Annotated in this window: 228 protein-coding genes and 1 tRNA gene (2 of these 229 cut by a window edge); 92 read left to right on the forward strand and 137 right to left on the reverse strand. The window is 66.5% G+C overall.

Going from position 1 to position 225,081, the window contains the following annotated elements:
• The 7 genes from FBY40_RS00300 to FBY40_RS00330 form a co-directional block, all read right to left on the reverse strand.
• A protein-coding gene (locus tag FBY40_RS00300) for an alpha/beta fold hydrolase (RefSeq protein ID WP_141935401.1) crosses the window boundary here: on the reverse strand, positions 1–440 show its beginning. It extends 880 nt beyond the left edge of the window; only the first 440 of its 1,320 coding nucleotides appear in the window; its start codon is at positions 438–440; its stop codon lies beyond the left edge, outside the window.
• Positions 437–1,270, reverse strand: a complete 834-nt coding sequence (locus tag FBY40_RS00305; protein ID WP_141935403.1) for an ABC transporter ATP-binding protein — start codon at positions 1,268–1,270, stop codon at positions 437–439. The genes FBY40_RS00300 and FBY40_RS00305 overlap by 4 nt, the downstream gene beginning before the upstream one ends.
• Positions 1,267–2,061: an ABC transporter ATP-binding protein gene (locus FBY40_RS00310; protein ID WP_141935405.1), complete on the reverse strand. Its 795-nt coding sequence runs from the start codon at positions 2,059–2,061 to the stop codon at positions 1,267–1,269. Before FBY40_RS00310 ends, FBY40_RS00305 begins: the two co-directional genes overlap by 4 nt.
• On the reverse strand, positions 2,058–2,912 hold the full coding sequence (locus FBY40_RS00315; RefSeq protein ID WP_141935407.1) for an ABC transporter permease: 855 nt from the start codon (positions 2,910–2,912) through the stop codon (positions 2,058–2,060). The genes FBY40_RS00310 and FBY40_RS00315 overlap by 4 nt, the downstream gene beginning before the upstream one ends.
• A complete protein-coding gene (locus FBY40_RS00320; RefSeq protein ID WP_141935409.1) occupies positions 2,909–3,853 on the reverse strand; it encodes an ABC transporter permease in 945 nt (314 codons plus the stop codon). Before FBY40_RS00320 ends, FBY40_RS00315 begins: the two co-directional genes overlap by 4 nt.
• Before the next feature lie 6 nt (positions 3,854–3,859).
• Positions 3,860–5,479, reverse strand: a complete 1,620-nt coding sequence (locus tag FBY40_RS00325; protein ID WP_141935411.1) for an ABC transporter substrate-binding protein — start codon at positions 5,477–5,479, stop codon at positions 3,860–3,862.
• A 144-nt stretch (positions 5,480–5,623) separates the two neighbouring features.
• Positions 5,624–6,553, reverse strand: coding sequence for a PaaX family transcriptional regulator (locus FBY40_RS00330; protein ID WP_160141301.1), 930 nt, complete (start codon positions 6,551–6,553; stop codon positions 5,624–5,626).
• 130 nt (positions 6,554–6,683) lie between these two features.
• On the opposite strand from FBY40_RS00330, the gene FBY40_RS00335 reads away from it, so the two are divergent.
• Positions 6,684–7,916, forward strand: a complete 1,233-nt coding sequence (locus FBY40_RS00335) for a cytochrome P450 (protein ID WP_235014396.1) — start codon at positions 6,684–6,686, stop codon at positions 7,914–7,916.
• Here FBY40_RS00335 and FBY40_RS17620 read toward each other — a convergent pair.
• A complete protein-coding gene (locus FBY40_RS17620) occupies positions 7,898–8,020 on the reverse strand; it encodes a hypothetical protein (RefSeq protein WP_268815524.1) in 123 nt (40 codons plus the stop codon). The genes FBY40_RS00335 and FBY40_RS17620 overlap by 19 nt on opposite strands.
• Positions 8,021–8,151: 131 nt before the next feature.
• On the opposite strand from FBY40_RS17620, the gene FBY40_RS00340 reads away from it, so the two are divergent.
• The gene (locus tag FBY40_RS00340) at positions 8,152–9,072 is read left to right on the forward strand and encodes a LysR family transcriptional regulator (RefSeq protein WP_141935417.1); all 921 of its coding nucleotides are present in this window, start codon (positions 8,152–8,154) and stop codon (positions 9,070–9,072) included.
• A gap of 32 nt (positions 9,073–9,104) precedes the next feature.
• On the opposite strand, the gene FBY40_RS00345 is transcribed toward FBY40_RS00340, so the two are convergent.
• On the reverse strand, positions 9,105–10,085 hold the full coding sequence (locus FBY40_RS00345; protein ID WP_141935419.1) for a cation transporter: 981 nt from the start codon (positions 10,083–10,085) through the stop codon (positions 9,105–9,107).
• Positions 10,082–10,588: a hypothetical protein gene (locus FBY40_RS00350; RefSeq protein ID WP_141935421.1), complete on the reverse strand. Its 507-nt coding sequence runs from the start codon at positions 10,586–10,588 to the stop codon at positions 10,082–10,084. The genes FBY40_RS00345 and FBY40_RS00350 overlap by 4 nt, the downstream gene beginning before the upstream one ends.
• A 285-nt stretch (positions 10,589–10,873) precedes the next feature.
• On the opposite strand from FBY40_RS00350, the gene FBY40_RS00355 reads away from it, so the two are divergent.
• The 7 genes from FBY40_RS00355 to pdxH all read left to right on the forward strand — a co-directional run bounded on the left by FBY40_RS00355 (position 10,874) and on the right by pdxH (position 14,360).
• Complete coding sequence (locus FBY40_RS00355) at positions 10,874–11,614, forward strand: hypothetical protein (RefSeq protein ID WP_141935423.1); 741 nt, start codon at positions 10,874–10,876, stop codon at positions 11,612–11,614.
• Positions 11,592–12,005, forward strand: coding sequence for a phage holin family protein (locus tag FBY40_RS00360; RefSeq protein WP_141935425.1), 414 nt, complete (start codon positions 11,592–11,594; stop codon positions 12,003–12,005). Before FBY40_RS00355 ends, FBY40_RS00360 begins: the two co-directional genes overlap by 23 nt.
• Positions 12,002–12,562: a DUF3618 domain-containing protein gene (locus FBY40_RS00365; RefSeq protein ID WP_141935427.1), complete on the forward strand. Its 561-nt coding sequence runs from the start codon at positions 12,002–12,004 to the stop codon at positions 12,560–12,562. Before FBY40_RS00360 ends, FBY40_RS00365 begins: the two co-directional genes overlap by 4 nt.
• Positions 12,563–12,663: 101 nt before the next feature.
• Complete coding sequence (locus tag FBY40_RS00370; RefSeq protein ID WP_141935429.1) at positions 12,664–12,972, forward strand: hypothetical protein; 309 nt, start codon at positions 12,664–12,666, stop codon at positions 12,970–12,972.
• Between the two features lie 119 nt (positions 12,973–13,091).
• Positions 13,092–13,424 carry a DUF7882 family protein gene (locus FBY40_RS00375; protein WP_141935431.1) on the forward strand — a complete coding sequence of 111 codons (333 nt, stop codon included), beginning with the start codon at positions 13,092–13,094 and terminating at the stop codon, positions 13,422–13,424.
• On the forward strand, positions 13,424–13,669 hold the full coding sequence (locus FBY40_RS00380; RefSeq protein WP_141935433.1) for a hypothetical protein: 246 nt from the start codon (positions 13,424–13,426) through the stop codon (positions 13,667–13,669). The genes FBY40_RS00375 and FBY40_RS00380 overlap by 1 nt, the downstream gene beginning before the upstream one ends.
• 43 nt (positions 13,670–13,712) lie before the next feature.
• Positions 13,713–14,360: a pyridoxamine 5'-phosphate oxidase gene (gene pdxH / locus FBY40_RS00385; protein ID WP_141935434.1), complete on the forward strand. Its 648-nt coding sequence runs from the start codon at positions 13,713–13,715 to the stop codon at positions 14,358–14,360.
• Between the two features lie 79 nt (positions 14,361–14,439).
• On the opposite strand, the gene FBY40_RS00390 is transcribed toward pdxH, so the two are convergent.
• Positions 14,440–14,967 (reverse strand): DUF1269 domain-containing protein, encoded by a 528-nt coding sequence (locus FBY40_RS00390; RefSeq protein WP_141935436.1) that lies wholly within the window; start codon positions 14,965–14,967, stop codon positions 14,440–14,442.
• Positions 14,968–15,257: 290 nt separating this feature from the next.
• On the opposite strand from FBY40_RS00390, the gene FBY40_RS00395 reads away from it, so the two are divergent.
• The 3 genes from FBY40_RS00395 to FBY40_RS00405 are packed head-to-tail and all read left to right on the forward strand — an operon-like array spanning position 15,258 to position 18,001.
• Entirely contained in the window at positions 15,258–15,977 is a 720-nt protein-coding gene (locus tag FBY40_RS00395) for an ABC transporter ATP-binding protein (RefSeq protein WP_141935439.1), read from the forward strand.
• Complete coding sequence (locus FBY40_RS00400) at positions 15,974–17,272, forward strand: ABC transporter permease (protein ID WP_141935441.1); 1,299 nt, start codon at positions 15,974–15,976, stop codon at positions 17,270–17,272. The genes FBY40_RS00395 and FBY40_RS00400 overlap by 4 nt, the downstream gene beginning before the upstream one ends.
• 18 nt (positions 17,273–17,290) lie before the next feature.
• The gene (locus FBY40_RS00405; protein WP_141935443.1) at positions 17,291–18,001 is read left to right on the forward strand and encodes a TetR/AcrR family transcriptional regulator; all 711 of its coding nucleotides are present in this window, start codon (positions 17,291–17,293) and stop codon (positions 17,999–18,001) included.
• Here FBY40_RS00405 and FBY40_RS00410 read toward each other — a convergent pair.
• The 3 genes from FBY40_RS00410 to FBY40_RS17380 form a co-directional block, all read right to left on the reverse strand.
• On the reverse strand, positions 17,923–19,497 hold the full coding sequence (locus FBY40_RS00410) for a cation:proton antiporter domain-containing protein (RefSeq protein ID WP_141935445.1): 1,575 nt from the start codon (positions 19,495–19,497) through the stop codon (positions 17,923–17,925). The genes FBY40_RS00405 and FBY40_RS00410 overlap by 79 nt on opposite strands.
• A gap of 9 nt (positions 19,498–19,506) precedes the next feature.
• A complete protein-coding gene (locus FBY40_RS00415) occupies positions 19,507–19,752 on the reverse strand; it encodes a potassium transporter TrkA (RefSeq protein ID WP_141935447.1) in 246 nt (81 codons plus the stop codon).
• Positions 19,753–19,867: 115 nt separating this feature from the next.
• Positions 19,868–20,584, reverse strand: a complete 717-nt coding sequence (locus FBY40_RS17380; RefSeq protein WP_200829894.1) for an ester cyclase — start codon at positions 20,582–20,584, stop codon at positions 19,868–19,870.
• A gap of 156 nt (positions 20,585–20,740) precedes the next feature.
• Here FBY40_RS17380 and FBY40_RS00430 point away from each other — a divergent pair, with 156 nt between their 5' ends.
• The gene (locus FBY40_RS00430; RefSeq protein WP_141935449.1) at positions 20,741–21,625 is read left to right on the forward strand and encodes a LysR family transcriptional regulator; all 885 of its coding nucleotides are present in this window, start codon (positions 20,741–20,743) and stop codon (positions 21,623–21,625) included.
• A 51-nt stretch (positions 21,626–21,676) separates the two neighbouring features.
• On the opposite strand, the gene FBY40_RS00435 is transcribed toward FBY40_RS00430, so the two are convergent.
• Together FBY40_RS00435 and FBY40_RS00440 are read right to left on the reverse strand one after the other, a co-directional pair.
• Positions 21,677–21,907 carry a hypothetical protein gene (locus FBY40_RS00435; RefSeq protein WP_141935451.1) on the reverse strand — a complete coding sequence of 77 codons (231 nt, stop codon included), beginning with the start codon at positions 21,905–21,907 and terminating at the stop codon, positions 21,677–21,679.
• 192 nt (positions 21,908–22,099) lie between these two features.
• Positions 22,100–22,558 carry a nuclear transport factor 2 family protein gene (locus FBY40_RS00440; protein ID WP_200829895.1) on the reverse strand — a complete coding sequence of 153 codons (459 nt, stop codon included), beginning with the start codon at positions 22,556–22,558 and terminating at the stop codon, positions 22,100–22,102.
• A 329-nt stretch (positions 22,559–22,887) separates the two neighbouring features.
• Here FBY40_RS00440 and FBY40_RS00445 point away from each other — a divergent pair, with 329 nt between their 5' ends.
• A complete protein-coding gene (locus tag FBY40_RS00445; RefSeq protein WP_200830083.1) occupies positions 22,888–23,295 on the forward strand; it encodes a TetR-like C-terminal domain-containing protein in 408 nt (135 codons plus the stop codon).
• A 136-nt stretch (positions 23,296–23,431) separates the two neighbouring features.
• Here the strand turns inward: FBY40_RS00445 and FBY40_RS00450 are convergent, their stop codons facing one another.
• The 4 genes from FBY40_RS00450 to FBY40_RS00465 all read right to left on the reverse strand — a co-directional run bounded on the left by FBY40_RS00450 (position 23,432) and on the right by FBY40_RS00465 (position 26,406).
• On the reverse strand, positions 23,432–24,616 hold the full coding sequence (locus FBY40_RS00450; protein WP_235014398.1) for an RNA polymerase sigma factor: 1,185 nt from the start codon (positions 24,614–24,616) through the stop codon (positions 23,432–23,434).
• A gap of 95 nt (positions 24,617–24,711) precedes the next feature.
• Positions 24,712–24,915: a YciI family protein gene (locus FBY40_RS00455; RefSeq protein ID WP_141935460.1), complete on the reverse strand. Its 204-nt coding sequence runs from the start codon at positions 24,913–24,915 to the stop codon at positions 24,712–24,714.
• 48 nt (positions 24,916–24,963) lie between these two features.
• Positions 24,964–25,314 (reverse strand): YciI family protein, encoded by a 351-nt coding sequence (locus FBY40_RS00460; RefSeq protein ID WP_141935462.1) that lies wholly within the window; start codon positions 25,312–25,314, stop codon positions 24,964–24,966.
• Positions 25,315–25,830: 516 nt separating this feature from the next.
• On the reverse strand, positions 25,831–26,406 hold the full coding sequence (locus FBY40_RS00465) for a beta-class carbonic anhydrase (RefSeq protein WP_141935464.1): 576 nt from the start codon (positions 26,404–26,406) through the stop codon (positions 25,831–25,833).
• Positions 26,407–26,578: 172 nt separating this feature from the next.
• On the opposite strand from FBY40_RS00465, the gene FBY40_RS00470 reads away from it, so the two are divergent.
• Together FBY40_RS00470 and FBY40_RS00475 are read left to right on the forward strand one after the other, a co-directional pair.
• Entirely contained in the window at positions 26,579–27,205 is a 627-nt protein-coding gene (locus FBY40_RS00470) for a nitroreductase family protein (RefSeq protein WP_141935466.1), read from the forward strand.
• A gap of 164 nt (positions 27,206–27,369) precedes the next feature.
• The gene (locus tag FBY40_RS00475) at positions 27,370–28,047 is read left to right on the forward strand and encodes a peroxiredoxin-like family protein (protein ID WP_141935469.1); all 678 of its coding nucleotides are present in this window, start codon (positions 27,370–27,372) and stop codon (positions 28,045–28,047) included.
• 9 nt (positions 28,048–28,056) lie between these two features.
• Here the strand turns inward: FBY40_RS00475 and FBY40_RS00480 are convergent, their stop codons facing one another.
• From FBY40_RS00480 to FBY40_RS00500, 5 genes are all read right to left on the reverse strand, one after another.
• On the reverse strand, positions 28,057–29,388 hold the full coding sequence (locus FBY40_RS00480) for an O-acetylhomoserine aminocarboxypropyltransferase/cysteine synthase family protein (protein ID WP_141935471.1): 1,332 nt from the start codon (positions 29,386–29,388) through the stop codon (positions 28,057–28,059).
• Positions 29,385–30,575: a MalY/PatB family protein gene (locus tag FBY40_RS00485; protein WP_141935474.1), complete on the reverse strand. Its 1,191-nt coding sequence runs from the start codon at positions 30,573–30,575 to the stop codon at positions 29,385–29,387. The genes FBY40_RS00480 and FBY40_RS00485 overlap by 4 nt, the downstream gene beginning before the upstream one ends.
• Complete coding sequence (locus tag FBY40_RS00490) at positions 30,572–31,663, reverse strand: methionine synthase (protein WP_141935476.1); 1,092 nt, start codon at positions 31,661–31,663, stop codon at positions 30,572–30,574. The genes FBY40_RS00485 and FBY40_RS00490 overlap by 4 nt, the downstream gene beginning before the upstream one ends.
• Positions 31,660–32,763, reverse strand: coding sequence for a putative oxygenase MesX (locus tag FBY40_RS00495; RefSeq protein WP_141935478.1), 1,104 nt, complete (start codon positions 32,761–32,763; stop codon positions 31,660–31,662). The genes FBY40_RS00490 and FBY40_RS00495 overlap by 4 nt, the downstream gene beginning before the upstream one ends.
• Positions 32,764–32,889: 126 nt before the next feature.
• Positions 32,890–33,741: a sulfurtransferase gene (locus FBY40_RS00500; RefSeq protein WP_141935480.1), complete on the reverse strand. Its 852-nt coding sequence runs from the start codon at positions 33,739–33,741 to the stop codon at positions 32,890–32,892.
• Positions 33,742–33,893: 152 nt separating this feature from the next.
• Here FBY40_RS00500 and FBY40_RS00505 point away from each other — a divergent pair, with 152 nt between their 5' ends.
• The 3 genes from FBY40_RS00505 (at position 33,894) to FBY40_RS00515 (ending at position 37,272) form a co-directional block, all read left to right on the forward strand.
• The gene (locus FBY40_RS00505; RefSeq protein ID WP_141935482.1) at positions 33,894–34,403 is read left to right on the forward strand and encodes an NADPH-dependent FMN reductase; all 510 of its coding nucleotides are present in this window, start codon (positions 33,894–33,896) and stop codon (positions 34,401–34,403) included.
• A 227-nt stretch (positions 34,404–34,630) separates the two neighbouring features.
• A complete protein-coding gene (locus FBY40_RS00510) occupies positions 34,631–35,953 on the forward strand; it encodes an O-acetylhomoserine aminocarboxypropyltransferase/cysteine synthase family protein (protein ID WP_141935484.1) in 1,323 nt (440 codons plus the stop codon).
• A complete protein-coding gene (locus FBY40_RS00515) occupies positions 35,950–37,272 on the forward strand; it encodes an LLM class flavin-dependent oxidoreductase (RefSeq protein ID WP_141935486.1) in 1,323 nt (440 codons plus the stop codon). Before FBY40_RS00510 ends, FBY40_RS00515 begins: the two co-directional genes overlap by 4 nt.
• Positions 37,273–37,838: 566 nt before the next feature.
• Here the strand turns inward: FBY40_RS00515 and FBY40_RS00520 are convergent.
• From FBY40_RS00520 to FBY40_RS00545, 6 genes are read right to left on the reverse strand one after another with little or no spacing between them, the layout of a single operon-like run.
• Positions 37,839–38,708: an N-acyl homoserine lactonase family protein gene (locus FBY40_RS00520; protein WP_141935488.1), complete on the reverse strand. Its 870-nt coding sequence runs from the start codon at positions 38,706–38,708 to the stop codon at positions 37,839–37,841.
• A complete protein-coding gene (locus FBY40_RS00525; protein WP_141935490.1) occupies positions 38,705–39,421 on the reverse strand; it encodes a YoaK family protein in 717 nt (238 codons plus the stop codon). Before FBY40_RS00525 ends, FBY40_RS00520 begins: the two co-directional genes overlap by 4 nt.
• Positions 39,418–40,227 carry an SDR family NAD(P)-dependent oxidoreductase gene (locus FBY40_RS00530; RefSeq protein ID WP_160141302.1) on the reverse strand — a complete coding sequence of 270 codons (810 nt, stop codon included), beginning with the start codon at positions 40,225–40,227 and terminating at the stop codon, positions 39,418–39,420. The genes FBY40_RS00525 and FBY40_RS00530 overlap by 4 nt, the downstream gene beginning before the upstream one ends.
• A 2-nt stretch (positions 40,228–40,229) precedes the next feature.
• A complete protein-coding gene (locus tag FBY40_RS00535) occupies positions 40,230–41,450 on the reverse strand; it encodes a diaminopropionate ammonia-lyase (RefSeq protein ID WP_141935494.1) in 1,221 nt (406 codons plus the stop codon).
• Between the two features lie 17 nt (positions 41,451–41,467).
• Positions 41,468–42,214, reverse strand: a complete 747-nt coding sequence (locus FBY40_RS00540; protein ID WP_141935496.1) for an SDR family NAD(P)-dependent oxidoreductase — start codon at positions 42,212–42,214, stop codon at positions 41,468–41,470.
• Positions 42,211–42,654: a GlcG/HbpS family heme-binding protein gene (locus tag FBY40_RS00545; protein WP_141935499.1), complete on the reverse strand. Its 444-nt coding sequence runs from the start codon at positions 42,652–42,654 to the stop codon at positions 42,211–42,213. The genes FBY40_RS00540 and FBY40_RS00545 overlap by 4 nt, the downstream gene beginning before the upstream one ends.
• A 43-nt stretch (positions 42,655–42,697) precedes the next feature.
• Here FBY40_RS00545 and FBY40_RS00550 point away from each other — a divergent pair, with 43 nt between their 5' ends.
• The 3 genes from FBY40_RS00550 to FBY40_RS00560 are packed head-to-tail and all read left to right on the forward strand — an operon-like array spanning position 42,698 to position 46,139.
• A complete protein-coding gene (locus tag FBY40_RS00550; protein WP_141935500.1) occupies positions 42,698–44,212 on the forward strand; it encodes a gamma-glutamyltransferase in 1,515 nt (504 codons plus the stop codon).
• Positions 44,209–45,462, forward strand: a complete 1,254-nt coding sequence (locus FBY40_RS00555) for a M20/M25/M40 family metallo-hydrolase (protein ID WP_141935503.1) — start codon at positions 44,209–44,211, stop codon at positions 45,460–45,462. The genes FBY40_RS00550 and FBY40_RS00555 overlap by 4 nt, the downstream gene beginning before the upstream one ends.
• Complete coding sequence (locus FBY40_RS00560) at positions 45,459–46,139, forward strand: GntR family transcriptional regulator (protein ID WP_160141303.1); 681 nt, start codon at positions 45,459–45,461, stop codon at positions 46,137–46,139. Before FBY40_RS00555 ends, FBY40_RS00560 begins: the two co-directional genes overlap by 4 nt.
• Here FBY40_RS00560 and FBY40_RS00565 read toward each other — a convergent pair.
• On the reverse strand, positions 46,129–47,628 hold the full coding sequence (locus tag FBY40_RS00565; RefSeq protein WP_200829896.1) for a flavin-containing monooxygenase: 1,500 nt from the start codon (positions 47,626–47,628) through the stop codon (positions 46,129–46,131). The two genes, FBY40_RS00560 and FBY40_RS00565, sit on opposite strands and share 11 nt — an antisense overlap.
• Positions 47,629–47,865: 237 nt before the next feature.
• Here FBY40_RS00565 and FBY40_RS00570 point away from each other — a divergent pair, with 237 nt between their 5' ends.
• The 4 genes from FBY40_RS00570 to FBY40_RS00585 all read left to right on the forward strand — a co-directional run bounded on the left by FBY40_RS00570 (position 47,866) and on the right by FBY40_RS00585 (position 50,878).
• Positions 47,866–48,624, forward strand: a complete 759-nt coding sequence (locus FBY40_RS00570) for an SDR family NAD(P)-dependent oxidoreductase (RefSeq protein ID WP_141935509.1) — start codon at positions 47,866–47,868, stop codon at positions 48,622–48,624.
• A 54-nt stretch (positions 48,625–48,678) separates the two neighbouring features.
• Complete coding sequence (locus tag FBY40_RS00575) at positions 48,679–49,899, forward strand: amidohydrolase family protein (protein ID WP_200829897.1); 1,221 nt, start codon at positions 48,679–48,681, stop codon at positions 49,897–49,899.
• 71 nt (positions 49,900–49,970) lie between these two features.
• Complete coding sequence (locus FBY40_RS00580; RefSeq protein WP_235015020.1) at positions 49,971–50,471, forward strand: pyridoxamine 5'-phosphate oxidase family protein; 501 nt, start codon at positions 49,971–49,973, stop codon at positions 50,469–50,471.
• On the forward strand, positions 50,444–50,878 hold the full coding sequence (locus FBY40_RS00585; protein WP_141935513.1) for a YybH family protein: 435 nt from the start codon (positions 50,444–50,446) through the stop codon (positions 50,876–50,878). The genes FBY40_RS00580 and FBY40_RS00585 overlap by 28 nt, the downstream gene beginning before the upstream one ends.
• A gap of 26 nt (positions 50,879–50,904) precedes the next feature.
• On the opposite strand, the gene FBY40_RS00590 is transcribed toward FBY40_RS00585, so the two are convergent.
• A complete protein-coding gene (locus tag FBY40_RS00590; protein ID WP_141935516.1) occupies positions 50,905–51,690 on the reverse strand; it encodes a creatininase family protein in 786 nt (261 codons plus the stop codon).
• Complete coding sequence (locus FBY40_RS00595; RefSeq protein ID WP_141935518.1) at positions 51,687–53,027, reverse strand: FAD-binding oxidoreductase; 1,341 nt, start codon at positions 53,025–53,027, stop codon at positions 51,687–51,689. The genes FBY40_RS00590 and FBY40_RS00595 overlap by 4 nt, the downstream gene beginning before the upstream one ends.
• 110 nt (positions 53,028–53,137) lie before the next feature.
• Between FBY40_RS00595 and FBY40_RS00600 the strand changes: the two genes are divergently transcribed.
• The 6 genes from FBY40_RS00600 (at position 53,138) to FBY40_RS00625 (ending at position 59,773) form a co-directional block, all read left to right on the forward strand.
• Positions 53,138–53,791 (forward strand): helix-turn-helix domain-containing protein, encoded by a 654-nt coding sequence (locus FBY40_RS00600; protein ID WP_160141304.1) that lies wholly within the window; start codon positions 53,138–53,140, stop codon positions 53,789–53,791.
• Positions 53,778–54,719, forward strand: coding sequence for a PDR/VanB family oxidoreductase (locus FBY40_RS00605; protein ID WP_141935522.1), 942 nt, complete (start codon positions 53,778–53,780; stop codon positions 54,717–54,719). Before FBY40_RS00600 ends, FBY40_RS00605 begins: the two co-directional genes overlap by 14 nt.
• Positions 54,720–54,756: 37 nt before the next feature.
• Complete coding sequence (locus tag FBY40_RS00610) at positions 54,757–57,072, forward strand: alpha-amylase family glycosyl hydrolase (RefSeq protein ID WP_141935525.1); 2,316 nt, start codon at positions 54,757–54,759, stop codon at positions 57,070–57,072.
• Positions 57,069–58,301, forward strand: coding sequence for a mandelate racemase/muconate lactonizing enzyme family protein (locus FBY40_RS00615; protein ID WP_141935527.1), 1,233 nt, complete (start codon positions 57,069–57,071; stop codon positions 58,299–58,301). The genes FBY40_RS00610 and FBY40_RS00615 overlap by 4 nt, the downstream gene beginning before the upstream one ends.
• A 23-nt stretch (positions 58,302–58,324) precedes the next feature.
• Complete coding sequence (locus FBY40_RS00620; RefSeq protein ID WP_141935529.1) at positions 58,325–58,960, forward strand: bifunctional 4-hydroxy-2-oxoglutarate aldolase/2-dehydro-3-deoxy-phosphogluconate aldolase; 636 nt, start codon at positions 58,325–58,327, stop codon at positions 58,958–58,960.
• Between the two features lie 63 nt (positions 58,961–59,023).
• A complete protein-coding gene (locus tag FBY40_RS00625) occupies positions 59,024–59,773 on the forward strand; it encodes a FadR/GntR family transcriptional regulator (RefSeq protein ID WP_141935531.1) in 750 nt (249 codons plus the stop codon).
• A 28-nt stretch (positions 59,774–59,801) separates the two neighbouring features.
• On the opposite strand, the gene FBY40_RS00630 is transcribed toward FBY40_RS00625, so the two are convergent.
• The 4 genes from FBY40_RS00630 to FBY40_RS00645 form a co-directional block, all read right to left on the reverse strand.
• Entirely contained in the window at positions 59,802–61,091 is a 1,290-nt protein-coding gene (locus FBY40_RS00630; protein ID WP_200829898.1) for an amidohydrolase family protein, read from the reverse strand.
• Entirely contained in the window at positions 61,063–62,286 is a 1,224-nt protein-coding gene (locus FBY40_RS00635) for a four-carbon acid sugar kinase family protein (protein WP_141935532.1), read from the reverse strand. Before FBY40_RS00635 ends, FBY40_RS00630 begins: the two co-directional genes overlap by 29 nt.
• 11 nt (positions 62,287–62,297) lie before the next feature.
• Positions 62,298–63,686 carry an FAD-binding oxidoreductase gene (locus tag FBY40_RS00640; protein WP_141935534.1) on the reverse strand — a complete coding sequence of 463 codons (1,389 nt, stop codon included), beginning with the start codon at positions 63,684–63,686 and terminating at the stop codon, positions 62,298–62,300.
• A gap of 62 nt (positions 63,687–63,748) precedes the next feature.
• A complete protein-coding gene (locus FBY40_RS00645; protein WP_141935536.1) occupies positions 63,749–64,750 on the reverse strand; it encodes a YhfZ family protein in 1,002 nt (333 codons plus the stop codon).
• Between the two features lie 62 nt (positions 64,751–64,812).
• Between FBY40_RS00645 and FBY40_RS00650 the strand changes: the two genes are divergently transcribed.
• Both FBY40_RS00650 and FBY40_RS00655 read left to right on the forward strand, forming a co-directional pair.
• Entirely contained in the window at positions 64,813–65,601 is a 789-nt protein-coding gene (locus tag FBY40_RS00650) for an SDR family NAD(P)-dependent oxidoreductase (protein WP_141935538.1), read from the forward strand.
• 20 nt (positions 65,602–65,621) lie between these two features.
• Positions 65,622–66,512 (forward strand): NAD(P)-dependent oxidoreductase, encoded by an 891-nt coding sequence (locus tag FBY40_RS00655; RefSeq protein WP_235015022.1) that lies wholly within the window; start codon positions 65,622–65,624, stop codon positions 66,510–66,512.
• On the opposite strand, the gene pdxA is transcribed toward FBY40_RS00655, so the two are convergent.
• From pdxA to FBY40_RS00750, 19 genes are all read right to left on the reverse strand, one after another.
• Positions 66,509–67,498 (reverse strand): 4-hydroxythreonine-4-phosphate dehydrogenase PdxA, encoded by a 990-nt coding sequence (gene pdxA, locus FBY40_RS00660; RefSeq protein ID WP_141935543.1) that lies wholly within the window; start codon positions 67,496–67,498, stop codon positions 66,509–66,511. The two genes, FBY40_RS00655 and pdxA, sit on opposite strands and share 4 nt — an antisense overlap.
• 77 nt (positions 67,499–67,575) lie before the next feature.
• A complete protein-coding gene (locus tag FBY40_RS00665) occupies positions 67,576–68,526 on the reverse strand; it encodes an NHL repeat-containing protein (RefSeq protein WP_141935544.1) in 951 nt (316 codons plus the stop codon).
• A gap of 70 nt (positions 68,527–68,596) precedes the next feature.
• Complete coding sequence (locus tag FBY40_RS00670) at positions 68,597–69,514, reverse strand: phytanoyl-CoA dioxygenase family protein (protein WP_141935545.1); 918 nt, start codon at positions 69,512–69,514, stop codon at positions 68,597–68,599.
• Positions 69,515–69,608: 94 nt separating this feature from the next.
• A complete protein-coding gene (locus tag FBY40_RS00675; RefSeq protein WP_141935547.1) occupies positions 69,609–70,532 on the reverse strand; it encodes a helix-turn-helix transcriptional regulator in 924 nt (307 codons plus the stop codon).
• The gene (locus FBY40_RS00680; RefSeq protein WP_141935550.1) at positions 70,529–71,371 is read right to left on the reverse strand and encodes a phosphorylase family protein; all 843 of its coding nucleotides are present in this window, start codon (positions 71,369–71,371) and stop codon (positions 70,529–70,531) included. The genes FBY40_RS00675 and FBY40_RS00680 overlap by 4 nt, the downstream gene beginning before the upstream one ends.
• Positions 71,368–72,219: an EamA family transporter gene (locus FBY40_RS00685; RefSeq protein ID WP_160141306.1), complete on the reverse strand. Its 852-nt coding sequence runs from the start codon at positions 72,217–72,219 to the stop codon at positions 71,368–71,370. The genes FBY40_RS00680 and FBY40_RS00685 overlap by 4 nt, the downstream gene beginning before the upstream one ends.
• Positions 72,220–72,321: 102 nt before the next feature.
• Entirely contained in the window at positions 72,322–74,016 is a 1,695-nt protein-coding gene (locus tag FBY40_RS00690) for a glycoside hydrolase family 13 protein (RefSeq protein WP_141935554.1), read from the reverse strand.
• A 99-nt stretch (positions 74,017–74,115) separates the two neighbouring features.
• On the reverse strand, positions 74,116–75,015 hold the full coding sequence (locus tag FBY40_RS00695; RefSeq protein ID WP_200829899.1) for a carbohydrate ABC transporter permease: 900 nt from the start codon (positions 75,013–75,015) through the stop codon (positions 74,116–74,118).
• Positions 75,015–75,926: a carbohydrate ABC transporter permease gene (locus tag FBY40_RS00700; protein ID WP_141935556.1), complete on the reverse strand. Its 912-nt coding sequence runs from the start codon at positions 75,924–75,926 to the stop codon at positions 75,015–75,017. Before FBY40_RS00700 ends, FBY40_RS00695 begins: the two co-directional genes overlap by 1 nt.
• On the reverse strand, positions 75,923–77,224 hold the full coding sequence (locus FBY40_RS00705) for an ABC transporter substrate-binding protein (protein ID WP_141935558.1): 1,302 nt from the start codon (positions 77,222–77,224) through the stop codon (positions 75,923–75,925). The genes FBY40_RS00700 and FBY40_RS00705 overlap by 4 nt, the downstream gene beginning before the upstream one ends.
• 102 nt (positions 77,225–77,326) lie before the next feature.
• Complete coding sequence (locus FBY40_RS00710) at positions 77,327–77,944, reverse strand: bifunctional 4-hydroxy-2-oxoglutarate aldolase/2-dehydro-3-deoxy-phosphogluconate aldolase (protein ID WP_141935560.1); 618 nt, start codon at positions 77,942–77,944, stop codon at positions 77,327–77,329.
• A 35-nt stretch (positions 77,945–77,979) separates the two neighbouring features.
• Positions 77,980–78,957 carry a sugar kinase gene (locus FBY40_RS00715; protein ID WP_141935563.1) on the reverse strand — a complete coding sequence of 326 codons (978 nt, stop codon included), beginning with the start codon at positions 78,955–78,957 and terminating at the stop codon, positions 77,980–77,982.
• Entirely contained in the window at positions 78,954–79,796 is an 843-nt protein-coding gene (locus tag FBY40_RS00720; RefSeq protein ID WP_160141307.1) for a hypothetical protein, read from the reverse strand. The genes FBY40_RS00715 and FBY40_RS00720 overlap by 4 nt, the downstream gene beginning before the upstream one ends.
• A 34-nt stretch (positions 79,797–79,830) precedes the next feature.
• Entirely contained in the window at positions 79,831–80,562 is a 732-nt protein-coding gene (locus FBY40_RS00725) for an SDR family NAD(P)-dependent oxidoreductase (protein ID WP_141935568.1), read from the reverse strand.
• Positions 80,559–81,716 carry a glycoside hydrolase family 88 protein gene (locus FBY40_RS00730; RefSeq protein WP_160141308.1) on the reverse strand — a complete coding sequence of 386 codons (1,158 nt, stop codon included), beginning with the start codon at positions 81,714–81,716 and terminating at the stop codon, positions 80,559–80,561. Before FBY40_RS00730 ends, FBY40_RS00725 begins: the two co-directional genes overlap by 4 nt.
• An 8-nt stretch (positions 81,717–81,724) precedes the next feature.
• The gene (locus FBY40_RS00735; protein WP_160141309.1) at positions 81,725–82,702 is read right to left on the reverse strand and encodes an MBL fold metallo-hydrolase; all 978 of its coding nucleotides are present in this window, start codon (positions 82,700–82,702) and stop codon (positions 81,725–81,727) included.
• Position 82,703: 1 nt separating this feature from the next.
• Positions 82,704–83,489, reverse strand: coding sequence for an enoyl-CoA hydratase/isomerase family protein (locus FBY40_RS00740; protein ID WP_200829901.1), 786 nt, complete (start codon positions 83,487–83,489; stop codon positions 82,704–82,706).
• Positions 83,490–83,571: 82 nt separating this feature from the next.
• Entirely contained in the window at positions 83,572–84,285 is a 714-nt protein-coding gene (locus FBY40_RS00745) for a FadR/GntR family transcriptional regulator (RefSeq protein WP_141935574.1), read from the reverse strand.
• Between the two features lie 78 nt (positions 84,286–84,363).
• Positions 84,364–85,596 (reverse strand): CaiB/BaiF CoA transferase family protein, encoded by a 1,233-nt coding sequence (locus FBY40_RS00750; RefSeq protein WP_141935577.1) that lies wholly within the window; start codon positions 85,594–85,596, stop codon positions 84,364–84,366.
• 95 nt (positions 85,597–85,691) lie between these two features.
• Here FBY40_RS00750 and FBY40_RS00755 point away from each other — a divergent pair, with 95 nt between their 5' ends.
• The 7 genes from FBY40_RS00755 (at position 85,692) to FBY40_RS00785 (ending at position 92,055) form a co-directional block, all read left to right on the forward strand.
• On the forward strand, positions 85,692–87,926 hold the full coding sequence (locus FBY40_RS00755) for a hypothetical protein (protein WP_141935579.1): 2,235 nt from the start codon (positions 85,692–85,694) through the stop codon (positions 87,924–87,926).
• A 43-nt stretch (positions 87,927–87,969) separates the two neighbouring features.
• Positions 87,970–88,722 (forward strand): SDR family NAD(P)-dependent oxidoreductase, encoded by a 753-nt coding sequence (locus FBY40_RS00760; protein ID WP_160141311.1) that lies wholly within the window; start codon positions 87,970–87,972, stop codon positions 88,720–88,722.
• A gap of 96 nt (positions 88,723–88,818) precedes the next feature.
• Positions 88,819–89,175, forward strand: a complete 357-nt coding sequence (locus FBY40_RS00765) for a hypothetical protein (protein ID WP_141935583.1) — start codon at positions 88,819–88,821, stop codon at positions 89,173–89,175.
• Positions 89,172–90,116 carry an NAD-dependent epimerase/dehydratase family protein gene (locus FBY40_RS00770; RefSeq protein WP_160141312.1) on the forward strand — a complete coding sequence of 315 codons (945 nt, stop codon included), beginning with the start codon at positions 89,172–89,174 and terminating at the stop codon, positions 90,114–90,116. The genes FBY40_RS00765 and FBY40_RS00770 overlap by 4 nt, the downstream gene beginning before the upstream one ends.
• A gap of 279 nt (positions 90,117–90,395) precedes the next feature.
• Positions 90,396–91,229, forward strand: coding sequence for a MerR family transcriptional regulator (locus tag FBY40_RS00775; protein WP_268815543.1), 834 nt, complete (start codon positions 90,396–90,398; stop codon positions 91,227–91,229).
• A complete protein-coding gene (locus FBY40_RS00780) occupies positions 91,226–91,645 on the forward strand; it encodes a hypothetical protein (RefSeq protein ID WP_141935588.1) in 420 nt (139 codons plus the stop codon). The genes FBY40_RS00775 and FBY40_RS00780 overlap by 4 nt, the downstream gene beginning before the upstream one ends.
• Entirely contained in the window at positions 91,642–92,055 is a 414-nt protein-coding gene (locus FBY40_RS00785) for a VOC family protein (protein WP_141935590.1), read from the forward strand. The genes FBY40_RS00780 and FBY40_RS00785 overlap by 4 nt, the downstream gene beginning before the upstream one ends.
• 144 nt (positions 92,056–92,199) lie before the next feature.
• Here the strand turns inward: FBY40_RS00785 and FBY40_RS00790 are convergent, their stop codons facing one another.
• From FBY40_RS00790 to FBY40_RS00800, 3 genes are read right to left on the reverse strand one after another with little or no spacing between them, the layout of a single operon-like run.
• The gene (locus FBY40_RS00790; protein ID WP_141935592.1) at positions 92,200–92,547 is read right to left on the reverse strand and encodes a DUF202 domain-containing protein; all 348 of its coding nucleotides are present in this window, start codon (positions 92,545–92,547) and stop codon (positions 92,200–92,202) included.
• Complete coding sequence (locus FBY40_RS00795; RefSeq protein ID WP_141935594.1) at positions 92,544–92,909, reverse strand: YidH family protein; 366 nt, start codon at positions 92,907–92,909, stop codon at positions 92,544–92,546. Before FBY40_RS00795 ends, FBY40_RS00790 begins: the two co-directional genes overlap by 4 nt.
• Positions 92,906–93,715 carry a formylglycine-generating enzyme family protein gene (locus FBY40_RS00800; RefSeq protein ID WP_235014400.1) on the reverse strand — a complete coding sequence of 270 codons (810 nt, stop codon included), beginning with the start codon at positions 93,713–93,715 and terminating at the stop codon, positions 92,906–92,908. The genes FBY40_RS00795 and FBY40_RS00800 overlap by 4 nt, the downstream gene beginning before the upstream one ends.
• A gap of 516 nt (positions 93,716–94,231) precedes the next feature.
• Between FBY40_RS00800 and FBY40_RS00805 the strand changes: the two genes are divergently transcribed.
• The 9 genes from FBY40_RS00805 (at position 94,232) to FBY40_RS00845 (ending at position 106,417) form a co-directional block, all read left to right on the forward strand.
• Entirely contained in the window at positions 94,232–94,993 is a 762-nt protein-coding gene (locus FBY40_RS00805) for an SDR family NAD(P)-dependent oxidoreductase (RefSeq protein ID WP_200829902.1), read from the forward strand.
• Between the two features lie 5 nt (positions 94,994–94,998).
• The gene (locus FBY40_RS00810; protein WP_141935601.1) at positions 94,999–96,123 is read left to right on the forward strand and encodes an aldose 1-epimerase family protein; all 1,125 of its coding nucleotides are present in this window, start codon (positions 94,999–95,001) and stop codon (positions 96,121–96,123) included.
• Positions 96,124–96,150: 27 nt separating this feature from the next.
• Positions 96,151–97,377 carry a CaiB/BaiF CoA transferase family protein gene (locus FBY40_RS00815; RefSeq protein ID WP_141935602.1) on the forward strand — a complete coding sequence of 409 codons (1,227 nt, stop codon included), beginning with the start codon at positions 96,151–96,153 and terminating at the stop codon, positions 97,375–97,377.
• Complete coding sequence (locus FBY40_RS00820; RefSeq protein WP_141935604.1) at positions 97,374–98,531, forward strand: carbohydrate ABC transporter substrate-binding protein; 1,158 nt, start codon at positions 97,374–97,376, stop codon at positions 98,529–98,531. Before FBY40_RS00815 ends, FBY40_RS00820 begins: the two co-directional genes overlap by 4 nt.
• On the forward strand, positions 98,528–99,310 hold the full coding sequence (locus FBY40_RS00825) for an enoyl-CoA hydratase/isomerase family protein (RefSeq protein ID WP_141935605.1): 783 nt from the start codon (positions 98,528–98,530) through the stop codon (positions 99,308–99,310). The genes FBY40_RS00820 and FBY40_RS00825 overlap by 4 nt, the downstream gene beginning before the upstream one ends.
• Before the next feature lie 32 nt (positions 99,311–99,342).
• Positions 99,343–100,518 (forward strand): fumarylacetoacetate hydrolase family protein, encoded by a 1,176-nt coding sequence (locus tag FBY40_RS00830; protein ID WP_141935607.1) that lies wholly within the window; start codon positions 99,343–99,345, stop codon positions 100,516–100,518.
• 129 nt (positions 100,519–100,647) lie between these two features.
• Entirely contained in the window at positions 100,648–102,180 is a 1,533-nt protein-coding gene (locus tag FBY40_RS00835; RefSeq protein ID WP_141935608.1) for an aldehyde dehydrogenase (NADP(+)), read from the forward strand.
• Positions 102,181–102,234: 54 nt separating this feature from the next.
• Positions 102,235–104,637, forward strand: a complete 2,403-nt coding sequence (locus FBY40_RS00840) for a glycosyl hydrolase family 95 catalytic domain-containing protein (protein WP_141935610.1) — start codon at positions 102,235–102,237, stop codon at positions 104,635–104,637.
• Between the two features lie 442 nt (positions 104,638–105,079).
• On the forward strand, positions 105,080–106,417 hold the full coding sequence (locus tag FBY40_RS00845) for an FAD-dependent oxidoreductase (protein WP_160141315.1): 1,338 nt from the start codon (positions 105,080–105,082) through the stop codon (positions 106,415–106,417).
• Between the two features lie 56 nt (positions 106,418–106,473).
• Here FBY40_RS00845 and FBY40_RS17685 read toward each other — a convergent pair whose 3' ends face one another.
• Positions 106,474–107,484 carry a lactonase family protein gene (locus FBY40_RS17685; RefSeq protein WP_141935613.1) on the reverse strand — a complete coding sequence of 337 codons (1,011 nt, stop codon included), beginning with the start codon at positions 107,482–107,484 and terminating at the stop codon, positions 106,474–106,476.
• Between the two features lie 90 nt (positions 107,485–107,574).
• On the opposite strand from FBY40_RS17685, the gene FBY40_RS00855 reads away from it, so the two are divergent.
• Complete coding sequence (locus FBY40_RS00855; RefSeq protein ID WP_141935615.1) at positions 107,575–108,387, forward strand: SDR family NAD(P)-dependent oxidoreductase; 813 nt, start codon at positions 107,575–107,577, stop codon at positions 108,385–108,387.
• A 539-nt stretch (positions 108,388–108,926) separates the two neighbouring features.
• Here FBY40_RS00855 and FBY40_RS00860 read toward each other — a convergent pair.
• The 7 genes from FBY40_RS00860 to FBY40_RS00890 form a co-directional block, all read right to left on the reverse strand.
• The gene (locus FBY40_RS00860; RefSeq protein ID WP_141935617.1) at positions 108,927–110,285 is read right to left on the reverse strand and encodes a sulfatase-like hydrolase/transferase; all 1,359 of its coding nucleotides are present in this window, start codon (positions 110,283–110,285) and stop codon (positions 108,927–108,929) included.
• A gap of 295 nt (positions 110,286–110,580) precedes the next feature.
• Positions 110,581–111,534 carry a carbohydrate ABC transporter permease gene (locus tag FBY40_RS00865; protein ID WP_141935619.1) on the reverse strand — a complete coding sequence of 318 codons (954 nt, stop codon included), beginning with the start codon at positions 111,532–111,534 and terminating at the stop codon, positions 110,581–110,583.
• A complete protein-coding gene (locus FBY40_RS00870) occupies positions 111,531–112,418 on the reverse strand; it encodes a carbohydrate ABC transporter permease (RefSeq protein ID WP_141935621.1) in 888 nt (295 codons plus the stop codon). The genes FBY40_RS00865 and FBY40_RS00870 overlap by 4 nt, the downstream gene beginning before the upstream one ends.
• Positions 112,419–112,493: 75 nt before the next feature.
• Positions 112,494–113,768: an ABC transporter substrate-binding protein gene (locus tag FBY40_RS00875; protein ID WP_141935623.1), complete on the reverse strand. Its 1,275-nt coding sequence runs from the start codon at positions 113,766–113,768 to the stop codon at positions 112,494–112,496.
• Between the two features lie 68 nt (positions 113,769–113,836).
• Entirely contained in the window at positions 113,837–114,973 is a 1,137-nt protein-coding gene (locus FBY40_RS00880) for a Gfo/Idh/MocA family protein (protein WP_141935624.1), read from the reverse strand.
• Positions 114,897–115,556, reverse strand: coding sequence for a D-sedoheptulose-7-phosphate isomerase (locus FBY40_RS00885; RefSeq protein ID WP_141935626.1), 660 nt, complete (start codon positions 115,554–115,556; stop codon positions 114,897–114,899). The genes FBY40_RS00880 and FBY40_RS00885 overlap by 77 nt, the downstream gene beginning before the upstream one ends.
• On the reverse strand, positions 115,553–116,485 hold the full coding sequence (locus FBY40_RS00890) for an ROK family protein (protein ID WP_141935628.1): 933 nt from the start codon (positions 116,483–116,485) through the stop codon (positions 115,553–115,555). Before FBY40_RS00890 ends, FBY40_RS00885 begins: the two co-directional genes overlap by 4 nt.
• Positions 116,486–116,588: 103 nt before the next feature.
• Between FBY40_RS00890 and FBY40_RS00895 the strand changes: the two genes are divergently transcribed.
• Positions 116,589–117,635, forward strand: coding sequence for a LacI family DNA-binding transcriptional regulator (locus FBY40_RS00895; RefSeq protein WP_160141317.1), 1,047 nt, complete (start codon positions 116,589–116,591; stop codon positions 117,633–117,635).
• Positions 117,636–117,673: 38 nt separating this feature from the next.
• On the opposite strand, the gene FBY40_RS00900 is transcribed toward FBY40_RS00895, so the two are convergent.
• From FBY40_RS00900 to FBY40_RS00925, 6 genes are all read right to left on the reverse strand, one after another.
• Complete coding sequence (locus FBY40_RS00900) at positions 117,674–118,501, reverse strand: amidohydrolase family protein (protein ID WP_141935632.1); 828 nt, start codon at positions 118,499–118,501, stop codon at positions 117,674–117,676.
• A gap of 1 nt (position 118,502) precedes the next feature.
• Positions 118,503–119,354 carry a ribonuclease activity regulator RraA gene (locus tag FBY40_RS00905; protein WP_327437024.1) on the reverse strand — a complete coding sequence of 284 codons (852 nt, stop codon included), beginning with the start codon at positions 119,352–119,354 and terminating at the stop codon, positions 118,503–118,505.
• Positions 119,281–121,065 (reverse strand): hypothetical protein, encoded by a 1,785-nt coding sequence (locus FBY40_RS00910; protein ID WP_141935636.1) that lies wholly within the window; start codon positions 121,063–121,065, stop codon positions 119,281–119,283. The genes FBY40_RS00905 and FBY40_RS00910 overlap by 74 nt, the downstream gene beginning before the upstream one ends.
• A gap of 219 nt (positions 121,066–121,284) precedes the next feature.
• Complete coding sequence (locus tag FBY40_RS00915; RefSeq protein WP_141935638.1) at positions 121,285–121,968, reverse strand: GntR family transcriptional regulator; 684 nt, start codon at positions 121,966–121,968, stop codon at positions 121,285–121,287.
• 73 nt (positions 121,969–122,041) lie between these two features.
• On the reverse strand, positions 122,042–122,797 hold the full coding sequence (locus FBY40_RS00920; protein ID WP_141935641.1) for a GntR family transcriptional regulator: 756 nt from the start codon (positions 122,795–122,797) through the stop codon (positions 122,042–122,044).
• 4 nt (positions 122,798–122,801) lie between these two features.
• Positions 122,802–124,709, reverse strand: coding sequence for a hypothetical protein (locus FBY40_RS00925; protein ID WP_141935642.1), 1,908 nt, complete (start codon positions 124,707–124,709; stop codon positions 122,802–122,804).
• A 173-nt stretch (positions 124,710–124,882) separates the two neighbouring features.
• On the opposite strand from FBY40_RS00925, the gene FBY40_RS00930 reads away from it, so the two are divergent.
• A complete protein-coding gene (locus FBY40_RS00930) occupies positions 124,883–125,821 on the forward strand; it encodes an aldo/keto reductase (protein WP_141935644.1) in 939 nt (312 codons plus the stop codon).
• 649 nt (positions 125,822–126,470) lie between these two features.
• On the opposite strand, the gene FBY40_RS00935 is transcribed toward FBY40_RS00930, so the two are convergent.
• On the reverse strand, positions 126,471–127,133 hold the full coding sequence (locus tag FBY40_RS00935; RefSeq protein WP_141935645.1) for a flavin reductase family protein: 663 nt from the start codon (positions 127,131–127,133) through the stop codon (positions 126,471–126,473).
• A 1,738-nt stretch (positions 127,134–128,871) separates the two neighbouring features.
• The gene (locus FBY40_RS00940; protein WP_141935647.1) at positions 128,872–129,726 is read right to left on the reverse strand and encodes a hypothetical protein; all 855 of its coding nucleotides are present in this window, start codon (positions 129,724–129,726) and stop codon (positions 128,872–128,874) included.
• Between the two features lie 369 nt (positions 129,727–130,095).
• Between FBY40_RS00940 and FBY40_RS00945 the strand changes: the two genes are divergently transcribed.
• Together FBY40_RS00945 and FBY40_RS00950 are read left to right on the forward strand one after the other, a co-directional pair.
• Positions 130,096–130,482 (forward strand): nuclear transport factor 2 family protein, encoded by a 387-nt coding sequence (locus FBY40_RS00945; RefSeq protein WP_141935648.1) that lies wholly within the window; start codon positions 130,096–130,098, stop codon positions 130,480–130,482.
• A 57-nt stretch (positions 130,483–130,539) separates the two neighbouring features.
• The gene (locus FBY40_RS00950) at positions 130,540–131,019 is read left to right on the forward strand and encodes a MarR family winged helix-turn-helix transcriptional regulator (RefSeq protein ID WP_141935650.1); all 480 of its coding nucleotides are present in this window, start codon (positions 130,540–130,542) and stop codon (positions 131,017–131,019) included.
• A gap of 428 nt (positions 131,020–131,447) precedes the next feature.
• Here the strand turns inward: FBY40_RS00950 and FBY40_RS00955 are convergent, their stop codons facing one another.
• On the reverse strand, positions 131,448–132,458 hold the full coding sequence (locus tag FBY40_RS00955; RefSeq protein ID WP_141935651.1) for a Gfo/Idh/MocA family protein: 1,011 nt from the start codon (positions 132,456–132,458) through the stop codon (positions 131,448–131,450).
• A 107-nt stretch (positions 132,459–132,565) separates the two neighbouring features.
• Here FBY40_RS00955 and FBY40_RS00960 point away from each other — a divergent pair, with 107 nt between their 5' ends.
• Entirely contained in the window at positions 132,566–133,336 is a 771-nt protein-coding gene (locus FBY40_RS00960) for a GntR family transcriptional regulator (RefSeq protein ID WP_141935652.1), read from the forward strand.
• On the opposite strand, the gene FBY40_RS00965 is transcribed toward FBY40_RS00960, so the two are convergent.
• From FBY40_RS00965 to FBY40_RS00985, 5 genes are read right to left on the reverse strand one after another with little or no spacing between them, the layout of a single operon-like run.
• Positions 133,333–134,568, reverse strand: a complete 1,236-nt coding sequence (locus FBY40_RS00965) for an AGE family epimerase/isomerase (protein WP_141935654.1) — start codon at positions 134,566–134,568, stop codon at positions 133,333–133,335. The genes FBY40_RS00960 and FBY40_RS00965 overlap by 4 nt on opposite strands.
• Complete coding sequence (locus tag FBY40_RS00970; protein ID WP_141935655.1) at positions 134,565–135,332, reverse strand: SDR family NAD(P)-dependent oxidoreductase; 768 nt, start codon at positions 135,330–135,332, stop codon at positions 134,565–134,567. The genes FBY40_RS00965 and FBY40_RS00970 overlap by 4 nt, the downstream gene beginning before the upstream one ends.
• The gene (locus FBY40_RS00975) at positions 135,332–136,351 is read right to left on the reverse strand and encodes an alcohol dehydrogenase catalytic domain-containing protein (protein ID WP_141935657.1); all 1,020 of its coding nucleotides are present in this window, start codon (positions 136,349–136,351) and stop codon (positions 135,332–135,334) included. Before FBY40_RS00975 ends, FBY40_RS00970 begins: the two co-directional genes overlap by 1 nt.
• Positions 136,348–137,064 carry a nucleoside/nucleotide kinase family protein gene (locus FBY40_RS00980; RefSeq protein ID WP_141935658.1) on the reverse strand — a complete coding sequence of 239 codons (717 nt, stop codon included), beginning with the start codon at positions 137,062–137,064 and terminating at the stop codon, positions 136,348–136,350. The genes FBY40_RS00975 and FBY40_RS00980 overlap by 4 nt, the downstream gene beginning before the upstream one ends.
• Positions 137,061–138,035: an enolase C-terminal domain-like protein gene (locus FBY40_RS00985; protein ID WP_200829903.1), complete on the reverse strand. Its 975-nt coding sequence runs from the start codon at positions 138,033–138,035 to the stop codon at positions 137,061–137,063. The genes FBY40_RS00980 and FBY40_RS00985 overlap by 4 nt, the downstream gene beginning before the upstream one ends.
• Before the next feature lie 190 nt (positions 138,036–138,225).
• On the opposite strand from FBY40_RS00985, the gene FBY40_RS00990 reads away from it, so the two are divergent.
• From FBY40_RS00990 to FBY40_RS01010, 6 genes are all read left to right on the forward strand, one after another.
• Positions 138,226–139,500, forward strand: a complete 1,275-nt coding sequence (locus FBY40_RS00990) for an ABC transporter substrate-binding protein (RefSeq protein WP_160141319.1) — start codon at positions 138,226–138,228, stop codon at positions 139,498–139,500.
• Positions 139,501–139,744: 244 nt separating this feature from the next.
• Complete coding sequence (locus tag FBY40_RS00995) at positions 139,745–140,548, forward strand: carbohydrate ABC transporter permease (RefSeq protein WP_160141320.1); 804 nt, start codon at positions 139,745–139,747, stop codon at positions 140,546–140,548.
• Between the two features lie 74 nt (positions 140,549–140,622).
• On the forward strand, positions 140,623–141,420 hold the full coding sequence (locus FBY40_RS01000; protein WP_141935664.1) for a carbohydrate ABC transporter permease: 798 nt from the start codon (positions 140,623–140,625) through the stop codon (positions 141,418–141,420).
• 18 nt (positions 141,421–141,438) lie between these two features.
• Entirely contained in the window at positions 141,439–142,041 is a 603-nt protein-coding gene (locus tag FBY40_RS17390) for a hypothetical protein (RefSeq protein WP_200830084.1), read from the forward strand.
• The gene (locus FBY40_RS01005; RefSeq protein WP_235014408.1) at positions 142,038–142,391 is read left to right on the forward strand and encodes an L-rhamnose mutarotase; all 354 of its coding nucleotides are present in this window, start codon (positions 142,038–142,040) and stop codon (positions 142,389–142,391) included. Before FBY40_RS17390 ends, FBY40_RS01005 begins: the two co-directional genes overlap by 4 nt.
• A gap of 711 nt (positions 142,392–143,102) precedes the next feature.
• The gene (locus FBY40_RS01010) at positions 143,103–143,786 is read left to right on the forward strand and encodes a FadR/GntR family transcriptional regulator (protein WP_141935668.1); all 684 of its coding nucleotides are present in this window, start codon (positions 143,103–143,105) and stop codon (positions 143,784–143,786) included.
• A gap of 33 nt (positions 143,787–143,819) precedes the next feature.
• On the opposite strand, the gene FBY40_RS01015 is transcribed toward FBY40_RS01010, so the two are convergent.
• Positions 143,820–144,806, reverse strand: a complete 987-nt coding sequence (locus FBY40_RS01015) for an aldo/keto reductase (protein WP_141935670.1) — start codon at positions 144,804–144,806, stop codon at positions 143,820–143,822.
• Between the two features lie 179 nt (positions 144,807–144,985).
• On the opposite strand from FBY40_RS01015, the gene FBY40_RS01020 reads away from it, so the two are divergent.
• The 3 genes from FBY40_RS01020 to FBY40_RS01030 all read left to right on the forward strand — a co-directional run bounded on the left by FBY40_RS01020 (position 144,986) and on the right by FBY40_RS01030 (position 148,196).
• Entirely contained in the window at positions 144,986–145,834 is an 849-nt protein-coding gene (locus tag FBY40_RS01020) for a fumarylacetoacetate hydrolase family protein (RefSeq protein WP_141935672.1), read from the forward strand.
• Between the two features lie 16 nt (positions 145,835–145,850).
• Positions 145,851–146,609: an SDR family NAD(P)-dependent oxidoreductase gene (locus FBY40_RS01025; RefSeq protein WP_141935675.1), complete on the forward strand. Its 759-nt coding sequence runs from the start codon at positions 145,851–145,853 to the stop codon at positions 146,607–146,609.
• Positions 146,610–146,954: 345 nt separating this feature from the next.
• On the forward strand, positions 146,955–148,196 hold the full coding sequence (locus tag FBY40_RS01030) for an alpha-hydroxy acid oxidase (protein ID WP_141935677.1): 1,242 nt from the start codon (positions 146,955–146,957) through the stop codon (positions 148,194–148,196).
• A 563-nt stretch (positions 148,197–148,759) separates the two neighbouring features.
• Here FBY40_RS01030 and FBY40_RS01035 read toward each other — a convergent pair.
• On the reverse strand, positions 148,760–149,077 hold the full coding sequence (locus FBY40_RS01035; protein ID WP_160141321.1) for a winged helix-turn-helix domain-containing protein: 318 nt from the start codon (positions 149,075–149,077) through the stop codon (positions 148,760–148,762).
• Between the two features lie 382 nt (positions 149,078–149,459).
• On the opposite strand from FBY40_RS01035, the gene FBY40_RS01040 reads away from it, so the two are divergent.
• The 9 genes from FBY40_RS01040 (at position 149,460) to FBY40_RS01080 (ending at position 158,825) form a co-directional block, all read left to right on the forward strand.
• Positions 149,460–150,188, forward strand: a complete 729-nt coding sequence (locus FBY40_RS01040; protein WP_141935681.1) for a hypothetical protein — start codon at positions 149,460–149,462, stop codon at positions 150,186–150,188.
• A gap of 1 nt (position 150,189) precedes the next feature.
• Positions 150,190–150,804, forward strand: coding sequence for a M23 family metallopeptidase (locus FBY40_RS01045; protein ID WP_141935683.1), 615 nt, complete (start codon positions 150,190–150,192; stop codon positions 150,802–150,804).
• A gap of 21 nt (positions 150,805–150,825) precedes the next feature.
• Positions 150,826–151,119: a hypothetical protein gene (locus FBY40_RS01050; protein WP_141935685.1), complete on the forward strand. Its 294-nt coding sequence runs from the start codon at positions 150,826–150,828 to the stop codon at positions 151,117–151,119.
• Positions 151,119–152,564 (forward strand): hypothetical protein, encoded by a 1,446-nt coding sequence (locus FBY40_RS01055; RefSeq protein WP_141935687.1) that lies wholly within the window; start codon positions 151,119–151,121, stop codon positions 152,562–152,564. The genes FBY40_RS01050 and FBY40_RS01055 overlap by 1 nt, the downstream gene beginning before the upstream one ends.
• Positions 152,561–154,054: an SCO6880 family protein gene (locus FBY40_RS01060; protein ID WP_141935689.1), complete on the forward strand. Its 1,494-nt coding sequence runs from the start codon at positions 152,561–152,563 to the stop codon at positions 154,052–154,054. The genes FBY40_RS01055 and FBY40_RS01060 overlap by 4 nt, the downstream gene beginning before the upstream one ends.
• Entirely contained in the window at positions 154,054–155,649 is a 1,596-nt protein-coding gene (locus tag FBY40_RS01065) for a hypothetical protein (RefSeq protein WP_141935691.1), read from the forward strand. Before FBY40_RS01060 ends, FBY40_RS01065 begins: the two co-directional genes overlap by 1 nt.
• Entirely contained in the window at positions 155,646–157,469 is a 1,824-nt protein-coding gene (locus FBY40_RS01070) for a type IV secretory system conjugative DNA transfer family protein (RefSeq protein ID WP_141935692.1), read from the forward strand. The genes FBY40_RS01065 and FBY40_RS01070 overlap by 4 nt, the downstream gene beginning before the upstream one ends.
• A 517-nt stretch (positions 157,470–157,986) precedes the next feature.
• The gene (locus tag FBY40_RS01075) at positions 157,987–158,343 is read left to right on the forward strand and encodes a hypothetical protein (RefSeq protein WP_141935694.1); all 357 of its coding nucleotides are present in this window, start codon (positions 157,987–157,989) and stop codon (positions 158,341–158,343) included.
• An 11-nt stretch (positions 158,344–158,354) separates the two neighbouring features.
• Positions 158,355–158,825 carry a single-stranded DNA-binding protein gene (locus FBY40_RS01080; RefSeq protein ID WP_160141322.1) on the forward strand — a complete coding sequence of 157 codons (471 nt, stop codon included), beginning with the start codon at positions 158,355–158,357 and terminating at the stop codon, positions 158,823–158,825.
• Positions 158,826–159,242: 417 nt separating this feature from the next.
• Here the strand turns inward: FBY40_RS01080 and FBY40_RS01085 are convergent, their stop codons facing one another.
• Positions 159,243–159,746, reverse strand: a complete 504-nt coding sequence (locus FBY40_RS01085; RefSeq protein WP_141935698.1) for an NUDIX hydrolase — start codon at positions 159,744–159,746, stop codon at positions 159,243–159,245.
• Complete coding sequence (locus FBY40_RS01090) at positions 159,682–160,005, reverse strand: transposase (RefSeq protein ID WP_141935700.1); 324 nt, start codon at positions 160,003–160,005, stop codon at positions 159,682–159,684. Before FBY40_RS01090 ends, FBY40_RS01085 begins: the two co-directional genes overlap by 65 nt.
• Here FBY40_RS01090 and FBY40_RS01095 point away from each other — a divergent pair.
• Entirely contained in the window at positions 160,004–160,318 is a 315-nt protein-coding gene (locus FBY40_RS01095) for a hypothetical protein (RefSeq protein WP_141935702.1), read from the forward strand. The two genes, FBY40_RS01090 and FBY40_RS01095, sit on opposite strands and share 2 nt — an antisense overlap.
• On the opposite strand, the gene FBY40_RS01100 is transcribed toward FBY40_RS01095, so the two are convergent.
• From FBY40_RS01100 to FBY40_RS01120, 5 genes are all read right to left on the reverse strand, one after another.
• Entirely contained in the window at positions 160,306–161,148 is an 843-nt protein-coding gene (locus FBY40_RS01100) for a hypothetical protein (RefSeq protein ID WP_141935704.1), read from the reverse strand. The genes FBY40_RS01095 and FBY40_RS01100 overlap by 13 nt on opposite strands.
• Entirely contained in the window at positions 161,148–162,131 is a 984-nt protein-coding gene (locus tag FBY40_RS01105) for a DNA adenine methylase (RefSeq protein WP_200829904.1), read from the reverse strand. Before FBY40_RS01105 ends, FBY40_RS01100 begins: the two co-directional genes overlap by 1 nt.
• Positions 162,132–162,346: 215 nt before the next feature.
• Positions 162,347–162,796: a hypothetical protein gene (locus tag FBY40_RS01110; protein ID WP_141935708.1), complete on the reverse strand. Its 450-nt coding sequence runs from the start codon at positions 162,794–162,796 to the stop codon at positions 162,347–162,349.
• A 16-nt stretch (positions 162,797–162,812) separates the two neighbouring features.
• Entirely contained in the window at positions 162,813–163,271 is a 459-nt protein-coding gene (locus FBY40_RS01115; RefSeq protein ID WP_141935710.1) for a hypothetical protein, read from the reverse strand.
• A gap of 3 nt (positions 163,272–163,274) precedes the next feature.
• Entirely contained in the window at positions 163,275–163,481 is a 207-nt protein-coding gene (locus tag FBY40_RS01120) for a hypothetical protein (protein WP_141935712.1), read from the reverse strand.
• Between the two features lie 333 nt (positions 163,482–163,814).
• Here FBY40_RS01120 and FBY40_RS01125 point away from each other — a divergent pair, with 333 nt between their 5' ends.
• The gene (locus FBY40_RS01125; RefSeq protein WP_141935713.1) at positions 163,815–164,057 is read left to right on the forward strand and encodes a hypothetical protein; all 243 of its coding nucleotides are present in this window, start codon (positions 163,815–163,817) and stop codon (positions 164,055–164,057) included.
• Positions 164,058–164,621: 564 nt separating this feature from the next.
• On the opposite strand, the gene FBY40_RS01135 is transcribed toward FBY40_RS01125, so the two are convergent.
• Complete coding sequence (locus FBY40_RS01135; RefSeq protein ID WP_141935718.1) at positions 164,622–167,375, reverse strand: AAA family ATPase; 2,754 nt, start codon at positions 167,373–167,375, stop codon at positions 164,622–164,624.
• 633 nt (positions 167,376–168,008) lie between these two features.
• Positions 168,009–170,828 carry an NACHT domain-containing protein gene (locus tag FBY40_RS01140; RefSeq protein ID WP_141935720.1) on the reverse strand — a complete coding sequence of 940 codons (2,820 nt, stop codon included), beginning with the start codon at positions 170,826–170,828 and terminating at the stop codon, positions 168,009–168,011.
• A gap of 488 nt (positions 170,829–171,316) precedes the next feature.
• On the opposite strand from FBY40_RS01140, the gene FBY40_RS01145 reads away from it, so the two are divergent.
• Positions 171,317–172,084 (forward strand): YfbU family protein, encoded by a 768-nt coding sequence (locus tag FBY40_RS01145; RefSeq protein WP_141935722.1) that lies wholly within the window; start codon positions 171,317–171,319, stop codon positions 172,082–172,084.
• 192 nt (positions 172,085–172,276) lie between these two features.
• Here the strand turns inward: FBY40_RS01145 and FBY40_RS01150 are convergent, their stop codons facing one another.
• Both FBY40_RS01150 and FBY40_RS01155 read right to left on the reverse strand, forming a co-directional pair.
• Positions 172,277–173,131 (reverse strand): hypothetical protein, encoded by an 855-nt coding sequence (locus FBY40_RS01150; RefSeq protein ID WP_200829905.1) that lies wholly within the window; start codon positions 173,129–173,131, stop codon positions 172,277–172,279.
• A 5-nt stretch (positions 173,132–173,136) separates the two neighbouring features.
• Positions 173,137–173,415 (reverse strand): hypothetical protein, encoded by a 279-nt coding sequence (locus FBY40_RS01155; protein ID WP_141935726.1) that lies wholly within the window; start codon positions 173,413–173,415, stop codon positions 173,137–173,139.
• A gap of 675 nt (positions 173,416–174,090) precedes the next feature.
• Here FBY40_RS01155 and FBY40_RS17240 point away from each other — a divergent pair.
• Positions 174,091–174,288 (forward strand): hypothetical protein, encoded by a 198-nt coding sequence (locus tag FBY40_RS17240; RefSeq protein WP_160141324.1) that lies wholly within the window; start codon positions 174,091–174,093, stop codon positions 174,286–174,288.
• A 79-nt stretch (positions 174,289–174,367) separates the two neighbouring features.
• On the opposite strand, the gene FBY40_RS01160 is transcribed toward FBY40_RS17240, so the two are convergent.
• Positions 174,368–175,018, reverse strand: coding sequence for a cation transporter (locus FBY40_RS01160; protein ID WP_141935728.1), 651 nt, complete (start codon positions 175,016–175,018; stop codon positions 174,368–174,370).
• Entirely contained in the window at positions 175,015–175,491 is a 477-nt protein-coding gene (locus FBY40_RS01165; RefSeq protein ID WP_327437025.1) for an ArsR/SmtB family transcription factor, read from the reverse strand. The genes FBY40_RS01160 and FBY40_RS01165 overlap by 4 nt, the downstream gene beginning before the upstream one ends.
• A gap of 41 nt (positions 175,492–175,532) precedes the next feature.
• Between FBY40_RS01165 and FBY40_RS01170 the strand changes: the two genes are divergently transcribed.
• Complete coding sequence (locus FBY40_RS01170) at positions 175,533–175,778, forward strand: hypothetical protein (RefSeq protein ID WP_141935730.1); 246 nt, start codon at positions 175,533–175,535, stop codon at positions 175,776–175,778.
• Entirely contained in the window at positions 175,775–176,749 is a 975-nt protein-coding gene (locus tag FBY40_RS01175) for a zeta toxin family protein (RefSeq protein WP_141935732.1), read from the forward strand. The genes FBY40_RS01170 and FBY40_RS01175 overlap by 4 nt, the downstream gene beginning before the upstream one ends.
• Before the next feature lie 296 nt (positions 176,750–177,045).
• Here the strand turns inward: FBY40_RS01175 and FBY40_RS01180 are convergent, their stop codons facing one another.
• From FBY40_RS01180 to FBY40_RS01195, 4 genes are read right to left on the reverse strand one after another with little or no spacing between them, the layout of a single operon-like run.
• Complete coding sequence (locus tag FBY40_RS01180) at positions 177,046–177,297, reverse strand: hypothetical protein (RefSeq protein WP_141935735.1); 252 nt, start codon at positions 177,295–177,297, stop codon at positions 177,046–177,048.
• Between the two features lie 20 nt (positions 177,298–177,317).
• Positions 177,318–178,265, reverse strand: coding sequence for a hypothetical protein (locus tag FBY40_RS01185; RefSeq protein WP_141935736.1), 948 nt, complete (start codon positions 178,263–178,265; stop codon positions 177,318–177,320).
• Between the two features lie 6 nt (positions 178,266–178,271).
• Positions 178,272–178,574 (reverse strand): glutaredoxin family protein, encoded by a 303-nt coding sequence (locus tag FBY40_RS01190; RefSeq protein WP_442922848.1) that lies wholly within the window; start codon positions 178,572–178,574, stop codon positions 178,272–178,274.
• Complete coding sequence (locus tag FBY40_RS01195; RefSeq protein ID WP_141935741.1) at positions 178,571–178,813, reverse strand: helix-turn-helix transcriptional regulator; 243 nt, start codon at positions 178,811–178,813, stop codon at positions 178,571–178,573. The genes FBY40_RS01190 and FBY40_RS01195 overlap by 4 nt, the downstream gene beginning before the upstream one ends.
• Positions 178,814–178,925: 112 nt before the next feature.
• Here FBY40_RS01195 and FBY40_RS01200 point away from each other — a divergent pair, with 112 nt between their 5' ends.
• Together FBY40_RS01200 and FBY40_RS01205 are read left to right on the forward strand one after the other, a co-directional pair.
• The gene (locus FBY40_RS01200) at positions 178,926–179,528 is read left to right on the forward strand and encodes a hypothetical protein (RefSeq protein WP_235014410.1); all 603 of its coding nucleotides are present in this window, start codon (positions 178,926–178,928) and stop codon (positions 179,526–179,528) included.
• Positions 179,521–180,687: a site-specific integrase gene (locus FBY40_RS01205; protein ID WP_141935744.1), complete on the forward strand. Its 1,167-nt coding sequence runs from the start codon at positions 179,521–179,523 to the stop codon at positions 180,685–180,687. Before FBY40_RS01200 ends, FBY40_RS01205 begins: the two co-directional genes overlap by 8 nt.
• A 183-nt stretch (positions 180,688–180,870) precedes the next feature.
• Here the strand turns inward: FBY40_RS01205 and FBY40_RS01210 are convergent.
• Positions 180,871–180,961, reverse strand: a tRNA-Ser gene (locus FBY40_RS01210).
• 240 nt (positions 180,962–181,201) lie between these two features.
• Here FBY40_RS01210 and FBY40_RS01215 point away from each other — a divergent pair.
• Positions 181,202–182,152: an L-lactate dehydrogenase gene (locus FBY40_RS01215; RefSeq protein WP_141935745.1), complete on the forward strand. Its 951-nt coding sequence runs from the start codon at positions 181,202–181,204 to the stop codon at positions 182,150–182,152.
• A gap of 19 nt (positions 182,153–182,171) precedes the next feature.
• Here the strand turns inward: FBY40_RS01215 and FBY40_RS01220 are convergent, their stop codons facing one another.
• The 5 genes from FBY40_RS01220 to FBY40_RS01240 all read right to left on the reverse strand — a co-directional run bounded on the left by FBY40_RS01220 (position 182,172) and on the right by FBY40_RS01240 (position 187,225).
• On the reverse strand, positions 182,172–182,897 hold the full coding sequence (locus tag FBY40_RS01220) for a FadR/GntR family transcriptional regulator (RefSeq protein WP_235014412.1): 726 nt from the start codon (positions 182,895–182,897) through the stop codon (positions 182,172–182,174).
• The gene (locus FBY40_RS01225) at positions 182,898–183,671 is read right to left on the reverse strand and encodes a 3-oxoacyl-ACP reductase (protein WP_141935749.1); all 774 of its coding nucleotides are present in this window, start codon (positions 183,669–183,671) and stop codon (positions 182,898–182,900) included.
• A gap of 65 nt (positions 183,672–183,736) precedes the next feature.
• A complete protein-coding gene (locus tag FBY40_RS01230) occupies positions 183,737–185,095 on the reverse strand; it encodes an aldehyde dehydrogenase family protein (protein WP_141935751.1) in 1,359 nt (452 codons plus the stop codon).
• Complete coding sequence (locus FBY40_RS01235; RefSeq protein ID WP_141935753.1) at positions 185,092–185,889, reverse strand: gamma-glutamyl-gamma-aminobutyrate hydrolase family protein; 798 nt, start codon at positions 185,887–185,889, stop codon at positions 185,092–185,094. Before FBY40_RS01235 ends, FBY40_RS01230 begins: the two co-directional genes overlap by 4 nt.
• Complete coding sequence (locus FBY40_RS01240) at positions 185,870–187,225, reverse strand: glutamine synthetase family protein (protein WP_141935755.1); 1,356 nt, start codon at positions 187,223–187,225, stop codon at positions 185,870–185,872. The genes FBY40_RS01235 and FBY40_RS01240 overlap by 20 nt, the downstream gene beginning before the upstream one ends.
• 199 nt (positions 187,226–187,424) lie before the next feature.
• Here FBY40_RS01240 and FBY40_RS01245 point away from each other — a divergent pair, with 199 nt between their 5' ends.
• Both FBY40_RS01245 and radA read left to right on the forward strand, forming a co-directional pair.
• Positions 187,425–188,969 (forward strand): amino acid permease, encoded by a 1,545-nt coding sequence (locus FBY40_RS01245; RefSeq protein WP_141935757.1) that lies wholly within the window; start codon positions 187,425–187,427, stop codon positions 188,967–188,969.
• A 97-nt stretch (positions 188,970–189,066) separates the two neighbouring features.
• On the forward strand, positions 189,067–190,428 hold the full coding sequence (gene radA / locus FBY40_RS01250) for a DNA repair protein RadA (RefSeq protein ID WP_141935759.1): 1,362 nt from the start codon (positions 189,067–189,069) through the stop codon (positions 190,426–190,428).
• 26 nt (positions 190,429–190,454) lie between these two features.
• Here the strand turns inward: radA and FBY40_RS01255 are convergent, their stop codons facing one another.
• The 5 genes from FBY40_RS01255 to FBY40_RS01275 form a co-directional block, all read right to left on the reverse strand.
• On the reverse strand, positions 190,455–190,862 hold the full coding sequence (locus FBY40_RS01255; protein WP_141935761.1) for a dehydrogenase: 408 nt from the start codon (positions 190,860–190,862) through the stop codon (positions 190,455–190,457).
• A 671-nt stretch (positions 190,863–191,533) separates the two neighbouring features.
• Positions 191,534–192,259: a hypothetical protein gene (locus tag FBY40_RS01260; RefSeq protein ID WP_141935763.1), complete on the reverse strand. Its 726-nt coding sequence runs from the start codon at positions 192,257–192,259 to the stop codon at positions 191,534–191,536.
• Positions 192,260–192,375: 116 nt separating this feature from the next.
• Positions 192,376–192,654 (reverse strand): GlsB/YeaQ/YmgE family stress response membrane protein, encoded by a 279-nt coding sequence (locus FBY40_RS01265; protein ID WP_141935764.1) that lies wholly within the window; start codon positions 192,652–192,654, stop codon positions 192,376–192,378.
• 142 nt (positions 192,655–192,796) lie between these two features.
• Positions 192,797–193,300: an amino-acid N-acetyltransferase gene (locus FBY40_RS01270; RefSeq protein WP_141935766.1), complete on the reverse strand. Its 504-nt coding sequence runs from the start codon at positions 193,298–193,300 to the stop codon at positions 192,797–192,799.
• 86 nt (positions 193,301–193,386) lie between these two features.
• Entirely contained in the window at positions 193,387–195,912 is a 2,526-nt protein-coding gene (locus FBY40_RS01275) for an ATP-dependent Clp protease ATP-binding subunit (protein WP_141935768.1), read from the reverse strand.
• A 215-nt stretch (positions 195,913–196,127) separates the two neighbouring features.
• Here FBY40_RS01275 and FBY40_RS01280 point away from each other — a divergent pair, with 215 nt between their 5' ends.
• Together FBY40_RS01280 and FBY40_RS01285 are read left to right on the forward strand one after the other, a co-directional pair.
• Positions 196,128–196,754, forward strand: a complete 627-nt coding sequence (locus tag FBY40_RS01280) for a hypothetical protein (RefSeq protein ID WP_141935770.1) — start codon at positions 196,128–196,130, stop codon at positions 196,752–196,754.
• Positions 196,751–196,981 (forward strand): helix-turn-helix domain-containing protein, encoded by a 231-nt coding sequence (locus FBY40_RS01285; protein ID WP_141935772.1) that lies wholly within the window; start codon positions 196,751–196,753, stop codon positions 196,979–196,981. Before FBY40_RS01280 ends, FBY40_RS01285 begins: the two co-directional genes overlap by 4 nt.
• A gap of 182 nt (positions 196,982–197,163) precedes the next feature.
• On the opposite strand, the gene FBY40_RS01290 is transcribed toward FBY40_RS01285, so the two are convergent.
• The 4 genes from FBY40_RS01290 to FBY40_RS01305 all read right to left on the reverse strand — a co-directional run bounded on the left by FBY40_RS01290 (position 197,164) and on the right by FBY40_RS01305 (position 200,926).
• Positions 197,164–198,126 carry a hypothetical protein gene (locus FBY40_RS01290; RefSeq protein WP_141935774.1) on the reverse strand — a complete coding sequence of 321 codons (963 nt, stop codon included), beginning with the start codon at positions 198,124–198,126 and terminating at the stop codon, positions 197,164–197,166.
• A 267-nt stretch (positions 198,127–198,393) separates the two neighbouring features.
• The gene (locus FBY40_RS01295) at positions 198,394–199,146 is read right to left on the reverse strand and encodes a hypothetical protein (protein WP_141935776.1); all 753 of its coding nucleotides are present in this window, start codon (positions 199,144–199,146) and stop codon (positions 198,394–198,396) included.
• A gap of 52 nt (positions 199,147–199,198) precedes the next feature.
• On the reverse strand, positions 199,199–200,665 hold the full coding sequence (gene cls / locus FBY40_RS01300; protein ID WP_141935778.1) for a cardiolipin synthase: 1,467 nt from the start codon (positions 200,663–200,665) through the stop codon (positions 199,199–199,201).
• A gap of 51 nt (positions 200,666–200,716) precedes the next feature.
• On the reverse strand, positions 200,717–200,926 hold the full coding sequence (locus FBY40_RS01305; RefSeq protein WP_141935780.1) for a hypothetical protein: 210 nt from the start codon (positions 200,924–200,926) through the stop codon (positions 200,717–200,719).
• Positions 200,927–201,081: 155 nt separating this feature from the next.
• Between FBY40_RS01305 and FBY40_RS01310 the strand changes: the two genes are divergently transcribed.
• Positions 201,082–202,239 carry a DUF4192 family protein gene (locus FBY40_RS01310; protein WP_141935782.1) on the forward strand — a complete coding sequence of 386 codons (1,158 nt, stop codon included), beginning with the start codon at positions 201,082–201,084 and terminating at the stop codon, positions 202,237–202,239.
• A 4-nt stretch (positions 202,240–202,243) separates the two neighbouring features.
• Here FBY40_RS01310 and lysS read toward each other — a convergent pair whose 3' ends face one another.
• From lysS to FBY40_RS01325, 3 genes are all read right to left on the reverse strand, one after another.
• Positions 202,244–203,767 (reverse strand): lysine--tRNA ligase, encoded by a 1,524-nt coding sequence (gene lysS, locus FBY40_RS01315; protein WP_141935784.1) that lies wholly within the window; start codon positions 203,765–203,767, stop codon positions 202,244–202,246.
• 104 nt (positions 203,768–203,871) lie between these two features.
• Complete coding sequence (gene panC / locus FBY40_RS01320) at positions 203,872–204,717, reverse strand: pantoate--beta-alanine ligase (protein WP_141935786.1); 846 nt, start codon at positions 204,715–204,717, stop codon at positions 203,872–203,874.
• Positions 204,714–205,622 (reverse strand): alpha/beta fold hydrolase, encoded by a 909-nt coding sequence (locus FBY40_RS01325; protein WP_141935789.1) that lies wholly within the window; start codon positions 205,620–205,622, stop codon positions 204,714–204,716. The genes panC and FBY40_RS01325 overlap by 4 nt, the downstream gene beginning before the upstream one ends.
• An 81-nt stretch (positions 205,623–205,703) precedes the next feature.
• Here FBY40_RS01325 and FBY40_RS01330 point away from each other — a divergent pair, with 81 nt between their 5' ends.
• The 4 genes from FBY40_RS01330 (at position 205,704) to FBY40_RS01345 (ending at position 208,968) form a co-directional block, all read left to right on the forward strand.
• Positions 205,704–206,213 carry a CGNR zinc finger domain-containing protein gene (locus tag FBY40_RS01330; RefSeq protein WP_141935791.1) on the forward strand — a complete coding sequence of 170 codons (510 nt, stop codon included), beginning with the start codon at positions 205,704–205,706 and terminating at the stop codon, positions 206,211–206,213.
• Between the two features lie 75 nt (positions 206,214–206,288).
• Positions 206,289–207,593 (forward strand): RNA polymerase sigma factor, encoded by a 1,305-nt coding sequence (locus tag FBY40_RS01335; protein WP_141935793.1) that lies wholly within the window; start codon positions 206,289–206,291, stop codon positions 207,591–207,593.
• A gap of 94 nt (positions 207,594–207,687) precedes the next feature.
• Positions 207,688–208,044 (forward strand): YciI family protein, encoded by a 357-nt coding sequence (locus FBY40_RS01340; protein WP_141935795.1) that lies wholly within the window; start codon positions 207,688–207,690, stop codon positions 208,042–208,044.
• A gap of 54 nt (positions 208,045–208,098) precedes the next feature.
• Complete coding sequence (locus FBY40_RS01345; RefSeq protein WP_141935797.1) at positions 208,099–208,968, forward strand: aldo/keto reductase; 870 nt, start codon at positions 208,099–208,101, stop codon at positions 208,966–208,968.
• Positions 208,969–209,069: 101 nt separating this feature from the next.
• On the opposite strand, the gene FBY40_RS01350 is transcribed toward FBY40_RS01345, so the two are convergent.
• The 18 genes from FBY40_RS01350 to FBY40_RS01430 form a co-directional block, all read right to left on the reverse strand.
• Positions 209,070–209,771, reverse strand: a complete 702-nt coding sequence (locus tag FBY40_RS01350; protein WP_141935799.1) for a Rossmann-like and DUF2520 domain-containing protein — start codon at positions 209,769–209,771, stop codon at positions 209,070–209,072.
• Positions 209,768–211,432 carry a PH domain-containing protein gene (locus tag FBY40_RS01355; RefSeq protein ID WP_141935801.1) on the reverse strand — a complete coding sequence of 555 codons (1,665 nt, stop codon included), beginning with the start codon at positions 211,430–211,432 and terminating at the stop codon, positions 209,768–209,770. Before FBY40_RS01355 ends, FBY40_RS01350 begins: the two co-directional genes overlap by 4 nt.
• A complete protein-coding gene (locus FBY40_RS01360; RefSeq protein ID WP_141935803.1) occupies positions 211,429–212,112 on the reverse strand; it encodes a PH domain-containing protein in 684 nt (227 codons plus the stop codon). Before FBY40_RS01360 ends, FBY40_RS01355 begins: the two co-directional genes overlap by 4 nt.
• Positions 212,060–212,548 carry a DUF3180 domain-containing protein gene (locus FBY40_RS01365; RefSeq protein ID WP_141935805.1) on the reverse strand — a complete coding sequence of 163 codons (489 nt, stop codon included), beginning with the start codon at positions 212,546–212,548 and terminating at the stop codon, positions 212,060–212,062. The genes FBY40_RS01360 and FBY40_RS01365 overlap by 53 nt, the downstream gene beginning before the upstream one ends.
• Positions 212,545–213,078 carry a 2-amino-4-hydroxy-6-hydroxymethyldihydropteridine diphosphokinase gene (folK, locus tag FBY40_RS01370; RefSeq protein ID WP_141935807.1) on the reverse strand — a complete coding sequence of 178 codons (534 nt, stop codon included), beginning with the start codon at positions 213,076–213,078 and terminating at the stop codon, positions 212,545–212,547. The genes FBY40_RS01365 and folK overlap by 4 nt, the downstream gene beginning before the upstream one ends.
• A complete protein-coding gene (gene folB / locus FBY40_RS01375; RefSeq protein WP_141935809.1) occupies positions 213,059–213,460 on the reverse strand; it encodes a dihydroneopterin aldolase in 402 nt (133 codons plus the stop codon). Before folB ends, folK begins: the two co-directional genes overlap by 20 nt.
• Positions 213,436–214,293, reverse strand: coding sequence for a dihydropteroate synthase (gene folP, locus FBY40_RS01380; protein WP_141935812.1), 858 nt, complete (start codon positions 214,291–214,293; stop codon positions 213,436–213,438). Before folP ends, folB begins: the two co-directional genes overlap by 25 nt.
• Positions 214,290–214,880 carry a GTP cyclohydrolase I gene (gene folE / locus FBY40_RS01385; RefSeq protein ID WP_141935814.1) on the reverse strand — a complete coding sequence of 197 codons (591 nt, stop codon included), beginning with the start codon at positions 214,878–214,880 and terminating at the stop codon, positions 214,290–214,292. The genes folP and folE overlap by 4 nt, the downstream gene beginning before the upstream one ends.
• 9 nt (positions 214,881–214,889) lie before the next feature.
• Positions 214,890–216,896: an ATP-dependent zinc metalloprotease FtsH gene (gene ftsH / locus FBY40_RS01390; protein ID WP_141935816.1), complete on the reverse strand. Its 2,007-nt coding sequence runs from the start codon at positions 216,894–216,896 to the stop codon at positions 214,890–214,892.
• A gap of 135 nt (positions 216,897–217,031) precedes the next feature.
• Positions 217,032–218,543 (reverse strand): aldehyde dehydrogenase family protein, encoded by a 1,512-nt coding sequence (locus tag FBY40_RS01395; RefSeq protein WP_141935817.1) that lies wholly within the window; start codon positions 218,541–218,543, stop codon positions 217,032–217,034.
• Positions 218,540–219,184, reverse strand: coding sequence for an HD domain-containing protein (locus FBY40_RS01400; RefSeq protein ID WP_141935819.1), 645 nt, complete (start codon positions 219,182–219,184; stop codon positions 218,540–218,542). Before FBY40_RS01400 ends, FBY40_RS01395 begins: the two co-directional genes overlap by 4 nt.
• A 9-nt stretch (positions 219,185–219,193) precedes the next feature.
• Entirely contained in the window at positions 219,194–220,480 is a 1,287-nt protein-coding gene (locus FBY40_RS01405; protein ID WP_141935821.1) for an NAD(P)/FAD-dependent oxidoreductase, read from the reverse strand.
• Between the two features lie 9 nt (positions 220,481–220,489).
• Entirely contained in the window at positions 220,490–220,810 is a 321-nt protein-coding gene (locus FBY40_RS01410) for a 2Fe-2S iron-sulfur cluster-binding protein (protein ID WP_141935823.1), read from the reverse strand.
• A 9-nt stretch (positions 220,811–220,819) separates the two neighbouring features.
• Entirely contained in the window at positions 220,820–221,578 is a 759-nt protein-coding gene (locus FBY40_RS01415; protein WP_141935824.1) for an SDR family NAD(P)-dependent oxidoreductase, read from the reverse strand.
• Between the two features lie 8 nt (positions 221,579–221,586).
• The gene (locus tag FBY40_RS17480) at positions 221,587–222,174 is read right to left on the reverse strand and encodes a PEP-utilizing enzyme (RefSeq protein ID WP_235014414.1); all 588 of its coding nucleotides are present in this window, start codon (positions 222,172–222,174) and stop codon (positions 221,587–221,589) included.
• A complete protein-coding gene (locus FBY40_RS01420; protein ID WP_235014416.1) occupies positions 222,123–223,424 on the reverse strand; it encodes a hypothetical protein in 1,302 nt (433 codons plus the stop codon). The genes FBY40_RS17480 and FBY40_RS01420 overlap by 52 nt, the downstream gene beginning before the upstream one ends.
• A gap of 60 nt (positions 223,425–223,484) precedes the next feature.
• Positions 223,485–224,564, reverse strand: a complete 1,080-nt coding sequence (locus FBY40_RS01425) for a PEP/pyruvate-binding domain-containing protein (protein ID WP_141935825.1) — start codon at positions 224,562–224,564, stop codon at positions 223,485–223,487.
• A protein-coding gene (locus FBY40_RS01430) for a cytochrome P450 (protein WP_141935827.1) crosses the window boundary here: on the reverse strand, positions 224,561–225,081 show its 3' end. It continues 760 nt past the right edge of the window; the window shows 521 of its 1,281 coding nt (coding positions 761–1,281); its start codon lies off the right edge, out of view; it ends in the stop codon at positions 224,561–224,563. Before FBY40_RS01430 ends, FBY40_RS01425 begins: the two co-directional genes overlap by 4 nt.

A 225,081-nucleotide genomic window follows, 5' to 3' on the forward strand; every position in this document is an offset into this window, starting at 1 on the left:
GCATCCAGGCCCTGGTTGAGCATCGGGATCGCGCCCGCGACGGACGCGCAGAGGGGGAGGGCGGCGTCGATGAGGTCGGGGACTCGTTCCGCGAGCCCCGCCGTGATCAGTCCCCCCATCGAGTGTCCCCACGCCACGACGCGGACGTCGCCGCCCAGCCGATCTCGGAGCGCTTCGACCGTGTGCGCTTGATCGATCAGGGCGTCACGGACGATCCACCCCTCGGTCACCGTGCGGGAGCCGGCGACCGCCAGCTTCCGCTCGAGCAGCAGGCGTCGGCTGTCCGCTCCCCCCGCGAGTGCGACCTCGCCGGTGGCGGCTCCGCCGTACCCTGCGCTGTACAGGCAGACTGTTCCGGCGAAGTCGTGGGGCAGTTCCACGGCCCACGTCCCACCGCTGGGCAGGCTGCCCTCGAGCCGGCGGACGGAGAGCATGGTCACGGGGCGCTCCGGTATCGCTCGATCGCGACGAGTGCGTCCTCCGGCCGCCAGCCGGCGCGGGGAACGCACGCCCGCAGAAGCTGGGTGTACGGATGCTGCGGAGCATCCAGCACCTCCGCCGTCGCCCCGCTTTCAACGACCTCACCCTGCTTCATGACCAGGACGGAGTTGCTGATCTCACGCACCACACCGAGATCGTGAGAGATGAAGATGTAGCTCATGCCCCGAGCGGTGCGGATGCTCTCGAGGAGCCGGAGGACCTTGGCCTGCACCGACACGTCGAGCGCGGACACCGCCTCGTCGAGCACCAGAACGCGCGGATCGGCGGCGAGCGCCCGCGCGATCGCGACGCGCTGACGTTGCCCTCCGGAGAGAGCGCGGGGATAGGACGCCGCCAGCGATGGGTCGAGGGAGACCTGGTCGAGGAGCTCCCGCACTCGCGCTTCGCGCTCGGTTCTCTCGAGCCCGGAGTGGACAGACAGCGCTTCGGCGAGGCAGTCGGAGATCTTCTGACGGGGATCCAGCGAGGAGTAGGGGTCCTGGAAGACCATCTGCACGAATCCCGCGCGCTGCCGGCGCAGCCGTGTGCTGCGCCCACGCGAGGGGATGGCGCCGCCTCCCAGGGAGATCGTTCCCGAGCTCGGCTCGGTCATGCCCATGACCATGCGGGCGACGGTGGACTTCCCCGACCCCGACTCACCCACGATGGCGAGCGACTCGCCCGCATGCAATTGGAAGGACACGTCGCTCACGGCACGTACTCGCGACCCGCCCCGGCGGAATTCCTTGCCGACGTTGATGGCCTCGACGAGGACCTCGGCGTTCCTCATGGGGTGTTCCTCCCTGCCGGATTCGGCCGCGACGCGAGCAGCTGGATGGTGTACTCATGCGTCGGAGCGGAGTACAGCGCATCCGAATCCTGAACCTCCACGATCCTGCCGCGATTGATGACCGCGGTGCGATGGCAGATGGATGCCGCCAGGTCGAGGTCGTGCGTGATGAACAGCATCGCCAGCCCGTGGGTCTTCTGAAGCTCCGCGAGGATCCCGACCACCTCGGCTTGCGTCGTGACATCCAACGCACTGGTCGCCTCGTCGGCCAGGATGAGCCGATGTCCGGCCTGGACGACGGATGCGATCATCACGCGCTGCAGCATCCCCCCGGACAGTTCGTGCGGGTAGGCACGCATCCGGGCTCGGGCATCGCTGATGCGGACCGCGTCGAGGGACTGCAGCGCGCGCGCCTGGGCGTCCTTCCGGGACATCCCCCCGATCAGCAGTCCCTCGGTGAGGAAGTCGCCGACGGTGCGAACGGGATCGATCGAGGACCGGGCGTCTTGGAAGATCATCCCGATCTGGGTGCGCCGCAGCTCTCGCAGCTCGGCCGGATCGGCGTCGAGGACCGAACGACCATCGAACACGATGGAACCGTCGACCCGGGCGCGCGGGGGGAGGAGACGGAGGATGCTGCGTGCGGTCATCGACTTGCCCGAACCCGATTCACCCACGAGGGCGAGGGTCTCGCCCTCCTCGAGAGTGAGATCGACGTCGAAGAGCACCTGCCGCTCGCCGTCGGCGACCGGCAGCGTGACGGAGAGGGACTGTATCTCGAGCAGACTCATGACGCCCGCCCCCGATCCAAGCGCGTGGCGATCGCGTCGGCGCTCACCGTGAAGGCCGTGATCGTGATCACGAGGGCGAGGCCGGCGAAGATGCTCTCTTCGGGATGCCCCTGGAGCACGCCCGACTGTCCCGACGAGATCATCACACCCCAATCGGCGGTAGGCGGGCGGACGCCGAGTCCGAGGTACGACAGTGCAGCGATGCCCATCATGGCGAACCCGAAGATGGTGGCGATCTGCGCGACGATCACCGGGGCGACGTTCGGCAGCACGTGGCCGAAGCAGATGCGGAGCACGCCGAGGCCCTGAACACGCGCGCTTTCGATGTACGGGAGAGAGATCTGACGAAGCGCCTCCGCGCGGACGACCCGCGAGACCGCGGGGAGCATGGGGATCGTGATCGCCACTATCGCCGTGGGAAGACTCGGGCCGAACAGCGACGCGGCGATCAACGCGGCGATGATTCCAGGGAAGGCGAACAGCACGGCGAGACTGCCGGAGATGAAGGTGTCGACGGCACCGCCGCGCCACGCGGCGGTGATGCCGATGAGGGTCCCGAGGCTCGCAGCGAGCACGGTCACCACGGCGCCGCCCAGCAGCGAGCTTCGTGCCCCCACGAGCAGGCGCGACAGGATGTCGCGACCCGCCGAATCGGTTCCCAGGAGGTGTTCCGGGCTGGGCGGCGCGAACCCGTTCAGAACGTCCCCCGCATCGGGGTCGTACGGTGCGATCCACGGGGCCAGGATCGCCAGGGCGACCAGCGCGACGGCGACGACGATCGCCGTGACCGACAGGACGCTCCAGCTCTTCTGCCGAGGACCCGGCGGACGGATCTCGAGAAGGGCGCTCATGCGACCACCGCCTTGCTCATTCGGGGATCCAGGACCCGGTACAGCAGGTCCACGATCAGGTTCGTGGCGAGGAAGACGAAGACGATCAGAAGGGTGATGGCCTGTACGACGGCGAAATCCTTCGCGAGAACGGAGGAGGCGAGCAGCTGTCCGATCCCGTTGATCCCGAAAGCCGTCTCGATCACCGCGGTATCCGCGAACAGCGCGGCCACCGTGAGGCCGGCGATGGTCACCGTCGGAACCAGTGCGTTTCGCAGCACGTGGCGGCCGAGCACCCTGCTCTCCCGGAACCCTCGGGCACGGGCGACGTCGGCGTACTCCTTACCGAGTTCTTCGGTGACGCTGTTGCGGACGATCCGGCTGATCAGCGCACACCCGGAGAGGGCCAGCGCGAAGGCGGGAAGGGTCAGGTGCCAGATCCGATCCAGCACACCCTCCCCTGCGCCGAACACCGGGAACCATCCGAGTCCCACGGCGAAGATCGAGACGAAGACGAGGGCGTAGAAGAAGGGCGGGGTGGCGAGGGCGATCGTCGTGGCGGCGGTCACCCCCGCCTGCACCCGTGGACCGGACACCGCCGCGAGCATACCCACGGTCAGCCCGATGATGAGGAGCAGGATCGTCGCGTACAGCACCAGGGTCACCGTCGTCCCGATCCGGGCCCCGATCAGGTTCGCGACCGTGTCGTTCTGGACGATGGAGATCCCCCAGTCGCCACGGACGAAGTCGGACACCCATTGCACGTAGCGAACGAAGAACGGATCGTTGAGGTGATACCGCTCCTCCAACGCCGCCACCTGCTCAGGCGTCAGCGGCCGATTGCCGCTGAGCGCCGCGAGCGGACTCCCCGGTGCGAGAGCGAGCGCACCGAAGATCAGGAACGACGAGGCCAGCAGGGTCAGGACCGTCGAGACGAGGCGGGTGAGGGCGAACCGGAGCATGCGGGGTCAGCGCCCCCCAATGACGGCGGCCCACGGGTAGGTGTTGGCAGCGGATGACGCCGGAGCGCCGGTCAGATCATTGCTCATGAAGAGCAGATTCGCGACGTTCGCCACCGGGATGCGGGGCAGATCAGCGGCCAGCTGCTCCTGCGCGGCGAGAGCGGCCTCCGCACGCTCCGCCGGGTCGCTCGCCGAGCGGGCCGTGGCGATCGCATCGTTGACGATCTCGTTGTCGTATCCGGTGTAGTTGGAGATCGCGCCCGGCTGGAAGTCGATCAGCACCGCGACCGGGTCGGCGATCACCGGGCCGCCATAACCGAACGTCAGGTCGAAGCTCGGGTTCGTCTGAGCAGCCATGATGCCTTCGATCCAGACGGGCGGCGGCTGGTCGTTCAGCTCGACCGCCAGACCGAGCTGCTCGGCGACCTGCTGCAGGTAGAGCACCATCTGGCCCACCTCTGGGCCGACGCCGGTGGTGTAGGAGATGACGATGGGCCGCTGTTCGCCCTTCTCGGCGATCACCTCATCGACCAGCGCCTGCGCGGCCTCGAGGTCGGGACCGGGCGCGAAGACCGCCGCCTCGTCGCCGAGCTGCGACGTGATGGCGGTGCCGTAGATGCTGGTGGCCGCGGTGCCCGACTGGCCGAACACCTTGCTCGCCACGGCCGCCCGGTCCATCCCCAGCGACAGCGCTTGGCGCAACCGGGGGTCCTCGAGCGGATTGTCCTCGAGGTTCCCGATGATGAAGGAGAACTGCGAGGTGGACTGGCCGAGGTAGATCTCCCCTGCGCTGGAGGTGCTGAGGGCGTCGGTGGCGTCGGCGGGGAAGGTGTACATGCCCTGCACGTCGCCCGCGGTGAGCGCCGCACTCGCGGTGGCGCCGTCGACGAGGTAGTTGATCGTCACCCTCTCGGTGAGCGGCTCACGCTCGCTGTTCCAGTAGTCGGCGTTCTTGGCCAACGTGATGGAGCTCGCCGTGGACGACTCGAAGGTGAAGGGTCCGGAGCACATCAGGTTGCCCTGCAGGGAACCGAGCTGGTCGCCGGCCGCCTCGGAGAATTCCCGCTGCATCACCGCTCCAGCGAGGGTTCCGAGCGCGCGTTCGAAGACGAAGTCCGGTTCGCTCAGCGTGATCGCGAGGGTCTGGTCATCGCGGGCGGTGATGGAGGTCACATTGGCGAAGTAGGGCGCCCACTCGCTCGCCTGCGCGGGATCTCTGGTCCGCTCGAGGCTGTACACGGCGTCGTCGGCCGTCACGGGTGATCCGTCCCAGAACGTGGCGTCCTTCAGGGTCAACACGAGGGTCGTGTCGTCCTCGTACTCCAGGGAGGCCAGGTTGTCCTCGACGGAGAAGTCCGGCTGGGTGATGAGCAGAGGCTCGCACAGATTCGCGATGACCTGACCCGCGTTGCGCGAGATGGACTGCGCCGGGTCGAGAGTCGGAAGCTCGGCGTTGTAGCCCCAGCTGATCTCATCGACAGCTGACGACGCCGTCGGAGTGCTCGTCAGCAGCTCAGCGCCGTCGTCCGACGACGTCGGTGCGGGCGTGCCGCCGCCGGACGCGCATCCGGCCAGGACCAGAGCCAGGGATGCCGCAGCCGCGGGCAGGAGGAGGGACCTTTTCATGTTGCGCCTTTGCTCACAGGTTTCGGTGGCGTCGCACGGTTCGCGTCCGTGCCACGTGAGGAGAGCGTGACACGTTCTGCGGACGCATGTCAATTTATGTGACCGAAACGACACCTAAGTGACATGAATTGTCGGCGACCGCCGTCAGCCCTCCGTCACCGCCCGTGTCGTCATGTGCCGCGTCTGCGCGGCCACCACCGGGTCGTAATCAGCGATGATCTGGCGACACCGGGCTTCGGCGAGGGGTCCGAGGTCGTCGTACAGAGTCGCGAAGATGACTCGTGCGCGAGGACGCGGCCAGTCTGCGGGCAGAAGCTCGTCGGGCAGATCCGGATCCTGCCGCACGATCGAGCGCCAACTGTCCATCATCCGCGTCCGGACGATCAACGCCTCCCGCGACGAGAGGAGACCCTTGCGGACCTGCTCGAGATACGGCGAGAAATCATCGATGAACTCCCGATAGGCGTCGGCGACATCACCGATGGGCCACTTGATCCCCCACCGATCGGCAGAGACGTCGCCCTGGTGGAGCAGGGTCGCGGAGAAGGCGACGACGCCGGGGACGGCCAGGTCCGACAGACTCCGTCGCACTTCGTCCTCGTCGGCGGCCACAGACGCCCAGACCCCCTCCTGCAGGCGAGCGAATCCGCCCGATTTCAGGTAGGCGCGGAGAGGGCCCCGCTCGCGACGGGATTCGTCGACGGCCCCGGTCATCACCAGCACGCATCGCCCGCTCCATCCGGATGGCCGTTCGTTGCCCCCGAGCCGGAGATTGCGCATCGCCCGCCCCTCGCCGGCGCGCAGGAACTCCTCTCGCACGCTGTAAGCCGTGCTGCGACCGTCGCGGTGGAGACTCAGGATGCCCCTCCTCGCCAGCCTGCTCAGCGCGGAGCGGGCACTGGCGGGCGAGATGTCGAACTCCCCCAGCACCTCCACCAGAGCCGAGGACGGCACAGCCACGGCTCTTCCGTGCCAGAAGTCACCCATCAGCGTGATGAGCAGATGCTGCGGGTTGGGGCCCACCTGCTTTCGCGGCAGGTCGAGCCCCTCGGACTGATCGACGGAATCCGTCATCGATGCGGCCTGCATGTCATGCACGCGATCCTATTCGGCGGACCGGACCAACGCCGCGGTGTCGAATATTGTGCATTTATCTCCTAGTATTGACGTAATAAGTGCCGCAGATCAGTGAGGACAGATGGCCGTGACGACTCCACGAGATGCGCATGTCGGTGATTACGACCCGCTGGCGTCGGATGATCCGGAAGACGTGCGCGCGACTTTCGACGATCTCCGCGGTCGGTGCCCGGTCGCCCACTCCTCGGCCTACGGCGGGTTCTGGACGCTCAGTCGCTACGAGGATGTCCGCGCTGCGGCATCCGATTCTCAGACCTTCATCTCCTCGGTCGCGGCGGTCATCCCGCGCGATCCCCGCGGACTTCGGCGGCCTCCCCTGAACTTCGACGCTCCGGCGCATACGCCGTACCGTCGCGCGCTCGACCGGACGCTTCAGCGGTCGCGGCTCGACCACCTCGAACCGCGACTGTGGGAGCATGCGCGACGCGAGCTCGCGCCCATGCTCGCGCGTGGAGGTGGGGATGTCGCCCAGGAGTACGGCGTCCGATTCCCGGCCTGGCTGACCACGGAGTGGTTGAATCTCCCGTCGGATATCGCACCCGAGCTGGCTGAGACGTCGTTCCGCTGGGTATCGGCGTGGCGGGATCAGGACCGCGACACCGTCAACGAAGCCAGCGCGGCGATGTACGAAATGGCGTGGGATCTGTTGCGGGCCCGCAAGGCAGACCCGCTCCCGGTAGAAGAAGACCCCGCCAGCTCGCTCCTGGCCGAGCGGGTCGACGGCGAGCCCTTGCTCGACGAGAACCTCGTCGGCGCCCTGCGTCAGTGCCTCGTGGTCGGGATGGTCGCTCCGCCCATCCTCCTCGGTTCGGTGACCCAGCACCTGTCCGACGATCGCGAACTGCAGGATCGGCTTCGCGCCAACCCCGAACTGATGCCCGCGGCGGTCGAGGAGTTCGTGCGTCTCTACTCGCCGTACCGGGGCTTCGCACGCACCGTCTCCGAGGCGATCACTCTTCACGGTCGCGAGATCCAGCCCGAGGAACCCATCGCACTGTCCTACGTCGCAGCCAACCGCGACCCTGAAATGTTCGAGAACCCCAACGAGTTCATCCTCGATCGGCCGAACATCCGCCAGCACCTCGGATTCGGCCGTGGCAGGCACCGATGCGCGGGCATGCCCCTCGCTCGACTCGGCATCCGCGTCGCGCTCACGCATCTCCTGCAGGCGACCGCGTCGTTCCATGTCAACGGCCCGACTGTCGGGGCCCGCATGCCGGAGGTGGGTCTGACCTCGGTGCCGCTCGAACTGACGCCGGCGCGGCAGGAGCCTCGTCTGGGTCAGATGGCGCGCGCGTAGGTGCGGGCCGGCACGCGGCCGTACCCGTCGGTGACGGTGAGCGAGACCGCGCCGGCGATGGCGGCGACAGCGGTGGCAACGAGGAGCGTGAGGAAGACGACCATGGTCGGACCTTTCAGACAGTGAACGTCGATGTACGACGAGCCCCGTTGCTCTTACTCGACCCTCTTATCGTCGACCTTCTCATCTTTCAGCACAAGCGCACAGTTCTGCAACGTCGTTGTAGCTTTGCTTCATGGATGTGCGTCGACTGGACCTTCTCCGCGAGCTGGCGGAACGCGGCAGCATCACCGCCGTCGCCGCCGCCACGCACCGCACCCCTTCGGCGGTCTCGCAGCAGCTGAAGGTGCTCGAGCGCGAGGCCGGCCTCCCTCTCACCGAGCGCGTCGGGCGCGGCATCCAGCTCACCAGCGCCGGCCACGCGCTCGCCCGCAGCGCCGGCGAAGTGGCCGTCGCACTCGAGCGCGCAACCGCCCTCTGGGACGAGTTCCGCAATCACCCGAGCGGCGAGGTCCGCCTGGCCACCTTCCCCTCGGCGGGCCAGGTGCTTCTCCCACAGGTTCTGCAGGAGGTTTCGAGAACCCCCGGCTTGATCCTGGCGTGCGCGGACGGGGATCACGAGCTCCTGGACTTCCCCTCACTCACCGCCGACTTCGACATCGTGCTCGCGCACTCCCTGCGCGGCGCACGGGCCTGGGGTGGGCGGGGTCTGCGCGTGGTCCCGCTCATGACCGAGGCGCTCGACATCGCCCTCCCCGCCGATCACCGCCTCGCCGGCCGGAGCTACCTCACCGCCGGCGACGTCGTCGACGAACCGTGGATCGGGGTGCCGATCGGCTTCCCGTTCGAACGCATCCTCCACGACATCGAGGAGGCAGCCGGGCGGCAGGCGACGATCTTCCAGCGCATCAGCGATCTGCGAATGGTCGAAGCGTTCGTGGCCGCCGGACTCGGAGTCTCCCTCATCCCCCGCTCCACCTCGGGCGGGATCGACCCGAGTCGCGTGGTCCTCAAGCCCCTGCGCGGGGTGGACACCGAGCGAGACATCGTCGCGCTGCTTCGCCCCGACACCGCCGAGCGCCTCGCGGTGCGCACCGTCCTCTCCATCCTCCAGTCGAAGGCCGCCCAGATCGAAGCGGCACACGCCGCAGCCTGACTCCCCACGTCGGGTCACCAGGCGAAGGCGCGTCACCGGCGGTGGTCGACGACCTCGGGGAGTTCGCGCACCGGAACCACGACGATGTCCTGCACCTTCCAGTCCAGGTCGATGCAGGCCCGGCGGGCGTCCTCGAGGGTATCGAGCGACGGCGTCCTCCCCTTCCGTGGAACGACGAAGGCTTCGATGTGGAACACATGGCCCTCGTCGCGCACGCGGCTGCCCGCGTCATCCACCCACCTCAGGCTCCGGAGGTAGTCGTCGACGGCGATCGCCACCGGATGCGGCTTCTTGTCGTCGAAGGTGGTGGCGCGGGCGTCCATCAGGTCGGTCACTGCCGCCCCCATGTTGCGCAGACCATCCCAGAGGATGCTGGCGGCGATGAAGACGGCGGCGGCGCCGTCCAGCCACCAGATCCCGAGGCCGATGCCGGTGACACCGATGATGGATCCCACTGCGGTCATCCAGTCGGCCTTGTTCATGTCGGCGTCGGCATACAGCACTTTGTCGTGCAGCTCCTCAGCCAGGTGCATCTTGGCGCGACCGATGAACACCGGGGGGAGCGCGATCGCGGCCATGACGCCGATCATGAGCCAGCCGAGCCAGATCGTCAGGCCGAAGACCTCGACAGTTCCGATCGTCGGATGCTCGAGCAGGATGAGACCGAGCGCGGAGTCGACGATGAGGTACGTGCCCATCGTCGTCAGCGCGACCGCAGCCACGAGGTGTCCGATCGCGACCGAGCGGTGCTGACCGTAGGGATGCTTCGCGCTCGGGAGGGTGCGACTGACCCGCACCGCCACGAGGAAGGCGATCGGCGGCAGGAAGGAGAGAAGGTCCTCGATCCATGCGGCCTTCATCGCCTGCGAGTTGCCGAGGACCAGACCCACCAGGGTGACCGATACGACGAGGAACCCGATGGTGATCCACTCGAGGCGGATCGCGCGCCGCAGCACCTCGCGCTGACGGTCGGGCAGCTCGGTGTGTCCGAACCGCACCGTCTGGCCGGTCATCGGTCGCCCTGTTCGACGTAATCGGAGAGGAAGCGCTCGAGCTCAGAGAGGAAGGCGTTCTCACCCAGCGGGACGAGCATGACGAGCAGGTGCGTGCGCCCCTGGTCGTCGACGACTTCGCGATACGCGCGGGTCACGCCCGCCTTATCGGTCCAGGGCGTCTGGTCGGTGATGCCGCCCGCCACGAGGTCGAGGGTCCCGCCCTCGAGACCGCGCACGAGCGCCTCCTCCGGGCCGACGGTCCAGTCCACGTCGGCGTCGAGCGACGCGGCGAACGCGCGGATCGCGTCGGCCTCGTCGCCGTGCGGCTCGTCGCCTGCGACATCCATCAGGTCGCCGTTTGGTGTGACACCGGCGTGCAGCACGTCGCCCTGCACGTCGACCAGGGTGCCGTCGGGGTCGGCCGGCATGAGCGGCTGGCCGCACCCCGCGAGGAGCAGGATGACGCCGAGGAGGGCGCCTGCCAGAACCCCGCGTCTGCGCGGACGGGATCGATTGGTCACGACCTCCATCGTCCGCATTCGCGAAGAGGACGTCAGGGGACTTGCCACGCGTCGCCGACGTGGCTAGAGGCCCGGAACGCGCCGGTCACCCGAGGAGGGATCGGAGCGTTCGGGCGTTGCGGGTTCGCCTCAGCCGTCGTATTCCCAAGCCCGCTCTCACGGCTCGCCCGCACGTGCGATTAGCGGTCACGCCGCGATTTGGCAAGGGGGATCTGCGTCCCCGCCATCCCTGCGTAGGAATGGCGATCACCCCGTTCGGATCGAGCGGGTCGGAAAGGAAGAGCGATGTCGAACTACGACGACACGAGCGTGTCGGGACTGAACAGTGGCGGATCGATGGGCTCACCGAGCACCGTCGACACGGCCAAGCGCGAGGCATCGGATCTCGCGCACACCGCCGGCGGCCAGGCGAGAAGCGTCGTCGACACGGCGAAGCACGAAGCCTCGTCCGTCGTCCACGAGGCGAAGTACCAGACCAGAGACCTGTTCGCCCAGTCTCAGCAGGAGCTGAAGGATCAGGCCCGTACCCAGCAGCAGCGGGTGGCCGGCGGCCTCCGCACGGTCGGTGGCGACCTCCAGAGCATGGCCGACGGCGCAGCATCCGATTCTCTTGCTGCGGATCTGGTGCGCCAGGTGTCGACCCGGGTGTCGCTGGCGTCGGATTGGCTCAGCGAGCGAGAGCCGGCCGATGTGCTGAACGAGGTCAAGCGCTTCGCCAGGCGCCGCCCGGGTGTGTTCATCCTGAGCGCGGCGATCGCCGGCGTGGTGGTGGGCCGCCTCACCAGGGCACTCGCGACCAATGCGGCCGAGTCTAAGAAGTCGGATGCCGCTCCAGCGGTCGGTGCACCGACCGCGCAGCCGGCGGGTGACGCGGCGCTCACGACGCCGCCGGTCGGCAGCGCCGAAGAGGAGCTGTCGGTCGCGGAGGAGACTCCGATCTACGCGCAGTCGACGGCAGGTGCGACAGCGCCGACAGCTGCCCCGTCGATGAGGGAGGACGGCGATGAGCGGCCCTACTCCGTCTGAGCAGAAAGCGGCCACGACATCGCTCGGCGACCTGCTGGGCGAGGTGACGAGAGACCTGTCGACGCTGATGCGTCAGGAAGTGGCCCTGGCCAAAGCCGAGCTGAAGGAGTCAGCCGGCAAGACCGCCAAGGGAGCGGGTGAGCTGGGCGGCGCTGCGTACGCCGCGATGATGGCGATCTTCTTCCTGTCGGTGGCGCTGTGGTGGGCGCTCTCGCTGCTCGTCGACGGAGGCTGGGCGGCCGTGATCGTCGCGGTGATCTGGGCGGCCATCGCGCTGGTCTTGTTCGCCGTCGGACGCGGCGAGATGAAGAAGGTCCAGGGTGCTCCGCAGACCGTGGAGACCCTGAAGGAGATCCCGGAAACGCTGAGAAGGAATGAGGAGAACCGATGAGCGATTCACCGGAAGCGATCCGCGCCGACATCGAGCGCACGAGGCGCGAGCTCGGCGGCGACGTCGACGCCTTGGCCGACAAGGTGTCGCCGGCCAAGATCATGGAACGACGCACGAGCGCGGTCAAGGACGCCGTCGGGTCGGTGCGCGATCGCATCATGGGAGCCGCGGATGATGCCGGCTCGACCCTGTCGGACGCGGGCGGGGCGATCGGGTCGGCGACCCACCGCGCCGCGGCGAAGGCCGAAGGAAATCCGTTGGCGGTAGGCCTCATCGCGTTCGGCGCGGGACTCCTGGCGGCGTCGCTGGTCCCGGCGTCGTCGAAGGAGAAAGAGCTCGCCCACACCGTCAAAGAGAAGGCGCAGCCGCTCGTCGACGAGGTGACCGAGGTCGCCAAGGACGCGGGGGCACACCTGCGCGAGCCGGCCAAGGAGGCGGCAGCCGCGGTGAAGGAATCCGCTGCCGAATCGGTGGGCGCCGTGAAGGACGAGACCGCTTCTGCAATGGCGGAAGTCAAGGACCAGGCTGACGTGTCCCGCCAACACATGGCGGACTGAGGCCGACGACAACCCGGATGGTGCCGGGAACAACCGACCCGGCAGCATCCGTCGTCAAGGAGATGAGGATATTGCGACGACTTCACTACTCAGGGGGTTACGTGCTGACCTCGGACGAGGTGAGCAAGGCCTTATTGCGCTACGCCCGAGCGCTTGCCGACACCCACACATCGGATGTCGTATCGATCCCCGTCCTTGAAGAAGGCGGGTCACGCGGGTCGGCCCACTTTCTGATAGGTCCGGCAAGCCAGCTGTACTCGACCCCGGTTGCGGAGCCGATCGTCGAAATCGACGATCCCGAGCTCGTCGAGGAGCTTCAGCGGCGTACCCGCCGTCTGCAGCCATCCGTCGCGGAATGGCCGGACATGATGCATGACGACGATATGGGGTACGGCGAGGACGACTTCTGACGAGCCCGTCCGTAGCATCCTCGGTGCTCGCCGGTCAAGCATGTTGCCACGGCATCGCTCGGAGTTCAGCGTGGGGAGCACCCCCCAACCCGACGAACACCGAACCCAGGAGGTGCCCGGTGGGAAAATTCATCTATGACGGCCTCGTCAAGGTCGACTTCGAGGATCGTCTCCTTCTGCATCTGCAGATGGTGATCGCTGCCAAGCTCCGGCGGGGCGAGGCGTTCAATTTCACTTGGAAGGACGACAGCAGCATCGGCGACGGGCGCACGACCGTATGGGTCCACCCGCGGTGCTCGATCGTATACAAGTTCTACGGCAGCCGTCGGCCTGCGATCAACCGCGCATGGATCGAGGCGCTTGCCTACACGGCCAATGCGCCGACGGGGCTGTACATCGTTCCCGAACCCCAGACCGACCAGCTCCGGCTCGACGAGGCAGGAACCATCTGATGAAACGGATCGACCTCATCTACGGCGGGCAGCTCTTCAGCGTCGGCGGTCGCACCACCCAGGATCTGACTCGGGAGATCTCGCAGGCCGTGGCCGACGGCGGCGGGTGGCTGACCGCCAATGACGGCGAGGGCGAGCGGCGAGAAGCACTCCTTTTCATCGGCCCCGGCATCCCGATCGCCGTGGTGCCGATTCCCGATCCACCGGAGGAGGCTGATGCGACGGTGACGAGTCTGGGGTCGTGATCCGGCAGCCGCCATGGTTGGGGGATCGCTTAGGGTCGGTGCTGTGACCGACCCGCTCGCCCGACACACGGATTACGGCGCCGAGAGCCTGAAGGAATCGGATGTCGCGGACGATCCGATCGTGCAGTTCTCAGCCTGGTTGGAGGATGCCGCGACGCGCGGTGTCTACGAGCCGAACGCGATGGTGCTCGGCACCGTTGACGCCGACGGCACACCGTCGAGCCGGACCGTGCTGCTGCGCGCCGTGGATGCCGACGGCTTCGTGTTCTACACCGACCGGTCGTCGAGGAAGGGGCGGGCGCTCGCAGCTCACCCCGTGGCGACCCTCCTCTTCCCCTGGTACACGCTGCACCGGCAGGTGAACGTCACCGGCGAGGTGGCGGCTGTCGACGACGCGGAGTCGGACGCCTATTGGGCGTCGCGGCCGCACGGGTCGCGCGTGGCGGGAACGGCGAGCGCGCAGTCGCAGTCGATCGGATCGCGCGCCGAGCTCGACGCGCGCGTGGCGGAGGTCGAGGCGGCCTTCCCCGAGGGGCGCGAGGTGCCTCGTCCCGCGCGTTGGGGCGGCTACCGGCTGCGCCCTCGACGGATCGAGTTCTGGCAGGGCCGCACGTCGCGCCTCCACGACCGGCTGGTTTTCACCCGTGACGAATCCCGTGGTGACTGGAGCGTCGAACGACTGCAGCCATAGCGCCGACGCCGGCGGCACGTCTGCCGGCCGGGCCGCCCGATCGCTCACTCGAGCTGACGCGGTCCCTGACGCAACGACCTCAGGAGTTGATCTGCTCCACGATGTCGTCGGCTGACTCTTCGATCGCCTTGCGAAGCCGGTCGTAGTCGTCGGAGTCGATGGCCTTGCTGATGCGCTTGTCGGAGCGCACCAGGGCTTTCTCGACGCGATCGGCCCACTTGTCGTCGACGACGGCGATGACGGCTGACGTCCCGGGGCTGAGGTACTCGTCGACGTCGACGCCGAACTGCTTCTCCTCGCGGTTCTTCTTGATCTTCCCCAGGATCGCTCCGATTCCCGCGCCCACCGCCGTGGCGGCGAGCAGAGGGGGAGCGAACAGGCCCACGACGACTCCCGCACCGGCGCCGATCGCCGCGCCTCGGCCGACCGACTTGTCGCCGTGCTCTTTCACCTGGACCTTGCCGTCTTCGTCACGGGTGAGGACCACGGCGCCGATGATCTCGTAGCCCCCGGAGTCCTGACCGCTTCGCAGCGCCTGATAGTCCTCCGATGCTTGCGCGGTGTCGTCGTACGATCCGACGACCAGTGCGAGGTTCTTCGTGCTCATCGCTTCTCCTTCGATCGATCTCCGAGGCAGCCATCCACCGACCGGTGGTGTGGCGCTGAGGACGAAGCGACGCTACGACCCGGCCGGTGCCGTCGCCTCACCCTCGAAGGATGAAGTCGCGTCTCCGTGACTCCAGGCGGGTGCGCGTTCCCCCCGGCGCCCTCCGTCACCAGAAAACCTCCTCTGGTCGAGATCCCCGAGACATTTCTTGCAGCCTCTGCATAGTTTTCTGCAGTTCATATGCGCTAGTCTGCAGTCACTGCATGTTACAGACAGGAAGGCAGGTTGCCATGACACAAGCGGATGGCGCCGGCGCGCAGCCGGCGGTCCTCAGGGCGAGATCCTTGACCCGGACGTATGGGAAGGGGGAGTCGGCGTTCACCGCGCTGCGCGGTGTCGATCTGAGCGTGGAACGCGGCCGCTCGGTCGCGATCGTCGGGAAGTCAGGGTCGGGCAAGTCGACGCTGATGCACCTGCTGGCGCTCCTGGACAAACCGACCATCGGTGATGTCGAGGTGGAAGGCCGTCCCGCCTCACGGTTGCGGGCGGGTGAGCTGAACCCGCTGCGGAACAAGACGTTCGGGTTCGTGTTCCAGCAGTTCTTCCTCACGGCCGGCCAGACGGTGTTCGAGAACGTGAGCCTGCCGCTCGTGATCGCCGGAATGCCCGCGGCCGAGCGGCGCGAGCGCACGATGGCCTCTCTCGAGGCGCTCGGCCTTGCCGACAAGGCCAAGAACCGCGCCAACGACCTCTCGGGCGGACAGAAGCAGCGCGTGGTGATCGCCCGCGCCCTCGTGAACGACCCGTCGGTGATCTTCGCCGACGAGCCCACCGGGAACCTCGACACCGCGACGGGGGCCCAGGTCGAAGACATCCTGTTCGGTCTTCAGCGTGAGCGCGGCATCACCCTCGTCGTGGTCACCCACGACCCCGACCTCGCCGCGCGCTGCGACAGCGCCGTGACGATCGCCGACGGACAGATCGTCGCCCGAACGGGGGTGGCGGCATGAAGACCACCGACATCGTGAGAATGGCGTCGAAGAACGCCTTCCGCAGCAAGCTGCGCACCACCCTCACCGTTCTGAGCCTCTTCGTCGGCGCCTTCACGCTGACCCTCACCACCGCCCTCGGGGCAGGCGTGAATGACTACGTCGAACGCCAGGTGGCCACGCTCAGCAACGGCGACATCCTCCTCGTCAGCCCCGCGGCGACGGTCGAGACCGGCGACGGTCCCACCGAGTACGACCCCGACGGCCGCCAGCAGGGCGCCGCGGGCAACCCTCTGACCTCCGGAACCCTGCTCAACAGCGACGACATCGAAGCGATCGAGCAGATCGACGGCGTTCGCAACGTCGAGGCGATCAGCGGGGTGACCGTCGACTGGATCGCCGAGTCGGGCTCCTCGTCCGACGCGCGCTACGAGATCGACATCAATCCGACATCCTCGATCGGCCAGAGCGACCTCGTCGCCGGCGAGCAGCTCGACCAGGAAAGCTCGCAGGACCAGATCGTGCTGCCCGAGGAGTTCGTCGACGCGCTGGGCTTCAGTGGCGCCGAGGAGTCGATCGGCAAGACCGTGGCCCTCGGATACACCGACGCCGCACAGCAGGAACAGGAGGTGACGGCCACCGTCGTGGGCATCGCTCGCGAGAGCCTCTTCGCCGCGGGCGCCGGCGCCAACTCGGCGCTCACGACGGTCATCGCCGATGCCCAGTCGGCGGACGGAGCGCCCGACGCGTGGCCGCTCGCGGTCGCGCAGCTCCAGCCGGAGGACGGGGAGACCGTCACGGCGGAGGAGATTCAGCGGGTGAAGGACGACCTCGCCGACGCAGACCTTGCGGGGCAGACCATCGAGGATCAGCTGGGCATCGTCCAGACCATCATCAACGGCATCATCGGGGTGCTCAACGCCTTCGCCGTGGTCGCGCTCGTCGCAGCATCCTTCGGCATCATCAACACCCTCCTGATGAGCGTGCAGGAACGAACCCGCGAGATCGGCCTCATGAAGGCGATGGGCATGTCCAACGCCCGGGTCTTCACCCTGTTCAGTCTCGAGGCGGTCTTCATCGGATTCCTCGGCTCGGTGATCGGCGCCCTGGTCGCGATCGGGCTGGGCTCGGTGCTGTCCGTCGCCCTCGCCGACACCGTGCTCTCCGCACTCCCCGGACTGCAGATCCTCCTGTTCACCCCCGCGAACGTGATCGGCGTCATCGTCATCATCATGCTCATCGCGTTCCTCGCCGGCGTGCTCCCCGCCCGTCGTGCCGCCCGGCAGGACCCCATCGAGTCGCTCCGGTACGAGTGACCAAAGGAGCCGCAGATCATGTCGACCAGCCCGCCGAACCGCCGCCGCGACGCGGTCGAGAAGAGTGCCCTCATCGAGCGCGCTGCGATCGATCTTGTTCTCGAGCACGGCTACGAGGCGGTCACGGTCGACATGATCTGCGAGCTCGCCGACGTGAGCCAGCGCACCTTCTTCAACCACTTCAAGACCAAAGACCTCGCCCTTCTCGGCCCGGGCGGTCCCACCATCGACCGACGCGCGGCCCGCGAGTATGTCGCCACCAAAGGCCCGCTGCTGCAGGGCGCAGTCGAACTGATCCATATCGAACCCGGCCAGATGGCTGCCGACCCGTCGCTTCTCGCGGCCCGGATTCACGCGGTCGGCACGAGCCCCGCGCTGGTCGCGCGGCAGATGGAACGCCTCATCGTGATCGAGGAAGAGCTCAGGGAGGTCATCCAGCTCCGCCTCCGCACGCAATGGCCCGAGGAGGACGCGTCAGATCTTTCCGTGCAAGCGGAGCTCATCACCCATCTCCTTGCCGGGGTGATGCGATTCATCGCCATGAGCTGGGCCGACGACGTCCGGCGCGGGCAGCAACCGAAGATCGATCCCGTCCACGTCCGCTCCACCCTCGACAGCACGATCCGCAAGCTCGGGTCGGACGAGGTCGATCAGCGAAGCGGCCCGTCGGAGACCGCGGGGTCGGAGGTACCTGTCGCGGAATCCGGGAGGAGCAGTTCGTCGACGTAGCAGAACCGCCAGGTTTCGCCCGGTTCCGCGGAGGCGATGATCGGATGGCCGGAGGCGGTGAAATGCTCGGTGGCGTGACGCCCCGGCGAGTCATCGCAGCAGGCGATGTTCCCGCAGCTGGTGCACAGACGCAGATGCACCCACTCGAGGCCGTCCTCTCGGCACCGTCGACACTCCAACGGCCCGTCCGGCTCATCGACGACGAGACTGTCGAGGTGCGTGCACTCTGCCGACGTGGTGAGCTCGCGAACGTAGGTGAAGTTGCCTCGGAACAGCCGGTCCGGGAGTATCCGCGCGAGCACATGAGAGCGTGATGCCGCGAGAGGGCTGAGCACCGCGAGAATCAGCAGGTAGAGCGCGACGAACGGACCGATCCTCTCGTCGAGACCGGCGGCGATCGCAAGCGACGCGAGAATGAGCGAGAACTCTCCTCGCCCGAGAAGCGTGAGGCTGATGTTCGCCGCGGCACGTTGATTGAGCCGGTACATCCGAGCCGCGATGACGCCGGCGATCACATTGAGCGTCACTGTGAGGAGCACGGCGAGGAGCGCGGGGAGGACGACGCTTCCGAGCTCGCGGACGTCGATGGTGAGCCCGAACGCGATGAAGAACACCGCCGCGAAGACATCCCGCAAAGGCAGCACGACGCGCTCGACCCGATCTTTCAGAGACGTCCGCGAGACGACGAGGCCGATCATGAGCGCCCCGATCGCATCAGACACCCCCAACTCGGCGGAGGTACCGGCGACGAGGAAGACCAGGCCGACGACGCCGATGGTGAGCAGCTCCTCTTCCCGGCTTCGGATGACGGCGGCGATGACACGCCCCCCGAATCGCGCGACGACGAGCAGGACGAGGAGGAACAGGAAGCTCGTCCCGATGTCGACGACGAGTGCGAGCGGCGACTCCGCGTCACCGAGAATCGGCGTCAGGAGCGAAAGATAGAGGGCCAGGAACAGGTCTTCGACGACGATGATCCCGAGGATCAACGGGGTCTCCGCATTGGCGAGGCGGCGCAGCTCTATGAGGAGTTTCGTGACGATCGCGGAACTGGAGATCCCCAGGGCACCACCGATCACCAGGGCCTCACCGACGCCCCACCCCAGGAACAGTCCGAAGACGATGCCGCCGCTGACATTGAGACCGATGTACGTGAATGCGGCGAGGACGAGACGTCCGCCGCTGGCGCGCACCTGCTCGAGCGGGAACTCCACCCCGAGGTGGAACAGCAGGAGGACGAGACCCATCGTGGCCAGGAACTCGATGACCGCGGGATCGTCGATCAGCACGGGACCCGGCGTGCCCGGCCCGAGCAGGATCCCCGTTGCCATGAAGAACGGGATGGTCGGAAGACCGATCCGCCGACCGAGCCGGGCGAGCAGCGCCGCGACCAGCAGAAGCGCGCCGACGGCGATCAACTCGTTGATGGGGATCCCGAAAGGTGCACCCACGATGTTCACGCCGGGTGGCTGCACCTGGCTGTCGAAGATCGTCATCTCGGCAGGTCAGTCGGTGATGTACGAACCGTTGAGCACTGCTCCCAGGAGGCGGGCCTGTTCGGCGGAGAGCTCGATCACGGAGGTGGGATCGGTCGAGCTGTCCTCGAACGAGTAGATCTCGCGCCGGCCATCCCTGTGCTCGATGACCGACACTCGCTGTGGGGCCCGATTCCCGGCGACGTCGTACCGCGTCCCGATACCCGGCATCTCGATTTTCCGCACATGGCTGCCCATACCGCTGATGATAAACATGCGGGTGCATCCTCTGCCACGACGGATTTCGCGAGCGCACGAGGATGCGAACTCACGCTCGAAAGCCTCTCGGTGGCCGTGGGAGCATTCACGCCCGCGTTCCGCGGACTCGGCATCAATCCTGCAACTGCTGCAGCACGGAGAAGAGGTCTTCGAGATGCCACGATTGAGCGATCTTGCCGTTCGAGAGCCGGTGGAAGTCGAACGCGCGGAACTCGACGATCCGGCCCGTCGGCGGCACGCCGAGGAACTCTCCGAGGTGCGTGCCCCGGGCGAGCACTCGTGTGGCGACCCGGTCACCGCTGACCAGGACGTCTTCCACGGTGACGCTCAAATCCGGGAACGCCGCGCGAAGAAAGGCGACCGTTGCCGCGAAGCCTTCGACACCGGCCGGAACTCCCGGGGGAAGCGGAATGTCTTCCCAGCCGTCGGAGAGAAAGTCATGCGTGGCGCTCGTGTCCCCGCTGGCCATCGCGTCGTAGAACCGCCGAACCGTCGCCTCCGGGTCGTTCAGCTCGAGCACACCTTCGTCCTGATTCTCGTCGACCCCCTCGACGAAGACCAATGTGCGATCGAGCGCCGTCTTGGCGATTTCGCGGGCCGGTGCGTACTCCGCGGAGTGGTACCACCGATGGATGTGCTGCACGTCGGGGAACTCGATGAGAACCACCCGCCTGTCGGGTGCCCATTCGCCTTCGGCGATTTCGGCCTCGGCGGCAAGCACTCGGAATCGTCCACCGTATGCGGCGACGGCCGCGCTGGTCAGCTCGGCGTAGTGCCGGGCACCGGCTTCGTCGAGTACGGCGACGTGGGTAAGGCTGTATGCGGGCATGACGGTCTACTCTCGCTCAAGTGATCGGGTCGCTGACAGGAGTGCTTCCACGGTCCTCTGGGTTTCCGCCGCGGCATCCCGTCTTTCCCAGACTGAGCCGGTTGCTCTCCGGTTGGAAACGAACATTCGACGTGAAGCCACAACCGGGCGCATGCGATGCCTGATCTGCGGCAGCTCCGCGTCTTTCTCGAGGTCGCTCGGGAGTTGAACTTCACTCGGGCCGCAGCGGCGTTGTTCATGACGCAGCAGGCGGTCTCGAAGACGATCGGGCAGCTCGAGCGCGACCTGGGTGTTCTTCTCTTCGACCGGTCGACACACGAGGTGACGCTCACGCCGGCGGGCGCCGAGCTGCAGCGCGGTGCACCCGCAGCCCTCTCCATGGTCGACGCAGTTCTCGAGCGCGTGCAGCGCGTCGCAAGCGGAACGGAGGGCACGGTCGAGGTCGGCGTGTCGCCCGCGCTCAGTCACGGAGAGCGACTTGCGCTGGTCGACGCGCTTCGCGTGAACGCACCATCATTGTCTGTCGTCCTGCATGAACTTCGACCGGAGCACGTGCGTGCCGCCCTGCGCGACCGTCGCGTCGAGCTGATGTTCGCTCGGTCGGTCCTCGTAGCGCCCGACATCGACGGCGTTCCGCTTCGCGCGACGCCGGCACGGCTTTATGTGCCCGCACGCCACCGATGGGCCCAGCGAAGAGACGGTGTGCACCTTCGGGAACTCGATGGCGAGCGGCTTCTGGTTTGGAACGAACCCGGCACACCTCTGACCGATGGCCTCCTCCGCCTGGTCGCCGCGCACGGCGCGACGATCACCCCCGTGTTGTCGAGGGCCAGCGGCCTGGGGATGTCGTTGAGCGACCTCTCCGAGCGGGATGTCGTGGCGATTGCACCGCCCGATGCGATCCGCGACCCCGAGATCGCGCAGATCGAGATCGCGGAACCGGTCTTGCTGCCCGTGGTTGCGATGTGGTTGCGCGGTTCGCGTCCGGCAACGGTCGACCGAGTGCTCGAGCATCTGGGCGACGTACCAAGATCCGGATAACCCGCCCGACCGCGGAGGTCGGGCACACGACCTGGCAGCGTGCTTCGCGATTCAGCTCCGGACAGTCTTGAAAGTCCGGAACAGAGCGTGGCCGATGATCATCACAAGACCGAGCGTGCCGACGGGGACGCCGACCATCGCCAGGATTCCCGCGCCGATGTTCGCATCCGGAGCCGTCGGGTCCAAGAGCAGAACCACGCCGACGAGCATGGCGAACCCGCACGCGAGAAGGGCGGTACCGATGTAGTGAATCTTCATGATCTCCCTGAAGGCGTCAGACACCAGCTTCGAAGAACCCTACGCGGGGAAAGAGCACAGAAACATGGCCGAGACCTGACGACGCGGATCTCGAGGGGCCGCCCACAGCGCCGAGGGCCGTATCACACAAGGGTTCGACGCCGCCTGCCGGTCGCATCGGTCCGTCGATGCCCGGCTCAGGGCCGGCCGCCCGACCGGGGCGGCCAGCCCTGACGCTCAGTCGTTCGCGATGGTGGCGAAGACACCGTCCGCCCCGCCGCGCAGCGCGTCAGCTGCAACCTGCGGGTTCCAGAAGTCGACGTATCGGGTGATCTTCCCGTCGGTCGTCTCGACGACGGAGATGTATGTCTGGTTGTAGGGCCGCCCCGTGGTCAGGGCAGTGCCGACGCTCGAGAACTCAGCGATGACCAGCGACGGGTCGACGGTCTCATGAAAGACGAGGTCGGTGAACTGAACGTCGAAGTGCTTCGGGAAGTTCTGCATGTAGTCATGCAGTTCGGTTCTTCCGCTCACCGCCTTCGGGAATCCCTCTGGACCGTAGGGGAACTCGAGCACGCCCTCGTCCGCGAACAGATCCACCCACCCGGGGATCCGGCCCGATGACAGGTACTCGAGGTGATTTCGGAAGGTCTGGCGCGCTGCTTCTCGCACCTTGTCAATGGTCGTGTCGGTCACGATTACTCCTCTCCTTTGGCCGCTTAACGCGAGTATTTTCGTCTTACACAGGTACGGTAACACGCTGCACATGAAAACGCGAAACTACTCGCAATAGGATCTGCGGCCCCATTTGGATGCGATGACTTTCGCGTTAAAGTGGGCCGATGGATGATCCGGGGTCGCGTCGAGTCACGCGTCCGGGCGGTCGCTCCGCCCGCGTTCGCTCCGACGTTCACTCAGCGGTCTCGGCCCTCCAATCGGAGAACCCGCTCGCCGAGATCACGATGGCGCGGATCGCGGAGCGATCGGGTGTCCACCTCGGCACTCTCTACCGCAGGTGGGGCAGCGTGGACGGCGTCCTGCTCGACGTCGTGAGTGAGCGGCTGAGCGCGCGCTCGCCGGTGCCTGATACCGGCGATTACGCGAACGACCTGCGGGAGTATGCGCGCCAGGCCGCGGAAGACCTTGCAGGCTCGGAGGGCGTGCTGCTTCTGCGTACGCTCGTCTCCGTGCGACTCGGGGACGGGGGCTCCTTACCGCCGGCGTTGTCGCGCCGGTTCGACGAGCTTCAGCACATGCTCGACCGCGCGGCGGCCAGGGGTGAGACCGTACCCACTTCCGAGGAGGTCTTCGAACTCGTCATCGCTCCGTTGTGCGCAAGCTTGCTGTTCGGCACCGATCCACCCCCGGTAGACCGGTTGGTCGAGAGGGTCGATCTCCTCGCCGCCCACGCGGCCCACGCCGAGGGCACGTGAGACCCGGGAGTCTTCCTCTCAAAGCCCCGCGCACTCCGCGCGACGCTTCTCCCGATCCCCTTGAACGGAGCGCGGCTCTTCACCGGTCTGTGGCCGCCACGTAGATCGGCGCTTCGCCCTCGAGCGGTCGGAGCGGTCACCGCCCGGTGCGGGCAGCAAGAAGTCGACGCTCCGCCTCATTCGCGGTCAGTTCCAGGGCGCGGAGATCCGCCGCGAGCGCCTCGTCGTCGCGTCCGAGCCTGCGCAGCAGGTGCGCGCGTACGGCGTGCCACAGGTGGGCTCGCGAGAGATCTCTCTCCAGTGCATCCACTTCGGTCAGCGCTGCGGCCGGCGCCCCCACCTGGTCGAGGGCGACGGCACGATTGAGCCGCACCACCGGCGATGCGTCGTAGCCGAGCAACAGGTCGTAGAGCACGAGCACCTGCCTCCAGTCCGTTGCAGCAGCGGTGTCAGCATCAGCGTGGCAGGCGGCGATGGCCGCCTGCAGCTGCCACCTGCCGGGGCGGTGCAGCCGCGCGGCCCGCTCAAGCTCGACGCGCGCCCGAGCGATGAGGGAAGCATCCCAACTGGATCGGTCCTGGTCGACGAGGAGGACAAGATCACCGTCGACAGATCGTGCCGACTCTCGTGCCCGGTGGAAAAGCAGCAGCGCGAGAAGCCCATGCGCTTCCGGCTCGCGGGGCAGTGCGGCCGCGACGACACCTGCGAGCCATACCGCGTCGTCGGCGAGGTCGCGGTCTGCGGTGGCGTCACCGCCGCCCACGAAATGGGCTTCGTTGTACATGACGGACACGATGGTCAGGACGATGTCGAGCCGGACCGCCCGGTCCGTCGCATCCGGAATCCGCAGTGGGATACCCGTGGCGCCTATCTTGCGTTTTGCTCGCACGATTCGTTGCGCTGTTGCAGGCTCGGTGCTGAAGGTGGCACGTGCGATCTGTGCGGTGGTGAGACCGCACACCGCGCGGAGCGTCAAGGCGAGCTGAGCCTCCGGCGCCAGAGCAGGGTGGCAGCAGCCGAAGAGCAGCGGCAGCCGCTCGTCGATCTCACCTGACGAGGCTTCGGGAGCCGATGGTGTTGGGTCTTGGGCAGGCACCATGCCCGCCAGCTTCTCGCGGTATCTCTTTTCGCGGCGCACGCGATCGAGCGCGTTGCGGCGCGCGGCTTGCGTGAGCCAGGCGCCCGGGTTCGGGGGAATCCCCTCCTTCCGCCAGGCCCGAAGGGCCTCCTCGACGGCCTCGGCCACCGCCTCCTCAGCGATGTCCAGACTGCTGAAGGAGCGGGCCAGCGCCCCGACGATTCGTCCGGACTGCTCGCGCACGACGCGGGAGAGGCGGAGATCGGATGCCGCGACCTCGCCGCTCGGCCCGCTCCGCGCGCCATCGTCGTCCGGTCGGGCCGCGGCATCCGCGTGGCTCACGTGTCGGACTGGCCGGAGACAGTCAGGATCGGGCGGATCTCGACGCCCCAGCCAGGGAGCTCGAGAAACGGCCATGACCGCACCAACGCGATCGCGGCGTCCATGTCGGGCACATCGATGATGCTGAAGCCGCCGATGACCTCCTTGGCCTCGGAGAATGGTCCGTCGACGACGACGGTACCGCTCGCGCTGTGTTTCACCGTGGTCGCCGGTCAGGCGGACGCGGTCGGTTCGCTGCGAAGGGACGATCAGAACGGGTTGGTCGACGGGTCCACGACCGCGCGAACCTCGACGCCACCGCCGGGAGCCGGGCACAGCTTGGCGATCGCGAGGGCGTGGACGAGATCGCGCGCCTCGATCACGTAATAGCCGTTGAGAGACTGCCCGGTCTCGATGATCGGACCCTCCGCCCTCGTGCCGCCGTCCTTGATGGTGGTAGCCGCGGGCGCGAGCGCCTCACCTCCCGCGAGGGACCCGCCGAGCTCGAAGACCCCCTCGCGAAACTTCCCGTGCGCCTCGACCACCCCACGCCATGCCTCGGGCGTCGCATTGATGTAGAACGACTGGTCGTCGTAGATGAGGATTTTGAACTTGGCCATGGAATGAGCTCCTTCACTGCGTCGCGGGCCGGCCAGTCCGGCTCCGTCACTAGTAACGGCGAACAGCTCACGCCGGATTCGACCGCTGGGCCGAGAAACCCCGGGTTCGATTCGCTCCCTCGCCGGGGCGACTCAGGAAATTCGCTTCGTCGTCGCGTCATGGGGTGATCGGTTCATCGGGGTTGCACCGTTTCATCGACACTTTCGCGCTAAGGCGTTCTTCCCCACGTCCTTCCCACGGGCCGCTCCGAGCGAAACGAAACTCCCGCGCCCTTCTTGGTCGCCAGGCTTCTGCGGGGGTTTCACATGGCGGTGACGGTGGGATTTGAACTCATACCGCCCGGCCTTTCGCCAGTGTACGAGGGCATCCTCACCGGTGTTTGCGCGGAAGTCGACCTTTCGCGGGCGTCCCCGAGGCTACAGATCGTGACACGATCTTTCTCACCGGTTTACTCGCGGTCAGGCACCCATCTGGCGCTTCACCACGCGCGCCGCGTTTCGGCCGCTCTCGATCGCTCAGCGTGCCCGACCGGCATCCGCCGCCCCGGGCACTTCCACTAGCCGACCCGTGCGGACGTCGTAAAGGAATCCGTGAACCGGGATGCGCGCGGGAACGAGCGGGTGGGTTCTGATGCGGACGATGTCGTGGATGACGGCCTGTGACTGGTCGCTGATGGTGAGCCAATCGATGTCGGCACCGGCGTCGGAACCCGGGCTGTCACCGACGTCGTAGAACCCGTCGGGGCCGAGGGCTGCCGTGTCCAGACTGCTGGCGAGGAGTCCCGAGATGGTGTCGTTGGAGAAGAACTCCATGCCGCAATCGGTGTGGTGGATGACGAACCACTCGGAGGTGCCGAGCAGCTTGTAGGAGATGACGAGAGACCGGATGGCGTCGTCCGACGCGCGCCCGCCGGCATTGCGGATGACGTGCGCATCGCCCTCTCGAAGGCCCGCGTACTTGGCCGGGTCGAGTCGGGCATCCATGCACGTGAGGATGGCGAACCCTCGGGCCGGTGGGAGCGCGAGCTCGCCGAGTTCGAACGACGCGGCGTATCTCTCGTTCGCCGCAAGGACCTCATCGAGTACCGGCATCTTCGCTCCCTCACATCGGATGAGCCGAGAGTATGGCCTCACGACGGCCGGAGGGCCGGTGTGTCGTCGAATGACGGGAAGGAACGCACCGCCTCGCGCCGTCCGAAGGAGAATGAGGGTGCTCCCCACCGTTCATCACGACGTCCGCCGACCGCACCGCCGAGGAATCCCGATGTCCACACTGCTTCCGCTCGGACCCGACGAGCTGCTGGCGACCACTCGCGCTGTCCGGAAGCGTCTCGATCTGGACCGCCCCGTGCCGCTCGAGGTCGTGAAAGACGCACTCGGGATCGCCTTGCAGGCGCCATCGGGCGGCAACCGACAGACGTGGCACTGGATCATCGTCACCGATCCGGCTCTCCGCAAGACCGTCGCCGACTACTACGCAGCCTCGTACCGCGCCTACGCGTCGAACCAGCCGACGTCGCCTACCGCCGAACGCACCCGCATCGCATCCAGCGCCACGTACCTCGCCGAGAACCTGCACCGGGTGCCCGTCCTCGTCATCGGTGCGATCGAGACGGGGTCCGCCACCCTGCCGGCGGGTAATCAGGCGGGCCTGTGGGGGTCGGTGCTGCCCGCGGCGTGGAGTCTTTCCCTCGCGCTGCGCGCCCGGGGCCTCGGCTCAGCCTGGACGACCCTGCACCTGCAGTACGAGCGCGAGGTCGCCGACGCCCTCGGCATCCCTCCCACGGTTCACCAGGGAGTTCTGCTTCCGGTCGCGTACACGAAAGGCGTGGATTTCAAGCCGGCTCCGCGACGAGATCTCGATTCGGTCGTCCACGTCGACTTCTGGTGACGCAGCGGCTCTGAGGGACAGCCCGTCGGAGAACATCGCCTTTGTTACGGTCCGTGACTGGCTTTCCGAAGGTTCGACCCGCGGGCCCTGAGGGCTCCGAATAATCGGAAACATCCCGCCCCGACCGGCGTCACCGCCGGAGGACCTTCCGTGACAGGAGCCTCATGACCACCTCGAACTCGATCGCCGCTGAGGTATCCGACTTCGTGCCCGGCTTCACCCAGGCCATCGGACCCGCGCTGACTGCCGTCTTCGATGAGGAGCAGCGCGACTTGCGCGCCGCAGGGATCCCCGACGGAGCCGTTTCCGTGGGCGACGCCCTGCCGTCCGCCACCGTCATTGACTCCCAGGGCCGGTCCCATGACCTGGAGTCTTTGCTCGGAGAGGGCCCGACTGTCGTGGTGTTCTACCGCGGAGCCTGGTGCCCTTTCTGCAACATCACCCTCGCGCATTACCAGCGCACGCTTGCACCCGAGCTCGATGCGCGCGGTGTCGCACTCATCGCCATCAGCCCGCAGACCCCGGACGGTACGGCATCCGCGGTGGCGAAGGGAGAACTCGGTTACACCGTCGTCTCCGACCCCGGCAACGCGCTGGCCGGCGCGCTCGGCATCGTCACCGCGCCGAGCAGCGCCGCGCAGGAGGCCCACACCCAGCTGGGATTCGCGGTGAAGGACAGCAACGCCGACGAGACCCCCGCGATTCCGTTCCCGTCGGTGATCGTGGTCGACAGCGCGCGAAGGATCACGTTCGCCGACATCAAGGTCGACTACACCCAGCGAACGGAGACGGCGGAGATCCTCACCGCGGTGGATGCACTCGCCACCAGACGTAGCCGCTGAGGCAGGGAGTCATCCTTCATCGCCCGCGGATGTCCGAGGACGTGCGGCGATGACGAGGTCGAGCGCGCGGACCAGGTCGCGGAGGATGTCGTCGACCCGCTCCAGCCCGATCGACAGGCGCACGAGCCCCGGGGTGATCCCCAGAGACAGCCGCTCGTGCTCTTCCAGCTTGGCGTGGATCGTGCTCCCGGTGTGGATGGCGAGGCTTCGCACGTCACCGATGTGCGTCATCTGACTGACGAGCCGAAGCTCGTCGAGGAATGTGCGCGCGGCGGCCCTTCCCGCCGCCAGATCGATGGCGATGATGGACCCCGCACCGTCGGGCAGGTACTTCTTCGCCGTCGGCCGGTGGGGGCTGCCGGCGAGCCCCGGATAGTGCACGGCGGCGAGAGCCGGATGGCCGACGAGCTCGGCCGCGATCCGTTCGGCGTTGGCCACGTGGCGCTGCATCCGCAGTGAGAGGGTCTCGATGCCGTGCAGCAGGAGGAAGGTGCTGCTCGGCGGCACCGTTGGACCGTACTCCAGCACGATGACCGACCGCAGGTATGCTCCCAGAGCTGCGGCGCCGAAGCGCTGCGTAAACGGATCGGGGCCGTAGGGCCCGCTGCGGGCCAGCTGCGGGAATCGGTCGGCGTGCGCCTCCCAGTCGAAGCGTCCGCCGTCGATGATCGCCCCGCCGATGACGGCGCCGTGGCCCGCGAGCCACTTGGAGGTCGAATGCACGACCACATCCGCGCCCCACTCCAGGGGTCGGCACAGGTAGGGAGTGGCGACGGTGTTGTCCACGACGAGAGGCACACCGGCGCGGGCGGACACGTCGGCCAGCTTTTCCAGGTCGACAACGTCGCCGAGCGGATTGGGAATGGACTCGGTGTAGATCGCCTTGGTGTTCGGGCGGATCCGTTCGAGCCACTCCGACGTCGGTGCGAGAGCATCCACCGCTTCGAACTCGAGTCCCTGCCTGCGCAGTGCCCCCCGGAACATCTCCCGGGTCCCCTCGTAAAGGCTCCGCGTGGTGAGGATGTGGTCTCCGGCGGACGCGACCGCGAAGAGCGCGGCAGCGATGGCCGCCTGACCGCTGGCGACGAGGATGCCGTCGACGCCGCCTTCGAGGTCGGCGAGCCGCCACGCAGCGACGAGGTTCGTGGGGTTGTCGTTGCGCGAGTAGGCCCGTCGGGCGCTTCGCCCTGCGAAGCGCTCCACCCCGTCGTCGAAGTCCTCGAAGAGGTATCCCGCTGTCTGGTACACCGGGGTGATGCGAGCGAACGCCTCGGCGTCGATGATCTCCCCCGCGTGGATCTGACGGGTCTCGAAGCCCCACCGCTCGTCCGCCCCGGTCATCCCACCGCTCCTCTCCCGACTGCGTCGCCCATCGCGCGGATCGCGTCGGCGAGCACCGGCCGCGGTGTCGCGAAGACGATCCGGACGAAGTCTTCGAACCCCTTGCCGAGCAGAGCCCCCTCGGTCAGGACGACGCCCGCGTGCTCTCGGAAGAACGCGGCGGGCGGACCGGGAAGGCTCAGCGCCGAAGTGTCGATCCAGCCGATGTAGGTCGCTTCGGGCATTCGGTAGCGGGCACCGGGCAGGTGTTCCGCGAGCACGTCATGGAGGTCCTGCCGTTCCGAGTCGAGGTAGCGCACCACCTCCTCCAGCCACGGTCGACCTTCGCGGTACGCGGCGATTGCGGCCACCACACCGAGCGTCGCCGCGCCATGCTGCACGGCGAAGCCGAATCGACGGTAGGCCGCCTGGTCGGCGTCGTTGGACGTGATCAGTTGGGCGGTCTTCAAACCGGCGAGGTTCCATGCCTTGGATGCGCTGGTGCCGGTGATCGTATGGGCTGCTGTCGCGTCGGAGAGCGACGCGTAGGGGACGTGCGGCACCCCTTCGTACCTCAGCGGGGCATGGATCTCATCGGCCAACACGCGCCCACCGTGGCGATCGACGATCTCGGCCAGCGCGCCGAGCTCTGCGCGGGTGAGGACGGTGCCGGTCGGGTTGTGGGGATTGCACAGCACCAGGGTGCGCGCCCCCGCGGCAAAGGCCGCGTCGATCCGGTCGAGGTCGTGCTGCCATCGTCCGTCGACGACAGCGCCCGGCACCTCGACAACAGGATGACCGATGGTCGGCAGGTAGGTCAGGAACGGCATGTAGGCGGGCGTCGGTACGATCACGGCCGATCCTGCCGGCGCATATTCGGTGACCGCGACACCCAGCGCTGCCATCACATCCGAGACGGGGTGGACCCGCTCGGGATCGATGTCCCACGCGTATTCCGCTCGCATCCACTCCGCGGTCGCGTCGCCCAGTTCCGCGGCCAGCGGCGGTGACAGGTACCCGAGTATGCCCTCATCGACGGCGCGGTGAAGGGCCTGCGAAACGGGCGGGGCGACGCCGAAATCCATCTCCGCGACCCACGCCCCGACCGCTCCCGGGTGCAGGCTCCACTTCCGACTCTCGGGGCGGTCGAGGCGATCCCGCGCGACGCGGTCGAACGGATGTGCGCCGGCTTTCAGACGCGGTGTCATTCGTCGGAGCGCACGGCGCCGGATGACGCGAACGGTGTGCCCGCGGCATCCGTGATCTCGGACCGGACGATCTCCGCCCCCGCGCACAATGCAGCGAGCTTTCCCCGTGCGACCGTGGATGCCAGCGGCGCCATGCCGCAGTTGGTTGAGGGATAGAGCTTGTCCGCGTCGACGAAGGGCAGCACCGCCCGGAGGGTCGCGGCAACCTCATCGGGTGTTTCGATGGTGCTTGTCGCGACGTCGATCGCGCCGATCATGAGCTTTTTCCCGCGGGCCAGTTCCATCAGATCGACCGGCACCCGGGAGTTATGCCGTTCCAACGACAGGATGTCGATACTCGACCGCTGCAGGATCGGCAGCGTCGCCTCGTACTGACGCCACTCCGATCCAAGGGTCTTCTTCCAGTTCGTATTGGCCTCGATGCCGTATCCGTAACAGATGTGGACGGCTCGCTCGCACGAGAGACACTCGGCGGCGCGCTCCAGTGCCGCGATCCCCCAGTCGTTGGCCTCCTCGTGGAAGACGGTGAATGCGGGTTCGTCGAACTGCACGATGTCGACCCCTGCGGCCGCGAGGTCCTTCGCCTCCTCGTTCAGGATTCCGGCGAATTCCCACGCGAGCTTCTCTCTGCTGCCATAGTGCGCGTCGAAAAGGGTGTCGACCATTGTCATCGGGCCAGGCAGAGCCCACTTGATGGGGCGGTCGGTGTGCTCGCGGAGGAACCGGGCATCATCGACGAACACCGGCGCAGCGCGCGACACGGTTCCGACGACCTGCGGGACCGCTGCGTCGTAGCGATCGCGAATACGCACCACGGTCCGGTTCTCGAAATCCACGCCGAGGAGATTCTCGATGAAGGTGGTGACGAAATGCTGCCGCGTCTGCTCGCCGTCACCCACGATGTCGAGGCCGGCCTCGAGCTGATCGACGAGCGACAGCCGGAGCGCATCGCGCTTGCCGTCGGCGAGCTCTTCACCGGTCAGCTTCCACGGCGACCACAGCGTCTCGGACTGCGCGAGCCACGACGGCTTCGGCAGGCTGCCCGCGGTGGATGTGGGAAGAAGCCTCGTCTGGGATTGTCTTGTCATCGTCTTTCCTCCGGATCGCCGCGATGAGCGGACTGCCGTTCCGACCACCGCTGCAGCCTCTCCCCGTGCGGGTTGATGAGCACGTCGTCAATGAAGCGTCCCTGCTCGAGTGCGAGGCGCGCGCGCTCGTCCCTGTCGTAGGTGATCTGCGTCATCGAGTAGTCGGTGTGCTCGAGCCTGGGACGGTATCGCGAGCCCGCGGCGGCATTGGCGTTGTAGATCTCGGGACGGTAGATCTTCTGGAACGTCTCCATGGTGCTCACCGTCGCGATGAGAGGAAGGATGCCGTAGTCGCTCAGCAGGTCGCCGCGGAAGTAGAACGCGAGCGGGGCCGCACCTCCGGGGGGCATGAAGTAGCGCACACCCAGGCCCATCTTGGCGAAGTAGCGATCGGTGAACGAGTACTCGTCCTGCCGGTACTCCACACCCAGGATGGGGTGGTGGTTATCGGTCCGGTGATAGGTCTTCGTGCTGGATACGCTCAGGCACACGACGGGAGCGGTGTCGAACGCGTGGGCGTAGGCGTCCGACGCCAGGAAAGCGCGGAAGAGGTTACCGTGCACCTGCCCGAAGTCCTCGGGCAGGGACACTTCCGCGGTTTCCCCGCTCACGCGGGGAAGGAGGATGCTGAAGTCGTAGTCGCGGACGTACGACGAGAGGTTGTTCCCCACGACGCCCGGGATCCGCCGGCCGAGCGTGCGGTCGACGATCGTCGTCTGGAGCATTTCGATGAGCGGGAAGGCTGTGGTGTCCGAAGCGGCCTCCCGGGCCGCGTCACCGGCGGCCGCGAGCGAAACGCCCACCGAGATGATCTCCAGTTCGACGGTGTACCGATCGCGGTCGGGATTGTCCCAGTCGGCAAGGTCGTTGAAGCGCGCGTCGATCATCTCGAGGACATTGCGCAGATTCTCCTGACGACGCTCGCCGCGAGCCAGATTGGCGTAGTTGGTCGTCAATCGGGTGCCGCTCGGCGGCACGTAGGTCTCATCGAACCGGGTGCGGTCGATGCGGAATGACAGACCGACGGGACAGTCCTCATCGGACACGGCCGGCTCCGACACCGCAGCAGGTCGGGGAGCGACCGGGGAGACAACACTCATCGAAGATCCATCGTGATCGGGTGGCAATCTGTGGTCCCGACGATGATCCCTTCCCGGCGGGCGTGCAAGTCCCGCGTAACACGAGTACGCACACCGCGGCCGCGCCGGCGAGAAGCGCCAACGACGTCACCATCCGCGGAGAGTCGCGGACGGTGTGGGCCCGACCGCGATCGGCCGGTCGGAGGAGAGGGTCCACTGACTCCACGATCCGACGTAGATGCGCGTGTCGATCCCGGCGCGGGCGAGGGCGAGAGCCGAATGCGCCGACGCGATCCCGGTGCCGCAGTACAGGGTGATCTCGGCGGTCGGATCGATGGATGCTGCGGCGACCGTCGCGCGGATCTGCTCGGCTGTGCGGAGCGTCCCATCAGGTGCGATATGAGAGACGGTGGGGATGTTCACCGCGCCCGGGATATGGCCCGCCTCGTCGATCCGGCTCGACTGCCCTCGGTAATGCTCCGGGGAGCGAACGTCGACGAGATATCCCGTGCCAGGCGCACGAGCGGCATCCTCGATCGTCGCCACCCCGGGGTCAAGATCGGGCAGATCGATGTCGCCCCGGGGCGGCAGGACATCGCCCCGCTCGACCAGAAGGCCGGCGGCCACCCACGCGCGGATGCCTCCGTCGAGGACCCGCACATCCAGCCCTCGGTGGCGCAGGAGCCACCACGCCCGCGCCGCCGACACCGCGTCGTTGTCGTCGTATGCGACGACGAGGTCGCCGTCTCGGATGCCCCAGCGCCGAGCGGAGTTCTGGAGGTCGGCGTGACGCGGCAAGGGGTACCGCCCGATCTCCGGATGGCCGGGGTCGGCCAGTTCTTGCTCCAGGTCGACATAGACGGCGCCGGGGAGATGACCCGAGACGTAGCCGGGTCTTCCCTCCGGAAGGTTCAGACGCCACCGCACGTCCAGCAGCCGCACGCTGCGCCCCGCCTTGAGCTCGGAGACGAGCTCGTGCGGGGTGATCAGTAACGGCATACATCGAGTGTCCGAAGCGCCGCGCACCATGTCGTGGAGTGGTGAAACAGAGCGCAATCCGACGACCCTTGAGGACATAAACCGGTCGCTAATGGGGCCGTTCATTCCTTTCGCGCTTCACTACCCCTGGCTTCACACGCCAGGAGGTAATGATGGTGTCGATTCTCGCCCTCGTCGGCAATCCGCAGGCGCACTCGCGCACGCGCCTGATCGCTGAGGACCTCGCTCGTTCGTTGGCTGACCAGCTCGGGGGTCATGTCGAGGACACGATCGACCTCGCCGACGTCGCGGATGAGCTGTTCCGGTTCCCGTCCGCACGCGTCGATCACCTGCTCGCCAGGGCTGCCGACGCAGATCTCGTGATCGTCGCCAGCCCGACCTACAAGGCGAGCTACACGGGCCTGCTCAAAGCCTTCCTGGATCGGTACCCGGCGAATGGGCTCGCAGATGTCGTCGCGATCCCGCTCATGACAGTAGCCAGCGATGCGCATGCCCTTGCCGTCGAGCACACGCTGCGCCCGCTCCTCGTCGAACTGGGGGCGTCTTTACCCACGCGCGGAATCTCGTTCCCCGTGGCCGAGATCGACACCCGCGTCGCCGTGCACGCGAAGTGGGTCGAGAACGAGCACCGACACCTTTCGCGCGCGATCGGCCGTCACTGATCCAGCGTCGACGTGAGCACGCGCGAGGCCTGACTCCGTGTGACGTCGCGTGACGAGCTGTTTCCTCGCGTGACGCCACGGCCAGGGCCGCAGCGTACGGTCGCACTAGTCTCCCGACATGGTTGCCCGTACGATCCCGCCGCTTCAGATCTGGCACGCGATGCACCTCGCCGTCCTGAACTCCCAGGCCGCGGACGACTCGCCCGCCGACGAGGGAGCGAACGTCGATGCCGGTTGACGGGCTCGGGTTCGCAACCCGGCAGATTCACGCCGGCGCGGAGCCCGACACCTCCCACGGCGCGCGCGCGACACCGATCTACCTGACCGCCGGATTCGTGTTCGACGACTTCGATCAGGCCAACGAACGGTTCGCCCAGGCCGATGACGGCTACAGCTACTCACGGGCGGGCAACCCGACGAGCGCGGCGGTCGAGCGGCGCATCGCCGACCTCGAGGGCGGCGCGGATGCGCTTCTCGTCGGGAGCGGCCAAGCCGCGGTCTCCACCGCGGTGCTCGCCCTCGTCGGCGCGGGCGACCACATCGTGTCGTCGAACAGCATCTACGAAGGGTCGCGCGAGCTCTTTCGCGACAACTTCGCCCGACTGGGGATCACGACCTCTTTCGTCGGTGACGCGAATGACCCGGCTGCGTGGGAGGCGGCCATCCGCCCTGAGACACGAGTGCTGTTCGCGGAGTCGATCCCGAATCCGAAGAACGACATCCTCGACATCCGCGCCGTCGCCACCGTCGCCCAGCGCCACGGCATCCCGTTGATCATCGACAACACCCTCGCCACTCCCTACCTTCTGCGGCCGATCGAGCATGGTGCGGACATCGTGGTGCACTCTGCGAGCAAGTTCCTCGCCGGCCACGGCACGGTTCTCGGAGGGGTCATCGTCGACGCGGGCAGGATCGACTGGGCGCAGACCGACGGCCGCTATCCGCACCTTGCGAATGACCCGGGCCCCGACGGGCGCACGTTCGCGGACCGTTTCGGTCGCGCCGCGTTCTCGGCGTATGCGAGGTCGGTCGTCGCGCTGCGGCAGGGGCCTTCACCGTCGCCCTTCACCGCGTTCCTGCTTCTGCAGGGCATCGAGACGCTGTCGCTGCGCGTGCAGCGGCATTCCGAGTCCGCCAAGCGCATCGCCGAGTGGCTCGAGGAGCACCCCGCTGTGGAGTCCGTCGACTACAGCGGACTCGCATCCAACCCCTACCGGGCCTTGGCCGAGACGTACCTCCCCCGCGGGCAGGGCTCGGTGTTCGCCTTCACCCTGCGGGGCGGAAGGGATGCCGCTAAGACGTTCACGAACTCCGTGCGACTGTTCACTCGGATGACGCACCTCGGCGATGTCCGGTCGCTTGCGCTCCACCCCGCCTCGACGACGCACGTCAACCGCACGGAAGAGGAGCGGATCGCCGCGGGCATTGGGCAGGGACTCCTGCGGGTTTCGATCGGCCTGGAGGACGTCGAAGACCTGATAGCGGATCTGGACCGCGCATTGGCTGCGGTTCAGGCTGCCGATCTCCTCGAGCGCGCGGGGATTGCATGACCAAGCAGCAGCACTTCGGCTGGTTCCTCTCGCGCGGCTTCGGCCCCCACGGATGGGCGCGTCCCTACTACGAGTGGAACTACGACTGGCGCAGACCCCGGCTCTACCAGGAGAGCGCCCGAACGCTCGAGCAGGCCGGTTTCGACTTCGTCCTCATCGAGGACGCTCTTTCAGTCGGCATCAGCCCGGAAACCCTCGACCTTCGGGTGCGCAAGGCCTACGGCGGCCCGAAGCACGACCCGTGGACTCTCGCGCCGTATCTGTTCGCCGCGACCGAGCACCTCGGTGTCATCCCCACTGCCAATCCCGCCGGCTGGCATCCGTACACGGCTGCCCGCCAGTTCGCCTCCCTGCAACACCTGTCCGGTGGGCGCCTCGGGCTGAATGTGGTGACGGATGTCGGGTCGGCACACCACTTTGGACAGGATCGCCTGTCGCACGATGCGGCCTACGATCGCGCGCAGGAGTGGCTCGCTGCACTGCGACTCCTTTGGCGCAGCTGGGATGACGGGGCGCTGATCGCCGACCCCGAGACGCAGATCTACGCCGACGGCACGAAGATCCGTGCCGTCGAGCACCGCGGCACATACTGGTCGTTCGACGGACCGCTGAACGCGGAGCCCCTCTCCTCAGAGCCGGTCATCGCCTCGCCGGGCGGCTCGCCACGCGGCATCCGATTCGCCGGGCAGAACTCGGATGTCCAGCTCGCCCTGTCCAACCTCGATGTCGAGGCCGTTCGCGCCTACCGCGAACGCGTTCGTGCTGACGCGGTCGAACACGGCCGCGATCCGCGCGACATCAAGACGATGTTCGTCTTCAAACCCATCGTCGCGTCCTCTCCGGACGAAGCCGACCGCATCGTCGCAGCATCCGCGAACCCCGATGACGCGGCACTCCTCGCCGTCGCCGAGGCATGGTCCAGCGACCTCGAAACCGATCTCACCACGCTCGATCTGGACCGGCCGCTGGACCCGGCGATCTTCGGCGAACACGTATCGCAAGGAACCATCAAGGGCCTGCGCGGTCGCTTCGACTCCTTCGCCGACGTACCCTTCCGCGAGATCCTCGCCGGCAAGGCACGCCTCGACCGCATCGGCGACGGCATCAGCGGCACCGTCGGGACAGCCGAAGAGCTCGCGGACCTCATCCAGGCCCTCGGCGACGACGCAGACAACGACGGACTCATCTTCTCCGGCGACCTGCACCCCGTCACCCTGCACCGGGCGCTGGATGAGATCGTGCCGATCCTCCGCCGCCGCGGCATCCTGCGTACGGACTTCGCGCCCGGCGGCCTGCACGCCAACCTCGCCTCATTCTGACGCCCGGTCTGGCGGGACCACCCGTGCCGTGGGGCAGAATCCCGCCGCAGGTCTGGGCTCGAATTCATCTCAACCAGGACTTTTTTTCCCTCGAGCGAAGGTCCTCGCGCCTCTACGAGCAAGAATCGAGCAATCCAACCTTTCCCGAATCTTTCTCACGGAATGGGCACAACACAGGTATCAAGACCCAAGGTCAGACGAGAAAAGCGCCCCGCGGGACGCGCGACGCTTGCTCACTCCCGTTGAACGGAATTAAGGACAGCCTCTGATTAGGGTTTTGGCGGTGACGGTGGGATTCGAGCTCATGTCCCCCGGCATTTAGTAGGTGTACGAGGGCGCGCTCCCCTGTGTCTGCGCGCAACTCGACCTTTGTCGGGTGTCCCCGAGGCTGTCGATCGTGACGTGATCCTTCCCCCGGATGTACTCTTGCTGCGGCCGGAACTCGGCGCGAGCGCGACCACAGTATCGAGACCGCGACTGCCCTGACCGCCCGTGCAACCCTCCGGCTGGGAGACTCAGCAGCACAACAGTGGCGATCCGAAGCTAAGCAAGATGCGCGAGACTGCTCAGCGATGACCCCCCCCCCCCCCCCCCCGCGGGTGCATCGCTGCGGTGAGCACGATCTGGTCGTGGCCGGGCACGACGCGCGCCGCGAGACGGTCGGCGTCGTGCCTCAATCTGCGAAACGACCTGTCGGCATCGCGTTCGTCCGACGGGTCCCCGCCGGCGCACGACCCGCAGGTCACCCCGTCCAGGAAGTTCTGACCGAGGTCCGCCGCGTCCGCGGGGAAGATCCACGTCCCGGTCTCGGGAAGATCGACCCGGAGGGAGGAGTGCCCGGGCGTGTGCCCGGGGGTGAAGAGTACCTCGACGCCGGGGGCGATCTCGGTGTCACCGTCGAGGGGTCGCCAGTCCACGCTCTCCGTCGACCAGTCTTCAACCCGGAATCCTGCGGCGAATGTAGCACGCCCACTGTGTGCGAAGGCGAGCTCGGCCGCCTGGATCGCCACCGGCACGCCGGCTCGTGCGAGCGTGGGGATGCCTCCGGAGTGGTCCAGATGGAGGTGGCTGATAACGGCGAGCGCGATGTCGGACGGGGTCAGCCCGACGCGCGCGAGTGCCGCGACCAGAGGATCGCCGGGGAGCCCCCAGGTGAACGCTGTGGGGTCGGGTGGCGCGGGATGCATCGCCGGCGTGGCAACACGAGGGTCGTGCCCGAGCGCCATCGCGCCGTCGCGGTAGAGCCGATCGGTCGCGTCGGCGTCGTGGGTCTCGCGCGCCATGCCGGTGTCGAAGAGGATCCAGCCCTCGGTCGTCTCGACGACGACGCCCGAGAACGGCTCCCAGACCAGGTCGTGGGGGCCGCCCCGAAGGGAGAGCGACTTCGGCACGCGCTCCGCGCCGAATTGCAGCAGATACATGCGCGTGGCTGTCATGAGGTCGGATTCCGATCAACGCGTGCCCGGAGCGTCCTGTGTCCGACGACGGTGACGGCCGCGCTGATGAGGGCGGAGATCAGGATGCCGGTGGCAAGGCCGGCGAGGAGCGCGAGCGCACCCGCGGCGGCGCCGAGAAGGATCAGCAGGATCGCGAGGAATCGCCGAGCCCAGGGCTGCCCGGTTCGAGCTCCCAGCCAGGAGTCGGCTGCAAGCCCCGTCATTGTGGAGGTGACGACCACGGTCGTGACATCCTTCACCGCGAGATGGCGGGCAGCTGCGGCCTGCACGCCCATGGCGGCTCCCAGACCGCCGGTGACAGCGAGAGCGACCGGCTCCGCCGGGTCGGGGATGACGAGTGTTGTCACGGAGCAGGCGAGGAGGATCGCGGTGACGGTGCAGAGGAGGGTCGTGGTGCGATGAGACCAGCCGACCGCAGCGAGCCGGAGGGTCCGCCCGGCGGCCAGCGCCCCGGCCATGAAGGCGATGAGCGCGACGGTCGGGCCGAGGACGGGGAGTCCGTCGGCGCCGACGAGGGCCATGCCGAGGATGACGACGTTGCCGGTCATGTTGCCGGTGAAGACCCGGTCGAGTCCGAGGTAGCCCACCGCGTCGATGACGCCGGTCGAGAAGGTGAGGGCAAGCATGAGTGCGAGCGCCGTCCGGGAGGAGGTGTCGCGGACACGGCGCCGGCGGGTGAGCTGCTGTGTCATCCGACCTGCCATCCGCCGTCGAGGACGATGTGCTGCCCGGTGAGGTAGCTGCTTTGGTCGGAGGCGAGGTAGACGAAGGTGCGCGCGACTTCGTCGGGTGTGCCGAGGCGTTTGAGGGGGATCCGCGACTCGAAGTCGGTGCGCTCCTGGGAGGGGGTGGTGGCGTTCTGCGTGGCGCGGCGCTGGAAGAGGTCGTCGAGCATCGCGGTCTCGATCTGCCCTGGGCAGACCGCGTTGACGCGGATTCCGTTGTCAGCGAAGTCGGCGGCAAGGCTTTGCGAAAGCCCGATCACGCCGAACTTGGTTGCCGAGTAGGCGGCGTTGCCTCGTCCTCCTCGGACGCCGAAGAGCGATGACGTGAAGGTGATGGTTCCGCCCTGTTCGGCCGCGATGAGTCGTCGGGCGAAGGTGGTGGCGGTGACGAACGCGCCGGTCAGGTTCACCGTGAGCGCGAGATTCCACTCCCGAAGCGAGAGGTCCAGCGCGGGGGCGAGCGCGAGCACGCCGGCGTTGGGCACAATGGTGTCGCACACGCCCCAATCTGCTTCGAGTGCGGCGGCGGCGTCATCCAGGGCGGCGGCGTCGGTCACGTCGACGGCCAGCGCCCGGACATCAGCTCCGGTGGCAGTGGCGATCTCGCCCGCGACCGCTTGCGTGGCTGATAGGTCGAGGTCGGCAAGGGCGACCCGAGCGCCTTCGGCGGCGAAGCGCAGTGCGATCGCTGAGCCGAGTGCGCCAGCCGCGCCGGTGATCAGGGCGGTGCGGCCGGTGAGGGCGTTTCCGAGGGTGAGGGGATCGGCGGTCATGTTCATCCTTCCGGGGACAGGTCGATGACGCGTCTGGCCTGGCGGCGGACGTGGGCTGCATCGCGGGTCGCCTGCGGGTCTTCGGCGAGCTGCGAGCGATAATTGACCGGGTCGGTCGCGCCTTCGGTGTTCACCACGAGAACGACTGACGTGTCGTCGAGTCCGAGTTGCTCGGCGGCGGCACGGTCATCGAGGAGCGCCTGGAGACCGGCGAGCGCGGCGGCTCCTGATTCTCCGGAAACCAGCCCTTCGGTCGCCAGGGTGCGCATGGCCGAGTGCGCGCGGCCGTCGGAGATCGCGATGTAGGCATCTGTGCCGCCCTGCACGGTCGGCCATGCCAGCAGCGAGGGGAGCCCGCAGTTGAGTCCGGCCATGGTGGAGCGGTGCGGCCCGGGGGCCTCGGTGACCTCGTCGTTCTCCGCCGAGCGCAAGAGGCAGTCGGCGTCGATCGGCTCCACCACGACCGTCGTGGGGCGACGGGAATTGCCCGAGCGCCGAGAGTCGTCGTAATGGCTGATCGCGGCCGCGGCGAAAGCGCCGACCCCGGCTTGGACAAAGAGGTGCGTCGGAGCGGGGAGGCCTGACCGCGCGAGCGCGTCATCGACCTCTTCGAACATCGTGGCGTAGCCGCGAATGACATCACGCGGGGTGTCGAGGTATCCGGGCCACGAGGTGTCGCTGATGACGAGGGTGCGTTCGTCGGCCTCCTCGGCCGAGCGGCGTACGGTGTCGTCATATGTGCCGTCGACGACAGTGACACGCGCACCTTCGCTTTCGATGTCGGCGATGCGAGAGTCCGCCGTTCCGGCGGGGACGAAGACGTCGCAGTCCAGATCCAGGAGCGCTGCCATGCGAGCGACGCCCCGTCCGTGGTTGCCGTCGGTCGCCGCGGCGAGCCGGCGTCTCAGCCGGTCGGCGAGTGCTGCGCGTAGCGCGTCAAGGGTGAGCGGGATGTCGGGTGCCCAGTCCCGTTGGATGGCTCGAGCGGTCGCCCAGGAGGCGCCGAGCATCTTGAAGGCCGGAAGTCCGAGGCGCTCGGCTTCGTCTTTGACGTAGATGCCGGCCACCCCGCTCTCGGCGGCGAGAGAGCGCAGCTGCAGGAGCGGCGTTGCTCGATAGCCCGGCAGGGAGCGGTGGAAGTCGCGGCGCGCGGCCGCATCGCCGTCGTTGATCGGCTGGGCGGGCCTGCGGCGCGTCGGTATGTAGATGCGGGAATCAGCCATGCGGGCTCCTTCTCAAGTCAGACGGCGGTGTAGCCGCCGTCGACGACAAAGCTTTGTCCGGTGATGTACGCGGCGTCGTGGGAGGCGAGGAAGAGGACGGCGCCGACCACGTCTCCGGGTTCACCCTGACGGCGAAGCGGGATGGACTCCTCCAAACGTCGCGTCGCCGCATCCGGATCCTCCTGGTGACCCCAGAAGTCGTCATTGAAGGGTGTGTCGATCCAGCCGGGGAGGACGGCGTTGGCCGTCACACCGGCGGGACCCCATTCGTCGGCAAGGGCCCGCACGAGCCCGAGAAGTCCGGACTTCGTGGCGTGGTAGGCAGGCATTCCGGCGTGTCCGCGAAGCGCTCCCGTTGAGCTGGTGACGATGAATCGGCCGGCATCACTCCGCCGCAGTGCGGCGTCGGCGGCGACGGCGGTCAGGAACGGGGCGCGCAGGTTGACAGCAGTGGAATGGTCCCAAGCGTCGGCCGTCCACTGTGAAAGCGGCGCGGCGCGCAGGACACCGGCGTTGTAGAAGACGAGATCGATCACCCCATCGCCGAGGTCGACCGCCGTTTTGACCGCTCGCGCCGGGGCGTCGGCATCAGCGAAGTCGGCGTGCACGGCGAGGGCGCGGGGGTTCGCGAGGGAATTGATGAGTGCGTCGGCGGCGTCGATGTCGCGGTCAGCGAGCACGACCGAATCGCCGCGGGCGCTCAACGCCTCAACGACTGCGGCGCCGATCCCCGTCGCTCCGCCCATCACCAGGGCGACGGTCACGGTTCGACCTCGAGCCCCAGAGCGGCGACGCTTTCCCGCGCGCACGCATCGTCGATCGAGCTCGGGGCCCCAGAAACGCCGAGGCCACCGATCAGCTCCCCCGCCGCATAGAGGGGTACCCCACCGGCGATCATCACAGCCCGTCCGCCGAGGGACCCGGCCATTCCCCAGTCTGTTCCGCCGGGTACAGAACTCTCCGCCCACCGCGCGGTCGGCGCACCGAACGCGACGGCGGTATATGCCTTGTCGATGGCGAGGGTCACCCCGCCGATCTGGGATCCGTCCGCGCGACGGACCGCGACGAGGTTCCCGCCACGATCGACCACGCACGCCGCCAGGCGCACTCCTCGGGATGCCGCCGCCGTCGAGACGCCGGCCAGAAGGGCCAACGCGACTTCTTCGGTGACGTCGGACGTGCGGGGGAGGTGGAGAGCGGCCATGAGGACCTTTCGTATAAAAAATACGTCGCGCTACACTATAGCCATGGCTACCGCTTCCGCGCACCCCTCACGTTCGACATCAACTACGTTCGAGCCGGCGCGGTCTGCGCCGGTGATCGCGCGGGGCGCCCTTGGCGCTGTGTCAGCGGCGCATCCGCTCGCTACCGACGCCGGTCTTGCGATGTTGCGCAGTGGCGGTTCTGCGGTCGACGCCGCGATCGCCGCGCAGGCCGTGATCTGCGTCGTTCTGCCTGATGCCGCGGGCCTCGGTGGCGATCTTCTGGCGCTCGTCTCCCGCCCAGGGCAGGTCACGGCGGTGAACGGCGTCGGTCGATCCCCGGCACAGGCCCCGGCACGGTGGTCGAGCGACGGCGGCGGCTCGGTCACGGTGCCCGGACTCGTCGACGGGTGGCTGACTCTTCACCGGCACGGCGGACGGCTCCCGCTCGTCGACATCCTCTCCCCCGCCCGCCGGCTGGCGGAGCAGACCCCGCTTCCTGTGGGGACAGCCGAAGCTGCACAGCGACACCGGCCACGGCTCGAGCGGTTCGGAGGCGCGGGGTGGGCGCTCCTGGATGCCCTCACGACGGGAGTTGAAACCTGGTCGCAGCCCGAGCTCGCCGACCTCCTCGACGCGATCGGCACGCGCGGGCGCGATGCCTTCTATGCCGGTGATGCGGCCGATGCCATCGTCGCGGCAGTGCACCGCGCCGGCGGATCGCTCACGATCTCGGATCTCGCCGCCCACAGGAGCATGGCGAGTGAGCCGGTCTCGGTCAGGTGGCACGGTGGGCAGCTTCTCGTTCAGCCGCCGCCCTCTCAGGCCGTCCTTCTCGCAATGGCAGCAGCGTGGCTCGAGCGTGAAGGCGCGCCCGAGAACCTCGACGCGCTGCCCCACCTGCTGGTGGAACTCACCGAGAGCGCGTTCACCCATCGCTCAGACGCCGGTCGAGGAAAGGACCTCCTGTCGATGGCGCTCGACGTGGATCCGGATCGCGCGTCCGGCCGCGGGGGCCCGCGCTCGTATCTCCACACCGCCGGTGTCGCGACCGCCGATGCCGAAGGCATGGTGGTGTCGTCGCTGGTGAGCGTCTTCGATGACTTCGGCTCGGGGGTGTACGTTCCCGAACTCGGCATCGTGCTGGCCAACCGGGCCGCGGGCTTCACCGACGGCGCCAATGCGGCGGGGCCCGGGCGCTACCCCGTGCACACGCTGGCACCGGCGCTCCTCGTCGAGGACGACGCGGTGACGGCGCTTGCCACCCCCGGTGCGGACGGCCAAGTGCAGACACTGCTGCAACTCCTTGCCCGACACCGGTATCTCGACGAGGACTGGCCCTCCGCTGTCATCGCCCCTCGGTGGCGGAGCGAGGACGGCCGTCTGCTCGTCGAGCACGGACACCCCGCCGAGCTCGACCTCCGAGAACGTGGCCACGAGGTCGTCACCCGCGACTACGGCGAGGATGTCTTCGGCGCTGTCGTCATCGCCGGAGTGGACAGCGGCGGGCCGTTCGCCATCGCCGACTCTCGTCGTTCGGTCGAGGCGGGTGCCGCGTGACCGCCGTGGTGACAGCCAGCGCGCTGGCACGCCGGATGGAAGGCGAACGCGACTCGCTCGTGAAGCTCTGCGCCGAGCTCGTCGCCGCGCCCAGCGTCAACCCGCCGGGCGATACCCGTGAGGTCTCTGCCGTCGTGACGCGGTTCCTGAGATCGCGCGGCATCGAGTCGCGCCTCGTGGCGCTCGACCCTCTCATGCCGTGTGTCGTGGCCGAGGTCGATTCCGGGCGACCGGGGCCACACCTCGTCCTGAACGTTCACCTCGACACCATGCCGCCGGGTGAGGAGGCGGAGTGGACGCAGCCCATCTGGTCCCTCACGCAGGTCGCGGGGCGCCTGTACGGCCTCGGCATGGGCAACATGAAGGGCGCTGTCGCCGCAATGGCACACGCCCTCGCGGCGCTCCATGATCATCGAGACCTGTGGCGAGGTCGCGTCACCTTCACCGCGGTGAGCGACGAGGTGGCCTTCGGCCCCCACGGCTCGGCACACCTGCTGGACACCATCCCGGGAATCGCCGGCGATGCCCTCATCTGCGGCGAAGGCCCCGGCTTCCGACGCCTCGCTCTGGGCGAGAAGGGCGTGCTGTGGCTTCGGATCGACGTCGCCGCGTCCGGCGGCCACGCGTCATCAGTGAGAAGAGGGAAATCCGCAGCCGCCGTGCTCGCACGCGCCATGGGCGCGGTCGACGCCCTCACCGGCACCCGGGGCACCCTCGAGGGTGCGCTCGCCGACATCCGGTTCGCCGACACCGACTCGGCCCTCGCTCTCACCGCCAGCGTCGGCGTCGCCTCAGCCGGCACCTTCGTGTCGCAGGTTGCGTCGCGCGGTCACGCCGAGATCGACCTGCGACTGCCGCCGGGCATCTCGACCAACGCCGCGCAGCGTCTCGTCGAAGCGGCCGTGCATGCGGCGACCGAAGGAGCGGATGTCACGGTGCGGCGCCTGAAGGGCTGGGATCCGAACATCACCTCCCCCGAGAGCGGAATCGTGCAGGCGTGGCGACAGAGCTGGGCGGAGCTCGACCTCGGCGAGCTGGAGTATGCCATCCGCCTTCCCGCCAGCGACGCGAGCAGATGGCGTACCCGCGGGACGCCGGCGATCTGCTACGGCCCGCAGCCGACGTTTTCGGCCGGCGTCGACGACTACGCCGAGGAGGACGAGGTAGTGCGCTGCGCGACGCTCTACGCCGCTGCTGCGATGGGCTTCCTCGACGCATCCGTATCCGACGAGGCAGGATGGTCCGCGTGACCCCTTCGAGTGCGACAACCGACCTCCCGGTGGGAGGATCGCTGCCCGCCCAGATCTTCGGGCGCCTCGAAGAGGCCATCATCGGAGGCGAGTTCACTCCCGGCAGTCGCCTGCGGGCTGATGAGATCGCCGCCACCTACGGGGTGAGCAGGATCCCGGTGCGGGAAGCATTCAGCGCCCTCGCCGAATCCGGATGGGTGGAGATCCGTCCCCGCTACGGCGTGTACGTTCGGCAACGCTCCCGTGACGAACTGACCGAGCTCTTCGAAGCGCGGGCGGGTATCGAGCAGGAAATCGCCCGCCTCGCCGCAGAGCGGCGCACCGATCATGATCTCGAGGCGCTCCGAGACGCTGTCGAGCGCAGCCGCGCCGCTGCTCCTCGACGCAATGCCTCCGAGCTCACTCAAGCGGCCGCCGACTACAACGTCGCACTGCGAGCAGCGTCGCACAACGCGGTGCTGGGCACCCTGTCGCTGCAGCTGGAGAAACGCGCCCGCTTTTACTTCGCACCCATCGCAGCCGAGGTGGGCGCATCGTGGACCGAGGGCCAGGAACGCCTCCTGGGCATCCTCGAGCGCGGCGACGCCGAGGCTGCCGCGGCCTCCGCCCGCCGCCATATCCTAGAGACCGAGCGCGACGTCGCCGATCTCCTCGACTCGGAGATCTTCAGCGACTGACGGTCGGCACCTGTCTCTTGGTGACGCCATCGCTCGCTCGCGTGGCGTCCGCAACCCGTGCGATGCAGTAGTCCCGCCACGCGATGCGACGCGTCAGCAGCCAGTACGCGGTGGCAAGACCCGGCCAGTTCTGAGTGTTCACACCGGTGTCGTCGACGTACCAGTTCGCGCACCCGGTGACCCACACGCTCCGCGCCGATCGGCGTTTCATGTCGGCGACGAAGCGGCCCGTGGCTTCGGGTGTCGGATCCATCGCAAGCGGTCCGCGGCGCCGCCACGCCCGCGCGATGCGAGCGATGTACTGAGCCTGCCACTCCAGGAACACCAGAACGGAGTTCCATGCGGGATTGGTGTTCGGCCCGTACACAAGGAACAGATTCGGGAAGTCGGGCACACCCATACCGAGGTACGCACTCGGGTTCTCGGCCCACGCATCTGCGAGTGGACGACCTCCGCGTCCGCGGACATCGATGCCGCTCAGGAACGCCTGGGTGCGGAATCCGGTGCCGTAGACAATGACGTCGGCTGGCAGTCGCTGCCCCTCGGTTGTCACGACGGCGTCGGGCTCGATGGCAGCGATCCCGGCGTTGACGAGATGCACGTCGTCACGCTGAAGAGTGGGATACCAGTCGTTCGACACGAGGATGCGTTTGCAGCCGAAGCGGTCGGCCGGGGTCACCTTGGCGCGAAGCTCAGGGTCGCGCACCCATTGCTCGATGTCGCGTCGGAACTGTCGCTCGACCGGCCGGACAAGCTTGGGAAAGCGAACGAGTCGAGGCGTTCGCACTTCCTTGCCGATGTAGTCACGCCAGCGGCGCAGGCGCGCACCGATCCGGCTGCGGGCTCGCTGATAAGGGTGGTCGCCCTTCTCAAGCACGTAGCCCGGGGATCGCTGGATGACCGACACGGACGCGGCAGCGTCGGCGATCGCCGGCACGATCTGCACGATGCTCGCGCCCGAGCCGATGACGACGACGCGCTTTCCCGCGAGATCGACGGAGTGATCCCAGCGTGCCGAGTGGAAGGTTGCGCCCGCGAAGGTCACGGCCCCAGGAATGGCGGGGGTGTGGGGGGTGCTCATCTGTCCGAGCGCCGGAACAAGGATGTCGCAGCGGTCTTCCAGGCCGGAAGCGAAGCGCAGCAGCCACGAGCCGTCGACGTCGTCCCATGTTGCCGAAATGAGGGTTTGGTTCGTTCGCAGCGCGGAGCGCAGTCCGACGGCATCGACCGTGTCCTCGATGTACTGCCGGATCTCCGCCTGGGGCGCGAAGCGACGGGTCCAGTCCTCCTTGGGAGCGAAGGAGAAAGAGTACAGGTGAGAGGGCACATCACACGCCGCGCCTGGGTAGTCGTTGTCGCGCCAGACCCCGCCGACACGGTCCGCCCGCTCGTAGAGGGTGACGACGGCGCCACTCTGCTGGAGACTGTGAGCGGCGGCGACACCACCGAAGCCTGCGCCGATCACGGCGACACGTGGCACCATCTTCATGGATACTTTATACATTACACCGCCCGTCACAGCAACAATCTGGCGGCCCGCCACGGCACGCGTAGCCCGCCGAAGGGGCTCCCCCCCACCGCGCCGTCGATCGACCCACGGGGACAGTCTTTCGACCTAGTCATATTGTATGTATATTGATAATGTGTTCATCCGACCTACCTATAGGCGTCAGTAGGGAGTGGGCGTGGAGGAAACAGCACTTCTCAATTCCCCGGGAGCAGAGCAGTGGTCCTGAATGCGCTATCGCTGCTCGAAGGACGACAGATCATCGTCGTTGGTGGAACGGGGAACGTTGGCTTCTTCCTTGTCAAGACCTTCGCATCCGCCGGCGCGAAAGTCGTCGTCACATCTCGCTCCACCAAGAAGGTGGATCGCCTCAGGGAGCGTCTGGGCCGCGACCTCGCGGGTGGACTGAGCGCCCTTCTGGGCGATTTCGGCACGCCTGAGAGCGCGGCGGCGCTTCGCGCCCAAATGAGGGCGGCGGCACCCGAAGTCTTCGCAGGAGTCGCAGCGTCCGCTAGCTGGCACCAGGTGCCGTCCATGATCCAGGCTGGCTTCGCCGACTTCCGACATGTGATCGAGACCCGTCTCTTCGCGCACTATCTCGCGGCGGAGACGATCCTCGGCTTACTGCCCGGGGAGGGCTCTTACGCAACGATGAACGGGGACGCGGGGTTTTCGGGTCCGCCGTATCCGGGGACCGGCGCCATTTCCGTGTCGTCTGCTGCGCAGGGGAAGCTCATGGAGGCCTGGGGAGCGGAAACCGGAGGCTCTCCGCGGGTCAACGACGTCGTGATGATGGCCTCGATCGGCCCCGACGGTGCGCGCCCCGGGTCGCCCCTGACCGGGCCGGAGGTCGGGGTGTTTGTCGCAGCGCTCGCTTCGCCGCTCGGCGCCTCCGTTCACAATCGCTCCATCCGGCTCCGGTCGCCGCACCAGGTCGAGGCAGCCCTTCGCGGTGAGTTCGGCGAAAGTGACCGCTGACGCGGACGCGTGCGGCGTATATGTCGGGCAGAGGCACGGAGGAAGAGACTGAGCGTGGATGACAGCGCAGCTACTTTTCTGACCAACGCGACGATGGCGGACGGAGCCGTCTGCGACGTCGAGATTTGCAATGGTGTGATTGCCGCGGTGCGACCGAACGATGGGCGATCTTCAAGCGCCGGGCCCACCTCTATCGACCTTTCCGGATACCTGCTCCTTCCGGCCGCCGCAGAACCCCACGCTCACCTCGACAAGGCGCTCACGTGGGACCTCGTGGGCGCGCCGCCGGGTGATCTGGACTCGGCGATCGAGTCGTATCTCGACTTCGAGCGAGCAGTGACGGAAGAGGAGATCTACGCACGCGCACGGGCCGCGGCGCTGAAGCTGCTTGCGGCGGGTGTGACTGCCGTGCGGAGCCACGTCAACCTCATGCCTGGCCCGCTCCCCTACCGGGGTGTCGACGCGATGGTTCGCCTCCGGGCAGATCTCAGCGAGGTTATGGATGTCGAGCTTGTGGCGCTCCCGTACATCGCTGCGGAGACGGACGTGATCGAAGGCGCGCTCGACCGTGGCCTCGATCTGGTGGGAGGAGCGCCCCACCTCGATTCAGATCCGATCTACGAGACGAATCGGATTCTCGACATCGCTGAGCGGCGAGGGATAGGTGTCGACCTCCATGTCGACGAGTCCCTCCATGGCCCGACGACGATGCGAGAGTTCGCCGCCGTGGTCTCGGGCTGGCCCGAGGACCGCTCCCGTACCGCAGGCCACTGCGTCCGACTCGGCACTCTGCCTCGGAACGAGGCGACGGCCATCGCACAGATGCTCAGCTCGTCGAAGATCGGCGTCGTCACCCTCCCCATCACCAATCTGTATCTCCAGGGAAGGGAAGCCGAGCACTCCGTTCCCCGCGGGCTCACCGCGCTGCGCACTCTTCTCGACGCCGGCGTCGTGCTGTCGGCGGGCGCCGACAACCTGCGAGATCCCTTCAACCCGATGGGGCGAGGAGACCCTCTCGAGACGGCCTCGCTGCTGGTGACCGCTGGGCACCTCCCGGTCGAGACCGCCTGGGGGCTGGTGTCGGCTGGAGCTCGCCAGGTGATTGGCCTGCCGGCCGCCGGCCCTGTCGTCGGCCTGGCGGCCGATCTCCTCGCCGTCCGTGGGCAGAGCCTCGCCGAGGTCGTCGCGGAGGCATCGCAAGACCGGATGGTGTTTCGCGCGGGAAAGCTCGTAGCCCGGACGACGCTCCATCGCACAATGGCCGTGGTCTCGTGAATCAGCGCCTCGTGATCGATCCCCTGCGACTTCTCGGTCGGTGGCTGAACGAGGTCGACCCGCTTCCGCTCATGACTTTGGGCACGATCGGAGTCGATGGAACCCCAAACGCGCGCAGCCTTCTCTTGAGCTCGTTCAGCGATGGGCAACTGCGGTTTCATACCGACGTGAGAAGCCGGAAAGTCGCGGAGATGCGCCGCCACCCGGATGTCTCCCTCACTATCGCGTGGGCTGCGCTCGGTCGTCAGGTCGTGGTACGAGGGCGAGTCGAGGAGGAAGATGCCAGTCGTTCCGCGGCCGCGTACGCACTGCGCCCCTACTACCTGCAGCTTCTTGCGTGGCAGAACACGCCGCAGGCGGCCGAGCTCCCGCTCGACGCACGTCGCCGCAGCTGGGAGCAGTTCGCCGACCTTCATCCGCCCGGCTCACTCGCGCCGCCGACGACATGGGCCGGGTTCGGAGTTTCTCCCCGGAAGATCACATTCTGGTTCGCGGATGACCAGGGACCGAGCAACCGGCACGAGTACGAGAGGACGGGTGACGCATGGAGCCGGACTTCGCTGCCGGGATAGGCAATCATCACGACACTGCGATGGTCGAAGCGCACATCAGAGCAAAGCTCGCGGGCTTGAGCGAAGCATTCGCCTCCAACGATGTGGAGGCCTACCTCGCCGGCTTTCACGAAGAGGCGACGTTTCAGTTCCACTACTCGCCTCGACTCGTGGATGGGCGCGACGAGTATCGCCGCCTGTGGCGCGAATGGGAGCAGAACGACGGCTTCAGGATTCTGCGGAGCGTGACCAGCGACCTGACGATCCGCATCTCATCGTCCGTGTGCGTCGTCGTGCAGAGCCTTGATATGACATACGCGGTGGGTGATCGAGTCATACCAAGTGCGGAGCGGCAGACACTCGTTTTCGCGCAGGATGCCGGATGGCTGGCGATCCACGAGCACAACTCCCCTCGCCCTGAAGCCTGACGCACGGTGGTCGAGCGACCGCCGGCTCAGCCCGGTGACCGCCCCGCGCGGTCGAAGCGAGCGATCTGCTTCAACGACAGCACAGCGCCGCGGACCGCCTCGTCGAACACGCGGGCGCCCACTTGAGCAGTCGCGCCCCGCGGGTCGCCGATGACTCCGGAATCGCCGAAGTCGTTGCTCAGCCAGCCGAAGAGAACCGGAGCACCGTGGAACCCGATGCGGTCGTACGCGTCGAGATGCTCCGGAACGGATCGCTCGGCGCGAGTCATGTCGACGAGATCCGGCCTGAGGAAGAGCATGAGCGATGTCTCGCTGAATCCGCCGTGTATCGGCATGCCGTGCTCGTCGGGACCTTCTCGCCCGTCGCTCGCCGGCACGGGGAAACTCATCAGGAAGGTCTCCAGCCCGAACGCGAGCCTCAGTTCGCGGAGAGCTACCTGCAGGAGTGCCGCGTTTCCACCGTGCCCGTTGAGGAAGACGAGTTTCCGCGCCGGCGTGGCGGCGACCGACCTGCCCAGGTCGGTGAGCGTCGCGAGGAGGGCCTCCGTGGAGAGGGTCATCGTCCCGGGCGCCCACAGGTGCTCATTCGACTTCGTGTAGGCCAGCGCAGGAAGCAGCCAGACATCCACGCCCTCGTCGGCTGCCGCCTCTGCAGCCGCCTCGGCGACGGCGTGCGCCATGAAGTAGTCGGTCCCGAGAGGCAGATGCTCCCCGTGGTGCTCGATCGCACCGGTCGGGAGCAGGAGGATGGATTCGGCCCCCAGCGCGCGGGCGAGCGAGGGGCCGGGTATCTCCGCGACTCTCCTCGTCACGTCTGTTCCCTCTCATCCGCGCCCGCTCGCCGCGAAAGTGTCGGCTGCTCGATCTTTCCGGGGTTCAGGAGCCATCCGGGGTCGGTGACGAGCTTTCGAGAGCGTGTCCGCTCGACGTTCGAATCCACACGCCACTGATGGGGGTTGTGGGTTGCGACCCCGAGCTCGTTGAGGCGCAGCATCCCTTCGATGACGGCGTCCTCGCTCTGGTACGGCGCCGCGAGCATCCCGACGGGAGCGCCTCGAAACGCCTCGACGTGCAACGAGCCTCCCGGATACACCGCTTCCACCTCGGAGACGCGATCGATGAGGGCATCGCCGCTGACCTCCATATGGAAGTAGGGCACCGGCTGCGCCTTCTGCAGCCACTCCACGGGATGGTTGTAGGACAGCATGCTCGCGCGAAGCACGGCCTGAGGCCCCTCCTCGACGAGTTCGACTCGGCCCCCGGCGGCGACGACCGCTGCCGATGCGGCGTCGAGAGACCGCGCATCGACGATCGCCCTCAGACTCGCTCGATCCTCGGGGATTCCCGCGTGGTGCGGCAGAGCCATCGCGAACAAGGGCGGATCCAGCGACCCCAGACGCGGAGTGCGGTCGAGCCGGGTCAACTCGCCGATGACCGGAAGCGACTCTGCGAAGTCAGGGAAGCTCGCGTACAGCACGCGCCACTGCTGAAGCGGCTCAAGCCTGACCGTCGCGCGGCAGATGACTCCGACCGTCCCGTAACTGTGCAGGTACGGCGCGACATCCGGTCCTTCGACCCTAGTGAGGGACGACTCACCGTCGGCGTGGACGACGTCGAGGCCGAGCACGAACCCGGCGTCCGAGATGGACCCATGGGCCACCGACCCCGTCCCTCCGCTGCCGCCGGAGAGGAACCCCCCTACTGTGCTCTGCACCGTCGACGGGTACAGCATGAGCTGCTGGCCACGGTTCCAGGCGTGGCTCTCCAGTGTGGCAAGCGACGCACCCGCCTCTGCCGTGATGTATCCGTCTCCGATCTCGAGGATCTTCCGCGCTCGCGAGACATCGATCACCAGGCCACCCGCCATGGGTATGCCCTGCCCGTAGTTCCCTGTGCCCTTGCCGCGCACAGTCACCGGAACACCGAGCCGTACGGCCGCCGCAACGCAGGTCGCGACCTCCTCTGCGGACGCCGCGTAGACCACTGCGTCGGCGAAGCCCAGCGGAAGCTTGCTCGCGAGAATCGGGGAGAGCCGTGCGCCGTCCACGGATGCTCGTCGGCGCGTCTCGGGCTCGCGGCTCACATTGCGTTCACCGATGTCGTTCGACAGCTCGGCGACGAGTTCATCGATGACGGCAGGCTCGATCATGACGCCTCCTCGAGGTCGACCCGCTCCGCAGGGGCGAAGGGATTGTTGATAGTATCAACATCGACGGTAGCGGCTCCATGTTTCGGCGGCATGACTTTTCTGAGGTGGGCGTGGGCAGATCACGTACGGACGAGGGGGACACCGGGGCTCGGTCCTCCGTGGTCGGTGCGCGCATCCGCGAACTGCGCCGATCGCGCGGCCTCACGCTCGTCGAGCTCGCCCGTCGGTCGGCGCTGTCCCACTCGTTCCTCAGTCAGGTCGAGAACGGTCGCGCCCGGCCCAGTTTCTCGTCGCTCGATCGCATCGCGCGTGCTCTGGGCACCACGCAGGTGGATGTGTTCGCCGCCTTGAACCCTGTGCCGATCGTCTCCGCCGCACCGGGTGCCCTGATCGTCACTACAGGGATGGAAGGAGACGGCGCCTATCTGGAGGGGGGAGCACGGGTTCTCGTGGAGACTGCCCAGAGCTTCACGCCCCTCGAGTACCTGGCCGCCAACGAGGACTTCGGAGAGTACTTCATCCACGACGAGGAGGAGTTCTGCTACGTCGTGGACGGCGTGGTCGAGGTCGACTTCGGCGCGGCGGAACCCGTGGTGATCCCACAAGGCGGCGCCTTCTACTACAGCGGCGGAACCCCGCATCGGTACCGATCGCCGACCGGTGCGCCGTATCGCGTGATCGTCGTGAAGCAGCGACTCGCCACCCCATACGACCCGAGTGCGCGCGAAGACGAGATGACGGGCGTCAGCGATGGCCGAGTCTGACTTCGTCGAGGCGGTCGTCATCGACAGGAAGCTCGTCGCGGATGAGGTCGCGCGCATCGATCTGAGACTGTCGGGGTATCGAGAACTCGACGCGTGGACCCCCGGAGCCCACATCGACATCCGCCTCCCGACGGGGGCCGTCCGCCAGTACTCGCTCATCGGGGATGCCTCGGATCTCCCGACGCTCTCTATCGCGGTGCTGCGAGAGGACTCGGGCCGGGGCGCGTCGCGCTGGCTCCACCAAGAGCTGACCGAGGGACAGGTGCTGAAGGTGCGCGGCCCGTTCAACCACTTCCCACTCGTCCCCGCGAGTCGCTACACCTTCGTCGCCGGGGGAATCGGCATCACGCCGCTGCTGCCGATGGTCAGGGCGGCCGCCGCGGCCGGACTGCCGTGGCGCGTCCTGTACGCCGGCCGTTCCCGTTCTCGACTGGCGTTCGTGGAACATCTCACGGCGATGGGCGACGTGACGGTCTTCGCGTCCGACGAGGGCCGGCGCCTCGACCTCTCCCGCCTCGCTCCTGCCTCAGGCGAGGCGGTCTACGCGTGCGGACCCGCCCGAATGCTGAACGAGGTCGTGGAGCATGCGCGAACCTGGAACTCAGCGACTCTCCACCTGGAGAGATTCGAACCCGTCGAAGCGACCCCTCGCGCATTCGAGGGGATATTCCACGTCGATCTCGAGGCCTCGCAGCTCGAACTCGCCATTCCCCCTGAACGCAGCATTCTCGACGTGGTCGAGGAGGCCGGCGTCTTCGTCCTCTCCTCCTGCCGGGAGGGGACGTGCGGCACCTGTGAGACGTTCGTTCTGGAGGGGACCGTCGACCATCACGATTCCGTTCTCACGGCCGAACAACGCGCAGCGAACGACCGCATGATGATCTGCGTCTCGCGATCCGCCACGCCGCGCCTGCGGCTGGATCTGTAGATTGCGGTAATACCAGTAAGTCCGGTAGGACTGAATCATGTCGAATGAAAGAGCCGAGCACGCGGCAGTCGTGCTCACGAGCGAGTTCAGTCCTCTGCGACTCGAACTGGACGCGCGTTCGGGGTTGCCCGTCGCACTCACCGGTGAGGGTCGCCGCATCTCTATGCAGGTGGGTCTCGAGGTGATCACTGCCGGGGAGGAGGAGGTGCCGCCGCTCGGCGGACTCGCGTACGTCGACACGATCTCCGAGACGGATGTGGTGACACAGGGCGAGGCCACACAGCAACTGAGTCGAGACGCGCGCGAGTTCCACATCCCCATCAGCGTGGGGGCGACGAGCGGTGCTCTCATCTACACATTTCGAGCGTCGCATCCCCGCCTCAGCCTGCAGGTCCGAATCGACGGTCGCGGCACCGACCCGGTCGTACTGCGCGACGTCGTGGTGACCGTTCGACCGGAGGCGACCTCCGCTGAGCCGTGGCGGCTGCATGCGCCCGGCAATCGCATCCGGACGGACCTGCCGCTCGCATCCTTGACCCGAGAACTCGAGGTTTCGCCACCGGGTGGCCTTCTCGGATCCTCGGGGATCGTCGCCTTGGAGCTCGTCTCCGAAGACGATCCGCTCGTCGCGCTCTTCTGGCCCTTTCCGACCAACGAGATCGGCACCACCACGGTCTCGCCCTCCCCCGACGGGCCGCGGATCATCTTCGACACCGACCTGGCCGCAGTGCTCTCCGCGGGGCAGCGAGTGCACACGGGGGCGATCCACCTCGACCTCGTCCCGGAGCGCTGGGAGACGGTGATCGACTCCGTGCCCGACTGGCTGGAGGAACTCGGTGTTCGAACGCCCTCCGCTCGGGCGTCGTGGGCCGCCGGCGCCAACATCTTCGAGGCACAGATCGGCTTCTCGGTGTTCGCCGGGGGGTGGCGCTACAGCCCCTACCCCGAGCCGCAAGACCTGATCGCCGACCTGGACCGGATCGCCGATCTCGGCTTCAACACGATCCAGCTGATGCCGCGGCATCCGTTCCCCAGCTACAACGTCTACGACTACTCCGATGTCTCGACCAGTTGGGGCGAATCCGGCGGGATTCGTTCGCTGGTCGACGAATGCCACCACCGCGGCATGCGCATCATCTTCGACATCCTCATGCACGGCGTCGTGGACAGGGAATCCGTGAAGCGGGCGGCGGACGCCGTCCGGTCGGGGCCCTACGCGACTCGACTCGACGAGGCGACGACGCCCCTCTGGCGCGGTGGCCCGGACAACTTCGGCTTGGCGTTCAGCAGACACCTCATCGACTTCGAGCAGTACTGGTCGGAACCGAGTGCGCAGGAGCACCCGCTCATCGCGGCACACCCCGACTGGTTCGCCCGTCTCTCCGACGGCACGATCAGCGGCATCTACTCGAAGGCGTTCGACGTCTCACACCCCGAATGGCAGGACTACTTCATCGACGCCTGCGAGCGACTGGTCATGGAGCTGGGCATCGACGGCTTTCGCTTCGACGCGCCGATCTTCAACAACTTCGCCAACTGGACGCCCCGAGCCCAAAGCCACGCAAGCGCGAACGCGCTCGCGAGCATCCCTCTCTTCCGGCGGATGCGTCGCAGACTCCGTGCGATCTCCCCGGAGATCCTGCTGTACACCGAACCCTCGGGTGTGCTGCACCGCCTCGACATGGACGTCAACTACAACTATGACGAGCAGTGGCTTTTCGGGGCTCTCTTCGATGACACGCCGCGCGAGGACCAGGAGGCGATCACCGGTGAATCGCTCGGGCGCTGGCTCTCCCATCGCAATCGGTGCGTGCCGAAGGGTTCGCTCACCGCCCATCACATCGACTCGCATGACACGTTCTGGTGGGGTCTCCCGGGATCCAAGTGGTTCCGGGAGATCTACAGCGCAGGACACACCCGCGCGCTGACCCAGATCTTCGCGCTGAGCGGAGGACCGTTCATGATGTTCGTCGGCGGAGAAGGTGAGATCGAATCCCTGCTCGGCCGCGTGCTTCGGCTGCGAGCAGAACGCCCCGAGTTCAGCGCGGGCGAGCCAACCTGGGGCGATGTCTCGATCGACACCGACAGCGCTTACGCCGTGACGATGAGGACCCCGGAAGCGAGTTCGCTGGTGGTGGTGAACACGACGGACGAAGAGCTGACGGTCGAAGTCGCCCTGCACGATGACGTTCCTGACGACTGGACTGCACACGACATCCTGAACGAGCATCCCGTGGAGGTGCGGCGGGAGAACGTGACGACCGGCCTGCGTGTGACTCTGCCTCCGTTCGCCGGCGCCGCCATCCCGCTGTCGACGACAGCTGCCGGGGCGAGCACCGAGGGCACGCGATGAATCAGTCGGAGCGCGACAGTGCGGGCGCCACACCACCGATCGTTGCGATCGAGACGATTCGCACTGCGCTGCAGAGCAACGTCGTGTGGGTCGTCCTGACCAGTGAGGACGGTCACCGAGGCCTCGGTGAGACGTTCTACGGCGCCTCAGCCGTCGAGGAGTATGTGCATGCACAGGTTGCCCCGGTTCTCCTGAACGAGCCCATGCCGTCGCCGCAGCGCGTCGCTCGCGTCCTCAGCGGATATGTCGGCTATGCAGGGTCGGGCGTCGAGGTGCGCGGGAACTCCGCAATCGACATCGCGCTGTGGGATCTGGAGGCGCGCCGGGCGAGTCGGCCCCTGCGGTCGCTTCTCGGCGGCCCCTTCCGGGACGCCGTCCAGGTCTACAACACCTGCGCCGGAAATCGCTATGTCAGCGTCGAGTCGCGGCAGAGCTCGTCGAACTGGGGGCTTCCTCAGGCCGGCGAAGACCGGTACGAGGACCTGTGGCGCTTCCTCAACGAGCCCGGAGCCCTGGCGGAGGATCTGCGCGATGAGGGCTACCGGGGCATGAAGGTGTGGCCGTTCGATCTGGCCGCGGAGGCATCCGGCGGCGACCACACCGCGGACCTGCGGTTCGGCCTCAGCGTGCTCGACGAGATCAGATCTGCCGTGGGGAACGAGATGGAACTCTACGTGGAGCTCCACTCTCTTTGGCAGCCCGCGGGCGCAGAACGACTGCTGCGAGCTCTCGAGCGGTTCGACCTGACCTGGGCCGAGGATCCCCTCCGCGCCGATCACCACTCGGCGCTTTCGAGTCTTCGAGGGAAGGTCGGGGTGCCGATCGCCGTAGGAGAGAACCTGGGAGCCGGATTTAACGGGTTCGGCCCACTGATCGCGTCGGGGGGCGTGGACGTCGCGATCCTTGACATCGGATGGAGCGGAGGGATCACCGCTGCCATCCGGACCGCGTCGCTCGCCGACCAGGCGGGTGTCCCCATCGCCCCCCACGATTGCACTGGACCCGTCGCCCTGGCCGTAGCCGCCCACTTCGTCACGAGCATCCCGAACGGCTTCGTCCAGGAGGTCGCGCGAGCGTTCCTTCACGGCTGGTACGGAGATGTCTGCATCGGCACCCCCGTCGTGTCCGAAGGCATGATCCGACCGTCGGATCGCATGGGGCACGGCGTGGAGCTGACCCCCGGATTCCTCGACTCTGCGACGACGACGCGCCGCGTGTCCGCGCGATAGGCAGGAAGGCAGTCGGAGAACTCATGCACGACCATTCCGTCGTGGTCGGACTTCGCAAGCAGCGAATTCTGCCCTTGATCACGAGTGATGACATGACCCTCGGTGCGGAGCTGATAGACGCTCTGGTGGCATCCATGCTGACGACGGTCGAGGTCACGTTGAGGCGTCCCGGATCGCTGGACTTCCTGAGCAGTCTCGCGACGTCCGCGCGGCTAGAGGTGGGCGCGGGCACCGTGATGTCCGGGTCTCAGGCCAAGCGGGCGATCAGTCATGGGGCGAGCTTTCTGATCTCCCCCGGCTACAGCGCAGAGGTGCATCACGTGGCCACCACGTTCGATCGGCTCTACATCCCGGGAGTCGCCACGGCCACAGAGCTGATGCAGGCCCTGAACAAGGGGGTGCGCGTCGTCAAGTTCTTCCCCGCGGCCACCGCCGGCGGACCCGATGCGATCCGCGCGTTGGCGGCCGTCGCCCCCGCTGTCCAATGGATTCCCACAGGGGGAATCACCGCGGAGAGCGTGGTCGACTACCTGCGCATTCCGGAGGTCGTCGCGGTCGGAGGCTCGTGGATGATTCCCTCCGACGCGCTTCACGCGCAGGACTTCGCGACGATCAGAGGGGCACTCGGGAGCGCCCGCCGATCGGCCGAAAACAACTGACGTGGAGTACACCCGTCGGGCCCGCCGATCACGGCCGATACCATCGACCCGGAAAGGCCGGTGATGGCGATGGTCGGTGCGCTACGCAAAGTCGAGGTGATAGCGCTCCTCGAAGCACGGATCCTCAAGGGAGAGTTCCCCGCGGGCACGAAGCTGCCCTCCGAGCGAGAACTCGCGGACGAGTACGGGGTCAGCAGGCCCGTCATCCGCGAAGGCATGGCGGGCCTCGTGGAGCGCGGCCTGGTAGCAGTCCACCCGGGCCGCGGGGCGTTCGTCCGCGGCGTTGCGACCGATGAACTCGCGGAGTCGCTCAATCGCGTCGCCGCGCGATCGGCCATCACCACCCGCGATGTCGTGCAAGCCCGACTGATGGTCGAGGTGACGGCCGCACGGCTCGCCGCCCAGTCAGCGCCCGCCAATCTCGTCCGGCTGCGCTCCGCACTCGAGACCCACGAGGCGGCGAAGAGCCTTGATGAAGTGGTGTCCACGGATCTCGCAATCCATGAGGAGATCGTTGCGGCGACCGGCAACCCTGTGATCGCCTTGATGTTCGGAGCGATCCGCAGCCAGGTGTACGCCCTCATGCTGCGCAGTCACAGCGACCGCGACGTGCACTCGAAGGGTGACCCACAGCATCGGGCGATCGTCGAGGCCATTGCATCGAGGGATCCGGATACGGCCGCCGCGATCATGCAGGAACACCTCAGTCTGGCGCTCGATCTATTCGGAAGCGACGTCGACCGACCGATCAACGAGGTGCTCGAAAGCCGCGGAATAGCGGCCGCCCCGCTGCTCGTCACCGCGCTCACCTGAGTACGAGGCGGCGTCCAAGAATGTGCCGCTACCTGTGAACCCTTCGCCTGAGAGCGGCGACCAACTCCGCTTCGTCGGCGCACACCAGGCGGTAGTCCCTGACAACGAATCGACCCGCCACCATGACATCGCGTGGCCGGCGACCCGGTGACGCCCAGAGCAATCCGTCGATGGGGTCGGCGACGCCCGCGTCCGAGACACCAGAGACGTCCCAGACGCAGAGATCGGCACGCGCACCCAGACGAAGGTGTCCCAACTCACTGCGTCCGAGCCCCACTGCGGACCCCTCGGTAGCCAGACCGAACGCCTCGAGCGCAGCGAGGGGTCGGCCGACGAGACCGGAGAGCTGCATCGCCAGGCGTGCGTCGGAGAGCAGATGGCCGGCATCGTTCGATCCTCCGCCGCTCGTGCCGAGCCCCACCGTGACGCCAGCGCCGAGCAGCTCGCGGACGGGCGCGATCCCCCACCCCATGCTGGCGTCGCAGGCGGGAGCGTGCGTAGCCGTCGCCCCCGAGCTGGCCAGTCGGTGTACCTCATGCTCCGTGATGCCGCAGAGATGGGCGAGCGTCACATCGGGAGAAACCCATCCCCACTCCTCGAGCAGATCCAACGGCCTCCGCCCGTAGCGAATCGCCGCCCTCTCGACGTCGACCTGCTCATTCGCCTGAGTCCGGCGACGCAGTCCGTAGCGGGCGGCGACCTCGCCCATGAGCCGGAACGTCTCCTCCCCGTCGCTGTGGACTCCGGCCGGGCCTACTGCGAGCTGGATCATCCCGTCGGCCGTCACCCCACCCGGGCCGACCTGGGTCGCATCCGCGATCTCCACCGCGGATGCTGCCGCCTCCTCAGGGTCGTCCCCTGCTGTGCCGCGCACGAAGACGAGACGTATGCCGAGTTCGCGCGCGGCCGCGATGGACGCGGATGCGATGCCGAGGTGGTCTCCGCCGGACGGCCAGGTGAGGTGGTGGTCAGCGACGGTCGTCACGCCGGACAGAAGACTTTCGGCGATGCCGATCCTGCTCGACAGGAGCGTCAGCTCCGGATCGACCTCGGCCTCGCGGTAGGCCCGTGACATCGTCTGCAACCACTCGCTCATCACCACGCCGCGCGTGCCCGGCAAGGTGCGGAATGCGCTCTGGAGAAGGTGATGATGCGCATTGACGAGTCCCGGGGTGACGACGCAACCGGAGACGTCGAGAACCGGGCCCGTCTCGGCCGCGTCAACGACGACATCGTCGGTGATGTGAAGGTCGCCGTGATCGATCGTGCGTGTGTCACGAAGGATCGCGTCAGCGCCGCGGAGGGTGACCATCGACATCCGCAACCCTTTCGGCATGGCGAGTGAGCGCGTCGATCAGGTGCGCGGGACGATCTGGCTCGCCGCGTGCGCCCGGTTGGGCGATCAGCGACAGGCCATCGAACGGACCCCCCACGAGCCTGCAGACGGGAGTCGCGGGCCACGGCTCCGCGATCACGGTGAGGTGATCGCAGCGTGACGCTCGAACCACGGCGCCCGCACCCTCCCCGCCGAAGACCACCACGCCCGAAGGTCTCGACCGCTCGATCGTGAGCCACGCAGCGTCGGCCAGCTCGTCCGCGATGTCCGTCGGTGAGCTCGGATCCGTCGTCTCCGCTCCACCGTGAACGAGCAAGACATGCCGACCCTTGTCGATCATGTCGGCGGCCATCGAGAGCGCGCCCGAGCTCGATCCGCCGCCCACCTCCACGAGCACGGCCATCCCCGACTCGAGGAGGAAGTCCACTTGTCGACGAGTCGCGACGTGCTGACTGGAGACGACGATGAGGCATCCTTTCTCGTGTCGCCCCGATGCCGGGGCTGGCGACGCCGTGATGGCGCCGAGGAGTCCGTAGGCCCCAACGACACCGAGGCTGCGCGTCGAGCTCACTTCTCGGATGGCGGCTGCGGCTGCGCGCTCATCGCGAAGCGATGCGACATCGAGCAGGGCGTGCTCGCCTCGATCCAGGATCGTGGACAGCGCCTCCGCCAGCTCGTCCGGCGCCATCCGGCCCGCGGCGAGGGGGGTCGAAGGGAGGAGGTCGCAAGGATGATGATGCGGCGCGTCGCGGGCGGGTGAGAGCGGGATGGGCTGTCCGCGCAGATACTGCTGGCCACCGACCGTATGGATGCCGAATCCGGCAGCCGAGGGCGCCACGACGACCGGCCGAGCGAGCGCATCCGCCCAGGCTCCCACCTCCGCCTTGACGTTCCCCCTCAGCAGACTGTCCACCCGCTTGTACGCCAAAGCGCCCGGGTGGGCGATCGCGTGTGCCCTCAGCGTGGCTCCCCGTACGCGATCGGCGGCCGCGCCGGGCTGCATGAGACGCGAGCCCGTATTCACCACAACCGCCGACGCATCCGAGACCGGGGGAATTCGGTCCCACTCCACGACGATCGAGCGAGCGCCCCCGCGGCTCGCCTCCGCGCACGCGGCCACCGCGCCGGTGAGATCGTCGCTGATCACGACGATCTCCGGCGCCGCGTTCGCCTGCATCGCGAGCCCCCTCAGTCGTAGAGCTTCCCAGGATTCATGATGCCGTCCGGGTCGAACGCTCGCTTGAGGCGACGCGCTACGTGCGCGACGTGCGCGCCGTCTTCGACGAGGAACGGCTTGCGCGCGAGACCCGCACCGTGATGGTGGGAGAGGATGCCGCCCATGTCCCGCGTGGTGTGCATCGCAACATCCCAGATCTTCTGGATTCTCTCCGCTGCCTCTTCGTCGGTGCCGGCCTCCCCCAGGAGGATGACGTAGAGGGACGTCCCGTGGGTGTAGACGTGGGAGAAATGGCCGAGCACTTCATCGGCCAACGGAGACAGGTTCGCCCGGAGCGCGTCGTACAACGCGGCGATGTCACTCCACGGCGCAGCCACCTCGATCGTCTCCGCGAATCCGCCCGTCGTCCCGAGAACCCGCTCGACCGTGGAGAAGTCGTACCTTCGCTCGAACCAGTCCTCGACCAGGGCGGGCCCCAGCGATCGAGCACCCACTTCGAGGAGCAGGTCGGCGGCCGCGGAATGCTCGGCCGACGCTACTCGAGGCAGGCCCTCACTCGAGAGGAAGACGACTGGCGTGTCGCGGACGACGCCTCGACTGGCGTGCACGGATTCGTCCTCGTCGTACAGACGAACGATCGCGGGCCTCAGCCCTCCCTGGGCGATCGAACGCAGCGCCGCGAGACCCTGGCTCACGTCCGGCACGGTGAAAGCCTCGTTGACGCGGTGCGGCGCGCGCGGGAAGATCCTCAGCGTCGCCTCCACGAAGATTCCCAGCGTGCCCTCGGAGCCGAGGAAGATCCTCCGAAGGTCACTGCCGGTCGCTCCCCGGGGGTGCTGACGCAGATCCGCGACCTTGCCGTCAGGAAGCACGATGACGAAGCCGACGAGCAGGTCTTCGATTCCTCCGAAACGCGACGACAACTGACCCGTTGCGAGCGTCGCCAGCCAGCCGCCGACCGTGGATCGGTCCAGGGACTGCGGAGAGTGACCGAGCGTGAACCCCTCGCGTCGGAGCGCGTCCTCGAGTTCGTCACCCCGCACCCCGGCAGGAACGGTCACCGTGTGATTGAAGGCGTCGATCGCCGGGCGACCGACGAGCTCGCTCAGATCGACCACGATCCCCCTTCGTGTCGGAAGCGGCGAGCCCGTCACGGATGACCCCAGCCCCCACGGCGTGACGGGGATGCCGTGCGCGGCCGCGTATCGGACGACGGCGACTACTTCGTCGACACTGCGGGGCAGCACCGCGAAGTCCGGGACGAACTCGGAGACGTGCATCCGACGACGCTTGACCGCCAGCGGCCACCAGTCGTGGCTGTACCGCACCAGGGCTTCCGGGTCGTCCACGAGCACCGCGTCGGGCAGCTCGTTCTTCAAATTGGCGTACCGGCGATCCATCGTCTCCCCGTCCTCTGCAATCTACGAGTAACTGTATATTGCTGACGCCACGCTCGGTAGTCTCAGACCGTCCAGTCGAGCTCGACCTCATCACCTCCTACGGGCGGCGCGAGCTCTGCGGTGACGGCGCGGCGAAGTCCGGCGGGTCGGAGATCGCGCAGAACCGCTTCGAGTTCCGTTCGCGCCGTCGCGACGACGAGCACCGCCGAAGACGATTCCCTCACGATCGCGCGTGCCGCGGGACTGGACAGCGGCGCTTCGGACAGGCCGGCCAACTCCGGAGGGATCAGCGTCTGCATGCGATGCCAGACGCCCGTATCCACCACCCCCTCGAGAATCGCCACGGGGACGCGTGGGAAATCGACCGGAACGTACGCGACCCCGCTCCCCCGGGGGAACTCGGCTTCCGTTATGCGGCGCTGGTCCCGCGAGGAGGGGTCGATCGCGACGCGGACTCCCGCACGCGGAACGGAGTTCGCTCGCCGCAGGACCACGACCTGGCCTTCTGCGTAGAACGTGCCCTCGTCATGGACCGCGGCCACTCGCACGCCGGGGCCGAGAGAGGCGCCCCCGCCGCCGACCCCCGACGACACCATCGCGAGGTCGGCCTCGCCCCTGCGGACCGCCTCCAGTCGGCGGTCGGCGCCACGGGAGAATCCGACCGCGTGCGGGACGCCCAGTGCGCTGAGGTGGTCTGCGACATACCGGGTCATCGCGCGCACTTCGCGCGGACCGCGAGGGGGAAGGAGGACGCGGACGGGCGGCAGTCCCGCCAAATCCCAGATCCTCCCGACCTGCAGCTCCTCGATGCGCCGCCCGAGGTGACCACGCGCGACGGTGCGCAGACTTCCCGTCTCCTGCAGAAGCCGCAGCGCCTGCTGGACGGTGCCCGATCCCACGCCGAGTCGTTCCCGATAGTCGGCGATGCGCGGGAGAGTGGCTCCGACGCCCGCCGTGAGGGCGTCGGAGGAGACGAGTCGGAGCGCCGCCCAGGTCGCTCGCTGCAGGCGCCCGGACGCGTCCGCCAGCGTCTCCACGCTCACAGCTTCACTGTCGTCGCGCACTGCAACAGTCTAGATTTCTCCACGACGTCCGCCGCGGCGATTACTACTATTATATTTCACGGATGAATGGAGGAGCCATCGAAGATTACGCGCCGTCGTTCCGCCTCGATGACCGCGTGGCGTTGGTGACGGGCGCCGGACAGGGCCTCGGGCGCGCAATCGCCCTGGCGCTCGCCGGTTCTGGTGCGCGCACCGTCGCGGTCGGGAGACGCGAAGAACCACTTTGGGCGCTCGCGGATCATGCCGCGAGACATGCCCTCGATGTGTCGTACGCCGTCGCAGACGTGACGGACCTGGACTCGCTGGCCGGTCTGGTGGATCGGGTCGAGGCGGCCGTCGGCGAGGTGGACGTCCTGGTGAACAACGCTGGGACCAACGTCCAGCAGTCCGCTGTCGACGTCGACGCCGCGACGTGGGACTCGATCATGGATCTCAACCTTCGAGCGCCGTTCTTCCTCAGTCAGGAATTGGGCCGGCGATGGATCGCCGACGGTCGCAGTGGGCGGATCATCAACATCGCCAGCCAGATGGCCGAGGTGGGCTTCCACTTCCGAAGCGCCTACGCGGCGAGCAAGGCGGGATTGGTGGCGATGTCCCGGGTGCTGGCGATCGAGTGGGCACGTCATGGGATCAGGGTCAATTGCGTCGGGCCCACGTTCACCGATTCGCCGCTCGCGCAACACGTGCTCGCCGACCCGGCGTTTCGCACAGAGGTGCTCTCGAGGATCCCGATCGGTCGGCTGGGCACGCCCGAGGAGGTGGCTGCCGCCGTCGTGTACCTCGCGTCGGATCCGGCAGATCTCGTGACCGGTCACCACCTGCTGACCGACGGCGGCTGGACCGCCATGTGAGCCGGCAGGTCATCGGGCTCGTGGGCGTCGGGAACATGGGACGGCACATGGCGAGGCGCCTCGCCGCGACTGGGGCGGAGGTCGTAACCTTCGACCCGCGACCAGAAGCGGCTGCCGATCTCCATGCAGTGGGAGTCGTCTCTGCCGCCACCCCTGCAGAGGTATCCAAGCGTGCACGGATCGTCCTTCTGATGGTGTTGAACGCCGACCATGCGGAATCGGCCGTCTGGGGGCCCGATGGCATCGCAGACGGCGCCACATCGGACACCGTGCTGGTGGTGATGAGCAGCCTTCCACCGACCTACACACGCGAACTGGGAGCGAGAGCCGAAGGAAGATTTCGGATCATCGATGCGCCGGTCACCGGAGGCGTGGAGGGCGCAGCGAGTGGGCAGCTCACCATCATGGCTTCCGGTGATCCGCACGCAGTGGACGAGGCGCTCCCCGCCCTCGAGGTGCTCGGTTCGACCGTGAGAGTCGGTGACGAGCTGGGCATGGGCATGGTGGTGAAGACCGTCAATCAGGCGATGTTCTTCTCGGCGATGCTCGCAGCCGCAGAAGCCGTGGTGGTCGCCGCGAAGGCCGGCGTGGATCCGGACATCCTGGTGGAGGTCGCCGGCCGAGGAAGCGGGGGAAGCTGGGCGCTCGTTCACCGCGTGCCGCTGGCGTGGAGGGCGGGCTATCGAAGCGGGGGAAGCCTCGCCATCGCGCTGAAGGACCTCCGCGCCTTCCTCGACCTTGCGGACTCGCTCGACGTCCCCACCCCGGGTGTATCGACCGTGCTCGCCCACGTCTCCGCAGCCGCCCAGACCTTCCCGGAGGCGCCGGACGACCCCGTGATCGTCCGGCTCGTCGAGCTGAGTGCCGGGATCAGCCTGGGCGCTCCGACCGAATCCTCGAAACCGGATTAGGCGGTCGCCGGGCGGCGCTCGGCGAGGGATTCCGCCAGCGACGCGGCCCGCGCGAGCAGACCGACATCCGCCTTGCCCGTCCACGCGATGTCGAAGGCCGTACCGTGACCGGGCGTGGTGCGGATGATGGGCAATCCAGCCGCGTAGGAGACGTATCCGTATCGTTTGAGGGGGATCGTCGCCTGATCGTGGTACATCGCGAGAACGGCGTCGAACCGACCGTCCTCGGCTGCCGCGAAGAGACTGTCGCTGGGGAGAGGGCCTACCACGTCGCGTCCCTGCCTCCGCAGGCTCTCGACGGCCGGTCGCACCTCGTCGACCTCCTCCCGTCCGAACAGCCCGTTCTCCCCCGCGTGCGGATTCAGGCCGGCGACCCCGATCCTGGGATCGGCAAGCCCGAACCGTGCTCGCAGCGTCGCGTCCAACTCGCCCAGGATGCGCGTGATCCGCGCGAAGTTCACGCGCGACACCGCCTCCAGCATCGAGCAGTGCGCGCTGACCAGGCTCACCCGCATCGGACCTCCGACCAGGAGGGTGTGGAATCCCTCGGTGCCGGTCAGGTCGGCGAAGATCTCCGTCTGACCCTCGTAGTGGTACCCCGCGAGGTTGAACGCCTCCTTGCTGGCGGGCGCGGAGATCACCGCGGAGATCTTCCCGGCCTGGGCGAGGCGGGTAGCTCGCGAGATCGTGTCGACGGTGAACCGCCCGTTGTCGGCGGTCACCCTACCCGGAACCACGGCGGCTGCGTCAAGCGGCACGTCGATGACGTGGGCGACCCCCGGCCGCGCGGTCACCGGCTCACCCGGAAGCACAGGGCGGAACTGAACCGTCATGTCGATGTGTGCGGCCACGCGTGCCAGCAACTCGATCGAGCCGATGAGGATCACGGGGGCCGACGGCATCCACCGCGGATCCGAAGCCACGGCCAAGCTCAACTCCGGCCCGACGCCCGCCGGATCGCCGACCGTCAGACCCAACGGCTTCATCGCGCGTCCTCTCCCGTTCCCGCCAAAGTACCAATTTCTGTATATTCTAGCGACCGATCCAGATCTGGCGCCGCACGCTATCGCAGCGGAGTCAGCCGGCTCACGCGACCGCCGATAAACCACTCCGCGACCCAGATCACGCCGTCCGGCGTCGCCGCGATGCCGTGGGGGCTGCGGAAGGAGAGCGGATCGAGGACGGGTCGGCGCACCGCGCCGCGATCACGCCAGTTGGGCCATCCCGGCTCCTGGTCGCTCTCCTCGAGAGGGGTGCCGTGGGCTGCCACGACCCGCATCTCTTTATCCATCAGGACGATCGAACCGAACAGCTCCGTGACCACGAGCAGATCGCCGACGACAGCGAGGCAGGAGGGGCTGGTGAGCTGGCCCTCCCCCGACACGTCGATCAGTTGCCCGTCCAGCGACAGCGTGACCACGCGGCGGTTCGCGCGATCCGCGACGCGCAGCACCGGAACTGGCCCGCGACCGTCGACGACGATCCCGTGAGGCGTCGAGAATGCGACTCCCGATGCCGCACCATCAGCGGTCCACAACAGATCGCCGCGGGCGCTGAAGCGATGTACGAGACTGCGGCCATATCCGTCAGCGACCCAGACGGAGCCGTCGGATCCTCGGCCGAAGTCATGAAGTGCCACCGACGACGGCAGCCACTGCTTGCCGTGAGGAGCCGTGAGTTGCTGCAGTACGCGGCCATCGCTCCCGAAGCGGGTGACTCCGCCTCCATTCAGCCGGCCCTCGTATCCGTCGCCGGCGGGGACGAACTTGTGACCGTGATCGGCGATCCACAGATCCCCGTCCCGCGTCACCGCCAGTCCGTGAGTATCGGTCACGCCGACCCGGATGGCGGACGACCCGCCATCCGGGTCGAAGCGGACGATCCGATCCCCGGCCGCGTCCGGGACGTAGACCGCGCCGCGGCTGTCCACGGCCAGCCCGGGATGCGCCCAGTGCACGCTGTCGGGGGGATCGAGGGCGACGTCGGTCCACTCGTAAACCGTGTTGCCGATCATTGTCGTGCCTCGAGAACTGAGTCGAATGCCGTCGACCGCGCGCCCTCGATGCTCGGTGTGCGAAAGCACCTCAGCGGTCACAGCCGCCGTCCTTGTCCGGTCGCGAGTACGCCTGCGAGAGGTCGCGCAACCCTTTGTACTCGTACGGATCCTCGCCGGCGACGATCGTGATGTCGCGGAAGTCGTACTCGCCGAAGTAGTCGCCCTCGGCTTCCTTCCAGGGCAGGAGCGACTCCGCGCTCATGTAGTGGTAGACGAGCGCGCGGCGATAGCCGTGCTTGCCCGAGTTCTCGAGAGAGCGGTGCAGGAGGTATCCGTTGAAGAAGAGCGCAGCGCCGGCGGGGATCTCCACCGGTACGGCATCCTCCTCGTCGTAGGGGAAGCCGTAGGACTCCGACGTGCAGTCGAACCTCGGGTCGTCCTGATCGTGGTCGGGATAGATCACCCCTCGCGAATGCGAACCGGGCATCACCCAGAGGCATCCGTTCTCGACAGTCGCGTCATCCAGCGCGATCCAGACCGCGGTCAGCGAGCGATCACGGGTGGGGATGAAGTGCTCGTCCTGATGCCAGGCCTGACCGGGCTTGCCCTCTGACTTGATGAACAGCATCGACTGCATCGACTTGACGTTCGGGCCGATGATCTGAGTGAGGCCGCGAACGAGTGAGTCCTGCTTCATGGTGTCAGAGATGGTGTCCGACAGCTTGTGCGGGTAGTGGATGCACAGATAGCGGCGCAGTAGATCGGCATCGCTCTCGGTCCCGCCGGTCGGGAACTCCAGCGGCGCGCTGTTCGTGCTCGAAAGGCCGACCGCACCGAAGTCGCCGCGACAGATTCGCAGAGCCTCATCGTTGATCGCGCTCACCTCCGTCGGCGTGAGCGCGTTGCGCAGAACGGCATATCCGTCTCGGCGGTACTGCTCGATGAATGCCGCGTCCACGGCGTCGTGCAGAACCACGCCGGGTCGTGTTGCAGTGGTGGGAGTCATGCTTGGTCCTTCCTCTTTCGGCATCCGAGGATGCGGGGCGTGTCTCCATCGTCCAGCGCACGGCGCGATGAGCCCATGCACCGTCTGCGCCGGGTCATGCGCGATCTTGATCTGGTTGTCCGCGTGCCACCGCTGCGACCTTGACGGTGGCATCCCAGAATGCCGTCAGACCACGAAGTCGGAGCGGCTCGAGCGGGTCGGCCCGCCAACCCTCCGCGCGGAACTCGCTTGGCGAGCGCCCGTAGTGCAGCCGGAACCGTCGCGAGAAGTGATAAGGAGTTGCGTATCCGATGTCATGCGCGACCTGCTCCAGTCCGAGGTTGGTGCGTTGCAGCGCAATAGCGCTGCGGCCAAGACGTACGAGTTCCAAGGCGGAGGAGACGCCCACGTGCATCCGCGCGCTGAAGATGCGAGAGAGATGCCCGACGGAGAGAGACGCCCTCGCCGCCAGCTCGTCGAGGGGGATGATCCGCACTCCGTCTCGCGCCCAGATCTCTGCCACGATCCGCGCGATGGCGGCGACGACGGGGTCCGGCAGCCCTGGCCGCTCTCCGGGAATCGGGCCGTCGGCGAAGAGCTGGACAATGAGCGCGATGACATCCCCGACACGGCTGCGACGGTCCGGTCGGTCCGGGGCAGACGAGGAGTCGCGGGTTCGGAGGAGGTACTCACAGAGCCCGCGGATCGCTGGATGCTCATCGCCGTCGATCACCAGTGGCCACTCCGATTCAAGAGGGTCCCCTGCTTCCGCCATGAGCTCAAAGTGCACGAAGGCGTGGCTGGAGTGCAGTTCGCGGTCCCAGACATACTGCTCGCGCATACCTGGCCTGGAGAGCCACACCGAGCCGGGAACGAGGGGGTTCGGGCGGGCTTCGCGATCCTCGCCGTCCGCGACCGTCCACTCGGCGGTCCCTGTGAGCATCCACACCAGTTCGTAATCGTCCATCCGCCTCGGACCCCATGCGGTGCCGGGGGCGTAGTGAGCGACCATCACGGGGGAGTGGGACAGCACCTTCATGCGAGCAGCGCCTCCAGCGCAGCGCAGACGACGGCGAGATCATCGAAGGCACCGAGATGGTCCGGTGCGGTGAGGTCGATCTCGAATGCTCCTCGGGCCAACGTGTCGCCGACGAGGTGGAGCGCCGCGATCTCGACGCCGTGATACGCCGCGACTGCGTACATCGCGGCCGTCTCGTTGTTGACCGCGACGCAACCTTCGGCGGCAAATGCAGCCATCCGCACAGCGTTCTGCCGGAAGTGCGCGAAGGTCGTCCATATCGCTCCGCGGCGCACCTCGGGTAGGAGGGCGGAGGATGCCTTGGCCAGTGCGTCCACGAGCGGCACGGTCGCATCCACGTAACGACCGGGCGGAAGGTAGGCGAAAGAGAGACCCTCGTCTCTGAGCGCGCGGTGTGCCACCACCGCCGCGCCGATGGGCAGGTCTGGCACGATTGCCCCGCACCCGCCGACGAAGACGAACCGGCGCGCGCCGAGCGCAATGTACTCTTCGAGCGCACCAGCCGACGCGGATCCCTTCTGCGTGAAGCCCAGCGCGACAGGCATACCCCATACACGCCCCACGGCGAACGGGTGGGCCGCGGTCGCGAAAGGGTGTACGTCAGCATCAGCTAGAGAGAGGGCAGCCTTCCATATTCCTGGAGCGACTGTCACGAGCATGGAGAGAGGCAGCGCAGGTCTCGGCACGCCTCCGGTCCGCTCCAAGAACTTGAACCAATCGTCGGGAGCGAAGACCGGGGGTTCGGCGCTGGTGTCCCACAGAAGCGGCAGACCATCGTCAATGCCGGAACGGCTCGCTGGATCGTCAGCAAAGCCAGGGTGCTCAAGAAAGTGGCTCATAGCGACGCGATGACGACGGCGAAGCAGGCGAGCGCGACGCCGTACACCTGCAGCCGCGTGATGTGTTCGTGGAGGAACGCCCGTCCAATGAGAGCTGTGAACAGCGGGGCGAACGGCGCGAGTAGTGCGAACAGGAATAGCTCGCCGACCTGGAGAGCCAGCACGAGGGCAACATTCCCCAACCCGTCCAGGGTGCCGGCGGCCACCGCGAGGAAGAGCGCTCTGCGGCCGGGTGGCGGCGGCACCTTCCCGCCGCGCCCGACCAGAGCCGGGCGCTTCACCAGCACGCGTTGGCTCACGATCAGAGTCGCGCCGAGCAGGATGCCCGACCGTGCGCCCGAGAGGGCCCACATGCTCGTCCCGGTCGGTGCATTGTCCAGGATGAGGACATACACCGTGAACCCCGCGGCGCCGAGGGCTGCGAGGAGGGGCCCACGCAGCGAGCGAGCCGTGCGCTGGGCGGGGTCCGGGCGATAGGTGAGCAGTCCGACGGCGACGACGCATAGGGCGAGGCCGGCGACCCGCGCAAGGGTCACGGGCTCTCCCGCGGCGAACCCTGCGAGGGAGATCAGCACCGCACCGGAGCACGAGAGCACGGCCGCGGTCAATCCGACCGGCCCGATGGCGAAAGCCCGATAGACCGCCATGAGCGCGGCGCACACCACGAGACCTCCGACGACACCGAGGAGGAAGCTCATCCAGGTGAACGACTCTCCCTCGAGGACCGCGGCAGCGGTGGCGATGACCACCGCCCCGGGTGCTCCCACCCAGATCACCAGTGCGATGGGCAGGGACCGCGCCGCCACCCCACCGCAGACATTGCTGATCGCCGCGAATGCGCCGTTCACGAGAACTAGCATCACCGCCGTCACGGATCGTTCTCCCCGATAACCTCACTCAAGAGGACGCGGTCCGAGAAGGAGGCGGTCGGCCACGTGCCCCCCTCCGCCTCACTCACGCCGGAACCACAGGGTCGTTTCCGCGTCGATCGCACCGTCACGCGCACGACCGGAGTCGCTCGAGAGCACAGCTACCATTCCGACGAGCGCCTCCGGCAGCGCCTGCGGGCGTTCCGCGAAGTTCGTTGCTACGATCCATCCGCCGGGGCGCTCGAAGATGAGCAGATCGTCGCTGCCGGCGTCCAGCCAAGTCAGCATTTCCCCGCTTCGAAGCGCCCGCCGAAGCTCTAGGGCGACGCGGTAGAGCGCGAGCGTCGATGCGTCGTCGGACTCCTGGACATCGACAGAGTAATCGCGGAACCACGAAGGCTGGGGAAGATGCGCCCGGCCCGACCCGGTCGCGTCGAATCCGAATGCCGGCGCATCCGCGACCCAGGGCAGCGGCACGCGGCATCCGTCTCGTCCGGCGTCGACGCCGGGGTTGCGGAAGAAGGCGGGATCCTGCCGTTGGGAGTCAGGGATGTCGGCGACTTCGCGCAGCCCGAGTTCTTCGCCCTGATAGAGATAGGCGCTTCCGGGCAGGCCGAGCACGAAGAGAGTGGCGGCCTTCGCGCGCCGCAGGCCGGCCTGGTGGTCTTCTACAGGCTCAACCCCGCGCGAGAGGAGCCACGCCTGGACCAGCTCGTCACCCTCCTCGCTGTCGTCCTTCGGCAATCCATAGCGGGTCGCGTGTCGGACGACGTCGTGGTTGTCGAGCACCCACGTGTTCGAAGATCCCGTCTCCTTGGCGAACACGTCGTTGCGGGTGACGATCTCCCTGAACTCCGCGGCGTCGAAGTTCGCGCGGAGCAGATCGAAGTTGAATGCCTGGCCGAGACTCGTCGGGGCCGCGTAGCGATGCCGCCGGTGGGGTTCGACCCAGGCCTCGGCGACCGCGATCCGCGGGGGATTGTATTCGTTGAAGACGGCCCGCCATTCCGCGTAGATCTCGGTCAGTTCCTCGCGATCCCAGTACGGGTGGTTCCCCTCCGCCGTGGTGCGCGCCGACCCGAGCTGCTCGAAGGTCGGGAGCGGTTCGGTGAAGTCTTTAGCGAGTCCGTGGGCGACGTCGACCCGGAAGCCGTCCACCCCTCGATCCGACCAGAAACGCAGCGTCTCCAGGAAGTCGGCACGCACCTCGTTGTTCGCCCAGTTGAGGTCGGGCTGCTCTCTGGCGAACAGGTGGAAGTAGAACTGCCCGTCGCCGACGGGCTCCCAGGTCGAGCCTCCGAACATCGAGACCCAGTCCGTCGGAGGCTCCGACTTCAAGGGGCCGACGCCGTCCCGGAAGATGTACCGGTCTCTGGCCGCCGACCCCCGCGGCGAGCCGAGAGCCTCTCTGAACCAGTCGTGCCGGTCGGACGAGTGATTCGGAACGATGTCGACGATCAGACGGATGTTCGCGGCATGAAGGCCGGCGACCAGCTCGTCGAAGTCCTGAAGGGTGCCCAGTCGGGGATCGACGTCTCGATAGTCGTCGACGTCGTACCCGCCGTCAGCGAGCGCCGACGGATAGAACGGCGACAGCCACACCGCGTCGATCCCCAGCGCGACGAGGTAGGGGATCTTGCCGATGATCCCCCGCAGGTCGCCGATGCCGTCGCCGTTCGAGTCGGCGAAGCTCCGTGGATAGATTTGGTAGATCGCGGCCTGTCGCCACCAGTCTGCCGCCGGTTCACGGACGTCGAGAGGAGAGCCGATACTCACTGTGTCTCCTTGGGTTTCTTGAGGTGAGGCGCACCTGGCCGTTCAGAGGCTCCGGCGCGCGAAAGGGTGCAGCGACGATGTGGTGTCTCTTCCGCGGGCCTACTTCACGGCACCCAAAGCGAGACCGCCAATGAAGCTGCGCTGGAAGATGAGGAAGACGATCACGCACGGAAGCGCAGCAATAACGGTCGCTGCGGCGATCAGGTTCCACTCACCGCCGTACTGACCGAGCAGGGAAAGCACGGCCGCGGTGATCGGGAACTTGCTGTCTGTTTGGAGGAGCGTCAGCGACAGCAGCAGATCGTTGAAGATCCACGTGAACGCGAGCGCGCCGAGGGCGGCGAGTGCGGGCTTGCACAGCGGTAGCACGACCTGCCAGTACGTGCGCATCACTCCTGCACCATCGATCGATGCGGCGTCCTGGAGTTCATTCGGGATGCCCCTCATGAAGCCGTATAGAACGAAGGTGTAGAAGCCGAGCCCAAAGGCCGTCTGCACCCCGATGACAGCGAAGAGTGAGTCGTACAGACCGAGCGACTCAGCCATCTTCGCCACCGGAATGAGGATGACCTGGACCGGGAGCAGGTTGCCAGCGAGCATGATCAGAAGGATCGCCCGCCAGAAGCGGATCCGGTATCGGCTCAGCCCGAACGCCGCGATCGACGAGAGGAAGAGTGAAAGCGCCACAGTCGGAATCGTGATGAGGAACGAGTTCAGCAACGCCTGAGCCATCCCCGCGCCCTCCCACACGTCGGGGTAGGCAGTGAGCGAGAAGCTCTGCGGCAGTGATCCGACCCCATTGCGAGCTATGTCATCGAATGTCCGAAAGGACATGAGCAGCACGAGCGCGATGGGCGCGAACCACAGCAGGGCGATGGAACCTGCGCTCAAGTGGAAGGCGGCGGTCCGCAGAGGTCGTCTCCATGCTGACCGTCTCCGAGCGGGCTTCTCCTCGAGCGCGTCGATGATCATGGGACGGGCGTCGTCGATGAGCGCCATCAGTCCTCCTTGCTATCTGCGAAAGCACGCGTGAGATAGGTGATGATCACACCGACCGCGAGAAGGAAGATCACTACTGCGAGAGCAGAACCGTATCCAAGCTGGCGCGACGTGAAGGCCGCCTCGAACATGTACGTGCTCAGAAGCTCGGTCGACCGGAAAGGTCCTCCGCGCGTCATCGAGTACACGATGTCGAACGACCTCAGCGCGTCGATCACGAGGATCGATATCACGACGAGATTCACGCTTCGCAGCTGCGGAAGGGTGATGAATCGCAAGCGCTGCCATGCGTTCGCGCCGTCAACTCGCGCGGCCTCGATCAGGGCAGGATCGATCGCCTTAAGTCCCGCGATGAACAGCACCATGATGTAGCCAATCTGGCGCCAGAGTGCGGCCACGATCACCGCGAGGAGTGCGGTGTTCGGGTCGCCCAGCCACAGGCGTGTCCAACTCTCGAGCCCGATCGCGGTGAGGAACGTGTTCAGGATGCCGCTGGGCTGGTAGATCGCATTCCAGATGAGCGCCGTCACGACTAGGGAGAAGACCATGGGAAGGAACAGCGCGGTCCGGTACACGCCGACTCCGCGGCGTTCGGACTGCAGGAGCAGCGCCACCGCCAGTCCTCCGACGAAGGAGATTCCTCCGAATACGACCAGCCAGATCGCGGTATTCCGCAATGCGATGACGAAGACCGGATCGGTGGCCATTCGGGCGTAGTTGTCGAATCCGACGAATTGCGCTTCGCTATAGCCGTTCCAGCTCAGGAAGGACAGTGCGATCCCGTTGAGGGCCGGCCAGAAGACAACGAACGCCTCGATCAGGAACGGAATCAGCACGAGTGCATACACCGCCGGCGGCGGGCTGGAAACCCGCCGCCGGAAGGTAGTGCGCTTCGGGGCAGTGGTGCTCATTGCGCTCGTGCGTCGCGCGCCTGCTGAGCCTCGACCTGCCACTGCTCGAGAATGACGGACGTTTCTTCGACACCGGCCAGGTACTTGGTGAGCGCTTGGTCGGCGGACGGCTGGATGTCGTCGCCAGCGTCCCGGTTGAAGAACTGAGTCAGCACGTCCGCGTTCTCCAGAAGAGCGCGGCCCTTCTCGGCGACTGGGCTGAGAGTGACGTTCGCATCCGGGTTTGTCGGGAGCAGGGTTGCGCTTCCCACTGCCTCGAACATGATTTCCTGCGCCTCGGCGCTTGCGAGATAGCTGAGGAACTCCTTAGCCAGCTGCGGCTGGTCGGTCCTGGCGCTTGCAAAGAACCCGTCAGTGGGCGCCTCCTCCCCGTCCGACACGCCGGGGTCGATCTCCGGGAACTTGAAGAAGTCGAAGTACTCCAGCTCATCCTGCGGCAGGTTGAACTCGATCCACGCGCCTGCGAGGTACATCCCGGTTCGGCCCTGGATCCAATCGGTCGTGGCCTGCTGGAATGGCAGTCCGCCGGCATTCGTGTCGAAGTAGGGAAGAATCTCGTCCCAGTATTCGAAGACTTGCTGCACCTCGGGGCTATCGAACGATTCCTCGCCGGCGAGAAGGTCGAGGTGGAACTCGGGGCCATTCACTCGCATGTTCAGGTAGTCGAACCACGCCGATGCCATCCACGCCGTGTCGGAGAGGCCCAGCCCAATTGGGGTGATTCCGGCACTCTCCATCGCCTCGCAGACCGCGAGGAACTCCTCCCACGTGGTCGGCTCCTGGAGACCGAGCTCATCGAACACACGAGTGTCGTAGTACACGCCCCACCAGTAGTTCGAGGTGGGAACAAACACCTCGTTCCCGTCGGAGTCCTGGCTCAATTCGCGAAAGGCGTCTGAGAAGGTGAAGTCCTCCCAGATGTCCGAGATATCGAGCACGAGTCCCTCGTCGGCGAAGGTCCTCGTCGCCTCTCCCGCAAGCCAGGTGAAGATGTCGGCGGGATTGGCAGCGGTGAGGTACGTCGGCAGCTGCTCGCGGTAAGTATTGGCGGGAACCTCGTTGATCTCGACCTCGCCGAGGCCCTTCTCGTTGAAGGCATCGACAACTGCCTGGAGCCCCTCCGCTTCTCCCGCAGTCAGCCGCGACTGGATTGTCAGCGGACCTTCGGCGTCCGTACCCGTTGTTTCCTCACCGGATGCGCCACCCCCGCTCGCGCCTCCGAGGCAACCGGTAAGGACGAGGGTGGCGCCGGCGGCGAGTGCCAGTGCACTCAAGCCTCTCTTGCTCCATGTGGTCATCTTCGACTCGCTTTCGGTGTGTTCGGGTGGAGTTCCGGCGTCCGTGATCGCCTCAACTCGAGAGTAGAACCCGCATTGTTGTCAGTCAATATGTTTATATTACTAATGCGTTACAAGGTTTCGGATTGCTTCGGGATCACTTTCCGCAGCCTCCACGAGCGCACTGCCCATCCCGACGGCCACCGCGCCGGCCCGTAGATAGTGTTGCGCGGCAAGCATCGTCACCCCGCCTGTGGGCGCGAGGGGCAGGCTCGGTACAGACGCGAGTACTCCGCGTACGCCGTGAGGGCCGAACGTGGTAGCTGGGAAAAGCTTCACGAGATGCGCGCCGGCGCGTCGCGCGGCGAGGGCTTCTGTGACCGATCCGGCGCCCGGGACGCTGACGAGTCCACGCTCGAGCGTTGCTCGGATCACCTCGGTGTTCAGATCCGGCGACACGACGAATCGCGCGCCCGCGTCAGCGGCGGCCGCAACTTGACGCGGGTGGAGGGCGGTGCCAACACCGACCGCCACACCGTCGGCGGTGAGCTCGTCGATCACGGCGAGCGCACCTGGAGTGACAAGGGAAATCTCAATTGCCTCGATTCCGGCGCCCAGCAGCCGTCGAGCGTCCCGTAGCGCTTTGTCGGGCGCATCCGCGCGAATGATGCCGATGACGCGGGTTCGTTCGATCAGCGACAGGATGTCCCGGCCATCTGCCCGCGTGTCGCCTTGCTGCATACTGTCTCCAGTTCTTCGGAGGTGCCCCGACGGCTTCAACGGTCCACTCGAGCCGACGAATCGAGCGCCCGCAGGTCGGCGCGGGTGAGCGAATCTTCCCAGTCGCCGGCGCTTGCGACGGCGGCCGCCCCACAAGCGACACCGGTCGCCAGGCGCGCGTCGAGGTCATGTCCTGCGAGAAGCTCCGCGATGTAGCCGCCGGCGAAGGCGTCCCCCGCTCCGACCGCGTCGACCACGCGTGTGCGGCGCGCATCGGTCTCCACTATCCGGCCACGCACGACGGCGGCGGCTCCGCGCGCGCCGCGCTTCAGCACCACTTCTCGCACGCCCTGATCAAGAGCCCACTCGGCAGCGGTGAGGTCATCCCCGATCTCATGGGTGAGGAGATGCAGTTCGTCGTCCCCCACGAAGAGGAGGTCCGCCTCCGCCGCCAGCACCCGCAGGACCGGCCGGGCGGTCGCGACACTCCACAGCTTGCTCCGGTAGTTCACGTCGAACGAGACCAGCACCCCTGCAGACTTCGCGATGGCGATCGCCGCGCGCACGGTCTCGAGGGCTGACGCGCTGAGGGCTGCCGTCACACCGGTGAGGTGAAGAATGGCAGCCCCGGCGATCGATGCGGGGTCCAGATCCTCCGGTCGAAGGTGCGCACCCGGCCCGTCCCCCCGGTGATACTCAACGCGGGTGAGATCGGGATGCCGCCGCTCCTTCACGATGAGCGATGTCGGCGAGGGATCGAGGACGGCCTTTACCACGAGGCCCTCCGCCTGAAGGTCGGCGATCACCCGTTCGCCGAGCCCGTCGGCCCCGACCCGCCCCATCCACGTCGCGGTCCCGCCGAGTCTGACCACCGCGATCGCGACGTTGGACTCGGCCCCCGCCGTCCGCACGTGCGCGGCCGCGCTCGAACGCCAGCGGTGGTCGGAGCTGAAGGCGATGAGCGACTCGCCCACCGTGACGAACTGCGTAAGGCCGGGGAGAGGCGCGTGCAAGATCGAGAGCGCGCCGGTCATGATAGGACCCGCAAATGAAGTGACCAGCGCAGCGGGGCGTCGGGCGACACCTGTGCGCACCTGTCCAGTGCGACCGCCGTGGCGAGCGAGTCGAAGAAGCCGGTCGTCGGCTCGATTGCGATCACCGGTTCACGTCGGAACATGCCCTTCTCGAGCCACAAACCGATGTACGGACACTCCCCGGACCAGGTCAACTGCAGCGCGCCGTCGGGTCTGACGAGGGTGGCGTGCTGAACGGAACGCTCTGGGTCGGCATACAGCTTGCGGCAGCCCCCGGGCTCCAGGTCGTCGATCGCGGCCGCCGCAGGCGACCAGGCGAAGGAGCGAAGCGTGGGATCGAGCACGTCGACCACCCGGTCGACACGCGACGGGAGCTCGACGTACGTGCCCGGGGGAGCCTGGAACTGCGGGTGGGCAGCCCAGAGGAACGGAAGGGTTCTCTCGGACCTTACCCAGTAGTCGAACCGGAGCCCGTCGCCGTCCACGACGATGGTTCGGCTGAAGTCAAAGCCGTAATGCTCGTCGGACGTGGTGAGAGTGCTGCCATCGGCGACGAATGCCGCGGTCCACAGGGAGCCGTGGTCCGCAAGCGCACGGCCGTCGAGCGTGCATGCGACGATCGTCGGCGCGCACTCGTCCCATCCCGCCATCTCCGCCCGGAGGAAGTTGGCTCCCACTCTCGCAGGCGAGCCGACCGGCTGTTCGGGTTGCGCGAGCCACTCGCGTCCGGTCCTATCCCTGAGGGAGGCGACTTTTCCACCGCGTTGCGGTATCACCTGAGCTGTGAGCTCTCCGCCTCCGATGACCTGGATGCTGTCCGATTCGGGCCAGGTGCTCATGAGCAGCGCTCGCTCGTGCGACAGGGGCCGGCGCTCATACTGTGGACGTCAATCCACCGTCGACGAGGATGCTCGTCCCGGTGATGTATGCCGCGTCGGGACCCAGGAGGAAGGCGACAGCGCCGGCGACGTCGTGAGGCGTGCCGAAGCGGCCCAGCGGAATGTGGGTGAGGTGCCCGGCCCTCTCATCACGGGTCGTGCCGTTCCAGGCCCGCGTCATCACCGAGCCCGGAACGACGGCGTTGACTCGAATGGCCGGCGCGTACTCGACCGCGAGTTGGCGGGTGAGAGCCATCACCCCGCCTTTCGCGGCAGCGTAGGCGGGGTGCCTCGGCCAGGCCGCGATGGCGTGCACACTGGCGACGTTCACCACGCTCCCCCGCTCCGACAGCAGCTGATCATGGAAGGTTGCGATTGACCGGTACACCGCCCCGAGGTTCACGGACAGTTGGTTCTCCCACTGCTCCTCGGCCAGCTCGTGCGCCGCGGCGAGGGTAAGCGTGAAGGCGTTGTTCACGACGGCGGCGACGGGCGTCGAACCTCCGTCCACACGGCGGCGGAGATCGCGCCACGACGACCGGTCTGCGACGTCCAGAAGAACCGACTCTGCGCGGCCGCCAGCCATCTCGATCGCCTCCGCGACGGACCCCGCGCCAGCCTCGTCTATATCGGCGACAAAGATTTTCTCGAAGCGGTCCGCAAGGCGGTGGGCCGTCGCGGCCCCGATTCCGTGAGCTGCGCCGGTGACGAGTAGCGCGCCCATCATCGACCCTCACGCAGAAGTTCGATCACGGCGAGCAACGCAGGTCCCTGACCCCAGGGCACAACGAATCCGCGCGGCACGTGGGCATAGTGGTCATCCACCGTCGAGGTGTACACCGCGGACGAGACCAGACGCAGGGAGCCGTCGGCGTCGAAAGATCGCGAGAGCGCCTGTGCGGCCTTACCCACGGCTTCGGCCACCAGGTCATGCCCGACGATGCCCGATCGAGCGGCACGCAGAAAGCCGGTGATCATGAACGCCGTCGTGGAGTATTCGTCGCCCGAGTCCGGCTGCGTCAGCACGACAGGCCAGTGGCCGTCCGCGCGCTGACAACGGATCATCGCGCCGATCAGGCGCTGGACGGATGCTACGAGCAACGCCAGCTCCTCAGCATCCGCTCCACCCGGGTGAGTGCCGATCACGTCGAGCAGGCCGAGGAGCGCCCACCCCTGGCCGCGCCCCCAGCCCGGCCCGAAGAGTCCTTCCTCGCCCCGGAGGAGGAAATGGTGGAACAGTCCGTTCGCGCCCTGGAGCAGGGAGACGAACCCGCGGGCCTGCTGCAGTGCGGCTGCAATGAGGTGATCGTCGCGGAGCGCGTTTCCGAGCGCCATCAGGAACGGCGGATCGAAGTGCAGCGAGTCGACGCAGATGCAGGGTGGTGGGGATGCCAGCAACCGCCGATCGCGATCGCGCATGTCCGCATCACCATATGGCGTGATCAGGGGGGCGCTCTCCCAGAGCTCGTAGACGCCGTCGATCAGAGGCCTGCTCATAAGGTAGGTGGCGAGCTCGGCCAACCCGTCGATCAGCCGAGGGTCACCGTAGCGCTTCGCGACCGACACCAGAGCACTCCCCGGGACCGTGGCATCGAGTCGGACGAACGGTCGTGATCGCGTCTCCCATGCCCGTCCCCAGCCGTGCACGAAGGACGCCCACCTTTCCTCGTCCGAGAAATCGGCCCACGATACGAGCGCCTCGAATGCGACAGAGTCGCCGAAGTTCCATGTGGCGAACGGCAGGCGGGTGATCCCCTCAGCGAGCCCCCGGGCGAAAGACTCGTCCAGCAGAGCGGGTTCGGGTGGCCCGCTCTTCTGGCTGCGTTGCAGCCACTTGCGTGAGTCGATCTCGGCGTCGTACGCGTGCGCGCCCCAAGCCACCCCGTCATTCATGCGAGAGCCCAACGATAGTCGCCGGGGACGCCGCTGCGGCGGACGATCCCCCGGGATTCGAGATCCTCGAGGTGGCCGATCACCGGGTAGGCCAGCGCACCCTCGGTGCCTTCCTGCGGCCATGACCCAGCCAGAGGATTCACTGCCTCGAGCAGATCGTCCAGGCTCGCCCCCTCTCGTCGGCCCAGTTCATCGACGACGATCTGCTCCAGCTCGGTCGTATACGAGCGACTTCGGTCGAGGAACAGCGACGCTTGTCGAGAGCCCATGGTCGGGTAGTGTGCCGTCAACAGCAGAGCCGGCTCCATCGTGGCGAGCTGGGCGATCGTGCGCCGGTAGTCGTCGACGTAGCGGTAGGTGGGCGGGAAGGCGGGAGTGCCGTCCGCGAGGTCGACGGACTCTCCGAGGACCGCGTCACCGACGATCAGAACGCTCCCATCGTGAACACCGACCGCTATGTGACCCTCGGTGTGACCGGGTACGTGGTGCACCCGGACGGTGACCCCGCCGAGGTCAAGTGCATCGCCGTCCTCCACGACCCCGTCCAGCCGCCCTGCGCCGCCGACTTCGCGCATCCAGGCGATCGTCTCGGCGGACTCGTCGAGACCGTACTCCTTGGCGAAGCCCCGCCCTCGAGAGGCGAGGAAGCTCTCGATGTCTTCCACGATCGGTCGATCTCGCTCGTGAGCGAGGAGGCGGGCGGAGGGAAGGTGAGCTCGCACGTCCTCTATGCCACCGAAGTGGTCGACATCGCAGTGCGAGACGAGCACCGTCCTGACCGCGGCCGGTTCCACTCCCACCTCTGCGAGCGCGGGCAGCAGACTGTCCGTGATCGTGCCGCGGACGCCGGTGTCGAAGAGAAGCGCTTCCCGGTCGCCGCGAACGAGATAGAGGCTGAGCAGTCGTCCGCCGAGCATCGAGTCGATTCGGTGCACACGCGGCGCCGGTTCGGTGAGCTCGTAGTGTCGCGACATGTCATCGACCGCGGAACTGCGGAGTCCGCTTCTCGGCGAACGCCCGACGTCCCTCTTCGGCATCCTCGGTCATCATGATGTACGCGAAGGAGTCATTCTCCACGAGCAGCGCGGCCTCCATCGGCAGGTTCTCAGCCGAACGAATCATGAACTTCGTCCGCTCGATCGCAATGGGCGATAGGGAGGCGATCAACTCCGCGAGCTCGACCGCGCGGGGGACGACATCCTCTGGCTCGAGCAGTTCTTGTACAAGCCCGACGGCATGCGCCTCCTCTGCCCCCATCGGGAGCCCTGTCATCAGCAGCTTCGCCGCATGCCCGGCGCCGATAAGTCGGGTGAGGAATTGCGTCTGCCCCGATCCGGCATGCCATCCCCATCTGATCTCGCCCGCGGAGAACGCAGCGCCAGTTCCTGCAATCCGGATGTCCGAGGCGCACGCCATCTCGAGCCCGCCGCCGTAGGCATACCCGTTGACGGCAGCGATGACCGGCTTGCGAATCTGCCATACGGCCCGAACGTAGTCGCGCCGTCGATCGAATCGGTTGCGGTATTCCCAGTTGGTTCCGTACTCGCCCAGATCGTTGATGTCGCTGCCCGCGCTAAACGCCCGAGTTCCCTCGCCGCGCAGGACCACGCATCGGATGTCCGCATCGTTGTTGATCTCGTAAACGAGTTCATTCATCTGGCGGTCCATGTCGACCGTCATCGAGTTGAGCTTGGACGGCCGGTCGATGATGAGGTGCGCGTAATGGCCTTCGCGGTCGAGTCGGACGGAGCCGGGCAACACAGACATGGGTCTCCAATCGGTTGCTCTTATTATATGACCATTAGACCGAAAGACAAGTCCTGCTCTCGCGCCGGGGACGCGCTCACCCGTCCGCGGAGGTGGCGGCCTGGAGGATCTGCTGTACATCCTCGGCCGCTCGACACATCATCCGGTCGGTCAGTGCGAACGCCGCTTCCGAGTCCCCGTCGGCGATGGCGCGGAAGATCTCGCCGTGCTCGTCGACGAATGTGAAGTCAGCCGGATCACTGTGCATCAACGCGTCGCGCGCGCGAAGCGCCGGCTCCAGAATGACCTCGATGCGCTGCAGCAGCTCGTTGCCCGCGGCTGCGAGTATCAGGCGATGGAAGTCGAGGTCGGCTTGGATCAGCACCTCATGACTCTGACTGTCTCGCATGCGCTGGACGCTCCCCTCGAGCAACGCGATCTGCTCGGGGCTCCGACGCTGCGCCGCCATCGCCGCGGCGTGCGGCTCGAAGATCTGCCGCACTTCGCCGAGTTCCGTCAGGAGCAGGGGATCGACCGAACCTGCCGTGCGCCACGCCATGACGTCGGCATCCAGGAGCTGCCAGCGTGAGCGCTTTGTGACGTAGGTCCCGGTCCTAGGCCGCGCGTCTACAAGCCCTTTCGCCGCCAAAACCTTGAACGCCTCGCGCACGACCGTGCGGGACACCCCGAACTCGGCCAGCACGGCGTCAGGATCGATCAGCTCTCCTGGTCCGATCTGTCCGCGGAGGATCCGCGAGCCGAGCGCGTCAACGACCTGCCCATGCAGGCCACGTCCTCCGTAAGCGCTCACCTTGCGATCATAGAGGCGGACCGGACCGACGGAGGAGAGCCGGCCGGTCCGAATCCGGACAGGCGCCGATTAGCACCGTCACCGGGCCAGTTCGGTGCGTGTCGACAGCAGGGCGCCGCTATCGATGAGACGGTCGATCGATGAGGAGTCGACTCCGGCGTCCCGAAGGATTGCGACGGAATCCGCTCCCAGCGCGGGCGCACCCTTGCGGATCGCCGTCGGCGTGCCCGAAAGCCGGATCGGCGGCCTGACCGTCCGGACCGGCGCTCCTCGACCCGCCGAGGGCTGCTCGACGAAGGTTCCCGTCGCAAGGAGGTGCGGATCGTTGACGAGATCGGGATAGTCGTAGACCGGCCCGGCCCAGACGCCGTGCTCGTCTGCCAGCCGTACCCATTCCGCCGTCGTACCGCCGACGAACCGGTCGCGGATGTGCGCGAACACCTCGTCGCGACGATCGTGCCCGTCGTTATACGCACTGAGTGAGGCGAGCCACGGATCGTCCAGCATTGCACCGAGGGCCGGCAGGGGCGACATGGCGAGCGTCAGCCAGCCGTCCGCAGTCCGATAGACGCCATACGGCGCGGGTATCGCTGCGTGGGCGGAAGGTTCCGCGGACCGCTGGGGATTGAAACCCGTATTGAGGTACGTGACAAGCTCCTGGAGCTGCGCGTCGAGAACGACCGAGTACATGTCGACCTCGACGTGCTGGCCATCGCCGGTGCGCTCCCTCGACTGCAGCGCCGCCAGGATGCCGATAACCGCCTGGTACCCCGTCATGACGTCCGCCGCCCAGAGCGCGCCGGGAGCCGGATCGTCGTCCGCTCGGCCCACGGAGAACATTGAGCCGGAGTATCCCTGCACGATCAGGTCCTGTCCCGGTCGATCCGCGTAGGGTCCGGACGCCCCGTACCCGGAGATCGAGCAGTAAATCAGTCGAGGGTTGAGCTCTCTGAGCTGTTCGTAGCCGATACCCAGACGCGTCGCGGTTCCGCGTCGGAAGTTCTGGATGAAGACGTCCGCTGAGCGGATGAGCGTTCGAAACGCCGTGAGCGCTTCGGGATCCTTCAAGTCGATCGCGAGCGAGCGCTTGTTTCGATTCACCGCGACGAAGGTCGTCATCTGTCCGTCGACGGTCTGATCGCCGAAACCGTGGGTGCGATTGAACTCGCCCCCGTTCGGACTCTCCACCTTGATCACATCGGCACCGAGATCGCCGAGGCGCGTGCCGGCGAGGGGTCCAGCGAGCATCTGCGTCGCATCGAGAACACGCAAACCTGCGAGCGCTCCCTCACGGTGAAGATCCGTCGTCATAATGTTCCCTCTCGTCGCGACGGCCCGCGGACCGTTGATATGTGAAGCGTTAAAATAGTATTATATGAATCCCATACATAACGATAGGGGAAGATATGGCCGTCAAGATCCATGACTCCGCAGATGACCTCCGTGTCTCCGCGAGCGGGTACTCCTGGTCACTGAACAAGCGCGACGCGACGTTCACGCTCCGCGATTCGACGGGTCGCACCGTCGCCACGGGGAGCGCCCAGCCAAGCGTCGAAGTCAGCGAGAGCGAGACCGGTACTCTCCGCAACGAGTTGGGATTCCTGGCGGAGACGCGCACGGAGGACGATCGCGCTGTGGAGCTGATCTTCCGCGGGGTCAACGGCGACGGCACGACACGCGTGCGGTACGACTTCGACGACACCGTGATCCAGACCGCCCCGACCCGGTACGCCTCTCCGTCCCGCACGCATGTCGAGTCCGTGAGCCTATTCGCCCGCAACGATGCGGACCACGGCCCGGTTCCGGGATTCCACTCCCAGTTCTTCCTGCACCCTGGCTCGACGGAGTCGTCGATTCTCGCGCCGGTCATCCCCGCCAAGGTCCGCCTCAGCATCGTCTCGACGATCGGACGCGGCAGCACAGATGAGAACGCCTTCGTCCAACAACAGTGGGGTCTGCCGCCCTACTTCTGGGGCGGATGGTCGATCGATGGTTGGGGAACGTCGAAGAACGCTCTCACGAAGCACTCGTCAGACGTTCTCGTGATGGGCCTCCTCGACGTGCCCGCGGGCGACATCTTCGTCCGCTACTTCGACGAGTACGCGACCCCGTTCGTGCGCGTCTTCGGCAGCAGGTGGGGCACCCACCTCACCGGGGATGGCGATGTCACCGTGGGTACCCCGTGGGTCTGGGCGCTTGGCACGGATCTCCGTCGAGCGATCGATGAGTACTTCGATGCGCTCCAGCACCTGGGAATCGTGACCCCGAAGACCCCCTCCCCGCTGAAGACGAAGCGGGTGACGATGTCGCAGTGGAACACCTGGGGTGCGCAGGTGGCGAACGACTGGGCAGCCAGCGACCTCAGTCAGCAGTCGCTCGAGCTGATGTACGACCAACTCGGTTCGAGCGGGCTGGAACCGGAGATGTTCGTCATCGACGACCGCTGGGAGGCGAGCTACGGCCAGTTGCGCCATGACGAAGAGCGATTCCCGCGATTCGAGGAGTTCCTCGACCGAGTGCGCGGGGACGGTCGCGCGATTGGCCTCTGGGCCGCCTTCCTGCGGTGCCAGGACCCGGCGAGCATGGGGTTGACGGTGGACGACATGCTCAAGGGCCCGGACGGCGAACCCGTGATGCGCTCCATCATCGCCGAGCCGTACTACCTGTTCGACGTCTCGAAGCCGCACGTAGCCGAATTGCTGTCGGAGACTGCGCGGCAGTTCATGCGCCGCTACCGTCCCGACCTCGTCAAGTTCGATTTCGGCTATGAGCTCCCCTCTATGCGGAACGCCGCGCCCGAAAGGCGAGAGTGGGGTGGAGAGCGGATCCTGCTGGAAGCCCTCAAGATCGTCGTCGGTGCCATGCGCGAGGTCGATCCCGACGTCGTGGTGATGTACTACAACCTTTCGCCGCTCCTCCTCGACTATGTCGACCAGCACAGCACCGACGACCTCTATCTCAACGCCGGCGAATACGGCGCGGAAGTCAACCGGCGACTCTTCTTCAGCTCGCTCCTCACACGGTTTGGCGTGCCCACCTATGGCTCGGGAGGGTACGACTGGAGGGAGGTTCGCGACATCTGGTTCGACACGGTGGCATCGGGTCCGCTCGGCTCGCTCAACAGCTTCGACGGGGACCAGAGCGACACGACGCCGAGTGCGCTGGACATCGCCCGCTACCGTGGTCTCAGCAAGCTCACGCGACGCAGCACCGAGCCCGCGAAGGTCGAGGCGCTCGACTCGAAGACTCACGCTGGGTCCACGACTGCCCACGCACGATCCTGGCTTCGCACCGAGCGCGACGGTGTCACCGTCGCCGCCCTCCGCACCACACCCCGCGACGGCGCGTTCCTGCCTGCCGAGGTGTCGGGGTTGATCCACGCCACCGGTGATGTCGTCGTCGCTTCGCTCGACGAGCGGCCGATCAAGGCTGCGCAGACGCTCGGAGTGGTTCCTGCCGGAAAGGGCACGCTCCGCGTGGCTTCGGTGGCGGAGGGAAGCGCGATCGCTCACGCGATCCTTCGCGACGGGGAGACCGCAGTCGATGTCGCTCTCAGTGACGGCTGGATCGAGCTAGAACTCTCCCCGACGATCGCCGATGAGCCAGTGGAGTGGATCAGGGTTCAGATTCAGTCCGCCTGACACCGAGAATGAGGCAAATTGCTCGACGGAGAAGGAGAGGCCCATGTCATCGCCACCCACCGCAGTAATCACGGGAGGCGCGGGCGACATCGGCGGCACCATCGCCCGGACGCTGTCTCGCGATGGCTTCCGCGTCACGATCACCGACGTGCTGCCCGAAGAGACCGGGCGGGTGCGGGCTGATGAGCTGTCTGTGGGGATGCCGGTGGAGTATCACCACGTCGACACCACCTTGGCCGCTGACGTCGGGGCTGTGATCGAGCGCGGCGAGGGACCCCTCGACGTCGCTGTCCTCTGCGCGGGGATGGTGAGAGCGCAGCCATTTCTCAGTGTCGGGCCAGAAGTATGGCGACGGACTCTCGACGTCAATCTGACCGGCGCGTTTCTCGCCGCACAGGCTGCAGCGCGCCGCATGGTCGCGCGGAAAACAGAAGGTGTCCTCATCTTCGTTAGCTCATGGGTTGCGGAACGACCCTGGCCGGAGATATCCGCCTACAGTGCTTCGAAGGCGGGGATGAATCAGCTCATGCGCTCCGCGGCGCTGGAACTGTCAGCGCACGGCATCCGCGCCAATGCAGTCGCGCCGGGAATCGTGATGGCTGGACTTGCCCGTACCCAATTTGAAACCGAGCCACAGTATGCCGCCCGCGCATCACGCGCCATCCCGCTCGGCCGCCCGCAGACCCCGCAACAGATCGCCGACGCCGTTGCGTTTCTCGCCTCCCCAGCCGCTGAGAGCATCACCGGGAGCGTGTTCACCGTCGACGCGGGAAGCTCCCTCGGCACGCTGTCCTAAGCGACTCAGATATTGACGATTGTCGACACCCGCGTTGCCGTTTCCGCAGGGAGTGAACCTACTGCCCGCGAATCGAGTGAAAGCGGCGCCAGACCAATGGACAAGCTCAACGGGCCATCCGCCGTCGGTTTCGCCACCACCCTCTCTGCGCTCGCCGCCGTGGGCGCCGTGACGGGCCTTGTCGTGGGGTCGCTGCAGTCTCTGGCGCTGCCCCGGCGACTTGGCTGGACGCGCCTCGTGTGGGTGCCGGCCTCGGCGGCGATCTGGGCGGTTGGGTGGAGCGTGACGACCCTCGCGGGAGTGGGAGTCGACAGGCAGTTCGCCGTCTTCGGCGCGACCGGCGCCCTTGCCGCAACTTTGCTGAGTGGCGTTGTGCTGATGGTTCTCGCTCGAGTCTCCCCCTCACGGAACGAGCGGTTGGGTAAGAATCGGACCGTGGGGGTGACGTGGTGAGTGGCGGCAGCGGTGTCCACGTGGTCTTCGGCACCGGCCCGGTCGGCCGCGCAACCGCAGAAGCGCTCCTTCGCCGGGAGATACGCGTGCGGATGGTGAATCGGTCGGGCCGCTCCCCTCTCGGCGAGCGCGTCGACGTGGTCGCCGGCGACGCCCGCGACGCGGACTTCGCAACCCGCGCCGCGAACGGGGCCGAGGCGGTCTACCAGACCCTGAACCCCGAGTACCACGAATGGGAGACCCAGTTCCCACTCCTCCAGCGAGGAGTGCTCGCCGCCGCCCAGCGCGTCGGCGCGCGCTACGTGGCGATGGACAACGTCTACTCGTACGGCGATCCGCACGGCGAGATCCTCACCGAGACAAGCCCAGAGAACCCGCACACACGGAAAGGGCGGGTTCGGAAGCGCATGGCCGACGAACTATGGGAGGACCACCGAGCGGGCCGTGTCGCGGTGACAAGCGGACGAGCATCGGACTACTACGGACCCGGGGCGGGAAATGCCTCACCCATCGGAGACCCCGTCATCTCAGCGGTCCGCAAAGGGAAACGCGCCGCCTTATTCGACAGCCCTGACACGGTCCACTCCTACACATTCATCCCGGACATCGGCGAGGGACTTGCCGAACTGGGGACCAACGATCGCGCGCTCGGCCGCGCATGGCATCTCCCAAACGACCCGAATCCGCGCAGCAGCCGGCAGATGGTGGAATCCTTGGCCCGCGCGCTTGGAACCACGGCGAAAGTCACGACCATTCCGGTGTTCGCGCTTCGCGCGGTAGGCGTGATCAATCCAACCGTGCGGGAACTCATCGAAATGGCCTACGAGTTCCGCAGCGCCTTCGTCGTGGACAGCACGGCGATCACCCAGGAGTTCGGCCTCCGCGCGACCCCAATCGACGAAGCATGGCAGCGAACTCTCGCGGCCGTGACCGCACCCTGACCGGATGCCATTTCGCCGGCTGGCACCGTCGAACCCGTCCAGCTATTCGCTTCCCTCCACCAATTCTCCAGCGGGCGACCACCGCGACTCTCGGTGTTTCGCGCAATCGGGCATCGAGTGGGTGATGCGGCCCCGCGCTGGCTCGCCAACAGCCCCTCCGCAGACGCAGACTCAGCCGCTAATCGTCGCTTGGTACTTCAATCGTTTGGATCGGCTCACAATGTTCTTCCCGTTGGGCTTGACTCTCACCTAGGTGCAGGGTTGAACACTAGGAGGGTCATGTTCACCATCGGAGATTTCGCGACCTTCACGCAGGTGTCGGTTCCCGCGTTGCGGCTGTGGGACAGGCGAGGGCTCCTCAGGCCCGCGTATGTCGATCCGCGTACGGGATACCGGTTCTACAAGGCCGAGCAGGTCATCGCCGTGCACCGTGTTCAGGCGTACAAGGCGCTAGGTTTCACGCTCACGCAGATCAGTGGACTCCTCACGTCCCCGCCTGCCAGCGCGGAACTCAGCGGCATGCTGGCGCTTCGTCGGGCTGAGGCGGACGCCGAGCGTCGACGAAGCGAGGCTCGGATTGCGGCGATCGAAGCGAGACTCCGGATATTGGAAAGGAATCCTCACATGAGTTACGAAGTCACTCGGAAGTCGGCGCCGGCAGTCCTCCTCGCAGCGATCTCGCAACGAATCGATGCCGCCGAGGACACGCCCGAACGCTTGTACCAAGTCTTCGGGGCTCTTTTCGGCGAGCTCTCCGCGGAGCTCGGAAGGGCCGGCGTCGATCCGACCGGCCCTGCCTGGAGCCTGTACGACCGTTCCGACGATGCCGGCATCGTCGTCGCCGCAGCATTGCCCGTCGCAGAAGCAGTGGACTCTGCCGGTCGCGTCACCTTCATCCAGCGCCCCGAAACCGATGTCGCATCCACCGTTCACCTCGGTGATGTCATCGAGCTGGGGAGCGCCTATGCGGCGATCATGTCGTGGTTGGAAGCGAGTCACTTGACGCCTGCGGGCGGTGCTGCGGAGATTTCGCTGGTTTGGGACCCTCGATCTCCGGAATCGAACGTCACGGAGCTGCAGATCGCCATCGCCACTTCTCGGGGGGACTCATGACTGCCATGACAGCGCGCGAAAAATTCTTCCGCGCCGCGCCACCTCGGACGAAGCGCCTCAAAAAGGGCTTTGCCGGCGTCCCTGCAGGCTCCCACCTCCATATCTCCTCACCCGCTGCTCTCGCTGAGGCCATTGGGAAAGTAACCATGGGTCAGACGATGAGTGTGCGCGAGCTACGAGAGAGCGTCGCCGTCCAGCAGCAGGCTGACGCGACCTGCCCGGTCACGACCGCGATGTACCTGCGAATCATCACTGAGATCGCGATGGAGGACCTTTTCCGTGGGGTTGATGTCGACGAGGTCACCCCATTCTGGCGAGTGATCACGCCCCACGACCCGATCGCGAAGCGCGTGCCTGGTGCGCCCGAGATGATCTCGACCCTGCGACAGGTCGAGGCAGGAAGAGCAACGCAGTGAGCCCGGCTTTGCAGGCGTTCCTCCAGGGAGGGATTCGGGGAACGGGTCAGAACCCGGTGGTGTACTTCGAGGTGCCCGTCGCGCGGCTGGAACGAGCGATCCGCTTCTACGAGGCCTTGCTCGAGTGCTCGTTGGAGCCTGTCATTATTGATGGCCAACGAATGGCTCTGTTTCCCGTTCAAAGCCACGCCCTGGGAGTGACCGGCGCCCTCGCCGAGGGCGAGAGCTACAGCCCCAGCGGGAGTGGAGCGAGACTTTATTTTGGAGTCCGTAGCATTGGCGAGGCAGTGGGCCGAGCGATTGAAGCTGGCGGAAGCCTGCTCGACATAGGGGTCCTTGACGATCTCAGCGAGATTGTGGATCTTTGGGATACCGAAGGCAACCGCGTAGCACTTTTGCTTTCCGAATGACGACCGCGTCGAAGTAGCTCCTCCACGTGAGGCCACTACAGGCAGACCCGAAGCACGTCGGAGGTCCCATGTCTCAGGTGCCGTTTCCTGATGGTCGGTGACGATTCAAGGGGAAGTAATCCACTTGCGTCAAGGGGAAGTGGTTCACTTGCGCGGGAGCGCGGCGACTAGCACGATCGCGAGGCTGAGGAGCCCGGCTCCGACCGCGCAGAGGGTCAGCGCGAGCAGGAGGCCGGCTCCCGGCATCCGTCCCCGGTCGCGCTCGCGGGCGAGGATGTCGTTGACGACGCCGTAGCGACGTCGAGCCGACACCCACAACCACCCCGAAGTGAGCAGTCCTGCCACGCCGAGCAGCACCCACCATGCGCTGCCGAAGACGGCGGGGATCAGCCGCATCGCGACGATCGAGCCGATGCCGAGCGCCAGCGCGGTGCGCCGCCATGCCAGCTCGGTACGCTCCGGTTGCAGCCCTGGGTCGAACAGCGTGCTCATGCGAGGAGGATCGACAGCAGCACGAGAGCGCCGGCCACGGTGACGGCGGCGGCGATCACCGGACCGAGCAGCGACGCGGGAAGCGGCTGAGCGTTGCGGAGCGCACGCTCGGCGCGCATCCAGTTGACCCACGCGAGGCCCGGCACGATGACCCCCACGATCACCAGCACGAGGCTCGCGGCGAGCCGCAGTTCCGGGTGCAGCTGCAGCCCCAGGAGTTCGAGGGCCACGCCGCCGGCGATCAGGGCCAGCGCAGTGCGGATCCATGCCAGGAATGTGCGCTCATTGGCGAGAGTGAAGCGCGCGTCGGGCTCGGTTCCGTGCCGGAAGACGGATGCCGGAAAGCGGCGGTCGCCGCTCACAGGGCGACCGTCCGGAAGCCGGCGTTGCCCATCGACGAGTCGGGGGTGTTCTGCGACCGCGCGGAGTTTCGATAGCGGTTGCAGTAGGAGATGTGGCAGAGGTAGCTGCCGCCGCGCAGCACCCGCGCCCCGCCCCGGTCGGGCCCTGCCGGCGAGTCCACGGGCGAGCGTCGGTAGTACCCGGGGTCGAACCAGTCCTGGCACCACTCCCACACGTTCCCGACGCTCTGCCACAGCCCGTAGCCGTTGGGTTCGAAGCTGCGCACCGGCGCGGTCGTCAGATACCCGTCGTCGCGGGTGTTCACCCGCGGGAACTCGCCCTGCCAGATGTTCGCGCGCCATCCGCCGTCATCGACCTCGTCGTCACCCCACGGGTACTTCGCCCCCGCGAGACCACCGCGTGCGGCGTACTCCCATTCCGCCTCGGTCGGCAGCCGGCGATCCGCCCAGTCGCAGTACGCCTGCGCATCGTTCCAGCTGACATGGACCACCGGGTGATCGCCGAGCCCCACGATCGAGGAGTCCCGCCCGCCCGGGTGCGCCCAGTCCGCTCCCCGAACCCCCACCCACCACGGCGCCGCCGGCACAGGACCCATGAGGTCCTCGCGCGGGGCGGCGAGGGCGAGGTGGAACACCGCGGAGAACCCGAAGCTCTCCGCCTCGGTGACATACCCCGTCGCCTCGATGAACCGCGAAAAGTCGTCGTTGGTGACCGTCGTAGCGTCGATGGAGAAGCCTTCCAGGCGCACCTCGTGCAGCGGAGTCTCACCGTCGGCCGGGTTGCGGTCGCCGGAGGCGTCGCCCATCGTGAACGAACCCGACGGGATCGCGCACTGCGCGATCCCGTGCCGACCCGTCCCCGCCACGGCAGACCCGGGCTGCCGCGACGCACCGCCTAGGCTCACCGCCACGGCCGCCCGCGACGGCGTACCGCAGCTGCATCCCGGTCCGCAGGGTCCACTCGAGGTCGACACGATCCCACCCTAGATCGCGGCGGAGAACCGGTCCGAATCCCCTCAGATCCGACCCAATGACAGCGCTTCATGTCGTATCTCGACCAGTCCAGCGTTCGAGGCTGCCCTAACCCGCTCGATCTGCGCCTCGAGCAGGCGCGAAGGGATTTGTCCGATCAGGTCCAGCGCGTAGGTCCTCGATCATTGCTTTGTCTCGACCACTTTGGCGCGAGAAACGAAATCCAAGGGCTCGCCGGATCCCAAGAATGGAATTCTTCTGGTAGCGTTACCACATACAAGGCCGATCGATGAATGCATGCAACCCCGCGTGACGGGCAACCGCGAGTTAGAAGGGCCGAGGCGATTATCGTGGCAGCGAACGCCCTCCCCCAAGGGAGCTCGGCTGTTGTCACTGGTGCTGGCGGGGCATTAGGCCGGGCGATCTCGTTCCGACTTGGTTCCGACGGATTCGCCGTCGGCGTCCTCGGACGCGAGAGCGCCCATCTTCGCGAGACCGCCGACCTCCTCACCCAGAACCGCGTCCCCCACCGCGTGCTGCCCGTCGACCTCCGCGACGGCGCGGCGCTGGACGCCGCGCTCAGCGAGACCGAAGAAGAACTCGGCCCTCTGGGCGCGCTCGTCAACAACGCGGCGATCTATCCGAGCACGCCGCTGTTCGACATCTCCCAGGCAGAGTTCGAGGACGTCGTCCGCGTCAACCAGACCGCATACTTCTTGGCAGCCCAAGGCGCTTCCCGGCGCATGGCTGAGCGCGGGACCGGCGCAATCGTCAACATCGGATCGATCACCTTCCACGGCGGCTGGGCGAACCTCGCGAGCTACGTGACCACGAAGGGCGCTGCGGTCGGAATGACCCGAGCTCTGGCCCGCGAACTCGGCCCTCTCGGCATCCGCGTGAACGGGGTCTCCCCTGGAGCGTTCCCGACGAAGGCCGAGGAGATCCACGAAAGTCCCGCGCAGTACAGCGCATGGGTGATCGACCGCCAATCGCTCAAGCGCCGCGGAACCGACGCCGAGCTCGCCGCCGTCGTGTCGTTCCTCGTGAGCCCTGACTCGTCATTCGTCACCGGCCAGACGATCAACGTCGACGGCGGATGGATCATGGAGTGAACCTGATGCCCTTCCCCGAAACCGCCCCGTCGACCGCCGATCTGCGCCGCCGCGCCGGCGATCTGGCCGCCTTCGCCGGCATCCAGGAGGTCGTACTGAAGAACGGACGCGAGGAGGGCGTGCGAGCCCTCCTGCTCCGGAACGCCTCGGGACTGGAGGTGGAGGTGCTCATCGACCGCGCCTTCGACCTCGGCTCGGCGCGCTATCGTGGCGTGCCGTTCGGGTGGCGCAGCGGCAACGGCTTCCGTCATCCGGGACTGCACGAGTCGGATGCCGAGAACGGCCTCTCCTGGCTTCGGGCTCTGGACGGACTCCTCGTCACCGGCGGACTCGACCACGCCCTCTTCGGCGGCGAGTACGACGCCACCCACTACGCGTATCCACCCAAGCAGACCGTCAAACACGGGCTGCACGGCCGGTTGACGGCGATCCCGGCCCGACTCCTCCGAGTCGAGGAGGACTGGCTGCAAAGCGGAGGCGTGCTGCGCGTGGTCGGCGAGGTGATCCAGGCGACATCTTTCGGCGAGCACCTGCGCCTCATCCGAACCATCGAACTCGACGTCTTCGGGAACGAGCTGCGGGTCCACGACGTCGTTGACAACCTCGGCTTCGAGCCGACTCCGCACATGTTCCTCTATCACCTCAACATCGGCTATCCATATGTCGACGAGGGAACCGCACTGGTGGCCCCGATCGCAGGCCACGAGTGGGCATCCGACTCGACGACGCAACAGGGTGTCCCCTACGACGTGCTGTCCGCACCGGTCGACGGGTTCGTCGAGCAGGTCTGGGAGCATGCGCTCACCGTCGGCGACGACGGCCGCCACCGCGTCGCGCTCCACACCCCCGATGCCTCCCGCGGCATCGAGATCTCGTGGGATGCAGCCACCCAGCCGTTCTTCTTCGAATGGCAGAACCTCCGCGCCGGTCAGTACGGCGTGGGGCTGGAGCCCTCCAGCACCCACGTCACCGGGGAGGCGGCCGCGCGCGAGGACGGCAGCCTGACGTGGCTGGCGCACGGCGAATCGCGCGCCTACGACCTCACGGTGCGCGTACTCGACGGCACTTCGGAGGTCGCCGAATCCGCGTCTCGCATCCGCGCCATCGGTCCGCAGCCGTCTGCATCTTGATCACCCGCTACTCGAGAGAGACCTCCAATGACAGACGACAGCTCCTCAGCGCCGAAAGGAGTCCTCAGCGGATACCGCGTGCTGGACTGCTCGATCGCGATGGCGGGCCCTTTCGCGGCGCAGCGCCTGGGCGATCTCGGCGCGGACGTCATCAAGGTCGAGCCGACAGCCGGCGAGTGGCAGCGCCATGCGGCGGCCGGCGGTGCTCGGGGCAACCGGATCAACGTCTCCTTCCTGTCCTTGAACCGCAACAAAAGGTCGTTCGCGGTGGACTTGAAGGCACCCCACGGGCGCGAGCTGGTGCACCGGCTCGTCGCGGAGTCCGACGTCTTCCTGCAGAACTACCGCCCGGGAGTCGCGCAGCGCCTCGGCGTCGACTACGAGACGCTGCGCGAGATCAACCCCGCCCTCGTCTATGTGTCGATCTCGGGCTACGGCGAGGACGGGCCCTATCGCGATCGCCCGGGACAGGACCTCCTGCTGCAGGCCCTCTCCGGAGCGATGCTCTCTGCCGGCGCGGCCGGAACGCCGCCGCAGGCGGCCGGGCAGTATCTCGTAGATGCCGTGACCGCGTCGACCGCGTTCGAGGCGGTGCTCGCAGCCCTCCTGCACCGCGAGCGGACCGGTGAAGGCCAGCGGGTGACGGTGAACATGCTCGACGTCATCACGACGCTGCAGATGCAGGAGATCTCCGTCTACACGATGGGGGGCGTGCCGCAGGAGCGTAGCGACCAGCCTCACGCGCACGTCTACATCCGCTCCCCCTACGGCACATTCGCGACGACGGATGGGTACCTTGCGCTCGCGATGCCGCATCTGCCCACGCTCGGCGAGTTGATCGACGAGCCCGCCTTCGCCGACATGGACGGCGAAATCGACGGCTGGGACCGGCGAGACGAGATCTACGCGAAGGTGGCGGACAAGCTGCGCACCCGCAGCACCGCCGAGTGGTTGAACCTCTTGGGCTCCGCGGGCATCTGGGTGGCGCCCGTCTACTCGTACGAGGATCTCGTCAACGATGCTCAGATCGCGCATAACGGGACGATGGTGGAGTACGACCACCCGACCGAGGGACGGGTCCGCACCCCCGGCTTCCCCTACCGGTTCTCCCGCACTCCGGCGCGCATAGTCCGCGGCGCACCGCTCGCCGGCCAGCACACCCGTGAGATCCTCCGTGACCTCGGCGTGCCGGCCGAGCACGTCGACGCCTTGCTGGACGAGGGCGTCATCGCCGCCGCGAGCGCTGCGTCATGACGACCGTCCTCACCGGCCTGACCTGGGATCACCCGCGCGGACGCGAGGCTCTCGAGGCGGCGCGGGCCCACGCGGCCTCGGTCGGCGTGGACCTGACCTGGGACGTGCAGTCGCTGGAGGGCTTCGAGTCCGCCCCCATTGCCGAGCTCGCGCAGCGGTACGACGTGATCGTGCTGGATCATCCGCACCTCGGCGACGCCCTGGCTTCGCGTTGTCTCCGCCCGATGGAAGCCGTCGTCGGATCCGACGTCCTTAAGGACATCGCGCACCGCGCCGTGGGCCCCTCCCTCGCCTCGTATCGACTCGCGGGATCGACCTGGGCGCTCCCTCTCGACGCCGCCACCCAGGTCAGTGCACGCCGCACCGACCTCCTGGACCAGGAGCCCCGGACGTGGTCGGATGTCGTCTCCGTCAGTGCCCGGCATCCCGTCGCCCTGTCGGTGTCCGGACCGCACGCATACCTCTCGTTCGCATCGATCTGCCACAGCTTCGGTGCACCGCTCTCCGGCGGCGCTTCCGAGACGATCGTGGACACGGGGGTCGGGTCGCTCGCGCTCGGCATCCTCCGCGAGCTGTCTCGGCGGGGGCCGCGCGGCTCCGAGGCGCAGAATCCCATCGCGCTCCTCGAGCGGATGATAACATCCGACGACATCGCGTACATCCCCCTGGTCTACGGCTACGTGAATTATGCGAACCGGCGCCGCACGCGCGCTGTCACGTTCGCAGATGCGCCGGAGGGTGTCGGCGGGGTCACCGGTTCCACCATCGGAGGCACCGGCATCGCCGTCACCACGCGGGCCGAGGTCGCCGCCGGACTCCGCAAGCACCTCGTCTGGCTCCTCGGCGACCAGACCCAGACAGGTTTCATCCCCCTCCACCAGGGTCAGCCGTCGGTGCGAGCCGCATGGGAGGACGACGCGGTGAACGGCAGCACAGGCGACTTCTATCGACGCACCCGACGCACGATCGAGCGCGCCTGGGTGCGACCCCGGTTCGCGGGATTCGTCCAGCTTCAACGCGAGCTGTCTCGCGTCATCCGAGAGGCCCTCGCGAACGACTCCGAGCCGAGAACCGTGCTGGAGCGGATGACGGCGCTCCAGAACGACGCGGTCGCCCGCGCCGACCTCTCCACCTTCGAGGAGGCAGTCTCATGATCCACAGCACCATCGACGAAGTCGTCGTCGAGACGGACGGGCACGTGGCGTTCATCACCCTGAATCGTCCGGCCAAGCTCAACGCCGTCACTCCGGAGATGTCGAAGGAGCTCACCCGGCTCGCCCACGCGATCAACGACGACGATGACGTGCGGGTGGCCGTGCTGACCGGCGCCGGCGAGCGCTCGTTCTGCGCGGGGTCCGACATCCGCACGCTGGACGAGTACGAGACTGCCTGGGCCTTCCGCAATCGCGTGGACTACTGCGACGCCCTTCGTGAAGTGCGCAAGCCCCTGATCGCCGCCGTCAACGGCTACGCCTTCGGCGGCGGGGTGGAGACGGCGATGATCTGCGATATCCGCCTTGCGGCGGACACGGCAACCTTCGCCGCATCGGAGATCAAGCTGGGATGGATCGGCGGCGGCGGGATGAGCGCATTCCTCGCGCACAGCGCCGGCCCGAGCAACGCCGCGATGATGCTGCTCACCGGCGACCCGATCGGCGCAGCGACCGCCCAGGCGTGGGGTCTGGTCACGGAGCTTCATCCGCGCGAGAGACTGCTCGCCCGCGCCTCCGAGCTCGCACACACGATCGCCAGCCGCCCGCCGATCGCGGCGCAGACCGCGAAAGCGAACGTCCGCGCCGCCTACACGATGCCGTTCGACGACGCGATGCGATACGAGCGCGATCTGCAGACCATCTGCTTCGCCACCCAGGACGCCGCCGAGGGGCGCGCCGCGTTCACGGAGAAGCGCGCCCCGCGTTTCGAAGGCCGATGATGGCCGATCCCCGACACTCAGGAGTCCCGTCGATGACCTGGTTTCCCGCCCTCACGGCCGCCCTTCCCGCCGACGCGAGCGACGCGGTGCTCATCGGGCGCGTCTGGGAGCCGGCCGCGCAGGGGCCGACGCCGGTGCTCGTCGACGACGGCGTCGTCCGAAGCCTCGCGGCGACGTACCCGACGGTGAGCGCGCTCCTCGAGGAGGACGACCCGGCCGCAGCCGCGCGCGCGGCACGCGGGGCAGACCTCGGCGGGCTCGACGACATCTATGCCAACACCCGCTTCGATGATCGCGACACGGAACAGCCCTGGCTTCTGGCACCCCACGACCTCCAGGCGGTGAAGGCCGCGGGAGTCACCTTCGCCGTCTCGATGATCGAGCGCGTCATCGAGGAGCGGGTGCGAGGCGATCACTCCGCCGCCGCCGAACTCCGTCACGTGATCGCCGAGCGTGTCGGCGGCGATCTCGGCGGTGTGCAGCCCGGCTCCGAGCGAGCCGCTGAGCTGAAGGACTTCTTCGTCGCAGAAGGACTGTGGTCGCAGTACCTCGAGGTGGGTATCGGCCCGGATGCCGAGATCTTCACCAAGTCGCTGCCTCTCGCTTCGCGAGGCACGGGCGAGCAGATCGGCATCCTCCGCTCGTCGCAGTGGAACAACCCCGAGCCGGAGGTCGCCCTGGCGGTGTCCTCGCGCGGGGCCGCTGTCGGCGCCCTGCTCGCGAACGACGTCAACCTCCGAGACATCGAGGGCCGTAGCGCCCTGCTCCTTCCGAAGGCGAAGGACAACAACGCCTCCTGCGCCACGGGGCCGTTCATCCGGCTCTTCGACGACCGGTATGGCATCGACGACGTGCGCTCGGCCGAGGTCTCGGTGCGCGTCGAGGGCAAGGACGGCTTCGTGCTTGCCGCCGCGAGCGATATGCGCCAGATCAGCCGCGACCCGCTAGACCTCGTGGCGCAGCTGATCGGCCCCCACCATCAGTACCCCGACGGGGCGGTGCTCATGATGGGCACCCTCTTCGCCCCAATCGAGGACCGCGATGAGCCGGGCCTGGGCTTCACTCATAAGCGGGGCGACGTCGTAGAGATCCGCTCGGAATCGTTGGGGACGCTGGCGAACGTCGTCGACTTCAGCGAAGACTGCGAACCATGGGACTTCGGGATCACCGGCTTGATGAGGAATCTCGCTGGTCGGGGGCTCTTGTGAGCGAGGATCGGACGGTCAGCTCGCCGCGAGCGACCCGCAGGAAGACCCGGGATGTAACGGTGTTGATCGATCTCGGCTTCACCCTCGTGCGCTGCGGCAGCGCCTGATGAACCGACCTTTGGAGATCTCATGCCCGAGACGCTGACCACCACCGACCCGCGCACCGGCACTCGCTCCGACACAGGGATCGCGCCGACATCCGGCGACGAGGTAGCTGTGATCGTCGCGCGGGCGAAGGATGCCGCGCAGGAGATCGCCTCCCGCAGCCGCGCGTGGCGCGCTCGACTCCTTGATGGCCTCGCCGATTCGCTCGAGGAGCACCGAGACCGGCTTGTATCGACCGCGGAGACGGAGACCGGCCTCACCGCAGCCCGCCTTGAAGGCGAGCTCAGTCGCACGACGTTCCAGCTGCGACTCTTCGGAGAGGCCGTCCGCGAAGGCGGCTTCCTGGAGGCGGCGATCGACCATGCGACTGAGACCCCTCTGGGCCGCCAGCCCGACGTCCGGCGGATGCTGGTTCCGGTCGGCCCGGTCGCCGTGTTCGGGTCGAGCAACTTCCCGTTCGCGTTCTCGGTGCCGGGCGGCGACACGGCATCCGCGCTTGCTGCAGGGAACCCGGTCGTCGTCAAAGCTCACAGCGCGCACCCGCTCACCTCGAAGGTGAGCTATGAGGCGCTTCGTGCCGGGGCCGAGCGCGTCGACGCACCCGAGGGCACCCTCGGCATCGTGTTCGGACAGCAAGCCGGTGTCACACTCGTGGAACACGCGGCCATCGCCGCGGTCGGATTCACCGGCTCCCTCGGCGCCGCCCAGCACCTCCGCGCCGCAATCGAGGGCCGACCCCGTCCCATCCCCTTCTACGGCGAGCTGCAGAGCGTGAACCCGCTGGTCATTACAGAAGCAGCCCTGCGGGCGCGGGGTGCCGAGATCGCGGTAGGCCTCAGCTCGTCGATCACGGCATCCGGCGGTCAGCTCTGCACCAAGCCGGGCATCGCCTTCGTCCCCGCGGGCGACGCTGCCGATCAGTTCGCGAGGCGACTGGGGGACGCAGTCGGCGCGTCAGATCCAGGCGTCCTCCTCAACGAACGGGTTCTTGCATCATTCGGCGAGAGCGTAGCGTCGCTGGAGGCGGCGCCCGGCGTCATCGCCCTCACCGGGGCGACAACCCCCGACGGCACCGGCTTCTCAGTGGCCCCCCGCGTCCTGCGCGTTCAGGCGCGGGACCTCACGACCGCGCATACAATCGAGGCCTTCGGGCCGCTCGTCCTCGTCGTCGACTACCACGATGTGGACGAGCTCGCCGTTGCACTCGCACAGGTGCCCCATTCACTCACCGCGACCCTTCACGTCGAGGACACCGACCTGGGCCGCATCGTGGAGCTACTACCCGTACTGCAAGAGGCGTCCGGCCGCATAGTGTTCAACGGCTACCCCACCGGCGTGCGGGTGTCCTGGGCACAGCACCATGGCGGACCCTGGCCCGCGACCAACACCGTGCACACCTCAGTCGGAGTGACCGCGATCCGTCGATTCCTGCGACCGCTGGCGTGGCAGAACGCTCCGGAGACGCTGCTTCCCGAGGAGCTCCGCGACGACTTCGCCGAGATCCCCCGCCGCGTTGATGGGGCACTAATCACAACCTCCAGAAGCGGCGGTTCGTGATCGTTCGGGCCGATCGACGCTCCAGTCGGGGTCGGCGAGACCGGGGACGATGAGATGAATCACTGGCCACCGACCGAACACAACGTCCGCCGGAGCGGCCCAGCCCCGCGCTTCATGGAGGGCGCGATCCTCGGCAACGGAGGAGTGGGCGTCGTCGTGACCACCCGACCGGACGCCATCGTGCTGCACTTCGGTCACAACGACATCTGGGACGAACGGATCGATGAACTGCATCGCGACGAAGTCGGATCGTTCAGGGACGTTTTCGCCAAGATCAAGCGCGCGGTTGCGGACGGCCGCTCGATCGATTCCGACGAGTGGTTCGCGGAATACATGGCGAGGATGGAGCGCGCCTACGGTCAGCCCTATCCACGCCCGCATCCGTGCGGCAGGCTCATCCTCGGGATCGATCGCCGCCATACCCGAGTGATAGGCCACGAGTTGCACCTCGACATCGGTCGATGCGAGGTCCAGCTCCTCCATCGCGGGGAGAGGGTCGGTCTCGAACTGATCGTCGATCCCGAGTCCGACGTGATCGTGGGGCGCGCGAGCCCGGGCTTTGCCTCCCCCATCACAAGAGTCAGGCTGCTCCCTGATCCCGAGGTCGGCCCGGCGAACACGCGCACGGCGGCCGAGAGGGCGATAGCCTTCACGGTCGCGGGTGAAATCCCACTGCGCGACGAGGTGACCGAACTGCCTCTGGGATCCACGGCGATCGGGTTCCGAGAACAGCTGCCGGCGCGGACCACTACGGCATCCGACCGCCATGAGCTTGCCGTTCTGCTGCATGTCAGCCAGTCGCTCGCACCAGTGTCCCGGCCGTCCTGGTATGGCGGCGCCGCACCCGTGGTCCCGCTCGAACGCTCGATCACGTACAACCCTGACCGGCCCGACCTGACGTTCAGCGTCCAAATCGTCCATACGAGAGGGAGTCGTACACCTTCCGACTTCCCGCTCGCCACGGCGTCCTTCGACGAGGTGCTCGAGCGGGCGCGGGCGGACTGGGCCACCTACTGGTCACGGTCTGCGGTACGGCTCGAGCGCCCAGCGCTCGAGCGCGCCTGGTATCGAGGCACCTACTTCACCCACTGCGTTGTACGGCGCGGTAAGCGGGCCCCCGGGATCTTCGGGAACCTGAGCGCCGGCGATGTCGGCACAGCCTGGCATGGCGACTACCACATGAACTACAACACCCAGCAGCTCTACTGGGGGGTGTTCTCCGGCAATCGCGCGGAAAGTCACGAGCCGTACATCAACCTCGTGTGGGACCTGTTGCCGCTCTCACGGCGATTCGCGCGCGAGTACTTCGGACTCCCTGGGGCCTACTTCCCGCACACGGCCTATCCGGTGCCGATGGACGAGTTCCCTTCCCCCTCGCCGGTGTGGGGCTGGGAACTGTGCGAAACACCGTGGACGGTTCAATCGCTATGGTGGCACTTCCTCTATACGCAAGACGTCGAACTACTGCGCGAGCGCCTCTTCGAGCCGATCGAAGCAGCCACAGAGTTCATGGTCGCCTATCTGGATCGTCCGGCCGCCTTGGCGGATGACGGAACCGAACAGAGGCACATCTTCCCGACGGTCGTCCCGGAGATGTACGGTCTGACGCCCGATCTCCGGCTGAACCGTGACTGTCTGATCGATCTCACTCTCACGAAGTTCCTATTCGGCGCCTACCGAGATGCGCTGACGGCGCTGGGCCGAGACCCGGACGAGGTTCCCCTTGCGAAACGGACCCGCGAACTACAGGTTCTCCTGCCGCCATACAGCACAGCCGCCACGGAGGTCGGCGATGTCCTGATCTCGGTCCCAGGAGAAGACCCCGACGTCGTCTACAACATCCCCCTCGCCGGGGCGACCGTCTTCCCGGGCGAGGAACACTCTTGGGGCTCGCCCCGCCCGGTGCAGGATCTCGTGAAGCGGTCGATCGCGCGGCAACGTCTCGAAGGGGGGAATGAGCTCGTCTTCGTCCATCTGCAGAAGGCTCGAATGGGCATACTCGATCCCGACGAGTTCGAGGCCCAGCTCGAGTACTGCGAGCTTCCCAACGGCACCTACACCGACCGGATCCTCGAGGCGTTCGGACGGTACAACGACGCGACTCCATTCGACTTCATGGCTGAGATGGGCGTCTTCGTTGAGAACTTCGCAATCAGTGGAGTCGTGAACGAACTGATGATGCAGAGCTCTACGGGTGTCATCCGACTGTTCCCCAACGACACTTCCATCGGCAACGCAGAGTTCGAGAACCTCCGGGCTGTCGGGGGCTTTATCGTCAGCGCACGCTACGCAAGTGGTGGATGCGACCGGATTCGTGTGCAAAGCGAGTGCGGCGGCACGCTCCGGATTCTCACCCCGGAGCGATTTGTTTGCCAGGACGCGTTCGCGGCGCAGAGGGCCGGGATAACCTACGTCGCGATGACGGAGGGCCAGGTCGTTCACTTCACAACCGACTGAGGCCGTCTCGGTTCCCCCGGGGGGTCGGAGCAGTCGCTGCAGACTCTGGTGAAGGCGATGGCCGACTGCGGCGTCGAGGAGTGATGCACGTAGCCCGCTCTCCCAGTGGCTCATCAGTCTGCGAGCAGTTCGCGACCCGCAGACCTGCATGCGGCCGCGCCCGCGGCCAAGGCTCCGCTTGGCCGTGCGCTCCCTGTGCGCCTTCCAGAGTCCGGGACCATCTCTAGCGATTCAATGGGTCGCGAGGGCGGCGCCTGCCACTCCGCGTGGTCACGAGACGTGTGAGACGGATATGGTTGCGCTACCACATTGCCTGCGTCCATAATGAAAACACTGGATGTGGTGCCGACTTGCCGGCGGCGGGGACAGCTTCCTGTCCATCCCCGGCGAGGCGACGAAGCCCTCTCACCCTCCGACCTTCCGTGACGCAAGGAGAGCGCCTATGGCCAAGCTGCCGCCCGAAATGATCAGCCGGACGTACCGACCCGATGTTCTCGTCGTGGGAGCGGGATGCGCCGGCATTGCTGCGTCCGTCGCTGCGGCAGAAATGGGCGCTTCCGTGCTCGTGGTGGAGTCTTCCGGATTCGCGGGAGGATTCATCACGGCGGTGATGGGACCGGGTCTGGATGGGATGTTCGATACGGTAACCGGCGAGGTCGTACTCGGGGGAATTGCCCAGGACATCATGGAGGACGTTCAGGGCGTGTCCAGGGCCCGTCAACGCGAAGGGCGTTTCCGGCACGGGGGCGACCTCACGGCAGAATCTGGCGCCGATTCTCACAAAGTGGTCGATGAGACATCACTGGAGCCCGTCGACTTGGATCTCGAGCACTTCAAGGTCTACGCCGACGCGCGTCTTGAGCAAGCCGGCGCTGAAGTGCTCTATCACTCACGAGCAGCCGGTCTCCACTCATCCGACGAGGTCATCGAGAGCGTCATCGTCGCGAACAAGAGCGGATTGAGCGAGGTGCGACCGACGTTCATCGTCGATTGCTCGGGGGACGCCGACATCGCCGCGTGGGCCGGGAACCCTTACGACAGCGACCCCGAGAGGGCGCAGCCGATGACACTCCACTTCCGTATGGGGAATGTTTCGATCGGCCCGGATCTGGTCGCTCATTGCAGCGATGTCCTGCGAGATGCGCATGCCGCAGGGATGATTCCACCATATGGCGGGCCCTATATGCTCAAGCTCGGCGAGGGCGACGTCCTGATCAATGCCACACGACTGCGTGCGGACCGCACCGACGCTGAAGACTGGTCGCGTGCCGAGGTCGAGTCGCGGAAACAGGCTTGGACGATGTTCAAACTCTTCAAGGAGAGGGTTCCCGAGTGCGTCGATGCCTACTACATTTCAAGTGGACCGGAGACCGGGGCCCGGGAAACACGGCGCATCCGCGGTGAATACCAACTGACAGTGGACGACGTCCGGAGCCAGCGGCGCTTCGACGACGCGATCGTGCTGGGCGCCTGGTACCTCGACCGTCATCGGGCCGAAAGCGCAGGCTTTCATGAGCATCCACAGACGCGTCCGTACGACATTCCCTTCCGGACCCTCATCCCGCTCAAGAGCAAGAACCTCCTTGTCGCCGGGCGCTGTCACTCCGCCACTCAAGAAGCGCTCGCATCATCTCGCGTGACGGGGACTGCAATGGGGATGGGCGAGGCGGCCGGGGTGGCCGCGGCTATCGCGGTCGCCAGCAACATCAGCGCGGCCAAGAACATCCCCGCCGCTGATGTCCGCGCAGAGCTCCGGCGCCGAGGGGCAATCCTGCATTGACACGCCGGCCGGTTGAAACCCAACGGGGACAGCCATCGACCCACTCAACTAGACCGCTAGAACGTCACGACACAGGCCGGAGCGTCAATCGTCAACAGCACGTCCGCGATGCCAGTTCGTCTGTCCACACCGACGATTCGGTTGTCATGCTGGAGCGCAACGGCCAGGCGTTCGTCATCAAGATGGACATGGTGTCGCGGTTCGGCGCCAGGAAGAGAGATTTCCTCTGCGAACTCGACCCCTCTGGCCGCGGGGCGGAGGAATACGAGGCGAGATACTCCGCGCACGCTAGCTGTCAGTTCCTTGCCCGCCGGAGACAACGTAAGGTGAGACGGTCGAACCCAAGGGTAGCCGCGCACGTCCCGGCTTACGGGCTCCGAGTGGATCCAGCGCCACTCCGATGCAGTGAAGTGCATCATGTGCAGTCTTCCATCGAGTTCTCCGACGACATACAGCCTCCCACTGTCGACAACCATATGCCGCGGCCCGGTCCCGTCCGGCAATTTGAAGCTCCTCCGCAAGCTCAATCGACCCGCCTGCCACTGAAGCTCATGGAGGCAATCCGACCCGAGGTCGCTAACGACAACAGAGCCCCACGGAGTCGCTCGACACTGGTGGGGATGGCTCGATTCCTGACGCACTGGCATAGGTTCACGCCCCCACGGCATCGTGAATTCCTCGACCAAATCGAGAAGCCCGTCATCGTGGACCAGGACAACCGTGACGTTGCCGCTTCCGTAGTTCGGCACGAGGGCAAGATTCCCGGCTTTTCCTGGCCCGGGCGAAAGTGCCAGCAGCTCTATATGGCAGGGCAGCGCACCCGTATCGACGCGATCGATGTACGCCAATCCAGTCGGCCGACCCTCGCTGTATTCGATTCGCCGCGTCTCGATCGCGCCGGCTCGATCCTCGTTCACCGATATGGCCATACCTTTGAAGACGGCCAAGTAGGAGACGTTCGAGGTCTCCGCGCGCGCGACTACCTCCCACCCGTCGGCACGACACCTTACGAGCGCTATGCCGCCCGGGGATGAGTCCGAGCGATAGGAGCCCACGAGAGCATGCATGCCTTTTCCTGTCACCGGTCTATTCAGCCCTTCGCAAACTTTCGCCTTAATTGTATGTTTGCCCCGTTATTGAAAGGAAATTCAATTTAGATGCCTGGACCATTCGACGAAAAGATTGATGGCGGTGCTTACGAGCCTGCAGGTGGCGCGTCTGCAGGCGCGAAGGGATCTGCTCTCGTTACCGGCGGCACGCGCGGCATCGGGCTCGCAACTGCGAGGCGGCTAGGCGAGGCCGGCTGGCGAGTGATCTGCGTCGCCCGAAGCGCAGGACATCTGGAGTCGACGGTCGCGAGCCTCAGGGCGGACGGGATCTCCGCGCGGGGCCTGACTGCTGACCTGTCCGTTGCGGCGGAGCGCCAAAGCCTTGCGGAGGCCCTTCAAGACACGGTGGATTTGCGGGCAGTCGTCAACAACGCCGGAGGAGCGGCGCGCGGCGGCGCTCTCGACACGGCCCTGGAAGACTTCGACGCGGCTCTCGAGATTGATGTTCGCGCCGCCTGGGACCTCGGCCAGCGTCTAGCCTCCCGGCTCGCCGAGAATGCCGGAAGCATCGTGAACGTCGCATCAACTGTGGCATTGGCGGTGCCGAGCGGTCGCGGTCTCTATTCTTCGGCCAAGGGCGCGCTTGTCGCCGCAACTCGCAGCATGGCGATTGACCTTGCCCGAACCGGCGTTCGAGTGAACGCAGTCGCGCCCGGGCCTACCCTGACCGAAGGTCTGCGCACGTTCAACACCGACGAACAGCTCGCGGAGCGGGCGACCAAGGTTCCGCTCGGTCGGTTGGCGGACCCAGCGGACATCGCAGACGCGATCGAGTTTCTGTGCAGCCACCGAGCACGTCACATCACCGGCCAGGTTCTGGTCGTCGATGGCGGCGCCTCTGTCGCGGGCATGTACATCTGACGGCGCAGCTGGAGTTTTCCGAGCGCACCGGCCGAAGGCTTTACGCGAGTCTTTCCTTCGATTCATAACGCGCTGTAAGTCGTCGGACCGTGAATTGTCAGGTCGCCAACATCGCCTCCGAACCTCGACGCTTCTCAGCGGCGCCCTCATCACCGCTAGCTGGTGATCAGTCGCGCTCGATCGACCACCTCCATCGGTTGGCGCGGAAGTCCCGCGAAGGGCCGATCGGGTCCGCGGGAACTTATGTCGGCGGGTACACGACTCTAGCGACGCTGACGGCGGATCCCCCGGAAGATGTCGTCGAAGCCAGTAGGACACCCGAACGAACCGCATGATTGTTACAACGTCACATCTCGCCGGCACAGCCCTCCACTTCTTTGGTCGGGGCGGGCACCCTCGAAAGCAGAACGGCCGGCAATCCGCCCGCGCCGGCGGTGGCTTCCTTGCCTCCACCGACTAAAGCGTGGTGTCAAGAGTTTCGATCCTCGACAGACCCTCAACTCAGCGCACGAACGAGAGCGCGCGTCCTCGTCGAAACGTCAGGAGTTGCCAACCGGGTAGTCGACGCGCGATCGCGTCTCGAGCAGTGAATCGCCGAGTTCGATCTGACGCTCGCGAAGTCTGGCTGCGAGCGCATCGCGAACGGAAGTATAGCCAGGGTGCGAGTACAGATTCGTCATCTCCCACGCGTCCGCTTCGAGGTCGAAGAGTTGGTTATGGCTCTTGTCCTGGTATTCGATGAGTTTGAAATGTCCGGACCGCACAACTCGCTGCAGTTGTCGATAGGCGTTGAATATCGTCTCTTCCCCGTCAGCTTCGCCGAGCATTAGCGGCGCAAGCGACCGGAACTCGATATGGTCAGGCCGGGAAACACCAACAAGTTCACAAACAGTCGGATAGATGCTGCCCGAGTAGACTAGTTCGTCACACTCCAGTCCCCCCTTGACCTCGGGCGCGGCGATCACGAGCGGAACGCGAATGCTGTGTTCATAAGGATTCTGTTTGCCAAACAGCCCATGCTCTCCTAGCGCGAGCCCATGATCACCAGAGAAGACCAGGACGGTACCCGCTTGCCCGTCCACTGCGTCCACTGCATCGAGAAGGCGACCGATCTGCTCGTCGACGTGAGTGAGAATGGCGAAGTACTCGCGGCGGTGGAAGCGAACCGAGTCCGGCGTCCGTGGCAAAGGGGCAAGCTGCTCGTCTCGCACCATGAGTTCACCATTGTCAAAGGGATGGGCGGGCAAGAAGTTCGGCGGAAGCGGAAGATCCGCAGGGCAATACCGGTCCAGAAACTCGCGGGGCGCCTGCCGCGGATCGTGCGGCGCGTGGTATGCCAGATGAAGAAAATAGGGTGCACCGTCGTGACCACGGGTTATGAAGGATACGGCGGCGTCAGTCCAACGCTCGGATGAATGCTGGATCGTACCATCGTCGAGAGTCATCCAGTGGCCTCCGAGGGCGGTGTCCGCCGGATCCCATGAGTTCTCAGGATCAGGTCGGAGGTATGCTGCACCTCCGATTTCCGTGGAATGGAGCATTCCACCCGCCCATGGGCCGACTTCTTTGTAGTCGGTGTAGAGCGCCGTCTCCTCGTTGTGCCACTTCCCCGTGAAGTATGTGTCGTAGCCGGCGTCCGAGAGAACGCGCCCGATCCTAGGGACGTTCATGAAGCCATCTATAGCCCGAAACAACGTCAAGCCGGAGATGAGCATCTGCCGAGCTGGCATGCAGACCGCCTCCTCCATCGACCCCTGGTTGAACGCGTGGGTGAAGGTGACGCCTCGGCGACGCAAGCGGTCAAGATTCGGCGTGTGCACGATGTCGGACAGCAGCGCCCAGTGGGCCATATCGTCCATAAAGATGAGGACTACATTGGGACTAGTTGGCTCGATCATTTGTCGCTACCTCCGGGAGATTGACAGAAGCATCAAGGTGAACCCAGGGGAATCCTGCTCGGAAGGCAACAACTTCACCACAACCGTCGACCACGCTCTACCCCGTCGTGAATTCCCGAACAGTCTTCGCTGAAGAAAAGAACATCGGGCGCCGCCTTGTCGAACTCGTCGCACTCCGAGCCTCTCGCTTGTCTTCGGCGGAGCGGCATTCAGCGCGAACTTCGGTAGCGCTTCTCGAGCTCGAGCCTGGCCGCGGGCCGCCCTCTCGATACTGTGCATCGCGCGGGCTCTAGGGTTAGCTTTTCACGGAGCCAGCGAACGCTCCTCGAGTGAGCAACCTTGACGAGACGAGGAACACCACGAGGATCGGCAAGGCGACCAACGCCCCAGCCAACGCAACCTCAGGACGCCCAATCGGCAGCCCGCTTGGACCCGAACCGGGGTTGAGAGCTGGGGTCGTCGAGAACAACACGCCCAAGCCGACCGGCAGGGTGAAGTTGGACGAGCTACCCAAAAGCACATATGGCAAGAAGAACGTAGCCCAGGCATCGATGAAGACAAAGAATGCGACGATACCTGCGTGCCCCCGAGCAAGTGGCATAGCAATCCGGAAAGCAACCGCGATTTCGGATGCTCCGTCGATTCTCGCCGCCTCGTACAGCTCTACCGGGACAGCCGTTGAAAAATAGATGTAGGAAAGGAAAACCCCAAACGGGTTCAGTGATGCAATGAGAATGAACGCCCACGGGGAGTTGTAAATCCCCATCTCAACCGTCTGCAAGAACAACGGAAGAATGAGCGCGACGCCTGGCACAAGCATCGCGATCAAGGTGGTGGTCACGATCGTTCGGCGAAGGGGAATCCGCGTGCTGGCGAGGGCGTACCCTGCCAGTACCGCGCTCGCCGTGCCTATGAGGACAATGGCGCCTGTATACCACAAAGAGTTCCATGCCCAGCGCAAGATTGCGCCGTCTTGGAAGGACACAAGATTACTCCAGGCAACGGAATAGTTGGTCACGTTTCCAAACGCCAGAGGCGGGAGACTCACCAATTGTTCTTCCGTCTTCGAAGGCGTGATGAGGAGCCACAACATGGGAATGATCGCGATCGTGGCGAACGCGAAGAGTAGCGACCTGACTCCAAATCGCGCCCAGTCGAATCGTCGCCCACGAAGACGGCGACCTTGACCGCGCAGTGCCGGCCCAGGCCGGTTCGTCGCCGCGATGAGTGTGGTGCTCGCCGACATCATGCTTCCTCTCTCGCGCTGTCAAAAAAGTCCGTCCTGAATATGAGGATCAATGCGGCCAAGAGACAGATCCCGAAGAGCACCAGGCTGAGCGCCGCGGAGGAGGCGAAGTTCGAGTTCTCGAAGGCGAAGTCAAAGCTGAGTTGGTTGAGGGACCACGCGTCAGCAAGGCCAGGGTAAATCGATCCGACAATCTGTGGTTCCACAAAAATCTGGATTGCGGCAGTAAAGCAAAGTATGGACATGTACACCAAATACTTCTTGATCAAAGGCAACTTGATCCGATAGGCGATTTGAAACAAATTACACCCATCCAGTCGCGCCGCTTCGACAAGTTCGTCCGGAATGGATTGTAGCGATCCATACTGAATCACGATCCAGTTCCCCGCGCCGGTCGCAAAGGCCATGAGGGCGAAGATCCAAGCAAGGTTCCCTTGTTGCCAAATCTGTGAAGTGGACGTAATGCCGACCGCCCTTAACGCTTCTCCGAAAGGGCTTAGATTAGGATCGAGCATGAAGTACCAAACCAGGACGGCGACAGCACCCGAAAGCGCTCCGGGGACGATGAAGGCGAGCCGTAGGGAGGTATTCCATTTGCTCTGATATGCATCGAGGAGAAGCGCCGAGATGGTCACCATCACGAGCATGACCGGCAAATAAATGGCCAGAAATGTTCCGACATTGAGCAACGCCGGCAAAAAACGAAAATCTGAGAACAGGTCCCCATAGTTTGCAAGGCCGCCAGCGGGGTTCCGGCGGGTCGGCTCAAGCGAGTTGATGATGGCGACCCCGATGGGGATGATGCCAAAGCATACAAGCAGTACCAAGTACGGCATCACCAGGAGGATGCCTACCGGTCGAGACGATCGAAGAGCAGGTGACGCCATGCGCGCTTCCTTATCGCGTCGCGCGGGGTGGCGCGGAGATTCCGCACCACCCCGCTGATCGATTGGTTTCCGGACTCACTCGACCGAATAGCCCGCTTCCTCAGCAAGCTGCGTAGCACTGATGGCGAATTTTTCGATGCCCGCCTGAAGGGACTCTCCCGCTTGCACTGACGCGGTCATCTCCGAGAGCGCGGCGCCTTGGATATCGAATAGCACCGCCTGCGCCGCAGGTTGCAGTCGCTGAGCCTGGACCGCGAAGACGTCGGTCGGGTTCTCCGCCAGGAAGTCGCTAGCCGCGGCCTTCTCCTGCCATATCGCTAGCGCTGGCTCGTATGCAGGAATGGTCGGGGATTCCTCGATCACCGAGGGATCGCTGATGAAATACTCGAGCGCCGCCGCAGCCTCATCCTTGTACTCAGAGTGGGAGGAGAGAACCCAGATTCCTCCGCCGAACTGCCCCGAGTATGCTACATCGTTACCGTCCCAGATTGGCATTTCTGCAGCCGCGAAGCGACCAGGTGGTACTGCCCAGTTCTCGGCAGGCGCAAAGAGGACATCACCCCACCAAGAGCCGCCGATCTGCATCGCCACCTTTCCTTGCTGGCCAACCTCAGCGATGAACTCGGCGTCGAACGGGGATCGCGTGTCGAACGCTCCGGAATCGATTAGTGGCTGAAGAGTTTCCGATACCCGAACACATTCGCGTGCAGACGCGTCGATCTCGATCGAGTTGTCCGCCGGATCGACATCGGAAAATGTGCACCCGCTGGAGTTCAGAAACCCGTACTGAAGCACGGTCGATCCAATCGCACCTGACAGATACCCCGCAGCATTGAGCTCGTCGGCGACTGTAGCGAACTCATCAAACGTAGAAGGGGGCTCTAGTCCCAATTCTTCGAAGATCACAGTGTCATACCAAAGGACGCTTTGCGCGAGGTCGTTCTTGAGGCACCAAGTCTGACCATCGAACTCGCAGGATACGTTCGCAGACCCGTATCCCTCGAGCACGTCATTGGTGATCAAGTCGCCAAGCGGCTGGGCAAAGCCATTGGCAGGGTCTCGGAACTGCGCGATGTCGTTGGGGTTGGGGGTGAAGAGCAGATCTGGCCAACCTTCGTCGGCACGATTCGCGAGCGCGATGTCCGAGACAAAGTTGTCCTTGAGTTCGACTGTGACGTCGACATCGTCAGCTACAGCCTCTGCATATGCTCGTGCGGGCGCTTCTCTTGTAGCGTCAGTCCAGATGACCAGTTCTGGCTTCTGAGCGGGATCGCTGGCTGCGCCAGCGCAGCCAGCGAGGACAATCGCGAACGCCGCCGTGGCAGTTCCGAGGATCAACAAGCGCTTCATTGAGCTTCCTTCCGGGTTGTTAGATTAAATATAATCGATTAGCGATGGAACGACAAGATGTTTCCTGTTTAGGCGGGGAATGAGTTGACGAGATCCAGCCAGCCCAAGTCCTCGACAGCATCCGTGCCTTCGTACGCGAAGCGCTTGCCCGTAGAAAGCGCCACAAGGGCATCATGGTGCTGCTCGAGTGGGTTGGAAGTATCGCCCATGTCCGGCTGCGCGATGCGTTTCCCGGAGAACACGGCGACCTCGTCTGAGCCGCCATAGGTAAAGGATCTACCGCGGAGAGGCTCGGTGCCCTTGACTGTCAGCTGAGCGTTGTCCTCGTACTTCATCCACCCGCGCGTTCCGAAGATTGCGACGACACTTTCGGCGTGAGACCAGCCCGTCACCATCTCGAAGAGAGAACCCCCTTCGAGCGTTCCCACAAGAGACGCGACATCATCGCCCTCGATATGCGGCAGTGCCACCCGAGCTCTTTCGCCCCCAAGAGCAACAATGCGTCGTCCAGCGATCCACTGGACAAGGTGGATCAGATGCGGGCCCAGAAGTGCCCACGAGCCTCCCCCTGCTCGCGCCTGTGATGCGCGCCACGAGTCCGCCGCCCAGTCAAGGCCTCCGGTATGGGCCAGCGCGAGACGCACCCTGACTATTTCACCGAACCAGCCCGACGCCACAGCATTCTTCATGTCGTGGAACACCGGGTTGTCCAAGCTGTTCATGTAGACGCCAACCCGACGACCGAGTTCCGGCGCTCGCGAAATGATCGCTTCACCTTCATGACGGTTACGCGCCAACGGCTTTTGCACAAATACATCGAGTCCCGCTTCCAACGCCGCAAGCGCGTGAGTCATGTGGAGGTCATTGGGCGTACTGATGATCGCTGCATCCGCTTCGACCCCAAGCGCGTCCTCAATGGAGTCAGTGGCGAGAGCGTCCGAGTCGCCCACTGCAGCCAGCGCTTCAGACCTCGCGACGTCGCAAGCGGCAACGAGTTTCGACAAGGGGTCACTCAGGTACACCCCACGATAGTTTTTCGCAATCCCGCCGCATCCGACGAGAACTACCCTAATTGGCCTATTCACTACACCATGCTCCAATACCTTGTCCTGATGTCTACTTTTCGCGTCAAGCGGTGCCATCTTTACTTTTGCCATTAAGCGTCGCCACCTTTCGCGTAGGCGAGTCTGCGTGCGCATGATCATGCGAGGTTGCAGTCGCGTGCGCAAAAGCCCAATCGTCAAGCTCCTCGCTGATCGTGTGGAGCAGGAAGGTGTGCACCTCCTGGATACGTGGCGTCAGCGCAGCCGGCGCACGAAGGACTATGTCCGCATGCTCATCGGCAGGTCCGGGGCGGCTTCCTGTGAAGAGGATCGTGCGCGCGGAGGCGCGGCGAGCCGCCTCAAGGCCTTGGACAATGTTCGCGGAACGTCCGGAGGTCGTAAACGCCGCTACTACGTCGCCGCGTCTGGCAAGCGCCGTGATTTGTCGCGCGTAGACGACTGAAAAGTCATAATCGTTCGCAATGCACGTCATCGTTGTTGCGTCCGCTCCGAGTGCGACTGCCGGCAACGGTGCCCGGTCGTGTCGATAGTGGCCAATCAACTCACCGACGAAGTGTTGCGCATCCGCAGCGCTTCCACCGTTTCCCATGCAGTAGAGGTGGCCGCCCGCGATGAACGCCGCCTTGATGGTCTCGGTCGCTTCGGCGACCGCGCCCTCCAAATTGCGCAACATTGATGCCGCCGCCAAGTACCGGTCGACTCCATCAGACAGGTATCGGTTCATCCACTAACCTCAATCGCTAGGAGGGCGGCGCCTACGAGGGGGCTGGCCGCGCCCAGACGAGGTTCCTCGATGGCAGGCGTCGCGCCCTTGCCCATGAACGCCTGGGATGCGACCTGCTCAGCCACCCTTGGGTGGAGATCAGCCATCGCCATCGCCACTCCGCCGCCGATGACGATCCATCTGGGCTCGTAGCAGTTGGCTGCATCAACACACGCGTTGGTGAGCTTCTCGATCGCGTCATCCCAGACCCGCCTTGCGCGCTGGTCGCCCGCGACCGCCATCTCATGTACGTCTTTCGCCGAAAGCACCGCATGGCTGGCCGGTCCTTCACCGAGCGCCTCGGTCGCGATCGCGCCAATCGCGGTTCCTGAAGAGTAGGCCTCAAGGCATCCGGCTCGCCCGCAGAGACATTCGCGTCCGCCGAACACAACGGTGGTGTGACCGAACTCAGTCCCATTGCCGGAGTTCCCGAGGTATGGCCGACCGTTGATCACAAGGCCACTCCCGATGCCTGTGGATACAGTCAGATACAACAGCGTGTCTGAGGCGTCGCCTCCGCGCGCATGATGCTCCCCCAGTGCGGCCGCTGTGCCGTCGTTGACGAGGCGGGCAGGTGCCTTCAGCTCAGCTTCGAGCTGCGCGCCAATGGGCACGTCACGCCAACCGGGCAGGTGAATCGGCGCGATCAAGGTCGCCGAGCTGGGGTCCAGGGGACCACCTGATGCGATCCCGATTGCTTGAGGCTCACCCAATTGACTCATCAAAGCTGTCGCCGCCCGGACGATGCTGTGGACAACTAGTTCCGACCCTCTTGTCGGTTCCGTCCAGAAGCGCTCCCTCGACAGAATCTGCCCGCGGGCCGAGACTGCGCCCACGACCGTCTTCGTCCCCCCGAGATCGACGCCGAGCGCCCACGGCTCACCGGACATGTGGCTCCATTCTGCAACGAATGTGGGTACGCTACCACATCCGACCCGTTCTCGCGGGCGGTTCGATAGCCTACACAGGACCGAGTCGACCAACGGAGCGACGATGTACGAACCAGACACAGACGCGACCACGAGATCCGAACCGGCTAACGCCTGGGCAACGATCGCCGATGTGGCTCAACTGGCGGGCACGTCCACCTCATCCGCGTCGCGCGCGCTTAGCGGTAGGGGATATGTCAGCTCGGCGTTGCGACAGCGGATAATGGATGCCGCAAAGGAGCTCAACTACATTGCGAACGAACCAGCGCGAGCGCTGAAAGGGGTTCCGCAGAGTGTCATTGGCGTGGTGGTCACCGACCTCAGGGATTCCTTCTACGCGGATCTGACGTCGGGCGTGATGTCAGCGACTCGGGCCAAGCCGGTCATCCCCATCGTGCTCGAGCTTGGTAGGAACGAAAGCCCGGAATCGTTAGTGACGAAGCTGGTGTCGATGCGGATTGGTGGAGCTGTGATAACGCCAAACTCGCCACAGCTTGGATTGCGGTTGACTGACAGCCGCGTGCCCGTAGTTGAAGTGGATCGGCGGTTCTCGCGTGGCCGATCGGACGGCGTCGTCGTCGACAACATCTCCGCGGGGCTGACGGTGATGAAGCACCTTGTCAGGTACGGCCACCGCCGCATCGCCCTAGTTGTCGACGAACTCGAGTGGAGTACCGGCCGCGACCGCCTAAGCGCGTACCGCCAGTCCCTCGCAGAAAACCAGTTGCCGGACCGCACTGACTGGGTGATCGAAGTCAGTCCGGAAGATCACACGGGGGTCGCGCGCAGAATGCGTCAGCTCATGGAAGGCGATAGCCCGCCTACAGCAATAATCGCTGCCAACAGCTCAACCGCTGAGAGCGTGCTTCGCGCTGCGAGACAGATCGATCTCCGGATACCCGACGATGTCAGTCTGGCCGCATTCGACGACGCGCCGTGGATGACTTTGACTTCGCCCATGATCACAACGATCAACCAGCATCCACAGCTCCTCGGGAGAATGGCCGTTGAGTTGCTGCTCCGGCGCATCGCAGAGCCCGACGCGCCGTTCCAGACGATCGTCGCCGACGCCGAGCTGATCGAACGCGGCTCTGTCGTCGCCCCACGCTAAGGGCGGCGTACCCGCCGAACGGACGCTCCTGTTGCTTTTCATGAACGCCGCAAGACTTCGGCGGATTGTATGCGGAAGACACGATGCGCCGTGGCCCCGAACAGGTTGCTCTGGTCAATGGAGTCCCAGTCCGAAGAAAGGCGCTCGAGTTCACGCCACGGGTCGCGGGCTTCCACAGTGCTCATCGGCCAGTCTGATCCCGCCATCAACCTGTCCGTCCCGAAGAGGTCGCGGAGGTAGTTCAGCTGCCGGTCTAGCAGGCCCCGCGCGAGGGCGACGCCGGAAACCTTCACGTTGACGTTGCTCTGCATAGCGAGCAGTCGCATCCCGCTCACCCATTGATCCTGTCCCAGGCTGCCGGAAGCGGCACCGACGTGATCCAGGATGACCGTGAGAGCCGGATAACGGCTGATTAGTCGAGCAAGCGGATCCAGTCCGTCGGCATTGACGAGGACATCGAGGAGCAGACCACGCCGTTGGAGAGCCTCGAGCCCGCGGTGGCCCGAGGGATCCTCAAGGACCCCCGGATCGAGTGCGACCAACCGGACTCCGCGAAACAACTCACCCCCGTCGGAGGCAAGTAGCGTGTCCAGCTCGTTGCCGGCGATCGGTGACTTCAGGTCCACCCAGCCAACCACCGCCCCTGTGAAGTCGTTTCGAGCGCAGCGCGCAAGGAGGCGACGAGTTCCGCTGAGGCTTTCGTCCGCGGTCACGGCGACAAATGACTCAACGCCGCGTCTCCTTGCCACCTGGGATGCCTCCTCCACGCTGATGGCCCGCCGGATGAGGCGGTTTCGTTGTGAATTGAGCCAGCGGACCTCAAGGAGCTCCTGGCCCCAGACATGGATGTGCGAGTCGACGCGCACGCTAAGCGGTCGCCCCTGCCGCTCTCCAGGACTCGAACTCGGCTCGACTGCGCTCGCTGAGCGGGTAGTAGTCCGACAGGCGTGCCCCCTGGTCCAGCCGAAGACGGCTGAACTCTTCCCAGTTCTCGTGCTCCTCAGCGGATCGAGCCAAGGCCTCGGCCTTCGATTTGGGGACCACCACTGCACCATCGTCATCGGCCACGACGATGTCCCCGGGCAGGCAAAGCACGCCGCCTGCGGCGACCGGGACGTCGTACGCCCATGGAAACAAGTCGAACTGCGAGGCATAGTGTGGTGTCACGCCAGTACACCAGATCGGCACCCCAAGAGCACGAACTCGTTCCACGTCTCTGATGCGTCCATCAACCACAATTCCGGCACCGCCCCGATGCTTGAAGTACCTTACGAGCATGTCGCCCAGGCAGCCTGTGTACGCGCTTCCATAAGCCTGGATGACGAGCACGTCCCCTTCCTGAACTGTCTCGAGCACCTCCCAGAGCGCCGTGTGCCGCTCGACGTACTCCTGATCGACGCCGCTGGACACATCCTCGCGTTGCGGCATGAACTGCAATGTGAGCGCGGAGCCGACCATCTTCATGCCCTCACGCAATGGGCGCGGACCCTCGATCGCGGTTCGGGTTATGCCCATCCCGTTGAGTTTCGCGCACGCGGTTGCCGCACCCACTGACTCAAGCCGCCTGGTCAGTGTGGGATCGGCCCGCTCGAATGCCGGACCCCTCACCGGGAGGGGCCACACACTCGAAATCGGGCTCGGGAACTCAGACGACATGAGGACTCCAATCGACGGTCTGAAAGCGAAGGTGGGAGGGGTTCCCCACGCGCCGCTTGACATTCAGCTCCATCCGCAGCTCTGAGCGCGCGGACAGCACCGAGATGAATGAATTCGTTCCCACCGCGAAACGGCGAGTTAGTCGTGAAGGGACGGGCAGTGTGTGCGTATGCGGGTCGCCGGGATACCCCGTCGAAACCTCATAGGCCACGTCAGTAATGATGTCTTCTCCGAATGACCCAGCGACCAGCAGCACTTCGCGTGCGGTCTCTGCGAGGTTCACAAGATGCACCGCAACGACGTCTCCCTTCCCGGGCGTGACGAGCGCTGCGACACCGTCGGGAAGACCGGGTCGACTCGGGGAGCCGAAGACCACTCTCGCGTGCGTCAAGCCCCCGTAGTAGACGGCCGGCAAGGCTCCGGTCGTCAGCTGGGTTAGGACTTCGGTCACGACAGGGTTGAGCCGTTGCCAGAAGTGGATGTCGCCATCATCGGGTTCGTCTGGCGACTCCTCCATGAGCGCGACCCGACGCAAGACCTGGCGAATCGCAAAATCGAGCGCGTGCTCCGGATAGTTGGGGTTTCTTCCAGCCAGGTACTCCACCCATGGAGCCTCGTGACCCTGTTCCTCTTTGTCGTGGAAACTGTTCAGCTTCGACCAGTTGAAGCTAGATCGGGCTCGGATCGACTGGAGTCTTTGCCAGTCCTGTTCGTCGCCGGTGATCCACCAGAGCCACACGAAGGGCAAGAGCGGAACCGGGTGGTAATCGAACCACCCCTCGGGACCGCATCTGTAGGGCACGAGGAGATGATCTTGCTCAGCATCTCCCGAACCCTCGCGCTTCGCCCACCGGGCGCCGAGCGGTTCGCCGGAGGCCGCCGGAGGCGCAGAGTCGGTCGCGAACCTCATCACGGAGTCGAGAGTGCTCCGGACGAAGTCGAGTCGTCCGGAAGACCCAGAGATGATGGTCGCGTTCAATCCGGCAACCAGGGTTGCGGGCGCGAGCGACTGCAGCCCGTGAGGCCACGTCCATCCATAGAGGCCGCCGTACCATGCGCCCCCGTGGAGCTCCCCGACGCGACCGCCGGGACCGACGTTGTCGGGGACAAGCCCGCCATTTGCATCAGTGCGCTCTCGCCAGGCATCGACGTAGTCGAGCACCCACTCGGCGTAGCGATCTTCGTGGTTGTAAAGCCACGCATTCGTGCCAAGGGAAGTGGCGGCGAGGTTTATGGCCGTGTCTCCACGACCCAGCCGTTCCTGCATTGCCGCGCCCATACGGCGGGCGGCAGCTGGATCTTCTAAGTCACGCCATTCCGAGATTCCGGCGACATCCCTCAGGGGGAGGCCAAATACCCGCATCCCCGTCTGTGATGCCGAGTACTGGTCCCAGTCGTCCCCAAGGCCCGTACGCGGACCTCTTGACCCCGTGTGCGGAGCCACGATCATGCGCAGATTGGGATCGTAGTTTCCTGTGGGCGAGTCCGGAAGATACAGGTTCGCGAAACGCCTCGCACGAGCCTCGAACTCGGAGTCAGTCGGATCAGCCGCACAAATGCCGTAGAAGAGAGTCGCCGACTCCGCCTGATGGAACCAGTCGTACCCGACCTCGTACTCCTCGTGAAGGAAGCCAAACTCGGTAAGTTGCGCCGTCACCCCGCGCCAATGATGCTTGGCGGCTTCGAGGAGATCGTCGGATCCGCCTAATCGGTACAGCGTCGGCCAGTTGAAGAACGGCTCATAGAAGTCATCGACCCCATCTCGACCGTACATCCGCCCTGAGTAGCGAAGCCGGCCATCTTGCCCGGCGTACTTCAAAGAGAATTGGCGCCAAGCCTGATCGAGCAACGCGAACAGTTCGCGCTCAAGCAGCGCCCACGTCGGAATGCGGTGAAGCCGATAACTCGCCTTTAAACGCCTCATGCTTCAATACCAAATCGTTGATCGATAATCGATAGAACCACCGTAACATCTGGCGAACGAAATGTCGACTCAGACTTGCTCGCCGCGAGCGTGCCTGCCGAACTCGGCGGCAGCGGCGGCCGCTTGGCCCGACCTCAGGAGGGTAACGAGCTTGCGGTGCAGCTCCGCAATCTGCTGGACCCGATGAGCGAGCAGATCGGGGTCGGGGAGGGCATGCTGCGAAAATGTGGGATCGCCAATCACGCGCTGGCTGATCAGCAGCGGCTCAAGCGTTTCCCACAACCTTGTGAGCACAGTCCGCCGAGATGCCTCGACCACGGTCCGATGGAACCGGATATCGAGGAAGCGGAACTCCGCAAAGTCGTCGCGGACAAGGGCTGGACTCATGCGGTCGACGAAGTGATCGAGGAGCTCTAGCTCTGTTTCCGATATGGCATGAGCTGCGAGCCTGGCGGCCTCGGCCTCGATGGATGCCCTCATCGTTCGTGCGACCGCGAACTCGTCCGGGCTGACTTGGGTAACGTAGCTGCCACGTCGGGGAATCGACTGCACTACGCCGACGTGTGCGAGTCGCTTGACCGCCTCGCGAACAGGTGCCTGACTGACGCCGAGCTGACGCGCGACCTCCGATTCGACGATGCGGGAGCCTGGCGCCCGCGATCCGTCGACGATCGAGGAGAAGAGAGTGTCGTAGACCTGGTCGGATAGCAGATCCCTGCTGATCGCCGATTCACCGTGCCGCCCGGAAGTCACGGCTTCACAGTAGCTGCTGGCGAGAGCTTCCCCGTAGTGGTGAGTTGGAGAGGGGCAGGTCGTCGAGCTGAACTCAAGCCGGATCGACTCGACGGACGACGGGCGCGAAGCTCGCCTGAGAACGCTTGATATGGTCCTTCATCAGCCTTTTTGCTCGGACTGGATCCGCCGCCCGGATGGCGTCGACAATCCCTCTGTGTTCGCGCACCGCGACAGCGCTGTCTCCGCCGCTGTAGTAGTTGTGGAATAGTTCGTGCACGAAGTCGGTTCCGTGCGCGGGGACTTGGATGTTCGCAAGGTACAGGCGGTAGAGGTGCATGTGGGCATGGGTCCGCTCGAAAGCCTTTGCGGTCGCCTCGTTGCGACTCATTCGAGCAATAAGCTGGTGAAGTCGATTGTCGCTCTCGGTGAGTTCGCGAAAGGGAGTTTCAGCGTTCGACAACAGGGCTTCCTGGAGTTCCACTTCACGCGTAAGCTGATCGACCTCAGCACCCTCGACCTGGCGCGCCGCCTGGGCCGCGCACCACGGTTCGATCAGGAGACGGAACTGGAAGAGGTCGGTGAACTCCGCCGCCGTGAGCAGGGGCGAGGCGGAGTAGCCGCGGTTGGCTTCCTTGACAAGGAGGCCGTCCGCCTCGAGCCGTGCCAATGCCTCGCGGACCGGCGTGTGGGAGACGTTGTGCGCTCTTGCCACACTGTCGATCGTGACGTGCTGCCCGGGCGCGATCTCGGAATACAGGATTCGCACCTTGAGTCGCTCGTATGTCTCATCGACAAGGTCGACCGCCCGTCGTCCGCTTCGAGAAAACTGGATTTCCGATGCGCTCATCTCTTTACTCACTCCGCCCCCGAATCAGGCCGGGAGCACGGGCGTCACTGTGCCACGGCGACTCGTACGTCGGGCTGGCCGCGAACCGAACCATCGACGCCTCCACGCGCACGCTCGACCGTGCAGGAAGGTCTATTGCCAACCATTTCGTCGGTGCAATCGCATGAGACCGCCCGCCTGGAAGCCTCACACCGTCGAATCGGTGCTCTCCGAAGGCTCCCGCCTGGGTTACAACGGTAGCGGGAAGGTCCTTCGTATTGACCAGTTCAAGAACGACCCCGTCGCTACGGACCTCACTTACTAACGCCGCAACACCATCCGGTAGGCCAGGGCGCTTTCGGTGGGCATCGAAGTGCCTGACGGCGGCGTGCTGGAGTCCGCCGTACGACCCATGGATGTTCGCGCCCATGGTCAGATTGACGAGCGATTCGACGTGTATCGGGGTCAGTTCTTGCCACACATGGATTGCGTTGCCGTCGTGTCGCAGATCGAGGCCATCGGTGAAGTTCTCAGGGTTCGACAAACGGTCAGGGGCGCCCTTCGGCGATCGCATACGCTCCAGCTTCATCGACATGAGCTCTCGATTCGCTTGCAGAGCCTTGATCGGAAAGTCCGGATTACGACCACGGATGTACTCGAACCATGCTAGAGAGTTTGCGAAGTAATGCTTTGTCCGCCCGGACGTGGGCACCGAGACCGATCCCCAGTCTGCCATGCGAGGCACTCGCTCTACTCTCCTCGCATCAGCCTCGTCAAGGGAGACAGACCATAGCGATAGGGCCAGCCGCGGGTCCTCAAGACGGAGGTCCGTCCAGCCCGAGTCGGCGCGCTTGTTCGGCACAAGCCGCCGGCCATCGATCTCCACACCTCGTTCGTGGTATCCGTCCAACTGCATGCGGGCAAAGTCCAAGGCAGCAAGATTTCCGTTGACTAGAGCGAGATTTGCGGCCCCCGTCGAGATCGCACCGAACATGACGTGGAATCCGTGCGGCCACCGCCAGCCGTAGTAGCCACCCCACCATTTTCCGTCGTTATACTCCCCGATTCGTCCGCTTAGGCCGACGTTGTCGGGGATGATTCCGTCATTCTGCGCAGCGAGCGCCTCCCAGCGCCCGACGTAATGTCGGATCCAGTCGGCGAACTGCACCTCCCCCGTCAGCATGTAGGCATGGAGGAGAAGTGTGGTGCTATTCAAGTTCATCGGGACGTCGCCGCGAGCCATGCGCGCGTTGAATCGTTCCAGGATCGCGTCGTACACCTCATCGTCGCTCCATGCCACCTTGCCGGAGAAGTAGTCGACACCTGGAAGGTCCTCGAATGGGGCCGCGTAGTTGTCCAGCACGCCCCGGTGGGTGACGAAGTCCTCTCGTGTCACTGTGTGGCGAGGGCCGTTGCTACCCGTCAACGGCGACGTGAGTAGTCCGGTCTCCGGGTTGAAGTTGCCCAGCGGGCTGGCGGCCGTGTACATGGAGGCGAAGCGATGCGCGCGTTGTCGAAGCTTGAGCGAGTGTGGATCGGCGAGCGGGAGCAGATAGAAGTAGTTGTATCCCTCGCCGTGATGCATCCAGTCGTAGTAACGATCGAACTCGTCGGCGATCTGGCCGTACTCGGTCCATTGCCAGGTGATCGCGTCCCAGACACGATGAGCGTGCGTGAGCAGCGAGTCCGATCCGCCCAGCGCGTATAGAAGCGGGAGATGCATGAAAGCCTCGTACGGATCGTCGGAACCGTCCATTCCCGGCCACGAATCCCGCCATCTGAGTGTTCCGTCGGCTCTGCAGTATCGCTCGACGAATTCCAGGGCGGCCCGATCGAGGTCGTTCATCAGGGCGATCTGGAGCTTCGCCCATTCCGGTACTGATCTGTCGACCTCTGCGGAGCTCGGATCGACAACGAAGGGCTTGTCACTCATTCGACTTCTCTTCCTGACCGTCGCAACACAGACGACGTTCGACAGCTACCCAAGAATTTGATTAAATATCATTCGGGGCCCGTTGATCAAGGGTGCGAACCAACACAGACACGAGACCGCAACCCGGCCTGCATCGCTGCCCCGTTACCGAATCGAGGGTTCATTTGCAGCCAATGTCAGACAGCCTCGGTGACGAAGTCCGAGGTTATCCGGACCTCCAGGCGACACATGGCGTCTCACTGAGTCGCTTAGGCCTTGGCACGGCACAACTGGGCAATCTGTACTCGGATATGGATGCGGCGACAGCTCGCGCCATCGTCACCCTGGCGTGGGACCGCGGCATCCGCTACTTCGATACAGCTCCGCTCTACGGGCTCGGCGCGAGCGAAGCGAAGTTAGGGAAAGCACTCAAAAATTTCCCTCGTCCCAAGTTCACCATCAGCACGAAAGTCGGCCGCCTGCTACACCCGGACGGCGCAGGGTGGAGTTTCGACTTCTCGGAGAACGGCATCCGGCGCTCGCTAGACGGCTCACTACACCGGCTCGGAATGGAATGGGCGGATATCGCCCTCCTGCACGACCCCTCCACTCGCCTGGAGCAGGCAATCCGCTCGGGGTACCCGGCGCTGCTGAAGGAGCGAGAGGCGGGACGTGTCAAGCTAATCGGAGCCGGAACGGCCGACGTCGCTGCACTCCTGCGCATAGTGCGGGAGACGGACCTTGATGTCGTCATGATTGCCGGACGCCTCACGCTGCTGAACGGAGAGGCCCTCAAGGAGCTAGTTCCTCTATGCGAATCACGCGGAGTTGCCATCATCAACGCGGGCGTGTTCAACAGTGGGATCCTCGCCGAACAGCGACCCAACCCAGCATCGCGGTATGAATACCGTCAGGCCTCCCCCGAGATTCTCTCAAGGGCGAGACACATCGCAACCGCTGCAGGCACATTCGGGCTGACCCTGCCTCAGGCCGCACTTCGATACTCAATGACCTTGAGGGGAGTTGCGTCGACCGTCGCGGGAGCGGACTCGGTGCATCAGCTTGCTCAGCTCACCGATCTCGCCTCGACCGACCCTCTTCCTCCGGCCCTTCTCAAGTTGATCCGGGCTTGACCTGGACCACCTTGTCAAGCAAACGTCACGGTGAGACGGCGCGGCGGCCACTTGTGAATCGTCCGGTCTCGTGGAGCGTCTGGTTCGCCGAGCGGATGATGCCAATGCGAGCGCAGGGGGAGTCCGAGCAGATTCGTGAGCGTGCGATGGGGATTATCGCTGAGGCCCGGAATGCGGATTCGAAGCTCTCGTTGAGTAGATCTCAGCTCCTTTGGGGACGGTGCGTGCGACAGGGAATCGACGTCCCCGTCGGCCCGCTCCAGGCAGGGTCCGCTCCACAGCTCAGATTGGGCGTTGCCGCGCGTCGCTGATGAGGAGTGTCGCCTGAGCGGATCGATCTCAGGGCAGCTGCGTGCGACACCATCGATTGGGAGATGGCGGTGTGCTGAGCCGACGCCTGGATCAACTGCGCGCCCTCCGAGGCCTCACCCATCGATCCAGATTAGAGAACCACGCCTTGGGGGAATCTCGTGGACACGGCATGGCGGGCGCTCCGGGCGAGGGAAGGAACGACCCTTCGGCAGCTCCCGGATGTGCGTTGCCATTTCCCGATCGGCACGGCAACCGGCAGCGGGCGGGTGCGGTAGTCCTGTGGCTCGCGAATGGCGCCACTTACCCTGTCGTCGTCGGCCTTTCGAGCACGATTCCGTTATCGATACCACTCCTCGTCGATGCGCGCTAAGCGGCTAAAGTGCACTTCTTCACTGAGCCCGAAGAAGCGCTGGAAGCTCATGACCAACGGTCGCCACCTAGTCGGATCTATCCGGTCTTGATAACCCGGCGCCCGCAGCGCGGGATGGACATGCACGGCCCTGACTGCGATTTCGAAAACTGCCGACTTCCCATCGTCCGTGGGCTCGGCGCGTTCTAGTCCGTGAGCGGCCACAACGCGGCCCTCGAGGGCTACTGGAAACTCTGCGACACGTGGAGGGGCGACCGTGTCGGAAGGAACGGGCGTGAGGTTCGCCCATTCGAACTTGTCTGCTACGAACCGATAGCCAACTCCCGCCTTCGCGTCGGGTACCGGATCTCGACCAGTCGTCAATGCCAAGCGGTCTATCGCGTCGACCTGGTCAACGGATGGAAGCGATATGACAACTTCGCGCGTGCTCAAAAGGTTCTGTGCGGTCTTGGATCTCGTCCCAAGCCCAAGTACCGCAGTCGACCCGAGCCAAAAGACGCTCGACATCGGCGCCAGATTTGGCGCTCCGTCATTGCCAACAGTGCTCAAGACGGCTACAGGTGTACCGAAGTAAAGAATGGCGGGATCCAATCGGATGTGCTCACGAATCTGATGACTATCACTCGTCATTAGTGGACCTTTCTACGGATAACTCAGCTTCCCTCTCACCCGAAGCGATTTCTGGCGGGAATCGGACAATACGTCATTCAGAGTCGCGCCGCTCTCGACCATGACGCCGCCCGGACACTCCTGGCCAGCGACTTCGGAGGCGATTCGACCGTTGACCACCAAACTGGTCGAGGCTGAAACAGCGGTCGACAGCAGATGGGCGCGGACATCTGGTTCGAACCTTGAGGGTGCAATGTGTACCACCGGGCGCACGGTCAGGTGCACAGGGGCCGGTTCGCCGTCGCGTCGCGCGTTCTAGTTCTGGGGCAGGTGATTGCGATTTGGCCCCTGCCCGGATGGCCGAGACGGACTGTCGCTCGCGGGTGAGGGGTTACGGTGTCGACTAGCTTGTCTGCGTGAGGCCGATACGGTGGCGTCAGTGTCCCCTCGCCTGCAATTGTGTCCTGGCGTCGGGTTGGGCGGAGTCGATAACGGGTTTCTCTCGCCTCCTCACCTGCGTGACCACGCTCGCACGGCCCCGACGCCGAAATGGAGTGCTGATCAGTTTCGCTCGGCACGTTAGCGTTGCCTTGCGCGAGCGCGTCGCTGACGCCCATCTCACGATCGGCACCAGCGGGTGGAGAACCGATGGGACGACCGTCGATGACAACGCGTTCGAGCGACGCAGACAAGACCGTTTCGTCGACCCGGATGGCTCTTTCGAGCCGCAGAACGACCATTTCGAAGAAGACCACAGGGTTCTGCGCAGTCGCTTTGCCTTCTCCACAAGCCGAGTCAGCGTGGGTGTGTGTTCGGCGCCGCGGCACTCCCGTTCTCTCATCGCGGAGATGAAGTCGAGTGCACCGAGAAGGCGCTTCACGATCGGGCTGTCCGGAGCGATGGCGCTCCAGAATGATGTGACGTCCTTCATGCGCGCAGGGCGTTCGAGGTACTCGATAACGACCACGGCAATGATTCGCCAGATTGATCGCCAAGGTATCCGGAGAAGGTGCATCAGCCTCATCCTCCCCTTCAATCTCGTCGCGCTGATTTATCTGATCCCCCGCCGGCCAGGATCGCCGAGTAGGCGTTGTCGAGACCATACATTGCCCGGGTGCAGCGTCGATGCGACACCAGTATCGGGCCGCTCGGTGAAGTGGATTCTGCCTAACGTGGTGCTCGCCCAAGGCCCAATAGGGAACGCTGCCGCGACTACTATGCGAGCTTCGCCGGATCGGTCGAAAAGGCTCCACAACAAGGATCTGGAGCCTCGCTTCGATCGCCGCGATCCGTTCTCCGCACGTGGGCGCTCGGGCTCTGCCTCAACGGTACAAGCGGCCGTTCAGCTGAGTTCAGCAACGACACGCGGGACTCCAAGAGTCGCCTGATCTGTGTCAGCGTAACCTGAGCTCCATTTACGGCTGGGTGTATGCACCATGATCACCTGGTCTCCACAGCAGAACCGGTAACCGGTGTGTGAATCGACATGCGCTGTTTGAGACGCCCGCCCTTAGACCACAGCCACGCGACCGGGACCGACACGAGTGTGAGGGAAGCGAAATCGCCGATGGTGAACGTGCCCGCTCCAGCGTGGAATTCTGAACCAGAGTGGAAGTAAAGCCTGTCTGCCGACACCGGTCCAGTGATTCTCCGAAATTCGTATCCCACCACGGAGCTCATGGTCGTCCCTGAGTCGTCGTCGATGACGATTGTTGCGCGCGTGACCCATGCGAACAGCCTCCTCAAGAGCCCTCCTTCGTCATCGAAACCCCGCCATTCGCGCAAACATCGGCGCGTCCGCCCACAAGTGCGGAGCGACGGCGTGGTACGCCCACGCATGCACCCATGCGTTTGTTGTTCGAAGGGTGAGGTATGCCTTGAGGGCTCCGGGACCGAAGTAGGTGATGAAGACGAGCGAGAACGAGACGACAGCAGAGGGAATGGATGAGTAGTCTGTCCACCCGTCCGCGGTGTGCAACGCGGCGTAGGCGACTCCGCCTCCAATCACGGCGGCCGTGGGAGAGCGGGTGATGGCGAGGAGACGAGGGACGATGAGTGCGGCCACGATCACGAGCGTGGGAAGCACGGTACCGACGAACGAGACGGAAAAGGCGAGCAATCCGCCGACGATCAATTCCTCTGGCGACAATGCGAGAAGCTCCTCTCCGTACACCGCTATCTGAACTGCCGACTCCAGTGAGAGCACAGTCAGGATGACGGCGAGGTCGTTGCCCGGTCGTCGCGACGTCAACCACAGATCGCGACGACTGTACCGGCGGCGCATCCACATCAGCGGAAGCGCGACGTACACCAAGAGGTTGTAAGCCGCCCAGCCAATCGCCGCGGATACAGCCACTGACTCGTGCGATGTGTGAAGGGAGCCGGCCAGATGGAAACTGATGGGCCCCCATCCGAGGAATGTACCTAGCGCCGCGCCTACGACCTGAGCAGCTATTGCATAGACGACGATGCCCAGCAGCTCTCGGCGAGCCGTCGCGTTCTTTGGGAGTTCGGCGTACGTCCGCTTGAGCTCAGGTGAGCGGGAGCGGGTGATGAGCCAGGCGACGAACCCAAGTATCGCGACTTCGACGAGCCCGAAGAGGCTGATCGACACCCGTTCTTCGGCGGTCCATTCGGACGGCCGATGAGCAAGTCCGTTGTCCCACCAGACTAGAACCGAAGCCGCGGCAAGCGTCCATCCGCCCAAGGCGAGCACCGTCCAAACGATGGCCGTTCGTGCCCTCCGCGGGCCGGTCGAGACCGACTTGTGCTCTGCAGTCGTGTCATCCGTTCTCAAGAGTTCCCTCCAAACCTCTGGGCTTCATTTATGTCGATCGCCGCCTGCCGGCTTGAGCCGGTTCGGGTAGACGTCGGCATCGCCTCGAGCTTCATTGGAAGCGTCGTTGCCGCGGCGGATCGTCGGCGTTAGCAATTTACATGAAGGTTCATGTATCGTACAGATCCGAATAGGAAGGTGCGATAAGTGAGCAATGCAGTCGACAGCCCCTCAGAGGTAGTCCTCGATTTCTTTAGGACCGCGTTCACCGAGCAAAATCCCCGGGAGGCGGCGCGACGCTACCTGAGCACCGGGTACATCCAACACAACCCATCCGTCCCAGATGGCCCCGAAGCGTTTGTCACGCTCATGGAGGGCCTCTTTGCTCAAGCACCGCTAGCTTCGAGTGAGCTGATGCGGACGATCGCAGATGGAGACCTAGTCGCGCTCCACTATCGCGTCACTATGGCTCCAGGCGATCGGGGGATGGCGGTTGTGGACATCTTCCGCGTCGAGGCTGGGCGAATTGTGGAGCATTGGGACGTCGTACAGCCCGTCCCGGAAAAAGCCGCCAACGCTAACGGGATGTTCTGAGTTCGCTGCGGCGCGGCCGCGATGCACCTTCGCCTCGCGGCCGCATAACCTACCGGAATGACGCTGCGACCGCTTCCCGGCTTCACCGAAGAGGAATCGCTGACATGGTTGACACTTGTGCGGGCGACCATGTGGGTACCGGCATTCTTGGATCATCGCCTTCGGGCCACATCCGGAATCAACCACTTCGACTACGCGCTCGTCGCCACACTCCGGGACCAGCCAGGGCAAGCCATGCCGCTGACCGACCTCGCGGAGGTCACTGGAGGCGAGCTGTCCCGCCTCTCGCACGGCATCAAGCGCCTCAGCGAACGAGGATGGGTTCAGCGTCGCGCCGACCCGAACGACGCTCGCGTTACGCTCGCGATGCTCACGCCGGCGGGCCACGCGGCCGTGATTAACGCCACAGCCGAGTACGTCGCGATCGTCAGGGAGCTGATGCTCGACCAAACGACGACCGAGGAGCGTGAGGAACTGCGAGTCCTTCTGACCCCTATCATCGCTCGGGCCAATCCGCGGCTCCGAAGCAGGAGGTGAGGAAATGCTGCCGAACTACCATTCGTTCTCCCGAGCAACCGCAGTCTCCCGATACCAGTGTGCGGATGGGACGGACCGGGCCGGCCTGCTCGGGCCCGGCACGGCTTGCCAATGTTGGGCAACAGAGACGCTTTCTCCCTTCCGCATCGGTACACGGCTGATGGCGAAGAGCTCGTGACTCTCCGCGGCACATCGGACTAGGTTGATGCGTCAATGTCGACGATGGCAAAGACGCTTCGAATAAAGCACATCAAGACAGAGCGCTGGAACCCCGAGGTAGTGACAGTTCATCGCCTAATCGGGGGCTGGCGACGAGCACCCGCCCCACCGAAGTTCGCGGCGAGCCCCACGCGGCTGGCTCCTGCGGTAGAACCTCCGTGGTTAACGGTGGTTGATTTTCGCTCTTGGCACCGAATGGCCAAGACAAATCATCGACACCCGAATGGCGACTCACCTTCGTAAGTCAACCCGATGATTCGGCGCACGTTGTCGAGAAGGATCAGGCTTTGCAGTGACTGCGACCACGGCATGAGCGGGTGTTGCTTCAGCCCTCGTTGAATGGCGTCCTGCACGGCGAGAGATTGGAGCCACATCCCGCGACCGGCGGGTCGCGAGTCGAATCGCCTCAACTCTCTATCTTCGGCGTCGCGCACGACGACATCTGAAGGCATGTTCCAGCGCGGACCGACGACAAGCGATCCGCGGTCACCTGCGATCACAACCTGGTTCGATCCCACCCCGTCGGCTGAGACTGAGGCGGTGCACATGACCTCGCCGGAATGCACCGAGAGGAAGCTCGTCGCTGCATCGACACTGTTCTCCCTCCACCTCGCTTTCGCCGCGGCCACCGCCCCGGGACCCAGCAGGTCGACCGCGATACTCGTGGCGTATACACCCATGTCGAGGAGGGCCCCTCCGCCGAGAGCGGGATCGAGAAGACGACTTTCCGGCGACGGCGCCAGGGACCGGGAGACGTCGATCGCCATACCACGGACGTTGCCAATGGCATGCTCCTTCAACATCGCCCGCACAAAGGCGAGATGAGGGAGGAAACGCACCCACATCGCCTCCATGCAGAACAGACCGAGGTGCGCCGCACGATCGAAGAGCAGTTCAGCGCCGGATGCATTCATCGCGACCGGCTTCTCGACGAGGACGTGCTTTCCGGCCTCGAGTGCGATCAGGGCGTGGCTGACGTGAAAGGGATGCGGCGTCGCGATGTAGACGACATCGATATCGTCTGATTCACATAGTTCTGCGTAGCCGTCGAACGCCATCGCGATGCCATGATCGCGAGCGAATGCGAGCGCTCGTCGCCCGTCGCGGGACGCGACTCCTCGAACAGCCGCTCCGGCGAGTGGCTGGTCCTCGGCGAAGGCGGTGGCTACTGCACCGGTGCCGAGAATTCCCCAACGCAGCGGCGGCATAGTTCTGATCATATATATTCAAATCATTCGAGAGACCATGACGGCTAGCCTCCCGCGTGCTGGTTCGCGCGCAGGCTAACGTGTGGGGAGTTGCGTCGGAGGGAGACGAGGCGGTGAGCATGACGGAATCGGTCCCGAAGATCGGTCGAACCGATGCGGCGTACGAGGCGCTCCGCGCGAAGATCCTCCGCAACGACATCCGTCCCGGCGAGCATGTGAAGATCGAGCAGGTCGCCCGCGAACTGAACATCTCGCAGACCCCGGTGCGGGAAGCGCTCGCACGACTGGAGGCAGACGGGCTCCTCGCCAAGACCCGCTTCCGTGGCTACACCGCCACCCCTATCCTGTCCGACGCGGAGTTCGAGCAGCTGTTCGAGTTCCGCCAGCTCATCGAGCCGTGGGCCGCCGGGCATGCGGCGCGGAACGCGGGCCCGTCGAGCAGCGCACTCTCTGACGAGCTCGACCGCATCGCTGGAGAGGTCCGCGGTGTCGGTGCCGACATCGAGAGGGAGCGACCCGACGAGGTGTACAGCCTGCTGAGCGACCACGACGTGCGGTTCCACGCGCTGGTGTCCCAGCTGTCCGGTAATCGGCACGTCGCCGACTCCTACGACGCCATGCATTGTCACATGCACCTCTTCCGCAATTATCTCGCGGCCCGTGCTGCCGTAGCCGCCGAAGGCCCCGATGAGCTGGCGAGGTTTGACGGGCAGTACACCACGCAACGCGCCGCGCTGGAGACCACGAACGAGCACCGCGCGATCAGCGCCGCGATCATCGCGGGCGACGAAGAGCGAGCCGCGCGGGAGATGCGAGCGCATGTCTCCCGCGCCGAAGGCCTTGCCCGCGTCCGCATGGCGATCGTCGCCGCCGCGACCCGCGCGGACTAGGCATCCTCGACACCGTTCGCGCGGGCAGCGAACGTCCGGGCCGCGCCGGCGAGACATCGATGCGGATCAGCGGCACCGGAGAGGTAGGCACCGGCGACGTGATAGGCGTCGGGGCGCCCCATTGTCATCCGCTCCGGATGAGGCCCGCGTTCATGAGCCCAGGTGCCCGCCTCCTCAACGTAGTCGCGTCGGGCATCTTCCCAGTACAGGCCGAGGCGCCAATCCCAGACCTCGCCTGGTTGCAGCTCGGCGAGGTGGGCTGTCGCCGCAATCGCTTCTGTGAGGGGCCAGTGCAGACGGCGTGTGACGACCGGTCTGCCCGTGAAGGTCGTCGTGTACACGACTCCGGAGTCGCCTGCCGCTCGCCAGCCGACCTCATGACCCCTCCTCGCGAGGTTTCTTGCCCAGTCGTGCAGCGCGTCGGCGGTCGCCGGCTCGGCCCCCGGCCGGGCGTTGAGGCAGATCCGGGCCCATTCGAAGAGGTGACCGGGCGTGACACCGTACGGCTTGAACTCATCCGACCGATGATTGCGGCCGAAGTCTTTCAACACGCGCCAGGACGAGTCGAAGTGCTCGGGCATCAGCCAGTCATGCGCGGCGGCGATGCGTCCCACGAATCGGTCGATGATCCTTCTCGCCTGATCAGCTCGGTCCTCGCTTCCCAGGGCGTCGGCCGCCGCAAGCAGACCCTCCGCTGCATGCATGTTGGAGTTGGCGCCGCGATAGTCCGGGGCGGTTCCAGGGAATCCGTAAGTGTCGCGCACGACACCCTCCGGGTCATCCCATGCTGACTCGTCGAGGATGCCGAGAGCGTCATCAAGGAGCTCCCCCGCGCCCGGGATTCCTGCGATCGAGGCGGAGGAGGCGGCGAGGATTACCTGCGCGAGCAGATAGGACTGCTTAGCGGTCGCCTCTGAAGAGGCATCCCACTGCCACCCGACCGAGTCCCGGAGAGGGCCGCTGCTCAGGCGGGCCACACCGTGCTCCGCGAGGGCCCCGTAGTCGCCAATTCCAGCCAGGTCGCCTACGGAGAAGACGTGCGTGTAGCGGGCCGTCAGGAGCGTGGTCGTCGGGACGGGACGAACCTGACCTGACTCGGTTAACCACCCGAATCCATCGCTCATCCGGGACGCCGTGGCGAAGCGGAGCAGCCTGGCGAATCGCTCCAGGCGCCAGGTGAGAGAGGGTGCAAGGGCGGGCGCGATGTCGGGCCCGGGTGCGTTCGACTTCACCACAGCGTGTACCCCCCATCCACGAGAAGGACCGAGCCCGTGGCGAAAGTCGAGGCGTCACTGGCGAAGTAGAGCGCCGCGGGTGCGATCTCGCGCGGGGAGGCAACCCTCGCCATCGGCACCTCGTCCGCCCAGTACCGCCGGAACAGCGGTTCTTCGGGGGCGATGCCGTTCTCCGCCACGAATCCCGGGGCTATCGCGTTGACCCTGACACCGCGGTCTGCCCACTCCGCCGCAAGCGACTTGGTGAGATGATGGACACCCGCTTTGGCCGCGCCGTAGGGCGAATGCCATTGTGGGCGGTTCACGATGAACCCCGAAATCGAGCCGAGGTTGATGATGGAGCCGCGGCGTCGCTCGAGCATGCCGGGCGCCACCAGGCGGGACATTCGGAACACCGAGGTCAGGTTCTTCTCGATGAGGTCATCCCACTCGCGCTCCGTCATCGTCTCCGACCGCAGGTTGGAACCACGACCGACGTTGTTCACGAGGATGTCGATCTCACCGTAGGCGTCTTGCGCGGCGTCGACGGTGAGCCGCGCTTGGTCGGGGTCGGTGACATCGCCCACCGCGTATCCGGCGTCCACCCCGGCTCGGTGCAGAGCGTCGACGGCCTCGACCAAGCGCGGCTCCTGTCGACCGGTGATCATCACTCTCGCCCCAGCCTCACCGAGAGCCTGGGCGATCGCGAACCCGATGCCCGACGCAGCCCCGGTGACAAGAGCTGTGCGGTCGGCGAGGGAGAAGAGGTCGAGGACGGTCATCAGTCCGCGCCGCCCTGCGTGACGACCACCTTGCCGCTCTCGCCGCTCAGGAAGGTGGCGAAGGCCTGATCGAGCTGCTCGACCGGGTACGTGTGCGTCAAGAGCTTGCGCACGGCATCGCGGTTGTTCTGAAGGCGATCGAGGTTTCCCGCAAACTCGTTGTAATCGAAGTACTCGCTCCCGAGGATCGAAAGTTCGCGCGGAAGCAGTTCGACACCGACGTCGTCGAACGAGAACCCCTCCTGCCCTCCGACGACCATAAACACACCGTGGTTGCCGAGCAGATCAATGGCCAGTTGCCGAGCGACTTTCTTGCCTGTCGAGTCGAAGGTTAGGTCGACCGCGCCGACTGCCCGAATAGATTCCTCATCCGCAGCATCCAGCGGGTGACCCCCTAGCTCGGCGACGAGGTTCCTGCGCCACTCGGAGAAGTCGCTGACGTAGATGGGGATGTCAGCGGGGAGGATGAGTCGTCCGGTCAGCAACAGACCAAGGCCGATCGGCCCGGCGCCGGCTATGTACACGGACCTCACGTCCTGTCGCTCGTGGAGAGCACGCTTCCACGCGTGTCCGGTCGTGCCCATCGCGTCGAGGAGCATCGTCGCCAGATCGAACGGGACATCGTCGGGAATCGCGAAGAACTGCTGCTCGGCGATGAGTTCCCAGGGTCCGTAGCCGCCATCCGTCGTCATCCCGGTGCTGGCGCGCTTCTGGGAGCACAGGCTGGTGTGACCCGCAGCACAGCTGCGGCACGATCCGCAGTACTCCTTGAAGTAGATCACACCGCGCGTGCCCACCGGGGTCGAGGTGTTCTGTCCAGCGGCAGCGACCTCGCCCGCGGCTTCGTGTCCGGCGACCACCTCGGAGCCGTTGAGGAACTGCTCCCGGTCAGTGCCGCAGATGGCGTTGGCTCGGACGCGGATGAGCAGCTGGCCGGGCCCGGGGTCGGGCCACTCATGCTCGGTATAGGCGATCTGCCCCTGGCCGCGGAAGACAGGTACGAGTGCGCGCTTGGTCATGTGGTTCTCCGTGTTGTGGGATGGGTGGTCGTCGTCGGCGAGACATGGATGTCGGATGTGGCCGGTGAACGCACCGGGCCGGCAGCAAGCTGAATCGTGAGTGCGGCCCGCCTGGCATCAGCGAGGACACGAGTCGCATTGGCCTCGTCCGTGCGCTTGACCCATTCCGTCGCTTCCGACCGCGATCGCCCGAAGGATCGGTGGCGGTCGATCAGCCGGCGGACCCGCTCCCGAGAGTCGACCTGCAGCCACCACACTTCGTCGAGAAGACCGCCCACCGGAGCCCACTGCGGTGTTTCCTGCAAGAGGTAGTTGCCCTCGATGATGACCAGCGTGTGGTCTGCGGTGACCTCGACTGCGCCCGCACGCGAGAGCTCACGGGCCCTGTCGAACTCCGGAGCGAAGACCCGCTCCTGTTGTCGGAGACGGAGGAGCAGATGCTCGAGGCCGGCGGCGTCGAAGGTCTCGGGCGCACCCTTGACGTCCAGCAGTCCCTTCTCCCGCAGGATGGCGTCGTCGAGGTGGAATGCATCCATTCCGATAAGCACCGACGACGGTCCGATGACGCGGGCGAGCGCAGCGGCGAACGTGGACTTGCCTGCCCCTGGTGCGCCCGCGATGCCGAGGACAGCGCGTCGTCGTGCGCGAACGGGCAGCTCCACTGCGCGACGCGCCAGCTCCTCGAGCGATGGGAAGTAACGGATCGTCGTCATGCGGGGAACCCCGCCGGAACGTCGGGATTCCCCGCATCCTCCCAACCCACTCCCACTCCCGTCGGGGCCGAAACCTGGCCCTCGCGGTCGACGACCGACTCGCCGGCGGCCGGGTTGGTGCTGATGAACGACTCGAAGTAGGTGTTGTTGTGAATTGCCATCACCAGATGGCGATGAACGAGGCCGGATCCGTGGACCTCCGCGCGCAGGAGGAACGCATCGGCGAGGTGAGCGATCCGCATCGCACCGGTGATGCCGCCGCGGTGGCTCGCGCTCGTGCGCACAGCGGAGGCACATCCGGCGACGATGAAGTCGGCGGTGTTCATGTGGGCGCCGTCGCTCGTCTCGGCCACGAGCAGAGGCACGGTCACCCTTTCGGCCAGCCGCGCGTAGGCATGCACGCTGAACTCACGCATGGGCTCCTCGTAGTAGAGAAAGTCCTCGTCAGCGAGCGCATGCCCGAGCCAGACCGCTTCCAAGAGGTCGAACCCAGCGGAGCCGTCATACATGAGCGCGACGTCATCCCCGACGTGCCGGCGCAGGGCGCGGGCGAGGCGTGCATCTTCTCGCGCGTCGCCGAACGCGTGCAGCTTGATAGCGCGGAAGCCGAGCTCCAGGCACTGATCGGCGACTTCGAGGTACTCGGAGATTGTCGAGAACGTTGTCGTCGACGCATACGCGGGGATGCTCTCCCTCGCCGATCCGAGCAGCCGGTAAAGGGGAAGACCCGCCGCTTTCCCGGCGAGATCCCAGAGGGCGACGTCCACGATGCCGATCGTGTAGATCGGGAACTCCTCGACCCGGTCGAGCTCCCACAGACGGTGCCAGAGGAGCTCGCGCGCGAGCGCGTCCTTGCCGACGAGTTCCTGCCGGAGGCGACGGTCGATGAGGTCGCGGATGATGAGGCCCCGGTGCGCATATGCGAAGCCGCGCAGTCCCTCGATGGTGCGGATCTCGAGCCACGCAGCCACGTGGGCTCCTTCTGAACCGGGCAGACCCTGGCGCCAGGAGAAGCGTGGCTCCCGAGCTGGGACATCCACCAAGTGGACAACGACGTCCGAGATGATCACGCTGCGAATCCTTTGCCTCGATGGGTTGACAAGGACTTCATATCATATATTCTTGCAACGCGCTCCCCTGCGCCAGAGAAAGGATTGCCCAATGACGCGCATTACCCGAGTCGCGACAGTCGTAGTCGCGGCACTCCTCGTGACCGGCTGCAGCAGCCAAGCTGCAGATCCGAACGAGACGCCCTCCCTGACGATCTGGGTCGACGCCCCCCGCGAAGCCGCGGCCCAGGCGTACGCGGATTCCGTGGAGGGCGACGTGGACGTGACAGTCGAAGTCCGCGACACCAACAACCTCGTCGCCGACATCGGACTCGCCAACCGCGCCCAGGAGGGGTGGCCCGATGTCGCCTTCTCCGGCCAGCCGAACTCCATCGCTCAGCTGAGCGACCCTGACAACGGCTTCGCGGCACCGGTGAACGACCTCGTTCCAGCGGACTTCCTCGACGCCTTCGGCAGCGCCAACGTGATCTGCGAGGCCGATGGATCGACCTACTGCCTGCGGAACGACCTCGCGCAGACCGTGCTGTGGTACGACGTCCCGACCTTCGAGGAGCTCGGACTTGAGGTGCCGGCCACGTTCGAGGAGTTCGCAGAAGTCGCCCAGACGCTACAGCAGAACGGCTACGTCGCAGGAGCGGTCGGCGACAACGCCGGCTACACCGGCTTCTTCGAGTCGAGTGGATGCACCTTCACCGACCTCGACGGCAACGTGCTCCCCGTCAACCCCGACGCTCCGGAGTGCCAGCGCGTAGTGGAGCTGATCGACCCGCTCCTCGACTCGGGCGCGCTGGACCGCCGATCGCCTTTCGACGCGGGATTCGTCGCCGACGTGGCTCAGCAGGGCAAGGTGGCGATGCAGATCGGCCCTTCGTGGTTCGGCGACTTCGTCTACACCCCCGAGGACAGCTGGGGCGTCGAGCCCGGCCGCACGGGAGCTGCCGCCATGCCGATCTGGGACGGCGCGGAAGAGCCGTACTCCGGTCAGTGGGGCGGTGGCTACTGGGTCATCTCCAGCCACAGCGAGTACCCGGATGCCGCGGCCGACGCTGTGGAATGGATCCTGTCCGACGCAGCGACTGTCGAAGCCGGTCCCACCTACCCCGCCTACGGACCGTCGGCGGAGATCTGGGGGGCGAAGACGGCCGCCAACGACTTCTATGCGTTCGACATCATGCCGGTGCTGACCGCTCAGGCCGCTGTCTTGAACCCCGCGACGAAGTCCGTGCTGTTCGACATCGATGCCGCCTACAAGGCGGAGCTGGCGGCCCCTATCACTGCAGGCGAAAGCGCAGCCGATGCGCTGCAGGGCTTCGCTCAGGAGGTGCGCAACCTCGCCGAGGAGGCAGGTTACGACGTCAACGACTAGGAGCCGCAGCGGTGGGTCGGGCGTTCCTCCTGGCTCCCGGCCCACCGCGCACGATTCAATCAGAAGGGGTGATCGATTGATCGCCGACACAAATCTCGCAACCACGCGAGCGCCCCGCCGGGACAGTTCCGCCGCACCCAGACCGTCAAGGCAGCGAGGCCGCAGTTCCAAGATGCGGACTCGGTCCAGGGTTGCCGGAATCATCCTCTTTCTGCCGTTTGCAGCACTGCTTGTGCTTTTCGGGATGGTTCCCGTCGTGATGGCGTTGCTGACTTCGTTTCAACCCACGCGCGAGAACCCCGATGGCGGTTTCCAGAACTACGTTGACGTGGTCACCGACTTCCGATTCCTCCCCGCCGCGCTGAATGTACTCACATTCCTCGCGATCTACTTGCCGGCGATGCTCATAATCGTGACGATCATGGCAATGCTGCTTGACGCCTACAAGTCCAAGTTCAACGCGTCACTCCGGCTGGCCTTCATTGTTCCCAGTGCGATCTCGGGGTCCGTCGCCGTACTCGTCTGGTACTTCATGCTCGAGCCGACGCTTAGCCCATTTCGCGGCGCGCTCAACGCAATGGGGATAACGCAGGCCTCCCAGATTTGGAGCCCCGGAAACCTCGCCTGGATTTTTGCCCTCATGGCTTTCGCGACCGGCGCCGGAAACTGGATCGTGATCCAATACGGATCGCTACAATCCATCGACGACGAGCTGCTCGAGGCGGCGAGGATCGACGGCGCCAACGCCTTGCAGCTCGCAGTCCGAATCAAGCTGCCGCTGATCCGAAAGTATCTCGTCTACATGGCTGTCCTGACTTTTGCGGCAGGCGTCCAGGTTTTCGTCGAACCGCAACTGATTAGCGCCGGCGTCTACGAGGGTCTCGCCACCGACTGGGCTCTCAACCAGGTGGGCTATTCCTTCGCCTTCACCAATAACGATTTCGCGGGTGCAGCCGCCCTCAGCTTCGTCTTGTTCGTCGTCTGCCTGCTTGCAGCCCTCTACCTGATCTTCGGCACCGACTTTTTCGAGCGCCGCGAGGAGGAATAGTGATTCGTTCCAAAGTCTCAGCCGCGGGCTTGCGGGTTGTGCTCTTCGCCGCGGCAGCCCTCAGCGTGATCCCTATGCTCTGGCTGGTCCTCGCGCCCTCCAAGCCCCGGTCAACGTTCTCGACGTACGCTCCCCTAGCATTTGGCAGCTTCGAGAATTACGGCGTCGCTTGGGCGAACCTCATGTCGTTCCAGGACGGGATCGTCCTGCGGTGGGCGTGGAACTCAGTCTGGTACACCGCCGCGATCGTCGTCATCGCGACCGCCTCGGCTGTTGCCGCCGGTTACGCCCTGGCGGCGACCGCGATCCCATTCCGACGGACTCTCGTAACGATCACCCTAATCATGATGCTCGTACCGTCGGTCGCTCTCGTCCTGCCGCTGTTTCTGCAGGCCACCGCCTTGGGGCTGTACAACTCCCCGTGGTCAGTGATCCTCATCAGCGCACTGAACCCATTTGGGGTGTTTCTCGCCTACATCCACTTTTCCACGGCGGTACCCCGAGAACTCTACGAAGCTGCTCGCCTCGACGGGGCGACGGAAATGGGCCTATTCGCCCGCATCGCCGTTCCGCTTTCGCGCGGAATATCGGCGATGATTGCGTTCTTCGCCTTTACCGCCGCGTGGGTCAACTACTTCTTGCCCTACGTCTTGCTGGGCAGGGGCGAGAGCTACCCACTGCCCGTGGGGCTCGGAGTTCTGTTCAGCGCCACACCCGCGCTCACGCCGGCGGCCGGCACGAACACCCTCCCCATCGGCCGCCCTGAGATCGCACTCGCGGGCCTGGTCGTAGCGTTGCCGATCCTTTTCGTGTTCCTCGCCTCATCCCGACTCCTCACGCGCGGCGCGTTCGCCGGCGCGGTCAAGAGCTAGCGGAACCGTGGTCGGAAAGTGACGCATGTTGCTGTCGACTCACCGATCCAGCTGTGGGATCTGACGAAAGGGCACTACGCGTGGCTGGCGCCGTCCGAGCGTTCCTTCAGCCGCACCTTCACCGTGACGAACGTCTCGGTGTTGCTCACTGCCCAGCCCGTCCACGTCGTGATCTTCGTTCAAGCGGCCGAAGAGAACGCGGAGACTGACCGACTGCTCGAGGACGCCCATCAGGACTTCCCCATGCTCGGGATCGTGGCCCGCCGTCCGCTCGATCAGCCGACGGCGTCCACGAGGCTGACTAACGCCGCTGAACGACGCGGACTTGTGCCCCGAACGCTCAGCCGCGGCCGGGCCGGCCTTTTCTTTCTCGCTGACCCGGGGGTGGATGAGCCGGGGACGCTGAAGCGACTTGGCATTCCGTTCGAAACCTTCGGCCGGAAGCGCCTCAGTTGGGGCGGCGACTGGGCCGTCTCGCTCAACGCGGGACCGTACGTTCCGGCATGTCGAGGCTTGCGCGCAACCCTCGACGGGTTGGACCCCAGCGCGTTGCGCCTGATCCGGGAGGGACCGGCGCCTCGCTTCTCCTCCCTCTCCGTCCGGGAAGGAAAAGGCCGGTGACCTCTAGGCCCACGGGCGAGACACGGGTTCGTCGCATCGCCGCCGTCATCGGTCTACCGCCGGAGAACCGCGACGAGTACGAGCGGCTCCACCGTGAGGTGTGGCCGGCCGTCTTGGAGCGGATCGCGCTCAGCCACATCCGAAACTACTCCATCTATCGGCACGGCGACACGCTCTTTTCGTACTTCGAGTACGTCGGAGAAGACTTCGAGGCAGACATGGCGGCGATGGCGTCAGACCCGGAAAGCCAGAGATGGGTGTCAATCTGCCATCCCCTACAGCGCCCCTTCCCCGAGCGCGGCGAAGATGAATGGTGGATGCGCATTGATGAGGTGTTTCACACTGACTGAGCTTGTGAGACCGGTATCGGAATAAGCTCCTGTCCGGGATAAGACTCAAGCGTCGAGCCGTCGTTTCCACACCTGAGGAGCCGTCTCGGCGCGGGCGTCGGTGCACGCGCTACGATTGCTGCTGAAGTGCGCGCCTGGCGTCAGACCGGGCTGGGTCAACAACCTCAGTTGCTTGCGGGCCTGCAGGGCGGATCCGGGCTGGCCGGGCATTGCATCCAGCTACACGCGGAACCTCTCATGAACCCTCGAGGAGAGTCACGGGCTCCGCAGTCGTCGCCGTCTCAGACATTCTGGGCCCGATGCCGGGGTGGCCGAAGAGAGCCGGGATGAGCGCGACCGCCGGCTGACGGGACACCGGCCGGTCCCTGGTCAGTGGGCACCGTCTGAGGTGACTCGAGGACGTCCCGCCGTTCCTGCATCGATCATCTCGCGCGATCCGGTAGCGCGACGCGTAACTCGAGCACCGGAGTTCATCAGCCGGCTGGACGGACGAGCGGGGCTTCGGCTCCCCTGCTGAGCGGCGCCCCCGGCCACCGGCTGACGCCAGCCGGCAACGAGCGGCGGCAGTTCTGGCAGACGTGTTGGCAGCCAGAATGAGAGCAGCGCCAACGATGAGGTTCACGAGAATGGTGCTGTCGGGGCTGGTGGCGTCGACCTGCGCGACGACAAGCCCTGACTGGACCGCTGTCGCGGTCCCGTTAGCATGGCGGCATGGCGGTCACCGACGGGGCGATCCGGAAGATCAGGGACATGATCACGGCAGGGGAACTCGCTCCCGGCGATCGGCTACCGCCGGAGAAGGAGTTGAGCGAACATCTCGGGCTGTCGCGGAGTTCGCTCCGCGAGGCGGTAAAGGCCCTCGAGGTGATACGGGTGCTCGATGTGCGCCGCGGTGACGGCACCTACGTGACGAGCCTAGAGCCGAGACTGCTCTTGGAAGCGATGAGCTTCGTCGCCGATCTGCACACTGCGCGCTCGGTGGTGGAAATTTTTGGAGTACGCCGCATCCTCGAACCGGCCGCCGCAGCTCTGGCGGCCATCCGGATCGACGACGAGGGAATCGTGAGCCTTGAGGTGATGTTGGCCGAAGTGAACCCACACACCGACGTGGAAGAGCTTGTGCGGCACGACCTTGGGTTTCACCAGGCAATCGCTGCGGCATCGGGCAATGACTACTTGAGCGGACTTGTCGAATCGATGGCGAGTGGCACGGTTCGCGCAAGGCTGTGGCGAGGCATCACTCAGCGCGGCGCGACGGAGCGGACCATCGCCGAGCATCGTGCAATTCTCGACGCCCTGCGCCGCGGTGACGCCGAACTCGCCTCAGCGCTCACGTTGGCCCATATCGCCGGCATTGAGGAATGGCTCAAGGAAGCCTTGGGGTTCGACGAGTGAGGCATTCGGGGTGCCGCCGCCCGATTGATTCTGTCATTTCGCTCGGAATGTGGGTTCCCCGACGATAGGGTCGTGGATAAGTCCGCGGGCAGAGAGCGTGACCCAAAGTTCATCCGGGATGAACTCGGCCGCACGGGTCGCGTTCTGCGTCACCGATCGAGGATTGGCCGTGCCGACGACCACGGTCGCGACAGCGGGGTGCCGAAGGGGGAACTGCAGCGCCGCCGTCGGGAGCTCCACTCCGAACTCCGCGCAGGTCTGGGCGAGGGCCGCTGCGCGGTCGAGCACCGCGGCAGACGCTTCCGCGTAGTTGTAGGTCGCGCCCCACGCCGGATCGGGATTGGCGAGAAGCCCTGAGTTGAACGGCGCAGCCGCAACAATGCGCACGCTCCTCTCGGCCGCGAGAGGCAAGAGCTCTGCTGCTGCGACCTGCTCGAGCAGCGTGTAACGTCCGGCGACCATCACTACGTCGAGGTCTCCCTCGGCGATGGCGCGCGCAGCTACACCCGCGTCATTCACCCCGACCCCGATCGCGTCGACAAGACCCTCATCCCGCAGCGCCGCGAGAGCGGGCAGACCCTCGCGGAGCCCTTTATCAAGGTCGTAGACATCGGGGTCGTGCAGATAGGCGATATCGATCCGGTCGATACCCATCCGCTCGAACGAGTCCTCGAGCGATCGGCGGACACCAGGCAGAGTCGGATCGAAGCGTCGCACGAGATCATCGGGTACGTGGAAGTGAGCTTTCAGGTCGCGTCCGCCGGAGAACGCGGGGTTCGGCTTAAGCAGCCGCCCAACCTTGGTGGAGAGAAGATACTGTTCGCGGGGCTTGCCGCGAAGGAACGCACCCAAGCGTCGCTCGGAGAGTCCCAGTCCGTAGTGGGGGGCAGTGTCAAAGTAGCGGATGCCGCCCTCCCAGGCCGCCTCCATAGCCGCATGCGCCGTTTCGTCAGACACGACGCGATAGAGATTGCCGATCGATGCTGCACCGAATCCGAGTGGTCCAAACTCCGTTGTCATGTGCGCTCAACTCCATTTCGGGGGACCTCGGGACGGCGGAGTCTGACAATCAAAACATCTGATGTCTGGCTGCGGGCCCATGCGTCAGTATGCCAGAATCAGTGGGTACACCTACTGCCCAGGTCGACGGAGCCAGGCCGGCCCCGCGCCGCTGCTCTGATGTTTGAAGGGATTGACCGATGAAGCTGTCACGACTCGGCCCGGTCGGCGAAGAAGTGCCAGTCGTCTGGGAGGAGGATCGAGCCTTCGATCTCCGCCCCCTCACCGCAGATATTGACGGCGCGTTCCTCTCGTCCGATCCCGTCGCCCAGGTGCGCGTCGCGTTGGCCGACCGCCGACTTCCCATGGTCGGTGAGGCGGACGCGCTGCGGGTCGGAGCTCCGATCGTGAGGCCGTCGGCGGTGTACTGCATCGGCATGAACTATGCCGCGCACGCCGCCGAGTCGGGTTCCGCACCACCTGAGCACATGGTCATGTTCATGAAGTCACCCAACACGGTTGTCGGGCCCAACGATGACGTCGCGGTGCCTCGGGGCAGCACGAAGACGGATTGGGAGGTCGAGTTGGGCATCGTCATCGGAGCTCGAGCCTCATACCTTGAATCCGCCGCCGACGCCCGCCTCCACATCGCCGGATACGTCGTCGCCAACGACTTGTCCGAGCGAGACTGGCAGATTGCAGTTTCCGGCGGGCAATGGTCCAAGGGGAAGTCCGGCCCAGGGTTTTGTCCGCTCGGTCCCGCGCTTGTAACGCCCGACGAGATCGACGCGAGCGACCTTCGCCTGCGCAGCTGGGTGAATGGCGAGCCGCGACAGGACTCCCGCACCTCCGACCTCATCTTTGGGATCGAGCAAATCGTGTGGGAACTGAGCCAGTACCTCATCCTTGAGCCCGGCGACCTGATCCTGACCGGCACCCCCGAGGGAGTGGCACTGTCGGGCCGCTTCCCTTACCTCACCCCGGGAGACATCGTTGAGCTCGAGATCGAGGGTCTGGGCCGCCAGCGCCAGACCGTCGTCGCCGGTTGAAACACTGGAGTACCGCATGTCTTTACCACTCGATTCCCTCGTGGCGATTGTCACCGGCGGAGCATCCGGGCTGGGTGCCGCGATCACCAAACGCCTACAGAACGATGGTGCGACCGTCGTCGTCTTCGACCTGAACGCGGATGCCGAAACTGACGCTGATCTCGCGGTCGCCGTCGACGTCACCGATGACGCGTCGGTCATCGCCGGCGTCGAACGCGCCGCCGGGCAGTTCGGCCGGATCGACATCCTGGTCAACAACGCGGGCATCGGCGCACTGGGCGATGTCACCGCCAACTCCGACGACGAGTGGCATCACGTGTGGGACATCAACGTCGTCGGCATCGCCCGCGTCAGCCGGGCCGCCCTGCCCTATCTGCAACGATCCCCCGCGGCTGCCATCTGCAACACCTCTTCCATAGCCGCCACAGCCGGGTTGCCCCAGCGCGCCCTCTACAGCGCCACCAAGGGTGCGGTACAGTCCCTTACTCTCGCCATGGCAGCCGACCACTTGCGCGAGGGCATTCGCGTCAATGCGGTCAATCCTGGCACAGCCGACACCCCGTGGATCGAGCGGCTCTTGAGCGCAGCACCAGATCCCATCACCGAGCGCGCATCCCTCGAATCGCGTCAGCCCCACGGCCGGCTCGTCACTGCCGCGGAAGTCGCTGACGCCGTCGCCTACCTTGTCAGCCCTCGCGCCGGCTCTACTACTGGCGTCGCACTCGCCGTTGACGGTGGCATGCAGGCGCTCAGGCTCAGGCCAAAAGTGGGGTGATGTCTCACTCGGCCACATCGCAGGTCATGCGCAACACTCGCTTGGGGGTTGCGCATATCGGGTCGCGGCGGCCTGTATGCCGCGGAGACGGCAGGGTCAAGGCGCGTCGGTCCACTTTCCTAAACCGAACGGGCCTCCTTATCTCCCGCAGTTCCGCGAGCGTCATCTGGACAGCACGAGGCGCCGGCCGGACTCAGCACTGACCCTCGCCGTCGCGTGGGAAACCGCCCAGGCGCCGCGTCCCGAACGCGGCACTCTCGACAGATCGCTCGAAGACCTTTGGAATCTCGTCGCCCGTAACCATGAACTCCGCCACCACGATCCCCGCCCTGAGAAGGAGTGACCATGGTCACCCGTCAGCTTCCCCGCCCCGCCGAGCTGCTGGAGCTCATGCAGTTCAAACGTCCCGAGTTCAACGGACGGAAGCGTCGACTCGAGGCGGCGTTGACGATCGCGGATCTGCGGGTGATCGCGAAGCGTCGCACGCCGAATGCGGCCTTCGACTACACCGACGGCGCCGCCGAGGGCGAGATCTCACTGCACCGGGCGCGGCAGGCGTTCGAGGATGTCGAGTTCCACCCCGACGTTCTGCGTCCCGCGCCCGAGGTCGACACCTCCTGTGAGATCCTCGGGGGTCCCTCGGCGCTGCCGTTCGGGATCGCCCCCACCGGATTCACCCGATTGATGCAGACCGAGGGGGAGAGCGCGGGGGCCTCGGCGGCGGGCGCGGCGGGGATCCCGTTCACGCTGTCCACCCTCGGGACCACCTCGATCGAGGACGTCAAAGCCGCGAACCCGATGGGACGCAACTGGTTCCAGTTGTATGTCATGCGTCAGCGTGAGATCTCCTTCGGCTTGGTGGAGCGCGCCGCGAAGGCCGGTTTCGACACCCTGCAGTTCACCGTGGACACCCCTGTCGCCGGGGCACGGCTCCGTGACAAGCGCAACGGATTCTCCATCCCCCCGCAACTGACGCTCGGCACGATCATCAACGCCATCCCCCGGCCGTGGTGGTGGATCGACTTCCTGACCACCCCGAAGCTCGAGTTCGCATCCCTCAGCACCACCGGCGGCACCGTCGGGGAGTTGTTGAATGCCGCGATGGACCCCACCATCAGCTACGACGACCTCGACCTCATCCGCTCGATGTGGCCCGGGAAACTCGTCGTGAAAGGGGTGCAGAACGTCGCGGACGCCGCTCGCCTCGTCGACAGCGGAGTGGATGGCATCATCCTGTCCAATCACGGCGGCCGCCAGCTCGACCGCGCCCCGGTGCCGTTCCACCTTCTCCCGCAGGTGGTCCGCGAGGTCGGGAAGGACGCCACGATCATGGTCGACACCGGCATCATGAACGGCGCCGACATCGTCGCATCCCTCGCCCTGGGCGCGAAATTCACCCTCATCGGCCGCGCCTACCTCTACGGACTCATGGCCGGCGGCCGGCAGGGCGTCGACCGCACCATCACCATCCTCCGCAGCGAGATCGAACGCACCATGGCACTCCTCGGCGTCTCCACCCTCGCCGAACTCCAACCACGTCACGTCACACAACTCCGCCACCTTGTCCCGATCACAGTAACTTCCTAAATCATTGGGACACGAACGTCTGGACAGGTGTGTCCGGTCGGGCTTCCGGGGCGTTGCATTAGTTCCCCTATCGACGACCAGTGCGCCATCCCGGGCAATCGGGAGTCTCCCGCAAAGCCGAGGCGACCACCGCGGCGCGCATCCCAGCGCAGTAGCCATCGATGAGCCTCCCGGTGCACGGAACAGTCGAGGGGGCAGCCGGGTTAGGAGCCACCGCAGCAATCATTTCCTCGCAATCTCGGACTCCTCGCACGAGGCCGGTTGACGCAGCCGCCTCGTTTGACAAGGGTCCCCCTTGCCGGCCGCGCGTGTATCGCTCTCCTCACCGTTCTGCCTCGGATCCCGTGATTGCGTGTGAAGCTGACATCGCTTGTAGTCGGCGAACTGCGTTTTCGATTGAGCGCGACTTCGCGCATACAGCCGTCACGCGTCACGGTGCTACCTCTCCCCTATGGGCCGTCTTGGCGACGGCGGCGACACTGCCAAGCACCGGACCGTCGAGCGACGTATCAGCGGAAGGGTCGCTTAGCGAGCAGTTGCATCAGGCAATAGTCGTGAACCCGTCACACCTCACCGAGCGCCTGCCCGAGCTGAAGGTAGAGCAGCGACACGAGTTGCCCGTCCACGCTGTACCGCACGCGCCCCCCGCGCTCCCACTGGTCACGCGGGGGATCAGCCACGAGCAGCCCGGCATCCAACATCTTCTCTAGCGCGTTGAAGACGGTCGGTGAGGGCACCCCGAGTGCAGCGGAGATCTCGGCGCGAGACGAGTTCGGATGCTCTCTGAGGTATCCGATGATCCCGGTTCGTAGCCGGTTGCCGAACGCTTCGATGGGGTCCTCCGCGCGATCACTATTCGCGGGGCGGGCGTACTTGGGCACGCTCCATTCTCTCGATAGACCTACGGGTCCGTCCAGATAACCGCATGAAAAAAAGCTTTGCTCACCTGAGTGTAGCTATGTACCATGCACTCATGTCAAGGTCCGCGGCGCCCCTTCGAGCACACGATGCTCGATCGGCGCGCTCGCCCTTGTCCCCCAAAAGACCTACAGACACCGCCCTGAGGGCCGACATAGCATCGGGACTTAACGCGACGATGCCAACCCCCCGAGCTCCTCGCGCTCTTGCTGTGCATGCCATAAATCCCCGATCAGAAGTATTTTTACGATCTACCCCTTGCGTGCTTAGGATGCCGGGACAGCGTGTAGCGCGACTCGTCACGTGGGTCAGCGCATTCGCTGTTCTCGAAGGCGAGGAGCGATCATGACAGCACGAACGAACCGGCGCGGCATCGCGTGGGCGGTCATCGGCGCAATCGTCCTCATCATCGGTATTGCGGCACTCATCATCGTGTCGCTGAGCAACGCCGACTCCACTCCTAGTTCCCCCGACCTGACGTCGACACGCACGAGCGATTTCGAACCAACTCCAACGACCGAAACCGCGGTGGTCGACGAGTCCGTCATAAAGCGCGGGTTGGTCCCCGAACCCATCACCACGGATCCCGAGACCTACGTCCGCGCGGCGCTCGCCGCCGCGGGGACCTTCGACACCACGAAGGCCGAGTACGAGGAATGGATCGCCTACCTCGGTACGTGGTTCACACCCGACACGCGCTACGCATCAGAGGCCGACCGTATCGCCGAACTAGAAGCAGCGAAACTTGAGATGCGCCAGACAGTCGTTCTGCCTGAAGCGGAATGGGACTCTCTCGCAGGCGAGGACGGCAGAGTCAGCGCCGTCACGACCGGTGACGTCGCCTTCTCGCCCGTCCCCGAGGACCAGTCGGGGGATATGTCGAGCGGCACAGCCGACATCACCATCACCTTCACGCGTTCCGACGGCGCCGGCGGCGAGGTCTCATACGAGGAGCAGACCCGCCTCAGCGTGCAGGTGCTGTGCGGAGAGGCATCTGTTCCCACGCCCGATTCCAGCCAGGCCGCCGGGGACTGCAAGGTGGTCCGACTGCTCTCAGAGCCGGTGGAGCCCTGACATGCCGGCCCCGGTCACCGCGATCGCCGCCCTCGGCCAAACGAGGATTGGTCGCAAGGTCGCGATCGGGGCACTGACCCTCGTTCTCCTCATATCGGCGTTCGCCGCCACCCCGCTCATCGCGATCCCGCTCGCGATCGCAGGCAGCTCGATCGCAAACGGGCCCGACACCACACGCCCAGTCCCGACAGCCCAAGGCGACTGGGGCTTCCCTATGGCCGGCCCGTACTCCTTCGGCCGAGGGTTCGGACACAACCCCGTCACCGGATGCGGGTTCTGCTCGGTCCAGCACAAGGGTTACGACATGTCCCAGGGATGCGGCTCACCGATCTTCGCCGCCGGCCCTGGCACGGTGCTCAGCGCCGGTGCCCTCAGCGGGTGGGGCAACACCGTCCGCATCGACCACGGCGACGGCCTCATCACCCTCTATGGGCACATGCAGTGGGGCTCGCTCCGCGTCAGCGAAGGGCAAGCGGTCACCCCCGGCACGCCCCTGGGCGCCGAGGGCAACACCGGCCGTTCGTTCGGGTGCCATCTCCACTTCGAAGTCATACACGACGGGCTATCGATCGACCCCGTCCCGTTCATGGCCGCGCGCGGCATCCTCCTGACCTGACCACGAACAAAGGAACCCCCTGTGACCGGCATCGTCCTGACTGACGTCGACATCCCCGACATCCAACCCGACTTCTCTGCGCCCTTCTTCCAGGGATTCCAGGTCATCGCGTCCTACATCCTCGCCGGTGCGATGCTCGTGGTGCTGATCATGCTGATCATCGCCGGGGCGGCCCTTGCCTTCCGAGGCCTCGCCTCCGACCGAGTCCGCACGTGGGCCGGCGAGAACATCCTCTGGATCTTCATAGCCGCCGCGGTCCTCGGCGCCGCATCTGGGCTCTTCGCCTGGTTTGTGAACTTCGACTTCGGTTTCTGATGAAGCTGTGGCGCACCATCGCGGCCGGGGTGGCCCTCGGGCTGACTCTCACGGTCGGCGCGCTGTCGCCTGCGCTGGCAGTCGAAGCGGATGCCGCGTCCCCGCGCGCCACGACAGCGACCGAAATCTCCGGCGAAACGTGGTCGGCACCGTCACACCCGGTCAAGTGCCTCAAGGCCGGCGGACAGATCAGCTGCACTCCCACTGACCCGTCACTGGTCAAACCGCAGCAGTGCTTGATTGGACTCATCTCCGTTGGGACCCGCGCGACCGTCTGCACGACCTACGAGGGGCATGTTGATGCCCTCAAGGCGTCGGGCGGTAAGCCCATCACCGTTGCGTACGGCTGCAGCATCGGCGACGTCGTGTGCGTCACGTTTGAGAACGCCGGCCGAGGGATAGCGCTGAGCGCGACCGGAATGATGTTCCTCGTCGCTCAGAATATGCAGTTCGATACGAGCACGTTGCTATGGACAGCAGCGGTCAGCGAATGGTCGTTCTGGCAGTGGGCGATCCTCATGGTGCTCTTCGGTGCCATGGTGTGGGCGTTCGCGGCGGCGATAGTCTCCGGCGATCGTGAGCAGCTCGTCGGCGCACTCCTCCGATCGTTCATCGCGATCCCCGCGGTTCCGCTCACGCTGTGGGTCACCGGGCATCTCCTGAACGCGATCGACGACATGACGTGGTACATCCTCGGCGGGCAAGGCCCGTTCGAGATCTTCACGACCCTGCAAAGCGTCATGTGGGCCGGCGGGCAAGCGAACTACTTCTTCGCCTTCCTCATCCACGGCCTCTTGCTGATCGCCATGCTGCTCTTGGCGCTGGTCTTCGCGTTCCGCAACATCGTGTTGGCCGCACTGATCGCGGTGGGGCCCGTGGCATGGATGCTGTTCCCCGTCCGCGGGGTCGGGCCGCAGTGGGTCGTCCGCTACGTGTCCGCGGTTGTCGTTCTGCTGCTCACCGGCCCGTTGACCGTCGGATTCGTCACCCTCATCATCAACGGGCTCGCTTCGGTGAAGACGATCTGGGACCCGCAAGCGTGGCCACTGCTTATCGGACTCGCCCTCGTTGCGTTTTCACCGTTTGCGATCTTTGGACTGTTCAGCTTCGTTGGCGCGGTCGCCGCGGATGGCATCGGCAGCCGACTCGGCTCGGGTGCCGGGAGGGTCGCTTCCTCCGCCTCTCGCTCGGCCATGCAGCTGCCAACCCGACTCGGCTCGGCCCCTGCGGGGGTAAGCACGAGTGGGGGGCGTGCGACAGCCGGCACAGCACCCTCGGCGCGAGGGCCTCAGACACGTTCGGGCTCGACGCCGTCGGCCCCGACGACCACAAGCGGTCCAGCAGAAAGAAGTGCTGCATCCACGCCGCGACCCACGTCACCTGCGCGGCCGCAGCCCGCCGCACCACCATCAACTCCGCGCCCCGTTGAAAGGAGTCCGCGATGACTTCGACCTCTGACTTGACCCGCCCAGTCCGGCTCCCCCGTCGATCACGGCAAGGCGTGGTGCTCGGCATGGATCCCTGGCAGCTGGCATTCATCGCCGCCGCTGGCGTCGTCATCCTCATCAGCGTCAATCGATTCGGGCCACTCGGGCTGTTGTGGATGGCCCCTCTCTATCTCGTACTCGGCGCGACGGCGCTGATGACCGTGCACGGCATCTCGGCACCTCGGATGGCGGGGACGTGGGCTATGAAGCAGGTGCGCCACGCGATGGGGGCGACCGCCTACACCTTCCGGCCCGAGCAGCCCAAGCTCATGGGCACGCTCAACCTGCCCGGAACGCGCGCGTCACTGCAACTTTGGGAGAGCGACGGCATCGCGTGCGTCTACAACCCCCACGACCGGAGCGTGTCAGTGACGGCCGAACTCGAGGTGCAGGGGTTCCTCATGCACGACTCTCCAGAACGGTTTGATCTCGCGCAGCAGTGGTCCAAGGTCCTCGCTTCGTTCACACAGCGCGCCGGAATCAAGCGGATCACCCTGCAGGAGCGCACTCTCCCGACGACGATCCGAACGGCGCGCGACCACTATGACACGGTCGTCAGCCGCCGAGGACTCAACCCCTCATCGCCCGCGGCTGCCAACTACGAGGAAGTGATGAATCGCTCGGAGCGGTTCGCGGTCGCCCATCGCAACTACCTGACCTTCACCCTCGACCTCGTCTCTCTCGCTCCGCAGGTGAAAGCACTCGGGGGTGGAAAGGACGCGATCATCGACCTCGCGCGGCTAGAGGCCAGCAATCTCGCCGACGCCCTGCAGTCGGCGAAGGTCAAGGTGCGGCGCTGGCTATCTTCGCGTGACCTCGCTGCGCTCAGCCGCCTAGCCATGGATCCGGAGTCGGCGCCGAATGTGCAGAACCGGCCCGACATCCGTGGCGGCGTAGACCCCTCCGCCATCGGCCCCATGTATCTGGAAGAGCCAAAGGGACGAAACGGAATCGTCTGCTCCGACTCCGGCGTGCACACAACCATGTGGATTCACGAGTGGCCACGCTCCGACGCGCCGGTGGGGTTCGTGGCCCCCCTGGTGTTCGCGCGGCATCCGCACACGCATGCGGCCGTCACCCACATCTTCTCTCTTGTTCTCACTCCTGTCCCCGTGGCGAGTGCATTGCGACGCATCCGCGACGAGAAGAAGGTGTGGCGCGGCAACGAGCGGCTTCGCGCCAAGCGAGGCGCGGATGGATCTGCCGCGGATGCGGCGGACTGGGCCGCCCTTGAGAAGCAAGAGGAGGAGATCGTCGCAGGTCACGGCGAGTTCCGGTACGGCGGATATCTCACAGTGAGCGCCCCGAACGAAGAGCACCTTGACCAGGCCATCGCCGGCATGCGCAACGCGCTCGCGCGTGCGGGGATGGAGGCGCAGATCTTGTACTGCCAGCAGGCGGAAGCGCTCATGGTGAATGCCCTGCCCATCGGCTTGGGGATGAAGTGATGGCTCGCCGTGCCGTCGTCTTTGCTCCGGCCGGCCTCACCGACGAGGAACGCCGCGCCCTCCGACGAGCCGTCTGGGACGCCGAACATAGGCGCCCGGATGCCCGCCCTCCACGACGCGAGCGTGGACTCCCCGAGCCAGCCGTCCCCGGTCCATTCGGCCCCGGCCTGGTAAACGACAATTACTGGAACCTCGTTCGTCCCTCCGTTCCACCCCATCAGGCGACGTCTCAGCACATCGCAGGGATTTACCCGTTCGTGGCCGACGCTGGCCTCGGCTCGCGTGGCCCCATCGTCGGCGTCGACTTAAACGCTGATTCCCTGTGGCACTTTTCCCCGTGGGAGTCCTATACCGACGTCACCGAGCGCGGATCGTTCTCAACCAACATCCTCGTGCTCGGCGCCTACCGGGCAGGGAAGAGCGCCGCCGTGAAAACCCTGGTCACCCGGTCACTCGCATTCGGACACCAGGCCGTCGTCCCCTCTGACGCGAAGGGTGAGTGGGTCGTCATCGCCGACGCCATCCCTGGTGGCACCGTCATCCGTCTCGGCGACGGCACCTCCGCCCGGCTCAATCCGCTCGACCGTGGCCCCCGGCGCAGCAACTCAACAGACGACCAACACGAACAGATGGTCCGACAACGCCGCATCGCAACACTCATCGCCCTCGTCGAGATGGCCCTGGGAAAGACCCGCCTCACCGCCGTCGAGCACGCGGCGATGCATGAAGCGCTTGGCCGCTGCATCCATGACACCAATGACCGCCCGACGCTCCGTGGCGTCTACGACCAACTCGGGCTCATGGTCGCCGAGACCGGCGGCGATTTCCGGCTCTCCGAAGGCGCAGTGCAGCCGCGCTTCGTGCTACGCCGATTCGTTGACGGCGACCTGTCGGGTTTGTTCGAGGACGAATCCACGGTGTCGTTCGATCAGGATGCTCCAATCGTTGTGGTCGACACCTCTGAGCTGTTTTCGCGCGGTGATCTCGTGGCACAGCTCACCCAGGTGTGCACGACGGCGTGGATCCAGGCGGTCGTCTCCGACCGTTCGGCGAAACGCACGCGTTACGTCATCCGAGAAGAGGGATGGCGCGACATGACCTCTCTCGCTGCTCTGCAGATGTATCAGCAGTGGCTCAAGCTCTCGCGCCACTACGGGATCAGCAACATCGTCATCTTGCACAAGATGGGCGATCTCGACGCCGTGGGCGACGCCGACTCGCAGGAACGTAACCTCGCGTACTCGATCGTCGGCGACATCGAGAACAAGTTCATCTTCCGCGTCAACCACCAGGAGCAGACCAGCCTTCGCCAGCGCCTGAGTATGCCGGCCCCGCATGTCGACATGGCGAGACAGCTCGCTAAGGGACAGTTTCTCGCATACGTCGGTCAATACTCCTACCTCGTCGACTGCTTCGCGACGTCCACCGATTGGGAGTACGAGCTGTTCAAGACTGACGAAGCTGTGCAGACCGCAGACCACCTCGATGCCAATGCTCCGTTGATGGATGCCGCGGAGCTCGGCACCGACTGGCTGAACGCAGCACGGGACGACCCGGACCGGCTAGCGCTCAGGCGGGGAGAGAACGCGCGATGAACCAGGGACTGCTCGGCAAGCTGATCGCCATCCTCATTGCGGTTGTTGCCGTGGTGGGACTGGCGACGACCTTCATCGCGGACGCGATTACTTACTGGGTTTGCGGCGAACGGGGTCTGGGGTCGGGCCCGCTTTCCGGACTCTGGCTCGCGCTCACCGGCGACCTGTCAACCTACACCGCGCCCGCCGGGTGCGCGCTTCCCCTTTGGCAAATCCGCGTCGCCGACACGCTCGCCCTGATCACCGTCGGCGTGCTGGTGATCCTCATCCTGGTCAAGGTTCGGCAGTACCAACAGTCGGATGCGTCTTTCATTGCCGATCTGCGCACGCGCCCCGGGTTCGCGCGCACGGGTGAAATCCGCGAGCACCTGTCCGCGAGGGCCGTTCTCAAGCGCGCTGGTCAGCTGCGACCCGATTTGACGCACCCGCTGCCGTCCGACGTGGGATGGCGGGTCGGGAAGTCGCGTGGCATGGACGTGTACGTGTCGATCGAAGACTCCGTTGCGCTCGAGGGGCCGCCGCGCTCGGGCAAGGGATACCGAGTGTTGATCTCAGCGATCCTCGACTGGTCGGGCCCGCTGGTCACGACCTCGACGACGAACGACAACCTCACCGCCTCGATGCGCATGCGACAGAGCCGCGGCGATGTGCACGTCTTCGACCCCCAAGGGCTCTCCGGCACCCGCCACCCTCTCCGCATCAACCTGCTTACCGGGTGCGAAGACCCGCTCGTGGCGATGCAGCGCGGCACCGCGATCATCACCGGGACGGCACTCGGCACCTCGTCGACGAACGCCGAGTGGGCGCAGGCCTCGGGCGTCGTTCTCGGACGGCTGCTGCATGCCGCGGCTGTCGGTGGATGCTCGATCGGCGATCTCTACTCGTGGGGCAACAGCCCGACCCTCGCCCGTGACGCGATCGATTATCTCCGCGACGGGGGCGCGCCGGGGTGGGCGGATAGCCTCGAGGCAACGATCGCGGGCGACGACAAGCTCGTCTCATCCATCTGGTTCGGAGTGTCCGGCGCCGTCGCCCCACTCGCAGTCCCCCAAATCCGTGACGCGCTCATGCCACGGCCGGGCGACCCCGTGTTCGACGCGCGCGAGTTCTTACAGGCCTCGAACACCCTGTATCTCATCGGCTCATCGTCGGGCGCGTCCGCAATGGGCGGGTTCCTAGGGGCAATCGTCGATGACATCGTCGAGGTCGCTCGAGTCCGCGCGCTCGCTTCACCTGGTTCGCGTCTCGCTCTCCCGCTCGGTCTGATCCTGGACGAGATCGCCAACATGTTCCGGTGGGGCAACCTGCCGCGTGTGATGGCTGACGGCGGCGGGCGAGGCATCTGCACCTTCGTTGTCCTGCAGGCCCTCTCGCAAGCCGAGACGGCGTGGTCTCGCGCCGAGGCCGACACCATCTGGGCTGCGGCAACCGCGAAGGTCCTGCTCGGCGGCGCGTCCCACGTCGACCACCTTCGCGATGTGGAAACGCTGCTTGGCTCACGCGATACCCGGCGCACCCAACGTTCGTGGTCGACCCGCGAAGCCGGCCACAACACCAGCGAACAACACGAACGTCGACCGCTCATGTCAGTCGACGAGATTCGACGGATGCCGCAGACCACCGGCCTCCTCGCCTACCGCAACCGCCGTGGCGTGCTCCTCGACCTCGCCGGATGGGACGACCGCCGCGACGCGCGCTCAATCCAGTCCGGCAAGCGCGCGACCGAGCAAGAGCAGCAGGGAGTGTTCCGCGACGCCGCGAATCGACCGGTGACAGGCCACACCGCTCACGACGGGGCGAAGACCGAGGCGCGAGAATGAGCAATCGTCGCGTCACGGGATTAACCACCTATCGGTCCGATTTCCTCCGGTCTCGGGCATGGTTTGCCCGCCGAAATCGATGGTTCCTGACGGAACAGCGCCGCGGGCGGACCCCGACGTGCGGAGTCTGCGGGGGCGCGGCATCCGCATCGGATCTCGAACTTCACCATCTGGACTACGCGGGGGTGACTCTCGTCGCCGGGAGGTGGCGGGCACAGGAAAGGCACGCAGACCTGGTGGCGATGCACCCGACTTGCCACGACCTTGTCCATCGCCTGATCGACCGTGACACGGTCCTTGCGCGCCAACGCAACCGGCGCGACGCGACCGCGATCGCTGCTGCGCGCATTCGTGAGGCGCTCAACTCCCAGGAGACGCGGTGATTGGCGACGACTACGAGCCCAGCCGCCTATTCGCGGACGACGCGGCGGGTCTGCCGCAGCTCCCTGATGACTACCCACGGCCGAGCCGCGGGCCATCGGCGGTGATCGGCGGACGTGCGACGAACTGGCGCACCATGACTGACGAGCAGGCACCCGGCGAGTGGGCAGCATTGCGTGATTGGACCGAGTGGTTCGTGCGTCGATACCGCGTCGCCGAGACGATCGTTCCGCCCTGCTGGTTCCGGCACGGCCAGCTCGTCGAGGAAATCTCGGCCCTCCACTGCGCCCATCGAGCAGCCTATGACCCCTCTGACAGCGGCAACGGTCCGATCGGATGGCACGAGCGGCTCGCTCTTGCGATGCAGCGGCTGGCGAAGGCATACGCCGGCGGATGCAGCAACGGACACAGAGAGCATCCCTCCCGCCCGTGGCCGAAGGCGGCCGCTGAGGAGGAGTGGGACGCGTGGATCACACAGAGCCACGCTCACTGAGGCACCGCACGGTGCCACTTCAGAAAGGAAGAAAGATGGCCACGAAAATCCCGGTCACGATCGAGGGCAACCTCACCGGTGACCCTGAACACGGAGCAAGTGACGCGGGCAACGAGTACGCCCGCTTCACGGTCGCAGTCAACGACCGCCGTCTCAACGAAACGACAGGTCGGTGGGAAGACGCAGGCACGGTCTACCACCGCGTGGTGGTGTTCAGTCAGCAGTCGCGCCACGTCTCCGAGTCGCTCCGCAAGGGAGACAGCGTGCTCGTCGCCGGCGATCTTCGGTTCGGGTCGTACACAGACAAGGAGACCGGCCAGACTCGCGAGACGCGAGACATCGTCGCGGACACCGTCGGCGCCTCACTCAGATACACGAGCGTCGACGTGGCACGCGCCCCAAAAGCAACTAGCCCCGAGACTCACGCCTCGGGGCCGGTAGCAACACCGGCCTCGTACGCCGGTGCTGGGGTTGCGCGCTGACCCATCAGGACAGGAGAGCGGCGCGGGAGTCATCGTACTCCCGCGCCGCTCTTCGCTTGAGAATCTCCTGAGCAGTGAGCGCAGCTGAGGAGCCTCTTCTCTCGCTACGACGTGTCTCAGAACCATCGGCGAAGCGCGGTCGGCGGCATGGGGAAGCGAGACTTAGTTCTGAGACTCGCACATCACCTGAACTGCGCTGAGATCTCGCCTACACGAGCCGCTCAGGGTGTACGTGCTGCGCGAACGACACTCGTGAATGAGACGTCGCAATAGGGAAGGAATACGAGACGCATAGCGTCCGAGATCTGTGACGGACGTGGTGCGAACCGCGAACTTCGCCCCCCAGTCCCTACTGAGTGTCTGATGATGCGAAGGACCGCTCTAGGCCGTGTTGCTAAAGCCGGTGGGTGGCTGTTGTCATGCTGGTTGGGTAAGCCCATTCAGGGCCTCGGCGACTCCGTTTGGGTAGAAGGGTCGGCTCACGCCATCGATCGGCACCCATCGGACGGGACTGCCTTCATCGAGGACTTCGAGTTGCGCATCGAGCGGTATTGCATCGATATCGGTTGAGTCGACGGCGAATACGTGGGCGATCTCGTGGCCGGGCTCTCCTTCGTATTCGAAGATGTTCTCGACCACCGCGAGAAGCCTGACGCCATCTAGCTTGACGCCGAGTTCTTCTGCGAACTCTCGGCGCAGAGCGGCCTCGGCAGTCTCGCCGAACTCGATGCCGCCACCGATCGCGCGATGGAATGCCGCGCCCTTCACTCGGTCAAATCCGTCCAGCAGGAGCACGTGGCCTGAGCGGACGGGGAGCCCTACCGAGATGTTTCTGATCGATGCCACCCGATCGACACTAGAACAGGTGGGACCTGCTGCTCGTGATCCAGTGGAGGGTGGCTGCGAGGCAGAGGCCGGCATGGTAGATGCGGGCGGTCTTGTCTGAGCGCATCGCAATGCCGCGCCATTGCTTGAGTTTGTTGAAGCAGCGTTCCACGACGTTGCGGCCGCGGTAGCGGTCTCGCTGCGCGTCGCCGAAGTCGATCGGCCCGCCACGACGCTTGCGGCGATGGGCGATCTGGTCGTCGCGTTCAGGGATCGTCGCCGCGATGCCACGCTCCCGCAGCCAGGCTCTGTTCGTTTTGGATGGGTAGCCTTTGTTGGATCGAGGAGCGCACATGGTGAACGACGCGGTTCCGGATCAGGTTCTCATAACGCCAAGATCAGCCGGCACTATGACGGCGATCACGGCACTGTACGTCGGCCTCACTGCGGCTTCATTGATTGCGGCATCCCTAGCCTTGTTCACGGGCACGCGCGTGGTTGTGACAGTGCTCGCGGTTGCCGGCCAGCTGATTTTCCTTCTACCGTTCCTTCGCGGTCATCTTCGCGCCAATGCCGTGTGGGCGACAGCGGCTGTATCCATGCTCGTCGGCGGTCTGATCGCCAGCCGCGCGCTGCGCTGGCACAGGTCCGGCGTCTACATCAGATGACGGAGTCGGGCTGCTTCTTCGAGGTCGTCTCGGAATACGTCAAGCGTGGCGAGTGTGTACATCCCGTCGATATCGCGGTCTACCCAGAGCTGGTGGATGCGTCGTAGGTCCGCGATGCGCGATTTCCAGCCGATTCCGTCGATGACCGCTAGGACGTACTGGGAGGGCTTCCGGATCGCTGCCATCTCCTGGATCTCACGTACCGCGTCGGTCAGTTTGGAACCGGTGCTGTCAAACCCCTTCGCGGCGACGACGATCTGCGCGTCACCGGTGTCCGGCACGACAAGGTCGCATGGTGCGGTCTGATTGTTCCGTCCGGTGAAGCGGGTGCGGGTCTGGTAGGGCAGTCCCAGCCCAGCTGCTATGGCTTCTATCTCGTCTTCGACTTTGCGCCCCGAGGCGCCAGCCCGTGTTGCGGTGACCCGGGTTCCGGCGCGGGCGATCAGTATGTCTCCGAGTCCGTAGTGTCTCGAGCGCTGAAGGTCTAACTGCCGGATCAGGTCGAAGTCTTCGTCGAGCCACTCGATGAGATCGGTGGGGCGCGTGCGCGCCAGAGTCGTCCAACCGGTTGTGTCGAACCTGTCGCGTAGGACGTTCTTGAGGCGCTCCTGACTCAAGCCGACGACGAGGCCGAGCACGGGTACCCGGATGGAGTGTTCGCGGGCCCATTCGGCGAGTGTGTCAGCATTCAACGGTTCGAGTGCCAGCAGACTGTCCGAAGCGTCTCTGATCTCTTCCGCTTCCGGCGTCGACGCCGTCACATCGATGTGTGCTGTGAGTCTTCCGAGGGTCGCGATGTATTGGTCGAACGTGGGGATGTCCGCTGCCATCAGCTTCGGCCAATGAAGAGGTACTCGGACACGTTTCGCCGCGTCGCGGAAGCGTGAGTACCGAAGTGATAGGTGTGATCGATTGCCTGCACCTCGACGTTTGGTTTGACCTCCCGCAGAAGCTCGGCGATCCGGTCAACTCCGGGGAGGGCATTCGACGAGTACGACATGACGATCGCGCCGGCTTCCTCAAACTTCCTGAACGTGCGCGCGAGGGCATCCTCGATGCTTCTCTTGTAGGCGAACGGGGTGAAGCGTTTTTCGATCTTCTTCGTCTTGGTGTGCTCCATGATTTGGACTCCACGCCAGTACCGGCTCAGGCCCTCGAGGAAGTGATACCGCTTCATGTAGTCCGCGTCATCCCGCGGAGGCGCGTAGGGCGGGTCCAGGTAAACGAGATCAGGAGCTTCAGCTCCCAGGTCGAACACATCACCACACACCGCGGTGCTCGTCGTTCCCAAATCAAACACTGTCGCGTTGTACTCCGCGACTCGCTCAGCGAAGTGGTCGCGCATAGAGAGGCGCAGATCGCGTCGACCGTCCGAATAGCGGGTTCCGGTGAAGGTGAACACCCCTCTGGGCTGCTTGCGCGCAGCAGAGAGGACGAGTGCAGCGATTGCGATGTCACGCTGATAACCCGGGAGATCGTCGATGTGAGACCACGCGGAGTCGAGGAACTCCAGGTCTTCGGCGGTGAAGTAAAGGTCTTGGAACGTGCGGCTGATGAAATCACGGTCGTCGGCAGCCGGTCCGCAGATCTTGTTCACGACGTCCAGGGGCAGAAGCTCTCGGGAGTTCTCCACGGTGGCGCGAGCAACGGTGGAGCTGAAGTTCATGAAGTCGTTGCTGGTGACCGCGAAACCCTGCGCTTTGAGGAGGTAAGAAACCACACCCGAGCCCGAGAAAGCATCGACCGCGGTGGTTCCTCCAACCTGCGCAAATACACGTTCGAGATGTGGGAGAAGCGCGTACTTGCTGCCCATATACCGAAGCCGAGGGAATGACTGCGCACGCGCGAGAACCTCCGAGCTCTTCAGCGTTCGCTTCAACGGGCGCGGCGTGGCGGTCTCCGACGTTGCGGGGGCCGGGACACGGGGTGGCATACCAGCAGTCTCGCAGGGACCGTCAGCGAACCGTGGATTGACGGCGATGGCAGTTCTGGGGCTGCAGAGTGCCTCTCTCGTGACATCCATGCGGGTCATCGCTCGTAGGTGTCTCTCGTAGGCGGCCGTGGAGCTTCGATCTGGGGCTGCTGCGCAACCGGCCCGGAGGCAGCGGCGTCCGTTGAGAACGACGCGCTGAGAATCGACCGGACGCGCTGCTCGGGCCGAGACCCCGCGGCAGGGCAGTTCTCCGCGCTGGCTACGCGGGCGATCCAGGAGGCGACGGCAGCGGAATCGGCGTCGAGGCCGTAGTCGGAGATGAAGGTCTTCTCGCCTCCTTCGATGTCGATCCACCAGCAGGGGTTGTCGGGGTCGATGCCGGCGGTGTCGTGGGGGTCGTCCACTCCCCCGCGCTGTCCGAGGTCAATCTGAAGCGCGAACGTGCCGCCCATGTCGGCGTCGAGCTCCACCGGGAACGGCAAGAGCGCCGCGACCTGCTCGACGTGCGCGTTGATGGTGGAAGTGGGCGTGTCGGATTCAGTCACGGGAGTGCTCCTCTTTTCAGAACAGGGTGGTCAGGGGTGCGTAGGACGGGCCGGGGATGGGTTCGTCGGTGACGGGGTGGATGCACGGTTCGCCCTGCTTCCCTCGCGGGTATCGGTTGCGGACGTCGCGGTCGGTGTCGGCTGCGCACCAGGTGATGTCGGCGTTGTGGGCAGCGCCGAGATGGATGACGGCTTCTTCGTAAGATTCGGCCCAAACGCCGATGATCCGGCCATTGGTGTTCTGAGCGGTCCACCATGCACGGCCGGGACCGGACGGGCCGTGACGGTCGTAGGTGGGGATGCCGAGCGCGGTGAGTTCAGCGTCGATAGCGGCCCATTCGCGGCGCACGCTGTCGTCCGTGGCGTGGTCCCCGTGGTTCGCGGCGGCGCTGACGCGCTCGGCGGCGTCCCAGAGAGCGACGAGGCTGGCGCGCGGAGCGAGCCGCACGGTGGTGGTGGGGTGCGGCTCGCTCACGGGTCAGTCCTCGATGGTCTTCTGCAGGGTGTCGACGACGGTGATCGTCTCGGGGGTGGTGATGGTGAACGTATGGGTCAGGGTGTAGCCCTCCCGCCCGTGCTGGTTCAGGTCGTCCTCGCGGCGGACGATGAGCCGCCCAGTGTCTGACTGCCCGTCCTCTCTCACGCTCACGATCGTTCGAACTGTGCTGAAGATGCTTCGTGTCATCTCTTCTTCTCCTCACCGTTTTCCCGGCGTCGGGCCGGACACGTAGTGCCGGTGCGGGCGGAGGCGGCGTAGTGCCTGAAGGGAGCGGTTGCTAAGCGGAGCCTGGAGCGCAGCGGAGGGTGGAGTCTGCAAAGAGCGACCGGAGGGAACGGAGGCGGTGGAGCTCGCATAGGCTCGGAGTTTCCGGCTCGACCCTGGGAACCAAAGACAGCGCCGCGTAGCGGCTCGTCCAGCCGGCCGTGGGCCGGCTGCCTTCCACAGTTCGCGCGGGAGGCGCTTCGGAGTCACTGTGACTTGGTAGACAGTGGGTCTGTGCGGTGGGAGGTTGGGCTCATGAGCAAGCGGGCGCGGATCGCGAGGACCGCGGCGATATCGAACGGCATGGTCTGGTTCGGTCTGGCCCTTTTTGTCGGAGCGTTCGCGGTGCAGCTGGCACCGGCTGCCCTGGCGGGCGCGTGGGCGGGCGTCGGCGGATGGATCTGTCTGGTTCTCGCCACCATCGGGCTGATCGTGATGGGGCTGGTGGAGCAGCGCACGATGCGCGCCGCACGGGTCAAGTACGGTCACCATCCCTGAGCGCCGATGGACGAGTTCGAACACGCACCCCAGCCGGCCTGCCCTGACTGTGGGACGGCGCTGCATGACGTTGCGGGCGGGTTTGTCTGCCGCTCGTGCGATCTGGCGTACCTGCCTCACGTGAGCTTGCTCACCGCCGCACGCAGCGATCGCTCGTCGGCGACCTGACGTATCCTCGATTCGACTTTCTTCTCTCGGCCGGAGGAAGGAACCCGGTCTGGGGTGACGAAGAACCGTCGCTATGAGGCGCACTACGACGCGCTCAACGATGAGCGCATCCAGCAGAGCACGACACGTCGGCGGGCCTGCACACTCGGGAGCAACGCGTACGGCCCGCAACCGATCCAGTGGGCACCGCGCGGACGGCTCCCCGAAGTATGGGCGTGGATTTCGTGGGCAGATGAACCCGCCTCCCGCATCCCGGCCCAAGCTGCAGGATGGAACGACCGCGTCGTCATCGTGGAATGGGAAGCTGCCGGCGGTCGGCGAAGCGTCGTTGTGTGGCGCAACGCCGTCAGCCGCCGCTCTCCGGAGCGGAAGTAGGAGCGATTGCGTGGTTCTGGGTCACGACAGCCCGGACGCGAGCCCGCTTCGCAACGTCGTCCTTCCGCCGAGGACGTCGGGGGCTTCTGCGCCAAAGAATCGCGCCGCCCGCCGCAACTCTGTCATCGCCAACGCGCGGGAGTCTTCGATCGACACCTCAATCGGGCTTCGCGTCATGCTCTCCGCGATGGCCGCGACGGCGGCATCCCTAGTCCGGGCAATCGCGATCGCCTCATTGTGAGCGCGACCCCGGGTCATTCCGACATACAGCCCCGACGCATCCACGCCCGGACCGACGATCGACGCATCGGTCGTCTCGCCCTGAATCCCATGGACGGTGGACGCGTAGGCCAGGTGTACGTGCGACGCAGCGTAGTCAGTGGAGATGCGACGGATGTCAGCGCTGTCGGTGAGGCTGACGAGGTCGATGCTGCCGGGACGGATGCGACGGATCGTCCAGACCGCGCGATTCTCTACGTCCGTGGCCCTGTCGTTGCGGCGTGTCTGCACGACGTCGCCTTCGAGCAGTCGTTGCTCGCCGCGTCCGACGGCCACCCGGTTGAGACTCAGCTGGCCTAGGTCCAGCCGCCGCTGCTGGATCGCGTCGTTGACGGCGTTTGCTTCCTCGTTCGTTGCAGTGACGAGCGCCACTCGCTTGTGCTGACCAGCCCAGCGGAAGTATCCCTCGGTCATCAAGTTATGGGCACCGCTCTGGTCATCGACCCGGTGTATGAGTCCTCGATCGTCCAATTCGGCGGCGACGGCGAGCGCAGCATCCATCGATCCCGGTTCTCGGAGCCGAAGTGTCAGCGCCGCGTAATCCTGATCGCGGAAGCGATGAACCGCGCTGAGTTCGACGACAGAACCGCTTCGGCGAGCCATGGTCGCCATGGCACCCGAGTGGCCCACGGGCATGGCCTGGAGATGGTCACCCACCATCGCAAGACCGGCGCCAGTCTCGTGAGCGAGCGCGGCGAGGGCGTTGGCCGTATGGAGGTCGAGCATGCCGGCTTCGTCGATGACGATGCGGTCGCCCTGGTTGATTTGGTAGCGGGTCGATCCCAGGTAGGGAGCGCCCGTGGTGGGGTCGATTTTGCCGGGGATGAGGCGTGTCCAGGCTTCCGCTCCAGCGACGTCGCGCCCCCAGCGCCATCCATGGTCGGCAAGCAGCGCGTGTACCGACGAGGCGGGTGCACCGACCTCGCGTCCGGCGACCGAAGCCGCCTTCCGAGTCGGCGCCACAACGATGAGCCCACGACGCTGGAGGATAAGTGCGGCGTGTGCGACACGGAGCATCGTCGTCTTCCCTGTGCCAGCCGGTCCAGTGATGGTCACGAGCCGGTCAGTGCCGGCGATGGCACCAGCGGCCTTTGCCTGGCCGGACTGGAGGACGACGCCTGGCGGTAGTTCTGACTCGGAAACCAGTCGCATCGCCTCGGGTGACAGCGCGGCTCCAACGATGTTGAGCGAGTCGAACCGGCGGGCAAGCTCGACCTTGAGCGCAGCGGTGAGCGCCGCCATGTACCCCTTGACGTGTTGAGGCCGGTCTACCGCGTCGTCGAGCAGGTCGACCGTGTGAGCGAGCGAACGCGATACGACAGCGTCGATCGTCGCCTGAAGCGCGTGACGGTGGGCGACGACCCCGGATGCCGCGACCGCACGCGTCGCTCCCGCGCGGAGATCGAACAAGCTAACGCGCCCGCCATAGCCCGCCGACCGGTCATCGGCGTCCACGATCGCTCGCGCGGCTAACAGATCGAGATCGATGCTCTCGACGTCGACAGCCCGCACCGCGACGGACGCGCGGTCCGCCAGCAGCCAGGGGTCGATCGCGGCCAACTCATCGCGGACCGTCTGCTCCCAGGCATCCTCCTTCAGGCCCTTCGGCTTGCTGGGCCGCCCCCTCGCCCACGCCTGACGATCGATCTGCTGCAGGATGTCGCGGCTGGGCTCTTGTCCCGAGTGCTCGTCGCGCCACTCGGCGAGAAGTGCCGCGCGGTTCGCTTCGATCTGATTCGACCGTCGTGACAGGGCCGGCACGGCGTGTGCGACCTGCACGACTTCCCCGTCGGCGCCGAGCGTGTAGCCGTGTCGCGCGAGGGCGGATATCCACTCGGGATCCGTGCGGGCCGCGACATCACCCTCAGCGTTGATGAGCGTGTGCAACCGCATCGCCACGCGAGAGTCAACGTTCGACCACTTCCCGTCCTCGCCGAGCACCTTGACGCTGAGCCAGAGGTGCCGGTGCACGTGCGGATCGAGTGCCCGTGACCGCCGATGCTGGAGCTCCACAACCTCGATCTGATGGAGTGGCTGTCGGATGCTGCCGCCCGCCCCTCGACGAGCGTTTAGCTCACGCTGCCACGTGGTGATGATGCGATGCCGCAAGCGGTCCTGCAGGGCTTCGAACTCGGCTGCCAGCTTTGGATGCAGCAGCGCGACCAGGCTGTACGACTTCGGGGCGTTGATCGTGCCGTCGAGCACGAGATCGGCTTCGGGTGACAGGAGCTCGCGGCCGCGGCGCTCGCCGGTGAGCGGGTCGCGCCCGTCGACCCAGTCGGCAAGCTGAGGACGATTCAGCTGGTCGGCGGCGACACTCCCGCCAGCAACAGTGAATCGGGTGACCACTGCCTTACCGCCGTACTCCGTCAACGCGTCGACGCCCCGCGCCAGCCGTGTTGAGGCGTCACATCCTCCTGTCAGCGCGTAGGCGATCGCGGAGCGGATGCCGTGAGACTCGACGCCCCGCTTCCATCTCTCGAGCCCGCCACGCATAATCCGAGGTTACCTATTTTTGCGATACTGCAACACTGATTCACGTAAAGTGCCTGCGTGCATCGTTGTTCTGGTTGGTCAATGGGGCGGCACTGGCCGGGGCGGTGTTTCGGACCTCGGGTTGCCGTCGGGCGCATGAGCGTCGATGTCCGACCGGCTGTTAGGGTTTCGATCTCATGGTCGACGACCCGATTGCAGACGGGGTGGCCCCGCACTGCCCCGAGTGCGGGGCCGTGCTGCGGGATGCGGGCACTGCCTACGCGTGCCACACCTGCCGCATCGTCGTGGTGAGCAACATCCCGGTGTTTCCTCCCCTCAGTCGCCCGCCAGCGGCGGGGTAATCTAGCCGACCGAAGTCTCCTGGGAAGGGAGAAAGGCGGCAAGAGGTTTCAACGCCCGCATGCCGCACCCTGATCGGTCAATGCTCCGTTCGGGTCATACGTTTATGGCCGGGGACTGCCTACGGGATTAGCGCGCCCGCCACGGGACCGTGCGGTGAGCGACCGGCTTGCGCCCAGGTGTAATGGCTGCGTTCGCGAGAACGGTCTCGGTGATTCCACTCTGTCGCGCCGTGACCAATGAACGAATGAACCCTGCGTGTTTGGGATGACAGCCGTTTCGGTCGAAGTAACGCTAGCTTGAAGGGAAGAGGCCAACCCCAGGCTGCGATATCAGGGGGTGCCACCCGACTGGCTCCGATTCGGCCGCGCTGAGTAGGTATTGCCGTATGTAGACCGCTGCGGCCCCCTCCGACTCTGTGAGGCGGGTGGACGCGTCAATCATCCAGTCGCGAACTGCCGGGTCTTGGAAAGCTCTCGTAACTCTCGGCAGGAGCTGCAGATCATTTCGACGGGCTTGAGTCGCGACTTCAGCCGCCGTCAGTTCGAGCAAGACGGATACGCGGCTGAGGGATCGCAGCGCTCGCTCGACCGATTCGCGAACATCCACATCTATCCCCGCGAAGTCTCCTACCGCGGCGATGACGAGGTCGATCCGTCGCTTTGGCCGACGAACATCCCTGGTCGGCCGCCATCCTCGCGCCTGAGCAAGTTCAGAGTTCGCAAGGGTGCCGGCAGCTGCTGTTGCTCTTTGCCAGGAGAGCAACAGGGCAACTGTGGTGGATCTGGCCGGACCAGTGGATTGAAGACCACGCCGAACAGCAGTACGGACCAGCTCGAACGCTTCCTTTCCCGAACCCACCTCGATGGCCCCCGTTTGCGAGAGCTTCCTGATCGATTGATCGCCCCAGTGGTCCAACACGCCCAGCGCTCTGCGTAGCAGCAGCCGCCGAATCCGCGGAATTGCGGCGGCGAACTGATCTTCAAGGAGGTCCAACGCGAGGCGCTGACCGGGCCCTATCTCTATCGAAAGCGCGGACGCAAGATCTGCCTTCTCGAGCCGTGTGAGGAGTGCGTCTACAAGCTGCGGGTTGCTGTGCCCTTGCAAGCGGCCGGCCGCCAACAGCCACGTGTTTCGCCAGTGCGACGACGGTATTAGTAGCTCCAATCGATCCAGCACCGTCTCTTCGGCCCCGCTCGTGATGGCGCGGGCGGCTAGGTACTCCTGGATGCTTCGAACCTCGAACCCGACCAAGTCGCCGCGTAGACCCACTAGAAGGACGACTCTGTTCCGAACCGCCCTGATTAGCTCTGCAACCAGTCTCCGCGCCTCATGCTGTTCATGTTCGTCCTGCTCAAGTCGCTCGAAAATGAGCATCTCAAGGTCGGCCTCCAGGAGGAGTGCCTCAGCCGACCCGGGCCGCTCCGCCTGCACATGGAGATAGAGCGCGACTTGCTCGTGCACATAGTCGATCACGTGTTTGAAGCGGGCGAGGATGTCGCCGAGGAAGCCGGCCTTGCCAGTTTCGCGGGCGTAGATAGCGCTGTAGTACTCATCGAACAGTGCATGCCGGGTATCAGGGACGCGCGTTAGACGCTCGAGGAGCGTCGACATGATCGTGACTTGCAGCGGCGTAGTCATCAGCCGTTGAGTAGTGTCGCTTGTTGCCGCTTGAGCCAGCCTCTCCAGCACCCTTTCCCGCGCGATCGCATCCTGTGCATGACGCGCATCGGCCAACTTCGTACCGTAACTGAGAGCCTCGCTGATGCTGAGCGGTTGCAGCTCTAGTTGCTCAAGCTCAAATCCATCGAGTTCGCCGTGATAGCCCTGAGGTCGAGTCGTCGCGACGATGAAAACATCAGCGTCCGCCACATTGCAGTCTGTGAGGAACTCGTTGACGGCGCGAACCACGTGCTCTCTTGTGCGCGGATGAGCAACCTCATCAAGCCCGTCCAGGACGACGATCCAGGGCCACATGCGCCTCCAGCGGAGGAGTTGCGCCGTTGTGAGACGTTCGCCTTGAACTCGCACTCGGCTCGCGATGTAGCGGAGGATTGACAGGCTCTCGTCCTTGGCTATCTCGTCGCCGAACTGAGAAAGCTCGATGTATGCGGGCCAGCGGCGATAGTCGGGGAGGCTGAAGCCGACACGAGAAGCTGCAGCCTTGATCTCGGTGACAAGCTTTTGCTGATCAGTCATCAGAGCGGCGTTGCCGTCAAGAAGCGCAGCACGGTGAAGCTGACAGATGAGCTGGGCGATCGTGCTCTTGCCCTGGCCCGGGCCGCCGATGATGAGCGACCCCCGGAACGTTGGTTCGCTGCTGCGCCGGGCGAGCGCGCTCGCCCGCTCTACGACGTGCGCGACACTTGCCGCCGATGCCCAGACGTCCCGTTCGACCTCAGGATCGACGATAAGACTGGGCACGTCGATCGCCACGTTAGCGAGACGGAGCCGTTCGTCGCTCTCCAGTCCTGACTCGCCCAAGCGGGTCCATTGGCGATCCCCGAGCTCGACGGCCGTATTCGCGCTGATCCACCTCCCAAGGTCGTGGTATTCCTCGACCGAGTACGCGCTCATGAGCGCGGCGATCACGTCCCCGGGAACCACGAAGTGCAGATATGTTTGCCGGACACCGACGTGGTCATCAAGTAATCGGCTGATGCCGCTCGCACTCCACAGATCGACGTCCTTCATTCGAAGCTTGCCCGCGTAGGAGCGCAGTTCTTCGACGCAGGCGTCGTAACCTTCCGGAGACAAGGTCGCATTTGTCATCAGAAGGTAGAACTGTGGCGGATCATCTCGCTCGGGTGATTCGCCATTCTCGCCGGGAAGCCACTTCTTGAGCTCGCTCGCGATGTGCTTCTTCACCCACGCGGTGTTCGCGGTCGTGTCAACGTCACGGGCGAGGTGCTTTGCCTGGATGACACCATAGCCATTCCAGTTGCCCGCACCGTTGGATGCGGGGTGCTGGACCTCGCCCCGAAAGTAGGCGTCTCGTCCCTTATCGCGTCCGCGGCCCAATGGTCTGACATTGTTGCCAAGCTCTGCAATGGCCAACGCTTGGGCCATCTGCTCAAATCCGTCGGACCCCAAGGAGGCGAACGAGTAATCCACGGGTACATCATCGCGCCTTGTGGGAGTCGTCACTGCGACCCGCGCTGCTCGCGCCCGCGTAACGGGCTTCCACCACTTCGCCGCGATGCAGCGTGACCAGGGAGGTGATGACGACACCCGCCATTCGCACTACCATCACCGTCTCCGCATGGGCGATCTGTGATTCCGCGTGCCGGCCGCGACGTCCTCCAGGCGGCTGGCTCGAGTAGGCATAGAGCTTCATCTATCGCGGCGCGCAATGGAACGGGACGGCCAGGGCTATCACGCCCCTGGTCGGTTCTGCCTGCGAATCCGGATCGCGGCACGGATGCAATTCCACGCCACTCATGGCAGTCACTCCGCTGGGGGCGGCTTGCCCGTTCCGGGGATTCGAACTCGAGACACCACATGTCCGCTGGTCTGGCCAGCAGTTACAACGGTTTGACTGGATGCCGTGGTACCGTGGGTTACGGTAACACGTACATGTAATACATGAAAGGGATACGGACATGGCAATGCTCAATGTGCGCGTGGATGATCATGTCTACGAGCGACTCAAAGAGATCGCCGAGGACCAGGGGGCCAGTCTCAGCGAGTATGTTCGCGACTTGCTGCTCGAAGCGGTGGTGCCGGTAGATGAGAGGTCTGCGCGTCATGGTGATCAGCCCGCGCCAGACAGTTTTTCCCTCCGGGATAGACTCACGCTCTCGCTCCTGCACCGCATCCTGGCGCGAGTCCTCCCCGAAGACGCAGCCGGTGAGGACGGTGACGAGGAGTATCAGCTGAACAAGGCGGAGATCCTCGAGTCTGGGTTCACTGGGCAGTATTGGCTCGAAGTCGCAGGCTTCGAGACGGAGCTGTCGAAGCGTGACAGCGACCGCGTCGTCGACATCCTCGACATGTTCAGGATCATCACATTCAGCATCCAGCGCTTGCTAGAAAGCGGGGCCTCAATAGACGAGGAACTGCTGTACAGCCTGAGCTTCAGAGGGTTTGATCACAACGACTCCCTGGAAGCACACATGGCGAGGTACGTCGCGTTCCTCACACGCGACGGGAAGCATTGGACTGAGCTGTTGCCTCAAATCGAGGAGAGTGACAACGGGAACTCTCACATGCAGGTGCTTGACCTCTACATGCGCATGCTGACGGAGTACCGCCGCATCATGGATGGCAGGAAGAATCGCTACGCGCGTGACGCCTACTTCTTGAGCCTTGACGAGCTGAAGCGGCTATCCGATGCGCAGACTCATCCGTCGAATCGCGGCCGTCGCTAGAGTGGCTGCCCGATCGCATGCCCCGCCGCCCGGGCCGCCAGCAAGGGATCTCGCGTCGCGCAAGAACGAGATCGCAATGGGCGTGTCCAGGCTCGCTGTCTCGTCGGTCAATCGAGCATTGCGCGGATAGGGATAAGCATCGGGCGTAGAAGGGGCCACCTCCCGATCGGCGGTGGCCCCTTCTACGTGAATTCAGTGCACGACGATGCGGTGCAGGAACTGAATCGCGCCCTCGACGCGGGTCTTGAGCGCTGCCAGCTGGGCAAAGTCGAATCGGCCAGCGGGCCCGTGCGTTCCGCCGTTGAAGTCATCGAACAGCGCGACAACGCTGTCGATGTCGTCGTCGATGAACTCTGCGAGCCCATCCACGTCGTTTCCGGTCTGCCGCAGCAGGTAGTGAATCTTCGCCCGCCTCGACACCCCGCCGTTCGGCGTAGGCGCGAACCCCGGCAACACCTGCTTGACGGCGGCATCAGGAGCACGATCGCTGAGAATGCTCGTCAGAATCTCGCGAGCACTGGTGCAGAAATGTCGTGCCGCATCCGGGTTCCTCGGGCTTAGCGAGAACAGTGCGCCGCGCCACCGGTTATCGAGATCTGGATCAATATCGTTCAGTTCGCTCGTCAGCACCGTATTGCGAAGACGCGCATCCTCGTCGGACTCGGACTCCGGCGCGGCGAGTAGCGAGTTGAGCGCCGCCGCACTGTTAGCCGCTTCGCTCTCAGCGAGGTCGAACAGGCCCCGATCATCTGCCCAGGATCCGGATTCCGCGGTTGCCTCGACGCGTCGGAACGACGTCTGCACTGTCTGCACGGACGAGGTGTACCGGGGATAGCGCGTAGAGGTCGGCTGCGAACGAAGGCGAGCGAGCTCCTGGTTGAGCCGCTGCTGGTTCGCACGCACTCGAGCGTTATGTGCGCGCGCAGCACTGTTGTAGTTGTTCACCGCCTGATTGAGCTTGCGCGCCGCCTGGTTGTAATTGCTAATCGCCTGGCGCTGCTTCTGCTCAATCTGCCGGAGCTGACTCTTCAGCTGAGACAGATTCACCCGCCTCACCACCGGATCTTCTCCGGCTCGAAGGTGATGCGGGTGTTGTCCGAGATGAGCTGGGCCCAGTCCGTAAGTTCCGGATCGGAGATCGTTCCCCCGCCACGACGGAAGAGTGCCTGGAGGTGAGGCTTGATCTCTTCGACCGGATGGCCAGCCAGCTGTGCCCGAAGGTTCTCGAGCTGACGGCTCCAGTCCGCGGCTAACTCGCCCGCTCCGGCCTGAACCTGTGACTCGATCGCTCGTCGAAACTCACGTTCGTCGAGGTTGGATGAAATCTTCATGGTGCTGAAACGCTTTCTCGCCCCGCGTAGGAGTCGATGATGCGAAGCGGCGCGCACCGAGTGCGAGTCGCGATAGATCGTCCAGCGCAGGATGGGTCGACGACATCGGGTTCGCCGACCCTCCTCAACTGCTCTAGCCCTTGCCGAGCGTCGAGCCAGCCTTTGACCTGGCCGGCTTGCTCGACGAGTTCGACGCAAGCGTCTTGCCCGCCTTGCTCAGCGCGGCCTTCGAGGGCTTGGACGACCGCGACGACTTCGCCATGGTGCGCGCTCCTCTCCGACTAATGAGGAAGCAGATACACCCGAACGAAACGTGCGTCCCAGCTCGCGTAAAGGCCATGGAGCCTTTAGAGTCGAGAAGTCCCATCACAGACAACTCAGCCCCGATCTGCCGTTTGAGAGCTCCGCTCGCGATAGCCGATCGGGGCTTTGTTTGTGTACTCGCAGTCTAGTGCGTGCAACCGACATACGCCGCCCTGAGTTCGGAGAATGGTCATGTGACCTCAGAAGTCATGTTGGCGGCCGTACGCGCCCCTACGGGCATGCAGTGGCCTTTGAGACCCAATCTGGCACGACGTGACCACCTGCGAGTTACACAAATGTAATTCTCTCCAGCGATGCGGCGATGCTCTTTGGACCCCTGGCATTTGGGCATCGCTCGCTTAGGGATCGAGGATGTTCGGCGGATTTGCCGCATCGAGCCTGCAACTACATGCTTTCGGTGTGACGCGACTTCTACTGACCCTCGGTCTCGTGCTAGCGGTGGTTGTCGCGGTCCTGATCGTCGCTGCGATCTTCGCCGGCGTCATCCTGCTCGTCCGATTCTTACTGCGCCGTGCAGACGCAGCCAGCGGGGGCAGTAGCGGCAGCTGACATCAGGGCTGAATGTGCGGGCGCCTGGTTCTCAGGCCCTCCACGAACCATTTACGCGCAATCGCCCGATTGGGCATGGTCAGTGCTCGTCGTCTTCGAGGATCATTCCGACGGAGGTGGCGCAGGCGTCGCCTCGCCATGCCTCGATGCCCTCGCGGATCGCGAAGCCGGCGATGACGAGTCCGGCGATCGCGTCGGCCCACCACCAGCCGAGCAGGGAGTTGAGGATCAGTCCCGCGAGTACCGCGGCAGACAGGTATGTGCAGATCAGGGTCTGCTTCGAATCCGCTACGGCCGTCGCTGAGCCGAGCTCCCGACCGGCGCGGCGTTCGGCATAGGACAGCACCGGCATGATCAGCACACTCACCGCCGTGATCACGATGCCTACCGGGCTGTGCTCCACTCCGACCCGGCCGGCGAGCGCGGACAGCGACGTCACGATCACATATGTGGCGAGGGCGAAGAACGCCACCGCGATCACCCGGAGGGTGCCTTTCTCCCATCGCTCGGGGTCGTGGCGGGTGAACTGCCACGCCACCGCGGCCGCGGAGAGCACCTCGATTGTGGAGTCCAGCCCGAACGCGATCAACGCTCCCGACGATGCCGCTGCACCGGCGGTGATCGCGACGACGGCTTCGATGAGGTTGTAGCCGATCGTGGCCGCCACGATCCATCGGATGCGTCGCTGCAGCACGCCATTACGTTCCTGCGTAAGCTTCGGAACACTCATGCGCAGGTGCACCCCTCGCCGGCGCAGCAGTCCGGGTGCACTGACAACACCACTTGCAGAAGTCTGCCTAGCATCGGAGCGAGCTGGGGGTCCGCGAGCCGGTACGACACCCGACGGCCCTCGATCACCGCTTCGACCAGGCCGCACCCGCGCAGACACGCCAGCTGATTCGACATCACCTGCCGCGACACCCCGATCCGGTCGGCGAGGTCCGACGGATACGCGGGACCATCCCGCAGTTCCAGCAGCACGCTCGACCTCGTGGCGTCCGACAGGGCGTGACCAAGCCTGGAGACGGCGGCGGAATGGGAGGCAGTTGCCGACAGCATTCTGAAATAATACAGCCGATCGTGAACTATCCGGCAGCGACGGTGAATCCCGCGATCGCGCGCAGAGGTGCAATCATCGCGCACCGCCCGTTTACTGATGGGCTTGCGGCCGCGCGGATCCGGATCGCGGCTCTCCGAGATCACGAACTCCGGCGGAAGAGTGGCTCGCGCCTACACTTGGGGCCATGCGTCCGCCCGCCACACCATCCGGCTGGCTCTTGGGCACCATTGCGCAGTTCGACGCACTCACCGACCTCACCAACCTCGTGATCGCGCGCCTAACGGAGGCTGCTGCGGACGGCAATTCGGCCGCGTCGGATGAGATCATCAGGGTGCGTCGCGGGTTGAGGAAAGTCGATCCGCGAGATGCGACCTCCGCTACAACGCTTGCTTCTTCGTTGTCTCAACGCGCTGCCGAGTTGGGACCATGAGCGGCATCAACCCGGTCCCGCTGATCTTCGCCGGTACCGAACCGAGCCCCACGCCGGAGCTCATGCTCGTCGTTGGACAACCGGGCGCGGGAGCACAGAGTCTGGTTCACGCCCTACCAAGCGAGCACGCCCCCAGTTTTGCCAGCGTCGCCGCCGAGGACTTTGCCGCGTTCCATCCGGACTTTCTCGAGCTCGCCACTTGGCGCCCACTGGACGCCCCTGCGGCTATGGCCCCGCGAGTGGCTGAGTGGATCGGCGCGACCCTCGACTACGCGCGCACTACCCGGCGGTCGCTGCAGTTCACAACGAGCGCGAGCACCCCGGCGCCTGCGATCGCCACGGCCGCGGCTTTCAAGACGGACGGGTTCTCAACGCACCTTGTGATTGTCGCCACTCCACGTCACGAAAGTCTGTTGGCAACAGCCTCCCGCTTCCTGAACGCTCGCCGTCTGCGACTACCGGCCCGGTTCACGGATCGCGCCGCGCATGACCGCGGCTTCGCCGGCACCCAAGCGCTTGCCCGGGCAGCCGAGGATGCGGCTGACCTGGACCGAGTGACTGTGCTCGATCAGACCGGCCGGCGACTATTCGATGCCACCCACCAGGATCGGTTGGCCGGCGTCGCCGAGGCGATCGAGGTGGCACACGCTGCACCAGTTTCGGTCCTCGAGGGTGCCCGATGGTTCGGGGAGCTACGCGCGATTACCGACTTCGCGAAACGCGCGCGTGAACTCGCGCCACCCGTAACTGAAGTGCTCATCGAGCTGCACGAGCTCGCGCTGACGGAGGTTCTACCGCGGATGCCTGTGCCACCCGATTCGTCTTTTGCGGTCGACCAGGTGATGCGTTTGCGGTCTGAGATCGACGCGCTCTCGCGCGAGCTACCAGAATCCGCTCGGTCGATTGGGCCGATCGAAGAAGCCGGGCCAGTGGTGTCGCCCGCACCGTCACGTGGTGGGCCGTCGCTGTAGGCACCTTTTTCTCAGTCGTCCCCCTCGATCCGATAAACAGCTCGCCTAGCGGTCGGGCAGGGCGCAGTGCCCGGGAGCGAACGGTTGCTAAACGGAGCCGGCGCGCAGCGTCGTGCGGAGTCTGCAAAGAGTGAGCGTCGGGAACGGAGCCGTGCGCGACCGCTACAGTCTCGCGTTCGGAGCGATGGTCGTACTTCGCGATAGAGAACGGGCACATCGGGTCGGTGGCTCCGGCCCTCATCTACGCCTGGCTAGTCTCCCGGACTAGCGAACGCGGTCGCAGACGCCGACCCGCGCTACCGCGCCCTACTCTCCCACTCGTCGATGAACGCGCGTCGGTCGGCGGTCGGGTCAGTGATCAGAAGCTGGATGGTACGGGCCAGCGCCGCGGCATCCACTCCTTCTTTCCCTGATAGCGGCTTGACGCACCACGCGACGTCCTCTTCAACGGTGTACCCGGGCTCAGTAGTCGACCGGGCGGGGTGATATCGGAAGGCGCATTCGGCGACGCGAAAGATGAGTTCCTCGACATCTGCGCGGTCGATCATGCGGGCTCCTTTGGTCGTTGTCATCGTCCCATCTCTCGTGTCTGCGCGTGACTGCGTGTGGGAAGCGGAGCGTCGTCACTCGCCCGGCTACCATTTCGCGGCGCGTGACGAAGCTGGTCGTTGATCGCACGTGCAATGGCATCGAGTCGCTCGTCTTCTCGTTCGCGAGCGACTCTGTCAGCGGAGCGTGCTGCGGGTTCCGGACGCCCCGGGGCGATGGCGTGGCGGTACTCGGCGCGGGCCCGGGCACAGTCTCGTTGAAAGGGGGCGAGGAGCTCGGCTGGCGTCCCTAGCTCCTCGAGCATCGTCTCAATTTCGTTGGTTGTCCGAGATCGCGTGAAGAACGTCGTCGCGGCGACGCGATTGGCGTCGCGTTCAGCCTTTGCGGTGCGATGAACGCGGTAGGCCGGAAGTCCCGCGTCGAGACGTCGCTTCTCTCTCGCTCGCCACGCCCGCTGCTTCTCCAACTGCGCGTCACGGTTGCGGGCGTAGTACTCACGGCGACGTGCTTTGACTTTCTCCGCGTGGTTCTCGTAGTAGCGGGCGGCACCGGCGCGCTTCTGCTCCGGGTCGGCGCGGTACTTCTCGCGCAGCTTGGCATTCTCCTGATCCCGGTGCCCGTCGCGCCATCGCTTGTTCCGCTCCCGCTTCGCTACCCGGAAGCCATCGGGGTCCGCCGCGCGCTGTGCCGCCCGGTACTGACGCTGCGCCTCGAGATGGCGTTCGCGGTTCTCCGCGTACCAATCGCGGGCGCGTGCGCGGGCTGCTGCGCGGCGCTCCTCATCAGCGCGTTCCTTTTCACGCCTGGCGCGGTCTCGTTCGCGACGCCGGGCCTTGCTTGCGTCGCTCCCGCGGTTATCGCGATACCGCTTGACCTTGTCGGGGTTGGCTTGCTTCCACTGCTTGAGCCGTTCAGCTTTGCGACGGGCGCGGGCCGCAGCATCTGAGTCACCGGGTTCCGTCGCCATGACGTGTCAAACCCGCCCGATTGGCGAGCCCGCTGTCGGGCCACCGTCCGGTTCGCTGTCGATACGAGCGGCGAGCTGAGTGAACAGGTCGGGCCGGAACCCCGACCAGTGCATGTCGGGATGCTGATCGACGACGACTACGGGCGCCTGCGAATGGCCGAGTGTTCGAGTCACCAGCTCCACCGCCGCAGCGTCGGTTGAGAGGTCGACAACTCGGAAGTCGATTCCTACTGCCGCCAATGCCCGACACGTCAAGGTGCAACGAATGCAGCCAGGACCTGTGGAGTACACGGTGACGGTCGCCATCATCGCCGCCGAAGGTTGCGGATGTCGTGCCGACAGATCTGAGCGTTGTCTTCCTTGAACTGCTCGACTTCCAAGGCGTCGTAGCGCACCGCTCGCCCTAGCTTGAAGAAGTTCGGGCCCCGTCGGTAATAGCGCCAGATCGCAAGTGCATTCTCGGTCACACCGAGCTTGGCAGCGACCTCAGCGGGGGTGAGTAGCCGACGCTCGTCTGCATTGGCCTTCCCCGTTGATGTGTTCGTCATTTCCAGCCTCCTTGCATACCCGCTCCGATGTTTGACATGAGTAGAGCATTTTTTGCTATGGTCAGTCAAGAGCGATCTGCGTATGAACGACGCGGTCTGACAGACTGAGGAGGTGAAGGTCGACGTGCGCACACCTGACGGAGCACCCATGACATGGGAAGATGCGACACTGCCCGTCGGTTCCGCGTTGCGGATCGCTCCTGCGTTCCGCGCAAGCGCCGCCGACGAAGGTGTTGGTATCGAGACGACGTTGCACGCCCGATACCACGCATCCGAGGGTCGCTACCTGGTCAGCGAGGTCAACAATCGTGCCCTCCATGCCGACGTCGAGGTGAACAACGTCGCGCTTCGGCAGGTGCCGATCCAGGGCATGGTTCAGGCGGCGGCACCGCATTGCATCGCGCTCACTCTCGACAACGAAGCCGATCCGACGGCGACGTGGATCACTGCCGCGGAATTGACTAGCACCGCCGGACGGATCATCCCCGAGTGGCTAGCGAAGGACGTCGTCAAGCGAGCCAACAAGGATGCTCGGATGGACGCCATCGAAATCCTCTATGGCACCGCGGCGCTGGCTGGGCTGCCACCGGTGAGAGCCGTGCAGCACGAACTCGGAGTACCGCATCGCACCGCCTCTGACTGGATCAAGAAGGCTCGTGCCGCTGGGCGCCTGGAGGGCATGAACTACATCGTCGGCCGACAGGCGGATGGGTAGCATCCAGTCGTATTCCACGAAGGACGGCAAACGATACCTCGTCCGATACAAGAAGCCAGATCGCACTCACGGGGCGAAGCGAGGCTTCCGGACGAAGCGCGACGCTGAGGAGTTCCTGGCCAGCGTCACGGTAGCCATTAGGCAGCAGGAGTACGTCGACCCGAGCGACTCCCGCATCACGATTGGCGAACTGGGCAATATCTGGCTCCAGGACCAGCGGGCGGTCCTCAAGCCTTCGTCGATGCATCCCCTTGAGTCATGCTGGCGCGTTCACGTGCAGCCGAGATGGGCATCCATCCGTGTCAACGCCGTCCGCTACAGCGACGCCCGGAGCTGGGTCACTGAACTGAGCGAAAGACGCGGCGCATCCACCGTGATCCGCGCATACGGCATACTCGCGTCGATTCTCGACGTGGCCGTGCGGGACCGTCGGCTCAGAGAGAACCCGGTGCGGGGGATCAAGCTGCCCCGCAAGCAACCCAAACGCCGCGTGTACTTGACCCATCGACAGGTCGAGCTGCTCGCCAGCGAATCTCGATACCCAGACATCATCCTCTTTCTCGCGTACACCGGGTTGCGGTGGGGAGAAGCTACGGGGCTCCGCGTCCGCGACGTCGACCCGATGCGCCGGCGCGTGCACGTGCAAGAGAACGCCGTCATGGTCAACGGCACCGTTCACACCGGCACACCCAAGACCCACGCGGCCAGGTCCGTGCCCTACCCTGACTTCCTCGACCCGGCCATCCGCGCAGACATGCGGGGGAAGGCAGCTGAGCACCTCCTCTTCGGCGACGGCGACGACCACCTCCGGCTCCCCAGCTCCCAAGATGGCTGGTTCGCTGCCGCCGTCCGCCGCGCACGAGAGATCGACCCCGACTTCCCCTACATCTCCCCTCACGATCTGCGTCATACCGCCGCGAGCCTGGCTATCAGCGCCGGCGCAAACGTCAAAGCAGTACAGCGGATGCTCGGTCACGCCAGCGCGGCGATGACACTCGACACGTACGCCGATCTCTTCGACGACGACCTGGATTACGTCGCACAGGCGCTCAGCCGCGCTCGCGACACCCAGCGCACGATCACGATTCCGGAGAGTTCGCACGCGGGACCCGCCGGCTATCGCGGGCCCGGGCGCAGCTACGGTCAACTCGACCGCTGACCATCGCGACGCGCGCAATGGGCGTTGCGGGGGCGGACCACGGCCGTTCGCAGAACTCCCGGAGGTGGTGTCGAGCACGCTGCGCAACGCACTTTTACCCATTCTTTACCCGCCTGCCCGGCGAAGGGTAAGACGAAAGCCCCGCGATCCCAATATTTACAGGGGTTCGCGGGGCTTCGACGATGGCGGTGACGGTGGGATTTGAACCCACGGTAGGGGGTTACCCTACACAACTTTTCGAGAGTTGCACCTTCGGCCGCTCGGACACGTCACCGCCGAAGAGTCTACGACACGCCGCGGTCGGTCGCGAATCGCGGCATCCGACCCTCCCTCTCCCGGCAGCTTCTGCCCTCGGAGAGCCGAGGGAGGGGCGAAAGCTGACGGGAGAAGTGCAGACGTCGGAAGGGCGGTGAGGACGGATGCCACGGACCGGCGCACCGCCACGGCCGCGCCGCTCGCTCGGCGACGAGAGATCGGGCCACACCCGCGCACGGCCGGCTGGGAGACTGAGCGCATGGCGGTCATCGAGAACTCCAAGGTCACCATCGTCGGCGCCGGAAGCGTGGGTGCGAGCACCGCGTACGCAGCGCTGATCCGCGGGTCGGCCCGGCACGTCGCCCTCTACGACATCGCCACCGCGAAGGTCGACGCCGAGGTGCTCGACCTCGCCCACGGCACGCAGTTCACCGGGCGGAGCGACATCGTGGGCGGCAGCGACATCGGCGTCGCCGAGGGTTCGCATGTCATCGTCATCACCGCCGGCGCGAAGCAGGACCCCGGTCAGACCCGCATCGACCTGGCGGGCGTGAACGCCGGCATCCTGCAGCGCATGCTGCCCGAGCTCCTCGACGTCGCCCCGAACGCGATCTACGTCATCGTGACGAACCCCTGCGACGTACTGACGGTCCGCGCGCAGCAGGAGACAGGGCTCCCGCCCGAGCGCATCTTCGCCTCGGGCACCGTGCTCGACACCTCGCGCCTGCGATGGAAGCTCGCGCAACGCGCGGGGGTGTCGACCTCGAGTGTGCACGCCTACATCGTCGGAGAGCACGGCGACACTGAGTTCCCGCTGTGGTCGCGCGCGACGATCGGCACCGTGCCGATCCGCGAGTGGCAGGCCGCGGGTCATCCGCCGATGACGCAGACCGAGCTGGACGAGATCGCGGTGGACGTGCGGGATGCCGCGTACAAGGTCATCCAGGGGAAGGGGGCGACGAACTACGCCATCGGCCTCTCCAGCGCCCGCATCATCGAGGCGGTCCTCGGTGATGAGCACGCGGTGATGCCGGTCTCGACGGTGCTGCGCGACTTCCACGGGGTCGACGGGGTCGCCCTCTCGGTCCCGTCGATCGTCAGCGCGTCCGGCGCGACGCCGGTGCGCGAGACGACCTTCTCCGACCACGAACTCGAGCTGTTCCACCGCTCTGCCGCAGCGATCCACGACGTCGCGCGCTCGCTCCCGTGACCTGAATCCGACCAGGCCCTCAGCCGAGGAACCCGCGCAGAAGCGACTCCGACCCGGCGAGGTGTTCGAGGACGGCCGCCTCGGCGGCATCCGCTCGCCCGGCCAGGATCGCGGTGACGATCGCCTCGTGCTGGGCGTTGGAGTGCTCGATGTTGCGGGGAAGGAGCGGAAACGCGTCGAGCCACACGTTGACCTGCGCCCGGTTCTCGGCGATGAGGGCGACGAGGGAGGGGACCGCGGCGAGCTCGGCGATCGTCAGGTGCAGCAGCGTGTCGAGCCGACGGTAGTCGTCGGTGCCGACGAGCGCGGCCTCCTCGTGCCGTGCCCACAGCTCGGCTCTCGCCTCGGGGTCGAGGGTGCGCCCGGCAGCGGTGCGCGCCGCACCCGCCTCGAGCACCCGCCGAAGGCCCAGCACGTCTTCGAGCTCGGTCGCGCTCACCGCGACCGACGCCGGCTGCGGCAGCGGGTCGGCGACGAACGTGCCGCCGTACCGGCCGCGCCGCCGCACGAGGTACCCGGTGTCGGCGAGCTCGCGGATCGCCTCGCGCACGGTGTCGCGGCTGACCCCGTAGAGCCCGGCGAGCTCGCGCTCGGGCGGCAGCGACTCCCCCGGCGCGACGACGCCGAGCCGCACGGTCTGGATGAGGCGGGCGATGGTGTCTTCGAGGGCGTTCCCCCCGCGCACCGGCCGGTAGACCGCGCGCCGCACGGCGGGGAGGGGCACCTCGACGGACACGGCACTCACCTACAGGGGGGTGACATACGCGTTTGTGATGCCGCCGTCGACGACGAACGCGGTGGCGGTGATGAACGAGGCGTCGTCGGAGGCGAGGAAGGCGACCGCCGCGGCCATCTCCTCGGGTTCGGCGAACCGCCCCATGGGCACGTGGATGAGGCGGCGCTGCGCGCGCTCGGGGTCTTCTGCGAAGAGCTCGCGCAGGAGCGGGGTGTTCACCGGCCCCGGGCAGAGCGCGTTCACCCGGATCCCCTGTCGTGCGAACTGCACCCCGAGCTCGCGCGTCATCGCGAGCACTCCGCCTTTCGACGCCGTGTAGGAGATCTGCGAGGTCGCCGATCCCAGCAGCGCCACGAACGACGCGGTGTTGATGATTGATCCGCGTCCCGCCGGCACCATGTGGCGCAGCGCCGCGCGCGAGCACAGATACACGCTCTTGAGGTTGACGTCCTGCACCCGGTCCCACGCGGGGAGCTCCGTCGTCTCGATCGAGTCGTCGTCGGCGGGTGAGATGCCGGCGTTGTTGAAGGCGATGTCGAGGCGCCCGAGGTCGCCCGCGACCGAGTCGAAGAGCTGATTGACGGATGCCTCGTCGGCGACGTCGACCGGACGGAAGAGCCCGTCCACCTCGGCGGCCGCCCGCTCGCCCGACGCGGGGTCGACGTCGGCGATCACGACGCGGGCGCCTTCAGAGGCGAAGCGGCGGGCGGTGGCGAGGCCGATGCCGCTCGCACCACCGGTGACGATGGCGACCCGGTCGGCGAGGCGTTGGGTGAGGTCCATGGGTGTTTCCTGTCTGGATCGTGGGGCGTTTCGACTCGCTGCGCTCGCTCAACGACCGGTCACGGTCAGTCGGTGGCGAAGAAGACGTTCTTGGTCTCGGTGAAGTGCTCGGCGGCGTCGGGCCCGAGCTCGCGCCCGAGACCGGAGGCCTTCATCCCGCCGAACGGGGTGGCGTACCGCACCGAGGAGTGCGAGTTCACCGACAGCACGCCGCTCTTCACCCCCCGGGCGACGCGCACGGCGCGGCCGAGGTTCTCGGTCCACAGCGACCCGGCGAGGCCGTAGATCGTGTCGTTGGCGAGACGGATCGCGTCGGCCTCGTCGTCGAAGGGCAGCACCGCGACGACGGGTCCGAAGACCTCCTCCTGCGCGATCCTGTCGCCGGGGGATGCCAGCACCACCGTGGGCGCGAACCAGAAACCCTCGCCCGCCGGAGCTGCGCCGCGGAAGGCGACGTCGACGCCGTCGAGGAAGCCGGCGACGGTGTCGCGGTGAGAAGCGGAGATGAGCGGCCCCATGTCGGTGTCGGCCGACCCGGGGTCGCCGACCCGCCACGCCTGGACGGCCGGCTCGAGCAGCTCGAGGAACCGGTCGTAGACCGAGCGTTCGACGAGGAGGCGGCTGCGGGCGCAGCAGTCCTGCCCTGCGTTGTCGAACACCGATCCGGGCGCACTCGCGGCGGCGCGCTCGAGGTCGGCGTCGGCGAAGACGATGTTGGCCGACTTGCCGCCGAGCTCGAGCGTCACCGGCTTCAGCATGCGGGCACAGCCCGCCGCGACATCCGTCCCGACCTCGGTGGACCCCGTGAAGACGACCTTGCGGACGTCGGGGTGGCTGACGAACCGCTGTCCGACGACCGATCCCGATCCGGTGACGACCTGGAAGAGGCCGTCGGGAAGACCCGCGTCGAGAGCGAGCTCGCCCAGGCGGATCGCGGTCAGCGGCGTCAGCTCGGCCGGCTTCAGCACCACCGCGTTGCCGGCGGCGAGCGCCGGCGCGAACCCCCACGACGCGATCGTCATCGGGAAGTTCCACGGCACGATGATCCCCACCACGCCGTAGGGCTCGTGGAAGGTGACATCCAGTCCCCCGGCGACGGGGATCTGCTGGCCGATCAGGCGCTCGGGTGAGGCGGCGTAGTAGTTCAGCACCTGCGCGACGTGCGAGGCCTCCCACCTCGCCGACCCGATGGGGTGACCGGAGTTCTCCACCTCGAGGGCGGCGAGCTCGTCGACGTGCGCCTCGACGACCCGCGCGAAGGCGCGGAGGGCGTCGGCTCGGGCACCCGGGGCGAACGCTGCCCAGGCGCGCTGCGCCACCACGGCGCTCGCGATGGCGGCGTCGACCTCGGCGAGACCGGCGCGCGGGATCTCGCGGAACGCCCGTCCGGTGGCGGGGTTGACGAGGGTGATCGTGTCGCTCATGCCGACACCTCCTGCTCTGGGTGCGAAGCGCGCGAGCGGGCCCGGTAATCGGCGGCCTCGCGCACGAGCCCGGCGAAGAGCCGGCGGTCGTCGAGGTTCTGTTCGGGATGCCACTGCACGCCGAGCAGGTACCCATCGCCGGTGCCCTCCACGGCGTAGACCAGCCCGTCGTCGGTCCGCGCGGTGACGGCCAGCCCGTCGCCGAGGCGATCGATGCCCTGGTGGTGGTAGCTGTGCACCTCCTGCGTGCCGGCCCCGACGAGCTCCGCGAGCCGCGAGCCCGCCTCGACCTCGGCCGGGTTGGTCGCGAAGACGCCGTTCCCGAGGCGGTACTTCTCGGTGCCGAGCACGTCGGGGAGGTGCTGATGCAGGCTGCCGCCGCGTGCGACGTTGACCACCTGCATCCCGCGACAGATCGCCAGCACCGGCATCCGCCTGGCCTCCGCGCCCGAGAACAGCGCCAGCTCCCACGCGTCGCGATCGGCGCGGGCCGGGTCGGTGAGCGGATGCCGCGGCGCGCCGTACAGCTCGGGCTGCACGTCGACCCCGCCGGTGAGGATCAGCCCGTCGAGTCCGTCGAGGACCGCGGGCGCGGCGTCGTCGGGCGCCGGCTGCGGGGGAAGGAGCACCGCGATCCCCCCGGAGGCGGTCACGGCGTCGAAGTACACCTCGGGAAGGAAGGCGGCCCGCACATCCCACACCCCCTGGGCGGCCTGCTCGAGGTAGGTGGTGAGGCCGATGACGGGCCGCCTCGTCCGCGCGCCGCCGGTGTCGTCAGAGCCGCTCGAAACCACGCACCCGCTCCCAGTCGGTCACGGCGGCGTCGTAGGCCTCGACCTCGATGCGCGCCTGATTGAGGTAGTGCTCGACGACCTCGTCGCCGAAAGCCGCCCGCGCGATCGCGGACTCATCGAAGAGCTGCGCCGCCTCGCGGAGGGTCGTCGGCAGATGGTCGACGCCGGCGGCGTAGGCGTTGCCGCGCAGCGGGTCGGGAAGCGGCAGCTCGTGCTCGAGCCCGTGGAGGCCGCCGGCGATGATCGCGGAGATCGCCATGTAGGGGTTCACGTCGCCGCCGGGCACCCGGTTCTCCACGCGCAGCGACGAGCCGTGCCCGACCACGCGGAGGGCGCAGGTGCGGTTGTCCACGCCCCACGCGATGCCGGTCGGCGCGAAGCTGCCCTTCGCGAAGCGCTTGTACGAGTTGATCGTCGGGGCGTAGAGCAGGGTGAACTCGCGGAGCGTGGCGAGGATCCCGGCGATCCACGACTGCATCAGCGGACTGAACCCGTGAGGGCCGTCGCCGGACATCACCGGCTCCCCCGCCTCCGAGCGCACCGAGAGGTGGATGTGGCAGCTGTTGCCCTCGCGCTCGTTGAACTTCGCCATGAAGGTGATCGCCTTGCCGTGCTGGTCAGCGATCTGCTTCGCACCGGTCTTGTAGATGGTGTGCTGGTCGGCGGTCTCGAGCACCTCGGCGAAGCGGAACGCGATCTCCTGCTGCCCGAGGTTGCATTCGCCCTTCACCCCCTCGCAGTACATGCCCGCTCCGTCCATTCCCAGACGGATGTCACGCAGCAGCGGCTCCAGTCGGGTCGAGGCGAGGATGTCGTAGTCGACGTTGTAGTCGGTGGAGGGCTTCAGATCGCGGTACCCCTTGGCCCACGCGCAGCGGTAGCTCTCGTCGAAGACCATGAACTCCAGCTCCGTGCCGCTGTAGCCGACGAGCCCGCGCTCGGCGAGACGGGCGCGCTGGGCCTGCAGGATGGCTCGCGGCGACTGCGCGACAGCGTCGCCGCCCTCCCACCCGAGGTCGGCCATGACCAGCGCGGTTCCGGGCTGCCACGGGACGCGGCGCAGGGTCTCGATGTCGGGCAGCAGCATCATGTCGCCGTACCCGGTCTCCCAGCTGGCCATGGTGTAGCCGTCGACGGTGTTCATGTCGACGTCGACCGACAGGAGGTAGTTGCACGCCTCGGCGCCGTGGTGCAGCACCTCCTCCTGGAACAGCCGCGCCGACACCCGCTTGCCGACCAGGCGACCCTGGGCATCGGCGAAACCGACGATGACGGTGTCGATCTCACCGGCCGCGATGGCCGCCGCCAACTCGGACGGAGTCATGTTTCCCGGCATCCTTGCTCCTCACTGTGGTGCAGCGCTCCCCCACCGTCAGGCGGCGGCGCCTTTCGACCGATGCGCCGCCGACCGGTGGGGTCCGGTCGCGACCACTGTAACCGGGCTCGTCGAGATAAAGGTAGACACAGCCCACCATTGGGTCCACAATCATCCGCAAGGCGCACACCCTCGCCGCACCCGAGCGCACGGAGGACCGATGTCACAGTCGAAGAGCGAGCCCCAGAAGGTCGCCGGAGCGACCTATACGCGAGCGGGCCAGGACTACTTCGAAAAGCGCGGACTCAAACGCGCCGCGGGGATCTGGGGTCTGTGGGGCCTCGCCGTCGCCGCCGTGATCTCGGGAGACTTCTCGGGCTGGAACTTCGGCATCGACTTCGCCGGCTTCGGCGGCATGCTGATCGCGTTCGCCGTGCTGGTCCTGATGTACTACGGCCTGATCTTCTCGATCGGGGAGATGGCGGCGGCGATGCCGCACACCGGTGGCGCGTACTCGTTCGCGCGTTCGGCGATGGGCCCCTGGGGAGGGCTCGTCACCGGCGCGGCGGAGACGATCGAGTACGTGGCCACCACCGCTGTGATCGTCTACTTCTCGGCGTCCTACGCCGATGCGATCACGAGCGAACTGCTCGGCCTGTCGCTGCCGCCCTGGGTGTGGTGGCTGGTGCTCTACGTGGTGTTCATCGCCCTGAACTCGGCGGGGGCCGCGATCTCGTTCCGCTTCGCGATCGTCGTGTCGGTCATCTCGATCGGCATCATCGTCGTCTTCTCGCTGATGGCCGTCTTCTCCGGCGCGTTCCAGTGGGCGAACCTCTGGGACATCGCCCCCGACCCGGGTCAGACCGCGTTCCTGCCGCACGGCGTGCTGCCGATCCTGTTCGCCCTCCCCTTCGCGATGTGGTTCTTCCTCGGCATCGAGGAGCTGCCGCTGGCGGCGGAGGAATCCCACAACCCCGTGCGCGACATCCCGAAAGCCGGCTTCTGGGCCCGCGGCACGCTCATCGTCACGGGACTTCTCGTGCTCTTCCTCAACACCGGCGTCATCGGCGCCGAGGCGACCGGGGTCGCCGGTGAGCCGCTGCTCGACGGGTTCCGCGCGATCGTGGGCGACGAGGCGGCGGCGGTGCTCGCCCTCCTCGCCCTCGTCGGGCTTCTCGCCTCGCTCCAGGGGATCATGTTCGCCTACGGCCGCAACATGTACTCCCTCTCCCGCGCCGGCTACTACCCGCGCTTCCTCTCCCTGACCGGCAAGCGCAAGACCCCGTGGGTGGCTCTGACCGTCGGCGCGGCGATCGGCTTCGTGGCGCTGGCGATCCTCGACACCCTCGCCGCGGTGAACGAGGGCGCCGGCGCGGTCGCCGGCGCGATCGTGCTGAACATCGCGGTGTGGGGCGCGGTGCTGGCCTACTTCCTGCAGATGGTGTCGTTCGTGCTGCTGCGCCGGAAGTTCCCGAACGTCAACCGGCCCTACAAGAGTCCGTGGGGTGTGCCGGGTGCGATCCTGGCAGCGGTGATCGCGGCGATCGTCTTCGTCGGATTCCTCCTGAACCCGACGTTCCTTCCGGCGATCATCGCGATCGTGGTCGTGTACGTCGTCATCCTGCTCGGGTTCGGCCTATTCTTCCGTCACCGTCTCGTGCTTTCGCCCGAGGAGGAATACGCTTTGTCCGGGGGCCGCCACGGCGACCCTCAAGCAGAGGGATACGACGCCATGGAGTCTCAGGTCTTCGGCAAAGACGCCTGACCTTTCTCACCGGGGCGAGGTGCTGCGACTGGGGGGTTGCAGCGCCTCGCCGACGGAGAACGGATCGGATGTCGGGGGCCGCGGCTAAGGTCGCAGCATGCCCCGTCGCACCGCCACGACCGCCCCGTACCGGTGCACGGAGTGCGGGTGGACGACCGCCCGCTGGGTCGGGCGCTGCGGTGAGTGCCAGCAGTGGGGGACCGTCGTCGAGGCCGCAGAGCAGACCGGGATCACCACGCAGATCGCACCGGTCGCGCCGGGCGCGCAGCGCGCAGCGCGACCGATCACCGCGGTCGATACGCGCGACGCCCCGCGGCGGACGACGGGGGTCGGCGAGTTCGACCGGGTGCTCGGCGGGGGCCTCGTTCCCGGCGCGGCCATCCTCCTCTCCGGCGAGCCGGGAGTCGGCAAGTCCACGCTGCTGCTCGAGGTGGCCGTCCACACCGCGCGCAGCGGGCAGCGTGTGCTGTACGCAAGCGCCGAGGAGTCGCTCGCGCAGGTGCGCCTCCGCGCGGAACGCACCGGCGCCCTCCACGACGAGCTGTATCTGGCCAGCGAGACCGACCTCGCCACCATCCTCGGCCACATCGACGAGGTCGCTCCCGATCTGCTGATCGTCGACTCGGTGCAGACGGTGTCGTCCGCGATGTCCGACGGCGCGGCCGGGCACCCGAGCCAGGTCCGCGAGGTCGCCTCGACCCTCATCCGCGTCGCCAAGGAGCGCGCTCTGCCGACGATCCTGGTCGGACACGTCACGAAAGACGGCACGATCGCCGGCCCGCGCATCCTCGAGCACCTCGTCGACGTGGTCTGCCAGTTCGAGGGCGACCGACAGACATCGCTCCGGTTCGTGAGGGCCCTGAAGAACCGCTTCGGCCCGACCGACGAGGTCGGATGCTTCGACATGACCGGGGAGGGAATCGCTGAGGTGCCCGACCCCAGCGCTCTGTTCCTCGGGCACGGCGAGCCGGTCCCCGGCACGTGCGTCACCATCGCGCTCGAGGGCCGCCGGGCGATTCCGGTGGAGATCCAGGCCCTGACCATCCCCACGGCGTCGCCGAACGCCCGCCGCGTCGTCAGCGGTGTGGACGGCGCCCGGGTGGCGATGATCCTCGCCGTGATCGAGAAGCGCCTCAACCTCAAGGTCTCGGCGTGCGACGTCTACGTCTCGACCGTCGGCGGGGTGCGCCTGCTCGAACCTGCGGCAGATCTGGCCATCGCGGTCGCCGTGGTGAACTCGATGCGCGACCGTGCGCTGGCGCGCGGAGTCGCCGCCATCGGCGAGCTCACCCTCGCGGGCGAGGTGCGGCCGGTCACGCAGGCGGCGCAGCGGCGCACCGAGGCCGGCCGGCTCGGCTACGCGACGGTCGTCGATGCGTCATCCGGTCATCTCGCCGCCGCGCTCCGAGACCTGGTGCCCCACGCCTCGGGGCGCCTGCGCGACGTTCCCGAGTTCTGAGCGCCGATCGCGCGGCGGCGCCGGAGTCAGGCGTCGAGCGCGGCGATGAGATCGTCGGGTGATGCCTGCATCGGGTGGGGGCCGGCGATGTCGAAGAACACCGTCTTCACCGCCTCGCGATGGCGGCCGAGGAAGGCGCGCAGCCACGCCGGAGACTGCAGGGCCACCGTGGGCGGCAGACTCTCGGGCTTGTGAGCGGCATCGCTGAAAAGCAGGAGGGCGAGGTCGCCCGATTCGGGGTCGCGGTAGGTCCACACCTCGCCGGCGTCGCGCGGGTCATCGCGGGCTCCGGCGCGCAGCAGCGGGACGACGGTGGGTCCGTGCCGCAGAGCGAACGCCACCGCGGCCATATCCTGCGTCTGCAGCGCGTCACTGAGCGCGGTGTTGCGGAAATCCAGCTCGGGCGCTCGTCGAGCGCGCTTCTTCCCCGCCATCCCTCCAGCCTACGGGAACGTCAATGGCCCTCCCGGGGACCCTCTGCGAGGAAAGGATCGGCGGAAGGGCCATGCCCACCGGGGCACGTCTGGACGCTCGCTGGGGACGAACTCGCTGCTGGGGACAACGACGACAGCTCACCCGATGGACAGCTCTAGGATACGTCGCTGCATCGACTTTCCGCTGTCCCCCAAATGGGGGACACGCCGGTGACGGAAGGCGGGAGGATAGGCCGTTTTCCGCGCCCGCCGAAAAGATGAAAATCATGTCCCCCAAACGGTGGACAAGGCCGCTCGACGACGGTTAGTGTGATCACGGCGATCGAGCGGGGCTGGGGCTATCACAAGCCGCTCGATCCAACTGGGGAAGCTGGGAGCCAAGGGGGCATGGGGGCCGACTGATCGTTCACAGCATGTGAGTCCCCTCGCATCGACTGCATCGATGCGAGGGGACCGCAATCCCGTCTGAAGCACGATGACCGATTGGGGATTCGGACGGGTCGGCTACTTGGGGGACGCCGACCCGGTGCTGGGGACACCGTACGTGCTCCTGAGTCCAGGGACCAGCCAACTCTAACCCGGCCGCGGCGCCCACACGCCGCGGCCGGGTGGTATATCGCCTGGTCAGGTGATATATCAGTTCGTCGGTGTGGCTTCGCGTCGCCCGGAGCTCACAGAAGCAGGAACTGTGCGGTGTTCGTGGAGTTCACCCCGCCGATCGAAACATACAGGTGGTACGACGCCCCGCCCGCCGGCGCGGCCTGGCGTTCGGTCGCACCGCAGGTCTCCACCGACGATCGCGTGCGGTCCCAGGTGATGGGTGCGGCACTGGTGACGACCTGATTCTCCTCCAGCAGCACCATCAGGTCGCTCGGCTCCGCCTGACAGTCGGTGGACTTCCACCAGGTGTCATTGCCGCTCATCACCGTGAACACCTGGCCGGTCGTGCCGACGTTCAGCGTGCACGCGTCGCCGTTGTTGGTGAGCCGGATCGACAGCTGCGGGTTCTCCCCCGCCGCGTACTCGGTCTTGTCGGTGACAGCCTCGACGAGCAGGTCTCCGGGCACGCACGGCTCTGCCGAGCTCGTGACAGCCGCATCGTCCGCGGTCTCGGAGCTCTCGGCGTCCGGCGCGGCGCTCTCAGAGCCCGGTCCCGGCGTCGGCGTCGCTGCCGAACCGTCGGACTCCAGCGCCGGCAAGTCGGTGGCGACGGGGTCGCCCGTCGGCGTCGACGATGCGACGGGCGCGGGTCCGTCCGCGGCGGAGCCCCGCCAGGGTGGCGCGACGATCAGCCACACCACGAGGGCGATGACCGCGGCCAGACCGAGGAGCACCACGAGGCGCCGCCGGCGATACACCGCCGGGGAATGGCGCCGACGCGCGACGGTTTCGGTCATGCGACCAGGCTAGGTCGCCGTCGTCACCCGCCCGGGACGGCACGCCCTGGAGGCTCGGGAAAACGACAGCGCCGACGCGCCGCCGTGAGGCGGACGCGCCGGCGCGGAGGCGTCGGTCAGCGAGTGACGCTGCGGTTGCGCGTGACGAGGACGTAGATCCCCAGCACGATGATGGCGCCGATGATCGAGCCGATGATGCCGGAGGGCTGCAGGAAACCGCCCATGGGGTCGGCGCCGAAGATGAGGAATCCGAGGAATCCGCCGACGAACGAGCCGACGATGCCGAGCACGATGGTCAGCAGGATGCCCATGCTCTGCTTGCCGGGGATGACGGCGCGAGCGATGAGGCCGGCGATGAGGCCGATGACGATGAGGCCGAGAATGGTCCAGAGCATGATCTCTCCTTGTGGGGTTGGGCCATGGGGGCCGTGTGCGCGCTCCGGGTGAAACGCTCCCCCCATCTGAGCAGACGCTGGACGATTCGCTCGGGCGCTTGCCCCGGCTCACGAAGAGGCGTATAAGCGCCTCCCCGCAAGATCAGAGGTCTTTGAGCATCCTCGTGTTGCCGAGGGTGTTGGGTTTCACGTGCGCGAGATCGAGGAATTCGGCGATGCCCTCGTCGGGGCTGCGCACCAGCTGCGAGTACACGTCGGGATCGACGATCTGCTCGCCGATCTCGTCGAATCCGCGGCTGCGGAAGAAGTCCACCTCGAAGGTGAGGCAGAACAGCCGCGTGAGTCCCAGGGTGCGCGCGTTCTCCTCCAGGCGATCGACGAGGGCGCGTCCGACGCCGTGATGCAGCCACTCGTCCGCGACGATCAGGGTGCGCACCTCTCCGAGGTCCTCCCACATGACGTGCAGGGCGCCGCATCCGATCAGAACCCCGTCGGCGCTCTCGGCGACGACGAACTGCTGGGTCGATTCGTACAGCACGACCAGGTCCTTGCCGAGCAGGATCCGCTTCTGCACGTAGGGCTCCAGAAGAGTCTGGATGCCGCGGATGTCGGCGGTGCGCGCAGGGCGGACGGTGTAGTCGGACATCGGATCCACGATACGCCTCGTTCGGGAGCCGACAGACGAAGGGGCGGGCGCCGATCCCGGCGCCCGCCCCTGTCGTTCTCGCTCGCTCAGCCTCCGGCGACGATGTCCGGCGTCGCGGTGATCTCGCCGGCGGCACCGACACCGACGGCGACCTTGTCGCCGCGCGGGCCGTGCTCGAAGGCGAACTCGCCGTTCTCGACGTCGACCTTCACGTGGTCGCCGGGCTCGAGCTCACCGTGCAGGATCTTCTCCGACAGGCGGTCCTCCACCTCGCGCTGCATGGCACGGCGAAGCGGCCGTGCGCCCAGCGCCGGATCGAAGCCGACCTCGATGAGCTTGTCCTTCGCGGCGTCCGTCAGCTCCACCGTCATGTCGCGGTCGAGCAGACGCTCGCCGAGGCGCTTGGTGAACAGGCCCACGATCTGACGCAGCTCGTCCTTGTTCAGCTGCGGGAAGACGATGATGTCGTCGACGCGGTTGAGGAACTCGGGCTTGAAGTTGCGCTTGAGCTCCTCGTTGACCTTGCCCTTCATCCGGTCGTAGGTCGTTCCCTGGTCGCCCTCCACCTGGAAGCCGACGGGGCCACCCGCGATCGCCGACGAACCGAGGTTCGTCGTCATGATGATGACGGTGTTCTTGAAGTCGATCACGCGACCCTGACCGTCGGTCAGACGCCCCTCCTCGAGGATCTGCAGGAGCGAGTTGAAGATGTCGGGGTGGGCCTTCTCGATCTCGTCGAAGAGCACCACGCTGAAGGGCTTTCGCCGCACCTTCTCGGTCAGCTGGCCGCCCTCTTCGAATCCGACGAATCCGGGAGGGGCGCCGAACAGGCGCGAGACGGTGTGCTTCTCGCCGAACTCCGACATGTCGAGGGAGATCAGCGCCGACTCGTCGTCGAAGAGGAACTCCGCGAGCGCCTTGGCGAGCTCGGTCTTTCCCACGCCGGTCGGACCGGCGAAGATGAACGAGCCCGAGGGACGCTTGGGGTCTTTCAGGCCCGCCCGCTGACGACGGATCGTCTTCGACAGTGCGGCGATCGCCTCCTCCTGGCCGATGACCCGCTGGTGCAGGGCCTTCTCCATGAAGACCAGACGGCTGGACTCCTCCTCGGTGAGCTTGAACACCGGGATGCCGGTGGCCTGAGCGAGCACCTCGGCGATCAGGCCCTCGTCGACGACGGCGTGGGAGGCGACATCCCCGCTCCGCCACTGCTTCTCCAGGCGCAGCCGCTCGGCCAGGAGCGACTTCTCCTCGTCGCGCAGCGACGCGGCCTTCTCGAAGTCCTGCTCCTCGCTCGCGCGCTCCTTGTCCTCGCGGACCTTGGCGATCTTGTCGTCGAACTCACGGAGCTCGGGGGGGCTCGACAGGATCGACAGACGCAGCCGCGCGCCGGCCTCGTCGATCAGGTCGATCGCCTTGTCGGGGAGGAACCGGTCGGAGATGTAGCGGTCGGCGAGGTTCGCGGCGGCGACGATCGCGCCATCCGTGATCTGCACCTTGTGGTGCGCCTCGTACCGGTCGCGCAGTCCCTTGAGGATGTTGATCGCGTGGGGCAGGCTCGGCTCGGCGACCTGGATCGGCTGGAATCGGCGCTCGAGCGCAGCATCCTTCTCGAAGTGCTTGCGGTACTCATCGAGCGTCGTGGCGCCGATCGTCTGCAGCTCGCCTCGTGCGAGGAGGGGCTTCAGGATGGATGCGGCGTCGATCGCGCCTTCGGCAGCGCCCGCGCCCACCAGCGTGTGGATCTCGTCGATGAAGACGATGATGTCGCCGCGGGTGCGGATCTCCTTGGTGACCTTCTTCAGGCGCTCCTCGAAGTCACCGCGGTAGCGGGATCCGGCGATGAGCGAGCCGAGGTCGAGGGAGTACAGCTGCTTGTCCTTCAGCGTCTCGGGGACGTCGCCCTTCACGATCGCCTGGGCGAGGCCCTCGACGACCGCGGTCTTGCCGACGCCGGGCTCACCGATGAGGACGGGGTTGTTCTTGGAGCGGCGCGAGAGGATCTGCATGACCCGCTCGATCTCCTTCTCACGGCCGATCACCGGGTCGAGCTTGTTGTCGCGCGCGGCCTGCGTGAGGTTGCGGCCGAACTGGTCGAGCACCTGCGAGCCACCCTGGGGGCCGGACGTCTGCTGCTCGCCCGCGCCGGTCGACACACCCGCGGGCTCCTTGCCCTGGTAGCCCGAGAGCAGCTGGATGACCTGCTGGCGCACCTTGTTCAGGTCGGCGCCGAGCTTGACGAGCACCTGGGCCGCGACGCCCTCGCCCTCGCGGATGAGACCGAGGAGGATGTGCTCGGTGCCGATGTAGTTGTGGCCGAGCTGCAGCGCTTCGCGCAGCGACAGCTCGAGCACCTTCTTCGCGCGCGGCGTGAAGGGGATGTGGCCGGTGGGCTGCTGCTGCCCCTGGCCGATGATGTCCTGGACCTGCTCGCGCACGGCGTCGAGCGAGATGCCGAGGGACTCGAGCGCCTTCGCGGCAACGCCCTCGCCCTCGTGGATCAGCCCGAGCAGGATGTGCTCGGTGCCGATGTAGTTGTGGTTGAGCATCTTCGCCTCTTCTTGGGCGAGCACAACCACGCGACGGGCTCGGTCGGTGAATCTCTCGAACATCGTTCACTCTCCTCTAGGACGCTTCGGGTCAACTCTCCCCCGCGTCTTACATCGAGGGTAGCCAGCGCGCCCCGACCCGATGCCCGTGTTCGCCGTGGGCATAGCGTCGCGGCGGCACCGGTCGGACGCCGCGGGCGCGACCGGAGTTGCGTCGCGGCATCCTCGCGTCTTATCGTTTTTCGATAACAACGTTTATCGATATGAAGGTGGGCACGATGATGACAGCAGAGGCGACCTCACCCCGGGTCTGGTCACGATGGGATGCTGCGGCGATGTGGTTCTACGCCGTTCTCGGCGTGGCCTTCGTGGTCTGGACGATCGTGGGGGCGACGCGACGGATCATCGAGGTGGTCGCCGGCGGGACGATCCCGGTTCTCGGCGAGTTCGCCGGCACCCCGGCTGAAGCGCCCATCGGGCCGAATGGAGCCGGAGTGACCGTCGAGCTCGATCGTGCGATCCTGCTGCCGGCCGAGCTGCCGATCGCGTCGGTGGTGGCGCTCGTGGTCGAGCAGGTGCTGATCGTCGGGGCGGTGACGGTGACGGTGGGATGCCTGCTGGCGCTCACCTGGAGCATCCTGCACGGTCGGCTGTTCAGCCGCCGGAACACCGCTCTCGTGGCGACGGCCACCGGCGCGGCGCTCGTCGGCTTCGCCGCGGCGCCCTTCTTCGCCAACATGGGCGCGAACGGCGCGTTCGCGTGGATCTCGGATCGCACCTTCGACAACGTGATCCTGTCGGTCGACCCGGTGCTGTGGTTCGGTGCGGCCTTCATCGGTTCGATCGCCACGACCGCGTTCTCTGTCGGAGCGCGTCTGCAGCGCGACACCGAGGGGCTCGTATGACCCCGGCGGAGGACGAGGGCCCCACCGGAGTCCACTGCCGGCTCGATGAGCTGCTCGAGGCCCGCGGGATGACGCTGACCCGCCTGTCGGAACTGGTGGGCGTGTCGGTGGTGAACCTGTCGGTGCTGAAGAACGACCGGGCCCGCGCCATCCGCTACTCCACGCTGTCGGCGATCTGCCGCGTGCTGGACTGCGAGATCGGCGAACTGCTGGTGCGCGCCGACTGATCATCGCGCGGCCGCCGCGCTCACCCGGCCGGCGAGCGCGGCGCCGCCCTCACCAGGCCTGCGCATTCGACTGTCGCATCCGGTTGTCGCCGGCGACAAAGTGCGTCCAGTGAACGGCGGGCCATCCGTTCACTGGACGCAAACGCCGAGCGACCGTGTCACTTTGCGACAGGCGAAGGCCCTCATCCCTGAGCCCGGGCGCCGAATGCCCTCCGCACACGGGCGACAAGCTCTGCGGTGTCGGCGAACAGCTGCATCTTCGTCACCCGCACGATGATCCAGCCGGCGGCGGCGAGCCGCTCGTATCTCGCGATGTCTCGGGCCCACTGGACTGGATCGAGGAGATGGTGCTCCCCCTCGTACTCCAGGCCGACCTTCTGCCGCGGGTATGCCAGATCGAGTGCGCCGAGGTAGCTCCCTGCTTTGAAGACCTCGTAGTTCAGCTCCGGCTCCGGCAGTCCGGCGTCGACCACAGCGAGGCGCAGATGGGTCTCCGGCCGTGAGGCTGACCGGGTTCGGATCTGAGGGAGCGCCTCGCGCAGACGCGCCACCCCCACCCGTCGTCCCGCGTGCGCTGCGGCAGTCAGTTCCTGCAACTGGGCGAGGGGCGTGGCCCTCCAGCTGCGAACCGCCGCGTCGCCGACGGCGACGACGTCGCGCACATCCGGCAGGATCGCTGCCAGCGCGGCCCAGGTGGTCGCCGGACTGGTCACGAGAAGGCCGGTCGCCGGGTGCGGTCGGACGTGCGCCAGCACCTCGTGGGCTTGATGCCCCCGCACACCTCGACCGCGAGGCGCCCGGCCCGGGGCCCACACTGAGACATCGATCGTGTCATCCCGCAAGAGTTGCAGGGGAAGCGGCAGCCCCCACATCGCCGCTGCGGTGACGTGGCTGAAGAAGGCACCTTCGGCAGCGATCGCGGCGTAGGCGCGCGCCTTGTCGATGTGGGCCCGCTCGGCGACACCCCGCGCACCGGAGACCGCGTCGGACCAGAGCGAGCCCAGGTCGGGATGGGGCGAGCGGACGCCATGGAATGGCCGCCCGAGAGACGCGTGACGCAGGCGAGCACGGCTGACGCCGGCGCGCAGCGCGTCGCCCACGCGGAAGTGGGGTCCGAGTTCGGCGGGGATGGGTTCTGCGGGCATGCGCCCACGCTGCCCGGGAGGCGCGGCCACCGGCGTCCCGCGCTCTGGATCTGTGGGCAACTGCTCGGCTACCTCGCCTGTACAGGAACGGACGACGCCCGCGCATTCCCCTCTTCACTTGGCGCGATCGGCGCTTCCCCGTCGCACTTCGCGCCAGGTGAAGCCGTGCTGTCGGGCCGGGTAGGGGTTCGCCTGACCGGAAGTGCGACAGGCGGGCGCGAAATGTGACAGGCGAGGCGGGCCCGGGAGGACGGGCGCGCGGGAGGGCTAGGCGCGGCCGAGGACCGGAACCCGGATGTCGGCGAACTCGGCGCCCGACAGCACGGCCGTGACAGCCGCGTCGTCGTCGACGTCGCCGGTGACCGCGACGACGGTGACCCGCGGCGCCATGTCGGCGGTGCACACCTGGTCGGAGACCGGCTCGGCGAAGCTCACGAGAACCTCGCTGCCGGCCGCCTCGGCGGACTCCCACACCGGCGGGCACGTCGATGACCCCCAGCTGAGGACCAGCATCATGTCGTCGTCGGCCCACCCCGCGCTGGGCGCGAACTCCTCGGGCACGGCGATCTCGCCCTCGAGCCCATCGAGGTCGGTGTCGTCGGCGTACGTGCCCGTGACGACGATCTCGAGCTCGCGGGTCGGGTCGACGCCCTCGGGCAGCCCCACGTACGACCCGCGCGGCACGAGGTCGCGGGTGCAGGCCTCGCCGTCGGGGTCGCTGATGTCGACTGTGAGCACGCCGTCGGCGTAGGTCGGCTCGCCGACCACCGGGAGGCACGACGACGACCCGAAAGTGACGAGTCCCACGCCGCGCCCGCCGTCGAGCCATGCCGCCTCGACGTCGTCCGATCCCGCCACGCCGCTCGACGACGGCTCGGGCGATGCCGATGCGGACCCCGACGCCGACGGCCCCGCCGAACCGGCGCCGGCACCCGTCCCGGACGGGGTCGCGCACCCGGCGAGCACCGCCGCCCCCGCTCCGAGAAAGGCGAGCGCGAGAAGAAGGCGAGGGCGTGTCATGTCCACATCATGCCGCGAACGGCGGCCCGCGTCATCCGTCTTCTGCCGCACGCTACTGCAGGGCGGACGTCAGGCGGGCGATGTTGTCGAGCACGGTCGAGCGCAGCGGCTGCTTCTGCCACTCCTCGAGGGTGAGTTCGCGCGAGAGCGACCGGTACTTGTCCTCGACCCCGCGCATCTCGCGCACGAACTCCTCGCCGCGCACGAGCATCGAGATCTCCATGTTGAGACCGAACGAGCGCATGTCCATGTTGCTCGATCCGATGACGGCGATCTCGTCGTCGATCGTCATCGACTTGGAGTGGAGGATGTAGGGCTTCCGGTACATCCAGATCTTCACGCCCGCGCGCAGCAGCGCCTCGTAGTAGCTGCGCTGCGCGTGATAGACCATCGCCTGGTCGCCCTCCTCCGAGACGAACAGCTCCACCTCCAGGCCGCGCTGGCAGGCGGTCGTGATGGCCAGCAGCAGCGCCTCGTCGGGCACGAAGTACGGGCTGACGATGATGATGCGGCGCTGGGCGTAGTACAGCAGCGCCGCGAACAGGCGCAGGTTGTTCTCGGAGTCGAACCCGGGCCCCGAGGGCACGATCTGGCAGTCGAGGTCGCCGTGGCTGGATTCGACCTTGAACAGGTCGATCTCGTCGGTCAGGATCTCATCGGTCTCGCTGTACCAGTCGCTGAGGAAGACGGCATTGATGGATGCCACGACGGGGCCGTGCAGCCGCACCATGAGGTCGACCCAGTGCAGCCCTCGCTTGATGTTCTTCTTCAGGTTGTACGTGGAGTCGGTGACGTTCTGCGAGCCCATGTAGCCGACCTTGCCGTCGATGACGAGGAGCTTGCGGTGGTTGCGCAGGTCGGGGCGCTGGTACTTCCCCTTCAGCGGCTGCACCGGCAGCATCAGGCGCCAGTGCGCGCCCATGGCGTCGAGGCGGCGGAGCGTCTGCTTGTAGAACGGCTTCCCCCGGTTCGCCCAGTGGTCCAGCAGGACGCGCACGACCACTCCGCGCGCGCACACCTCCTCGAGGGCGGCGAAGAACTTGTCGGTCGACGCGTCGGTCTGGAGGATGTAGAACTCGACGTGCACGTAGCGCTCCGCCGAGCGGATGGCCTCGGCCATCTCGTCGAGACTCTCCTGGTAGTCGGAGATCAGATGGGCGTCGTTGTCCCCGGCGAGGGGCATGGCCCCGAGGGCGCGGTTCATCGTCACGAGCGACTGGAACCACTGCGGGGCGTGCGGGCGCAGGGTGCCGAAGTCGAGGCCGGCGCTGGTGTCGCGGATGTACTGGTTGATGGCGTCCTGCTGGCGACGGCGCTTGCGCGGCAGCCGCGGGTTGCCGATCAGCAGGAAGAGGAAAACCCCGATCAGGGGAATGAAGTAGATGGCGAGAAGCCACGCCATCGCGGCGGTGGGACGGCGATTGCGCGGAACGTAGATGACCGCCAGGATGCGCACGACGATGTCGAAGACGAACACCAGGACGAGCCACCAGGACGCATCCAGTGTGATCTCGATCACGACTCCCCCGTTCGCCCCGCCCGCCCACTGTCAGCGTAGCGGGCCGGGCGATCAGCGCCCGGCGGGGGCCGGGGGCGCGTCTGCCGCCGGCGATGCGGGGGGAAGACCGCGCTTGGCGCGCTCCTGCGCCTCGATGCGCGTGTAGGCACGCCGCTCGTTGCGGTCGGCATGCAGGATGCTGCGGAGGATCCAGAAGAAGAGGGCGCTGACCACCACGGTGGGAAGAAGCGTCCACGCCGCTGCGATCCAGAAGCCGTCCATGCCTACCAGGATACGCGGGGCGACCCCGGGCGCGGCCCGGGAGAGGACGGATGCGGGGGCGCATCCTCTCCTGCACAATCGGCGGAGATCACCGGTTGACCACAGAGTGTGCCGGTGACCTCCCCCGACCGGACGCCGCAGACCAGGGTCGGGGCATGACCACGATCGTGAAGGCCGCCACCCCGGCCGAGTTCCTGTCCTTCGTCCCCCGCATGCTCGGCTACGTCCCGTCCGACAGCGTCATGCTCATCCCGTTCGAGGGCACGCGCACACTCGGCGCGATGCGCATCGACCTCCCCGCGGTCGCCGACACCGATGCCGCGGCGGCCACCTTCGTGGGCCTCGTGTGCCGGATCGAGGCCGCCGATGCGCTCGCGGTGGTGGTGTTCACCGACGAGCGTTTCGACGGCGGCCGCGCGCCCGCGCGCGCGCTGGCGCAGGGCATCCGCGAGCGGGCCGACGCGAGCGGTCTGCGCGTGGTCGACATGCTCTGCCGAGCCCCCGACGGCTGGGCGTCGTATCTCGATGCGGACGCCCCGTCCGGCGGACGGCCCCTGTCCGAGATCCTCGATGTCGACACGTCGCCCGCCGGCCCTGCGGGCCTCCCGCTCGCGGCCGGCGACCAGTGGACGGGAGCCGCTCTTCCCGCCGTCGACCTGGCCGAGAAGGAGAGGGTCGGGCACGCCCTGCAGGCGATCCGCGTCGCGATCGAAGGCTTCGGGGCCAACGCGGCCGGACCCACCGTGCGCGTCGACCCGCGCGGGCTCGAAGCGGTGTGCCTGCTCGACGACCTGCCGGCCCTGTTCGAAGAGGCGCTGCAGTGGAATCCCGAGATGCTCGACCCGTTCGACGCCGCCCTGCTGCTGTGGTGCCTCGAGAGGCCGGCGACCCGGGATGTGGCGCTGGTGCAGTGGTGCGACGACATCGACCGCGGCGATGAGGCGATGGCCGCGCAGCTGCGATGGGAGGCGGGAGAGCCCTACCCCGCAGAGGTCGCGGGGCGCATGTGGGGCGAGGGTCCGCAGCCTTCGGCCGAGCGCCTCCGCGCGGCGCTCGAGGTGACCCGCCGGGTTGCGGCGGCGGCGCCGCGGGCCGTGCGTCCCGGGCCCCTCGCGGTCTGCGCCTGGCTCTCGTGGGCACTCGGCCGTTCGACCCACGCCGAGTGGTTCATCGGACAGGCCGCCGAGATCGATCCGACCCATGGCCTCACCGGAATCATCCAGGCGATGGTCCGCCGCGGGCATCTCCCCGCGTGGGCGTTCGCCCCCACCGGGGCCTGGCGCCCCGAGGATGCGATGGGGGCGGCGCAGTGACCGGCTACTTAACCAGGGGGAAGAGGATCGTCTCGCGGATGCCGAGCCCCGTGATCGCCATGAGGAGCCGGTCGATCCCCATGCCCATGCCGCCGGTGGGGGGCATGCCGTGCTCGAGGGCGCGGAGGAACTCCTCATCGATGCGCATGGCCTCGACATCGCCGCGCGCGGCGAGCTTCGCCTGCTCGACGAACCGCTCGCGCTGGATGACCGGATCGACGAGCTCGGAGTACCCGGTGGCGAGCTCGAACCCGCGGACGTACAGGTCCCATTTCTCCACCAGGCCCGGGATCGACCGGTGCTCGCGCACGAGCGGGCTGGTGTCGACCGGGAAGTCCATCACGAAGGTGGGGCGCGTGAGGCCCGGCTTGACGAAATGCTCCCACAGCTCTTCGACGAGCTTGCCGTGGGTGGCGTGAGGCGGCGTCTCGACCCCGACCTCGGCGGCGAAGGTCAGCAGGTCGTCCAGCGAGGTCTCGGGCGTGATCGTCCTGCCCGCAGCATCCGAGAGGGAGTCGTACATCGACAGCCGCTCCCACTGCCCGCCGAGGTCGTACACCGTGCCGTCGGCCCAGGTGACGGTCGTCGACCCGGCGACCGCGACGGCCGCGTTCTGGATGAGCTCCTGGGTGAGGTCGGCGATGCCGTGGTAATCGGTATAGGCCTGATAGGCCTCGAGCATCGCGAACTCGGGGCTGTGCGTGGAGTCGGCGCCTTCGTTCCGGAAGTTCCGGTTGATCTCGAAGACCCGGTCGAGCCCGCCGACCACCGCGCGCTTGAGGAACAGCTCCGGCGCGATGCGCAGGTAGAGCTCGGTGTCGAACGCGTTGGAGTGCGTGACGAAGGGACGCGCCGAGGCACCACCGTGCTGCACCTGCAGCATCGGCGTCTCGACCTCGATGAAATCGTGAGCGGTGAAGGTCTGCCGAAGGCTCGCGTTCACCGCGGCGCGTGCGCGTACGGTCGCGCGTGCCTGATCGCGGACGATGAGGTCGAGGAATCGGCTCCGCACCCGGCCCTCTTCACTCAGCTCGCCGTAGACGTTGGGAAGGGGCAGCACGGCCTTCGCGGCGATCTCCCACGAGGCGGCCATGATCGACAGCTCGCCGCGGCGGCTGGAGATCACCTCGCCCGAGACGAAGACGTGGTCGCCGAGATCGACCAGTTCCTTCCACCGCTGCAGCGACTCCTCGCCCACGGCGGCGAGCGAGATCATAGCCTGGATGCGACTGCCGTCGCCCGACTGCAGTGTGGCGAAGCACAGCTTGCCGGTGTTGCGGCTGAAGACGACCCGCCCCGCGACCCCGGCCGTCACACCCGTTTCGGCGCCCGCCTCGAGGTCACCGAACCGGGCGCGGAGCGCGGGGATGGTGTCGGTCACCGGGACCGCCACCGGATAGGCGCCACCGGCGGCATCCGTCCGCTCTGCGATGAGCCGCTCTCGCTTGGCCAGACGCACGGCCTTCTGCTCGAAGACCTCTTCGTCGCTGGGCTCGGAAGCGTCGACGGGCGCGGGCGAATCGGTCATGAACAGGCTCCTCGGGGGTCGCGGTCAAGTCTATCGACGGGCGCCGCGGCGCCCGTCGGCTCCACCGACCGACCCCTGGCGCGCGATCACCGGGGGCGCGGCGATCACTGGAGCGAGATCTCGGTGTTGTCGATGAAGCGGTGTCCGGCGACGGTCGCGGCGATGAGCGCGAGCGCCCGCCCGCGATGGCCCTCGTCGACAGGGAGGAAGGTGGCGGGGTCCACCACCGTGAGGTACTCCAGGTTGATCCGTGATTCGCCCATGAGCGCCGACTGCGCCGCGGCGATACAGGCGTCGACCCCGCGGTCGGCGTTCGAGGCCGCGGCGTCGAGGGCCCCCGTCAGCTTGCCGGCCGCCTGGCGATCGCGATCGTCGAGCAGCGACGCACGGGTCGAGACGGGGAGACCGTCGTCGCCGCGCACGGTCTCGACGGTCGCGACGTCGACGTCGAAGAAGAGGTCGCGGATCATCCGCTCGACCAGGAAGATCCGCTGCCGGTCGCGGAGCCCGTAGACGGCGACATCGGGCTCAATCAGGTGGAAGAGCTTCGCCTCGACGGTGAGAAGCCCGTCGAAGTAGTACGGCCGGAACCGGCCCTCGTAGCGCAGCCCCAGGTCGCCCGCGCTGATCTTCGTCGTCGCCGTGCCGCGCGGCAGCAGGTCGGCGGTCTCGGGGGCGAACACCACGTCGACGCCGAGAGACTCCAGCAGCAGACGGTCGGCGTCGGGAGTACGCGGATACGCCTCGAAGTCCGCTGTCGTACCGAAGCGCAGCGGGTTGACGAACGTCGACACGACCACGATCCCCGCTCGCTCACGGGCGGTGTCGATGAGGTCGATGTGACCGTCGTGGAGGGAGCCGATGGTGGACACCAGCGCGACCGTCGCGTCCGGGGCATCGCGGCGGGCCTCAGCCAGGCGGCTGCGCAGCGCCTCGGGGGTGCGGATCATCCGACGATCGTATCGGCGGTGCGCGAACGGTCGCCCGCGGCCGATCCCTCGGCGTCCGACCACGAGGTGATCGCGGCGATGACCTCGTCGAGGTGGGATTCGAGCAGGAAGTGGCCGCCGTCGATGAGTTCGACACGCGCCTCGTGTGCGTCTCGGGCGAACGCGCGGGCTCCGTCGGCGTGGAAGATCTCGTCGTTACGCCCCCATACCGCGAGGACGGGCACGCCAGAACGCCGCAGCCAATCGTGCACCGCCGGGTAGAGGTCCCGGTTCGAGGCGTAGTCGCGGAAGAGAGCGAGCTGCACGTCGTCCTGCCCCTCCCGGGCGAGCAGCGCGAGGTCGTGCTCCCAGGCGTCGGGGTCGACGGAGGTGGGGTCGGGGACGCCGTGGGTGTACTGCCACTCCACAGCCTCGCGACCGAGCGCAGGCCGAAGCGCCTCCCGCGTCTGCGGGGTCCTCTCGGCAGCGTCGGCCCAGATGGGGTCCCAGAAGCCCGGGACGAAACCGTCTTCGTACGCGTTGCCGTTCTGCGAGATGACCCCGGTCACGGCAGCGGGGTCCGCGAGAGCCAGACGCCACCCGATCGGAGCTCCGTAGTCCTGGACGTAGATCGCGTAACGCTCGACGCCGATGACCGACAGGAATCGACCGGTCACTTCAGCGAGGGCGGCGAAGGTGTAGTCGAACTCGTCGACCGACGGCGCCGAGGAGCGACCGAACCCGATGTGGTCCGGGGCGACGACGTGGTAGCGCTCTGCCAGTGCGGGAATGAGATGGCGGAACATGTGAGAGCTCGTCGGGTACCCGTGCAGGAGGACGAGCGAGGGGGCGTCGGGGGCTCCGGCCTCACGGTAGAAGACATCGAACCCGTCGACGGAAACGGTGCGGTGGTGGACGACGACCATTACTAACCTTTCAATCCTGTTTTACCGGTTAGTCACACGCTAACATGATCGAGATGCGTCCACGACGCGAGAAGGTGAGGGATGGTGCTTCGCGACGAGGAACTCCTGCTCGCCGTCCTGAACAGCGCGCCCGTCATCGACGGCGTCGCCACCGACGCGCTCGCCGAGAACCGAGGGGGAGGCGCGCTGGCGCGCAGCTGGGGCGGATCGGGCTCGCCGACCGAGCTCGCGCGACTTCGTCACGTGCGGTCGGCTCTGCAGGCCGTCATCCGCGGCGAGGAGACGGCCACCGACGGTGAGCTGGCGAACGCGCTCGGCGCCGTGACGCGGACGCCGCGCGTGACCCGGGACGGCGTGAGATGGGACCTGCACGTCCCCGACGACGACGATCGCCTCGCGGTCGAAACGGTCCTGGCGTGGTCGCGGGTGATCACGGAGCTTCCCGGCCGCCTCCGCCCCTGCGCGAACCGGGAATGCAACCTGTTCCTCGTCGATCACAGCCGACCCGGCACCGCGAAGTGGTGTTCGATGGCCACCTGCGGCAACAGGATGAAAGCGCGGGCGTACGCCCGTCGCGTGGCGACGGGCTGAGGGCCACGCGCATCCGGCGAGGCAGCCCCGCAGCGTCCTGCTGTCGTCGGGAAGGTCTGCGCTGAGGAGGGCGATATGAGCGAGCACCTGCGGGCGCAGCATCCGGATGAGGGCGACGCATCGGAGCCGACGGACGCCGCCCTCGCGCTCGCCGAGGTCCACCGCGCGGAGTGGGGGCGGATCGTCGCAGGGCTCGCACGCCGCTTCGGCGACCTCGATCTCGCAGAGGAGGTCGCAGCCGACGCGTTCGCCGTGGCCGTGGAGCGCTGGACCGTCGATGGTGTGCCCCCGAATCCGGGCGCCTGGATCACGACGACGGCGCATCGGAGGGCCATCGACCGCCTCCGGCGCGAGGCCCGGCGCGACGACAAGCACCGCGAGGCCATGCTCCTCGCCGACGACTCCCCCGCGGAACGGGTGGGCGCGGTGGCGGATGATCGCCTGCGGCTGCTCTTCGCCTGCTGTCATCCGCTCCTCGGCGTCGAGACCCGGGTGGCCCTGACCCTCCGTGTGATCGTCGGTCTCACCGTCGAACAGATCGCGCGCCTGTTCCTCGTGCCCCCGACGACGATCGCGCAGCGGATCACCCGGGGAAAGGCGAAGATCGGCGCGGCGCGCGTCCCGTTCCGGGTTCCCGAGGCGAGCGACCTTCCCGAACGCGCCGCCGCCGTGGTCGCGGTGCTCTCGCTGATGTACACGCAGGGCTACGCCGCGACCGGCGACGCCCCCGACCGGCTGCGTCTCGACCTTCTCGCCGAGGCGCTCCGGCTCGCGCGCGAACTGCACGCGCTGCTCCCCGACGACGGCGACGTCACCGGTCTCCTCACCCTTCTCCTCGCCTCGATCGCCCGCACCCCCGCCCGGGTCAGCGACGACGGCGCACTCGTGACGCTCGCCGAGCAAGACCGCGGTGCGTGGGACCGCGACCTGATCGCGGAGGCCGACGCGCTCCTCGGCGAGCGGATGCGACACGCCCGCGCCACCGGCATCCGCCTCGGCCGTTTCGAGCTGCTCGCCGCCATCCATCTCGTCCACGCGCATGCCCCCGATGCCGGGAGCACCGACTGGTCGCAGATCGTCGCGCTCTACGAGATGCTCGGGCGGGTCGACCCGAGTCCCATCGTGGCCGTCAATCACGCCATCGCCGTCGCCGAGGCCGACTCGCCCGAGGCGGGCCTGGTCGTCCTCGAGCGGCACGACGACGACCTCGCCGGGCACTACGCCTTCCACGCCGTCCGGGCCCACCTGCTGGCGTCGAGCGGCGCCCCCGTCGAGGCCCGCGATGCGTACGAACGCGCGATCTCCCTCGCGCCGACCCCTGCGATGGCGCAGCTCCTGGCCGCGCGCCGCGACGGCGTCGATGCGACGACGCCCCGATGAATCATCCACCGGGTGTCGTATTCCACGCCCCGCGATCGTCGCTTGATCGAGAGGGGTCGCCCGGGCCCCGCATCACCACACGAAAGAGGAGCAGATGAGCAACAGGTACCTGGTCATCCACATGACCGATTCCACCGGCACCGATATCACCCGCGAAGAAGACCAGCGCATGCTCGAAGGCTGGCTCGCGGAAGGCGAGAAGAAGGGGATGCTGCAGAGCGGCGCCCCGACAGCACCGGCCGATCAGGCGAAGTCGGTGGTCGTCCGCGACGGTCGTGCCCTCATCACCGACGGCCCCTTCCCGGAGTTCACCGAGTGGTTCGCCGGGTACGACGTCATCACCGCGGAGTCGATCGACGACGTCGCGGGGCTCATGACGCAGCACCCGACCGCGATCGCGGGACGGGTGTACGTGCTGCCGCTGGTCACGCTCCCCTGGGACGAGGACTGAGCACCGCCGCGGCACCCGGGAATGCTCGGGCGCCGCGGTGCGCTTGACTCCTTCATGACGAACACCACTCAGCCCGCACAGTCATCCGGCACCTTCCGCATCGGCGGCGACCTCGAGGTCAACCGCCTCGGCTACGGGACCATGCAGCTGACCGGGCCCGGCGTCTGGGGCCCGCCGAAGGACCACGACGAGGCCATCCGCGTTCTGCGCCGGTCGGTCGAGCTCGGCGTGAACTTCTTCGACACCGCCGAGTCGTACGGCCCCTACGTCGCCGAGGAACTCCTGAAGGAAGCCCTCCACCCCTACGCCGACGATGTCGTCATCGCGACCAAGTCGGGCCTGACCCGCACCGCCCCCAATGTCTGGCCGCCGCTCGGTCGACCGGAGTTCCTGCGCCAGGGCGCGGAGATGAGCCTCCGGCGGCTCGGGCTCGAGCGCATCGACCTCTTCCAGCTGCACCGCATCGACCCGAAGGTGCCGCTCGAAGACCAGGTCGGTGAGCTGAAGGCGCTGCAGGACGAGGGCAAGATCCGCCACATCGGTCTGTCGGAGGTCACCATCGACGAGGTGAAGGAGGCGCAGAAGATCGCCGAGATCGTCACCGTCCAGAACCTCTACAACCTGCAGACCCGCGACGCGGAAGACCTCCTCGACTGGTCGGAGGAGCAGGGCATCGGGTTCATCCCGTGGTTCCCGCTCGCGACCGGCGGTCTCACCGGCGCCGACTCGCCGCTGATCGACATCGCGGCGAGGAAGGGCGCGACGCCCGCGCAGGTCGCGCTCGCGTGGCTTCTGAAGCGCTCGCCCGTCATGCTCCCGATTCCGGGCACGTCGAGCGTCGCCCACCTCGAGGACAACATGCAGGGCGCCGTCATCGAGCTGACCGACGAGGAGTTCGCCGAGCTGTCCGCGCTCCGCGGCTGACCCGGGGATCTGTGCACCCCCGCGGGCGGGGAGTGCACCCTCGCGCGTGGCGAGTGCACCCTCGCGCGTGGGGAGTGCACCCTCGCGGGTGGGGGGTGGGGTCAGACGGCGGGCGGCTCGATCGCGGGGGCGTCGGCCCGCGTGAGGGCGTGGTCGATCGTGGTGTGCACGAGGCTCGACAGGTAGCGTCCGGGGTCCTCGACTCCGGCGCGGGAGAGCAGACCCGCCGCCTGGGCGATGATCGAGCGCGAGAACTCCGTCGCGGTCGAGATCGCCTCGGCGTAGGTCGGCCGCTGATCCTCGGCCACCTCGACCGGCTCGCAGCCGAGCTCGACCGCGAGCGCCTGCGCGATCGGGAGCACCGGCGCCGGCGCCGTGACCGCCGCGTAGGCGTGGGTCAACTGCCGCAGATCGATGGACGACCCGGTGAAGGCGATCGCGGGGTGGATCGCCAACGGGATGGCGCCGCGCGCCGTGGCGGGTTGGAGCACCTCGATCCCGTAGGAGGCGTCGGTGTGCAGCACAAGCTGGCCCGGTCGCCAGGCGTCCAGCGCGGCGAGGCCGGCCACGAGGCCCGGAAGCTCCGCGCGCGGAACCGCGATCACGACCAGGTCGCTCCCCGCGATGATCTCGACCGGATCGAGCACGGGCACATCGGGCAGCACCGCGTCGACGCGGTCGCGGTCGGAGCCGGCGGTGATGCCGACGATGGCGTGACCGGCGCCGCGGAGGGCGGCGCCCATGACCGGGCCGACCCGGCCCGCCCCGATGATGCCCACGCCGAGTCGTCCGTCACGTCTCACGGCGACACCTCCTCGGTGCGGCGCGAGTCGGTCGGTTCGGCTGGCACGTCTCCATCCGCCGGCGCGGCGGCGACGCCGGCGGTCGCCGCGACCTCATCGAACGCCTCGTCGCCCGCCCACCGGTGGCTGCGGTCGGTGGCGGCGGCCGCGACCGCCGCTGCTTCGGTGCGCTCGAACAGCGACACCGCGTCATCCCGATCGATGATGCCGAGCGACCCGCTCACGCGGCCGATGACGGTGTGCACCTGGAGATTGGCGACACCGACCGCACGGTCGACGGGCCCCTGCGCGATGGCGAGGCTCTGCATCCGTGCGAGCGGGAAGAGCGCGAGCTTGCGCCAGATGAACCCTCGGCGCACGAACAGCACGTCGGGCGTGAGGAAGGCGCCGTTGCGCCGCCAACTGGTGGGCCGAAGCCACGCGGCCCGGCGCGGCGTGGTCACGTAGGGGTCGCCCTCCTCCGGCCCGAGCACGCCGTGCTGGAACACCAGCGGCCATTCCTCGCGCGGCAGGTGCGGCAGCAGCAGCTGCAGGACGCGTTCGACGTCGGTGCGGTTGCCGACGGGGAGGACGGTGGCGAACTGGTCGGTCCCCGCGGCTTCCAGACCTCGTCCGGACAGCCGGTTGACGGTGATCGCCCACCATCCGGCCGGCCGCCACAGGATCGGCTGACTGATCTCGAGGGCGTGGATCCGGCCGGGCGGCAGCGTCTCGGTGACGGTGGTGAACAGGCCGAAGGTGATGCGCACGCCGCTCGAGGTGGGTGCGATCGAGTACCGCAGCGACCTCGTGATCGTGCGCACCCAATACGCCCCGAAACCGAGGAGAGCCGGGATGGCGGTCAGCAGCAGCCACGGCGTCCCGAGGATCGAGGCCACCACGATCGCCGCGACGAGGACGATCAGGAACAGCAGCGAGCCGTCGAGGAGGTGCGACGCGATGAGGCGCCCCACCGGGATGTTCACCACCGAGTCGGGTTCGTCGACGGGTTCTTCCGCCCCGTCGATCATCTCGGTCAGCCCTGCAGCGACGGTCGACGCGGCCGCCGACACCCGACCGCCGCCGGCCGCCGCAGCCGCCTGGCGGGCCTCGGCCAGGCGGCGCCCCGAGGCGAGGCGCAGGATGTCGGCCCGCACCGCCTCGGCGTTGGCGGTGGAGAGGTACTCGAGCTTGACGTTGCCGTCGGTGCCGGCGCCGACGACCTCGAGCTTCGCCATGCCCATGAGCCGGGCGATCATGGGCCTCGTGAGGTTGACCCCCTGCACCCGGTCCAGCGGCGCCCGCCGCTGGGTGCGGAAGAGCACGCCGCTGCGCACCTCGACATCGTCACCGGTGATGCGGAAGGTGTGGAACCGCCACGACAGGTAGAAGACGCCGACGAGCACGATGACGACCACGATCACCGCGCCGAGGGCGGCGAGGATGAGCCCGCGCTCGAAGATGAAGTCCAGCGGATCACCGGTCTCGAAATCGCCCGGGTCGACCTCGGGGACGAAGATCGGCACGACCCCCTGGATGAGGCGGTCGCGGAAGTTCGCGATGAGGATGCCGGCGATGATGACGAGCGTCAGCCCGCCCCGCAGAAGCGGAGTGAGCGGATGCAGGCGGTGCCAGTCGCCGTCGCTGAGCGGTGAGCGGGTCGGCCCGGGAGCGCTCGTCACAGTCCCGTCCGGCGGGTCTCGGCGACATCGATGAGGGTGTCGCGCAGCTGCTCGGCAGCCTCCTGCGTGAGACCGGGCAGCGTGACCCCCGACACGGCGGCCGCGGTGACGATCTTCAGCTGGGCGATGCCGAAGCCGCGATCGAGGGGACCGTGGGTGATGTCCACCAGTTGCATCCGCCCGTAGGGGACGGCGACGATGCGCTGCCACAGGATGCCGCGGCGGAACACCAGGTCGTCCCGCCGGAGCTGATAGCCGTAGGACCGCGCCTGGCGGGGAGTGACGATGAGAACCGCGGCGAGGATCACCAGGAGGATCCCGGCCGGGATCATCAGCCAGCGCAGGTCGAACGCGAACACCGCGACGAGACCGCCGACGAGCACCAGGGCGAAGAAGAAGCCGGTCGTGATCAGCTGCACCTGCACGTAGGCCTTCGCCAGCTGGTACCAGGTGCCGTCGCCGAGGGGGAGGCGGTGCTCCGAGCGCGGCTCGACGACACGATCGAAGGCGCCGGCGGCGAACACCCCCGGGTCGAAGTCGTCCTGCCGGACCTCGTCGGCGCCGAGCGGCTCGGCCGCCGGCGCGGCCGGTGCGGTCGACGCTCCCTCGAAGGCCACGGCGGCCCGCTCAGTGTCCGCCGGGTTGGAGTCCGGGGTCGGAGCCTCCGGGCTGTTCGTCATCGTCATCCTTCCGGATCGTGCAGAACTGCTCTGCGACCAGGCCCGCGACCACCAGCAGCACCGCGCACAGGGCCGTCGCGATGACGGCCCCCAACGAGCCTAGCGAGGGCGGAACGGGGCGGGTGAGCAGGAATAGAGCCAAGCCCGCCGCGATTCCCGTCACGATCGCCCCGACCAGGCTCGACGCCTTCGCCAGCACCGCGATGCGCAGCGCGCGGAACGGATCGACCGGTGCCGCGGTCCCGCGCGTGGCGCGGCGGATCGGCACCGCGAGGGCGACGACCACGGCAGCCAGCAGCACCAGGAGGATCGGCAGGGACACGGCCGGGGTGAAGGTCGCCCGCCCCGCCGAGGTGAGCGCCTGGTCGATCAGGAATCCGACGGCGACGCCGAGGGCGGCGACGATGACGAGGACGAGCGGGCGCGTGCGCCTCACGAGGGTTCCCGCAGACGGGCGAGGATGTCGGCGACACGGCCGACCCCGGGAAGCATCGCGTCGGGGTCGACCTGCAGCCAGGGCTCGAGGACGAAGTCACGCTCCGCGGCCCGCGGGTGCGGGAGGATCAGCACCGGGCCGTCGCTGGTCACCTCGCCGTAGGCGATGAGGTCGAGATCGAGCGTGCGGTCGGCCCAGCGGACCCCCCGCTCCCGACCGTGCCGCGCCTCGATGGCGTGCAGATAGCCGAGCAGCACCGTCGGTGCGAGGCGCGTGGTGAGCAGGGCCACCGAGTTGAGGTAGGCAGGGGCGTCGGCGTCCCGCCCCTCCGGTGTCAGCGCCACCGACTCCATGGGCGTGGCGGTCTGCACATGGGTGACCAGCGGCAGGCGGGCGAGGTCGGTCAGCGCCGCTTCGAGGATGGCGGCGCGGTCTCCCAGGTTCGATCCGAGCGCGACGACGGCGATCGCCTCGTCGCGGCGCCGGGGCGTCGCATCCGTCTGCAGTCGCTCAGCCAGTCGACGACTCATGTGGGTGCCCTCCTGTTTCGGTCCGCGCGCGCGTGATCGTCACCGACACATCGGTGAAGCTCAGCGGGATCGGGGCCTGCGGCTTGTGAACGGTGACACGCACGGCCGAGACGAGCGGGCGCCCGAGCACCGCGCGGGCGATGCGGTCGGCAAGTGTCTCGAGCAGGTTCACCGGGTCGCCCGCGACGATGGCGGCGACCTCTTCGGCGAGCTCGCCGTAGTGCACGGTGTCGGAGACGTCGTCGCTGGCCGCCGCGGGGCGGGTGTCGAGCGTCAGATCCAGGTCGATGACGAAGTCCTGACCGCCCTGCCGCTCGTCGTCGTAAACGCCGTGGTACCCGAAGACCCGCAGGCCCGTCAGCGTGATCGTGTCGCCGTCCACCGACGGTCTCCCTCCCACGCCTCGGCGATCAGCAGCGCGTCGCGGGTGGCGCGGACGTCGTGCACGCGCACGCCCCACACCCCCTCACGCGCGGCGAGCGCGCTCGTGACGGCCGTCGCCAGGTCGCGCCGATCTTCGGATTCCTCGTCCTGCGTCGCCGTCGATGAGATGTCGGCGCCGCCGGAGACGAGCGTCTCGGCCAGGAACCGCTTGCGGCTCGTTCCGACGAGCACGCGGGGGCCGATGCCGAGGATGCGAGGGAGCCCGCGCAGCACCGCCCAGTTCTGGTCGCCGCGTTTGCCGAACCCGATGCCCGGATCGAGGATGACGCGCGACGGCGCGATACCGGCGACCGCGGCTGCGTCCAGACGCGCCGAGAGCTCGGTGACGACCTCGCGGACGACGTCGCCGTACTCGGCCCGTGCGTACATGTCGCTCGAGGGCCCCCGCCAGTGGCCGATGACGACCTCGGCGCGCGATCCGGCGACGGCGGCGAGCATTCCGGCGTCGGCGAGCCCGCCCGAGACGTCGTTGACGATCACGGCTCCGGCCTCGACGGCGGCGACGGCGGTGGAGGCGTTCATGGTGTCGATGCTCACCGTCGCGCCCTCGGCCGCCAGTGCCCGGATCACCGGAAGCACGCGCTCCTGCTCGACACGCGGCTCGACCCGGTCGGCACCGGGACGGGTCGACTCACCGCCGATGTCGAGGATGTCGGCACCGGCGGCACGAAGGACGCGGCCGCGTGCGATCGCGGCGTCCTGTGCGAAGTAACGGCCGCCGTCGCTGAAGGAGTCGGGTGTGACGTTGACGATGCCCATGACGACGGTCATTCGCGCGGTGCCCCCATGAGCAGCATCAGCTCGGTCCTCGAGATCGGGTCGGTGAATTCGCCGCGCGCGGCGATCGTCACCGTGGAGGCATCCCGCTGGCGCTCTCCGCGGAAGGTGACGCACCCGTGGGTCGCCTCGAGCACGACGAGCACGCCGCGGGTGTCGAGCGCATCCCAGATCGTGTCGGCGATCTGTTCGCCCAGTCGCTCCTGCACCTGCGGGCGCGAGGCGAGCACGTCGACGACCTTCGGCAGAGCACCCAGACCCACCACCTGCTCCCCCGGCAGGTAGGCGATGTGGGCCTTGCCGCGGAAGAGCAGCAGGTGATGCTCGCAGACCGAGCGGAAGTGGATGTCGCGGAGCATCACCGCGCCCGACGGCAGCGTGTCGGGCGCGGGACCGCGACTGACCGAGATGGTGTGCGAGAGCGGCTCGGCGGGGTCTTCCCCGACGCCGGAGAAGAATTCGGTGTAGGCGTCGGCGACGCGCTGCGGCGTGAGCTTCAGTCCCGGGCGATCGGGGTCCTCCCCGATCGCCGACAGAAGCTCGGTCACGAGCGCGGCGACGCGCTCTCGGTCAACGGCCACGGGCCGAGCCTACGCGGTCGCCGGGCGCGCCTGTCCGCTCGGCCGGCGGCGCGGCGCCTTCTCGGCGGCAGGCTCGTCGGCTTCGACAGAAGCCGCCACGCCCGCGGGCTCCGCGCGTCGCGGCACGTCGACTGGGGGAAGAGTCGACACGGGCCGGTCGCTGCTGGAAAGCCACTGCGGACGTGGCGGGAGCTTGCTGATGTCGGAGAAGATCTCGGCGAGTTCGATGTGATCCAGCGTCTCCTTCTCGAGGAGCGCCAGGGCGAGCTTGTCGAGGACGTCGCGGTTGGCGTTGATGACCTCGTACGCCTCGTTGTGCGCCTGCTCGATGAGCGCGCGCACCTCGGCGTCGACCCGCTCGGCGATGCGCTCGCTGAAGTCGCGGCCGTGACCCATGTCGCGGCCCATGAACACCTCACCCGAGGATTGGCCGAGCTTGACCGGGCCGACCTGAGTGGTCATCCCGTACTCGGTCACCATCTTGCGGGCGATGCTCGTGGCCTTCTCGATGTCGTTCGAGGCGCCGGTGGTGGGGTCGTGGAAGACGATCTCCTCGGCGACGCGGCCGCCCATGGCGTAGGTGAGCTGGTCCTGCAGCTCGTTGCGGGTGACGGAGTACTTGTCGTCGAGGGGCAGCACCATCGTGTAGCCGAGGGCCTTGCCGCGCGGGAGGATCGTGACCTTCGTCACCGGGTCGGTGTGGTTCATCGCCGCGGCAGCCAGGGCGTGCCCGCCCTCGTGGTACGCGGTGATCAGCTTCTCCTTGTCGCGCATGACGCGGGTGCGCCGCTGCGGGCCGGCGATGACGCGGTCGATCGCCTCGTCGAGCGCGCGATTGTCGATCAGCTGGGCGTTGGAGCGGGCGGTCAGCAGGGCCGCCTCGTTCAGCACGTTCGCGAGGTCGGCGCCGGTGAAGCCCGGGGTCTTGCGAGCGACGACCTCGAGGTCGACGCTGTCGGCGAGGGGCTTGCCACGACCGTGCACCTGCAGGATCTTCTGGCGGCCCTTGAGGTCGGGCGCGTCGACGCCGATCTGGCGGTCGAATCGGCCGGGGCGCAGAAGTGCCGGGTCGAGGATGTCGGGACGGTTCGTCGCCGCGATGACGATGACGTTCGCCTTCGGGTCGAAGCCGTCCATCTCGACGAGCATCTGGTTCAGGGTCTGCTCGCGCTCGTCGTGCCCGCCGCCCATGCCGGCGCCGCGGTGGCGGCCGACGGCGTCGATCTCGTCGATGAAGATGATGGCCGGAGCGTTCTCCTTGGCCTGGTTGAACAGGTCGCGCACGCGGCTGGCGCCGACGCCGACGAACATCTCGACGAAGTCCGAGCCCGAGATCGAGTAGAAGGGAACGCCCGCCTCACCTGCGACGGCGCGGGCCAGGAGCGTCTTGCCCGTTCCGGGAGGGCCGTACAGCAGCACGCCCTTCGGGATACGCGCACCGACCGCCTGGAACTTGGCGGGGTCCTTCAGGAAGTCCTTGATCTCCTGCATCTCCTCGATGGCCTCATCGGCACCGGCGACGTCGACGAAGGTGACCTGCGGCATCTCCTTGGTCACGAGCTTCGCGCGCGACTTGCCGAACTGCATGACCTTGCTGCCGCCGCCCTGCGCGCTGGAGAGCAGGAACCAGAACAGCAGACCCAGCAGCAGCAGCGGGATCATCAGCGACAGGAACCCGTCGAACCACGACGGCTGCGGCACCGAGTCGTTGAAGCCGTCCTCGGGGTCGGCGGCGTTGATGGCGTTCACGACCTCTTCGGCGCGGGCCTGGACGTAGTAGAACTGCACCTCGGTGGCACCCTCGTAGGGCTCGGCGAGGGTGAGGTCGACGCGCTGGTCGCCGTCGGTGTTGAGGACCTCGGTCACCGTGCCGCCGTCGAGGAGTTCCAGACCCTCCTGCGTGGAGATCTGCTTCGCACCGCCCAGGCTCGAGATCAGCGAGAAGCCCACGATCAGGAAGATCCCGATCAGCACGATGTAGAACAGGGGATTCCTGGTGATCTTCTTCAGGTTCATGGTGCGGGCGGGGCCCGATCCCTTCCTCGACGAGCCGTCAGCGTGGCGGGAGCCGCGGTGACGGTGAACTCAGGGTAACGCGGGCACTCTATGCCCGGCCTGTGCGTTCGTCGTGGGCTGAATCGATGCCCGATCTCAGGGCCTGCCCCCCGGTCGGGCACGGTGGATGGACTGCGGAACGAGGTAGGCCTCCAGGCCTTCGATCCCGTACTCCACCCCGAGCCCTGAGTCGTGGCGTCCGCCGAAGGGCGCGTAGTGGTTCGAGGCGAAGAAGTTGATGCCGACCGAGCCGGTGTCGATGCGGCGGGCGACCTCGAACGCAGCGTCCTCGTCGCGACCGAACACGATGCCCCCGAGCCCGAAGCGCGTGCCGTTCGCGATCGCGATCGCATCGTCGACGTCGCGGGCCGGGAGGATCGTGATGACCGGTCCGAAGATCTCCTCCTGCGCGATCGCGTGGTGCGGTCGCACATCGGCGAACACCGTCGGCGCGACGAAGAAGCCGCCGTCGACCGGTGCCGCGACATCTCCGCCCACGACCGCGCGCGCACCCTCGCGGAGCCCCGCGCGGATGTGCCCCACGACGCTGTCGCGCTGCGACGCCGTCGCGACCGGGCCGAACACCGTCGTGGGGTCGAGCGGGTCTCCGACCGGCGCGGCGGCGACGGTGGCGGCGACCATGTCCACCACGTCGTCGTACCGCTCGGGGGTGGCGATGATGCGGGTGGAGATGTAGCAGGTCTGGCCGGTGTTCCGCAGGCAGCTGCGGATGAGCCCGGCCGACATCAGGTCGAGGTCGGCGTCGGGAAGGACGATCGCCGAGGACTTCCCGCCGAGCTCGAGGGTCACCGGACGCAGCAGCTCCCCGCAGGCGGCGGCGATCCGGCGACCGACGGGTGTGGATCCGGTGAAGGCGACCTTGTCGACGCCCGGATGCCGCACGAGCGCGTCGCCGGTCGCCCCGTCGCCGGTCACGAGGTTGATCACGCCGGCCGGGATCCCTGCCTCGGTGGCCGCGTCGAGGAGGAACCGCACCGAGAGGGGCGTCGGGCTGGCGGGCTTGATGACGACCGCGCATCCCGCGAGCAAGGCTGGCGCGAGCTTGATGACGACGAGGTTGATCGGGAAGTTCCACGGTGCGATGAGGGCGCAGACGCCGATGGGATCACGCGCCACGAGCGTCTCCCGATCACCGCCCGGGAAGGGGCGGACGTCGGGGCGCTCGAGGTGATCGACGAGGGAGGCGAACACCCGGAGGATCGATGCGGCGTTCGCGGCCGCCCCCGAGCTCTCGGACACGGGCGTGCCGTTCTCGAGCGTGTTGGTCAGTCCCAGCGCGTCGGCGCGCCGCTCGACGGCTTCCGCCATCCTCTGCAGCGCCGCCGCACGGGCGGCGGGCGCCGTCGCGGCCCAGTCGGCGAGCGCGGTGCGGGCCGCGGAGACGGCGGCGTCGACGTCGGCGGGTTCGGCGACCGGCACGGCCCCCCACTGCTCGCCGGTGGCGGGGTCGATCACCGCCGACGAGCGGCGTCGCACCGCGACATCCTCCCCTCCGATCCGGAAGGACTCGACCCGGGTGTAAGGAAGGGATGCCGCGGCGGCGCGGTGCGCGTCGCGGAGACCCGAGAGGGTGGCGGCGAGAGTCATGCGAGCTGCTCCGTCTTGAGCAGGATCTCCGATCGACCGAGCTCCGCCTCGGCCATCAGCACGGCGGCTTCGGTCAGCAGCTCGGGGATGATCTCCGCACGCAGCCGCCGGCAGTACTCAGCGGGCGTGAGCCGGAACCAGCCGGAGGCGAGGGCGATCCCGGCGGGAGTGAACCGCCACAGGCGATCGGCGTCTCGCACGAGGCTGTCCTCGAGCGAGTGGGCCACAGGCCGGGTGTCGTGTCCGTCGATGATCGCCGTCACCCGTTCGACGAAGTCGTCATCGTAGCCGAGCGGCGGGAGGACCTCGCGCGCGATGTCGCAGCCGTGCCGTTCGTGCTCGTAGCGCACATCGGCCCGCCGCCAGTCGCCCGAGAAGCCCTCGTCGAGGATGCGTCGTTCGTCGACGCGGGCCCAGCCGGTGTCGTGCAGCAGGATCGCCACCCGCACGACGAGCGCGTCGGCATCGGGGTACGCGTCGCACAGCCGCTCGGCGAAGGCGAACGAGATCGGCAGATGGATGTCGTTGGCCCGCGTGCGGGACTCGGCGACGACCGCCCGCCAGACGGGGTCGAGGTCGCCGTCTCGCTCGTCGGCGTGGATGGGCGACGTGTCGACGGGGTGGATGGTCTGCAGGGTCATGGCCTCACCTCAGGATGCGACGGCCACGGGGGCGTCGACGAAGGATTGCTTCAGGCGCACGCTCGTGTCGGCGGCGGCCTCGGGCGGGATGGTCTGGCCCTTCGCGAGGGCCTGCTTGATCGCGAGGAACTCGGCGGGCTGGTTGACGCAGTCGGCGGCGATGAGCCGGTCGTCGCGGTAGTACAGCACGGTGAACCGCTCGGTGTCGGGGTCGCCGCGCACGACGACCGCGTCGTACCCCGCCGAGAGCCCCGCGATCTGGAGCTTGAGGTCTGCCTGATCGGACCAGAACCAGGGCACGGTCGAGTACGTGGCATCCTCCCCCAGGAGTGTCGCGGCGGCGACCTTCGCCTGCTCGAGGGCGTTGTTGACGCTTTCGATCCGGACTCTGCCGCCCAGGCCCGCGGGATAGGGGTTCGGCATGACGGCGCAGTCGCCTGCGGCGACCGTGCGTCCGTCCGACGCGAGGCACGACGCATCGACGACGATTCCGCCGTCGACCTCGAGGCCGAGCTGCACCGCGAGTTCGACGCGCGGGAGGACGCCGATCCCGATGACGACGAGGTCGGCGGGGATGATCCGGCCGTCGTCGAGCTCGACCCCCGTCACCGATCCGCGGCGTCCGGCGGCGGAGGCGTCCACGCCGAGGATGCGTTCGAGCCGGGCGCCGAGGACGATCTCGGTTCCCCGGCGTCGGTGCGCGGCGAGATAGAACGCGCTCGTCGGTTCGGCGACCACGCGCCCGATGAGGCGGCCCGTTCCTTCGACGAGCGTCACGTCCTTGCCGAGCTGGCGGGCGGCGGCGGCCGCCTCGAGCCCGATGAACCCCCCGCCGATCACGACCACGCGCTGGGCGGACGGCTCGGCCAGCGCGGGACCGAGGGCGATCGCGTCGTCGGCGTCGCGGAGGTAATGCACGCCCCGGTAGTCGGTGCCGGGAAGGGTGAGGCGACGAACGGAGGCGCCGGTCGTGAGAGCGAGGCGGGTGAAGGGGATGCGCCGGCCGCCCAGGGTGTGGGCGACGCCCGCGCCGGTGTCATCCCGATGGATCGTCACGACCCTGTCGCCGGCGATCAGCTCGATGTCGCGATCGTCGAACCACTGGCGGGTGCGCAGGATCACGTCGTCGGGCTCGAGCTCGCCTTTGAGCCATCCCTTCGACAGCGGCGGCCGCTGGTAGGGACGGTGCGCCTCCTCCCCGACCATGACGATCGCCCCGCTGTCGCCGAGATCGCGCAGCGTGGCGGCGAGCTGAACACCGGCCTGGCAGGCGCCGACGATGAGTGTGGTCTCCATCAGGCGCCTCTACAGCTGCTCGCTCGGCGTGGTGACGTGGTACTCGCACCCGTCCTGGAGCTTGATCTGGCACGACAGGCGGGAGTTCTCCCGCCGCTCGACGGCCGTGCCGTCGAGCATCTCGTCCTCGAGGTCACCGGGCCCGCCGACCAGGTCGACGGTCTCGGGGGCGACGAACACGTGGCAGGTGGCGCAGGAGAGGCTGCCACCGCATTCCCCGACGATGCCGGGGACACCGTTTCGGACCGCGGTCTCCATGACCGAGTCACCGGGGCGCCCCTCGATGGTCGTGGTGGTGCCGTCGTCGGCGGTGTAGACGACAGTGCTCATTTCTTCTCCTTAGATGAACTGACGGCCACCGTCGACGACGAGCGTCTGGCCCGTCACGAAGCCGGCGTCGGGACCGGCGAGGAACAGCACGGCGCCGACGATGTCGTCGGGGGCGATGGCCCGCCGGATCGACCCGCGGTCCACGCCGTAGCTCTCTGCGTCGTCGATGAGGGCGTGACTGGCCTCGGTGAGGGTGAATCCGGGTGCGACGGCGTTCACCGTCACACCCCGCGCGCCGAGTTCCTTCGCCATGACGCGGGTGAGGCCGATGACACCCGCTTTGCTCGCGACGTAGTGCGCCCACTGCGCCGAGCCGCTGAAGACGGTCGCCGAGGCGATGTTCACCACGCGCGCACCCTCCCCCAGGTGGGGGGATGCCGCACGGGTGACCTGCCACGGACCCTTGAGGTTGACGTTCATGACGCGATCCCACTCCGCCTCGGTGATGTCCTCGAAGGGGGACCGCGTGATTCCGGCGTAGACCGCGGCGTTGTTGACGACGACGTCGATCCCTCCGCCCTCGGCGACGGCCGCCGCTGCGAGGGAACGCGCGGACGCGGCATCCGTCACATCCACTCCTCGCCCGACGGCGCGGTATCCCTCCGCGACGAGGGCCTGGGCTGCCCGGGAGGCGCCGTCCTCATCGATGTCGGCGAGCACCACGAGGTCGCCCCGGCGGGCGAAGGCGTCGGCGAAAGCACGCCCGAGCCCTCCGGCCGCTCCGGTGACGATGACGGTGCGGGGCGCCCCCGCGGTGCTCTGTGCCATGACGCGCCTCAGTCCAGGATGGTGACGGTGCCGGAGTTGCCGTCGACACGCAGCCGCTGCCCGGTGCGGATCTCGCTGGAGGCGGTGCCCGTCCCGGTGACTGCGGGCATGCCGTATTCGCGGCAGACGATGGCGGCATGGCTCATCATGCCGCCGATGTCGGTGACGGTCGCGCGGATCTTGCCGAAGATCGGACCCCAGCTCGGTGCAGTGACCGGCGCGACGAGGATCTCGCCCTCCTGCACCTCGGAGAGCTGATCGGCGCTGGAGATGACCCGGGCGGGGCCCTCCGCCGTCCCCGGCGAGGCCGGCATGCCCTTGAGCGTGCCGTCGGGCACGTCGCCCGTGCCGAGCCAGTTCTGGATCTGATCGTCGGTGATGCCCCAGAGCATGAGGGTGAAGGGCTCGGTGATCACCTCGGGCGGGGTGTTCAGCGCCGGCTGCGGACGCGCGGTCGACAGGGCGTCGACGATGCCGCGGCGCCGCTCGACCTCGGCCGGCCAGTAGTCGGGGCCGATCGCCGGAGCCCCGACCATCCATGCGTTCACGTAGTCGAAGAGCGCCTCGCGCACCTCATCGCGGCGCAGGTAGAACATGTCGTTCGCCTGCGGCCAGAACCCTTGCTCGTGCAGCACGCGCGACAGCTGCCGGGCCTTGCGCCAGAACACGCCCATCGTCCAGTGCTCGATGTAGAAGTTGTGGTTCTCGACGTAGGGGTAGACGGTGCGGGCGAGACCGAGCTTGCCCTGGAAGGTCGCCAGGACGTCGCCCGACAGCAGCTCGGCGTATTCCCCGTGATGCGGTCGCGCTCGGCGACCAGATCGGCCACATGGCGGTCGATGTCGTGCCCGGCCTGGAGCCGGTCGATGTAGCCCCTGATGAAGCCGAGGGGGATGGCCGGCACATCCCGCCAGTATTCGTCGTGCGCGTAGAAGCCGTTGCCGGTCGTGAAGTTGAACCACGGGTCCTGTGCGTCGCGCCACGCCTCGGTCCAGGCCGCTCCCGAGGGATGCGCGGAGATCGCGGCGAGCGTCGCGTCGGCGTCGGAGGTGTCTCCGAAGAGATCGACCAGGCCGTCGCGGACGGCGATCTTGGCGAGCTTCTTCAGTTCGTCGTCGGGGCGGAAGAGCTCCATGTCGACGCCCTGCACCATCGTCGCGATCGCCTGATCGGGGATGCGCGGGAAGACCTCCTTGCAGAACATGAACAGGTCGAGGTAGGCGACGTACCCGAGGTTGAGGAATTCGAAGTGGTACTGCCAGGCGCGATAGGCCAGCGCGATGAGCCGGTCGTAGTCGCCGAGGAGTTCGGTCGCGGGCCCAGTGCCCTTGCCGGCGAGCACATCGTCGAGGGCGATGGCATCGGGGAGCGCGGTGAACTCGATGCTCTCGAGCTCGGCGATGGTGTCCTCCAGCTTGCCGTGCCAGTTCTGCAGCAGCGACTCCCAGTTCTGGAAGTAGTGGCCCGCACGCTGCATGAACTGCGGCACCCGCGCCTCGATGTGCTCGGGGTCCACAGCCACGGGTGACATGAACACGTAGCCGTTGTGGATGCGGTACTCGATGCCGTTCGCCGTGGGAATCAGGAGCTGGCGCGAGTTGTACTGGCCGAGACAGCCGACGGCGAACTCGAAGCCGATCGTCTCGAAGGGCTTCGTGACGGTGGGCCAGTGCTGGCTGTCGCAGAACCAGAACTTGCGCTCCTCGATGTCGCGACGGTTGTCCTGGAAGACGAGGTTGTAGGCGTAGAGGTCTTTCCAGCCCTCGGCGCCGGCGGGTGCGTCCTGCTCGTAGGGGCTGGGGAATGACGTGCGCGCGGGCGCGCTGACAGTGGTCGTCTGTGACATGTCGATGCCTTTCATGGGCGGTGTCGGGTTCTGCGTTCGGGTGGGGGGATCGGTGGCCGGTCAGCGTCCGATCTGGGTGAGGAGGGACTGGGTGATGCTCTGGATGCCGAATCCCGAGGTGGTGGGAGCGGCGTCGGCCTGCTTGGCCGACCAGACCGTCTCGGGGCGGGACTGCAGCAGGAGGAGGTTCTCGCCGTCGGGGAGTGTGCGGTCGATCGCCCACTCGATGTCCTGCGGAGTACCGAAATGCTTCTCGGCGCGCTTGGCGATCGCCGCGATCGCAGCGATCTCGCCGTCGGTGAGGCACCGCACGCCGCGGCGCTCCGCCTCGACCTCCCGCTCGGCGATGCCGCGGGCTGCGGAGTCGGGGACGAGCTCGATGTGCTTGTCGCCGAGCTGCTCCGCGGTGATGGTCAGCATGACCTTGTCGACGTGCAGGTTGTCGGGGGTCACCTGACCCGAGACGACGAGCTCGCCGAGGCCCCATGCCGCATCGATGACAATCGTCGACCGATCCCCGTTGGAGGGATCGACGGTCATGGCCACACCGGCCACCTTGGCGTCCACCATCTTCTGCACGGCGACAGCCATCGACAGCCCCTCGTTGGGGATGCCGTTGCGGAGCCGGTAGACGATGGCGCGGCTGGTGTAGAGCGACGCCCAGCACCGGCGGACGTGCTCGGCGACCTCGTCGAGGCCCTGGAGCCACAGGTAGGTGTCCTGCTGGCCGGCGAAGCTCGCGTCGGGGAGGTCCTCGGCCGTCGCCGACGAGCGCACGGCCACCGGCGCCTCGGCCGAGAAGCGCGACTGCAGCCGCGCGTAGGCCGCGGAGAACTCCTCCCGGATGGGCTCCGGAATCGGGCGCCCGAGGATCTCATCACGGATCTGGGCCGAGGCGGCATCGATGCTCGCCACGTCGTCGGCGTCGATCGACGCGAGCAGGCGGTGGATGTCGTCGGCGACACCGGAGGACTCGACGAACGCGGTGTAGGCATCGGTCGTGACGGCGAAGCCGGGGGGCACCGGCATCCCCGCCGACGTCAGGGCGACGAGAGACGCGCACTTGCCGCCGAGCACCTCGAGCTCAGCCGGCCCGGGCTCGTCGAAGAAGCGGATGAAGAGGCTTTCGGACATGGTCATGCCTCCCAGGTGACGGGGACGGACGTGGGGACGCGGAACGAGAGGTTCTCGCGGAAGCGGATCGGCTCCGTGCCGGCTAGGCGGAGGCCCGGGACCGCGGCCGCGGTCTCCTCCAGAACGATGCGGTCCTGGAGCTTGGCGAGCATGTTGCCCAGGCAGTAGTGGATGCCGAACCCGAACGACAGGTGGTTCCGGGCGTCGTCGCGGGTGATGTCGAACTGGTCGGGATGCGCGAAGACGGCTTCGTCGCGGTTGGCCGATCCCATGAGCAGCAGGATGTCGGCTCCCTTCGGAACGGCTACGCCCCCGATCTCCGCATCGGCCAGCGCACGACGCCGCCATGCGACGATCGATCCGCTGTAGCGGAGCACCTCGTCGATCGCCCCCGGGATGGCGGTCGGGTCGGCGACGATGCGCTCCCACGCCTCGCGGTGCGACAGCAGCACGCGGATCGAGTTCGCGATGAGCGTCGTGGTGGTCTCGTGACCGGCGAAGAGCAGGCTGTAGCACAGCGACG

It is taken from the genome of Microbacterium sp. SLBN-154 (genome assembly GCF_006715565.1).
In the GTDB taxonomy this organism is placed as follows: Bacteria; Actinomycetota; Actinomycetes; order Actinomycetales; family Microbacteriaceae; genus Microbacterium.

Coding starts and splice junctions, on each gene's coding strand:
- FBY40_RS00305 (WP_141935403.1), bottom strand. CDS start 1,270: ATGAGGAACGCCGAGGTCCTCGTCGAGGCCATCAACGTCGGCAAGGAA.
- FBY40_RS00310 (WP_141935405.1), bottom strand. CDS start 2,061: ATGAGTCTGCTCGAGATACAGTCCCTCTCCGTCACGCTGCCGGTCGCC.
- FBY40_RS00315 (WP_141935407.1), bottom strand. CDS start 2,912: ATGAGCGCCCTTCTCGAGATCCGTCCGCCGGGTCCTCGGCAGAAGAGC.
- FBY40_RS00320 (WP_141935409.1), bottom strand. CDS start 3,853: ATGCTCCGGTTCGCCCTCACCCGCCTCGTCTCGACGGTCCTGACCCTG.
- FBY40_RS00325 (WP_141935411.1), bottom strand. CDS start 5,479: ATGAAAAGGTCCCTCCTCCTGCCCGCGGCTGCGGCATCCCTGGCTCTG.
- FBY40_RS00330 (WP_160141301.1), bottom strand. CDS start 6,553: ATGACGGATTCCGTCGATCAGTCCGAGGGGCTCGACCTGCCGCGAAAG.
- FBY40_RS17620 (WP_268815524.1), bottom strand. CDS start 8,020: ATGGTCGTCTTCCTCACGCTCCTCGTTGCCACCGCTGTCGCCGCCATC.
- FBY40_RS00340 (WP_141935417.1), top strand. CDS start 8,152: ATGGATGTGCGTCGACTGGACCTTCTCCGCGAGCTGGCGGAACGCGGC.
- FBY40_RS00345 (WP_141935419.1), bottom strand. CDS start 10,085: ATGACCGGCCAGACGGTGCGGTTCGGACACACCGAGCTGCCCGACCGT.
- FBY40_RS00355 (WP_141935423.1), top strand. CDS start 10,874: ATGTCGAACTACGACGACACGAGCGTGTCGGGACTGAACAGTGGCGGA.
- FBY40_RS00360 (WP_141935425.1), top strand. CDS start 11,592: ATGAGCGGCCCTACTCCGTCTGAGCAGAAAGCGGCCACGACATCGCTC.
- FBY40_RS00365 (WP_141935427.1), top strand. CDS start 12,002: ATGAGCGATTCACCGGAAGCGATCCGCGCCGACATCGAGCGCACGAGG.
- FBY40_RS00380 (WP_141935433.1), top strand. CDS start 13,424: ATGAAACGGATCGACCTCATCTACGGCGGGCAGCTCTTCAGCGTCGGC.
- FBY40_RS00390 (WP_141935436.1), bottom strand. CDS start 14,967: ATGAGCACGAAGAACCTCGCACTGGTCGTCGGATCGTACGACGACACC.
- FBY40_RS00395 (WP_141935439.1), top strand. CDS start 15,258: ATGACACAAGCGGATGGCGCCGGCGCGCAGCCGGCGGTCCTCAGGGCG.
- FBY40_RS00400 (WP_141935441.1), top strand. CDS start 15,974: ATGAAGACCACCGACATCGTGAGAATGGCGTCGAAGAACGCCTTCCGC.
- FBY40_RS00405 (WP_141935443.1), top strand. CDS start 17,291: ATGTCGACCAGCCCGCCGAACCGCCGCCGCGACGCGGTCGAGAAGAGT.
- FBY40_RS00410 (WP_141935445.1), bottom strand. CDS start 19,497: ATGACGATCTTCGACAGCCAGGTGCAGCCACCCGGCGTGAACATCGTG.
- FBY40_RS00415 (WP_141935447.1), bottom strand. CDS start 19,752: ATGTTTATCATCAGCGGTATGGGCAGCCATGTGCGGAAAATCGAGATG.
- FBY40_RS17380 (WP_200829894.1), bottom strand. CDS start 20,584: ATGCCCGCATACAGCCTTACCCACGTCGCCGTACTCGACGAAGCCGGT.
- FBY40_RS00430 (WP_141935449.1), top strand. CDS start 20,741: ATGCCTGATCTGCGGCAGCTCCGCGTCTTTCTCGAGGTCGCTCGGGAG.
- FBY40_RS00460 (WP_141935462.1), bottom strand. CDS start 25,314: ATGGCCAAGTTCAAAATCCTCATCTACGACGACCAGTCGTTCTACATC.
- FBY40_RS00465 (WP_141935464.1), bottom strand. CDS start 26,406: ATGCCGGTACTCGATGAGGTCCTTGCGGCGAACGAGAGATACGCCGCG.
- FBY40_RS00470 (WP_141935466.1), top strand. CDS start 26,579: ATGTCCACACTGCTTCCGCTCGGACCCGACGAGCTGCTGGCGACCACT.
- FBY40_RS00475 (WP_141935469.1), top strand. CDS start 27,370: ATGACCACCTCGAACTCGATCGCCGCTGAGGTATCCGACTTCGTGCCC.
- FBY40_RS00480 (WP_141935471.1), bottom strand. CDS start 29,388: ATGACCGGGGCGGACGAGCGGTGGGGCTTCGAGACCCGTCAGATCCAC.
- FBY40_RS00485 (WP_141935474.1), bottom strand. CDS start 30,575: ATGACACCGCGTCTGAAAGCCGGCGCACATCCGTTCGACCGCGTCGCG.
- FBY40_RS00490 (WP_141935476.1), bottom strand. CDS start 31,663: ATGACAAGACAATCCCAGACGAGGCTTCTTCCCACATCCACCGCGGGC.
- FBY40_RS00495 (WP_141935478.1), bottom strand. CDS start 32,763: ATGAGTGTTGTCTCCCCGGTCGCTCCCCGACCTGCTGCGGTGTCGGAG.
- FBY40_RS00500 (WP_141935480.1), bottom strand. CDS start 33,741: ATGCCGTTACTGATCACCCCGCACGAGCTCGTCTCCGAGCTCAAGGCG.
- FBY40_RS00505 (WP_141935482.1), top strand. CDS start 33,894: ATGGTGTCGATTCTCGCCCTCGTCGGCAATCCGCAGGCGCACTCGCGC.
- FBY40_RS00510 (WP_141935484.1), top strand. CDS start 34,631: ATGCCGGTTGACGGGCTCGGGTTCGCAACCCGGCAGATTCACGCCGGC.
- FBY40_RS00515 (WP_141935486.1), top strand. CDS start 35,950: ATGACCAAGCAGCAGCACTTCGGCTGGTTCCTCTCGCGCGGCTTCGGC.
- FBY40_RS00520 (WP_141935488.1), bottom strand. CDS start 38,708: ATGACAGCCACGCGCATGTATCTGCTGCAATTCGGCGCGGAGCGCGTG.
- FBY40_RS00525 (WP_141935490.1), bottom strand. CDS start 39,421: ATGACACAGCAGCTCACCCGCCGGCGCCGTGTCCGCGACACCTCCTCC.
- FBY40_RS00530 (WP_160141302.1), bottom strand. CDS start 40,227: ATGACCGCCGATCCCCTCACCCTCGGAAACGCCCTCACCGGCCGCACC.
- FBY40_RS00535 (WP_141935494.1), bottom strand. CDS start 41,450: ATGGCTGATTCCCGCATCTACATACCGACGCGCCGCAGGCCCGCCCAG.
- FBY40_RS00545 (WP_141935499.1), bottom strand. CDS start 42,654: ATGGCCGCTCTCCACCTCCCCCGCACGTCCGACGTCACCGAAGAAGTC.
- FBY40_RS00550 (WP_141935500.1), top strand. CDS start 42,698: ATGGCTACCGCTTCCGCGCACCCCTCACGTTCGACATCAACTACGTTC.
- FBY40_RS00565 (WP_200829896.1), bottom strand. CDS start 47,628: ATGAAGATGGTGCCACGTGTCGCCGTGATCGGCGCAGGCTTCGGTGGT.
- FBY40_RS00580 (WP_235015020.1), top strand. CDS start 49,971: ATGACTTTGGGCACGATCGGAGTCGATGGAACCCCAAACGCGCGCAGC.
- FBY40_RS00585 (WP_141935513.1), top strand. CDS start 50,444: ATGGAGCCGGACTTCGCTGCCGGGATAGGCAATCATCACGACACTGCG.
- FBY40_RS00595 (WP_141935518.1), bottom strand. CDS start 53,027: ATGATCGAGCCTGCCGTCATCGATGAACTCGTCGCCGAGCTGTCGAAC.
- FBY40_RS00605 (WP_141935522.1), top strand. CDS start 53,778: ATGGCCGAGTCTGACTTCGTCGAGGCGGTCGTCATCGACAGGAAGCTC.
- FBY40_RS00610 (WP_141935525.1), top strand. CDS start 54,757: ATGTCGAATGAAAGAGCCGAGCACGCGGCAGTCGTGCTCACGAGCGAG.
- FBY40_RS00615 (WP_141935527.1), top strand. CDS start 57,069: ATGAATCAGTCGGAGCGCGACAGTGCGGGCGCCACACCACCGATCGTT.
- FBY40_RS00620 (WP_141935529.1), top strand. CDS start 58,325: ATGCACGACCATTCCGTCGTGGTCGGACTTCGCAAGCAGCGAATTCTG.
- FBY40_RS00625 (WP_141935531.1), top strand. CDS start 59,024: ATGGCGATGGTCGGTGCGCTACGCAAAGTCGAGGTGATAGCGCTCCTC.
- FBY40_RS00630 (WP_200829898.1), bottom strand. CDS start 61,091: ATGTCGATGGTCACCCTCCGCGGCGCTGACGCGATCCTTCGTGACACA.
- FBY40_RS00635 (WP_141935532.1), bottom strand. CDS start 62,286: ATGCAGGCGAACGCGGCGCCGGAGATCGTCGTGATCAGCGACGATCTC.
- FBY40_RS00640 (WP_141935534.1), bottom strand. CDS start 63,686: ATGGATCGCCGGTACGCCAATTTGAAGAACGAGCTGCCCGACGCGGTG.
- FBY40_RS00650 (WP_141935538.1), top strand. CDS start 64,813: ATGAATGGAGGAGCCATCGAAGATTACGCGCCGTCGTTCCGCCTCGAT.
- pdxA (WP_141935543.1), bottom strand. CDS start 67,498: ATGAAGCCGTTGGGTCTGACGGTCGGCGATCCGGCGGGCGTCGGGCCG.
- FBY40_RS00665 (WP_141935544.1), bottom strand. CDS start 68,526: ATGATCGGCAACACGGTTTACGAGTGGACCGACGTCGCCCTCGATCCC.
- FBY40_RS00670 (WP_141935545.1), bottom strand. CDS start 69,514: ATGACTCCCACCACTGCAACACGACCCGGCGTGGTTCTGCACGACGCC.
- FBY40_RS00675 (WP_141935547.1), bottom strand. CDS start 70,532: ATGAAGGTGCTGTCCCACTCCCCCGTGATGGTCGCTCACTACGCCCCC.
- FBY40_RS00680 (WP_141935550.1), bottom strand. CDS start 71,371: ATGAGCCACTTTCTTGAGCACCCTGGCTTTGCTGACGATCCAGCGAGC.
- FBY40_RS00695 (WP_200829899.1), bottom strand. CDS start 75,015: ATGGCGCTCATCGACGACGCCCGTCCCATGATCATCGACGCGCTCGAG.
- FBY40_RS00700 (WP_141935556.1), bottom strand. CDS start 75,926: ATGAGCACCACTGCCCCGAAGCGCACTACCTTCCGGCGGCGGGTTTCC.
- FBY40_RS00705 (WP_141935558.1), bottom strand. CDS start 77,224: ATGACCACATGGAGCAAGAGAGGCTTGAGTGCACTGGCACTCGCCGCC.
- FBY40_RS00710 (WP_141935560.1), bottom strand. CDS start 77,944: ATGCAGCAAGGCGACACGCGGGCAGATGGCCGGGACATCCTGTCGCTG.
- FBY40_RS00715 (WP_141935563.1), bottom strand. CDS start 78,957: ATGACCGGCGCGCTCTCGATCTTGCACGCGCCTCTCCCCGGCCTTACG.
- FBY40_RS00720 (WP_160141307.1), bottom strand. CDS start 79,796: ATGAGCACCTGGCCCGAATCGGACAGCATCCAGGTCATCGGAGGCGGA.
- FBY40_RS00725 (WP_141935568.1), bottom strand. CDS start 80,562: ATGATGGGCGCGCTACTCGTCACCGGCGCAGCTCACGGAATCGGGGCC.
- FBY40_RS00735 (WP_160141309.1), bottom strand. CDS start 82,702: ATGTCGCGACACTACGAGCTCACCGAACCGGCGCCGCGTGTGCACCGA.
- FBY40_RS00750 (WP_141935577.1), bottom strand. CDS start 85,596: ATGACGACGGATCTTCACCGTGAGGGAGCGCTCGCAGGTTTGCGTGTT.
- FBY40_RS00755 (WP_141935579.1), top strand. CDS start 85,692: ATGGCCGTCAAGATCCATGACTCCGCAGATGACCTCCGTGTCTCCGCG.
- FBY40_RS00760 (WP_160141311.1), top strand. CDS start 87,970: ATGTCATCGCCACCCACCGCAGTAATCACGGGAGGCGCGGGCGACATC.
- FBY40_RS00765 (WP_141935583.1), top strand. CDS start 88,819: ATGGACAAGCTCAACGGGCCATCCGCCGTCGGTTTCGCCACCACCCTC.
- FBY40_RS00775 (WP_268815543.1), top strand. CDS start 90,396: ATGTTCACCATCGGAGATTTCGCGACCTTCACGCAGGTGTCGGTTCCC.
- FBY40_RS00780 (WP_141935588.1), top strand. CDS start 91,226: ATGACTGCCATGACAGCGCGCGAAAAATTCTTCCGCGCCGCGCCACCT.
- FBY40_RS00790 (WP_141935592.1), bottom strand. CDS start 92,547: ATGAGCACGCTGTTCGACCCAGGGCTGCAACCGGAGCGTACCGAGCTG.
- FBY40_RS00800 (WP_235014400.1), bottom strand. CDS start 93,715: ATGGGCGACGCCTCCGGCGACCGCAACCCGGCCGACGGTGAGACTCCG.
- FBY40_RS00810 (WP_141935601.1), top strand. CDS start 94,999: ATGCCCTTCCCCGAAACCGCCCCGTCGACCGCCGATCTGCGCCGCCGC.
- FBY40_RS00815 (WP_141935602.1), top strand. CDS start 96,151: ATGACAGACGACAGCTCCTCAGCGCCGAAAGGAGTCCTCAGCGGATAC.
- FBY40_RS00820 (WP_141935604.1), top strand. CDS start 97,374: ATGACGACCGTCCTCACCGGCCTGACCTGGGATCACCCGCGCGGACGC.
- FBY40_RS00825 (WP_141935605.1), top strand. CDS start 98,528: ATGATCCACAGCACCATCGACGAAGTCGTCGTCGAGACGGACGGGCAC.
- FBY40_RS00830 (WP_141935607.1), top strand. CDS start 99,343: ATGACCTGGTTTCCCGCCCTCACGGCCGCCCTTCCCGCCGACGCGAGC.
- FBY40_RS00835 (WP_141935608.1), top strand. CDS start 100,648: ATGCCCGAGACGCTGACCACCACCGACCCGCGCACCGGCACTCGCTCC.
- FBY40_RS00840 (WP_141935610.1), top strand. CDS start 102,235: ATGAATCACTGGCCACCGACCGAACACAACGTCCGCCGGAGCGGCCCA.
- FBY40_RS00845 (WP_160141315.1), top strand. CDS start 105,080: ATGGCCAAGCTGCCGCCCGAAATGATCAGCCGGACGTACCGACCCGAT.
- FBY40_RS17685 (WP_141935613.1), bottom strand. CDS start 107,484: ATGCATGCTCTCGTGGGCTCCTATCGCTCGGACTCATCCCCGGGCGGC.
- FBY40_RS00855 (WP_141935615.1), top strand. CDS start 107,575: ATGCCTGGACCATTCGACGAAAAGATTGATGGCGGTGCTTACGAGCCT.
- FBY40_RS00860 (WP_141935617.1), bottom strand. CDS start 110,285: ATGATCGAGCCAACTAGTCCCAATGTAGTCCTCATCTTTATGGACGAT.
- FBY40_RS00865 (WP_141935619.1), bottom strand. CDS start 111,534: ATGATGTCGGCGAGCACCACACTCATCGCGGCGACGAACCGGCCTGGG.
- FBY40_RS00870 (WP_141935621.1), bottom strand. CDS start 112,418: ATGGCGTCACCTGCTCTTCGATCGTCTCGACCGGTAGGCATCCTCCTG.
- FBY40_RS00875 (WP_141935623.1), bottom strand. CDS start 113,768: ATGAAGCGCTTGTTGATCCTCGGAACTGCCACGGCGGCGTTCGCGATT.
- FBY40_RS00880 (WP_141935624.1), bottom strand. CDS start 114,973: ATGATCATGCGCACGCAGACTCGCCTACGCGAAAGGTGGCGACGCTTA.
- FBY40_RS00885 (WP_141935626.1), bottom strand. CDS start 115,556: ATGAACCGATACCTGTCTGATGGAGTCGACCGGTACTTGGCGGCGGCA.
- FBY40_RS00890 (WP_141935628.1), bottom strand. CDS start 116,485: ATGTCCGGTGAGCCGTGGGCGCTCGGCGTCGATCTCGGGGGGACGAAG.
- FBY40_RS00895 (WP_160141317.1), top strand. CDS start 116,589: ATGTACGAACCAGACACAGACGCGACCACGAGATCCGAACCGGCTAAC.
- FBY40_RS00905 (WP_327437024.1), bottom strand. CDS start 119,354: ATGTCAAGCGGCGCGTGGGGAACCCCTCCCACCTTCGCTTTCAGACCG.
- FBY40_RS00910 (WP_141935636.1), bottom strand. CDS start 121,065: ATGTACGGTCGAGATGGGGTCGATGACTTCTATGAGCCGTTCTTCAAC.
- FBY40_RS00920 (WP_141935641.1), bottom strand. CDS start 122,797: ATGAGCGCATCGGAAATCCAGTTTTCTCGAAGCGGACGACGGGCGGTC.
- FBY40_RS00925 (WP_141935642.1), bottom strand. CDS start 124,709: ATGAGTGACAAGCCCTTCGTTGTCGATCCGAGCTCCGCAGAGGTCGAC.
- FBY40_RS00930 (WP_141935644.1), top strand. CDS start 124,883: ATGTCAGACAGCCTCGGTGACGAAGTCCGAGGTTATCCGGACCTCCAG.
- FBY40_RS00935 (WP_141935645.1), bottom strand. CDS start 127,133: ATGACGAGTGATAGTCATCAGATTCGTGAGCACATCCGATTGGATCCC.
- FBY40_RS00950 (WP_141935650.1), top strand. CDS start 130,540: ATGACGCTGCGACCGCTTCCCGGCTTCACCGAAGAGGAATCGCTGACA.
- FBY40_RS00955 (WP_141935651.1), bottom strand. CDS start 132,458: ATGATCAGAACTATGCCGCCGCTGCGTTGGGGAATTCTCGGCACCGGT.
- FBY40_RS00960 (WP_141935652.1), top strand. CDS start 132,566: ATGACGGAATCGGTCCCGAAGATCGGTCGAACCGATGCGGCGTACGAG.
- FBY40_RS00970 (WP_141935655.1), bottom strand. CDS start 135,332: ATGACCGTCCTCGACCTCTTCTCCCTCGCCGACCGCACAGCTCTTGTC.
- FBY40_RS00975 (WP_141935657.1), bottom strand. CDS start 136,351: ATGACCAAGCGCGCACTCGTACCTGTCTTCCGCGGCCAGGGGCAGATC.
- FBY40_RS00980 (WP_141935658.1), bottom strand. CDS start 137,064: ATGACGACGATCCGTTACTTCCCATCGCTCGAGGAGCTGGCGCGTCGC.
- FBY40_RS00990 (WP_160141319.1), top strand. CDS start 138,226: ATGACGCGCATTACCCGAGTCGCGACAGTCGTAGTCGCGGCACTCCTC.
- FBY40_RS00995 (WP_160141320.1), top strand. CDS start 139,745: ATGGTTCCCGTCGTGATGGCGTTGCTGACTTCGTTTCAACCCACGCGC.
- FBY40_RS01000 (WP_141935664.1), top strand. CDS start 140,623: ATGCTCTGGCTGGTCCTCGCGCCCTCCAAGCCCCGGTCAACGTTCTCG.
- FBY40_RS01010 (WP_141935668.1), top strand. CDS start 143,103: ATGGCGGTCACCGACGGGGCGATCCGGAAGATCAGGGACATGATCACG.
- FBY40_RS01015 (WP_141935670.1), bottom strand. CDS start 144,806: ATGACAACGGAGTTTGGACCACTCGGATTCGGTGCAGCATCGATCGGC.
- FBY40_RS01020 (WP_141935672.1), top strand. CDS start 144,986: ATGAAGCTGTCACGACTCGGCCCGGTCGGCGAAGAAGTGCCAGTCGTC.
- FBY40_RS01025 (WP_141935675.1), top strand. CDS start 145,851: ATGTCTTTACCACTCGATTCCCTCGTGGCGATTGTCACCGGCGGAGCA.
- FBY40_RS01030 (WP_141935677.1), top strand. CDS start 146,955: ATGGTCACCCGTCAGCTTCCCCGCCCCGCCGAGCTGCTGGAGCTCATG.
- FBY40_RS01040 (WP_141935681.1), top strand. CDS start 149,460: ATGACAGCACGAACGAACCGGCGCGGCATCGCGTGGGCGGTCATCGGC.
- FBY40_RS01045 (WP_141935683.1), top strand. CDS start 150,190: ATGCCGGCCCCGGTCACCGCGATCGCCGCCCTCGGCCAAACGAGGATT.
- FBY40_RS01055 (WP_141935687.1), top strand. CDS start 151,119: ATGAAGCTGTGGCGCACCATCGCGGCCGGGGTGGCCCTCGGGCTGACT.
- FBY40_RS01060 (WP_141935689.1), top strand. CDS start 152,561: ATGACTTCGACCTCTGACTTGACCCGCCCAGTCCGGCTCCCCCGTCGA.
- FBY40_RS01065 (WP_141935691.1), top strand. CDS start 154,054: ATGGCTCGCCGTGCCGTCGTCTTTGCTCCGGCCGGCCTCACCGACGAG.
- FBY40_RS01070 (WP_141935692.1), top strand. CDS start 155,646: ATGAACCAGGGACTGCTCGGCAAGCTGATCGCCATCCTCATTGCGGTT.
- FBY40_RS01075 (WP_141935694.1), top strand. CDS start 157,987: ATGACTGACGAGCAGGCACCCGGCGAGTGGGCAGCATTGCGTGATTGG.
- FBY40_RS01085 (WP_141935698.1), bottom strand. CDS start 159,746: ATGCCGGCCTCTGCCTCGCAGCCACCCTCCACTGGATCACGAGCAGCA.
- FBY40_RS01095 (WP_141935702.1), top strand. CDS start 160,004: ATGGTGAACGACGCGGTTCCGGATCAGGTTCTCATAACGCCAAGATCA.
- FBY40_RS01090 (WP_141935700.1), bottom strand. CDS start 160,005: ATGTGCGCTCCTCGATCCAACAAAGGCTACCCATCCAAAACGAACAGA.
- FBY40_RS01100 (WP_141935704.1), bottom strand. CDS start 161,148: ATGGCAGCGGACATCCCCACGTTCGACCAATACATCGCGACCCTCGGA.
- FBY40_RS01105 (WP_200829904.1), bottom strand. CDS start 162,131: ATGGGCAGCAAGTACGCGCTTCTCCCACATCTCGAACGTGTATTTGCG.
- FBY40_RS01120 (WP_141935712.1), bottom strand. CDS start 163,481: ATGACACGAAGCATCTTCAGCACAGTTCGAACGATCGTGAGCGTGAGA.
- FBY40_RS01125 (WP_141935713.1), top strand. CDS start 163,815: ATGAGCAAGCGGGCGCGGATCGCGAGGACCGCGGCGATATCGAACGGC.
- FBY40_RS01135 (WP_141935718.1), bottom strand. CDS start 167,375: ATGCGTGGCGGGCTCGAGAGATGGAAGCGGGGCGTCGAGTCTCACGGC.
- FBY40_RS01145 (WP_141935722.1), top strand. CDS start 171,317: ATGGCAATGCTCAATGTGCGCGTGGATGATCATGTCTACGAGCGACTC.
- FBY40_RS01155 (WP_141935726.1), bottom strand. CDS start 173,415: ATGAAGATTTCATCCAACCTCGACGAACGTGAGTTTCGACGAGCGATC.
- FBY40_RS17240 (WP_160141324.1), top strand. CDS start 174,091: ATGTTCGGCGGATTTGCCGCATCGAGCCTGCAACTACATGCTTTCGGT.
- FBY40_RS01160 (WP_141935728.1), bottom strand. CDS start 175,018: ATGAGTGTTCCGAAGCTTACGCAGGAACGTAATGGCGTGCTGCAGCGA.
- FBY40_RS01170 (WP_141935730.1), top strand. CDS start 175,533: ATGCGTCCGCCCGCCACACCATCCGGCTGGCTCTTGGGCACCATTGCG.
- FBY40_RS01175 (WP_141935732.1), top strand. CDS start 175,775: ATGAGCGGCATCAACCCGGTCCCGCTGATCTTCGCCGGTACCGAACCG.
- FBY40_RS01180 (WP_141935735.1), bottom strand. CDS start 177,297: ATGATCGACCGCGCAGATGTCGAGGAACTCATCTTTCGCGTCGCCGAA.
- FBY40_RS01185 (WP_141935736.1), bottom strand. CDS start 178,265: ATGGCGACGGAACCCGGTGACTCAGATGCTGCGGCCCGCGCCCGTCGC.
- FBY40_RS01190 (WP_442922848.1), bottom strand. CDS start 178,574: ATGATGGCGACCGTCACCGTGTACTCCACAGGTCCTGGCTGCATTCGT.
- FBY40_RS01195 (WP_141935741.1), bottom strand. CDS start 178,813: ATGACGAACACATCAACGGGGAAGGCCAATGCAGACGAGCGTCGGCTA.
- FBY40_RS01205 (WP_141935744.1), top strand. CDS start 179,521: ATGGGTAGCATCCAGTCGTATTCCACGAAGGACGGCAAACGATACCTC.
- FBY40_RS01215 (WP_141935745.1), top strand. CDS start 181,202: ATGGCGGTCATCGAGAACTCCAAGGTCACCATCGTCGGCGCCGGAAGC.
- FBY40_RS01225 (WP_141935749.1), bottom strand. CDS start 183,671: ATGGACCTCACCCAACGCCTCGCCGACCGGGTCGCCATCGTCACCGGT.
- FBY40_RS01230 (WP_141935751.1), bottom strand. CDS start 185,095: ATGAGCGACACGATCACCCTCGTCAACCCCGCCACCGGACGGGCGTTC.
- FBY40_RS01240 (WP_141935755.1), bottom strand. CDS start 187,225: ATGCCGGGAAACATGACTCCGTCCGAGTTGGCGGCGGCCATCGCGGCC.
- FBY40_RS01245 (WP_141935757.1), top strand. CDS start 187,425: ATGTCACAGTCGAAGAGCGAGCCCCAGAAGGTCGCCGGAGCGACCTAT.
- radA (WP_141935759.1), top strand. CDS start 189,067: ATGCCCCGTCGCACCGCCACGACCGCCCCGTACCGGTGCACGGAGTGC.
- FBY40_RS01255 (WP_141935761.1), bottom strand. CDS start 190,862: ATGGCGGGGAAGAAGCGCGCTCGACGAGCGCCCGAGCTGGATTTCCGC.
- FBY40_RS01260 (WP_141935763.1), bottom strand. CDS start 192,259: ATGACCGAAACCGTCGCGCGTCGGCGCCATTCCCCGGCGGTGTATCGC.
- FBY40_RS01265 (WP_141935764.1), bottom strand. CDS start 192,654: ATGCTCTGGACCATTCTCGGCCTCATCGTCATCGGCCTCATCGCCGGC.
- FBY40_RS01270 (WP_141935766.1), bottom strand. CDS start 193,300: ATGTCCGACTACACCGTCCGCCCTGCGCGCACCGCCGACATCCGCGGC.
- FBY40_RS01275 (WP_141935768.1), bottom strand. CDS start 195,912: ATGTTCGAGAGATTCACCGACCGAGCCCGTCGCGTGGTTGTGCTCGCC.
- FBY40_RS01280 (WP_141935770.1), top strand. CDS start 196,128: ATGATGACAGCAGAGGCGACCTCACCCCGGGTCTGGTCACGATGGGAT.
- FBY40_RS01285 (WP_141935772.1), top strand. CDS start 196,751: ATGACCCCGGCGGAGGACGAGGGCCCCACCGGAGTCCACTGCCGGCTC.
- FBY40_RS01290 (WP_141935774.1), bottom strand. CDS start 198,126: ATGCCCGCAGAACCCATCCCCGCCGAACTCGGACCCCACTTCCGCGTG.
- FBY40_RS01295 (WP_141935776.1), bottom strand. CDS start 199,146: ATGACACGCCCTCGCCTTCTTCTCGCGCTCGCCTTTCTCGGAGCGGGG.
- FBY40_RS01305 (WP_141935780.1), bottom strand. CDS start 200,926: ATGGACGGCTTCTGGATCGCAGCGGCGTGGACGCTTCTTCCCACCGTG.
- FBY40_RS01310 (WP_141935782.1), top strand. CDS start 201,082: ATGACCACGATCGTGAAGGCCGCCACCCCGGCCGAGTTCCTGTCCTTC.
- lysS (WP_141935784.1), bottom strand. CDS start 203,767: ATGACCGATTCGCCCGCGCCCGTCGACGCTTCCGAGCCCAGCGACGAA.
- panC (WP_141935786.1), bottom strand. CDS start 204,717: ATGATCCGCACCCCCGAGGCGCTGCGCAGCCGCCTGGCTGAGGCCCGC.
- FBY40_RS01325 (WP_141935789.1), bottom strand. CDS start 205,622: ATGGTCGTCGTCCACCACCGCACCGTTTCCGTCGACGGGTTCGATGTC.
- FBY40_RS01330 (WP_141935791.1), top strand. CDS start 205,704: ATGGTGCTTCGCGACGAGGAACTCCTGCTCGCCGTCCTGAACAGCGCG.
- FBY40_RS01335 (WP_141935793.1), top strand. CDS start 206,289: ATGAGCGAGCACCTGCGGGCGCAGCATCCGGATGAGGGCGACGCATCG.
- FBY40_RS01340 (WP_141935795.1), top strand. CDS start 207,688: ATGAGCAACAGGTACCTGGTCATCCACATGACCGATTCCACCGGCACC.
- FBY40_RS01345 (WP_141935797.1), top strand. CDS start 208,099: ATGACGAACACCACTCAGCCCGCACAGTCATCCGGCACCTTCCGCATC.
- FBY40_RS01360 (WP_141935803.1), bottom strand. CDS start 212,112: ATGACGAACAGCCCGGAGGCTCCGACCCCGGACTCCAACCCGGCGGAC.
- folK (WP_141935807.1), bottom strand. CDS start 213,078: ATGAGTCGTCGACTGGCTGAGCGACTGCAGACGGATGCGACGCCCCGG.
- folP (WP_141935812.1), bottom strand. CDS start 214,293: ATGACCGTCGTCATGGGCATCGTCAACGTCACACCCGACTCCTTCAGC.
- ftsH (WP_141935816.1), bottom strand. CDS start 216,896: ATGAACCTGAAGAAGATCACCAGGAATCCCCTGTTCTACATCGTGCTG.
- FBY40_RS01395 (WP_141935817.1), bottom strand. CDS start 218,543: ATGACTCTCGCCGCCACCCTCTCGGGTCTCCGCGACGCGCACCGCGCC.
- FBY40_RS01400 (WP_141935819.1), bottom strand. CDS start 219,184: ATGACCCTGCAGACCATCCACCCCGTCGACACGTCGCCCATCCACGCC.
- FBY40_RS01405 (WP_141935821.1), bottom strand. CDS start 220,480: ATGGAGACCACACTCATCGTCGGCGCCTGCCAGGCCGGTGTTCAGCTC.
- FBY40_RS01410 (WP_141935823.1), bottom strand. CDS start 220,810: ATGAGCACTGTCGTCTACACCGCCGACGACGGCACCACCACGACCATC.
- FBY40_RS01415 (WP_141935824.1), bottom strand. CDS start 221,578: ATGGCACAGAGCACCGCGGGGGCGCCCCGCACCGTCATCGTCACCGGA.
- FBY40_RS17480 (WP_235014414.1), bottom strand. CDS start 222,174: ATGTTCTACCTGCGCCGCGATGAGGTGCGCGAGGCGCTCTTCGACTAC.
- FBY40_RS01420 (WP_235014416.1), bottom strand. CDS start 223,424: ATGTCACAGACGACCACTGTCAGCGCGCCCGCGCGCACGTCATTCCCC.
- FBY40_RS01425 (WP_141935825.1), bottom strand. CDS start 224,564: ATGACCATGTCCGAAAGCCTCTTCATCCGCTTCTTCGACGAGCCCGGG.